The sequence below is a fragment of the Sphingobacterium nematocida genome (assembly GCF_900168125.1).
Taxonomy (GTDB): Bacteria; Bacteroidota; Bacteroidia; order Sphingobacteriales; family Sphingobacteriaceae; genus Sphingobacterium; species Sphingobacterium nematocida.
The window spans coordinates 1-230,686 of the sequence record NZ_FUZF01000001.1; the positions used below are offsets into that span (position 1 = coordinate 1).

The window sequence follows — 230,686 nt, forward strand, 5'->3', positions numbered from 1 at the left end:
AGTAATATTGTCAGGTCATCAGTTGGACTGTAGAAATCCTCGACAGAGGGGTCAGTATGTCCAGCGGAGGGGTCAACATCACCATTATATCCAAACGCAAAGCTAGTTCTAGATGGAATGTATGAGCTTGCTCGAAATAATTATCTAGAAGGTTTAGAAACAAAAATAGATTTTCTCAAAAATGAAGGAACATCTCATGAAGTGTTTTCAAAATTCATTCGAGACGGAATGCGAAGTCATAATACTAAGAGTTCCGAGATCCTGTCAATAGGAGATAAAGTTAAAGAAATGGATAAGAATGATCTTTCTAATCCATTGAACATGATATCTACACATTGTATTCATGTGATGCCTTTTGGTTATTTTATGTTTGAAACACATCTTCTAGAGACTGTGCTAGATATTTTAAATGTAGAGAATTTTGCAAAAGAAACGTTCAGAACACTAATAAAATCAGACATCGTTCCTGTTGCGAACATCTTTGATAATCCAATTTTACAAGAGGGTCCTAGTCAAGGAATAAATTACAGTGTGGGAGTTGAAACCCATCGTCGTTTCTATGATATTCGCGTCGGACTAAAAGAAGTTGGGGCAAAATTGATAGAGCTTCGTTCTAATTAACAGCATCCATGAAAGTAACTATACCGTACGGTTTACATAAACCAAGCTATAAAGTTTTTCATATAGATGAATTAGATAAATCTGCTAGACGTTCCAAAGACTATGTCTGCGTAGGTTGTAATACCCAATTATCTGTTTGTTTTGGGTATAGAAACAGAAAACATTTTAAGCATGCTCCAGGTAGAGATTGTAGTGGTGGGCTAGAAACAGCTTTGCATCTATTTGGAAAGCGTATCATAGTAGAAAATAATCGCATAAAGATCCCAACTTTGGGTTGGATTTCGTACTCTGCCCCTCTTGCGGAAGAGTATTTGGATACAAAGAAACCTGATGTGACAACTACATATGATGATAAACCACTATACTTTGAAATTAGGGTCACCAACCCCGCTGATGACGAAAAGAAAGAATTTTATCAGAAAGGAATGCATCGCTGCATAGAGATAGATTTAAGGAATTATAAAGAAAAGCCATTTGAAGAAATCAAAAACGATATTCTTGGTAACAACCTGATTAAGGAGATCATCTACTGGGATACACCCGACAATCGGCTTCCAATTCTTGAGGCTCCACCAAGTCCAACCTTTAAGAAAGAAAGCTTTTTGAAAAAGCATTGGCGCAAAATCGCCGTTGCTATAATTGCACTTGGTACTTTGGCTTATAAGGTTTGGGCAGATAGAAAAAAATGTTGGTAGGTGGTATCTGTGGATATTCTATGATTGAAGGTTAGATTCAGAAGTAGCTTAGGCAAAAAACTAATAACAAGATTACTATTTGACCAAATCAATCAGTGCTAAGAATTGTTTTAGTAATTTAATCCGTAAATCAGGGTTTAAAAGAATCAAAGAAGAATAAACCTCATTCGACAACTTTTGTTCTTCCCCGACTCTAGCTTCCTTTACTTCATCGTGAGAAATAATATGAACCAGATTATTCAACAGTGCCTCCTTTGAAATATCAAGGTTAGGTATGTCTTCTCTTCGATAGACTTCTTCGCCAGAGTTCTTCAATACATCGAGCGTTCCCTGCCGAAACTGATCGAAAGCTTTTAATAAATCTCTTGTTTTCGTACTTCCAATCTGTTTACTTATATCCAAAACTAACTGTTCTATTTCCGCTCCTACCTTTCTACTATTAGAATTACCATATTTTGTACTTATCAAAGAACAGTAACCACTATTTACATAGCCTTCATAAATGCCTTTTAATCGAGAATGACTCGTAGGTAGAGAATGTCCTAAGCTTTCCCTACTACAAGTAACTAGAAGGCTTATTTTACTCCAAAATCCGGTTTTCTTTCTTCCTAAAAGTTTATTTTTAAGCATTTGATTGAATTGAATTTTCTTAATCACATTTAAAACAGATGCGTTAATCACATATAGATTTTGATTCTGCACTGATATATCCCGGCCATTATCGAACACATGATTCTTAAAGAAATACACGGCACCTTGATCTAAATTAAACTGAGATAGGATAAGATTTTGTTTTGTCATATGATCAACTTTTACTAATTACTTCTTCCCGTATTTCCTAAATGCTGCTATCGTCTGGAACACACCATACCCCATGAAGATAATGCCAAATATTCTGGCTAGGTCCGTTAAAGCTGTTCCTTGTTCTTCATAATTCCCCACCTGTAACTTGGGATAAGTAGCAATGTAGCGTATATAGTCTGCAATCCAATTCGAATCGCAGAAGATGAAAATCCCTAAAGAGCCTTGATATCCTGCAAAAGAGATTAAGCCTGAAAATAGCGTAAAGAATACTCCTAACAGCCAGTTCCTGCCATGCCAGTTGGATAGCTCATTTAAGAAAAGAAGGAGTTCGTCCCCCACATTATCTTTAGTCCTACGGAGGTAGTTTTGTTCTCGTGAACGGTATTCTACAGATTTATCTGTATCTCCATTTCGTTCGGCCAACAATCTTAATTGGTTGTAAGTGAACTTAGCATTGATATTAAAATCCCGTTCATTATCTATGCAGGGTAGCATGTTAAGGTTATCCGAATAGTTGGCTAACCGTTCTGGGTAATGAAACAGCTGCATCCCTAATATATTAGTATTGATAAACTGTATTTGACTAAATGAATTAAGATCGAAAAAGTGAAAGTTGATATTATCCAAAATGGAATCGTAGGCCGTTAGGTGATTTGTGTACTTATTGGCCTTTAGGAACTCTTCTTCCGAACTCCTGGAATTGATAAAATTGATCTTACCATGATTGGAGAAGGTGCCAAATGTCAATGCATTGATTCCGGAACCTTTGACGGTAATATTAGAAAAATTTGTCCCAGTAAAGTTCAAATTTACATTGATATGTTCGATCAAGATATCGCCGGAGTTCTTGTCTCCTATTCTAAGGTCTGATGGGGTAGAATGTACATCTTTATACACAGATTTTATCACTAGTGGAGCGTCAAATTTGCACTCTTCAACATAGAGTTGGAGTGGATGAGGAATTTCGATGGAACACTTTTTGAGAGTTGTGCAGTCCTTCAGATGTATCTCCGCTATCTGATTCTCTTCTAAGTAGTCATCATCACCACGCTCTCCATAATCAGTCAATTGACTGATTCCACAATTTGTAAACGCTAAACTCTCAATCGGTGACTCATAAAGTCCTTTTAGAGTCACATCTTCTATATCATTGAAACTGATTTGACGAAGTTCGTTATCCTCTTTAATGATGAATAATAGTTGTTTTGTCTCTTTGACGTTGAAAGACTTTATTTTATCATTTTTTAACTCAACTTCAATACTTCTGTCTAAGATAGAAATGCTCGTCATAAAAACATCACTGTCTTGCAGATATATGTATATTTCTCCTGACTTTTCTCCTAGAAGCCCTTTCCTGTTTAAGAGGTTTAACTTCTTGGTTCGTAATTCGTAACATTTAAAACGAGTGAAGATGCAATATGAATCTAATGATTTGGAGATGTCAACTGTGTTTAGGTAAATCTGATTGATTTGTGACTCATATCCAAATGAAAGAGAGTCCTTAAAACTCGATCTTTCAATAGATAAGGATATAATTTTACACTGATCTAATCTTAAAGAAAGAGTAAAACTACAGTTTTCTAAAATTAATTCATTACAGGTCAAATTGTATATTCGTAAACTATCGCTGTAGTGAAGATTTTTAATAGTAACTGTTTTTCTTTGAGTACCATCTAGTTCAAACAGCATCTTCGGATCATCTTTTAATCCATCAAAGTCAAATGTAGCTGATTTTACCATTTGTATTTAATCGAAATTAAGAATTGTATCTTTTAGGGTTTATAGTTTTAAATCTGGGTATTGTATTCAAATCGCATCCATTCAATGTTTAGTTCGTCATTGGTCGGCAGTTTGTTCAAATTACTAAAATCTCATTTGCTCAAAACCCGCGCTATGAATATTTCAGCTGTTTCCAAATCGTAGAAAGTAGCCACAACTTTGGCTTTATGCCTGTATGTACCGCACTTGAATTTGGATGCTTCGATCGTACTGTGTTTATGTGAATATAATACTTTGATTTCTCTCATAAGACCTTTATAAAGGTGACTATTTTTTAACGTAGTTTGGCTTCTTCTAAAATAGTCAAAAGTAATTGAGTAATCCAACAATCGTTCAATAATTTGTTGCACAAAGGTCTCAACTTACATGGAAATACCCTTACGGGAAGCCGTAAGCAGCTGTTTTATATTGCTATTATAATTGACCGAATTGTAAGTCAGCTTGTAAATAAAATTCAAATTACATTGATTTTTATTGTTTTATTATATAGCTTTAGGTAAATCATTAGCCAAGTGTAAAGATGAAGAAAGAAAAATTTCAAGCTTTATGGACTTTCTGCTGCAGAAAATGGAAGTGAATGGCAAATGGGTAAAAATTATATAAAACAAAGATGGTATGAGTTTTTTTAAAAATATTTTTAGCAAGAAAGAAGAGCCAATTAAAAATTACGTCGACTTTTGGAATTGGTTTCAAGCCAACGAAAATACATTTTTTAAGGCGATAAAATCTCACGAAGAGATTGAAGAAAGATTTTTTGACAAACTGTCGCCAAAGCTTTCTGAACTAAAAGACGGTTATTTTTATCTGGCAGGGATGTATGACGACAATACTGTTGAATTAGTTTTAACTGCAGACGGTAATGCGAAAAATATAGTTTTCATAGAAGAACTTGTAGAACATGCCCCTAAAATCGATGGTTGGAAATTTACGGCACTCAAACCTGCAATGGACATTAAAAATGTAGCAATCAGTATGGGAGGGTATAAATTTGATAGCAATAATTTATTCTTCTATTCCAATGACAATCCTGTTTATCCGGACGAAATTGACCTTTGCGTAATACACAATGAACTGACAGAAGACAATACGCAAGAAATAGGAAACGGTACTTATGTTTTCTTGGACAATTATTTGGGAGAACTTGACTTTCTAAACAATATAGATAATCTAAAAATAATTAGCAGACAAGAAGCGGAGAAAGAACTAGTTCCGATTGATAAACTCAAAGATTTTTTGGCCTGGCGACAAAAAGAATTTATTGAAAAGTATAGCGGGCTTCGCTGCAATACGGAAAATGATGGATACTCAAGTTTGGAAGCAGTACTTAATAACGGTAGACCTTTATTGGCTATTGTCAATTCGACATTGCTTGAGTGGGACGGCAAAGCGTCTCATCCTTGGATTTTGGAGGTTCAAATAAACTATAACGGTAACGAGAATAATGGTTTGCCAGACGCTAGTACTTATGAACTTCTTGACGAATTTGAAGAACAAATAATGCTCGAACTAAAAGACTTTGACGGCTATCTCAACGTAGCAAGAGAAACAGCAGACAATTCAAGACAAATATACTTTGCTTGCAAAGACTTTAGGAAACCCTCACGAATTTTACACACTTTGATAAAAAAATATTCGGATAAGTTGAGGATAGAATATGATATATACAAAGACAAATATTGGCAATCATTTGAACGGTTTAGGCTGAATTAACGAAAGCGCAATCGTTAAAAAAATGATACCAATAGGCCCGTTAGCGGTAATTATAAATGACGACCCCAAACCAAACAAATTAACAAATGGAGCTATCGAAAGACAGAGTAATTGTTGCGAGTGATGTTAGTGGCGATCGAGATGGTATTGGCGTTGAAATTTACCGTGACGACAAACTAATTATTGAAATATTTCGCGATGATACAAAACGAACAAGAACTATAACTTTATTCCAACAAGATATTTCATTAGACTTGATTGAAGAAAGTATTCAAACCTTCAAAAAAGAAATTCCTTGGAACTTTATTGACTAATTTAAAAAAACAGAAAAATGCCATTCCCAATAGATGAAAAATATATCACAGAAACTGAAAAGGAACTTGGAATTCTTTTTCCCGACAATTTCAAGTCTAAAATGATGAAAGAAAATGGCGGAGAATTGATGACAGAGGACGACGATTGGAATTTATATCCATTTTTTGACAAATCAGATAAAAAAAGAATTAGCAGAACTTGTAATCATATCGGTTTAGAAACTAAACAAGCAAAAAATTGGGCTAATTTTCCTTCAAACGGAATTGCAATTGCTTCAAATGGAAGTGGCGACCATTTAGTATTATTACCGACAAAAGAAAATAAAGAAAAACTAAGTGATGAAATTTTCACTTGGTATCACGAAACTGGAAAAACTGAAAAAGTTGCTGACAAAATTGACGAACTAATAGATAACAAATAATAACCACAGCTAACATGGTATTGCCAAATCGTTATACGCCGCTTTAGGACGCCACAACAATGAAAATAAACTTTGACATAAAAGACAATCACGCCATAGAAATTGCAGGACGCGTTATCGACCTGCATAACAATTTTGACTTCGTTGGTTTTGACTATAATATCGCTGACAGAGAAATCAAACTATATTGGAAGAAATCATGCGGTGACTGGGTTGACAAAAATGAATTTTTAAGTTTGATTTTGACACATATGGGTGTAACGTTTTTAAGGGTAACTGAGCAAGACGAAAAAAGTACATATGATGATGACAGTTGTTTAGGAGATATTACATTTTTCCCTTCGACTTCAAGAGAAATAAATGACTGCATTGTTCCACAAACAAAACCAAACGATGGAGACGACATTCTTTATTTTTTTGAAAACGGTCAACAAATAAGAATTCATTGCAAAGAAATTGAGTTAAATGTAAATGTTGATAAATCCTTAAACTTGACTATTTCAAAATAGGAAGCAGCGGTTCTGTTTGACTTTATAAAGAAGATCAATGAAGCAGATGCCATTTTCGCATGGTATTCCGGCACATGTTGCCCCCTCTGTAATTAAAAATAGCAATATATTCCGCAGCAAAACTCATTGAACATAGCCCTCCATCTTCATAGAAGCTTTGACCCGGGTATCCAATTGCTGTAATGAGTCAATGGAGCTAAGATATAAAGTATGAACTGGTTCCCTATACATATCGTTATCAAAGATCTTTCGTTCTTGATTTTCTATTTGACGATAATGAAGTATAATCTGACCCTCGAGACATTTCTCCCTGAGACGGTGGCATCATTTCCGAAAGCGACAAGTATAAATCTCCTAGAGATGATACAGGTTTCTTTATTCTATAACGTAATCCCTATCGTGGTTAGTTTAGGGCTATACTACCCTATTGTTCAATTGGGAAAAGTACTAATGAAGCATAATAATAAACTACGACTTATAGCAACTGGTTTTGTTCTGACGTTGATTACACCTATCGCCTATTTCGTGATGACTGGCTATGATATGGATTCACCAAAAAAGGCAGAGTTGCTTGCCTGGTTCTTAACTTTTGTCGTCTCGATGTCTACGTATTATGTTTTGAACAGAAAGCGTAGCGATGTATAGAATTTTTATCCGTCCTAAAGGATAGTCAAACTACCCAAATAAGCATGTACGGCATAGCTATCTTTACAGCGACGAGAGTCGCACTCTTATTATGCTAATATTTTTAGCTTTATTGGTTTTTAATTCTTATCTTGGTATGACCAAATAGCTAGATTATGGAACAGCATGTTGACAATACAGTGCAAAAAAGCCTACCCGATGAGGTACTGATGAGTAGAATATACGTCTTTCGTGGGCAGAAGGTGATCCGCCGGTAGTCGGACACGGTGCTCGATAGTGACCTTGCGGAACTCTATGGAGTGGAAACTAAAGTTTTTAAGCAAGCTGTACGACGAAATATCGAAAGATTCCCTCCCGATTTTATGTTTGAATTGGATGACTCTGAATTTAATTCTTTGAGGTCACAAATTGTGACCTCAAAGAATGGGCGTGGTGGCAATAGATATTTCCCTATGGTATTCACTGAACAAGGAGTAGCGATGCTATCATCTGTTCTGAAAAGTAAACAAGCTATTCAGATAAATATCCAAATCATGCGAATCTTTACTAAGATGCGTCAGTTTCTGAATGATACAACACAGATACATCTGGAGCTTGCAGAAGTAAAACTAGCGGTAGAAAAATTGTCCAAGAAGCAAGATGGGCATGACAAGAATATCGAACTTATCTTTAGTTATATAGACCGCCTAGAAGAAAAAGTGCAAAAGCCGACTATACCCGAACATAGGCAGGTAGGATTTAAAGTAGGAAAAGAGAAATAGCCTTACACCAACTCTACAGCCTGCAGTTCTGCTTCCAGACGGTGAAGGCCCTCTTCTATCTTCTTAAGCTGAGGCTGACGGGGCTTTTTCAATCCTGATGAGTAATGTTGCAGTTGACGCTGATTGATGCCTGTAATCTTCTCTAAGGCGGCATTGGTGAAGATACCTTTGTAGTAGTTGAGAAAGCTTTCTGCATCAAAGTGGTATACGATTTCATATTTACCTTTGAGAATAGATGGTATATTGTCGCCACTGAACTCCTCGGTAATGATCGCTATTGCATCTAAGATAGATTGCTTGGCCTCCTCGACGGTATCACCGCCTCCATAGATGCCCTCGGCATTCTCTGCATAGGCACTGAACATGTCTTCGCTGCGTTCGATAATGATCTTTAATGTTTTCATATCAGTTTCCTTTCTTTTATCACGGGGATCGGGAGCTAATTAAAGCCCCAGATCCTTCATGATTTTCTTGCGAAAGCCCTCTCCCATCTCTTTGCTACCATGGTAAGGAAATGAACGAGTTTTTCCGTCCTTCTCATAAATGTAATGAGAAGGGGTATGTTACAAGGCAGTAAATTTACTACTGTATTTCAAAATAGTTTTTCTGTATATTTTTTTGTAGGTTTTTATTATACAGTGGTTTATCGCTAAACTACGTTTGCCGTTAATCAAAATTAATCTTTGAGCCTCTGCAAGACAGAGTCTTTAAATTAGGGACTGTGTTATGCTTTACGGAAACCCGTAAAGCGTAAAGGATCATTAAACTATCTTTATTACTTATTGGTCAAGAACTACTTAAATAGCCTTCGGCTTAATTGTCGAGATATTTTCTAGGTATTGATTACAAACAATTATGAGAACCATATTTTATTTATGCATGCTACTTGGGCTAGGCCTAAGTTCTTGCGAAAAGGAAAACCAAAGCCAATCGAATGAAAAATCAGTGGAAATTGCAGTTGCTAAAATTCAGATTTACGGAGTAAAGTACAACCAGGATTCAGTTTTTAACCAAATGTCAATCGGTACTGGCTTCTCTACAGAACAAATCTATTTTGATGAGAGCACTCAAAAATTTAAAATCAAAGATTTCTATCTAGAGTTTAAACCAGAAGATTATTTAATACTTAAAGGCCAGTAGACATGAAGAAAATAATAATTTCTCTATTCGTGTGCTTGTTTACGACAATCTCTAACGGACAGACTTTTGATGATATGATATCTGTCGCAACCATGGCTTCAGGAGCTTGGGACCAATCGATTCATGGGTGGGCCCAGGATCCAGACAATGAATGGCGATACCATTTTGATTTGAATAGAACAACGGATATTGTTTTTGATATGTCAATAGGTTTGAAACGTAGTAGCGGTAGCGATAGTTTTCATGAAGCTAAAGTATATGTTATATTGACACATCCAACAGACCAAGGGGTTTTTTGGAAAATATCGCCAGATGTGATATTTACTCCCGGTGATTTTACCGCCCAAGGATCTTCCGGCAATTACAGTCGGAATAGAACGGTTCAAGTTACTATACCTCAGCAATTATTTAATACTTACTTTACTCCAGGCAATTTTCCCTTAAACTACAGGATCTCCGTAGGTGTTGAGGGAAAAATGAACTCTTTAGGTACGTTCGAGACATTTAAAAATTATCAACAGGAAAAATTTAGAGAATATAAAATAAAGCCAATAATCCTAGGAGCAGGTCAGCTTTGCAACGAAGAAGTTTTTAATATATATTATGCTTCGAATGTTACCTTAGAAAATGCAACAGGAATAGCTACATTGACTGATCTGGGGAATGGACAATGGAAGGTGACGAAAATCGGAAACGGGAATGTGATTCTGAAAGCCACGAATGCCAATAAAATAGTCGAGAAGCGAATTCTTATTGGAGCTGCAACGATTGTAGGTGATATAATTAGTGGGAACTCTGCCATAACTCCACCTAATTCTGGTTACTCGATTTATGATTATGAAATCTCTACAGATGCAGTCAATCAAATAGAATGGGTAAGTTCTGGTTGGAGTGATGTAATAGTTCAGTTCAACGGTAATAGAGCTTCTCTTTCAGTTCCGGCAAATAATACATCGACTAATAAAACGGTTCAGTTAAAAGTTAGAGTATTAAACGCTTGTGGAAACTCTGACTACGTATACAAAAACATTACTATTTACAAAAGTGGTGGCGGAAGTGGAGGACCTGATCCAGAAGGGCCTATACAGTAAACTACATTTGGCAGTCCCTTTTCTTCATGGGGGATTGCCATTGTTTTATATTACATATATTCTTGAGTAAATGTTGCAATTCGATTCAACGTACAATAATTTTATGTCATTTATTATATAGCTTTAAGTAGTGCCCTTTGTGGCATCGATAGACCCAAGGACAGGCACCTCGGATCAGGTAGCAAAACAGTTGGAAACATTGATCAACCAAGGTGCATCTGAAGGTTGGAGCTATGTAAGACTAGAAAGTGTGACGACTTATGTGCATGCTGAGAATGGTTGTTTTAATAATAGACCTGGATATACGACGGCTAGGCAGATGGTGGTGTTTTCGAGGCCATGAGGTCTCTCCTATTAGCCACGATTAAGGTTTATTGGTTTATCATCCCTCGAAATAAGAGACGTAAGTGTATATTTAGGCATAGCTGTTCTAAGTTTGTATTTGACGTGACGCGTCGCGAGGGGTTTATGGCTGGTAGCAGGGCATTGCTATTCCGCATGAGGAACTGTAACGGTCACTTTGATATCATCACGGATCATGGCAGCGGCGAGCGGAAGATGTACCTAAAGGGCGGTGTGGTGGTTGGCGAGACGGAGATCGCGGAGAGGTTGTTGTAGAGTATACACCTGAGGATAAGGAGATTATTCGTATATTAGTCTAATATGCATCTCCGATGTGCAAACCTTTTATAATTTAATCTGCTAAATATGAAGCCCTCTAAATGCATGATATTCTGTCGTGATGCAAGACGATCTAAGGCTCTATTTGAGACCGAAGCGAAGGCATCGGGATTTATAAAATATAATAGATATGCCATAAAACGGCAAACCGGAATTGCCCCGATCCGGGCGTACCATTGTACATCGTGTGACGGATGGCATGTGACGAGTAGAAAAGCAGTGTATGACCTACCTGACAAAGCAGAAGTAAGGATTGCGGCCTATGAAAGAGAATATGGTCTGGATGTGAAGAAGGAGGAGAAAAACAACCGCCTTAGCAGAGCTGAATACCTACATAAAAAACAAGAACAACGTAGAGAAGAACGCCTAAAGGAACGTGAGCGCATACGCGAACAAGAACAGCAAGCTGTGAATCTTCTGAAAGCACGTATAGGTAATCATGGTCCATTAATGGTTATCTATAAAGATATAGAAGAGATACAGGCTTTTCTCAAAAATAAGGCTGATAAAACCCGTATATATAGACATATCACGAAAACGTACGAAAAATTGGGTAAAGTAATTTATACCAAAAAGTCTACTCCATTGATTGCAATTCTAAAAGACAAACTGGACTCGCTCTTGACCCATTGCCAGAATCATCAGTTTTAAGACAACGCACTTTATCTTTGGATTCGCCTGTATCAATCGTATTATTTGCTGTTGACTTTCTACCAACCCATCTACCAACCTATCATTACGACCAATGTCTTTGGAATTATTAATTCTGTGTGAGCACATGAATAAAAAAAACTAACATATTTAGTATTACTATTTTAAATTAGTATCTTAGTATGACCAAATAGATAGATTATAGAAATAGTAGGTAAACACCGACATATTATGACTGAAGAATATTATGAGTTTGAAAAGAATCCCGAAATTCACTATTATGATTTTTTTAGTACAGGTCCCAAAGGGAATATACGTAAAGTTATACAATTTCAGCAGATCAGTATTAAAGAGAACATTTACAATTTAGGATTCGGTGATTACGATGAGGTGTCAAAAGAGATAAGTGATATGACAATAAGTAATAACCATGATACTAAAAAAGGTACTTTCAACTGTAGCTAGGCCTGTATTGGACTTTCTCGAACAAAACCCCCAGGCTATCGTAATGGCACGAGGAAGCACCCCTTCACGTACCAGATTGTACCAAATGGGAATTGCCGAGTTTTGGACAGAAATACAAGCGTTATTGGAGGTCAATGCTTATTATAAGGAAAACTGGGAATCCTTCCAAAAGGGCAAGAATTATGATGCGTTTTTTATATTCAAAAAATAATAACTAACTTTGAATCAATAGCTTTATAACTATGAACACAGATGATAACAAAAAGAATAAATCTATAGATGATGCAGCTGCATTAGAGCGTCAAAGAATTTATAATAACTCTACATTCTTTAAAAAGAAAAATGAGGAGGCTATAGAGTTCCTGAAAAAGCATCCTATTCCGAAAGAATTTTTAAAACGCTAGACGTTTAATATCATATTGCTCATACTACCATATTAGGAGATATGAGTTTCGAAGTCCGATATGCCTTGATGTATATCGGACTTTGCGGTTATATATCGACATGGAAGCTGTATTTGAATAGATCTAAAAACTCTGCTACATTATCACGATAGAGATTGAGATCGTAATTGGTATAATTACTACTTTGTTTCAAAATTATTATTAAGGATGCTTCGTTTAACTTGTCGAAGAAAGAACTGCTAAGTGTGGGTAATCCTGATTTATTTTTGAAACATGATCTTTTGACAATTGACAATACTAGAATCAGCGATGATTTTTTTAGGTTGATAAATGTTCCTTATTCAGGTTATTATGTTTCGGAAAGACTTAAAGAAGCTATGGAAGCAGAGGGTTTTACAGGAATGGCTTTTCAAAAAATGCATATGATCGATAATAAGATAAAAATTATTGGTGCTAGTAGTTAGATTACAGAACGACATTCTGAAGATTAGAGGGCGACATAGATGTCTTGCCTGAAAGAATTTTGATAGGTTGTAAAATTGGAAAAGATGAAACATGACAGCAAAAGAATTACTATATATAAAAATCTAAATGTAAACTTCTTTCGTACTTATTTATAAAATAATAAGATTATGAAAAAATATTTTGTTTTATCCTTGCTTGTTTTCTTTTCACTCGGCATCTGTAAAGCGCAGACAGAAAAAAAACCTAATCCCTATTATTCTAGAATCGATACCACTTCACTAGTTAATGTGAAGGACCAGGATTGGAAAAAAGTTTTAGAGGCAGATCTTTATGAAGTGGCTAGAAAAGGGGCGACAGAAAGAGCCTTTACTGGAAAATATTATGAATATGATGCTAAAGGTGTTTATTATTGTGCTGTTTGTGGAAATAAACTCTTTTATTCAGATTCTAAATTTTCATCCATGTGTGGATGGCCTTCATTTTACGAATCTGTAACACCCAAAAGTGTTATCTACAAACAAGATCATTCTTTTAATATGATTCGTACGGAAGTTTTGTGTGGGAGATGTAATTCACACTTAGGACATGTATTTGACGATGGACCTGCGCCAACAGGTAAGCGATTTTGTATGAATTCCATCAGTCTGGAATTTGAACCCGAAAAATGAAAAAGTGTTTTTTTTCGATTTAAAAATCCGATTGAAAACGTATCTCGTAAATGAAGTTATAAATCAAAAAATACGAAAACATGAAAAAAGTAACAAAAATTATCGCAATGGGGCTGTTAACTGCAGGAATTCTTTTTACAACGGAAAGCTTTGCACAGAATAGCTCAAAAGAAAAAACTGTAACAGTAGGTGGTGCACCAATGTATCCTTCAAAAAACATCGTAGAAAATGCAGTTAATTCAAAAGACCACACAACTTTAGTTGCTGCAGTTAAAGCGGCTGGTTTAGTAGAAACATTAGCCTCAGAAGGACCTTATACTGTTTTTGCTCCAACAAATTCAGCATTTGATAAACTTCCGAAGGGAACAGTTGAGACACTTGTAAAACCAGAAAACAAAACTCAATTGACAACCGTATTAACTTATCATGTGCTGGCTGGTAAATATAGCACTCAACAATTGTGGGATGCTGTTAAAAAAGGAAACGGAAAAGCAACAATCGCAACTGTTCAAGGATCTGTTCTTACATTTTGGACAAAAGACAAAGATCTATATGTTACTGACAAGAATGGAAACAATGCAAAAGTTACCATAGCTGATGTAAATCAATCAAATGGAGTAATCCATGTTATTGATAACGTTCTCCTTCCCTGAAAAACAACTATTCATTTATTTACTGTTTCTGAGACAGGTTGATTAATTAAAGTCAACCTGTTTTTTTATTTTATTCGATTGGTTAACCAATAATAATGTTAGTCGGAATAAGTAATAGTAGCCCAACATAAGGGGGGCAATATACTAAGGTATTATCGGCCAATGTGGTATGTGTGAATACGTAGACCTCAGTAAATGCTTTGTAATAGTCGTCAAGCTGGGGCTTAAGCCGCTCTGGGCTATCAAGCTCAGTCTTGATCTCGAACACTTTGTTGGTACCATTGACCAGTACGACATCGACAATGGAATCGCTTACCCGAAATTCATTGAGCAACGCGGTATCATCCAGCGCATAGTGCATCAATATGTAGTCATTGAACAGTTTGTTCTTATAGAGGTATGTGTGTAGATAGTTTTGTTCAAGAATCTGATAGCTGTGTGCGATGAGGTCGCCTAAGCGTTTGGGCTGATCAGTAGTCATCTGCTCCCGCCTTGTGTATTTTTTTATACGACGGATGTATGCAGACTGATTGTTCGAAGTCGATAGCTTATTGAATGTGTAGTCATTCGCTTTTATGATATTAATTGTTTTTCTAGTCACAGTTTTTATCTAAATTTGGGGTTCAAACTATTTTATTAACTACCTTGGAATCCGAAACTATAATCAATATTCTGCTCGCTGGAATTGTCGTAAGTAAGACAATAATATTCATTTTAGCCTATCAATTGGTAAAAAAGAATCGCGTATTGAAAACTGAAAAAATAAAGCTGGAAGAAGTAAATTCTGAACTCGTCAAACAGTCATTAGATATCCGAAATTATGTTGAGGAACTTAAAGCCGCGGAGAATTTCAAGACTAAAGTGTTATCTATAGCTTCTCACGACCTAAGAGCACCTTTTGCTTCAATGGAATCATTGTTGAGGCTCGAAGGCTTATGTTTGATGGGCAGATGGGAGTTGGAGACATTTTTTGAAAGCCTAAGACAAGAGGTGGGGAAATCCAGAGTTATGCTCGATGAAGTATTACTTTGGACAGAATCTCAGCTTCGCGATAGTATTGAAAACAAAGCTGTTTTAAACTTGAGCGCTGAGATAGATCATCTACTGGATCAGTTTAGTTATGATATTGAAAAGCAAGGAAAAACAGTTCATAATAATATTGATCAAAACTTATATTTAAATATAAACAAACCTATTTTTACGTTTGTGGTTAGAAATGTGATCAGTAACGCTATCAAATATGGTCGGCCTGACGGCGTTATTTCGGTGGATCACATCAAAAAAGAAAATGGAGAATGCTGTGTTGTGATATTGAATGAAAGTGAAGCGTTAGCAGAGCATACTATTCAAAACCTTAACTATGGAAAAAGTTGGGAACGTAGTAGAATGGCCAACAGTAAGGGTACCGGTCTTGGAATTTCTCTTTGTAAAGATTTATTCATGCGGATTGGCGGTATTATATATTTTGAGAACAAAATAGGAAAAGGTATAGCGGTGACTATTATATTTCCCAAGGGTTCTTGCGAGCTGGCTTCGTGTGCGAGTGAAGCCCCTCTTCTATCTTCTTAAGCTGCGGCTGACGGGGCTTTTTCAGTCCGGATGAGAATGTTGTAGCTGACGCTGATTGATGCCTGTAATCTTCTCTAAAGCAGTATTGGTAATTAGTGCCAAATCACGGTTAGAAATCAATCCAAATTTTCTATCTTTGTAGTCTGTTATACTATATCTAACATATTATCTGGTCTTACTCGAAAGACAACTCTAAAAACAGAGTGATTGATGCATTGAAATCTTTGGGTCTTTAATGCACAGATAATACTATCGACTTATTTCTTAATCTTAAACAAAACAAACGATTATCAAATCGATTGCATTATCACGTTTGCAGTGTATTCAACATTTCAAAATGTGGTGTCACGATGAATAAAAATGAATAGTAAACAGTTAATAAGTAGAGATGTAGAGCTATTTTACAATAGAGCATCCGAAGAAACTCGACTTGACAAAGGAATGGGTGTATTTGAATTTGAAAGAATTAAATCACTCATAGAAAAATATATACCAACTTCATCTTCAAAAATAATAGACATTGGTGGTGGTACGGGAAAGTATTCGGAATGGCTTGCTAAAAAAGGACATCAGGTTCATTTGGTAGAGCCAGTTGCAAAACATATACAAATAGCCCAAAACAGAGCGAATAGATTAAAGAACAGATTTTCTGTACACCTGGGAGAAGCTCGAAAATTGGAATTTCCAGATAATTATGCAGACCTAATAATACTGCATGGCCCTCTTTATCATCTTCAAAAAAAGGAGGATAGAGATTTAGCTATTTGTGAGGCTAAACGTGTTTTAAAGAATGATGGGATTATTTTGGGTTTTGCCATAAATTATACGGCATCAACATTGGTTGGTCTTTTAAATGGCTTAATTCACAAAAAGCCATTTTTTGAAATGTGCAAAGAAGAATTGATGAGGGGTATGCACAATCCGCCGGATGATTTTCCTTGGCTTTTGGCAGAAGCATTTTATCATAAGCCACAACAGCTAAAAGATGAATTTATAAATCAAGGCTTGATCTATCTAAATACTTATGCGGTCGAGGGTATGGCATGGTTGGATAAAGAGTACTTTGTCAGTATGCTGAATAACAAAAAGCGAGGAACATTAATGGAACTTATTCAAGTTACGGAAAACGACAGCTACCTTTTACCCTTTAGCCCACACATGATGATAGCTGTGCGAAAAAAGAAATAATTATGGAAAATAAAGACAAATATTACAAAGCATTAATAGAGAATGACGGTCAACTCAATGAAATTGATCTCGGAGAAAAATTAGGACTTAACGAAGATGAAACAAACGAAATAATTGTACAGCTTCTATCTGAACATAAAATTGAGTATGCAGAAAACAGAGCGTGTAATTACAGTCTAATGAAAAGGGTAAGAAGGAAAAATAACGGCAGGTAATGATCGCGAATTTTTAAAATGCCCCCCCTAGTTGGCACTCCTTTGCAAGGAGTGCCTACACATTTTTTTCATTATCCCCAATAAGATCCTGAAGAGTTTAGCAGCTTGATATTCCAAAATGGAATATCAAGCTGGGGAGCTATTATGATCAATATCCAGATCATGCGGATATTCACTAAGATGAGGCAGTTCTTAAATGATACAACACAGATACATATAGAGCTTACAGAAGTAAAACTAGCTGTAGAGAAATTAGCTAAAAAGCAAGATGGACATGACAAAAATATCGAACTTATATTTCCTCTGTATTCGATATGAAATCATATGGCAGAGGAGAGCTACAGACCTCATTCCTACTAGCGTGAAATGATGCCTGTAGGTTTACTTACATTGACCGTCTGGAAGATAAGCTGGAGAGACCTCCCCCATCTAAACGTGACCAAATCGGATACAAGTTAGGGAAAGGGGAATAGCTCTTCGCTCCTATTGTGATACAATGAAATATTGGATATATTTAAAACTATATAATTTGGAATATGAAAGGTTTAGTAATACTGTCGATTATCTTATCGTTATTAAGCTGTCAGTCTTCGGAAGCTCAACAGTCAAAAATAGCCATAGAGAAGATTGAAGAGATGTTTGCTAGTTTAAGGGCGGACGGCACTTACATCTTAGTGGAGCTATCCAAGTATCCCGAATCTTTGTAGCGGCGAAACCATCCCTGTGTAAACATAACCCAATGTTGAAACCCAATTAAGGAAGGTATTTAATGTGCTTATCTCCCCGAATATTTCTTAAATTGCTACCTCAAATTAAGTTTAAAATGGAAGAAATTAGATGGGGAATTATAGGCTGTGGGGATGTAACAGAAGTCAAAAGCGGGCCTGCTTTTAATAAAGTTCCAAACTCGAGGCTTATAGCTGTCATGCGAAGGGACGCTGAAAAAGCAAAAGACTATGCTCAACGACATAACGTTCCAAAATGGTATGATGATGCGAATCTATTAATAGAAGATCCTGAAATTAATAGTATCTATATCGCAACACCTCCTTTAAATCATGAGGATTATACGATAAGGGCGCTTGCAGCAGGCAAATTTGTATATGTAGAAAAGCCGATGACTTTAAATACCGAGTCAGCTAAACGGATGACCCATGCAGTAGAAAAGTATAAAGGTAAACTAACTGTTGCTCACTACCGAAGGGCACAACCCCTATTTTTGAAGGTTTCGGAATTATTAAAAGAGAAAGTAATCGGCGATCCGCTCTTTATACGGTTAGATATGTTGCAGGCAAAAAAAGCTAAGCTGATTGCAAATGCGGCTGAGAACTGGAGGATAAATCCTTCTATTTCGGGAGGCGGTCTTTTTCATGATTTAGCGCCGCACCAGTTAGATCTAATGGTATTTTATTTTGGTGACGCCAAAAAGTTTTCAGGTATTTCTGTCAATCAAAATAAGCGGACAACAATAGATGACATGGTCACCGGGCAAATTCTATTTGAAAATGATATTGTTTTTAATGGTAATTGGAGTTTCAATGTAACAGAAGCGAATGAACTCGATCTTTGTCAGATCTACGGCACTGATGGAAAGATCAGTTTTTCTGTGTTTGGAAATGAGATTACACTTGAATCAAAAGGCACAGAAGTAAAATATCGTTTTGAGCGACTCCAACATGTACAGCAGCCAATGATAGAAAAAGTGGTTCAATATTTCCTTGGTCATGCGGAAAATCCATGCACCGCCGAGGAAGCCATTAAATCAATGCAATTAATGGATGCTTTTACAAGCAAATAGTTTTTATTAGGGCTCAAGTACGATATCTATCACCTCATGAGATAGCGCTATCTGTAACCTATGCTAAAACCTATTACCAATACTAAAAACATAGATATAACTATTCTTAAAATTTGTATTTTTTAGTGATTATCTGTAGTATTGTTATTACTCACTAAAATATCCGGCCTTAAAAAATGTCGTTTATCAAAATTTTATGATCAAATTTATTCGTTTTTTACTTTTAGGATTATTTCTTTGGGAGAACGTTTCTGCCCAAAAGCTTCCTGCTGACTATGTCAATCCGTTTATCGGTACCAGCAATTATGGAACAACTAATCCGGGGGCTCAGGTTCCCCACGGCTTGATGAATGTTTCTCCGTTTAATGTAATGGGATCATCACTGAACGCAGTCGATAAGGATGCAAGATGGTGGTCTACTCCCTACGAACATGGCAACAGCTATTTTACAGGTTTTTCGCATGTCAATTTAAGTGGTGTAGGATGTCCAGACATGGGAAGTTTATTGTTGATGCCAACTTCAGGAAAATTAGAGGTTGATTATCGTCAATATGGGAGTACGTATACGCAAGAGGTCGCCCATCCGGGGTTTTACAGTAATGTATTAAAGAAATATGGCATCAAGGCCGAAGTTTCGGCAACAACGCGGGTAGGTATTTCAAAATTCACTTTTCCGAAAGGACAGGCAAATATCCTGCTTAATCTGGGAGAAGGCTTAACTAATGAAACGGGAGCCACTGTTCGTTATGTGAATGACACAGAAATAGAAGGTTCTAAGTTGTTGGGCTCTTTCTGCTACACAAACAACCAGGCTGTTTATCCCATCTTCTTCGTGATGCGTGTCAATAAAAAACCGCTAAAAAGAGGGTATTGGAAATTCCAGCGTGCTGGAGAAAAGTGGGAAAACGATTGGAATAAAGATGCTGGCAAGTATAAAATTTTTACGGAGTATACAGATCAACTTTCTGGCGATGATCTTGGTGCATTTTTTAGTTTTGATGTTCAGGAAAATGAAAGCTTGGAAGTGCAACTTGCCGTTTCATTTGTGAGTGTGGAGAACGCTCGTAAAAATCTTGAGGCTGAGCAAACAGAGTTTAGCTTTGAAAAAACGAAAAAACAGGCAGCTTCGCTTTGGAACAATGCATTGTCAAAGATACAGGTAGAAGGTGGTACTGAGGACCAAAAAACGGTATTCTATACCGCGTTATACCACGCTATGATTCATCCAAACATTTTGCAGGATGTAAATGGAGAGTATCCTGCCATGGAAAGTCGGAAGACACTGGTTGCAGATCATAATCGCTACACCGTGTTTTCGCTATGGGATACGTATCGAAATGTTCAGCCTTTAATGTCCTTAGTTTATCCCGACAAGCAGGTGGGTATGATACGTTCGATGATTGATATGTATAAGGAAAATGGTTGGATGCCCAAATGGGAATTGTACAGCAGGGAGAGTTATACCATGGATGGTGATCCTGCGATACCGGTGATCGTTGATGCTTGGATGAAAGGTATTCGGGATTTTGATGTCAATACTGCTTATGAGGCATTTTTGAAATCGGCTACGACTACGGATTCGACTAATAAAATTAGGCCCGACAATGCTGACTATGTGAAGTATGGTTATGTTCCGTTGCGGGATTCATTCGATAATTCGGTATCACATGCCATTGAATATTATGTTGCCGATTGGAATTTAGCACAGTTGGCTGGATCATTAGGAAAAACAAAAGATGCCCAGCTTTTTGCGAAGAGAGCACAGGGATATAAACATTACTATTCTTCGGATTATGGAACTTTTAGACCTATTCTTCCTAACGGCGAATTCTTAAGTCCATTTAACCCATTGATGGGGGCGAATTTTGAACCTAATCATGGTTTCCATGAAGGTAATGCTTGGAATTACAGTTTTGCCATCCCGTTCGATATCCCTGGTTTGATGAAACTGATGGGCGGAAAGCAAAAATTTGTAGACAAATTGCAGGCGACGTTTGACAAAGGGTATTTTGATGTTACCAATGAGCCTGATATGCTGTATCCACATGTGTTTTCTGAAATTAAAGGCGAGGAATGGCGCACACAAAAGCTGGTTAAGGAAATTTTAGAAAAGCATTTTACCAATAGCCCTGGAGGTATTCCAGGAAATGATGATACGGGTACGATGTCTACATGGGCTTTGATGAACATGATGGGAATCTATCCTTTTTGTCCGGGGCGACCTGATTATACGGTAGTAACACCGGTATTTGACAAGGTGACAATTCAACTCGATAAGACCTTTTATCCACATAGTGAGAAAGTGACGATAAGACGTCAAAAAGAGGGCGCCGGTGAATATATCAAGAAGATCGTTATTGATGGAAAACCATTCCATGGATTTAAAATCAGCCACGAGACTTTGGTCAATAGTAAGGATATTCTGATCGTGACGGGAAATAGATAATGAGGCAAACTAAACTGAAAAACTGATCTACACGATGAAATATATTAATTATGCGGTCGGTGCGGGCCTTTTGTCTTTAATTGGTTGCGCTTCACTAAAAAATTCAGACGAGATTTCTTATGCCGGGTATGTGAATCCTTTTATCGGAACGGATTTTACAGGGAACACGTACCCTGGAGCACAGTCGCCTTTTGGCATGGTGCAACTCAGCCCTGATAATGGACTGCCCGGCTGGGACCGTATTTCCGGATATTTTTACCCAGACAGTACGATTTCTGGTTTTAGCCATACGCATTTAAGTGGAACCGGAGCCGGCGACTTGTACGACATATCTTTTATGCCCGTGACCCTACCCTATCATGAAGCAGAGGCTCCCTTAGGTATACATTCGAAATTTTCGCATGCAGACGAAAAGGCTCACGCGGGATACTATCAGGTAAAACTTACCGATTATGATATTAATGTAGAGCTGACAGCAACGGCAAGTTGTGGTATTCAACGTTATACTTTTCCGAAAGCGGAGTCTGCTGTATTTTTAAATTTAAAGAAAGCAATGAACTGGGATGCTACTACAGATTCGCACATCGAAGTGGTTGATTCTGTGACGATTCGAGGTTATCGTTTTTCGGAAGGATGGGCAAGAGGTCAACGTGTTTACTTTGAAACTCGGTTTTCTAAACCCTTTACAGCTGTTCATATCGATAGTTCAGCAATTTTATCCAGTGCTGACACAACTACAAAGCCTGCAAAACGAATCGGTACAGCATTTAAAGCACGATTTGATTTTAATACAACAGCTGGAGAACAAGTGACTTTAAGTACGGCTCTCTCAGGTGTAAGTATGGAAGGTGCCTCCAAAAACTTAAAAGCAGAAGTACCAAAAGATGATTTTGATTATTATTTGAAGGAGGCGGAACAAAACTGGAATAATGAATTGGGGAAGATAGCCATCGAGACCAAAGACAAGGAGGAACTGGTTAAGTTCTATACAGCCCTATATCATTCTATGTTGGCACCGACAATATTTAGTGATGTTGATGGCGCATATATGGGCGCAGATCGGAAAATACATCAAGCCGAAGGTTGGACCAATTATAGTACGTTCTCACTTTGGGATACTTATAGAGCTTCTCACCCACTGTTTACCTATACCGACCCTAATCGTGTGAATGATATGATTAAGTCCTTCATCGCTTTTTATGAACAGCACGGTCGATTGCCGGTATGGAATATTTATGGAAGTGAAACGGATATGATGATTGGGAATCATGCTATTCCTGTTATTGTAGACGCCTATCTAAAAGGAATCGGCGATTTTGATGCAGCAAAAGCGTTGGAAGCTTGTGTTGCCACTGCTAATACTGACAACTACCGAGGTATAGGTCTCTATAAAAAATTGGGCTATGTACCCTATGATGTTGAGGATGAATACAACGCTGAAAACTGGTCTTTGTCAAGAACGCTTGAATATGCCTATGATGATCATTGTATCGCAATGATGGCGGACAAGATGGGAAAGAAAGAAGTTGCGGGAACATTTTTTGCGAGAGCTCAGAACTATAAGAATGTATATAACCCGGCTACTTCATTTATGCAGCCTCGAGATAGCCATGGTAAATTTATTACTCCATTTGATGCGGAAGAATATAGTGCCCATATTTGTGAGAGTAATGCATGGCAATATTTTTGGTCTGTACAACATGATATCCCTGGGTTGATTAAACTTGTCGGTGGGCAAGAACGCTTTGGGCAAAAGTTAGATAGCATGTTTACATTTCATCCTTCGGACACCAGTAAGCTGCCAATTTTTAGTACAGGAATGATTGGACAGTATGCGCATGGTAACGAGCCGAGCCATCATACCATCTATTTATTTAATGCGGTGGGACAACCTTGGAAAACGCAGCAGTATGCTGCAGAGGTTATGAATAAGCTTTATTTGAATACGCCTTCGGGATTGAGTGGAAACGATGATTGTGGACAGATGTCGGCTTGGTATGTATTCAGCTCATTGGGTTTTTATCCGGTAGATCCTATAAGTGGGAAATATGAAATTGGCACACCTTTGTTTGAAAAAGCGGAATTAAAGTTGTCCAATGGTAAGAAATTTACGGTGAAGGCTAACCAGGTAGGGAAAGCTAATATTTATATTCAATCGGCCACTCTTGATGGTAAACCTCTTGAAACAAGTTATATTACACACGAACAAATTATGTCTGGTGCAACATTAGTGTTGGAAATGGGTGAAAAACCAGGACCTGTCTGGTACGTTAAAAATTAGATTCGTTAGAGTCTTTTATAGAAAACCATTAGGACTAAAAAATGGATAGATATACAATACTTGTTGGAAATGACATCAATAATATATCACCTGGAGTTAGCTGGGGAGATCTACTCCATAATATTAAAAAGAAGTATAACCTTCCTCTTTTGGCTAACGGTAGTAAACCATTCCCGATGTTGTATGAAGAGATATTTCTACATGCTATTAAAAAAAATAACATGGACGAAACGGAGCTTAAGATTTATATTGGCGAGGAAATCTCTCGTATCTCTCCGAATGAAATACATAGCTTGATCCGAGAATTACCTATTGCTAATATTCTAACTACCAATTACGAATTCAGTCTAGAAGCTATCACGCCGGAACTAAATAATAGTCTGGTAAGGGAGACTGTTTATAGTGTATTTAGACAATATGAGGTGGGTAGTAAAACTTATTGGCATATACATGGTGATTGCAACGTGCCAGCATCTATAAACCTCGGATATGAGCATTATTGCGGTCAATTACAGAAAATGAGAGACTATGTGGTGAATGCCCCTAATTATAGCTCTAAGAAAATACATAAGGAATCCCTCATCAGACGGCTCAAGATGAAAGGAAAACTAAATCTCCAATCTTGGATTGATTTATTCTTTACACACGATGTACATATTTTTGGACTTTCACTTGATTTTGTCGAAATAGACCTTTGGTGGTTATTGACCTATCGAGCACGAAGCAAGTATTATAAGAAAGGTAACTTTATTAAAAATAAACTATACTACTACACCCCTCTCAAATATGTCGAAGGGGCTATGGATAAGATTCAATTATTGAAAGCTAATGATGTAGAAGTTATTGAGATCGATATCGACGACAAAGCGGAGTATTATAAGGCGGTGATCGATGGAATACGATCAAAGTATGATTGATTGTGAAAAACAGGACAATAACATGTGGTGCTGGTATTGTCCTGAAAGTCTCTCTCCTAGTCTCTTACTTTTTTTTCAATTGCTGCAAACGTTCTTTTGCTGAAGGAATGATATCATCATCTCCTTCATAATTTTCGATTATGCTTTCTAACGTACTCTTGGCTTGAACTGCGTCACCTTTGCGTGCATAGGTGTCCGCAAGCAGGATAAAACTCTTGGCCACCCAATAATCATGTGAATCCATATTTTCGATTACATCAAAGGCCGACTTTTGCGCGTTGTTGTACTCTTTGTTTTCATACTGCAATAGCCCTACACGATATCTTGCCTCGGCACTGACTGCAGCCTGGCTTTTTAGGGCGGCCAAATTCAACTCCTTCAGTGCAGATTCTTTATTTTTTTGCTGTAACATTGCCTTAGCAGTATACAGGTGTGCTGTAGCAATTTCTTCGTCTGATGCCCGGTCGTAACTTTTGATCAATTTAACATACTTATCCATCTGCTTAAAGTCTCCGATCTCGAAATAACATATCATCAGGTTGGTGACAGCGTAGCCGTAGTTATCTTTATAATCGGTGTTGAGCTCGAGTTTTTTGAGGTGCACGATGGCCTCGTTATATTCTTTTAGACTGAGGTATAGGGCCGCTGCGGTAAGCAGTGTCTTCTCGGTATAAGGGCTTGTCCAGTCGTTGAGGATAATGTTCAGATCCTTCAATGCTTCTCTTGGGTGACCGGTATGGTATAAACTGACCCCGCGAATATAGCGGGCATGCTTTTCTTGCCTTGGCTTGGGGAATTTATCAAAATAGGCATTGATTGCCTCTACGGCAGGACCATATTGAGATCTTGAAAATAACGTAAGGGCTGCCTGAAATGCCAGATTATCCATCTCTGTGGGACTCAGTTCGGTAATATTGTTGCTCATGGCATACTGAATATAGCTGGAAGCATCGCCTTGATCGAGATAGATATTTTCAATGGAGCGCATTGCCTGCGCCGCCTCTCGGCTGGTACTATATTCAGTTACAACCTTCTGGAAAGTGGCCATCGCTGCTTCTGACTCATCCTGATTGTATTGGACCAGCCCGATAGTCAATAATGCTCTCGGTATGTAGCTGCTGCGCGGGTATTTTTCGATCATCTTTTTCAGTCCTTTGATAGCTCCATCGTAATCCCCTGTTAGGAAATATACATATGGGATCTCGAAGGCAACATCATCTGCATAGTTCGACGTCGGAAATTTGTCAACGACGGATCTTAGGGTGTTGAGTTTGGCTTCATTGTCTCCCTGCAGGCCCTGAATAATACCGTGCTGGAACAAGGCGTAATCCTGATTGGGGGCTTTACTGTTGATGAGCTGGTCGTAATATGCATTGGCCCGCTCGTAGTTTCGCATCGCTAAATAGGAGTCTCCTAAACGGGCGATGACATCATAATGTATATTTTTATCTAGGGAGCTCTCTGCTGTGGCTAAAAAGCGTTCAAAATACTGCGCCGCCACGCTATATCTGTCAATACGGAAGGCTGCATAAGCTAAGGCATAGTTTGCATAATTATACACATCGGTGTTTCGTGCAGCAGGTAGGCTGAGGAATCTGGAGAAGTTGTCCACGGCCTCTTTGTACTTACGTACTTCGTACATGGCCTCTGCTTTCCAATAGGTTGCCAAGGCTGCCATTTCCATATCTATAGGCAGTTTTTCTGCCCGCATAAACATGGATATGCTGTTTTCAAATGCACGTTCGTTATAAAACTCTAATCCTCGATAATAAGTTATCTTTTGATAGACGGCATCGGCTTTCTGCTTTCTAGGGCTGAATGATTCGAACAGATGTACAGCTGTCTCAAAATTACTGCCACCGGAGATGATTTCGTTTGTGCGGGTTTCGGTATTCTGATTTTTATCTGTTTCCAGATTAATATTCGCATATTTCAGCGCTAGATATTCTTGAAGGGGTTTCAACGCTGCCTGAATCGAATCCAGTTCACCTAAGACTTTGGCATAGTTATAAAGGGCATCTGCTTTTAACTCCTTATCGAAATCCATTTTCGAAGCTTTATAGAATGCTGTTCTTGCACTTTGCTTGTCCCCTGTTTCTTGTGCAATCTTACCTAAAGCAATCATAGAGCTCTGATAAAACGCATCTGCGGGCTCTACTTTCTTCAGAATAGAGGTCGCTCTCTCGTACTCGCCTGCGTGATAGGCCAAGATACCAATCCTGTTATTATCTATATTGTTGCGTAAAGCGTTGGGATACCTCTCCTGCAAGGGGCTATGAAAAGGCCGTCTAAAATCGTTCATGTCAAAATACATGCTGGCAACGGTATGCCGCAATTCCACCTCAAGGTCTTTACGATCGATCTTCATATCGGGACTACGGCGGACTTTGACTGCATCGGCAAGCATAGGGCGGTAATCACGTACGACGTCAATGGAATCTAGAACTGTTGATGCCTTATTGGTCTTTTGTTCGGCAGTTTGCTTTCCCGGTTCCTGCGCATAACCGGTAAGCAGCAGAACTGAGAAGATTCCGGTAAGTATTTGTTTCTTATAGTCTATGTTGTGTTTCAGTATCATTGTTCTTCCTTTCTTTTCCGAGCTTTTGCAATCTTTTCCTTTGTCTGGTAGACATAATGATAGGATAATCTTCCTAACCTGTGATATCCAAAATTAAAAAAATCCTATCACAATTTGGTGAATTACCATAGAACCCAGGATTAATCTACCAACTCATAAGCGTAATGGTGTATCAAAACCATGCCATAATCTAAGAACTTCCCTATTACCGGAAAAGGGAATTACTAAATTTAGAGATGGTAAGAATGAATTGTTCTGTTTGGATTGTTTGCTATTGTCAAACGGACTATCTAACCATTACACCAAAGGAGCCGTTCGACCAAGTCTCGAACGGCTCCTTTTGCTTGTTTTGAAAAATGCTGTAACTTCAGCGCTTAATTTCTATTTAAATAAACAGTAAACCTGTTGTAATTGATAAGCAACTATGCGAAATTGGTTTGTATATTTACATGAAAGATAGCATTTGGAATGCGAAATCTTGAAAGCAGATATAACATGGAAGCAATTAAACTATTGTCTTTTTTTGAAAGAGACCTGAACAAGTTAGTTACAGAAATTGAACTCTATAAAGAGGAAAAAAATCTATGGTTGGTTGAAGGGAATATATCGAATTCTGCCGGTAATCTGGCGCTTCATTTAATCGGTAACTTAAATACTTTTATTGGTAAAAAATTAGGTAATACGGAATATTTGCGCGACCGAGATTTAGAGTTTTCGGCAAAAGACGTTCCAAGAGCGCATATTATAACTGGTATTAAAGACACTATAACGATGCTTAAAAACGTCCTTAGCCAATTGACTACGGAAGATTTAGCAAAGGACTATCCGGTGCTGAAGTTTCCTGAGCCGGCCTCAACAGAGTATCTACTGATTCACCTGGCTGCTCATTTAACATATCACCTAGGCCAGATTAACTATCATCGGAGGCTACTTGATAAATAGTAAGGGTTGTATCCGAAGTGAATTTAGGACAAGTGCAATGACGGATTGGCAACTATTTAAGGGTTTCTAATATATTCTGACATTGCACTATATGTCGGAAATTGTGGTAAACAACGACACGAAATGTATCTCCTAAACGTAACTTTATCCAACGTGTTATGGAGATTGCGGTCTTTACTTTTGTCAAATCGGTATTTCTGGATTTTTCCAACAATAATAGAAGGTGACTTATATGTCCCAGAAATCTTTCTAAAACATCGATCTCCAGCTCGCTGCCTCGTGGATCCATAGACTGAAAGGTTTTGATTTTCTTACCTCCTTCTCGGGGCAACATAATACGCGCGAAATAATCGCCCAAAATACCTGGTTTGAACTGAGTTGATTGTTTGTGCTTTGACGCCTCTATCCGTTTGCTAAGCTCTGGGATATAGAAGTCTCCATAACGATTCAAATGTTCGATACACTCTAGGATACTCCAACTTTCCGGACTTTGCTTATACTGTAGCTGGGCTACATTCATTTTTTTGAATCCTTCGACAATGGCCTGGTGTTTTTCGGTCTGCTCGATTAGTTCATTAATTAATTCGGATGCCTTCATAATAATTGTTTGTTCCAAATATCTACAATATAGGCTATCAAAACATTGATTGAGATCATAACTTTTTTAATCTTGAAAGGGTCTCTGGTGCCATTCTGAGATAAGAAGCTATATGTCTATCTGGAATCTCCTGAAATAGCTGTGGGCTACGGTGCAGCACTCTCTTGTAGCGCTCTGTGGGTGATGCGATGAGTATGTCTTTTTCGCGTTCTAGCTGCTGTAGGATGAGTTGCTCCTGAACGATATTCCACAATCCTTTTAGACGGTCGCTTGAATTTATTAAGGTGAAGTAGCTTTTTTTTGAAATTACTTTTAACTCGGTCTTTTTGAGGGCCTGTATATAGAAATCTGTGGGATGCCCGGTAATGAAGCTATCGAGTGCTGTGATGAAGTTGTGCTTGTATCCGAAACGGACGATACGTTCTTCACTACCATCGACCATGCTGATCTTAACACTGCCTGAAACGATATAATATAGATTGTCGTCTATCTCTCCTGCTGTACATAAATATCCATTCCTTCCGATACTGGTCGTCTTGTTCCAAAGACCTGCCCTTTCTATCTCGTGGTAGATTTCTTGAATGATGTCCATACTTTTGTTTTATCGATCTTTAACAAAGATATAGAGATAGAGAAAAAGAAATGACGTTATGTACATTTAACCTATGATATCTGTTAGAAAATCGCTGAGATTGTTGGTGACGTTAACACTGGCGGTGGTCTCGATAGTTAGGTGTAAATTGGGGATTACGGATATTTTTTTGTAAATTAGACTACTATGGGATTAGAAAACATTACAAAACGACGGCTTTTGGATGCTCAGAACCATGGGTATACTGCAATTATTACACGAGAAAACTCAAACCCTTTGGATCCAGTTTGGATTTTTCAAAAAGTAAAGGAGTCGGAGTTAAAACATCTTTCAAAGACGCTAAGTGCAACATATCAGCTTGGCTATTCAATTTCGGAAGCGATAAAAACTATTGATGAATATGCGTTTATAGGCAAGGTGAGTCTACCGGAGTAGTCCTATTAAGAATCGAGTCTCAAACGACTTAAAAGTATAGAAAAGGCTGTTTCATAAAACCTATGAAACAGCCTTTTTTTTGTTACACAGCTGTATATGCGTAGGATCTCTACTTCTTTTTTGATTTTGATTTAACAGTTACTTGATCGATAGCATTGCCAACACGATCATAAAGTGTGAGTGTCAGGTGCTTTTTGTTCGCGTTCATAATTAATGCGCCTACGGTATTGCCTCCCTCCGTCCAACGTGACTTGATAAGATCCTGGTTCTGTAGCAACTGCCCCATCGTCTGCCCGCGTTCATTATCAGCGGAAGGTGTCTGGATGTACACCGTTCCTTTGGTCCCATCTGTTTCCTTGTCGGCATAAAGTGCATTGGTACGAACGTAAATATGATTATTGCCGCTGATGGCGAGGTCTACCCCTAGTTCATCGAATAGATCTTTCCATCGGGTATACTGTGAACTACGGCCATCTCCGCCCATAAACCACTGGTAATGCGACACGACAACAAGGTACTTGGCGGGGTTATTTTGTACCACATTTTTCACCCATTGTTGTGCTTCAGCAAGTTCTTCTTCGCTCTTCATTGCTTCGTTATTGAGCATCACAAACAATGTGTTTCCATAGGTAAAATAATAGGATACGCCTACTTGGGCGCCATAGCCATTGGTCGGGTTATTGTTTACATTGCGGAAAAAAGCATTGCTCTGCGCGTGCTTTCTCGTCATATCGTCATGATTGCCATTAACTCCCGCCCATACGTACTGGCTAAAGGTAGAGTCGGCATACAGCGTAGGCCAAAATGAATAGCTGCCGCCCCAAGCGGATAGATCGCCGACATGAAGCATCATATCAAAGGGCTTTTTATTTTGTTTTTCAAGTTGCTGGATCATTGCCATACCTGCTCGTTGTCTGTTGGGGATCGGAGCGTATACGTGGATGTCGGAAATAATTCCCATGTCCCATTGATCCGATTTAGGCGCTGTTTTGAAATTTCGAATGGTATGATCGTCGGCAGCAGGTGTCGTGCCCGAAGTAATTTTGTATTGGTATTCGGTATTTGCCTTTAACCCGTGTAAAGCAATGGTGTTACGTATGAATCGTGCATCTTCGTAAAAATCTTCGCCATTGGGCCTTTTGGAGTAAATGCTATCAAACACCGTACATATGGATTGATCTGCTTCAATAGTTTTGGCTTTCTTCCAGTTTTTATCAGCAGACTGTGTATAAGTGATGTAGGACTTGCCGCTACCTAAGTCTTGGTGCCAATTGAGACGGATCTCACTCGATGCCTTTTCTCCTGGATTAGCAATAACGGTATATATATTAGTCTGTGCACCGACTGTCTGAAGCCCTAATAAAGCTATTATAAAAGTTAAAATTAACTTGTTCATTTTATAGATGTTCTTTTTTTGTTTAATCATTGGTCAATTCAAAATCGCCTATTAATGTTTCTTCACCGTTTACAATAATAGAAATTTTGTGGCTGCCACTGTAGAATTTACGTGTCGTGATCACTTTAAAGGATTGCCTGCGTTCTATATTATTGGACTCTCCAGATTGGTAAGTTCTTTCGGATATCTTAAATACTTTGCGGGCAAGTAATCCGTTAGACTTCATATAGTATAAACCATATTCTAACCGCAAAGACTGCGTGTGACTGCTTGTATTGGTAACCCAAAAACTGAATGCCAAACTATCGCCAATTGACACGAGTGGTGTTTTTATATCGAGATCAGTTACGTCGAAATGAGCGCCCTCTAAACCGTAATATTTAAGTATCTGGGGGTGCGCTTGTTTTAAGAGCGTTCTGCTTCCGTGTTTAATAATAGCATCTGTATGGGGACTGATATTTTTCCATTTATTGACAATGGCGATCACGATGTCCGGATGGTCTTTGGCAATGTCATTTATGCTATTCGCAACACTGCGTCGTACCGTTTCAGAGGGATCTGTTTTTAAGTTTTCTAAAATCGGCAAAATAGCTGTTGGATCTTTCTTCAGAAATGGGATTGCCATTGCCCAAGGGAGTCTTGGCCGACTACCTTCACTGGACAGACGCCGGACTTGTTCGTGTGGATGGGTTGACCATTTTTCAAAAGTTTGGATCATTTGCTCCGGGTATTTTAGGATAAAGGGGCGTACGGCAAATTCGCAGGTTATAAACTGGGTAACTAGTTCAAAGGCCTCTATAGACAGGTCAAAATGCGGTAGACCGTATGTCTCGATATAATCCGGAAAAATAACATGCTCTAATCCGCCGGTGCGATTGCTGGCCAAAAGATTATGAATGACTTTATGGATTATCTGTACAGCTTCTGGAAATTCGGAGGGCATAAAAGTATGAAGTACCGCTGTGGTATGTTTGGTCCGCTGCTTCCATTCTAAATCTTTGAACGTATCCGTAAAAATACGCGTTATGAACTTTTGCTTGTCAAAGGAGGAATAGACCTGATGGAACTGATCTGCTATGTCTTGATAAAAACGGTGTGAATAGATATCCTTTATTAGACTCATTGTTTTTTTGTATGTCCAAATTTACACGGAAAGGCACTAACCTCCAATAGGGAATTGAATACAATATCCGATGTCAATCTAGGAAGAAGGAATTATTCTAACTTGGGACTAATAGTCATACACCGCCCTCGGACACAGATCGTCTAGATTAGGCCTGCCTTTCTTGCTTCTGTAAAGGTGCGTGATACTAAATTAATTCTCTAATGCATCAAATTCGTGTTGTTCGGCGAAGGACTTCCATTTCTGAAGCTTCTTTTCATTTTTGAATGTAAGATCTTCACCGTAGAAATAAAGCAAACGTTGGGTAGCGTACTGGTACGCTGCATATGCATTGGCTTGCTCGTAGTATTTTATAGCCTTCTCCAAATCCACTTTTACTCCCATACCGTGTTCGTAGATAATGCCGTAATAAATGCCAGAATAGGATTGATCATAATCCTTCTTGAGGTAAATCAAAAGATTGCTATAATCTCTCAACTGGTAATAGATCTCCGAAATTTTTTCATAATTGTAGTAACGTCTTTTCTCCGCTTTTTGGTAATAATCTAAAGCTAGGTCATAATTTTGTGTTATATGCTCCCCAAAGTAATACAGATCCCCCAGATTGGCTAGTGCCATTCCATCGCCTAGTTCGGCCCCTTTTTCGTAGGCTTGAACTGCTTTACTGATATTAAATGGATATCCTATTCCGTTGTGATATAAGGCGCCAATATTATTCCAGGCTACAGGGTGATGCTGTTGTGCAGCCTTTTCATAGTAGGCAATACCCCTCTGTGGATCAAACAGGGACTCTATCGCTGGATCCGTGAGTAATATTCCCAATTCAGTCCAACTGTCCACATCGTTTTTCTGGGCGCACAACTCAAAAAGGCGATGTGCCTCTTCGTAATTTTGATTCTCTTTTGCGTCTAATGCCATTTTTTTGATGGTTGCGACATCCATGGATAGCTCAGGATTGCTCCCTGCCTGATCCTTCCAGCGATTATAAAAAGAAACGAAGTACGTTAAATCTTTGCCTCGGAAGGAATAGCGATCGAGATAAATCGATCCATATTCGGCAATGCCTATCCGATGAATGCTTTTATCTTCATTCATTCGGAACATATCTTCGCCTCGGTACACAAAGAGTATTCCCTCTTCGGCCCTGTAATTCAAAGGGCTTGAAATATAGTCGTACAATGGTGTGGACAAGCCCTCTTGGAAATCAAACAATTGGTAACCATCTGTTCTCTGAATGGATAAAAAACCATCCGCGAAATAATGAATCTGTTTTATCTCGATCGTAGGATTGATCAACCAAATATTATTATCTGCATCAAAAAGTCCCAATCCACGTTCTGTTTCCAGAATATGGGTATTGGTTTTGTTGCCGGTATTTGATTCTGTTTTTACTTTGACAATTACCTCGTCTTCCAGTAAAAACTGATGTTTTAAGGAATGATAGATCTTCCAATCCTTTGCTTTGCGAATAGCCAATGTATCAAAATTTTCTACCAAAATCAGTTGATCGACTTCTTCTATGACAAGACTGCCTGTTTCATCAATCAATCGTCCTTTTTTGTCAAATTTATTGGGTTTGATCCAATAGCAAGCACCGGCTTGGGTGATACTGTCCTCTAAGAACTCTCCCAGAAACGTTCCCTTTTTTGTGTAATATTTACGCCTACTGGTGCCTTTTTGCTTGCTAAAAAACAGCTCTGGAAAGTAGTCGTAATCCAATGGACTCTCGGCTTCTGCGGGAATAATAAGCCCTTCTTCGTCGTTATAAACGCCAAACTTTCCGTCCTTCTCTACGCCTAGAAACCCATAAGTGACTCTTTCGATGCTGTCGTAATCAGGATCAATCAACCACGTATTGGAATATAGTTTCAAAACGCCCCATCTCCCATTGGCTTTTACTTGGCCCAAAGGTTCTGTCCCAAAATCAAACACATCGGATGCGTCTTCGTAGATTGGTATAACACATTCCTTTCCGTCACTTTGCAGGTAACCGCACAAAGTGCCTTTTTGAACCAAGGATATACCGTAATTATAGTCTGCTTCGAAAATGTCATCATAGGTAGCTGGAGCCAAAACGTTACCTTTGGAATCTTTCAAACCGAACTTCTCATTTTCTTCAAATATAGAGGAGGCTACTTTTTTGTAGGCATGTTCTTCAAAATACCCCAGTCCATACTCGATCCAATCGGTCTGTAAGATTTCGAGAAAGGAGGAATAACCAAACTGCGAAAACAACGGGTCTAATAACGAAAGATCCTGCGCTGTTATGGCATTTTTGTATAATTTACTTTTCTGTTGAATATCGCAGAACCACTCTTTGGCTTGTACTTTATGTTTTTCCTCATTCATATTGAACACGTCTGTTGCATTCATGACAAAAGAATCATAAGGCAAAGCTTCCAGAAATTCAAACATCTTATTTACGGGTTCGTAGTACGCCTTTTTGTAATGCAATTGGTATGTGTCGGCCAGTAAATTGAAGAAATAACGTAACTGGACGATTCCTTGCTCTTTGTTGGAAAGAAACTCAACTCCCTGTACTTTGATATCTTCTGCCAGTAAAGGGTAAAGCAGTAAAGGAATTTCGTAGTTCCACTCGCCTAAATGGGTGTCAAACGTCTGATTCGTCTCTTGATCGTAATTGAATAAATAAATACGGTGTGCCATTCGTCAAAACTACGCAATTGTACGGTTTTTAACATCGCTGTTTACAATGATCTTGATAATATCCTCGCGTAAAAAATTTAAACAGAAACGGAGGCGATTATGTTCAAAAAATTCCATTCTTGTGTGTCAAGATAATAGGTTTACTATCGGTAACAACAATGGTATGTTCATGTTGTGCCACGTACCCTCCTTTATCTCCTGTCATGGTCCAACCATCAGCACCCTCTACAGCATAGCAAGAACTTGTGGAAATAAAGGTCTCTATCGCGACGACTGTGTTCTTTTTGAACCGTCTTTGGTCAAATCGGCTTTTATAATTAAGCAGCTCATCTGGTTCTTCGTGGAGACTCTTTCCAATACCATGTCCCCCAAGGTTTTTGATCACCCTAAAGCCTCTTTTTTTTGCTTCTATCTCCATAAGGTGCCCTATCTCGGCTATCTTGACGCCTCCGCTAATCGCAGAGATGGTTTTTTGTAATACTTCGATAGAAGCATTGACCAACTGCTGGTGTCTATGAATATCATTCCCTATAATAAAGGATGCGCCATTATCGGCCCAAAAACCGTTAAGCTCGGCAGAGACATCTATATTGATTAAATCTCCTTCATTGAGTATGCGTTTGTCTGAGGGAATCCCATGACAAAATTCCTTGTCTACACTGATGCAAGTACAGCCAGGAAAATCATAGGTCAGATAAGGTGCTGACTGTGCGCCAAAGTCACGAAGAATATTGGCTCCAAAATCGTCCAACTCTTTGGTGCTCATTCCTACTTGCGCATAGTTTTTCATCTCCTTTAGAGTATGTGCAACGGCTTCACTGACTTGCCGCATTCCAATTAAATCTTGTTCTGTTTTTATTAACATGGTATCGTATTGATTTGTAATAGAACACTTTTGATTCCTGGACAAAATTAAAGTCGAGCATATACTTCTAAAAGTAAAAATCGGACATTATCAAATTTATAACGCATTATTCCGTATTATTGTGCATTCACATGCCGATAAATTTTTTACAAAATATCAAGTCCTTGTTTCCCTCAGAAACTATTCCTGCAAAGGATCAGAGTGGGTTCTGTAATGGAATAGAACCGGACTACATCTTAAAAGCATATTCTTTTTCTTGTAAGGATCTCGGGCAGCATGAAGCACTATTTAACGATGGTATCCCCTCTCTGATCGTTCTACCTAACCGATCGGACAGCGTACTTTTGAAACAAAAGGGAACGACGACATCTCTTGGCGCGGCCTGGCTATGTTGTGGGGTGATTAAAAACACATATTGGGAGATCCCTCCAAGTATGGAAGATATTTTCGTATTTCGTTTTAATCCAGCTTATTTCTACTCTATTTTAGATGTATCGACTTCTGTCTTTCTGACAAAGCCTGTCTGTGATTTGAATGATGTGTTGACTGAAAAGTGGATCTCTATTTTTGATAACATCTTTGAGCTGAAAACACTTTCCGAGAAGGTTTTATTCTTGGAAGAAGCATTATCAGCCTCACTTGTTAATGGCTATTTTCCTCCTGTTTTGAATGTTACGATAGACTATATCAATGCTAAAAGAGGGAACACCAATGTTGTAGATATTCTTGACCAATTGGGGAAAAGAGTAAGCGCAAAATGGCTGCACAGAAATTTTGTTAAATACATGGGAATCTCTCCTAAAAAATATATCTCCTTGCAGCGTTTTATATTTACTTACCAAGCCTATAAATCCGATGAGTCTAAAAATTTAGCGGATTTAGTATTGTCTACAGGATATTATGACTACAATCATTTTTCAAAAGATTTCAAGCAATATACGGGTGTAGCACCAACTCTATATTCTTGGGCTTAATAAGCTTGTGACTTCATGAAGTAAAACGAAATGCTTGCGCTACGATTGGTTATAAAATCGTTCTAATACCCCTTCGCTCTTGTCAGTTTTGCTAGTAATTGCTTGCTGGCATTTTTCGTGTCCAGCCGATAGAGATTCCAATTATTTGCGTCAACCTCTTCTAACCTGAAGCTTTGCGTCGGATCGACCAGTTGTTGTTTGATCCATCGTGGAAATGCATTTGCAGCACGGGCATTCTCCCAAGTCCGTATCGTATTGAATATTTGATCTTTTTGGGGACAACTTTCTACATTTTTCTGATTTAGTTTAAGGCTATATGTCGAACCTGTACCAATAGACATGGCTTGAATATGTTCATACTCTTCAACGGTCGATGTTTCCGTTATAGGAAAATTGCCGCCCATTCCTACCGGGAAATAGTTGGCATAAGAGACATCTCTCAGATCTTTACCTTGACTTGTGGTACTACCCCACTCTCGTGTCTCCGCATCATACAGATTTTTGCCGCCACCAACATTCCAGATACTCTGATAATGCCATGAACCTTCTGAAAGGGTAGCTCCTGTAAAACGAATATCTGGGATACCATGCTGCTTGGCTCTTTCGAACATCTTTCGAAAAAAACGCTTGGTCGAATAATACCCATGCCCATTGTTAAACAGAAATTCCTGACCGTCAAAATCATAATACCCCAATCCATTAATATAGGCCAAGTCGGCGTAGTATTCAGCAATCTTATCTTGCAATTGCATATTGGGAATCAGTCCATCATAACCGTAGTTGATGGTGACCTGCAGTTTATAAAGTGTATCTAGAGCTCGATGTGTTGTAGGCTTTGTATCCCAATATCCTCGCTTAACATTTAACAATCGATACGGTGCTTTATCGGAAACGCCGAGGTAATGAATAAGCTCTTTACCGATTTTAACCATGTTTAAGCTCTTTGAATGTCCTTCCCAACTTCCTATTTCCTGCAGATGGGTGGGATCATTGACATATATCAATGTGTCTGTAGCGCTGATTTCTTGTGCTAATAGACGCTTCTGTTGGTACCATAAGCTGTCACTGGGAACAGGACTGGCGTCTTTTGTCCCGGGAGCCAAAGAATTGGTAATGGGGGTTCTTCCGATCACAATATTGTATTTCTTTGCCAAGTCAGCGTACTCTTTGTGGGATAGGTTTCCGCTCGTGAGCTTTAATGGCTTCTTCTCAAAGTTCTTTCCGTCCAAATAACCTTCATTGCCCCTGTCTGGTCTAACAAAACCCTGATCGTATAGACTGATGGCCTTAAAGCCTAGCCGCTTCGTGTACTCGATCATATGATCATACTGCCCTCCTTCTGTCAAAACATCGGGCACATAAGCCGCAGGATCTTTTATCCATTTACCATTTACAGTTGGATAAGGTAACCCTTCTTGCTTCACGATATTTTGCACAACATCCAATAAGGCCGTGCTGTCGGGACTTCCCCAAAAAGCAATAGAAGACCCTATATAATCGACACCCGGTAGGGCCTGTACCTGAAGATGATTGGGGGTATTGATCGCCATATTCGGTATTAAAGAGAAATAGACTTCGCGCTCACTGCGTCTATCCCTAGATTGATAGGTGATCGAAATTCGTCCATTTTTATCGACTTCGGCCGCATTTCCATACAAAATACGGTAATAAGGTTCTTTATGTCCGTAAAACGCAACATCATTAACACCATCTCCGCCAAGCGTAAAAACCTGTCCTTCGTGTAAATGAATCGGCAGAGGAAATCGCTTGGTGTCGGGTGAATGGATGATATACTGAAACGGGGCAGCATCACCTTGCACATCTGCTGTCCCACCGATGGTATTATCATTCAAGGCCAACATCCCTATAGCATAATTGACAGACTCGCTGGTATCGCGACTGACACCAATGATCTCGCCTAATAAATTTGTAATATTGGTATGGTATGAGCCCCACTGAATCGCTTCTATATCCTGAGAATTGGTCAATGAAAGTAACTTCATCTTAAAATATTTAGTTTGTTGTTCTATTCGAACCCGAGCAGATGAACCATTCGAGAAGGAAAGCGTCATGATATTCTCGTTTTTTGAGAAACTCGCCTTTTCAGGATATGAATAGATTCTTTTTTTTGCATTGTAGATAGTCATGAGCGGAGAAGGCTTATCGGATGGACTAAACTCTCGATAAGGACGTTTTGTTATATTCTGCATACTGGTTATATACCCCTTTCCGTCTATCTCGATCTTAAAATATGCTGTTTTTAAAACTGTTTGTGCTGACAAAGTAATCCCGCCTCCTATCAGCAATAGAAGCAAAGCACAAGACTTTAAAAAAAATATACTAACGTGTATCATCGTTTATTTTATAAGTGGAATTTACTGAATTTTTATCGTGGCGGACTGACCTGATCGTACAGCTACCTTCTGCTTCCAATCCAAAAATGCGTTCTCTCCCAGTGGTTTTGCTGCTTGCTCTTTGTCTTCTGCGAAAACTGTTATCATCGCGTCAAATGCGGTGGGATTAAAGACTGTTATCGTCATTCCTGTTTTGGTCTTTTTGATTTCCTTGACTTCGACATGATCAAATGTATAAACAGTTCCTAAATCTTTGCGCACATAAATGCCTGGTATTTCTAGTGCCATCATCGCGCCGTTTGTCTCATTCCACCCTGTCTGTCCTCCATCGCCACGAGAACCACGGCTGTCGGCATCGCAATAGGTCAATCGTTCGGTGATCTTGCCATTGGGCTGAATGCCTTCCGCATGTGCATGGATCACATCCCGTATAAAATCGGCATACAACTTATTCGCTGTAGCGCGATACAATTTAAAGAGTACATCTCCCGACTGTGTGCAGAAGCCCGGAGCTCCATGTTTATTCTGCGTACTCGCCCATACCGCGCCGGTAAGATTGGCTCCAAGTTTAGCCAGTGGTGTATGGGACGGAAGTACGTATGGAAATGAAACGGTCCACGAAGCTGTATAGTCCGCCAGTTGTTTTGTCTGCTCTAAATATTTTTTTTGTCCAGTTGTTTCAAATAAGGTCATCATGGATGTTGTTAAAGCAATGGCTGTTTCTGAATCTGCATTTTGGAGAATATCTCCACAGCCCCCAGATGTAAATCCGAGCAGGCTAAAACTTTCGTAATAGTAAGCGGCTGCTTCATGAGCTACTTTTAGGTATTCTGGTTCTTTAAAGTAAGTGGAAGCGAGAGCAAGACCGCCCACCGCCATCGCTCCACCTGTGGTATTATAAGCGGCTACTTTGCCAGATTCTACATCGACGTAATTGCCCCAGGTCCCTTCGTCTTTCCAAGTTTTTACCAGCGCATCGGCTAATCGTTTTACTTCGGCCTTCCATTCATCAGCTATTGCGGTGGCTTTCCCTTGTTTTTCGAGCAACATAAACTGTTTTACCATCCAAAAGAGGATATCGGCATTTTTTCGTGTCAAACCTATACCTGGATTTTCTTTAGCGCCATCTCGATAAAGGACCTTCTTGTTCGCTTCTACCACATCATAAAAATAGCCGCTTTTTCCTCGACCTATAGGTAATGCAAAATCAAAGGTATTTTTCACTTTTCGATAATGCTCTGGATCCCCCAATGCTAACATTGGGTATGTATTCATCAATCCTCCTACCCAGCCGTAAGACATCCAATTGGCATTTTCCGGACAATAAAATGCAACCCCTTGACCCATATAATAACGTTCGTCAATATTTTTGGTCATAAACTGTAGCACTTGACTCATCGGAACCAAATTACGTGGCTTTGTTTCTTGCAGATGTCGCTTTCGTTCTTGCATAAAGCGTGAATAGAGCGTCACAATGTCTTGACATTTAAAATCAATCTTCGTGACACGAATCGAGAGCTCATCTCCTTTTGATACGGTAATGCCGCGATCAGGACTGCTACTGAATCCTATAAACTCGGGCTTACGTTCGCGTACTCCTGGAGCACTAATGATAAAGCTCGCTACTTGCCGATCGGGAGTTTCTTCGACGATGAATGCATGATCTTTAATTTCATTATTCCATGTTATCCCTTGATCCGTAAATAGAAAAGTTGCTGTCGCCTCCCTCCTGTTCAGATAGCTAAGCACTGGCGTTGAGGTATTACTAACATTCACCTCAAGAAGGGATTTAGAACCGTATTCGGGCGATAATTGCGGAATGGGATTGGATGTTAAAGCTAAATCTTTTCGAAAGTAATCTGACTTATCCAATCCGGTAGCATACTCTCGGTTAACGATGCGTTGTCTATTTCCATTGTAAACTACCGCTGGTATCATTACAAAATTATCACTCGTCCAATCATACTCATCAAAGGCCACCGCTACTCCCACATCGGACATCGCACGCTTAGCTTTAAAAGTAAAGCGATAAGTGGTTGCATCCCCGTCCTTTTTGGTTTCCAGCTCTTGTCTCACCTCCCAATTTTCGGAAGTTTGATCGATAATCCTTTTCTCTACCAATCTTGCTTTATCGTATTTACAATCCAGCAAACGCAACTTGACTTGACTATCTCTTTTTTCTGGCAACCAGCTCTGACCGTATAAGGATACCGATACTAAACAAACACATACTGCAATTTGAATTTTCCTCATTTCATATCTTCTTTATGAGTGAGGTGCGTTTTCTGCTACATGCATATGTTTTTTCCCTTTGGAGAAGTTCTCTTCTTGTAATCATACTGATATTCGCACTATCCCGATTGGTTTATACTTGATATTGGTCAAACATACTGCAGACCTCTAGTTAAAGATATTAATTTAACTGGAATTGCAACTTAAAAGTAAAGACTTTTTAGGAAAGAAATGGCTTATTACGGGAACCCGTATTGTGCCTTTGATGAGTTTGCTTAGCTTAGCACCAACTTAATAGAGGATACTGCTATTAGTTAGTGCGTGTATAAGAAGGCTGTCCGTAAAAGGACGGCTTTCTTTACTATGTTACTATTGGTTATATTGGCACGGTAGCTCAGTAACAAAGAAATAACGGTCAAGGGAATCATGAAAATTATTATGTATGTTTGTTTTAACGATAACAACTCAAACCTAATTCATCTATGAACTTTTATTTTTCAGCTCTTTTTTTTGTAAGTAGCTTGACGTTTTCATCTTCTTCCTTTGCTCAATCGGAAAATCTCTTCAATGGCAAAGATTTAAAAGGATGGCATATTGATGTTCCAGATATGGACAAAAATAGGGATTTGAAAAGTCCTTTTCTGGTTAGAAATGGAATGCTAGTAAGTATGGGAACGCCAAATGGTCATATCATAACTGATAAGTCGTATAAAAATTACAGTCTGACTGTTGAATACCGCTTTGCTGGAAAGCCTGGGAATTGTGGTGTACTGGTACATGCTTCTACTCCCCGTGCTCTTTATGGGATGTTCCCAAAATCTATTGAGGTACAGATGATGCATGAAAATGCGGGAGATTTTTGGTGTATTGTAGAGGATATTAAAGTGCCAAATATGCTGGAGCGCCGTGGTGAAGAAGCTGAATGGGGTATTACAGAGGGTAAAAAACGAAGAATACTGAATCTTACCGATCATTCGGAGAAGCCACTTGGGGAGTGGAATAGTATGCGGATTGAATGCTTAGACCGGATTATTAAGGTGTGGGTAAATGGCGACCTTGTAAATGAGGGTTACGACTGTACCGCGAGTAACGGACAGATTGCCCTACAAGCTGAAGGTGCTGAAGTTGAATTCCGTAAGGTTGTATTAACGCCGATAACTCGCATATCCAGATAGAAGCTCTACGAGAACCGTTTCCTCTTAATAGTTAATAAGGAGAAACGGTTGAATTAACCAATCTAAAGTTATGAAAAACACAATGACAAAAGATGAAATCTTAGATTTAGAGAATAGACTCTACATAGCTATTAAAGCAAGTAATATCCAGTCGCTTGACGAATTGCTACATGAAGATTTACTTTTTGTATCTCCAAATGGGGAGGTAATAACCAAAGAAATAGATTTAAATACCTATCGCGATGGCGCATTAAAGATACACGAACTCCTTCCTAAGATTGAGAATCTAAATATTATTGATAATGTAGCCGTTATTACACTGACCATAGAGTTAAAAGGAGAATACAATACAGCACCTTTCGAAGCTAAATATCGTTATATCCGATTTTGGAAGGAGTTTCCAGAAGGAATTAAAGTCATTGGTGGCAGTGGAGTTCAACTGGCAATTTAAAATTCAATCTAAAACGATGGCAGATATCTGGGAGGACAGGGCTATTATCGCGCGTTGGTCTAAACACATTCTGTCGGGCGCAAAATCGGATCTTCCTAGTGTTCAATATGATCTGATGGCCACTCTTGCTGAATTAACCGGGGCGAAGGTGCCTGTCACGGATGGTATCTCGTTCTTACCTACGCTACCGCGTAAATCGGACAAGCAGACTCTACAATCTTGAAAATGTACAGACCGATCCATTTAAATATTGCCTTATCTTTTAGAAACCGGTAAGAAATGACAATCGTTTGTGGCGGAATCATTATATTTCAATCGAGTTTCTTTTAGTTTCTCATGCATTTGCTTGCGCACCTGTGCATAATCTGGGTGATGGTATATATTGTTTAGTTCCTGGGGATCTTTTTCTAGATCATAAAGTTCCCATTCGTCTACATCATAATAGAAATGAATCAATTTATATCGCTGTGTTCGTATACCATAATGCCGCTTTACCATGTGTATAGAAGGGTACTCATAATAGGTGTAATAAACAACATCACGCCAGCTGTTGGTGCGGCCATTAAGCAGGCCGCGAAATGACTCTCCTTGCATATCTTCGGGTGCCTTGATCCCAGCATAATCTAACAATGTGGGGGCAAAATCAAGATTTTGTACCAATGCGTCTGAAGATTGCCCTGGTTTTATTTCGGCTGGATAGCGTATAAGTAGAGGTGTACGTAGCGATTCTTCATACATAAAGCGCTTGTCGTACCAACCGTGTTCGCCCAGGTAGAAGCCTTGATCTGAAGTATAGACTACAATAGTATTTTCATCCAATCCGTTTTCCTTTAAAAAATCTAACAGGCGCCCTACCCCATCATCGACCGCTGCTACCGTACCCAAATAATCCTGCATATAACGTTGGTATCGCCAACGCATTAGACTGCTATCCGACATCTGTCTGTAACTTGCCTTAAAGTCGGCCATAATCGGATTGTACACAGAATCCCACCTCGCTCGCTCGTCTGGTGCCATTCGTCCCAGATTATTGTTAAATGCGGCTTTGTCCCAAGATAGGTATTCCTTAATGCCCAGTTCGTCCATCATCGCGGGCGGAACCTTGTTGTCTCCCGCCCAGTTCATGTGTTTAAGGATGTTCATCTCGGCTGTTTTGGCTGCGACTCCTCGACCTTCGTAATTATCAAAGAGAGTTGCCGGTTCTTTATAGGTTCTTGAAGTGTATTCTTTAATATGACGCAACGCGGGAAGCCATTCGCGATGAGGGGCCTTCTGATGATACAATACACAAAATGGTTTAGCTGTATCTCTATTGGCTATCCAATCTAATGTCATGTCTGTGGTGAGGTCTGTAACATATCCTTCGACCTGCTTTTTTGTCCCGTTAATTATAAAATTTGGATTGTAATACTCGCCCTGATCGATAAGTACCGCAGAATAATCAAATCCCTGAGGTAGTCCATCCATATGAATTTTACCTATAAGTGCTGTTTGATAGCCGCTAGTTTGCAGAATCTTAGCAAAATTATTTTGATTCCAATCGAATGTAGCTTCATTATCGATCTTGCCATTTACATAACTATGTTTGCCCGTTAGCAATACGGCCCTACTGGGTGCGCATAGTGAATTGGTGACAGTAGCGCGTGTAAACAGTGCACCTTCGATGGCCAATCGATCAATATGTGGGGTATGGTTGAGCCCATGTCCATATGCACTTACGGCTTGATAGCCGTGATCGTCGCTCATTATATAAACAATATTTGGTCTCTTTCGCTGCGATTGTGCAGAGACGACAGTGTTCGCTATCACTAGAAGCAATATTATCAGTAGCTTATCTGTATTCATAATTATTGGTGTCGTGTTATGATGATCACCCCTCACCTAATTCTTAGCACTACCCTTTGGTAAGCTATGGAATCTCACAAGGTTAAGCAAAGCCCCTCATAAGAGCATTGTTTTTTGTCAACTCTAATATAAAGATTCTCTCTTATTGTGTCATTATAAAACTTAGATATAATGATGAAGCTGGAAAATAGGATTTGAGGAATGGCATATGAGCTTAGCGTGATTATAAGTTAAATGTAACATCATAAATATAGTTATGTTAAATAGAAGGTTGCTGTGATTGGATCAGATCAAACTATATCCTCTAATAATTATGTAAGAAGCATTGATTTAAAAACAAAGGGTTGTGCAGATCTTATCCTGCACAACCTCAACCGTATAGCTATCGGACGACCTGCAATTTGTCTACTGCCATCTTCGTTTTTAGCGTACCGAAAACAACTGTAGCACGGCGTCCAGATATCTCTAAAATGGTCCCTACCACGGTCTGACCTACCATAGTTACTTTATCCCCTACGGTCAAACTGACATCCAGCGATTCAGCTGACCTTGAAGGTTCTATCTGAAGCATTGTTAGTTCTGAAGTTAATTCCCTTTGCGATTTACTTTCTGTTATCTCCTTACCCCTATTCTCCCAATATAACTTGTCTCGGGCTATGGCTTGTAAAAACTCATCTATGTTAACAAACTCCTTTCCTATTTTATTGGAGGCCTCAACAATAATAGTCTCTTCTAAACCTATGCGTCTAGCTACTTCGATCGCAAATGAACTTCCTGGAGTACCGATAGAAAGCTTGTACATCGGTCGGTTATTCTCCGAATCGTAAAGCATAGCGCCATTGATAACACCCGCTGTCCTATAGGCAAAGTGTTTAAGGTTTTGAAAATGGGTTGTGATCAAACCGAAGCTTTTCTTGCTATTGAATCGATCAAGTAATGTCTCGGCTATCGCTCCGCCTATCTGCGGCTCGGTGCCCCCTCCAAACTCGTCAATGAGCATCAGTGTCTTATCGTTATGATTTTCAACAAAAAACTTCATATTTCGTAAATGTGAAGTATAGGTACTCAAACTATTCTCTACACTTTGCCCATCGCCTATATCCATAAAGAGACGGTGGAATATACCTGCTTTAGACTCTGGGGCTACTGGAATCAATAAGCCACACTGGAGCATGTATTGTAATAATGCAACGGTCTTGAGACAAAGTGATTTTCCGCCAGCATTCACTCCGGAGACAACCAAAATCCTGTCCGTGGGTGTAAGTTGTATATCTAATGGGCGGGCTTGCATATTCTGTTGACGTAGCGTGATCTCCAACAAGGGATGAACGGCTCTCTCCCACTCGACTTGTTGCCTGTTTTCGAACAAAGGCATTGTTGCGTTAATCTTAGAGGCGAACAACGCTTTGGCGCGAATAAAATCGATCTCCGCCATGAAATCATAGGAAACCAAAATGTCATCGATATCTGGTCTAATGAAGTTGGTAAATTCGTTCAATATATATATAACTTCCCGGCGCTCATCATTCTCTAGCTGTCGGAGACGACTTGACGCTTGGACCACCGCTTCTGGCTCGATAAAGAACGTGCGACCACTTCCTGAACTGTCGCGGACAATACCTTTAATCTTTTTCTTGTTTGTAGCGGTAACCGGAATAAGGTAATACCCTCCTCGAACATCAGCCTGCACATCTCTATCTACTATTCCCTGCTTCTGGGCTTGCCGCAGTGCTGTAGTCATAGCTTTGACAATGTCCTTTTCGGCCTCTATCTTGCCTTTACGGATCGTAGATAGAAGCTTGGAGGCATTGTCTTTTATTTGATTGGATTTGTCTAGAATAGAGTTGGCTCTTTCAACTACGACCGAAAACAGTTTTACATCCTTTCCTAACTTACTGAGCATAGGATATTTTAGTCGTTCATTCTCATTTTCTTGTTCACTTAAGAAATCAACAATGCGAATTATGGTTTCTAACGAGTCCGCCAAAAGTGAGATATCTTTTTCGGATAACCAAGCGCTGCTGTCTTTCTCAACTTGCTGTAAATCCGCTCGAATGTCAAGAAAGTAATCTGTAGGGAAGCTCTCCTTCATAGCGACAATCTGTAAAAATTCACTGGTACAGATCAATGCGTTTGAAATCTTGTTAAAATCTGTGGAAAAGAACATTGAATCTACTTTCTCTATGCCTAAGGGACTTAAGCAGTATTCTCTGAGATAATGTCTAATCGTATCGAAATCTATTTTTTGTTCGAAGTTTTCCGGATAAATATTCATTTCAAAAAAATGACGCAAATAGTGTATCTAACGGTTCGAAACATACCGATAGAACAGTATCTGCCTGTTAAAAAATAATTGTAAAAACTGAAACTGAATTTTTTCCATATCCAACCTATGTACTGCTACTTAAGAGCGGCACACGGCTTCTCGCGGGAAGGAAAAGCAAAATTGCGATATGGTATTTATACGGAAAGAAAAGACATTTTGTTGTGTATTTCTAATTATTGACAAATATAGATTTTTATTCCCGAAAAGCTAATGATAACAAATAGTATCCATGCAATATCGCGCTATCGGATGTCGCATGTTCGTAGAAGTTATTCGGAATTTTGGTTGTCGCGAGTGTTAGTCTATCTTTGCAATCAAATATTTTTTGAGATGAAATTGTTAAAAGACCGTATACTGAAGGATGGTAAAAGCTTTGATGGTGGAATTCTAAAGGTAGATAGCTTTATTAACCATCAGATGGATCCCATATTAATGAAATCAATAGGCGTTGAATTTGTACGTCGCTTTGGGCATTTACCCATCAATAAGATTGTAACGATTGAAGCGAGCGGAATTGCTCCTGCGATCATGTTGGGCTACCTTTTAGAACTACCCGTGGTGTTTGTTAAAAAGGCTATTCCTAAGACTATGGAAAATATGCTGACTTCCTCGGTGTACTCTTATACCAAAGATAAAACCTATGATATCTGTGTAAGTCGTGATTTTTTGACAGCTGATGATCAAGTGGTTTTTATTGATGATTTTTTGGCCAATGGCAACGCCGCTATGGGGGTATATGAACTGGTGCAAAAGGCTGGTGCTCGTTTGCTGGGAATGGGATTTATTATTGAAAAATCATTTCAGCAAGGACATGAACGTTTACTTGAGTTAGGTATACCGATTGAATCTCTTGCACGGATCAAAAACTTAGGCGACCATAAAGTTGAATTTGAGGAGGGTTAAATATTAAAAACAGTTGAAGACTATGGCATGTTACTCAACTAAAACTTTCATGATCTGCCAACTGACGGATCACCAACAGACACTTCCGAAAAAATGGGGACTCTTTTTGAGTCCCCACATGGAATAGCAGTCTGTACTACAACAATTCCTTAAGCTTCTTTTCGAGACTATCGCCATGAAGGTTTTTCGCAACGATTTTTCCTTGGGGATCAATCAGAAAATTCTGTGGAATAGCTTTAATACCGTACATAGCGGCCACCTCTGACTTCCAACCTGTCAAATCACTTACATGATGCCAAGGCAATCCATCTTTTTCGATAGCATTAAGCCAGTCTTGCTTCTTGCCTTCTCTATCTAATGACACCCCCAAAATGGTGAAATTTTTATCCTTAAACGTATTATAAGCTTTTACCAGATTGGGATTGTCGGCGCGACATGGTCCACACCAAGATGCCCAAAAATCTACCAAAACGTATTTGCCTTTAAAATCCGCCAATTGGATTGGATTTCCCTCGGTATCGGGCTGTGTAAATAATGGTGCCTGCTTACCTATTCCCACACGCTTTGCTATCGAGATACCCGAGGCTAGCTCCTGTCCTTCCTTACTGCCCTGTAATTCGGCTGAAAGAGCTTGGAATAAGGGCTCGATGTAATCGGTATCAATATCGTAGCCAGCGAGTTCTTTAAGTGCAAGAACACTGAAATAGGATTTCGTATTTTGTCTAATGTAAGCTTCTTTAGCCTTTGCTTTCTCCGCTTGCAATTGATGTAGCGCATCATTCACTTTTTGCAGTTCTATTTGCCCCTGCTCTTTCGTACTGTAAAGAGCGGAACGTCTCCCCATCAGTTCCTCAATCTGTACATCCAGAGTCTTCATGGCTGTCCTGTAGTGGGCAAAGGCAGTCTGAATTGCGGAACCTTTGATCTCCGCTTCAGAAATAGACGCATTGAAGCTTACTGTTGTATTTCCCTTGTCAACATACAGATCTATCTTATCCAGTCGTTTAGTGCGATTACGGCTAAAAAATGATGCACCGTCTGGAGAATAATAAAGATTGACCTGACTCGCTTCGTTTATTTTACCTTTATAGTTCTGTGCCTTGCCATTAAAAACCACAGAATCCAATACCAACTTTTGATCCACAAAATAGCGGACAAAAACTTTGGCTGTCTTTGGGACTTCTTTACCAGGCTTAAGCTTTAACGTGAAATCATGCTCCTGTGCAGTCAACTGAGTTACAGCTACCCCACTTAGTAATAGACCACATAATATGCTTTTCATTGCTTTCATATTCTTCGTTTCTTTAAGTTATAGTGCCTGTGCACGGGCCAGGAGTGTATCCGCTATCTTGATAATCTTTGAAGTTTCTAACTCGGCCAATGCCCGTGCTGCCTCTGCCGCCTTGACCGCTTCTTTCTTCTTTTTAAGGGTTATACAGATTTCGGCAAACGTACCTTGATTGGAATAGGAATTCTCATTCAACTGAACAGCCTTTTTGGCAAGCTTATAGCATTGTTGTAAACGTGCTTTTGACGGTGCGACATCCCGCTTTACACCAGCATATCTGCGTCCGATAAAGCTTAACCGCTCATCGTTATCTTTCAAAATTCCCTTACTCAACTTGTCGGTAAGCTTGACAAATTCTTTATCGGTACCGTACTCGGCTACCCATTCTATCTCAAACAATGCAGCATCAACCTGATTCGCTTCGTCCGATTTATTTGAAAAATAAGCTAATCCTTCTTTAAACTGTGTCTCGTCCTTAGTGCGGATATAATCATACATTGCATATTTCATCAACTGCGTTTCTTTCTTCTCAAATGCTTCAGCAGATATGATTCCTTTAAAATAAGGACGATTGTCCATAAAGAATTTACCGTACTTATCTTTCTGACTTTGACCAAAAAGCTCGATAACATTCCAACCTTCAGCAGATTTCAAAAAAGAGGGATCAGCGATACCATCTAATGCTTCCTTGGCCTCTTGTGCAGAAGCCGGATCTACCTTAGTCATCGTCGTAATATACGCGGCTAGAAAACTAGGACTACGTTCCCCTGCATCATAACGGGCGCGGATTGTCGGAATCTGAAAATTGGGATCCAAGGCACGTTTACCTTCATTGATAAATTCTTGCATCTCCATTCGAGATTGAGAACGGTACAAAAGCTTGCCATCACTATCGATAAACAAATAAGTAGGAAAACTACGAATGTTGTACTGTTTTGCAACATCTACGCCCTCTCCGACTTCACAATCAAATTTGGTATTGATAAAGTTAGCATTATAAAACTGCGCTGCTTCGGTTTGATTAAAGACATTGCCCTCCATCCACTTACACGGTGCACACCAAGAGGTATAACCATCTATAAATATTAACTTACCGCTTGCTTTGGCCTGCGCCTTAGCTTCAGCTAAGGAAATTTTCTGAAAATTGATAGCTTCTTGGGCCTGTACAATTGTACAAGCCACAAGGAAAACTAAACTAAATATAATACGGTTCATAGGTATTAATTTTCTTTTTAAAAGTTTAAGGCGTATTACCTTGGCTCGATCTGCAGGGTAATACGCCTTTGGATTTATCTTTCGTATTGTGGCATTCCTGGGTTAAGCGACAATACCTTTGGTGAAATTGGAATAATCATCCGTGGATCACCAGAAGACATACGATACTCCTTGTCCTCTACTTTATGGACGATTTCCTTCGTGAGGTCTCCCGTAGTATGTAATCTTTTTAAATCGACAAGACGGGTACTCCCTACATAAGGCATCTCACGTCTACGTTCGTCAAATACCATGGCTAAAGTCGCGGCCTTATCCAAACCCGAGACATGCACATTATTCTCAATACGCTTGTCACGTAGGGTGTTCAGTAGTTTTAACGCTTCTTCAGTGGACCCAATACGAGCCTCTGCCTCTGCAGCAATCAGATACAATTCAGGTGTACTAAATCCGGTATTGAAGTCGATATATGGTCCCCAAAGCACACGCCCAGGAAAATGTGTTACCGCGCCACCAAAAGAAGCCGAATCCCTACAGAAAAACAAGTCATAACGCATATCCTTCGTTCCTTTCATGTCACGTTTGTAGGTAGCAAGCAAATCACTAGATGCATACACCTGTCCATTAAGCGAACCATAGGATGAGGCTCCCATACGTCCCCAAACGGTTTCGTTATTAAAACGAATCTCGGGAAAAGGCTTGCTTGGATCTCCTTTGTAATGCACCCGTCCCCAAGTAGTCTTCAGTTTAGTCGTAAACTGACTATAGTCTTCCAAGTAAGCGTTAAGTTTCAGTGCTTCTTTGGCATTACTCAAGGCAGCGGCATAGTCCCCTTTGTAAAGTGCTACACGACTTAAGAACGCAAAACCTACCGTTTTAAGCGGTTGGAACTTATTGGATGAACTGGTCGCTAGAAACGGTAAGGCATCTTCTAGGTCAGTCTGTACCAATTCGTATATTTTAGCTACAGAGACCCGTTCGTACTTTTGGTTAATATCTTCTACCAATATTAAAGGTACACCTAAATCCGTAGTAGCTGTAGCTTCATTATAGTGCTTTGCGTAAATATTGACTAAAGACAGATACTCAAAAGCTCTGCCGATCTTCGCTTCCGCCCATAAACGCTTCTTTTCTGCATCCTTACCATCTGGAGCATTCAATACATTATTGATAACCACATTATACGTAAAAATATGATTGTATGCGGCGTCCCAATAGCTATCCGAATCCCCACCTTCAAGAACAGGACCGTGCTCGAAAGTATAAAGACTCCGTAACATAAAGGAATAACTGTCAAAACTAGTAGCTAAAGCCTCGTCCGTACGCTTTCCAGATTGTATATTGTCTGCTAAAAAATCAAAAGATGCAGGCAGGGTACGCAACAAACTCGTATTGTTCAAGAGTTGTTCAAAATCTCCGACCAACTCGGGAATGGTAAACCCTTTGGGCTTGACATCTAGGTAGGAATTACAGCCCGAAAATACTATAGAGGCTACGAGAGCCAAAGAAAAAAACTTCTTCATGTTCATTAACTATTTTACTATTACAAACCAATTGATACACCAAAATTGTAGCCGACAGGACTCAACAATCCTCTAGAAGGCACTTCGGATACCCGAACCTCTTTGGGTTTGTTTACATCACTACGAATCGCACCATAGCCGGCCCAAGCTTCTGGATCCAGATTATGCTTGTTTGCAGTCCAGCGCCAAGCATTCATTACCTGCCCTGTAATACGGACATAACGCAATGGCGTCTTAGCGACCAATTTACTTGGCAGATTGTAACTCAGTGAAATATCTCGCAATTTGATGTAGTCTGCTCGTTCTACAAAACGATTGCCTGCCGCATAGAGGTCAGTAACAGATCCAGAGGCAGCAGACATAAAACGTGGAGCGATATCCAAATTCGCTTCATCTCCAGGTTGCTTCCAATAATCCAACCATAATCTATCGAAATTGCTCGTGTAATTTAACTCAGCGAACTTAGTCAATGGCTCTGGACGTACTGAGCGCATTACATGGCCTCCGTTGAATATAAACATAAAGTTTAAGGAGAAATCTTTGTAATCAAAACCATTACGCCACGCTACCGAGTAAGGCGGCACCGTCGTACCATTGTAAATTAAATCGTCTACACTCAGCTGTTGGGTAGATTTCACCAAGGTACCGTCTGCCTTACGTGCCTGTGGCTCACCTTTAGCATCTAACCCAGCATAATCGATACTATATAATGAACCAACTGGTTTGCCTACTCTGTTTTGTACTGTACTATAATAAGAGTATGGTGTCTCTTCTGCAATAAATAGATGTGTAATCTTATTTTGGTTGTAGGAGAAATTCAATGTGGAATTCCATTTAAAAGCATCGTGTTCAATAACTTTAGCATTCAATGCGACTTCTATTCCTCTATTGCGCATGTTGCCGTAGTTAAGATCAACAACCGACCACCCTAATGTAGGATCTACAGCGGTAGGTCCTAACAAATCTGCGGTACTTTTATTATATAAATCAATGCTTGCATTCAATCTACGAAACACCGATACATCTACACCAAAGTTAAAAATATTCGTTTTCTCCCAACGCAATGAAGAATTGGGTGGTGAATCAATCCAAGCTTGTAAACCATTGTTATAAGGGTTCATTCTACTATCGACCCGAGATATTAGGTAAGGACCGTTATTCTTAGGTACATTACCGTTCACGCCATAAGTCATACGTACAGCTAAACGATCTAACCAATCCTGTTCAAATGTAGGTAACTTGTACAAACCTCCGACAGACCACAATGGCTTGTACTGATTCTTGATATCTGTACCAAACAAATTCGATTGGTCCATACGGATACTAGCCGATAGTGTCAAGTTGCGATCGTAGGTATAAGACCCATTCGCATAGAATGATACAAAACGGTCCAATTTCTCTTGGAACCCCCTCTCTTTCTTCTCTATAGTTACCCCACCTTGAACAGATTGTGTATTTTGAATAAAAATACCAAATAGCTCCTCGTTCATACCTTTATATACCAATGCGCTAGGATCATAACCGTATTTGTACAAATCCGTAAAACGATCCTTAATCTGACGTTGCTCCGCCCCTGCTATCACATTGATTTCATGCTTGTCTGCAAATGTATTTTCATAATTTAACTGCCCACGTAGGGTATGTGAATTAATATCGTTCCGTTTTTCTGCAAACTGGCCGCCTTGTGGCACCAATCGTTTTACTTCTCCCTTTTCGTTAATCTGAGTTGCATCATTAACCTGTGTTGACACATAGACTCCAGTTGTCAGATTTTGTGCATCTTTAGCATAGTAGGTACCATTATATCCTTCGGTACGCTCGGTCTGATACATCAAATCGAAAGTCAAGCCTTTCATTAACTTAAAATTGGCGCCTACATTGATATTGATGTATTTATTGTAAAAATCAAGATGCGTCTTGTCCACCTGATCAATAGGAATAAAAGTTTCGTCTTCCAATCCAAGCCCGTTCAACCGATCGATTTCAAACTGGGACTTACCTAGATACCACTGTGCAGGACTCCCATCGGGATTACGCAATGTCAAATAAGATGCACGTCCTCCCATATATTGCTCCAAGAAATTAAAGCCTGTATTTCCCGATTGACGTTGGTTCTTGCCCAACACATTAAGGTTCACAGTCATCCAATCGGTCAATTTTACATTGTTGCGAATATTAAATCCTAGGCCTTTATTTACTGGACGATCTTTGTTATAGTCGCCAGGCTGTGTATAATTTAACGAATAGCTATACTTGTATCGATCTGTTCCTCCAGAAAGGGAAAGATTGTGCTGCTGATCCATAGTAACCGAGTTCAAGAACTCATCCATCTGGTCATAACGACTGCGGTTACGGTACACATCAAGCTGTTCTTCCATCTCAGCAGCCGTAATTTTGCCTCCTTTGTGTTGGTATAAGATCTGGTACACTTCATTCATCCCTTTACGAGGATCGATGGCAGTAAAGGACCCCGAACGGTATCCGAACATTTCTTTCTGAAAATCAACCAATTCTGCCGAACTCATTTTGTTTTGATAAGAACGACTAGGTAGACCTCTAAAGGATAAAGAATTGGAATAATCAATCTTTGCAGGTCCTTCTTTCCCCATCCTCGTTACCACGACAATAACACCATTGGCTGAACGAACCCCATAGATGGATGATGCTGACGCATCCTTCAACACGGTCATCGATTCAATATCATTGGGATTGAGGGCTGTCAAATCGCCTTGATAAGGCATACCGTCTACGACAATTAAAGGCGCAGCTTCTGCGTTTAATGTTGCGCGACCACGAACTTCGACACCTACCGAATTATTGTTATATTGTGGATTGGCATACGATTTATTCAGATTAAGTGCCATCCCCGGTAAAAGACCTTCAGCACGTTCCAGAAAGCTAGTCTGCAACCTTCCCTCCATATCTTTAGAAGTGATCTGAGAAAAGGAACCTGCTGCACGCTCTTTACTGATCTTTTGGTACCCTGTATTGATCACGATATCTACTGTTTCCACCTCGGCACTCAGATCCTGAAGTACAATCGTTCCCATATTGGTTGAGGCGGTTAACTCCATCGATTTATAACCTAGACAAGAGCACTCTAATTTTTGCCCTGCATCAACAGTCTGCGTAAACTTAAAGTAGCCTTGTTCGTCGGTCACGGTACCCAATTCTGTCCCTTTGACACGGATACTCACCCCACGCACTGGATTTCCTTGGCTATCCACTATGCGTCCAGATACTTGTTTTTGTTTTACTTCCTCGAAAGCAGTAACACGATTTGCCGTACTACTCGAGCCTACTCTAGATTTCTCCTTGATTACGATAGTCTTATTATCAATCTCGTAACTTAGATCAAGGTTATTCAAAATCGAAACCAATGCCTGATCAAGGGGCTGTTGAACAATATCTACCGAAATCTTCGTATTCGGATCTACATCCCGCGCCGACCATACATAATGGTAGCCGGTCTGTTTATTGATCGCCATAAAGACCTGACGAACAGATGTTGACTTTGCTTTCAGCGTGACTTGCTGTGCTATACCACTAGCAGACAGCTGCATCATACAGAAAGTCATAAAAATAGAAGTCAATGACACACGCATAACTTGTCTCCTCCATGTCCTACTACCCCTTATCAGTTGATAGCAGACAAATCGTTTTAATCCAGCAAAATAACCTGTCGAGACACGGTTATCTTGTCCATAATTTTCATACATTTGATTAGGTTTTAAAAAAATTGTTGTACTACAGTTTTAGGCCTTCGGGTAGAGGCGCCGCAATCGCTTCTACCCTTCCATTTATTTTTATTTTTCGCTTACATACACCTTCCGGTCATCATATTTAAACTTAATTTTCCCAGTCTTTCGCAAAAGATCAAGAAGCTCTTCCAGCCGCCCGAAACGTGGCACCATCACTTCAAACCTTTCTCCTTTCAACTTATTATCTTCAATGATAAAGTCTACATCGTACCAACGCCCCACTTGTTTCAGAATCTCGTCTAAACGTTCCGAATTGAAAACAAAACTCCCTTCCTTCCAAGCCAAAACAGTAGATACATCTACAGGAATCTTGTTTAAGGAATTATTCTGAACTACCCCCTGCTCTCCAGGGATCAACATAAGCTCTTCGTTATCTGTACGTACACGGACAGATCCTTCAACCAATGTGGTATAGCTTTTCACATCTTCTTTGTAAGACTTAACATTAAAATGAGTACCCAATACGGCGATCTCTTGTTTGCTGGTCTTTACGTAAAAAGGCTTTAATCCACCATTTGGATTTTTGTCACTTTTCAATTTTCGCTTTACTTCGAAATAGGCTTCTCCATCCATCTCCACACCTCTTTCGTTGTCATCTTCCCGATAGGCTAATCTGGTGTCCGCATTAAGCCACACTTTAGTGCCATCGGGTAACGTCATCCGAAACTGTCCTCCGCGTGGGGTAGTCATCTCAAACGAAGAAAAACTAGTGTTTTCAATACCTTCGACCTTTACCCCGTCTTCATACGTAAGTCCATTGTTCATCAAGATGCCATCTTCATTGCTACGCAACGGGACAACTGTACCATCGGCTAATTTCAATGTCGCTTGATTCGCCCCAGGTTGGATAGAAGATATAAGGTGCTCTTGGTCTATGGGCACTCTCTGAGCGTTAAAAAACACGATTCCTATCGCTACAGCTATGGAAGCCGCCAAGTACCAGAAAAACTTCTTGTTATACATACGGATTCTTCTTACTGGAGCTGAGCCTACAGATATCAAGGCCTTATGCTTGTCCCAAGCATGCGCTGTGTCGAAAGATTGCAGCAATTTTAGATCCTTTGACACATCCTCTTTGCGTAAGACAGCGTCTAATACCTCTTGATTCCGCTCATCCTCGGACAACCAATCTCTTATTAATGCATTCTCTTGCGCAGTCCATTCGGAAAAATGAGCTGTTGATAAAATCTTCGCAATATGATGAGGGTATCTATCCATAATCATCTTGTATAACAGAAAAAGGGATTTAAATCTCTAAAGACTCTCTTAATAAAAATACAAAATACTAGTAATCAGTATTTTTATTTTACAGAAGAGTGGATGACATCCGCAAAAAGAAGCATGAAAACAAACAATTGATCTTTGTCTAAGATATTCCGAAGCAACTGAACACCACGCATTTTCTGATTGTACACCGTACTGGTGCTAACCTCCAATTGATCAGCGACCTCTTGAGGTGTATAGCCTTCGACAAACAATAAATGCATCACCTTCTGACACTGATCCGGGAGTCTGTCAATGGCAGCATGCAGCTCTTGTATAGTCTCGGTGTAAATAATCTGTTGGGTCACCGGAAGATCAACCCACTCCTGGCTATACTTATAGCCTTCTTCTTTGATACGTAGCCTTTTCTCTTTATCCAATAAATTAAGCGCAGCATTTTTACAGCTGACATAGAGGAAAGACCGAACACTGTTGAGTTCAAAGAAGTCGTCACTTTTGTTCCAAAGCTTCAAGAAAGTATCGTGTACTATCTCTTCCGCAACGAAACTATCCAATCCCATTTTAGTGAGGAATAAACAAAGTGGCTGATAAAAAAGATGGAATAGATCCTGATAAGCCTCTGGCTTACCAGCTTGGAAATCCAAAACCATTTGGTCCATCTTATTATTTTCTACAACACTTAGCACGTCAAATATTGATCAAATCTAAGAATTATAACGTAATAATAGATGAATTCGAGACAATGAGGTGGCAACTATTTTTAAACGCTATTTAAATAAACCACGAATAACAACTGATATTCAGTAGATTATTTCTTCTTATCAATAAGCAAAAGCGTCGAAGGAGCATTCTTTAGCCAGATTGTTTCCTGCGCGGCCAACTCTTCCCAGACAGCCAAATTGATTAACATTAAATCCTGCTTTTGCCAAATATCGTCCGTCAATTCCGGCTCCGTATAGACTACCAGGTGATTGGGAGCTTGTTGCTCGATCTGACGGAGCTTTTCGCGAAATGCCTCATTGCTTTTCAAGGAGTTTTTAAAATCGACAACGATAACTTGAGAATTACTATTATGTATCAGTTTGTGGATATAACTCAACAAGAATATATCTTCTTGTTCAAACACAGGAACAATCACTTGGTCCACAGCAGTAAAATTCTTATCAATCAAAATGCCTACAGAAGAGGTCACTCGTGCATTGATTTGATCATTTCTACTATACGCTAAGAACGGAGATTCTGCCTGTTTAACGGTATGTAGTAATCTTTCCGGATTGATAATGCGTGAAGTAAAATCCAAGAAACGACCTAAAATACTTCCTTCGTAAATCGACTCGCTGACGCCTAACAAAAGCAAATCCGTTCCTTCTTCGCGGGTTGTCTCTATGATCTCCGTGTCAATATCACTGGATATCTTAAAAAGTGGTAGGACCGATTGTTCCAGTTTTTTTGCCACCGTTTTGATGTCTCTAAAGCTATCTTCTTCCTGTTCTTCGACCTCATAATGATGAAGCTCATTAGATGGTGCTATATGTAATGCTGTAATCACCGAATTGTTCTTGGAATGTGCTGTGAGGGCGTTCGCCAACTTGAATAGGGAGATCCCAGTGCTGCTCTTAGCAAAAGAGAGTAATATTTTAAATTTCGTTTTATCTTGAATTTTGGCACTTAGCGTACTTTTCCTTATTCTAAATACCCTATTGATCAGATCCAATGATGGTCCTGTCATAAAAGTCGTCACCAAGGCCATCAGAACCATCATCGAGAATAATTCAGCACTTAATACACCCAAATCATAACCGATATTCAATACAATAAGCTCCATCAACCCTCTGGTATTCATCAATGCACCGATGCTTAAGCTATCCTTCCAGTTTTGCCCTACAAAACGTGCTGCCAAAGCACTACCTACAAATTTACCTACTACGGCTACGAGGATAATAACACCTGCTATCAACCAGTGTTCTGAATCATTGAGCAATCCAATCTGTGTACGTAGCCCTGTAAACACAAAAAATAGAGGCAAAAGCAATAACACTGCTACATCTTCAATCTTCTCGATAAACAGGGATCTAAAACGAGTGCTTTCCGGCATTATAGCGCCAGCCATAAAAGCCCCAAATAGAGCGTGTATACCGATTACTTCGGTTGCAAAGGCTGAAAGAAGCAAAACGATAAAAAATATGGCTACCTCTCGTTTCCCCAAACTATCTTTGGAGGAACTTACCTCTCCCACACGCAATAAAAACGGCCGTACAATCTTGATCATGATGATGACGTAAGCAACCGCTAAGAGGATCGTGAAAATAGCACTCGTCGCAGCCCCCGCCTTTACAATCGCGATGACTACAGCCAAAATACACCAAGCTGTAATATCGTCTGCGGCAGCACAGGTAATCACCAGAGCCCCAAGCTTGGACTTTTGTAGACCGCGTTCCTGTATGATCCGTGCTAGCACCGGAAACGCCGTTATACTCATTGAGATACCAATGAATAAACTGTATGATAAAAACTCGACATTAGTCGGTGCATAGTGCTGATAAAGGAAATAAGCTAAGCTAACGCCCAATGTGAAGGGAATAATAATACTGGCATGCGATATAACGACGGCGTCGTGTGCCTTATTCTTAAGCACATTGAGATCTAGTTCCATCCCAATGATGAACATAAACAGAATAAGTCCGATCTGACTAAGGAACTGCAAATTATTCAGCGAATCTACGGGGAATAACACGTTCGAAATTTCAGGAAAGTGTAGCCCTAATAAAGAAGGGCCCAGGATAATACCTGCTAACATCTCGCCGATGACGACAGGTTGCTTAATCTTTATACACACCCAGCCCATGATACGGGCTGCGATAATGATCGTAACAATCTGAGCTAATAAAATAGCTAAAGGATGTCTTAAGCTATGATGAAGAGAATCTAAGAAATCCCGCCATGCTCCTACTTGCTGACCATTATTCAGTACCCGCTCGCCTTGCTCCAAACCTGTACCCAATGTAATCACAGCGTACATAACAGCAAGTAGACTGCCTACCAAAATCACATAAAATATCGTATTCTTATAATTCTTCATAATCATGTACCGCTACTTAATATAGATTGAATCACAAAAATACCATTATGTTTTAGGGCTGGAGCGGTGGCGCAAAATGTTTGGGGAAATATGTAATGAAACCGCAAAAAAATGTAATTAACCTGCGGTAACCAGTTGAAGAAAAGCTTTCCGATAGGTCTCACTAAGCCCTAACACCAACAATTTGTCTGAAGAATCTTTTATCGTGGTAATAATCTCCTCCGAATTAAAAAACTTCACGATTCGTAGCGCGATTATTTCCTGCTTATTGATACGTACAAAATCAGTCGGCGGCAATACAGCCAATAAACTATCAAAACTAATATTCTTAAGCATGACCGAACTGTCGTCTTCGAAGAACAGTATTTTGTCCCGGCTGTCAACATCTGAATTGCGTACAAATAGAATCTGTTCAAAATAAATAAGCGCCTTACCACGATCTGTATTGAACTGCGCATAGGTTATCGCGGTCGACTTCTTAGAAAACTGCAATCTCACCTTATCTACAGCTTGTTTTAGGCGTTGTAGTGAAATAGGTTTGGTGATATAATCGACGGCATTGATATCGAATGCCTCACTCGCATATTGTTTGTAAGCTGTCGCAAAAATGATCGGATAATCCTGTAATATCTCGGCTAGATCGAAACCTGTAAGCTGTGGCATCTCAATATCTAAAATACAAAAATCAAAATCCAGCTGTTTATACTCCTTGATAAGAATTAACGGGTCATTAAAAGCTTTGACGATCTCTACGCCTTCGACCTGATCAATAAGTATCTTCAGAAATTTTAGACTTGGAATCTCATCGTCCAAGATAACACACTTTAGCTTATTAGATTTCATACAACTTGATTTGTAAATAGGCACTGTACACATCGTCTTCTACGAAACGCTTCAACTCATGCCTACCGCTATAATATCGCATCAAACGCTCCTCAAAAGCCTTACTCCCTATTCCCCCTTTTCGTTTTGCTAATGGGGATTTTTTAGATATCTTATTGTTCACGGTAACCTCTAAGATGCCTCCTTCGAAGCTGATGTCAATCGCAATGAACGAATCTGCGCCTTGAATATCCGCATGTTTAAAAGCATTTTCAATCAAGTCGATCGTAATCAACGGTACCATTACGGACGCGAGATACAGTGGTTCGCTCTCTTCGTCGATATTAACTCTAACCTGAATATCAAAGAGCGGGCTTAACTTCACTTTATTTATTTCAATCAGGTTAAGCGCGAAATCGATCTCTTCTTTCGGAGAGACCAATTTATTGGGACTCTCATACAGCACATAATCCAACACTTGCGCTAATTTGTCCATGGTAAAATAGGTTTGATAAGCGTGTGATAAAATAGCATTCAACGAATTCTTTAGAAGATGTGGATTAAGTTCTATCCGGTGTACATCCTCCAGCCTATCATTCATTCGCTTGTAGATATCTTCCCTACGTCTGCCGTCCAATTTCATCCGTTGATTTTCACGTCGTAGTGATAAGCCATATATCAACAGCCCTATTACTACTGTAGTAAGAATACCTAGGATGACATAAACGATATAGTGCGGCATAAATAGTAAAATAAAAAGTTACACGACCAAACTTATGTAAAAAGCGTTGCATTCACGAATATCGAAAGTAAAAAACTACAGCGAAAAGATATTACATTTTTCAGCAGGGATGTTACATTTTTCAAGAGAACAGTTCGATATAACAATGATAATAAGTAACTTAAAATATTATTTGCTATTACATCGAATAGGCCTTGAAAGATTATCAGCGCGAGTGGAGAGCAATCAGAAACCTTTCATTTAAACATTTATAATCATGGAGAAACTAATTTTTGAAACGAATATCAGTACGCCTCAATCGGCACATCTGGTACAAATTGCGCTAACTCAAATCAGGAAGATCCGTCATTGGAAAATCGATTTTGAGTCGGCCTATAACCTACTTATTGTAGAAGGAATACATCTGGATCATACCGAAATCATTTCCAGCCTAGCTGTAAATGGAATAGCGGCAGAACGCCTCTATGAAGAATGATACCATTGAATCCTGTATACTATAAATAATAGTATACAGGATGACTTCATATGGGGACTAAAAACCGAGTTTAGCAAAAAATCCAGGTTTTCGCCAAGTGTTTTTATAAGTTTGAGCTAATTCAGAATGATCGTCGAACGAGCAGACATAGTCCAAGATGGCATGTGCTTCTTTCAGAGATCCAGCCTCGTAGTAAGCTAACGCTTTGATCAGATAAGCGTCCTCTAATTCTTGGTCGTAAGACCACTCCTGCGTAGTATAAATCGTATCTAAGCGATTGCACAATAGCAGGACTTGATCTTTATCTTTTAACTTTCCAAATACTTTTATTCCATACCCTAGCCAAAGGATGTAGTCTTCGGGATCCATAACACCTTGCAATGTTGAGTCTTCCTGAGCAAACAGCATACTTGCATCGACCAACCTATTTGTGAAATAATCCGTTTTGACAATCATATAGATGGTCTTTGCACGATCAAAGTCGTCTAAGAGAAAATCCCGCTTTTTCTCCAAATAGGACTTTGCAGCTTGATTAATACGTGGATAATCTTCAATTTCATTATAGTATTGCATCAGTATATAATAGGCATGTGCTTCATTTGGATAACGTTGTGCCGTATTCTCGTAATAAGCTATCCGTTCAGCGATAGGCTCGTCTTCCATTAATCGATAGATGATGCCTTCAACATTATTTTTTGCAGCTTCGAAATCACGAAAGTCATAATCACTGATTACAGGAGTATAAATATGATGATCATAAATCATATACAGCGTCTGTTCGGCATCGGATTGTATATCGTCTGAAGTACCTAATTCATAATCGGCTTCAATCTGACTGGCCAAATGCTGAACATGTTTGTAAAAAGAAACCTCTTCGGCACTATAATTCGCAAAATAAATGCGTAATGCCTGCTGCAATCCGACAAAATCCTGATTTTTGCGCAAGGCATCGATGAGGGTGTGATGAAGTTCTTCAAACTCGGAATACCCCAAGCCCTCTGCTGCAGTGGCCGCCGCTACACCATAATCTTCGAAATGGGCCTGAACAATCGCTAAGTTATTACAATTCATAGCTCGATTGTGAAGACCACCGTAATAATCACTCTGATACTTGTCTTCTTCAAAATAGGTACGAAAAGCTTCATATGCTTGTTCATACAACGCCAAACTTAATCTACGCATTGAGGTTCGATCGGGGACTGCCTCCACTTCCATGACAAAATCATCCAATTCAATGGCATCATTATATAACTCCCGCGGCAAATCGCTAAACTCGGGCACCTCATTCACAATTTCACGTTTTGTCAAATAGCTAGCTATTACCTTTCTACGCCAAGTAGTAGCACCAGCGCCTAAATGTAGCGCCTTGTCCAATAGTGGAAGCGCCTCCTGTGGTCTTTCATTTTCAAAAAGATAGGTACCTGCAAAATGATATCCTGCAAAACTCGTTGGAACCAACTCGATAATAGATAATGCATGATTGTAGTAAAAATCAGCAGCAACGCCTAGTTCGTCGGGATAACTACGTTCTATAATAAGCTGGTAATAATATACCGCTGGATTATTATATCCAGCTTTGATTAAAGTATCAAACCTTTGGTGCCACAGGGCCAGTTTCTCCTGGATCACAGGACTGCTATTGTCTCCTTTAATTAACTTCAACTGGATGGTTAATGCAAGATCAATTTCATTGGCTTCGAATGCCATCTCAGCCAAGTCAGTATAGTTATACTCTGCACCACTCACAAATCGGTCTATCCCCTCTTTGATAATGGAAATTAGTTCCTGTTGTGAAATCATTTTGGTATGATCCAATACGTACACTTTCTTCATCCAGAAAATAGAAGTATTTCTATCCCTCAGTTCTCGATTAAAAGCAAATGCCTCCTGACAATAGTTAATAGCAAGGTCTATAGTCTCGATTAAAGATGTATAATCCTCCAATGACTCGTAGATCTTAACCTTACTGTCATAGCCGTACACCGCATTTGATTCATCGGCTATCAATCGGTCTGCATAGCCCAGAAACTCCGCTTTATTATCCGATGTGATGTGCTGTTTGATATGGCCCACTTGCAACAAATTGAACTGATTTCCTAAAGGATAATCAAGAATGTTGTAAAGCGCGATTTGATGGTCCGGATGTACTTGTAATACCTTTCGAAAATAGGGTATTACGCGCTCTTGTATTGCGTCGTAAACAGCTTCGTGCCCCTTTTCATAAACCCGATCATGATAGGCGACGGCGAGTAATATAATACTCTCTAGATCGGAAGGATTAGCTTTGATATGCGCTTCGCCCTGTTCTATTAATAAATCGAGTTCTCCCTGATAAAATAACTGTTGTAAATCTTCAAATGTCATCTTCTAAATATTGTTATGGCCGACCTTATTTTCTGCGTACCTTCATCACCGGTCAAGGGAAGGCAACAAACTCGGTTTTTACCCTGGTTGCAAAATAAAAAGAAAATTAAAAAAACACTTAAAATAAAAACTCTAGTTTTCAACATCGCTGTACCTGTTTTTTGACCCTACAACTCCCCAATCTACCCCTAGAATCAATAAATCATACAGATGTTGTAATAAAACGCCCTGTAAGTGAGTGGAGTCTTTATCGTAACTTTGATTATAACTTTCATGATTTGTTGAAGTCAGCAACAGGTATGAACCAAACTTGGGTTTTATCGGGTGGGTGCTTGAATTTCCAAAGTATCATAAACATTGTGCGAAAGCCCTTAATGTATTTTAAGGCTGACACTTTCAGAAAAAAGAACAAGGCATATGGACCATATATCACGTAAAAATTTTATCCGAAACTCCGCTCTAGCAGTAGCCGGTATGTCACTAGGATCTAACGGCTTGACGGCGGCAGGTTTTCAAAAAAAAGAACTTCAGACCATGAAAAACAAGTTAAGTTTAAAAAACGTAAGACTGGAAACTGGCTTCGAATACGACGGCAACGATGTAATAGCGACAAAAACAGCTCTTTTCTCCGTCGAAATAGAAAACGGTCAAATCACGAAGATAAGTCCGAACCAGATAGACTCTACTGCCATCGACGCCAAAGGTCTTCTTATGCTTCCTTCATTCAAGGATATGCACATTCATCTGGACAAAACGTATTACGGTGAGCGCTGGCAAGCGGTAAGACGCGGCAGTGGTGGTGTTAAAGGGATGATTGCGCTCGAACAACAAATGCTTCCTGAACTCTTGAAGCACTCGACTTTTAAAGCCGAAAAACTAATCGAACTGCTTCAATCTAAAGGGACCTCCTTCGCACGAAGTCATGTCAATATAGAGCCCACCTCCAAGCTAGAGTCATTAACGAACCTTCAAAAGGCATTAGAAAACAAAGAAGCAAGCTTCGGCGCAGAACTTGTAGCATTTCCTCAACACGGCGTATTTTATACAGATTCTGTTCCTTATCTAAAGGAAGCTGCCAAAATGGATATTGACTTTATTGGTGGTGTAGACCCATACAGCATTGATGGTGCTATAGAAAAAACAATCGACTTTACGGTACAACTGGCCCTGGATCATGCTAAGGGGATCGATATACACTTGCATGAGTCTGGCGAGTCTGGGTTGAAAACGGTCGAATACCTTATCGATAAAGTCAATGAAAACCCGGCGTTGAAAGGTAAAACTTATTTAAGTCATACCTTCATTTTAGGGCGTATCGACAAAACCAAACAAGAGGAAATGGCTGAAAAACTAGCCGAATCAAAAATTGGAATCGTGACAACAGTACCCTTTGGCGGAGTGGTTATGCCTATCCCCACCCTATTAAAACACGGTGTTGAAGTAATGTTGGGCAATGATAGTATTGTTGATCACTGGAATACTTTTGGAAGTGGAAGTGTGTTGCAAAAGGCAAATCTAGCCGCTCAGTTATATGGCTATTCGTCCGAATACGGATTATCCCGAGCATTCAAGCTCGCCACCGTAGGTATTGTGCCTTTAGACGACAAAGGTCAACAGCAATGGCCAAAAATCGGTGATAAAGCCAATTTCGTCCTGATCGACGCCAGTTGCTCTGCGGAAGCTGTATCCCGGATCTCGGAGGTTAAATCGCTCGTGTATAACGGTCATATTGTTTACTAAATGGGAGACAATATGAAAACAATACTTCTCTTACTCGTATTTGTTATATCGACAGCTTCTTGCCACTCCAAACAACCCGAGCATCCATTAAATGACAATAAAATGCAACAATCTGATATTCTTACCGCTGTAAATAATGTAGATCTACCCGCCGTACAAGCTGCTTTAACCAAAGGTGCCGATGTAAATTCCAAAGATGAAAGTGGACGATCGCTACTATTAATCGCAACGAACAATAAACAACGGCCACTAGCGGAGCTACTGGTAAAGTATGGCGCCGATGTCAATCTGCAAGCTTCGAACCTCGATAGTCCTTTTCTTTATGCAGGCGCTACAGGACAAACTGAGCTTGTGCAATTATTCCTAGCAAACGGAGCGAAATTTGATGTGTTCAATAGATACAACGGTACAGCTCTTATTCCTGCCTGCGAAAGAGGTCACGTCGAAACGGTACGCGTATTGGCGAACACTAAAAATTTTCCTATTGACCATGTCAATCGTCTAGGTTGGACTGCGCTAATGGAGGCCGTGATTCTTGGAGATGGCAGCGAGAAGTACCAGCAAATAGTCCGTATTTTGAAAGATGCAGGATCAAAACTAAATATCCCCGATAAAGAGGGACGTACGCCTTTGCAGCATGCTGAGGCACGAGGCTTTCACCATATCGCCAATTTATTAAGGTAATTTGAACAAAGAGATTACTCATAAGATACTTGTTACACACTATCTAACGTCTATTGCTACCGAGAAAAATATTTTTTTCTCGGATAGCAAAATGGCCACTAAGTTTTCTATTTTTATATAAAACTTACTAAACATGCGTAAAAGCTCAGACTTTTTTCCGGTGTTAGGTCTTCAGGAATTTAGTGAGACGGTCTCTAGCGATTATCACCTATTGTATCATGAGTTGCATGGCGAGCGTCTGATTGAATCTCCGCACAAGCATGATTTTTTTATTATTATGCTATTCGAAAGAGGTATTGGAAAACATATTATCGATTTCATAGAATATGATATCGCAGATAAACAGGTTCATTTGCTATTTCCGGGACAGGTTCACGAATGGCAGATCTTGGAAGAAAGTATAGGTTATCAATTAATGATAAGCCGCCAATGGTTTGAAAGCTTTATGCCGCCCCTGCAGTTCGCGACATCTTATCATTACCAGACACATCCAGTATTTGAGGTTTCACAGTCGGCCTACAAATCCCTGTTTTACGAGTTCAAAGCAATACAACAAGAGATGACGACAGACAACATCTCCTGGGATATCGTACAGACACGGATAAAGCTCGTTTCCCTATTATTAAGTAAGTTTGTTGAAGAAAAGTTTAGAGATTTTGAAAAATATAATGCAACACCAATACTTTCTAAATTCCTAACTCACATCAATCAATATTTTGCAACCGAACGATCCGTATCATTTTACGCTGAAAAACTAAATATTACAGCTAATTACCTAAACATAGTCTGTAAAAAAACACTAAACAGTTCGGCATCCTCACTGATACAGGATAGATTACTCTTGGAATCAAAAAGGTTACTTAAAGTATCCGACTTACCTATGAAAGATATTGTATATCGCCTAGGTTTTTACGATCACGCTGATTTTTCCAAATTTTTCAAAAAGAAAACTGGAATGACTCCGTCGCAATTCAAGGAAGTAGGATAAGTAGATTTATCTCTTCTTCAAGACCATACCGTGGTCGAAGCTCAAATTGCTCTTATCACTGAATATCATCTTACCGTTGCTCTCCTCGATCGCACCGTACCCCTCAATCAGCCCTTCATCCGTAAGCTTAAATACAATCTGACGCACAGAAGGGATTCCTTCAGAGATAAAATTATACTCCGCTGTAATTATACTGTCTTTCAAAGATCCATTTATCTTACCGATATTCTTGTCCTTACCAGAAAAAGCATATTTTAAATCACCATACACCGAATCTTTTTCCTGCTTTAAAGACATAGAGATGGTATCCTCATCCGATTGGAACAAATAATCACCAGCTACTGAGCTCACCTCTGTCACTGTGTTGGAAGAGCTGCACGCCACGAGAAAACATAATATCATCCCTGTAATAAATGGAAAACTTTTGAAAAAACACCACATATACGTTCTAATTACTTATTATATTCAAACTTAGACAAATTGCTTTTTATATACAATAGAATTGTGTCTCCTAAAATAATTTATCTTATCCTATGCAAAACAAAAACCTTCTACTTAACCGATATAAGCATAGGTTATGCCATCGCCACCACGATCCGCATGTTCATCCTCAAATCGGCTCACATGATTGTATTTCCTCAGATAGTCTCTAATAAACTTCCGCAAGATCCCGTCCCCCTTCCCATGTACAATCTTTAACGAAGGATAGCCTATCATTACGGCTCGATCCAGAACGAGTTCAATTTTATGGAGTGCATCATCAGTTCGCATGCCTCTTACATCGACCTCCGGATGAAAGTCTGCAGCAGACCCTGTAGAAACGCCGGTACTTCTTTTTATAGCTTTGGATTTTTCCTTACTTCTCAGTCTACTTACTCTATTCATTTTGACGACAGTACGAAGTTCGCCTAAAGCAATAATCAAGCTATTGTTTTTTGTGATCTCTATGATTTCTCCCTCAGATCCAGAGTCATCAATACGTATCCAATCTCCCACAGCAAAAGCCTCTAACTCTTTTTTATCTACTTTGTTTGGTATAGATTTCTTCTCTGACGACGTGCTGTGCTTATCTAAAGATGCATTGAGTTTAGAACGAATTTCTTTAGTTTTCTCCTTGTCGGCCCCTACAGAGCGAATTTCAGAAATGGTGTTTTCAACCAGACGATTCGCTTCTTTAAGAATCACTTTGGCTTCTTCTTTAGCTTTCCGGAGTATCTCTTTTTTATTTTCGTCGATATGCTCTTGGAGGCTCAAATACTTTTCCTTTAGTTCAATAAGTTCCTTTTCCCGCTTATTCACGGCAACTTTCGTGTCGAATACCTCTTTCTTGTCCCGCTCGAGATCAACCAACAGTGTGTCGACTTTCTTCTGCTGAACACCGATTTTCTGCTTTGCCGATTCTAAAATCTCTTTCGAAAGCCCGATTTTTTGCGCAATCTCAAAAGCATATGAACTCCCCGGCTTACCTACCTGCAATATGTACAGGGGTTTCATCTGCTGATTATCGAATAACATAGATGCGTTTTCCAGTCCAGCAGTATGGCTTGCAAAGAGCTTTAAATTCGAATAGTGAGTCGTTACAACACCTCTCACCTGCTTCTTATTTAGTTGTTCTAAAACCGCTTCTGCAATAGGCCCGCCAAATTGGGGATCAGTGCCGGTACCAAACTCGTCTATCAAAATTAAAGTACGTGCGTTAGCGAAGGTAGAAAAGTGTTTCATCTTCGAAAGATGGGCGCTATAAGTACTCAGATCGCTCTCTATAGACTGATCGTCTCCGATATCTGCAAAAATCTGCTTAAACACACCCAAAGATGAAGTTTCATCGGCTGGAATGAGAAGACCCGATTGAAGCATCAGCTGCAATAAACCTACAGTCTTCATACAAACTGACTTCCCCCCTGCATTGGGTCCTGAAACCAAGATTACCCGATCGGTATCGTCGATCTTAATGTTTAATGGCACCACCGAATGGCTGCTATCCTTAAGCGAGTTCAAGAATAACAAGGGATGCTTTGCCTGTACTAAGTTAATCCCAGCGTCTTTGGACAGTAGAGGCATATTAGCCTGTATATCGATAGCAAATAGCGCTTTTGCGCGAACAAAATCCAGTTTGGTCAATAACCCATGATATGCCAATAACAACGGTACATGTGGACGGAGCTCAGTTGTCAGATCGGTCAAAATACGGATTACCTCTCTCCTACGTTCAAACTCCAGATCTCTCACTTTATTATTGAGGTGAAAGACCTCTTCGGGCTCAATATAAGCAGTCTGTCCTGTAGCTGACTCATCGTGAATTAAGCCTTTGACTTTTCTCTTGTTCTCCGCAAGAATAGGGATACACATGCGTCCATCTCGAATTGTCAAATTACCATCAGCCGTCCATCCCTGCGCCTGCGCTTGTTTGAAAACACTGTCCAGCCGCTTACGAGCCTCTTGTTCACTTTTTGCAATTTGTTGCGTCAGGTCCAACAGCAACCTCGAGGCATTGTCTTTTAATCTCCCTCTATCATCCAACACCTGCTCTATGGATCGGACTATAGATTTTTCTATAGGAAGATGTTCAAATAGCAATTCTAGATGTGCATACTGTCCAGCTCTATCATTAAAATATTTTATGATTGCATACACCGTCCGCAAGGACAGTAGAATACGGTAAAATTCTTCTTCGCTTAAAAAGGCACCTTCTAGCTTAGCCTTTTCAGCTAATGGTTTGATTGCATAGATATGATCCACTGGCAACGGTGCGTCATGGAGCAGCAAATTTTTGAATTCATTGGTTTGTTTCAAAAAGCGATCAATTTGATCCATCTTCACTTGTGGTTGTATTTTATCAACCATCAGTCGCCCAGCTTCACTCAGGCACTTTTCTTTTACTAGGTTCCGAATCTCGGTAAAGCCTAGTTTTTCTATCGCATTCTCAGGATAAATCATTAATTAGTAGTTTTTCGCAGCACTTTCTTAACACTCGACGTATCAGATATGGGTGCAGGCGCCACCGTTTCTAGTCTTTCTTCTACGGGAACTTGTTCCTGTGGAGTATCCAAACGTTGTGGCGGATTAGGTAATATCGGGGCTATAGCAGGCACCTGAATGCCATAAGCATTGAGGTTGAGTTCTGCTTTAGACAGAAAATCTGTGCCGTATAACGTATAGGTATACGCAGTGCTATCCCGATGTACATTAATAATCATGTTTTTCATCATTTCGGTATTCCGTTGCAGTCGCATCGCATGACGCATGCTATCTTGAACCACGACATTCTGTATGGAGTCTATACGACGGTACTCCATGTCCTTTGCTGTAAGCGTCTTACCAATACTAGTATACATCTTCTCTGTCAAAATAGGACTACCCAAATAGTAATCTATATTCTTTATGAATCCGGCAGAATCTAATTTAAATTTTTTAAATGCATTCTCATAAAATAGGGGCATTACTTTACGTCCGCTATCTATAGGCAATGTATTCAAGTAAGCATCAATCAGTGATACTTCAGTCATGAGTTCGGTCATGTCCTTCTCGGATAAGATACCCTTTGGCTTCTGTTTACCACAGGCGATAAACAAAAAAAACAATGGAATAATGATGAAATTTACGCGCTGCATTATTTAAATTTGTACAAATTTACAAAATGCCTTTGTAATAGGTACCTTTGTAAATCATATCTCCAAAAAATAATTTTCGAATAATGGACATAACTGCAAATATTCAGGAAGCACAAAATGAATTAAACCCGATAGGTGTGACATTGGTAGCGATTTCTAAGACCAAGCCTATAGAAGATATACAAGAAGCATATAATGCCGGCCAGCGAATATTTGGTGAAAATATGGTTCAGGAACTTGTTGAGAAACAAGAAAAACTACCTCAAGACATACGGTGGCATTTGGTGGGGCATCTACAGACCAATAAGGTGAAATACATCGCATCATTTATTGATATGATCCAGGCTGTGGATTCGCTAAAACTACTCGTTGAAATCAATAAGCATGCGGCTAAGCATAATCGGGTTATAGACTGTTTACTTCAGGTAGATATTGCTCAGGAAGACACCAAATTTGGACTGGATCACCCCGAGGTCATTGAACTTCTTGAAAGCGAAGAGTTTAAGTCTATGAAAAACATACGCATACGCGGCCTAATGGGTATAGCGACTAATACTGACAAAGAGAAAGAAGTTAAGGAAGAGTTTTATGAACTCAAAATGCTTTACGACGGTATCAAGGTAAGCTACTACCGTAAAGATGATAGTTTTGATACCTTATCTATGGGAATGTCTTCAGACTATAAACTAGCGATAGAGCAAGGCAGTAATATGGTGAGACTGGGAAGCACCCTCTTCGGCAAGCGTGTCATCAAACACTTTAAGGCAAAATAAATGGGGGTCGTTGTACGGGTGGCGCAAAGGGAAGATTGTCCCGCGATGATGGAATTGATTCAGGAACTAGCTGTTTTCGAAAAGCAGCCTGATGCTGTAACCGTCAGCATGGAGGAATTTGAAGATGCTGGATTTGGAACAAATCCTGTATGGGGTGCATTTGTCGCCACAGATCAAGATAAGATTGTGGCGTTATCTTTGTATTATATCCGATATTCGACCTGGAAAGGAAGGAGACTCTATTTGGAGGACCTCATCGTTAACGAGCCTTACCGTGGTCAGGGGATAGGAAAACTACTTTTGGACCGAACTATTGAGCATGCCAGAGTGAATAACTTTTCGGGAATGATGTGGCAAGTTTTAGATTGGAATACGCCCGCTATCAAATTCTACGAATCGTATAATGCTTCGCTGGATGGTGAGTGGATCAATGTAAGTTTAAGCTTTAGAGATTAATGCGTAGCGGAATACTTTTTATTTTTTTTTTCGTCACAATATCTTGTGCCAACGAACGAACGAAAACCACGTCTTCAGCTAGTTCGTCCGAATATGCCCTACAGGATACTGTCGACTATTCATACCATACCAAACGGGAAATAAGCCCCTATTTTGTTGGGGATTCAACGCATATTGATACCGCATATTATCAGATCACCTATCCTATTTTTGCTAACAAGGAGATCGATAACGCACTACAAGAGGCTATCTTCATTGACAGGGAAAATAATGCGGATGAAGCTGCCATTTCATTTTTAAATGGATACAACGAATTTGTAGAGGAGAGCAGCACCATAGCCATACATTCGGCGTGGTATAAAAAAGCGCAGAGTCAGATTATTCTTAACACACCACTATTTCTGACATTACAAACATCTATACAAGAATACACCGGCGGTGCTCATGGTAATCATGTAACTATTTTCACGGTTTTTGATACCGATCGTCTCAAAAAATTAAAACTAGAGGAAATTATTGCAACAGGCAAACTGACTGAATTGACCAAGAAAGCGGAGACTAAATTTCGCAAACAGGAAAGCCTTTCCGACACCAGCTCATTGACCAAAGATTTTTTCTTTGAAGATGGAATATTCGCATTAAATGATAACTTTGGACTCACAAAAGACAGGTTGATTATCTACTATAATGAATATGAGATCAAACCCTATTCAGAAGGTGTTACCGTTATTGAGTTGCCTTACGAAGATATCTCGGATATTTTAAATGCTCGGGGTAAAAGGTATGTAAACAATATTCAGCAATAGTTTCTTCAACCAACCTTAACTCTTATACATATAATACATTAATGCAGGTTTTTAAATTTGGTGGCGCATCTGTAAAAAGTGCCGATAACATAAAAAATGTAACTTCTATATTGTCAAGATACAGGTCTTCTGAATTGCTTGTCGTAGTGTCCGCTATTAACAAAACGACAAATAAACTGGAAGAACTTACACAGGCGTACTACTACCAGGAAAAGGATCCTTTTGCATTATTAGCGGAAGTAAAAGCCGATCATTTTAATATTCTTAAGGATTTATTTGGGGATTCGAATCATCCCGCGTTCAATGATATCAACAATTGTTTTGTAGAGATTGAATGGATTCTAGAGGAAGAGCCTCAGGATACTTACGACTATCTTTTTGACCAGATTGTTTCTATAGGCGAATTGGTGTCCTCCAAAATACTCGCAGCTTACTGCTTGCATATCGGTATTCCTACGAAGTGGATCGATGCCCGAAATTATATACAGACCGACAATACCTACCGCGAGGCTCAGGTTAACTGGGATCTTACGGAAGACAAAATAAGAAGGGATCTTCCCGAAATCCTAGATAATAATGTGGTCGTCACCCAAGGATTCATCGGATCTACTTCTGAAAATTTCACAACAACCTTAGGAAGAGAGGGGTCTGATTATTCGGCCGCAATATTTGCATCTTGCCTAAATGCCGAAGACATCACTATATGGAAAGATGTACCCGGAGTTTTAAATGCGGATCCCAAATGGTTTGAAAAGACCGAACTAATTCCAGAACTATCCTATACCGATGCGATTGAACTTACCTACTATGGGGCAACAGTAATCCACCCGAAGACTATAAAGCCACTACAAAATAAGAAAATCACACTTAATGTAAGGTCATTTTTAGATCCGGAAAGCCCAGGAACAAAGATCAGAACAACGAATCAGACACTTCCTGTCCCTTCGTTTATTTTTAAGGTAAATCAGACTTTTATCAGTATTCAACCTCGTGATTTTTCCTTTATTGTAGAGGATAACCTGAGTCATATCTTTAACCTTTTCCACCAATACCGTATTAAGGTTAACATGATGCACAACAGTGCGATCAGCTTTTCGGTTGCCATAGATAGTACAGGGCAGAACATTGAGACTCTGCTGGCCGAGCTAGAAAAAAGATACAAAGTTTCTGTAGAACGCGGTCTTGAGTTGATCACTATCCGTTACTATAATCAACAAACAATCGATCGGGTATTAGTAAATAAAGAAATAATTCGCGAACTTAAGGACAGTTATACCTGTCAAATGTTAGTGAAAAATATTGATGAATAACCATATACTGGATAAAGAAGTACAGGCTTTTATTAAAGCTAACCGGGAACAATCGCCCAGCAGTGTAGCTTTAAAGAAGAGTCCGTTTGATGCTGTGAGTTCTTCGGAAATCGCAGCTCAGATCGATGGTTGGCAACGTGCCGTACGTAAACTGCCAACATGGGCTTTCTCTTCTAACATATATTATCCAGACAAAATAAACATCGAACAGTGTTCTTCTGAGCATACGGCCTTAATCAAACAGACCCTTATCAAAAAGGGAAGCAAGGTTGTGGACGTTACGGGTGGTTTTGGTGTCGACAGCTGTTACATGGCACAGGAGGCAGAGATTGTCGTGCATTGCGAACTTAATGAACGATTATCGCAGATCGTCAAGCATAATGCATCCGTACTAGGGGTGCCCAATTTGGTCTGTATCGCTACCGATGGCGTCGAGTTCGTCAGAAATCAAGACAATCACTCGTTAGATTATATCCTAATCGACCCTTCCAGAAGGATCAATCATTCCAAAGTTTTTCTGTTGGAAGATTGTGAGCCTAATATTATTGCCAACCAGGATATGTTTTTTGAAAAGTCGAGATTCATCATTTGTAAGGTCTCCCCTTTATTGGATATCAGTACTGCGCTTCAAAAACTAAAGCATGTCAAGCTCATCTATATTATTAGTGTAGATGCAGATTGTAAAGAGCTATTATTTGTGCAGGATGCAAATTACACAGGCGAACCTCGACTTGCTGCAATACGACTATTTCTAGATCAGATCCAAACCCTTACCTTTACACTTGAGGAAGAGAAACAGGCATTAATACGTACGTCAGAACCACTGACTTATCTATATGACCCTGATGTCAGTGTTACCAAAGCCGGAGCCTTCAAAACGGTAGCTAAACGGTTCAATCTCTTCAAAATCCATACGCATTCCCATCTGTACACTTCTTCTGATTTTCAGGAAGATTTTCCAGGAAGGACATTTTTGGTAAAAGAGGTATTTACCCTATCCGCGTTCAAAAAAAGACACACCATCGACAAAGCCAATGTAGCTTCCAAAAACTTTCCGATGAAGGTCGAAGAAATCAAAAAAAAGTTTAAAATCAAAGATGGTGGTAGCGAATATCTTTTCTTTACAACGGACTATTTAGGTAATCCGATTGTCATACATGGGCACAAGATTTAATAAAAGACAAAACCATTACAGACCTTTTTTTCATTCCTTGTATCTTTAAGTTATGGAAAAAATAAAACTTTCTGCACTAGAGTTAGCAACAATCTGTAAAAACAGTAACGCATCGGAAGCTATTAATAGAGCTGTCGTCGGTGCACAACATATAGAACGTTTAGGTTATCATCGTATATGGCTGGCAGAACACCATAATATGCCACATATTGCCAGTTCGGCCACCGCAGTCCTTATCGGTCATATTGCGGGCAAAACATCACAAATACGAGTGGGTTCGGGAGGCATCATGTTGCCCAATCACACCCCACTGGTCGTAGCCGAACAGTTTGGCACATTGGAAAGTATATACCCAGGTAGAATAGACCTAGGTCTAGGACGAGCGCCAGGGACAGACCAGCTCACGGCAATGGCATTACGTCGAAACAATCTCAATACTTCATTCTATTTTAAAGACGATATCCTAGAACTTCAACGTTATCTGGATGAAAATAATGTCGATGCAAAAGTAAGGGCTTTCCCAGGTGAAGGTCTCGACGTGCCTATATACATCCTTGGTTCCAGCACCGATAGTGCTTACTTAGCGGCTGAGTTGGGGTTACCCTACGCCTTTGCAGCTCATTTTGCTCCAGCAATGCTAGAGCAAGCTTCTGCTTTATACTATAGCAACTTCAAGCCTTCTGCTGCACTTAAAGAACCTTATTTTATCGTTTGCGTCAATATTGTTGCTGCACCAACAGACGATGAGGCACATTTCTTGTCGACCAGTTTGTTTAATATGTTCGCAGGCATATTGACCAATTTAAGAAAGCCTCTGTCTCCTCCGACTGAAAAGCCTATTTATCATGGTATCCCCGAAATAGAAGAAGCTGTAAACCGCATGGTAAGCTGCACTTTTATCGGCACAGAATCGATCATCAAAAAAGAAGTGCTTGATTTTGCAAATCAACACAAAGCCCATGAAATAATGACAACAAATTATATCTTTGACGATGCTAAGCGTTTGGAAGCTTTTGATATTATCGCCAGCGCATTACATTAGATATAGGTATATGATAAAATACGGCTATTGCTTTCTGTTTATGATTCTTATTTCCGCCTGTCAACAAAAGTCGAGCGAGACCCAAAAAGCGAAGACAAACGATTCGGTTGGCGACGGTGTAATCGTCCAGAGTGACAGTATCTCAACGTCTGCGGTATCCCACAAGATTCCGATCTCCTCAGACTCGATTATCGAGGGGCATGTATTAATGCCTGTTCGTTATCGTGTATGGGGAGATCCCGTATCCAAGATTATCAACAACAACTGGCTTGAATTGCACTTAAAAGATGGTTCTTATGCAGTAACTTCTGCGCTTTACCACATCGAAAATGAAGATGAGGAACCCTGTTCAGGGCTTCCGACGGAGACGATTGTACCCAAAGAAGATGTTTTGTTATTCTTCAATATACCGACCATACAAAAAGGTAGTGTAGACAGCATCGCTTTTCCAAAGCCGATCATTGAACCAGGAGAGCCATTCCAATTTACGTATCAAAATCAAAAGTACCAGCTACAGGCTTCAGGTATCCGGTTCTATAAAGATGAAGAACGGAATAACCCAAATACCAACTATACCCTAAAGTTGTATCGCGATGGCAAACTCATTCGTACGTTAATCAATCAATCGTCTTATAACGATACTGCGACCGAATTGAAATTTATCGGAGACCTCGACAGAGATGGGCAATTAGATTTTATCTTTTCCAGTCCCAGGGATTATGAAGAGATGCGTCTCCTCATCATATTGTCGGGCAGTCCACAAGTCTATGAAGGCACCATGCAGTTTGACTGCTAGTTAAGTTGTTTAAATATTCAACAGACTATGTTGTGTTGCTGTAAATATGTTTCTAAAGACTGTATTTAGTTCCGCCCCATTTTGCGCTGCGCCAATGCCTAACAATGGAAAGAGGCGGACCGTTTCTTCTCGAATGCCTTTCACGATTTTCCGAGATTCACGAGCAATATCATCTAAAAGCACGGTTTTTATCGTTGAGTGTTTTGATTCATGCCATAATAAATCAGCAAATAAACTTACCTTTTCGCGATCCGATTCTAACTGGAGTCGAAGGCCATCTACGTTTCTGAAATAGGCCTTTCCATATTTTGACAACCAACTCTCCTCCTTCGACTTCTCGAAAAAGTATTTTTCGACCAAATCGAGGTACCTTCTGTACATCCCCATATAGTTGACAAGAAGTGTCAATTCTGCAAAAGGCATAAAAGGAATCCGGTACAATGCAGTATCTTCTGCGCGATGTTCCGGTTTAATCTGAAAGGCATGATTTGGCTCTATCGCAATCTTATCTAAGGAAAAACTATGACTTGCTGTACAAGCTAAACCAAAGGAATCCCAATCGTAATGTACGAGTACTTTGTCACGGGGTATTAGGAATGAAAATACCACTTGTTCTCCCGATTCATCCAACCTCGGTTCGTTGCCGTCAAAAACAAAACTATTTAGGGTAAAGTGGCTCAAGTGAGGTGCTCCGGTTGCGAAGCGCCAAAACCCTGTAAGTGTATAACGCTCCCCATCCCATACTGCTGTTCCAGTAGCACGTCCCGAACCGCCCAAACAGACTTTCGGATCGGCAAAGACTTTAGTAGCTAACTCTTTGTCCAAATAACCTGCAAACATATTGGCGCCAGCACATAGCGTCACCGTCCAGGCCATGCCACCATCCCAATAAGCTAGTTCTTCCAAGAGGTTCAAACCATCTTGTAAACTCATTTCCGAACCTCCGAGTGAAGCCGGGACCCATATATTGAACCAATTATTCTCGTAGATCAAACCCAATTGCGCTTCGACCAAAGTCCTCGCTTGCATAGATGCCAACTGATTATCTCTTATTACCTGTATTGCATGTTCACAAATCATCATTTTCAGAGGGGTTTTAATTTCTCATTAGCCTTCGCCAATTAAAATAACCGAAGATAGCAACGGTAAATAAGAAAGTAGTAAGGGCCGCAAACAGATACAGCTCTTTATGTATTAATAACGGGACAGCAAACAGATTACTCACATTAAGCAATAACCAGTTCTCGACCTTCCGTTTGGCCAAAAGCCACATGCCTGCCCAGGCGGTAGCGGATACCCAAGCGTCCCAAGCTGGGACATCCGAGTCCGTCACATGCTCGAGAATCAAAAACAAGAAAACAAATCCAAGTATACTGATCGCCGCCACCACGCTCCAGTCTCTCTTTGTACAGCTCGTGATCGGTTGTTCCCGCGCAGCTTTGCTACTGGACCAATACCACCAGCCATAAATACTCATGATCAGGTAATACATATTCAAGGCTATCTCTGCATACAACTTAGCGCCAAATAACACATACATGCCGGATACAATCCCCATAATTCCGAAGAAATAATTGGACACCTTATTATTTTTAGAAAGCAGTACCTGCACGACACCACAGAGTGCAGAGAAGCGTTCTAACCAAGAAGTTTGCAGGAATGCGTTACTAATATTTTCGAGAATATTTTCCATAAACAATGTAATCAAGGACATTATTTATGGGTATGCTTTGATAAGAGCAAAATTAATCCCTACGCCAGCATTATCCGGATCAGGTTCCTCCTACTAGACGTAGGATTGGGTATAATCTCAGCTCGGTTCCGCACGAATGCGGAACCTGCACCCCATAAATAGTTTTTATATTTAATCCAATTGCAATACACGATGCGTATGCGCACGCATCTCTGCACACAATTCGGCATTATTATTCAGAGACTGCCCCCATGAAGGTATCATCTCACGAAGTTTCTTTCTATACTCATCGGATTTTGCTCGTTCCGGAAAGCAACGTTTTAATAGCTGAATCATGATCTCTACAGAAGTAGAAGCCCCCGGAGAAGCACCAAGCAAGGCAGCAATAGAGCCGTCTGCACTAGAAACTACTTCTGTGCCGAACTCCAATATTCCGCCGTGTTTCGGGTCTTTCTTGATTACCTGTACACGTTGTCCAGCCTTCTCTATCCCCCAGTCTTCCATTCGAGCCGTCGGCATAAACTGCTTCAATGCATCCAATTTATCCTTTGGCTTTTTCATCACCTCCGTGATTAAATATTTAGTCAAGGGAAGATTGTCCAATCCAGCAGACAACATTGGTTTAATATTAGATAGCTTTATAGAAGCCGGCAAATCAAAATACGAGCCCTGCTTTAAGAACTTTGTCGAAAATCCAGCATAAGGACCGAAAAGCAATGCTTGTTTGCCATCGATGTAACGCGTATCTAAATGCGGCACTGACATCGGAGGCGCTCCGACAGATGCTTTGCCATATACTTTAGCATGATGCTGTTTTATGATATCTTCATTGTTGCAACGCAACCATTGTCCACCTACAGGGAAACCACCGTAACCTTTTGCTTCCGGTATTCCGGATTTTTCTAAAAGCAATAAGGAGTGTCCACCAGCACCGATAAAAACAAATTTCGCTTTGATCTCGCGCTTCTCTCCTGTTTTCAGATCTTTAACTTCGATCTCCCAACGACCATCATCTTCACGTTCAATATCCTTTACCTCTTGATGTAAAGCAAGCTTTATGTTATCCTTTTTATCTAAATAATCAATCAAATCCCGAGTAAGTGCACCGAAGTTTACATCTGTTCCGATATCCATCTTAGTAGCGGCCATCGGCTCATTGGCAGCCCGCCCCTCCATCATCAATGGAATCCATTCCTTAAGCACTGATTTGTCTTCTGTATATTCCATGCCTTTGAAAAGCGTTTCTTTTTCCATGCTCTCAAATCGAGTCTTTAGGAAACGAACATCTTTCTCTCCAAAAACAGCACTCATATGTGGTACTTTACGGATAAAGTGGCTGGGATTTTTAACAATTCCTTTTTCCACCAAATATGCCCAAAACTGCTTGGATACTTCAAACTGCTCAGCAATCTTTATTGCTTTGTCTACTTTTACCGATCCATCAGCCTGCTCGGGCGTATAGTTCAATTCACACAAGGCAGAGTGACCTGTCCCTGCATTATTCCATGCATCCGAACTCTCTGCTGCAACAATATCCAAACGCTCGACGATTTCAATATCGATATCTGGATTTAACTCATTGATTAATGCTCCAAGAGTAGCACTCATGATACCACCACCAATCAGAACGACGTCAACTTCTGTATTTTGTTTTTTCTTGCCCATGACTTGTTTAAATTGTTGCAAAATTAACATTCGTATTCGGTTATCACGAATGATTTTGTCAAAATTCTCTCATTTCCATTACATTTTATCACATTAAAATTGAATAGTTTCAAAAACTAAAAATTATCGTCTACATTTAATAAACTTAGTAGTCTCTCAAAATTTGCTTATTTTTGTTCCCCAACAGTAAAAAGAAAAAATTATTTATAAAAATACATATGAAATTACTTGAAGGAAAAGTAGCTTTAGTCACAGGAGCTTCAAAAGGAATCGGACGTAAGATTGCTGAAGTTTTTGCACAGCATGGCGCAAGTGTTGCATTTACCTACCTATCTTCTGTAGAAAAGGGCCTGGCGCTAGAGAATGAGTTGCAGGCATTTGGAACTAAAGTAAAAGGATACCGTTCGGATGCTTCTAAATTTGACGAGGCAGAAAACCTGATCAATGATATCGTGAGCGAATTCGGAACATTGGACATCGTCGTTAATAATGCGGGAATCACCAAAGATGGTTTATTAATGCGTATGACTGAAGAGAGCTGGGATGATGTCATAAACATTAACCTAAAATCCATCTTCAATGTCACCAAGGCGGCTTCTAAAATCATGATGAAGAACAGAAAAGGTTCATTTATCAATATGTCTTCTGTAGTTGGCGTACAGGGCAATGCTGGACAAGCCAATTATGCGGCTTCAAAAGCTGGTATCATAGGATTCACAAAATCTGTTGCCAAAGAACTAGGTTCTAGAAATATCCGCGCAAATGTCATTGCACCGGGATTTATCCGGACAGAGATGACAGAGGTCCTAGACCCTAAAGTTGTGGAGGGATGGGAAGCCGGAATTCCGTTAAAACGTGGTGGCGAACCGGAAGATGTTGCAAATGCTTGTCTTTTCTTGGCATCTGACTTATCTGCTTATGTCACAGGACAAGTGCTACCTGTAGACGGTGGTATGTTGTAGATAACACTTAGAGTTTTCCTTGATTTGCATCAAGGAAAACTCTAATTTTGCACCTATGATAAATAGGGAACAGGTTTTTGATATACAAACAGCGACAGAATTCAACCAGGCCGCTTTAGAAATCTTTCGTTATCAGGCACAGCATACACCTGTTTACCGAAGCTATATCCAAGCACTTGGAATTGATCCCTGTTCTATAACGGATTACCGAAAGATCCCCTTCCTCCCGATACAGTTCTTCAAGACACAGTCGGTACTCGCCGAGGAGTTGTCCGCTGCGATAACATTTAGTAGCTCGGGTACCACAGGAATGACCAATAGCAAGCACCATGTACCTGATTTGAAATGGTATACGGACAGTTTTAGAAAAGCATTTCAACTTTTCTATGGCAATATACAAGATATTGCCATTCTAGCCCTATTACCCTCCTACCTAGAACGCGACGGTTCGTCTTTGATCTATATGGTCGACGATCTTATTCAAGCATCTGGACAGTCGGAAAGCGGTTATTTTCTGTACAACCACCAAGATCTTTTAGATACACTACTAAAACTACAGCAAAAGGGCACCAAGACGATACTGATAGGTGTTACCTATGCCTTATTGGATTTCATCGAACAATACCAACTTGAGTTTCCAGATTTGATTGTCATGGAGACCGGCGGGATGAAAGGCAAGCGCAGAGAGATGGTGCGCGACGAGCTACACCAATTGCTAAAAGAAGGATTTGGGGTTCAGCATATACATTCGGAATACGGAATGACCGAGTTGTTGTCCCAAGGCTATTCTTATGGAGATGGTTTATTTTATACCCCACCGTGGATGAAAATTCTAATCCGGGATACCAACGACCCATTAAGTCTTTTGGAAAACAAAAAAACAGGCGCAATAAATGTCATTGATTTGGCCAATTATCACTCCTGTTCGTTTATTGCTACCCAAGATCTTGGAAAGATCCATGTCGATCAATCTTTTGAAATCTTAGGCCGTTTTGACAACTCTGATATCCGCGGCTGTAATCTTTTAGTACAGTAAACTACTTCAAACTTGGGTCGTTAAAAGTATCCCCAGCTTTTAGGTCACCGCTGTCATAGCCTTTCTTAAACCAATAGGCTCTTTGTTCAGAAGTGCCATGTGTAAATGACTCCGGATTAGCATGTCCTTGGGCCTGCTGTTGTATATGGTCATCCCCCACTGCTGCTGCTGCTCGCATCCCGTCGACAATATCTTCATAGGTCAATTGCACATCCGAGGTCTCGTTCACATAGTGAGCCCACACACCGGCATAAAAATCAGCCTGCAGTTCCGTCATTACAGAAATCTTATTATATTCCCGCTCGCTCATTTTCGCTCTTAGCGCATTTGTCTTTTGCAGAACACCTAGAATATTCTGTATATGATGCCCTACTTCGTGCGCGATCACGTACGCCAATGCAAATTCTCCTTTTGCTCCAAACCGCTCACGCAGCTCGTCGTTAAATGTTAGATCTATATATATACTATGATCCGCAGGGCAATAAAAAGGTCCATAAGCCGATTGTCCCATGCCACAACCATCTGTATTTGTCGCGCGATCATAAACTTTCAATTTGGTTGGAGGGTAGTCCTGATTCGCTTGCTCTCTAAATAATTTCCCCCAAACGTCTTCCGTGCTCTGCAACACGACTCTCGAAAACGCCGTTAATTTTTGTTCTTCGGCACTGAGTTCTCGGGGTCCGCCACTTGTCGTCTCCTGTTGCGTCGCCATCTGCTGCAATAGCTGCCCTGGATCTCCACCCATAAAAAGACCGATCAGCAGGATGATAACACCACCTATACCGCCGATTGCCACTTTCCCTCCTGAAGACATACCTCTTCTATCCTCGAAATTGTCACTTTGTTTACCGCCTTGCCATTTCATAGCTGTCTTATTTTTAAGTTAATAATCTAGTGCTAATATTACAAAATCTCTGCCAAAAGAAATAGATAGCGTCCTATTATTTTTTGATAAACTGTCGAACAAATCTCCATGCGATTGTTTGATTAGTTTCTCATTAATTTATCGAAAAACCCAAAACGAAAAATTGTGTATCTTTGCACTATGACTTTAGAGAACTTATTAGCCGAAAGAAGCGGAAACCAATGTGAGCTTTGTACAAGCAGTTCAGACCTTTCTAAATACGAAGTACCCCCTACTTCAAATGCGAACTTAGAAAACTGTATCTGGATCTGTGAAGTATGTAAGTCACAGATAGAAAAAAGAGAACAACTAGACGTCGATCACTGGAAGGTGCTGTCTGACACCATGTGGTCCGAACACCCTCCTGTACAAGTTGTTGCCTGGCGCATGCTTAGCAGACTAAGAAACGAAGGTTGGGCCGCCGATAATCTGGATATTCTTTATCTTGACGATGAAAATCTGGAATGGGCAAAAAAAACGGGAGACCATGAGCAAGATGGCACGGTCGATTTTCATCAAGATTCCAACGGCACACGTCTGTATGAAGGTGACACCGTAGTATTGATCAAAACACTGGACGTCAAGGGCTCTTCCCTAAATGCAAAACTCGGAACTGTTGTCAAAAACATCCGCTTAGTACCCGATAACACGGAACAAATTGAAGGGAAGATTGAAGGTCAAACTATCGTAATTCTGACAAAATACCTACGTAAAGGATAAAATAAAAAGAGGGAACCTAGGTTCCCTCTTTTTATTTTATTGTTATTACATTCCTATTCAGAAGGAGAAAGCCTTCCTTCTCCAACGACTTGAGTAAACGGGATATGACGACCCGCGATGTATTCAATTCATTTGCAATCTCCAAATGTGTTTTATTGATTACGCGCCCCTTATTAATTGTAGCTACATTCAATAGATAAGTCCTGAGCCTACCTGACATATCTTTAAAAGCTAGATTATCTATTGCTTCCAGCATTTCCTCCATCCGATTGTTATAGCTGTCAAATACATACTTACGCCAAGAAGGATATTTCGCCAACCACTCATCCATTTTTTGAACAGGAATCATAAGTACGCTGCCTTCTGTCTCCGCAATTGCCCGAATATTGCTTCGTTTATCTCCAAGACAACAAGCCATAGTCATGGCACAGGTATCCCCCTTTTCCAAAAAATACAGAAGCAATTCTCCTTCTCCATAATCCTCACGCATAATCTTTATTGCGCCTTCAAGCAATATAGGCATCGACGTGATCGCTTGGCCCATGTCGATCAGAATATCCTGTGGATGAAATTGGAACAGCTGTGCAGCTTTTCCAATTTCATCCATAAGCCCCTCTTCAAATTGATCAGGGTAATAAGCTTTTAAAACACCTTTTATATCCATGAAACTTTAGTGCGGCAATTTATCCTTTATCAAGCCGTAGATAAAGGTACCTAATAGCGCGCTTATTATCACTATAATCATAGGATATACTCCCGCACCAAGCAAGACAAAAATAGGTCCTGGACAAGCTCCGACTAAAGCCCAGCCTAAACCGAAGAAAGTACCACCAATCAAATAACGGGATATAGAACGATCTTTCGCATTCACTTTAATTTTCTTTCCATCAACATCTTTACCCGAGCGTTTCATAAGTTGTACCCCTATCGTCCCCACAAACAAGGCGCTCCCGATAAATCCGTACATATGAAAGGACTGGAAATTAAACATTTCGTAGATCCTGAACCATGACGCAGCCTCTGCTTTGTACATGACCATTCCGAATAAAACACCTAAAGCAATAAATACTATCTGTCTCATAAGCTTAAAAAATTAGAGGGAACAATGCATGAACCATCAACAGTCCACCGATAAAAAAACCAATTACTGCGATCAACGACGGCAATTGCAGATCACTCAAGCCTGAGATTGCATGACCTGAAGTACATCCCCCTGCATAGCGTGTGCCAAAGCCTATAAATAGACCGCCAACCACCAGCAATACAACATTACGCAACGACATATCGGCATAGATCTCCGATGGTACGTAAGCTTGACCTGCGCTATTGAAATTCATCGCTTTTAACTGTGCGATAGTATCCGCTGAGATTGCCGGGATCTGATTATTGGATAGATAATGTGCTGCAATATATCCACCTATAATCGAACCGAGGAGAAACAGTAAATTCCAGCTCTGCGACTTCCAATCAAAATCAAAAAAGCCACAAGACTTTCCGGCGCCTAGTGCGGCGCACATCGTCCTAAAATTCGAAGAAAAGCCAAAACTCTTTCCCAAGTAAATCAATGCCAGCATAATCAATGCTACCAATGGGCCTCCCACGTACCAAGGCCAAGGTTCAATTATCCATTCCATATGTAAAAAATATTTCATATTTGCACAAATATAATCAGTGTCATTAAATTACTCGGTTACTTTTGTTACATTTGCACAAACTAAAACTAGGAATTAACACACAGTATATTAATCGTTTAATTCCAACAGATTCTTACACTGTAAAAATACAAGGTCCGTGCCAGACAAATCAAATTTAACTTTAAGGAGAATAGTGCTATTCAGCCTTATCCTATCGTTTGCAATATTAAGTTCGATATTTATCTATCAGTACCTGCAATATAAAAAGGTGGAAAACAGATTAAACGCTGCCTATTCATCAGGGCACCTGCAATCACCTGCACTGTATAAATTGTTCTCAACATTTAGTGAAGCAGACAATCTATTCCGTCTATACACGATAAATTTTGATGAGAATGATTTCCAAGGCTACCGTAGTAAACTAGATACTATTAAACTAGTGGTGGACTCTCTAGCTTCCCTACCCCTAGAAAGTAATCCTGTCAAAGGCAACACAAATGGCGTGACACAAGGTAATTTAGCTTTGCAATACGCCTCCCTAAAAAAACAGGTAGATGATATCGTATACTATGCGCAAGACTCTTTGCTCTCGCTTACCGTGCAAAAAAGTAGTATTTCCCAGAAACCACGCATCACACAGTCCGACTCCATCATTAGCCGCATCCTTCGAGATACCTTAAAAATTGCACAAGAGAAGGATACCGTTGTGCGAAAAAAAGAAGGGCTTTTTAATAGAATATTCAAAGCAAAAAATGACACGTTAGTCAATCAAAAGACCAACGAGGTATTGAATCTAAATCAGGTAGATATCGTACAACGTAACATTGATCACTTGATTTCTACCAACGAAAAGATATACCGGAATAATCTCCGTGATCTCCGTACCATATTTCAGAAACTCCAAGGTGCGGAAAAAGATCTCATCCTTTCTAACTATGCACTCTTGAACAATTTGAAGGTTGGAATAGAAAATCTAAGACAGATAGAACTCAACGAGATTCAAAAAGCAGAAGAGGCGGATTTTGCATGGTACAAAGAAAACTCTGAAAACTTTGGAAATCAATTGATCATCGCATTATCTATCATGCTGTTGATGATTGTCTTTTTGATATATTATCAGTATGAAGTGGCTTCATACGAACGAAAACTACTCAAGGAAAAAGAGTACGCATCTAAGATCGCCGAAGAGAAGACCAACGTACTCGCAAACATCAGTCATGAAGTACGTTCGCCCCTGGTATCCTTACAAGGAGTTGTCAATCTTTTGAAAAATAATAACGATGCTAAAACTATAGATAAAGAGATCATCCAAACCGTGGACAACGACATCGCAGTTATCAATACCACAATCAATGACATTTTAAACCTGAGCAAGTTAGAGTCGGGAGCTTTAGAGATTAAGTTTGATTATTTCTCCCCACACAAATTAGTGGAAGATACAATTGGTTTACATCAATATCAAGCCGAAGTTAAAAATCTAGAACTTCATCTGGAAAACAATATAGATTCTTCATTGGTTATTTGGAGCAATGCTTTCCGTTTCAAGCAGGTGCTATCCAACCTGGTATCTAATGCTATAAAATATACCCAAAAGGGATCTGTTCACATCATAGCTAGCCTCAAAAAAGTCAATGACAAGCAAAAGATTGTTATACAGGTCATAGACACCGGTGTAGGGATTCCTGACAGCAAAAAAGACCAAATATTCAGAAAATACTATGTTGCTGACAACAAGAATAAGGCTGGTGGTTTTGGACTGGGGTTATATATCTCCAAGTTATTAAGTGAACAAATAAAAGGCACCATTTCCTTTGCGAGCGAAGCCGGAAAAGGCACAAAATTCACTTTCGAATTACCTATAGAAAAGAGTTTGATCCAAGAAAAAGAGAGCCGGGTGCTATCCGTTTCGGATCTTCCTTCCCACCTTAGAATCGTATTTATAGACGATAGTCGTATAGGGCTTTTCTTTGTACAACAACTGTTCAAATCGAACCAAAATGTTCATTTATTTGACAACAGTATTCAAGCTTGGAATTTCATCAAATCCAATCCTGTAGATATTGTTATCACCGACTTAGTCATGCCCGACCTAGACGGCTGGGATATCTTAAACCGCGTCAAATCGGATGATACGAAAGGAGCAACAAAGGTGTTGGTATGTACAGCCGAGAATATGTTATTAGAAGCTAGATCGAATCAAAAATATCATTTTGATGGTAGCATTAATAAACCTATCAATGAAGCCAATCTAGTCTCCACTTTATTGAAGAAGGAATAACTAATTTACGGAGTTAACGATACTAAAGATCCACAGGGTAGTATACTTTGCCAAGCCCATTTAGCTCGTCAAGGTTTACTTCCTCTTGAAAAATACCGTACACAGCAGATCCTGAACCCGACATAGCGGCATAAATAGCTCCTCGCTGATACAGTTCATGTTTAATTAACGCTATCTGCGGATACTTTTCAAATATGCCCAGTTCAAAATCATTAACTAGATGATATTTCCATTCCTGTATCGGTAGCTGAATAGCCCTTTTTAGATCCACCTTTGGGGTCTGGGGTACTATATTTTGGTATGCCTCTACCGTTGATATGTGTATGTCAGGTTTTATCACCACAATAAAATAGTCTGACAAATTCAATTCAACGGATTCAAATGTCGTACCGATTCCTGATGCAAAAACAGCTTTGTTCTCCAAAAAGAAAGGACAATCGGCGCCTAACCGCTCTGCGTAAGTTGCCAATTGCGCCATACTTAATCCTAGATCATTAAACTCGTTCAACATCTTCAACACCTGAGCAGCATCAGATGATCCACCCCCCAGGCCCGCACCTATCGGAATGTTCTTCAAAAGTTGTATACTAACGGGCTTCAGGCTATAGTCTTTTTCCAGCGCATGAAAAGCCCGTTCACACAGATTGTCTCCTTGATCTGGAATCGACAAGCCTGCCGTTTGAAACCGATTTACTTCAGCAGGCAACATTTCGATTACATCATACAACTTGATGGGATAAAATACCGTTTCAATACTATGATAACCATCAGACCTTTTTTCGGTCACAAGTAATCCCAGGTTAATTTTAGCGTTCGCAAACGAAATCATTATGATGAGGCCTTTTTGGGTTTATTGAATTTTCTATTTTTATTAAATGGTTTTCGCTTATTTCTATTGTTACTCTTCAATTTTGGAGTATATTCAGGTCCCGCAGCAAAACCATCAGGCAAAGGTACCTTGGTTATTTCATACTCTACCAACTTTTCAATCAATGCAAATTTACCTTGATCCTTCACGTTAATAAAAGTAATAGCCGTTCCGGTGGTTGCTGCGCGAGCTGTACGTCCTACACGATGCACATAGTCTTCAGGATCCGGAGGTACATCATAATTGACTACCAAACTAATACCCACAATATCGATACCCCTAGAAATAACATCAGTACCTACCAATACATTCAGCTTCTTGGCGCGAAAACGGCTCATGATATCTTCCCTTTCCGACTGCTCTAGGTCCGAGTGAAATCCCTCTGCAGCAATACCACTTTTGATCAGGTCTTTCGTCAACGTTTTCACGATCTCCTTCTTAGAAGCGAAAACAATCACACTAGAATACTTAGGATCTTTAAGTATATGGCGGATCAGATCATTTTTATGCTCATCGTATACCAGATAGGCGTGTTGATCAATTCCTTCGGAAGGTTTGGAGATCGCAATATTTATCTCGGTTGGATTATGCAATATTTTCTTGGCTAGTCCTCTGATTTTAGTAGGCATCGTCGCCGAAAATAAAAGCGTCTGTCTCTTTTGCGGCAAATAACTGATGATACGTATAATATCATCATAGAAGCCCATATCCAACATCGTATCCGCTTCGTCAAGCACAAGGTGTTTAAGGCCGCTGAAATCAAACTTGCCTGAAGCCATATGGCTAATCAATCGTCCTGGAGTAGCTACTATAATATTGACCCCTTCTCGAATGGCTCTCTTTTGTTGTTCATACCCCATTCCGTCACCACCGCCGTAGATCGAAATTGAAGTTGTCCCTGTAAAGTACCCCAACCCCATCACCTGTTGATCGATCTGCAACGCCAATTCACGCGTAGGGACTAATACAATAGTATCTACGCGCTCTTGAGGCTCCTGTCCATTTTTATGCAAAATAGGCAATAAGTAAGCCGCGGTTTTGCCCGTTCCAGTCTGCGCACAGGCGATTAAATCTTCGTCGCGTAATATGACCGGTATGGTCTGTTCTTGAATGGGTGTAGCTTCTACAAACCCCATAGTATCAAGCCCCTCTTCCAATGTAGGAATGAAGCCAAATTCATCAAATCTCAATGTATTGAAATATCTATATTGTTAAATTACTCGAAGTTACTAATTTTTATGCAATAATCCGGTGCCTCTTTACCGACTCATTTTATACTTTCACCGAGCATCCGCCCAAACTAACCTATTTATGCTATACCAATCCGGCCTGCCCTACTATCTTTGGACTATACAAACAAATAAAACAACAAATAACATGGCAACTAAAACAACATTCGACTTCAATAACGAAAACATCACAAGCGGTTTTCAAAAAGTATTCACCACAATACAGGATTCCAAGATCAGCGTATCCTCCAAATCTGGAAAGCAATGGCTAAATATCCCTTTGATTTTCGCATTGGTTATCGCAATTATTTTTCCTTTTATCGCTATTCTTGCAGTGGCTTTGGTTTTACTTTCGATTATTAAAATCACTGTTGAGCGGGAGATTAAAGAGACAAAAGATCCAAATAAAATGATCGAAATAAAATAAAACCGTGTAGCCCATATATCTATAAAAGAGAGATGTGGGCTACAATTAACCGCTTTGGTTATAATTTTAGGCAATTATACTGTACTTTTGAACCGGCATTCAAAAGTACAAAGCATGCAACGTCGCAAAACCATATTTCAAAGCTACCTCAAACTTATCATTTTATCGGTTCTTGTAGCTTTTATCTGTTCCTTACTTGGTCTATCTTTAAAGTTTTTGACAGAGTTTTTCGAGTCGAAAGTATACACTGCAGCAATATCATTCCAAAAGAGTCTGCTTATCCTTTTACCTAGTATCGGTATCACAGCTATTTATTTTCTAAGGAAGTATTTGTTCCAAAACAGAAAAAACAAAGGAATCACAGAAATCTACAAAACTCTTGATCAACGGAAAGATCATCTACCCTTTTTTAAGATTCCATCTCATTACCTCAACGGATTTTTAACTGTGATTTCTGGGGGGTCTACTGGCGTTGAAGTTTCAACGGTTGTGGCTACCGCTACCGTAGGCAACGTAACATATGAACAAAATTATACCGCAAAGAAATATAAGCGAGAGTTAGTCTGTGCCGGTGTCGCAGCGGGAGTAGCTGTTCTTTTTGCCAGTCCTTTAGCGGGCTGGTTTTTTGCTATGGAAGTAATCGCAAAAAAAAGGAGAAAATCAATAATGGTTAGCTGTACCGTTTCGGCATTCGTCGCTTGGTTATTTATCCATTTTTTTGAAAGTAAACCGTTTTTTTCTATCCCCATTCAAGGGTGGAACTGGAATGCTATTCCATTTTTTCTGTTATTGAGTTTATTTGCTAGTGTGTTATCGGTTTATTTTACCATACTCGTTATCTGGATTAAAACATTTTTCGCAAAGATCCATAACAATTTTATACGCGTCAACTCAGGCGCCATTCTAGTTGGTTTAATGCTTTTCTTCTTCCCGATATTATATGGAGATAGTTATCACGGCCTTATACACCTTGTCGAAAAAGCAATCTTTACTCAGGAAGTCCCGTTTTTACTTCTTATTGCGCTCATCCTACTAAAACCGATAGCCGCATCGCTCACATTAGGTGCAGGTGGAGATGGCGGTGTGTTTGCACCTAGTATTGTTGCCGGCGCATTCTTAGGTTTACTATTCGCGAGCCTAAGTAATCATTATCTGGGCACCCATTTGATTGTATTCAACTTTGTCCTTCTGGGGGCAGCATCAACTTTATCTTCGGCTATATTTGCTCCATTTACAGCGATGATTTTGGTTAGCAGCATGGCACCAAATGGCTATGATCTACTTGTTCCTTTATTCATTTGCTGCCTACTTTCCCGTATCGTTGCCCAAAAGTTATTACCTTATAATGTATATACTTACGATTTCTACCAGAGCAAACACACAAAGGTGTCCACCTCATAAGTTATTGTAGGAAAACTGAGGTACAGCTTATTGAATTACATTAAAATATCGTTAATTTTTGTTAACATTCTATAATATGCCGGTATTGGCACCCCTATTGTCATATTCCTGTGACATATTTTTATAGAACTAAATTTTACATGTATGAAAACGACTTTCAAAATCTTAAGCTTACTCTTTGTCACCGTTACATTGTTCACGTTCGCCGCCTGCAGCAAAGATGATGATCCTGCAGATAACGATCTTTTTATCGGAAAATATGAAGGGACTGTTTCCTTTAGTAGTACAAACGATAGTGATACAGATGTGGCACGCACCAACGGTTCAGTAACTGTAACCAAAATCGGTGATAAGTACTCCTTCAACTTCTCCAATGGAATACCTACAATAGGAAATATTATTATGGAAAAAGGAGATAACAACACTATTATTTTTAACGACAATGCTATTGGCACCATAACGGTTACGGCTTCTGACCTGGATATTATATATGCCAAAGACGGCAAAGCCTGGACTGCAGATTGCAAACGATAAGGTATTAGAAACAGTACAATTCAGAACCAATAAAAAAAGTAAATTAAATTTTACTTAGTGTTATAAATACACTATATTTGTATCATCATAATTTAGGTTTATAATTGGTTATTAAAGGTTTTCATTCTCCCCGTTTGAAAACCTTTATCTTAACAACTAAACCTAGGATAATAACGATAGAATTAGATTTTTTTAAATTATACTGTTTAATACAATTTGTGGTCTTCATAGCGTTAGGAAACTACAAAACAAAGACGAAGGCGATTCACCGCTTTCGTCTTTTTCATACATGTGCTACGTGTCGTCTATTTATTGCTTGATTACTTCCTTCTTAACAATGCCCGATTGTATTCGTAATTCATTCGTGCTATATTCAACACAGACACCGCCTGTGGACATTCCACCTCGCAAGCTTCGGTATTAGAACAATGTCCAAACTCCTCTGCATCCATCTGTTTAACCATGCGAAGTACGCGCTCCTGCCGCTCCTCTTTACCTTGTGGCAATAGGACCAGATGGTTTATTTTTGCCGAGGTAAATAAAGCGGCACTTCCGTTCTTACAGGTGGCAACGCAGGCACCACAGCCTATACACGCTGCTGCATCAAAAGCTTCCTCGGTGACCTGATGCGTTACCGGTATCGCGTGCGCATCGGGCGCTTGTCCCGTATTTATAGAAACAAACCCTCCACTTGAAATAATGCGGTCAAACGAAGTTCGATCCACCCTTAAGTCTCTTTTTACAGGAAAAGCTGCTGATCTAAAAGGCTCAATTGTAATCGTGTCGTTGTCATTGAACGAACGGAGATGCAATTGGCAAGTTGTCGTATTTTTTAAGGGGCCGTGTGCTATACCATTGATCATCATTCCACATTGCCCACATATACCCTCCCTACAATCGTGATCAAACTCTACCGGATCCTCCCCGCTCAATACCAGTGTCTCATTCAGTGTATCCATCATTTCCAAAAAAGACATGTGTGGATTTAAATTTTCTAAGACATAATCTACCAATCGCCCTGTCGATTCGCGGTCCTTTTGTCGCCAAACTTTAAGATTTAATATCATATGTATCTATTTTTTTATCTATCACTAACTTCTCCCGAAAAATCGAGCGACTCTATAAAATATCCCCCATCTATTTATAACTGCGGACAATAGGTTGTACGACTTCAAAGCTAAGATCCTCCTTGTGCAATACCGGATCTTTATCCGCACCAGTCCATTCCCAGGCTGAGATAAACTGAAATTCCCTGTCGTTACGCATTGCTTCCCCTTCAGGCGTCTGATACTCCTCTCGAAAATGTGCTCCACACGATTCATTCCGGGTCAACGCATCAAAACACATCAATTCTCCTATTTCCAAATAATCGGCTACCCGCCCAGCTTTTTCCAATTCACTGTTCATGGTTTCTGCAGCACCAGACACTTTTACGTTTTTATAAAAGTCCTCCCTCAACTTGCGAATTTCCGAAATAGCCCAATTCAATCCCTCCGCATTACGTGCCAAACCGCAATAGTCATACAAAATCTTTCCCAGCGTTTTGTGGTAATAATCTACTGTTTTGCTACCATTGATATTTATAAAGCGCTTAAGATTAGTCTCTACAGCCGATTGAGCCTTTTCGAACTCCGGATGATCAACATGAATCTTTCCGGTATGAATATCTCCCGAAAGGTAATTAGCGATGGTATAAGGGGCTATAAAATACCCATCTACCGAAGCTTGCAACAAAGAATTAGCCCCCAACCTGTTAGCGCCGTGGTCGGCAAAATTCGCTTCACCAAGCGCAAAAAGACCAGGTATGGTAGTCATCAACTCATAGTCAACCCACAATCCACCCATGGAAAAATGTGCCGATGGCGAGATCATCATAGGCTCTTCATAGGCATCAAAACCCGTTATTTTACGGTACATATCAAATAGATTACCGTATTTTTCCTCAATCTTTTCTCGTCCCTGTTCTCGAATAGCCTTCGCAAAATCTAGATACACGGCATTTTTTAATGGGCCAATCCCGAATCCAGCGTCGATACGTTCCCTTGCCGCCCGGGAAGAAATATCCCGGGGTGCCAGATTTCCGAAAGCAGGATATCTTCTTTCCAAATAATAATCCCTTTCTTCCTCTGGAATATCGTTCGGATTCCTGGCTTCATTCTCTTTCAGCGGAACCCAAATCCGACCATCGTTACGTAGCGATTCAGACATCAAAGTCAGTTTCGATTGATAATCTCCCGATTGGGGCAGAGAGGTAGGATGTATCTGTATCCAGCTTGGACTCGCCATCAATGCGCCTTTCTTGTAGGCACGCCAGATAGCCGACCCATTACAACCCATTGCTAATGTCGATAGGTAGTATATCTTTCCATAGCCACCCGTAGCCAATACCACCGTATGAGCCGCATGTTTCTCCAATTCACCTGTATCCAGATTACGTACGATAATACCCCTGGCCTTGCCGTCAATCAAAACCAGGTCCAACATTTCGTGTCTGGAATAGAGCTTCACCCCTCCCTTTCCTACCTGACGCATCAGCGCCTGATAGGCTCCCAACAACAACTGTTGCCCAGTCTGTCCTCGAGCATAAAAGGTACGGCTTACCTGTACCCCTCCAAAAGAGCGATTGTTGAGATACCCTCCATATTCCCGTCCGAAAGGTACTCCCTGTGCGACAGCCTGATCAATTAAATTTAGCGAACACTCGGCCATCCGGTATACATTGGCCTCTCGCGCCCGAAAGTCGCCCCCTTTCAATGTATCGACAAACATACGATATACGCTATCGCCGTCGTTTTTGTAATTTTTAGCGGCGTTTACTCCTCCTTGTGCTGCGACAGAATGCGCCCGTCTTGGACTATCCTGAAAACAAAAGGCCTTGACCTGATACCCCATCTCGGCCAAAGAAGCAGCTATCGAACTCCCTGCCAATCCTGTGCCCACAACAATCACATCCAATTTCTTGCGATTGGCCGGATTAACCAACTTTGCCTGCTTCTTAAAATTATCCCATTTATCTTCCAATGCCCCCTCGGGAATTTTTGCATCTAAGTTCATACGCTTTTATCTTAAGTTTAACCCCTGCTGATATATATATAAATAGGCATCATCGCAAAGCCTACACAGATCAAGACGGCATATACCTCTCCTGCTATCTTGAGCCATCGCATGTACTTTGGATGAAATAGCCCGAGTGTCCTAAAAGCGCTATGTAAGCCGTGAATCAGGTGATAGCAGAGCGCGACCATCGACAGCACATAGATAACCACATACCACCACTCCTGAAAGGTAGTCACTACCAACAGGTAAAGATCCCGATGACCATTGCTATCCAAGGGCAGTTCCCCAAACTTATATACATACCAGAAGTTTTTGAAGTGAATAACCAGAAAAATTAAGATAAGAGAACCTAGTATTCCCATATTACGACTATACCACTTGCTAGCCCGGCCCCTCTGATCTTTTTGATATCCTTTTGAAGACTTACTATTTTTCATCGTAACGATCAATGCATCGGCTACGTGTAAGATAATACTCAGATATAACACATAGGACACCATCTTTATCAATGCGTTACCAGACAAAAAGTTAGAATACCAATTAAATTGAAGCCGAGCCTCCTCTTCGGGCATAAATAACTGTAGATTTCCCAACAGGTGTATAGTCAGAAAAAATGCTAAAAATAGTCCCGTCAGGCACAGCAGCATTTTACGAGATAATGTTGTCAACATCGCGATACAATTTTAATAATAACCAATTACCTTCATCCATAACCCACCCACAACCATATAGATCACCAATAGTAGAATACCGATTTCCAATCCGCGTAACCACCAAGCTTTTAGCTCCACATAACCGCTACCAAAATACACAGGAGCAGGTCCATGTCCGTAGTGGGTCAATACCCCATAGATAGAGCCCATAAAACCCAGCATCATAGCGAGCAACATCGGAGGAATCCCCAACGAAATACCTACCCCCAATAACGCGGCATACATGGCTGCAACGTGTGCCGTCGCGCTCGCAAATATATAATGGCTAAAAAAGTAGACCAGAATAATCACCGGAAATGCGACCATCCAATTCAAGCCACCTATTTGTACTTTAACAATATCACTAAACCAAGCAATAAATCCCAACTCATTGAGCGAGCTGGCCATCATCACCAGTACAGCAAACCATACAATCGTATCCCAGGCTCCCTTCTCCGCCTTGACATCTTCCCATGTCAATACCGAGGTCAGAAGCAGCAAAGTAAGACCGATAAATGCGGTAGTAGTCGCATCAATAGACAATGATGCTCCAAAAATCCATAATGCCAACAGGATAAAAAATGCAAATAACATCAGCCATTCGTTGACCTTAATAGGCCCCATCTCATTCAGCTTCTCTGTTGCCATTTTTGCTGCGCCACCCGTTTTCTTGAGTTCCGGTGGATATAGTTTATACAATACCAACGGTACAATAAAAAATGCCGCTAGCCCAGGGATAAATCCAGCGATGGCCCAGGACATCCAGGAGATATCAACGCCCAGATTCGCTGCAAATTTCTGACACATCGGATTGCTCGCAGTCCCGGTTAAAAACATAGATGAGGTAATGAGGTTCATGTAATAGCTATTGAGCGTCAAAAAAGAACCTAACTTCCTATGGGTAGTCGGATCCTCCGGTACAGAGCCAAAACTCATGGCCATGGATTTCATGATCGGATAGATGATACCTCCTCCACGAGCCGTATTACTGGGGATAGCTGGAGCCAGACACATATCTGCCAATCCCAGCCCATAGGCTAGCCCCAAAGAGCTCTTACCAAAAATCTTGATAAAAAGAAAAGCGATTCGATTACCTAGTCCCGTTTTAATAAAACCCCTAGCGATAAAAAAAGAAATACCAATCAGCCAAATCACCTTATCGCCAAAGCCGCTCAACGACTTGACGATAGATCCACTGGCATCGCCAGGAGCAAGAACCTGTGTCAATGCCGTAAAACCAATCGCCATCATACACATCGTGCCCATTGGCGCGGCTTTTAATATAATGCCGAGGATAGTAGCCGCGAATATGGCAAATAGGTGCCAAGCCTCAGGACTCACACCATCTGGCGTAGGTATAAACCATAGTGCTAAAGCAATTAAAAAAGTAATACCTATCTTTTTAATACTAATTTCTTTCATATGTGTATAATTTGATCTTCAGTTGTCATATGGAATATCCAAACTATATTCATCCGTGTTTGTGTAGCCATTGCTACATGGATATTTCATATGTAAATAGATTGATTTTCATTAAAGTCTACTCTGTACCTGTACAATAAATAAGTTGCCGTTATAGGTCGTTGTATTTGATAGCTGTGTCTTATATCGATCCATCTGCATACCGATCTGTATGCGGGCACCATAATCTTTTAAAAACTCCAATCCCAACATCGGCGTGATGGTCTGTCTGGGATTCGAATTTTGACTGAAGTTTCTATCCAGGTATTCATAACGACACGAAGCTTCAATAGACGATAGATTTTTATGCTTGATCTCATAACGAATGTTAGGCAAAAAATACACCCCACGAACCAAAAACTCATTTATGCTGGGAGGCCTATCTCCATCCGGCAGCGAGGTATACATGGCATGATTGGTTGCTTGTTTCCCCTCCAATTGCAGGTCAAGAGACCACTTTGATGCCAAAGGCACATTTCCCACGATGTCGGCTCCCCAGGCGTATACATTCTTTTTAGCCACCTCTCCTACACCACCGTTAAGTCCTATATTTACGGCGTACTTCTTGGATAACCCAAATACCAGCCGTGTCATATACTGTTTGCCATTGTCACTGTCGGACACTTGATTTTTACCATTCCCATTGACTGCGGATATGGCGTATTGAAAGGGTAGCTTTCCGAGATGAAGTGTACCTCCAATGGAAGCCCCAATCTGAAAACTAGTCCATCCAAGCTTACCGAATTCGGCATACTGGTTAGACCAATCCAAAGACTTTATAATATCTACTGGATAAGTTTCCTCAATTCCAAACCAAGGCCTGAACTGACCTACAGTAACAGCTATTTTGGGGCTAAATGTATACTTCAAATAGGCATTTTCCAGCACACGGGTCTTAGGGTCATTTTTAAAGTCCGCCAGATTAACAAGCGCCACCACTTCGGTCCGCTTACTTATCTTCGCCTGTACCTGAGCACGCATATATTTGAGTAAAAAAGAATTGCTTGTTCCCGAGTGATCTTCGTGGTGCAGCCCGGCTACATCCACATCCTCACTTGCACTGACTACATAGCGCCCTTGAAATAAGCCTTTAAATTTGAATGAAGGATACTTTTCGGCTGTTTTCCCCCAGGTACTATCAGGAACCTGACCATAGCTTAAACTGGGCAGGGCAAAGAAAACCACAAAAAGAAAAGGAAGGTAAATGCATGTTCTTTTCATAAAGTAATACACGATTACAGCTGTTTAATATCAGTTGGTTATAGTTTATACAAATTGTAATACCCATTTGTTTTAAATTAAATTACTAATTAAAAAAACCATCACGGAAAGGTGATGGTTGCAAAAAATGTAAGAATAAATCTTTATCGCCCGAAAGCAAAAAGCTCTTCTAGAGGATGGGGTCTATTTTTCAACCAAAAGGATAGCATCTCCATGCCGATAACCGAAAATGTAATCCCGTTTCCGCCAAACCCCAATACAAAGTAAGCGTCTCTAAATTTCTGATGGTTACCGATGTAAGGTAAGCCATCCTTGGTCTCTCCAAATGTCCCAGTCCATGAAAAATCCGTGTAAAATGTACGCTCAGGAAACAATTGGCCGAAGCTCCTATGTAATCGATTGGCTTTTTTAGTCAACAGCGCGTCTCGTCGAACCGGGTCTTGAAACTCCTCATCCCCGCCACCGATCAACATTCGGCTATCATCGGTACAGCGCATATAGAGATAGGGTTCATCCGTAGTCCATATCAATAGATCTCTCACCTTCTTGCAGGCAGCCTCATCTATTTCAGAGACTATGGCATAGGTACTTAATAAGTCAACAAATTTTTCCTTAATCAAGCCTTGACTTTCATACCCTATACAATACACCAGCTTACCGGTCCTGATCTTCGCACCGGTATCCAGCATACAATTACTTTGCTTTTTATCAGAAGAGACCTCCAACAGTTCAGTTTTATCGAATATACGTAAGCCCCTCTTTTCATTATAAGCCAGTAGCTCATGCAAAAGACAGAACGCGTCCACACTAGCCCCCTGCCGAGAGAGAATCCCACCGTATCCCTTTTTAACACCAAAGCGTTTAGCTATCACTTCCATCTCGAGCCATTCGACATCAAACCCAGCATCTGCCCTTGCCGTAAGCTCTTTTCTTAAGCCCGCGACATCTTTCTTCCTTGTGGCCAGATAGAGCGATTCCTTTCGCACAAAGCCAGCTTTTGATTTAATCTCAGCAGCAATCTCGCTTAATCTATCGATGGCAGATGAGCAGGCTTTATAGCTCGCTTCGGCTTTTTCTCTACCAATCATCTCGCTGAGCCGGTGCAAAGGCACATCAATCTCGTATTGAAGCATTGAGGTAGTCGCCGACGAGCTTCCGTTGCCGATCTCGCGCTTGTCGATCAACACCGTATGGTATCCGTCGGAAACACATTGGTGCGCTATCAATGCACCGGTAATCCCCCCACCCACGATAAGCACATCGCATTCAATATCTTCTCTTAGCGAGGGGTAAGAATTCATCAAACCGTTCTTTACTAGCCAGAAAGGCTCCGAAGATTTTAAATCCATACAGTACGGTACTTAAACGCTAGGATCTTCTTTAAAAAACACAAAATAGATAATAGCCAAGATGACTACACCAATCACAATCGCCCAGATGATGCCTCGTCCTGCCGGCTTATCGTCAGGTTCATTTTTTACCACTTCAGGAATTTGACCTTCATACTCTTCTTTATCGTTGGTTTCCATAGTTATACCGTTTTATTTTTAAATCAGTAAAAGAACAGTCTAAGTGCTTTTTAGTTTTTTTGCTACCGAATTCAACGTCTTATACCGTGATGGGATCTATGGCAGTAAATACGGGGACCCCAACGAACTTCTACTCAAACCCATGGTATTTATACGTTAATTTAATCCAAGATCGAACTATCTGCATAGACAGCTGTCCACTAGCATAAATAAGTAATGATATGGAAAATTTAAAACAAGACACAGCGGATCTATTAAATCAATTGGTAGAAATCAACAATGACCGTATAGAAGGATATGAAAAAGCTATTTCATTGCTGTCTAACGAAGACAACTATGGTTTACAAGCTATATTTGAGAAATACAGAGATCAATCGATTCAATTCAAAAGCGATTTAGTGCCCCTTGTATTCCGGGAAGGCGACAAACCAACCGACGAAACACGAACCAGTGGTAAACTGTTCCGGGCATGGATGGAAATCAAATCAGCGGTAACTCCATATACGGCCAAAGCCGTACTCGAAAGCTGCGAGCGTGGAGAAGATGAGTTCAAAAAAGTTTATAAAGACGCGCTTACAAAAGCACAACAAGCACCTTTAAATATGCTTTCTATTATACAAAGCCAAGCTAATCTACAGTTGCAGGCCCACGACCATATTAAAGAGTTGCGCGACAACATAGAATCCTAATTCAAAACAAGAATGCCATCCTCGGGATGGCATTCTTGTTAATCTACGAGTCTATTTATCACCGCATATTTTATCAAAGATGCGGAGTTCTTAACCCCGGCTTTTTCGATCAGATTCTGACGATGGCCCTCCACAGTACGTTTGCTCAAAAATAGCTTATCTGCGATCTCGACATTGGTATGCCCCTCGCTGATAAGCTGAAGCACTTCTAACTCCCTTTCACTCAGCTCTACATCATTAGTCGGTTTATCATTTTCATAATTTGCGAACCCAGTCGACTGCACCATCACCCGGTCGAGCAAAAGCATAGCCAGTTCTTCACAAAGATAACGGCCTCCATTCGAAATATGGTTAATAGCAAACAGCAATTCGTCATAACTTACATTTTTCACCAGGTAGCCCTTGGCACCTTTTTCAAATGCCTGCGTTACATTTTGCGTATTGTTCAACATCGACAGAATGATAACCTTGATACCTGGATATCGTTCCACCAATTGTTCGGTCAATTGAATGCCATCCATTCCCGGCATATTAATATCGGTGATAATAATATCGGGAATAATATTATCCTCCAGATAAGCAATAGCTTCCTTGCCATTATTGGCCTCTGCTACCACCTGCACATTCTCTTGCGTGTCTAATAATAACTTAATTCCATTGCGAACCACCAAGTGGTCCTCTACCAAAATTATCTTAATCATATTAATTATACATTGTTATTCGTACCTGACTGTTTTCTAAAATACGATTTACTTCCAGTGCTCCGTCATACAAAGCTATTCTATTCCGGACATTATGTAATATAGCTTCCGAATAATAATGAACATTACTATTCGACCCACTTCTAGATTCACTTAAATTGATATTTATTTTATTACCCTTCACTATTATCGTCAGTGAAGCTTCATAGGGGATAACATTTTCCTTCCAACTCTGCAATAAAGACTGTACCACGCGGTAACAACAAAATTGAAATTCAGGAGACTTATCCTTTATCCTGGGATCAATTTTATACCTTAGATCATACCCTAGTCGCTGTACGGCGAATACCATATCTTCCATAGCGGGCAAAAAACCCATGTTTACAAATACATTGGGCAACAAGTCATTTGAAAGCTCCGAGATCTTCCGTATCGTATCGTTCAACCGCTTCTTTAAAACAGTTATTTCACCTTCATAACCATTGGTCAATATAAAATTTTGCATACTTACCCGCAATGCGTAGAGTTCCTGGGCGATGTCATCTCTTAAAGTCAATCCGATCTGTGCCAGTTCGGCTTCGTACATATCGAAAAAAGAGCGGTACAGCGTATCAAACTTATCCGTAGTGAGGGTCGCAAAGCTATCTTCTTCATCCAGAAGGACCACACTATACCCCATCTCTTCATTACTTATTTTTACTCTTTTTGAATATAAGCTCGCCCACTCTTGGTTCTTTCCGCTCTTGACAAGTTGAATATAAGATAATACAGAAAGATAGTCGGGACTGGAGTGCTTAAAAAAATGGTTTAGCCGTACTTTCTCCTTAGTACTAAAAAACTTAAAAAGGGAGAAGCCAGTCATGTCATGCCCATCTACATATCCCAGCCTTTCGACCAACTGTCCATCTGCTTCAATTATTTCAAACGAGTTGTTCAGCAGCATTTTTCCCCAAGCGCCGTGTGGAAATACCTCTTTTATAACAAAAACTTCGTTCGGCGAATGGTTGACCATCAATTTCGATCGTTCGAAAAGTTCCTGTTCTTCCTGCTTTTTATTTATTCCCATCCAATTATTAAAATTAACACGATTCTTAATAAACTGATAAAATGTTGAGGTATCAACGTTTTTAAGCAAAAATCAAACCCATTCTTACCTGTTTAATACCTATTATTCACTTTTTTTTTGCGGCTTATACGTGCTTGAAATTATTTCCACCTAAACTGTTGTGTACTAATACGGTTTTTGCACAGCGTTTACTTTAAAAATATAGTCTACCAAACATAGATTCCTTGAAACCACAACAAACAACAAAACCCTAATATACAATAACTTAAAACAAAAAACGGTGCCTTACAAAGGCCATGGGTATTTTTACCTTATAGCCAAACTGGCTTACCAACAATCTACTTCCACACCATAATTCTGCACCATATTTGATGTAATCCAATAAACAATACAACAGTTACAACTTAAAACATATCGATATGAGAACAGCAGAATTAAACTTAACGATTACACAAAATAGACCTATCTTAAATAGTATTGCGCAAAAGTTTACGAGCGACCCTTACGAGAAGGAAGAGTTGGTTCAGGAAACTTTTATACGTTCGCTCAATTCGCTTGAGAAATTCATTCATAACCCAAAACTCGTTGCCTGGTTGTTTACTATCATGAAGAATATCTACATCAACAAGTACCGTAGGCAGGCCAAATACAGAAGTATTGAAGCGGATATCCAAAATACGCCCCATTTTGAGAGCATCTCTAGAAATAAGGGGGAGTCAAAATTCGTAATGGAAGATATTCAAGGTGCACTCTCAAAATTACCAGAGTCCAATTACAAAGCTTTTACCATGTTTGTAGAAGGTTATAAATACAATGAGATAGCGGATTACCTCCAGGTGCCTGAGGGAACAGTAAAGACCAGGATCCATATGGCCCGAAAACTCCTGAAAGAAGATTTAAAAGGCTACACCGCTTAGCTTTAGCCTGATAGTATACTAAAAAAAGCATGTCTAATCTTCCCGATTAGACATGCTTTTTTTTTTAAATCGTAACACGACCTCCGGTCACAGGGACGGTCGCTCCAGACACATAGGAAGCCGCATCAGACGCCAAAAAAACATAAACAGGAGCTATTTCTACGGGTTGTCCGGGTCGTCCCATCGGTGTATTCTCCCCAAATTTTTCGTGATCCGGAATTGTACTCGGTATCAGTGGCGTCCACACCGGTCCGGGCGCCACCGCATTGACGCGGATTCCACTGCCGTCCTCCAAAAACAATTGGGCTAGACTGGCGGTAAAATTCTGAATAGCACCTTTCGTTGCCGCATAGGGCAATAGACTCGGATTAGGATCATAAGCATTTACAGAAGTTGTATTGATAATACTACTTCCCGCTTTCATATGTTTCTTCGCGACCTTCACCAGGTAGAACATCGCACTCATATTCGTTTCAAATGTTTTGTTCCACTCTTCCGCGCTGATATCTTCCACCCCCTTGTAAGACATTTGATAGGCCGCATTATTTATCAAGACATCAAGCTTGCCGAATCGTTGTACACAAGCATCGACGATTGCTTTACAGTGTTTCTCCGATCGAATATCTCCCCGTATCAGCACACAAGCTCTTCCTGCCTTTTCGATCCACTCTTTAGTGTCATAAGCATCTACATCTTCAATCTCATCTTTATAAGCTACAACAATATCAGCCCCTTCTCTCGCCATCGCAATAGCTACAGCCTTTCCAATTCCCGAATCACCTCCCGTAATCACGACCACCTTGTCCAATAATGTATTCTTGCCTTCGTAAGATTGTTCGCCATGGTCCGGTCGCGGCTTCATCTTCGCAGTCAGCCCCGGTACCGCCTGCTTTTGCTTTTTAAAAGGAGGCTTAGGGAATTTATCAATCGGATTGTTCTGTGTTGTTTTCATAACAAATTTGCTTTACTATAAATGGAATAACTTAAAGTCACCTAATAACAACTGTGCGAATAAATAGTTAGTACCTATAAAAGGACGGGTATTTACCCCCAGTCAACTCCCGTAGTAAATACCTCTTTCGAGGTTAAATGCACCCGCCGGTAAACTTTCACATTCTTTAAGGCGTTTTTATAGTACAACACGTTAAAATCAAAAATTTACACCCATGAGAACATTAGACACAGCCCTATTTCAACAACTTATCGATGAAGAAGCATCAAACTGTCTTACTATATATATTCCCGTAGGCAGAGAAGTAGCCGATGTCAATAGCAATATTCTTCAATTAAAAAACCTGCTTAAAGAGATCAAATCTACAAACAACGATAATACGGAGTTATCTTCACTTATATCTATACTGGAAAAAAAAGCAGAGGATACTGAGCTATTCAAAGGACACGAAGGTTGTATTGGGTTTTTCCTCTCGTCAGGGGGCCTTTTCGAAACAATCTACTTACCAGCGTGTAGTGATGCTTTCTATCAGGTCGATGAGGTGTTCTACATTGTACCGCTGGTAGATCTGATTCCAAAACTTGCTCCTTACCATGTGTTAGCCTTGGGCAAAAATTCGGTACGGATGTATCAAGGTGACTATTACGGCATAGAGGAGATTGTACTCGCCCCAGAGATACCGCGCACGATGCAAGAAGCACTGGGGCATGATCTCACGGACAATCACCTGCACGCTGCTGCCGGAGGCTCGGCGACCCTCCATGGCTATATGGAGATAACCGAGGAAAAGGAAATAGACAACGAACGCTTTTTTCGAATAGTAGACAGCGCTGTATACGAATACTACAGTAAGCCCTATGACCTTCCATTATACCTGGCTACGATTTCCGAAAATCTCCATCTTTTCAAAAAGATCTCCAAAAATACGAAGCTGCAGCACGAACATATCGAATTATCCGCGACTACCGCTTCCAATGCCGAATTACTTCAGGCCATACGACGAATTATAGAAGATCAACAGTCACATGAATCAGCAAATATTATCCAATTGTTCAAAAAAGCCAAAGCGGAAAATCTTGCCACCGATCAGTTGAGGCAAGTTGCCAATCAAGTAATGGATGCCCGAGTCGAGCACCTTTTATTGGGCAAGAGCAGAAAAATATACGGTGATATATACTTAGAAGAACGCGCTGTCAAACCTGATCCACAAAGCAACATAGACATTTTAAACAGGCTAGCCATATTGGCTCATAAAACCGGCGCCAAAACACATATTATACATCCAGGAGAATTTCTACTGACAGAGGGAGCGGGCAGTGTAGCCCGCTACTAATACTTTTGGGTAGTATATTTTCCAAATCATATAGGTCGACGACCTATTACCTTACCTTTTATGCAAAAAAAAAGAACTATAATTATTTCCAATCGATTACCGGTACGTATTGAAAAACGTGCCAATGAATTACATTTTATCCCGAGCGAAGGCGGCCTGGCTACCGGCTTGGGTTCTTATTACAAGAACGGCAGTAATATATGGGTAGGCTGGCCGGGCTACATTCCGGAAAATGAAGGCGAAGAACAACTGATTCGCACAGAACTTGCGAAATTGAATCTTATCCCTGTCTTTCTAAGCGCTGAAGATTTAGAGGGATACTACGAGGGCTTCTCCAATGAGATACTGTGGCCTATCTGTCATTATCGCCTGTCCTATGCGGTATTTGACAAAGCATATTGGCTCGCTTATCAAAAAGTGAATCAGCACTTCTGTGAAATTATCTTGGCACAGAACATTACTTCCAAAGACGAATTATGGGTACATGATTATCAACTTATGCTACTTCCGCAATTGCTCCGTCAACAACGAATTGATTTGACAATAGGCTATTTCCAACACATTCCCTTTCCCGCAGATGAAATATTCAGGTGTATTCCCTGGCGCAATGAACTTTTAAAAGGTCTTTTAGGCGCAGATTTAATCGCCTTTCATACCTACCATGACGCCCAGCATTTTCTCAATTCCTGTCTCAATATATTGGGTCTTTCACCAAAGAACAATAGCGTTCGCTGCCGCGACCGGCGGGTACACGTCGAAGTATTCCCTATGGGTATAGATTTCGATAAGTTCGAAGAATTGTCCCGATCCAGCCTAGTTTTGAATAAAGTACAAGTCCTGAAAGAACAATATCAAAAGCGCAAACTAATTCTATCGATCGACCGTTTGGATTACAGCAAAGGAATCTTAGAACGTTTAATGGCCTACGAAAGCCTGTTACAACAATATCCTGAGCTGCGCAATAAGGTTGTACTCTATATGCTTGTCGTTCCTTCCCGGGACAATGTAGCACAATACAAGCTCCTACGGGACGAAATAGACCGTATGGTCGGACACATCAACGCGGTGTATGGTTCGGACGACTGGACTCCTATCACCTACTTCTATAATTCGTTGCCTATCGAAGATCTCTCGGCACTCTATGTAGCCGCAGATATCTGTTTGGTTACGTCGCTACGGGATGGTATGAACCTGGTATGCAAGGAATACATTGCCAGCAAAGCACAAGATTACAATGGCGTACTTATTTTAAGCGAATTTGCAGGTGCCGCCAAAGAACTGCCCGAGACGATTCAGGTGAATCCAAATGCCATAGAAGATATTATGCAGGCGATACATCTGGCAATTTATATGCCCAAGATGGAGCGGCAGCAGCGCATGCGGGCCAACGTGGCTATGGTCAAAAAATTCAACATCTCGCATTGGGTAAAATTATTCTTCGCAAGATTACATGAGGTTAAAAGTGAGCAAAAGGCATCAGCTAGCCGTAAGATGCAGGGAGCTACGCTCAGGAAGCTCACCGATCAGTTCCAAAAAGCCAAGCGACGCCTATTTTTTCTCGATTATGATGGTACCTTAGTCGGATTTAAGAATGATGCCAGCGCTGCAAAGCCGACCGTGCAGGTAATGAAGTTATTAGCGGATCTTCAGAGCGATGCTGCCAACCAGGTCACCATAATAAGTGGCCGACCACATACCGACCTCAACAAGTGGTTTGGAGATACCGGCTACTATCTTATCGCTGAGCATGGTGCCTGGAGCAATGTACCCGATGGTCTATGGCGCGACAAGCCCAGTATGCCCACCACTTGGAAAGCTCCGGTGAGACGCATTATGGCCAAGTTTACCGACCGAACCCCCGGTTCTATTATCGAAGAGAAAAACTATTCCCTGGCCTGGCATTACCGCAAGGTACATACAGGGTTGGGCATGATGCGGGCGCAGGAACTTGCGGATGCACTCCGATATCTCCTACCACAATACGACCTGCAATTGCTCATGGGCGATAAAGTAATTGAAGTCAAAATAAATAGCTTGAATAAAGGAAAAGCCGCTTTAGAAGTCGTAGATCACTATAAGCCGGACTTCATTTTTGCTATTGGTGACGATTCGACCGATGAGGACATGTTTTACGAACTGCCTGATTCTGCAGTGACCATCAAGGTGGGCAATAAACAGACCTTAGCACATTACTATATCGAAAACCAAGAAGAAGTGACCAACCTCCTGCAAGAGATGACTCCGCAGACTAATGAAGTATCCAGACAACCCATAAATGACACCAATGGCAAAACAAAAGCATATATACAATAGCGGCATAATCGGAAATTGTGCATACATAGCCCATGTGGGCAAAGACAGTAATATCAACTGGTTATGCTGGCCTTCATTTGAAGACTCTTTTGTGTTTGGCACGCTGCTGGACGAACACCAAGGAGGACGATTTAGTATCACACCGCCCAGCGGCATTATCCATTCCAGCCAGTACTATGTAGAAAACACCAATATACTATGTACCACGATAGAGAGTGCCGAAGGGACTTATCGAATTACCGACTATGCCCCCCGTTTTGAGCAGTACGAGCGCTATTACAAACCGCTCATGTTGATCCGAAAGATAGAGCCTATATCGGGGCACCCCAAAGTGCGCGTCGTCTGCGATCCCAAGTACCATTACGGAAAATCTTCATTTCAAAAAAATAGGGGGAGCAACCATATTCAGTTTGAATGCGGTGATGTAAAGATGCGGCTCGTTACGAATATGCCGACCAGCCATTTTTTCGACGATGTCGCTTACTTGATCAACAAGCCCGTATACCTTATTCTGACGTTTGGCAATCCCTTTGAGGCACCTATCGAGCGTACAGCCGAAGAGTTTTTAGGACGTACGCGTCAATACTGGCACCGCTGGGTAAAAAATGCATCCATTCCATCATTCTACCAAAAGGAAGTAATACGATCGGCCCTCGCCCTCAAACTCCACCAGTATGAAGACACCGGGGCTATCATTGCAGCCAGCACGACCAGTCTACCCGAACATCCCGGCGCAGGCCGCAATTGGGACTACCGCTTCTGCTGGGTTCGCGACAGTTATTACGTTCTAACGGCCCTCAGCCATATCGGTCATTTTGAAGAGATGGAAAAATACGCTTCTTACATTGCCAACATCACCCAGTCGGATGCAGGAAGGTTACAACCCTTATACGGCATCCTTGGTCAATCTAACTTAGAGGAAAAAACCTTGGACTTTCTTAATGGCTATATGGGCAATCAACCTATCCGTATCGGCAATCAAGCTTCCGAACATATTCAGAATGACGTGTACGGACAGGCCATGATCGCGTTACTCCCCCTTTTTACCGATCACCGCTTCCGTCACCAAAACACCGGATTTGCGGCTCAATGGACGCGCTTCATCCTCCAAAAGATGGAACTCACCATCGATGAAAAAGATGCCGGTATCTGGGAATTTCGAAATATGGAAAAAAGACATTGTTATTCCAATCTGTTTCAATGGGCCGGTGCCACCGCTGCCCTGAAGATAGCCCGTCAGTATGGTCTGGAAGATACAGCTATTCAGGCCAATGCCTTACGGGAGCGGGCTATCGAACATATCGAAAGTTGTTATGATGACCATCGAAAAGTGTATACCAATGCCCAAGACAACACCGATTTGGATGCCTCCACCCTACAGCTGATTATGATGGGGTATCTAGACCCCAATTCACCCAAAGCAAAAGAACACCTGCTTCAACTGGAAAAAGTATTAAAAGGAGAGCATGGCCTATTTTACCGTTATCTGCACAAAGATGATTTCGGTCGTCCCAAATCTACTTTCTTGGTCTGTGCATTTTGGTATGTAGAAGCGCTGGCTTGTGTGGGGCGTCTCGAGGAGGCACAAACAGTGTTTAAGCAGCTCTTATCATTTGGTAATCATCTTATGTTATTCAGTGAAGATGTGGACGATCAGGACGGGAGTCAATGGGGCAATTTCCCCCAGGCTTATAGCCATGTGGGGCTTGTCAATGCGGCATACCGCATCGCCATCAAATTGGACAATCCCACCTTCTTTGATAGTCTGTACGAATGATCCGTTTTATACGCTGCAATAGGGATAAATACCTGGTGCAAACCCGTAGATTCCGGAATCAAAATAGGTAGTCTGCCCCCTCATTTCGGCCTGTTTTTTGAAATAGTATATGCAAACAACTCAACATACTATTATGAATATACAAGATTTGAAAATTACAGCAGGCCAAATGAGAAGCTTAATTATTGCGATGATCAATGTTGATAGTCACGATTCAAAAACAAAATCGAAAAGTATGGCAAAGAATCACGGAAAACAGATAAAAGACGATGCTAAGTATGAGGCCTTACGTCGAGACGGAGCAAGCAAAGAAAAGGCAGCCCGTATAGCGAACTCGCCCAATGCCAGCAAAAAAGGCGGCAAAAGCAGTCCTATGGACGAACGTACGAAGGTGGAGCTATTGAGCGAAGCAAAAAAAATTGGAATAAAAGGACGGCATGATATGACGAAAAGTGAATTGATAAACGCTATTCGAAATCACTAGTTATGCCCACAGCAGAAAATTTAATAGCAGATTCCGAAGCCTTGCACGAAGCAGGGCTTCGTTATGTTTCGTGCCAAGGGCGGGGTTATCAGCGTGTACGTCAAGGAAAACACTTTAAATACCTCGATCAAAAAGGCAAGCCCATTCATAACCCACAGATACTAGCTCGTATCCAGACTTTAGTTATTCCTCCTGCTTGGGAACAGGTCTGGATCTGTGCTATGGGCAGCGGTCACATCCAAGCTACCGGAATAGATATACGCGGCAGAAAGCAGTACCTATACCATCCCGAATGGAATAAACTTCGTGCCAAGGATAAGTTCAGTGCTCTATATACATTTGGGCTACGGTTATCCCGATTGCAAAAACGTATCGCCACCGATCTTTCTTCGCGTCAGCTTTCCAAAGAACGTGTTTGTGCCCTAGCACTGGCCGTGATGAGTAAGACCTACTTCAGAGTCGGCAATACAGCTTACGAAAAGGAGAATAAGTCCTATGGCCTTACCACGCTGCGCAACCGTCATGTACAGATCAGCACGAATAAAGTGTTCTTTAAATTTATCGGTAAGAAAGGCATACGACAGCAAAGCTATCTTACGGAGAAATCTCTGGTACGTTTGCTGGCCAAGGTAAAAGAAATTCCGGGACAACGTCTTTTTCAATACTATGATTCGGATGGGCAACCCAACCCTTTAGATTCCGGAACCCTAAATGCCTATCTGAAAGCAGCTACAGATACCGAAATCACCTGCAAGACCTTCCGTACCTGGTACGGCTGTATTCTTGCGCTTCATTACCTGAGCCAATCGGCGCTTCCCTCGAGTGTCAGCGCGCGTAAACAGCAGCTTTTACAAGTTATCGATCAAGTCGCGCAACGGCTAGGTAATACCCGCTCCATCACCCGTAGCCACTATATACACCCCAATATACAGGAAGACTATCTCTTGGGAGGTCTAGATCATTGGATAAAGCGCGTATCGAAAACTGCTGATCGCCCCCCTACCGACCCGGTATACAAAAGAAAACTTATGCAACTGATACGCTTATCCAACGATCACAGTGGATAATCTTTAAGCCCCACTGCGGTATCTCCCTTAATACTATCTTTTTTGGTCGTATCCGGTGTGCCGTACCGCACTTCATCATTCGGATTAATATTGTACCGAGTTTTGTCCGACTCTGTAACGGGCCCAGGGCCGCCTGTTTTCTCTTTTTTTGACGGCCCACAGGCTATGAAAAGAGAAGCAGTAATGCCTACTATTAAAAAAAAATTCGCTTTCATAAGTTTTGATATTTTGTTCTCCTAATTGAACGCACATGCCCTCAAATTGTTAAAAACAGAATGCAATTAACGTAATAATACCCGATTGCTGCGTTTAAATACGTATATCTTTCGTCTAAAAGAATTAATGTCCGATTTTTGAGTAGTCATACCTAAAGGAGATTCATTTATGTTTGTTATACTTTTTACTTCTGTCTTTCTATTTACTGTTTTTGTCCTGATGTATAGCGCCAAACCTATACAGAATAGAAGGAACAAATAACATCAAACCTATTAATACAATATTTATCAACAGAATACGTTAACTTTAGTAAGATTTCTAGGATTAACAATAAGGATTCTACTTTATGAAAAACAACGACGGACAGATTGTAGAGGCTTCCTTACAGAGCTTTGGCAATTTGATCATAACCGATGCCAGTTTAACTATTATTGCCGTCAGTGAATCCGTATGTTTGTTCAACAAAACCAACCTGCACAATCTCTTGGGGCAACCTTTGGAAGACTTTTTTAAGCAGCTTTGGAATGGCGATTGCATTAAATTTCTACATACCGTGCAAGCCGTGCTGGAAAAAAGAATACCAAGTCAGGTGTTTTCAAAAAGGATAAACTACAACCGCTACTATTTCAAACTCAGTCTCAATAAAGGTCGGGTCTACATCGAATGGGAAGAGCAGCATCGCAAGCATATTTCGGTATCCCGCATGAACGAACTAGGTTTTCTTTTTGACGAGATCTATACCAACAATTGGCATTTTCTATGCAAGGCACTACAAAAGCTCCTCAAATTCGAGCGGGTATTTGTTCTTCAGATCCAGGAGACCGGTCATAGTAAGGTTATTGCTGAGCATCAAAAGACTTCTAAACCAAGTTTTATCGGTAAAGAGTTTGCCGAAACTTTTCTACCTGAGGAAACCCTACCTTATTACAAAAGCCTATCCTACCGCTACGTACCGCATTTGGAGGGTACCCATCAAAAACTCTACAGTCTCGATCCCGAAATACACTTATTATGCAGCCAGCTTGCGCCTCCTCCCCGATTGCATCAAATTTATCTTAAAACATTAGGCGTGTCATCGGCTTTGTTCTTTCCACTTTACTTGGAGGATGAATTTTGGGGTTTAGTCATTGCGCAACATTCAACGCCCAAAAAGGTAGACCTGCAGCAGCGCAAACTCTCCACCTTTATCGTAGAGAGCGCCATGAGCAAATTTGAAAATCTCTTTAAACAAGGCTTGATCGAGCACAATCAACAGTTGCTAGCAGCCGGCCATACCTTAAAACAATCCTTAGCCAGCAATAAGACGATCAATTGTGCGATGGTGCAGCATATGGACCTCTTACAAGATATGGTTGCCGCCGATGGGGTAGCCATCTATAATCAGGGTGATGTATTTTTTCATGGCGAGACACCTGATATAGATCTATTTTACGAACTCATAGCCTACCTCCAGAATACGAGCAATAAGACTTTATTCAAGGACTACAACTTCCGCTTGAATCATGGAAAAAATATTTCCGAAGCCCTTCCGTTCGCAGGCCTGATGTACTATTCTATAGACACCTACAAAGACTATTACATCGTCTGGTTTCGCAAAGAACAACTTAGTACGGTTGTTCAGCTTAATATCAAGGAGCAAAATGAAAACTATGCGGTACATACCTGGGAGCAGCGTATTCACGATTCTGCGCGACCATGGGGCGATGCAGACCTTAAGTTCATTGGGTACCTCCAACAAAGTATCAAAGAGTCTATCGTGAGCAAAGCTACAGAGAAACAGCTCATGACAGACGAGCTCCGCTTGCTCAATAACGAACTTGAAATGTTTACCTTTAGCATTTCCCACGACCTCAAAAATCCCCTTTCTATTCTTAAGATGGGGTTACAGTTTATGCGTACTGCAGGCGAAACCCTCTCCCAAGATAAGAAAGAAGCTTGGCTTAAGAACCTATCCGGCAGTGTCGCCAATATTGAAGACATCGTAAACAATATCGTTGCTATCAGCCAGAGTAAGACTGCTGCTATGGCCAAAGACCCGATACCCATGTCCTACACCGTAAAGAAAATCCTACAAGAAGCCCTCCTATTGCACGGGGCAACTTCCTGCAAGACCCATTATGGGCGGCTTTTGCCGCTCTGGGGAGAGAAAAGCGCCTTATACCAGATCTTTCTTAATGTCATCAACAATGCCGTCAAATATTCTGGCACTAGCGAGCGGCAGAAGATATGGATCGATAGCTCCATGGATCAGCAACAGGTATGTTATACGATCAAAGACAATGGGATCGGCATTCCTGCAGCCCATCTTCCCCAAATATTCGATATTTTCACCCGCGCAGATAACGCCCTGACTTTCCAAGGTACGGGTGTTGGCCTATCTTTAGTAAAACGTATTATGGATCGGCTCGGCGGTCTTATCGAAGTGGAGTCTACCGAAGGTGTGGGTACGACTATCAAGTTATATTTTCCGATTACCGCTCCTTTTCCCCTCTCTATGTTATAACTACTTGCACTCCTTTTAAACCGAATACGTTTTTATGTGTTCGTTGGTCGTTAGCTATTTATATTTTTTAAACGATAAACCACAAGATCATGAAAGAGAAAATGCAAGAATGTATCGAGAAATGCTTAGCCTGCGCGAGCGCCTGCATGCAGTGTGCTGCTGCCTGCCTTAACGAATCCGAAATCGAAATGTTGCGTGAATGTATTCTACTGGACCTCGAGTGTGCTACCGTGTGCAACGCTACTGCGGAGTTGATGCAACTGGACAGCAATAACAGCCATTCATTATGCGAGTTATGTGCTAACATATGTATCTCCTGTGCTGAAGAATGCGAGCAGCATGCTGCCCATGGTATGGAACATTGCCGCGAATGCGCCCGCCTATGCCGCGAATGCGCGGAGATCTGCATATCCATGAGCGCGGTGGCGTAGCACATTTTCTTAGCGACCGCACCGCAAGGGAAGTATTTATACGCGTAGTGCAGATTTAATACGGCATTTTATATTTTTGAGGCTTTTTCCAACAACATAGTCGCTCATTTCCTGTTCTTTATAGTAGAAACGAAAAACAAACTCACTATGAATATCGCCATTATCGGAACATACCCACCTAGGCAGTGCGGGATCGCTACATTTACTCAGGATTTATTTAAATCCTTACACCAAGACCCTACTTTAGCCCCGGCTATTATAGCCATATCGGATGGTAGCGAAGATTTCTTTCCGACCGAGGTGTCCATCGTCATTGAAAAAAACAAAATTTCCAGCTACCTGAAGGCTGCAAAACAGATCAATGAAAGATTTGACATTGTAATTATCCAACATGAATATGGTATATTCGGCGGCGAGAGTGGCGACTATATCTTGGATTTTGTCCACGCCCTTTCGATCCCCGTCGTTACCAACTTTCATACGGTTTTACGACAACCTCGCGAGCGCGAGCTGCGGATACTTCAGCAACTGGCGCGTCGCAGTGAAAACGTCACCGTGATGACCGATACTGCAGTAGAGATGCTGCAGCACATCTATCATATCTCCGCGCAAAAAATAGAACTCATTCCTCATGGGGTGCCGCATTTTTCCTTTCGTCAAAGCGAGGCCAAACAGCAACTAGGTCTAACGGGCAAAAAAGTTATGCTCAGTTTTGGCTTTTTGGGGCCTAGTAAGGGATTCGAAACAGCTATTGAAGCAGTTGCCGCGGTACCTCACGATGATTTTGTTTATATCATTTTAGGCAGTACCCATCCCAATATACTACGGGAGGCGGGTGAATCCTACCGAGAGTACTTACAGGCAAAAGCACAGGAATTGGGCATTGCCGACAGGGTACACTTTATAAACCAGTTCGCCTCCGAAAAGCTGCTTACGCAGTATCTCAGCGCCTGTGACATTTATGTCACCCCCTACCCGAACGAGAATCAGATCAGCAGCGGCACGCTTTCCTTCGCGATCGGTGCAGGTGCCGCCGTAATATCTACACCATACTGGTATGCCAAGGATCTATTAAAAGACGACCGTGGGCTGTTGTTCGACTTTAAAGACAGTAATGCCCTCAGCTTGATTATCCGCGCCCTTTTAGACGAGCCACAACTATTAGCTAGGTACCGACACAATGCAGCTCATTATGGTGCATCCATGAGCTGGAGCAACGTAGGTAAGCTACAGGCTAAACTTCTTCAACGCATAGTAGCAAAAGATGCACCTGTAGCTATGACATTACCCCACAACAGTGCACCACACCATATCAACAATCTGTTACGTACCTCTACTCATAAATTGTCCTCTTAAGTAATAAGCGATGAAACAAGAAGTAAATACAGTAGACTCAATTTTCGAATTGGGGATGTTACAAGAGATTATCCCTGAGCTTCCAGCCTTTGATCTCTCTCATATCCGACGGATGACCAATCAGGTGTCTATCGTGCAGCATGCAACTTATAGTATACCCAATTACAAACACGGGTATTGTCTGGATGACACCGCAAGAGCCTTGTTATTGACCACGCTCTCCACTCAGGCCCATCCGTCCAACGCATTTAAAGACTTGACTTATACCTATCTTGCTTACATCCACTATATGCAGCGCGACTGCGGCAGATTTCGCAATCTCCTTTCCTTTGATCATCAATTTTTAGATGAGTATGGGACCGAGGATAGTTATGGGCGTACCTTGTGGGCATTAGGCCACTTTCTCCGGTATACCCGCGATCCAGAATTAGTCTTCCTTGCCGAAGAAATACTGCACAAAGCGCTACCCCATTGCGTTGGCCTAAAATCGGTCAAAGCAGTTAGCTACACGCTCTTAGGTTTACAACATTACTATGCAGCCAATCGCTCCGACGATAAAATAATAGGTTATATAAAGCAACTGAGTAGTTACTTATTAGACGAATACAAGGGCAGTCACAGCCCGGATTGGTACTGGTACGAGCAGATACTATCCTACGATAATGCGGTCATTCCGTTAGCGGTACTGCGTAGCGGTATACTATTGAAGCAGGAGTCAATGATAACATTGGGGCGAGTCACTGCAACATTCCTCGACAGCCTGATATTTGAAAAAGGCTATCTTTCCACCATCGGTAATGAAAGCTGGTATGTAAGGGGAAGTAAGCGGAGCATATTTGCGCAACAACCCATAGAGGTACCTTCCAGCATACTTCTGTACAAAGAGCTTTTCGGATTATCAGGCGACAGCACCTACAAACGGCGCATGGTCCAATGCCTGCAATGGTTTTTCGGAAAAAATGAACTCGGTATACCCCTGTATGATCCCGTCACTAAAGGATGTTGCGATGGTCTAGAACGATTCGGGCTCAATCTCAACCAAGGTGCAGAGAGTAGCATTAGCTTTTGGCAGGCTTATCTCTATGTATGTTATAGTCTTGACGATTAGCGCTTAACAATCCGTCAGCGCATCTAACAAGTCGTCTAGACAAAGCGTTGCATAGGTCGATGCGTGATCAGACATGGCGTAAGGAATCACCAGGTGTCCATTGTGTATGAGTTGTCCGCAGGAATATACCACATTTGGGACGTAGCCTTCGCGTTCGTCCGTATTGGGATAGAGCAAAGGCTCATTGAGTTTGCCTACTATTTTGGTGGGATCCTCTAGGTCCAAAAGAATCGCTCCTAAAGTATATTCCCGCATAGGTCCTACGCTGTGGGTCAATACCAACCAACCCTTGGCTGTCTCAATGGGCGATCCACAATTACCTAACTGTACATACTCCCAAGGGAATTCGGGTTCCTTGAGCAATGTAACTTCCTGATGCCAGTTGATCAGATCTCCCGAAAAAGCGATATAATTGCTTTCACCATCTACCCTACAGAGCATCGCGTATTTTCCTTGTATTTTTCTCGGGAATAGTGCTGCGCCCTTATTGGCGATCTTACCATTGATAGGCTGTACTTTAAAATTCACAAAATCCTTCGTGGAGAGCAATTTAGGCAATATGGTGAGTCCATCATACGCCGTATATGTTGCGTAATAGATTGGCCTACCTCGTTCACTGACAAACCGTACAAACCGTGCATCTTCGATACCGTTTTTCTCGGTATCCGAAATCGGAAATATAACCCGTTCGGACAGTGAAGTATCCAAGGAATAGGTCATTTCATAATGCGAAGAGGCCAACCATAGTATATGTGTCATTAAGGTCTGTCCTTCTATATCGAGCTTATTCTCCAACTGTATTTCTGTCACATATTGACGCAGCTCTTCATAGGTAAAGCTATCGGCCAGTTTAGCAAGGATAAGATCCAACATATCTTTTTCTGGGTCATGTATCTGCAGCAATTTATCGATAAAATCCGTCTTTTGATACCGGTGACTCTTTACCTGCTTGGGTTTCTCTAACAACTTGCCGACCTCATCCACGTGAATGTTTAAATGACGATCGATTATGGCCGATCTGAAAACGATAGAAGAGACATGTCCTTCGCCAGTAGCCCTAAAACTGAGGATAATGCGTTTTTCTCCATCGCGCAACTGGGTCTGATCTGGAGATTCGACTATCGAAGGATTGAAAAATGCCGCTGCCTCTACCGAATATTCCATTGTAAAATAGGCGCCGATCAATAAGCGCTCCTGCTGCGAATACTCTCGATCACGCAGTTCCTGATCCAACAGTCTCGCTTCGGTACGTTTAAAGTTACGTTCCCATATATCGAGGACGCTGCGATGCCGTTTAGAAAAATTGCGAAGGAGCTGATTGAGCATATCCGTTTTTTGCTGTCTGGAGCTCTTTAGGATACGGTGTACAATTTTGGTGGTACGCTCTACGCTGAGGTTGAAATAGCGCGCAAGCACCCTTTTCGAATCGGGTTTGAAGAATATATTTTTACGGACTACCTGTAAGGACATGATAAAAGATTTTATGTTATAACCATCCTATGGTTTATTTAGTTTTCGTATAGGGGGCTGTTTTTATTTTTTTTCGTGACTTTTTCCAACCATTGGGCTAAATCCCTGAATATATCGTTGCAGGTTTCTACAATTATTTCGGCGGCAGTTCCGCTATAACTTCTTTTATAAATTACCGTACTGTCTCCCAGTCCAAAAGCATAATACACCGTGCCTATGGAGCGCTTCTGTTTCGGGTTTGTAGTTTCATAGGCAAGTCCCGTCACGCTGATATACACCTGGGCCCCTGGAAACTGTGCCCGCAGCCCATCCATAATCCGCAGGGTGGCCACCGCCGATTCCGCACAGTATTTTTTCAACTTTGCCGCTGGTACCGCCAATAAGCGTTCCTTCACGGTGTCTTCGTAACAGACAATGGATCCTAAAAAATAGTCACCACTGTGTACTTCCATGGCGTAGACACTACTTAAAAAACCTGCGGTCATACTCTCAGCACAGGCCAACTTCCATTTACAGGCTGTCAATATCTTTCCACAATGTTGTAGAGCCTGTTCATCAATAACTATATTCATACACGCATTATTTAGTACTGATAACAGCCGAGATACACAAAGAGTTGTATCACAAAGGAGCTATATCCATAGATAAGTACATTTACACAACCCGCGCCTCATATTCAGGTATTTTGCCTTCCCTTTTCCGTATTTAATCCAGCAACCAAAGCATTATCCGAGCGTTCATATCACAAACATTTAAAACTAGAAAACATGAAAGAGCAAGCAAATGAAGCTGCCGTGCGACCAGGTCTCATCGTAGCGATTAGTTTAGTAGGCCATAATCCGGGTATGCCGGGCGAAGATGATGCACCTTATTCCTCTCAAAAAACGGAGGAATCTACGGGACAATCTCCAGACCGGGACGGCGTAGAGAATTTACCCCCCGAACAACCGGATGTATATCCGTTGGAAAGGGACACACCAGACGTCGATGAGGTCGAGGAGAATAAACCTACCGAGCAGCCCGAAATCGATTCTATCGAAGCACCTGTACCCGATATCGATGAGATAGAACCCGACACCGATCGCGAGATTGACACCGATTATATAGACGATGACGAAGACATGAATGAAGAGCAGGACAATATCGATCGGGATCCGACCATTCAGCCTGGTACCGATCCGATGAAGGAAGACAACTCTCAGATTATCTAGTACAAAAAGACCATTGAGCAGCCGCTCGATGGTCTATACGTATTAACGAAGTCTTAAATTATGGAAATACTGATTGGCATCGCAGCAGGAACACTGACCTCTCTATCTATGTTGCCCCAATTGATCAAAGTCATCAAAGAAAAAGACGTGCAGGCATTATCGCCTGTTATGATCCTTGTACTGCTCGCCGGAGTCTCCCTGTGGATCGTGTACGGGATTATGAAATCCGAATGGCCGATTATAATATCCAATGCATTCTCTGTATTGGTGAATGCAACGCTCCTAATCTATTATTGCATTTTCAAAGAATAGCGAACAGGATGCCCTTAAAGCGGTTTGGCAAAGCGGATCAACTCAATCAATGTTCTCGCTGCAGGAGCTGCCGACAATGGATTCTGTCCTGTAATCAGGTTTTCATCCAACACCACATGTGCCATAAACGGTACTACTGCATGTGTAAAGTCGGCTCCATTCTCCACCAGCCTCGTTTCGAGCTCATAAGGGATATTATCTTTCCGCATCACGATCGATTCTTCCATATTGGTAAATGCAGTAAGCCGTCTTCCTTGAAGATACCCGGGTCTACACGCCTCCATTGCAAATAAAGCTGCAGGACCATGACAGACCGCTGCTATGGGCTTTTCCTGATCGACAAACTCGCATAGAATCCGTCCCACATGCGGGTGCCTAGCCAGATCCCATAGAGGGCCATGTCCACCAGCGATGAATACCGCGTCAAAGGCAGAAGCTTTTATATTTTCCAACGGCAAGGTATTCTTGAAATGGTGTTGGCCGACCTCATCGTCTAAAAATCGTCTATTAGAAGCCGTAATATGTTCGGTGAGTTTACTCATCGGATCTACTGGAGGCGCTCCTCCCAATGGGCTACACATCATAACGACAAATCCTGCATCCAGCAGTTCGTAGTAAGGATCGGTCATCTCCCCCAGCCACACACCCGTTTTATCTTCCGTGTTATCCAACCTATCGTGTGAGGTTAGCATCATCAATATCGTATTTTTCTGTTCCATTTCCAAAAGTGTTAAATGCGGTATTACCACGGAAGGCGGAGCTTTGTATTAAAACAAGTACTCCGCCACCCAATTAAAAAGTATTAACTACATCATTGGCATTATGGGTGTCCCCGGGAGACTATCTATGCTATCTTTCCGCGTAGTATCTATCGGCGTATCGTAGTTATTATCCGGCATTCGCTCGTGCTTATCCGCTCCATCTGTGTTATTTCTATTGCCACATGCTGCTGTTCCTAAAACAACAAGCATTATTGTACTTAATAAGATCTTGTTCATATGTAAATAATTTGTCTTTAAATGGGCATATGGAATATCCAGATTCTTTTGATTGATGTTGGTGTTTTGCAATCGTGGATATTTCATATCTATTTTGCTTTAAAAGTTTACTATTCAATAAAGCAGTGCCCGGAACGGTGTAAAGGAGGGCACTGCTAGTTGTACACTGGTAGGTGTAACACCCTTAGAGATCAGGTATTTTTTTTATATTCTGTGGGTTCCAGGGGTCTCTCCGTCGGATCATTGGGCATATCGTTGAGCTGTTCCTCCTGCGGATCAACGCCTGCTTCCGCATCGCCATCGTGCTTCACATCCACATCTTCCAGCACCTTTCCTTTGCTACTCAGACGGACCTTTTTCTTTTTCTCCCTCTCATTCCCCACCAATTTGTTCTCTTCTTTTGTCGCCATAGTGATTAGCTTTTATTTTTGTTGACACGAGGTAGCGTCGTAGGAATTTTATTATTCATCGGTTCTACTTTTTCCATTTTCAATTCTCTGGCTTCACCAAGGTGTGCTTTTAGAGAAGGTAGCGTGTCTGCTATCCAGGTCTTCAAATTTTCGTCTGTGAGGGTACCACCGCCATGAGCATCTTCATACATAGCGATCGTTTGCTCATGCGATGCTATAGCCGCCTCTCTAAATGCATGGTCATAGGCACTGCTATCTGTGCCGTCCAATGTACCCAACAAATCTTTGTGGGTACTTCCCAGCTCCATGGATACCGTCCAGCCCTTTGATTCGGCATATTTTTGTAACTCGCTAGATACTTTTTGGTGATCTTCGGCCAACATTTGTGCGTATGCTTTGATCGATTCATTCGACGAGCGCTCTGCTGCTTGCTGTGCCAGTGCTATTTCATATTGATTGGCCATGATAGCTTTGTTGACAAAATCTTGTTCGGCATTCTGCTGGCCGAAGGACATAAATGTTATAATTCCTAGAATTACAACAGTCCAATTTAAATACTTTTTCATTGTTTATAAATCATGAGTGTTTGAAAATCATGCTGTTATTCTAAATCCCGAACACCTCATTCACGCAATAGTTGTTCTTTTATTTTCTTTCCAGTATTTATACGTTAATCCTAAAATTTATACGGTAATCTCCCTTTTAATACGGGTTTGCATGGACTTTCGAACCAAGCTCCTCCTCGACTGTTATCAAGCGAAAAACAGTTATACGGAAAAATTTTCAGCGTGAATTTCTTTGTGTAACTTCAGTCGTTATCTTATCGATTTACGTACGATCAAAGGTTCTCCAAAGTCAAAAACCGGTAGATAGTCCGCATATGGCAACTGGAAAATAATAAAACAAACCACTATGAACATAGCAATTTACTACAGTATCGGGTTATTGACCAGCGCCAGCGTGGTCGTGCAGTCCAACATCGACCGGTTACGTCAGAATTATCCACTGGCCATAAAAGATAAAGAAGTTTGTAAGACCGAAATCGATCGGCTCCAAGACACGAAAGCTACTGACCCTTTGGAGATCGCCTACCAAGGCGCTTATCAAATGGTATGGGCAGATCATCTCACTACACCGATATCCAAACTCAATAGCTTTAAAGCGGGAAAACAGCTGATAGACGCGGCACTAAAACAACGGTACGGCGACCCCGAGATTCATTTCCTTCGGCTTACTATCCAAAAAAATGCACCAGCCATACTCAAATACAATAAAGATATCTCGGAAGATACCCAGCAGATCGTAAAGCACTGGGATTCCATAGGATCCAGTAAACTTAAAAAGCAAATAAAGGATTTTCTCGTTGCAAACGACCTAGTGGATAGTAAAGTCCTCTCTGGTCTAAAGTCCTAATGTATTATACTGAAGTGATCCCATACTCGCCTCAGTATAATAGAAAGTTATAGGGATTTCATTCTCTGGCGGCAACGAAACGGGTTTCCAGCTGTTCATCGTTTAAAAATAAGATATTGCATGACAGAGAGCGAAAGACTAGAAGCAACATCATTTTATAAAGATGTACTGTTATTACTCCATGAGAGTGAATACGATTATATGCTTGGCGGCGCATTTGCCATGTACCACTACGCAGGGATCTACCGGGACACAAAAGATCTGGATATTTTTTGCAAAAGTAGTGAGTACCCTAAAATTCTCAAACTATTTGAACAGGCAGGCTATCAGATAGAGCTGACAGATGTTCGTTGGCTGGCAAAAGTCTTCAAAGGCGATTACTTTATAGACATTATATTCGATAGCGTCAATCATATATGCACTGTTGAAGACAGTTGGTATGAACGCGCTGAGGAAGGAACGTTTTCAGATATCCCTGTGCGTTTTATCCCCGTAGAGGAGTTGATCTGGTGCAAAATCTATGTCCAAAACCGAGAGCGCTATGATAATGCAGATATCAATCATATCTTGCTGAGATACGGTAGACAACTTGATTGGGATCATCTCCTCTATCGACTGGATGGACATTGGCATCTTTTTCTGGCAGCTCTCTTAATATTTCAGTTTGTATACCCGGCCGATTACCGGGACATCATTCCGAAAAGGATATTTGATGAATTGCTGGGTCGAGCTCAGGAACAATATGACCTTCCTCCGCCTTTAGAAAAGGTATGTCGAGGACCACTTATCGATCAGACCCAGTATCAAGTGGATATCAAAGAATGGGATTACAAGTCCTACACCATTACTACAATCTAGATTTAACTATGGAAAGAGCAAAGAAAAGAGTGGCCGCTATGGCCGATATTCATGTCAAAAGTACGGATCGCGGTCTCTGGAAAGATACCTTTGAACAAGTAAATACAGAGGCTGATGTACTGATCATCTGTGGCGACCTCACCGACACAGGCGATGAGGATGAAGCCAAGGTGTTGGGCGAAGCTTTACACAGTTTGCATATCCCCGTAATAGGCGTATTAGGCAACCATGATTTTGAAAAAGGCCGACAGAAAATTATTAAGCAGATCCTTACCGAACATAAGATGACGCTCCTCGACGGCGAATTTACGGTGGCCTGCGGTATAGGTTTTGCCGGCACCAAGGGCTTTGGCGGAGGTTTCGATCAATTTATGCTGTCGATATTTGGAGAAGATATGATGAAGGAGTTTGTCCATGAAGCCGTGAACGAATCCTTGCAACTTGACCGTGCGCTCACACGATTAGAACAAGAACATCCTAATGTTCCCAAAGTAGCCTTGTTACATTATGCGCCCATAAAAAGTACAGTCGAAGGAGAAGCCGAACAGCTATATCCCTTTTTAGGCTCCTCCCATCTTGCTGAAGCACTTAACAGACGCCAAGTCGCTGTAGCCTTTCACGGTCATGCGCACGGCGGTACCATCTTTGGTCAGACATCAAGTAATATTCCCGTTTATAATGTGGCTCTTCCTTTACTTAAAACCCAACATCCTGGCACTTCATATATGATTGTGGAAGTGTAAAAGGAAGAAAAATACACCTGAATTTTTAAAAACAAAATAAGAAAAATTATGGCACAATTAACAGACAAAAAAATAGCGATCCTAGTTGCAGATGGCTTTGAAGAAGTAGAATTGACAAGTCCCCAAGAAGCCTTGGTACAAGCCGGGGCAAAGGTAGAAATTGTATCCCTAAAACCTGGGAGTGTTCGAGCCAAGGAAGGTTCAGAATGGACGAATGATTATAAGGTAGATGTTCCTATAGAGAGTGCCTCGGTCGACGCATACGACGGCCTCGTACTTCCCGGTGGCGTCATTAACCCAGATACCCTACGTACCAATGAACAAGCCTTAGCTTTCGTAAAGTCTTTTTTCAGTAGCCACAAACCTGTTGCCGCGATATGCCACGGGCCACAGGTGTTAATCAATGCGGAAGTGGTAAAAGGCAGGAAAATGACATCCGTTGAAGCGATAAAACTCGATCTTATCAATGCTGGCGCACAGTGGGAAGACGCCGAAGTAATCGTAGACCAAGGGCTAGTAAGCAGCCGCACTCCAAAAGATCTTCCTGCCTTTAATAGAAAAATGATCGAAGAGTTTGCAGAAGGCAAACACAAGGGGCAGCATGCTTAAAGTTTTATCAAATTCCTACGAGAGACCTTATAGATAATAAAAAAATGACTAAATCACTTTCCAAAGAATTACAAATCGGTTTATTGATTGTATTAATCCTGGTTATTTTATACTTCGGCAAAGGTATTCTTGCTCCGTTAGTTATATCGGCAATCTTAGCCATGCTTTTTGTGAATCCAGCACGCAAATTAGAAGCTAAAGGATTGCCCAGATGGGCCAGTGCGCTTATCGCCGTATGTCTCATTTTGCTATTGTTTGCTGGATTAGGCTTTCTTTTGAACTGGCAGTTGCAGAGCTTTTCAGAGCAACTAGGAGATATGAAGAATAATCTAAACCAGACCGTGTCCAAGATTCAGTCCTGGATACAGGATAAATTGAACTTGGATCGTTCACAACAGAAAGCTATAGTCAATGAACAGATGAAAAGCGGTACCGGCGATACAGGCCTATCCTTAGCGTCTGCGTTTTTTGGAATATTAATCAATTTTATATTGATAATGGTTTATACCTACTTAATCCTCTTCCACCGAACACGACTGAAGAATTATTTAATCAAAATAACAAAAAGTGAACACCGGGATCGCACCCGAGACATCGTGGATTCCGCAAGTACGGTTGCAGCGAGTTATATGACCGGTTTAGCGAAAATGATACTCACCTTATGGGTTTTGTATGGCATAGGTTTTACCGTATTAGGAATTGAAAATGCACTCTTCTTTGCTATCATATGCGGATTATTGGAGTTGGTGCCATTTATAGGCAATCTTACTGGAACCACTCTTACACTTCTTGGTGTAATGGCCCAAGGCGGGAGCATAAACATTATAATAGGTGTACTAGTTGTGTATGCATTAGTGCAGTTCATTCAAACCTACTTACTGGAACCACTTATTGTCGGCAATCAAGTAAATATCAATCCTTTATTTACGATATTTTTTTTAGTCCTAGCGGAGTTTCTTTGGGGTATTCCTGGTATGATCGTAGCCATACCTATTGCCGGCATGATTAAAATTCTGTGTGACCGTATCCCTAGCTTACAAGCTTTTGGCTACCTTATAGGGAGTGATAAATAAATAAATAAATAAGCCGCTGTCTCTCACCAAAGGTCAAACGCGTTCCTTTTTAGGAACGCGTTCTAAATTTAGCTAGCGCTGATTATGGTTTTCGCCTCATTCCCGCTTTTTACGTCTGTGCAATAGCTGCGACATACCATAGCTCACTAGCGTCCCCAACGCAGCCATAACTACAGTCTGCAATAGGTCGCCCAGTGTAATAGAGGCCCAGACAGAACATAAAGTACCACCCAAGGTACCTGCACGTATTTCGTTTGTTTTCATTAACTTTCCTCATCCCGAAGTGAATTCGATACAGGTTCTTCCTCTTCCTTCTCGCTTGTCATCGCTTCCAGTATCCCTAGCCCTACGGCTACGTATTTAACAATATTCAACGCCTTTCCCGGCAACTTTATCGGAGCCAGCAGCAACACCTGTACCGCTTGGCTTATTTTTTTGATGATTTTGTGCATGTTTTTTTTTATTGTGATGATGGTTATGATAGTGAGGTAAGTGATGTAGGTTATCGCCTATAAAAGACAGACTGTTTCGTTACTCTACCAATGACAGATTACCTACAGTGAGCTCGCAAGCTCGGTTTGTAAACTATCTCGTCTTATCGACCGAAGCGGAGATATCTAGAAGCTATATCACATCAACCCTATACAGTTTGTAGACCTTCCGATACTCGGAACAAGTCCTCCAAAAGGTTCCCAAGGTAAACTCGGGACTCCGCGAGAGCCTGTCCCGATTTATCGGGATGACGTATACTGTCATTAGATCTCCTTTGTGTTTGTTAAAAAATCTTACATCTCGCAGTGGCGTGATATCATTACCTTCTTCACTACCCTCATCTCCTTCACCTTCATTTACTTCACTACCAAATAAACCTCCCCGCCCATATCCCATAGGCAGTTTACCAAGGCTCTAAGCTCATTCAAGGCGTTATTGCTCTCTGATCCCCTACCTGCACCTGTCAATGTAGTTACTGGCGCTATGCAGCCTTGCAATTCGCCAAGTGCATCGTTGGCTGCATGAAAGAGAATACCCGAACGGTTAGGCACCTGCGAAATCCCAATAGTATTGGGAAAACGTTTAGAATGGTACCGGTTCAACTTATATCTTCCCTCAGGAATACAGCTTACACGCTTGGTATTCGCCTTGTCGGGTAGCTCTATGGTATGGCAGATATGTTTCCCCCGGTAAGTTATTGTACCATTCGTTCCGCCTACGGCATAGCTCCGCTGCAACAGCAGGATATGCACCTGCCGATCTACATGTATATCTAACATAGCTTTTGGTTTATTAAGTTTTACCGAGGTATCTTGTCTTCGAAAACTCACTGTAATCCCGACGGGACACCATCAGGTAATGGTGACAATCCAGACCTTCAAATCGTAGAGGAACGGTCATCGTAAAACTTGGATCCTCCCTTTTCCCCTCTACCGAAATACACTCTTCCAGTGTAGGGCAGTATAGCACCCAGATGACTTTATCATCGTAGTAATTCCATTTATGATTCAGGCTTGAATCGTGTGTTAACTCAATCAGACCGGCAGTCACCAGAATTTTGCTATTATACAGATTATGGACTGATCCTTCCGATAGCACAAGCGCTGAATAATCAATCACCAAGTCTGGATAGGTGCCTCTGATCACCTCTTTGAACACCTGAGCAACCGCAATATTATGTGGTTTTAGCTTCTTCTGCCTTTTACACTTAGCTCGGTAACCTAACTTCAAAAAAGGCATAAGCGATCTCACCAATTTGATTGCGATTTTAAAACGCTGCCGCACTTCAAGCTGAGCTATAGATTCTCTTTTTACTGTTGTAAGCATAACCTATCGTTTGTTATAGAGTGGAGCAACAGCCCCACCCTATGATTAAAACTATTTAAGCTGCACGAACGATCCTAGTTCGTGATCTCGCCCAGATAAGAGGTCTTAGAGACCAGTGCCCCCGTCCTATCGGCCATAAAGTACCAAAGATGGATCGTTCCCGTACGCAGATGCTCCGGTACGGACATATCCGTCGTACCGTCCTGTCGCAATGGCACATCATCGGTAGTCATGAACTCATCCTGCTCCGGATGATACCCCAAAATAAAGAGCTCATCATCTTCCATCTTCTTTATCCTTTCTGAATTTGCCGTATCCCAGGTGATCGTTATCTTGTCCGTATCAAACAACTTCGTGACGGTGCCGGCAACATACAGCGGACCATCCGAAAAACTGATCTTGGCATAATCCAATGCATAGCTCGGATAAGTTCCCGTAATCACCTTCTTGAGATTAAACTGAAAGGCCGAATTGGCCGGTGTACTTTTATTGTTCTGCTTCTGTCCAAAGCCTATCTGCAAGAACACATTGACCGAAGTCAAAAATCGCATCAACAGCTTAAATTTGGCCTGCGTTTCCAATTGTGCCTGTGTAGGTGGCTTATTACTTTTCTTGGGCAGCCCTTTGATATAATTTACCCCTTTCCAGCTGCTACCCACTACCGATCCAGCCTTACCGCTGAATCCTCCGTTTGCCCCTTGTCTTATTCTTCCCATTTTTCGTTTATTAAATTTTTATAAATCTGTTAAGCCAAAGTACGCATACCGGTATATTATCGCTTTGACACAACAAACATAAAAAGCTATATAACAGAAAACTATAGCATCAATACGATTGACCGCTATGTGTCCGCTATCCCCCGACCGATTGACCGGTATCGGCCAGCGAGACCTGGAAAAACACGAGCAACAGTAAGAAAGACCGGTAAAATCAAATCCTAAAGACAGCGACTAAGTACCTACCAGGACCTGCCCAACACCCTACGCTATCCCACCAAGCTCCGTTGCCGCTTCGATGCCGCATTGACGGCGCTCCGATGCCGCTCCGACGGCGTATCGGAGCACCGTCACAGAACCATCGGAGCCGCATCGCGAAAAAGCAGAACCAAGGTAGAACCAAGGCAGAACTAAGGCAGTACCAGGTAGGTAAAAGAAGAAAGCTACCATCATTATCCGAGGTAGCTTTCACAATCGATCAGCAGCGTCTTCAATTGCCGCGGTATCGTCTTCGTAAGGATTCGACATCTTCATCCAAATAATAGTTCATTTTGTTAATGGTTTCGTGAATCTTCAGTTCACCTTTCTGGATAAATCGTCGTACTGTACGATCACTTACGCCTATTCTACCCATGACATAGTTATTGTCACGCAGTACAGGCTCAGGAGTCTTTACCTGAAGACCCCATGCGTCCAGAAGCCGGGTCACATCTGTGCGCATCTTACCGATTTCTGCATGAATAATACGCCATAAAAACTCCCCTCCCGGCGGAAGCTTTCCCCTACCAAAATTTGCATGTTCGTTCATAATTATATAATTAAAAATTAGTATTCCATTTTATACTGTACCTGCCTTTGCAGCCAACAAATACGTTTTATTGAGTTCTGCCAGACGCGCCAATAAGGCCGTTGTATTGTGCATTACCCTTTTGTCCAGCTGGCTATACTTTTTACGCAGACTTTCGACCGAGAGCTGTTCTTGCTGGGCGGTTCTAAAATTATTCCCCAGAAAACGATAGGTATATTTTAACTCTTCTTTTTCCAGCAGTCCGGCATCCCTTAGCAGACGAATCAGATACAACACTTCCCTAACAGAGAGATTTAGCTGACATCGATCAGCAAACGGGAAAACTATCTTTTCGAAATCCACAAACCAGTCTTTCAAAAAAACGAACTGATCCTTAAGAAAATGCAACTGTACAGGCCCATCAGTCGCGACCGTTGTAAAATAAAGGTTCATTTGATGCCGCTCGTTCAACAATTTCAGCTCGTCTTCGAGGTGTTTTTTAAAGTCCTCCAAATACCTAATACCCGCCTCAAAAATCTGAACAATAGCATCTCCATCGGCTATAGACAAGAGTTCTAATTCCTGCCATTGCTTGCGTAGCTGCATGAATTTATAATGATAATTTGACAAATGGTTCATAATTCTATTTTAGTAAATTAAGATCCTTCAAGACCTGATCTTTATAAGTTGGTGATAGCGGCGCCTCGGGCAACTGACATCCATCAACAAGGATGAGTGTGCCAGGGCTTTGATATTTATCTATTTTCTCTCTAGCCACAATATGGGAGCGATGGATACGGACAAATCGGCCCGGCGGAAGCTCGGCTTCAAAATCACTCAACCGGCCAGCCACTTTGTAAATATCATCTGTACAATAAAATAGCGTTTCGTCCGAATCGCCTTTCAATACCTCTATCGTATAAAATGGGATGTACTTAGACACTTTATCGTTACGGAAATTCACGCGCAAGCCTCCTTCTTTCATTTTAATCGCGTCTTCTCGGATCTTCTGCGCCAACTCTTGATCGCGAATGGATGCCAAGCGGAGGTCCACGTTGACCGTGAATTCTTCTGGCTTAAAAGGCTTAAGTATATAGTTTGGTACATTCAACATCGATGTCTGGTCTACATAATCATTATAGGCCGAACAACAGATGTAATGGTAAGAGGGACCTAGCGCTTTTATAAACTCAGGGCCACTCATCCCTTCCATCGTCATATCCACAAATATGAGTTTGACATCCAGATCGGGGATCATATCCAGCGCATCCAAGGGATCGGTAGCTGTCCCCACGATTAATAGGTCGTCACGGAGCTCGGCATGTTGCTGTACGATGGCTATCGCCATTGCTTCGTCATCCAGAATAAAAGTTCGTATTCTTTCCATGTTTTAGTATTGATAAAGGATTAAATCTACATTAAAGCAATTTTCATCATCCACCCAAGTATTGAGCTGGTATTTATCAGCGAAGAGCAACTCTAGGCGACGCCTGCAATTGATCAATCCGATGCCGTTCCGTTCCTTTCGCTGCGACTGTGGATCTATTTTGTTTTTCAAATAATAGCCTACATGACCTTCGGTCAGTTTACGTTGGATGACAATAGGATCTACCCCCTTTCGGTACATACCATGCGTAAACATATTCTCTACCCGATCCAGCAGTACCGCTGGTACAATACGCTGTCCGCACACCTGCCCATCGGTAGAGAACCGAATATCCGCATGTGGTTGTTGCCACTTCATAATCTCGAGGTAAGCGTTTAGCGCTTCTATTTCTTTTGCCTCATCCATGATCGCATTCTCGTTTTTCGTACTCTCCAGTTTGTAGCGCACCAGATAAGACAAATTGGTCAATTGTGCAGCAAGGCCCGGATTTGAAGGGTATGCAGCCCCTACCATATTGTTTAATGTATTATGTAAAAAGTGTGGATGCATCTGTGCCGAAAGAAACCCCACTTCAAGCGCCCTCGCTTCTCGTTCTTTCACTAGTAAAAGATCCTTCATTTCTATTTCTTGCTGATACTTTGCTTCTTTCTCCCGCCATAATTCTTCCTGTGCATTTTTGTGCCGTATGTGGTAATAGATAAATCCCGCAAAAATCATAGCGCCCAAATACCTATTAAAGACCAACAGCACCGTGCGTAAAGGAACCGATACATTATCTTCCCAATACAAAAAGGCTCTTGATTCGGGCGCTATGAGATACAAAACCCAGAGTACCACGAGTAAAGAAACTACGGTGGACGCGAGGATGATCAGGAATTTCAACACTTTATTTGCCGTCTCCATCGTGTAGTGATACACCAACAACAGGGCGTTCAAAAAGAACCACAATAAGCCCAGGTGTATGATTTGGTACATTACATTGTTTTTATCATTCGCCATATAATTCATTGCAAGCGTCAGCATGATGTAGAAAGGCATAATTTGCTTTTGTAAGCGGAGGCTATTCTTCCACAGGTATTTAAGTTTCATATGTAAATAATTTGACTTTTATCTGTCATATGGAATACTCATGGGGGTTGTGCTTCGCTAAACATGAGTATTTCATAAGATTTGGTTAGGTATAAAATCAGAAGATAACAAATAACCTAAAGAAACCCAAATAAAAAAACTTATAACCAGCTACTTTTCAACACCTTAAACTCTTCTATGTCCATAGGATAAACTTTGTAACTCCACTTCTCCAGTAAATAACCCGACGTATCCAATTGGAGCAAACCGTAGCACTCGTGCCATTCCAAACCGTCTAAAAAGGCGTTGTTGCCGATAGGCTGCTCTGCGGCCAAAAACCGATGCAGCATATTCCAGTTGGTCCACTGCTCGGGCCAATGCAGGACAAACCTGCCGAGAAAAGCGAAGAGCCGATCGGAAGCACTTTGTATGAAAGTATGTCTATCTTTAAACGCCGCAGCATAGATCGGTTTATCCATCTCGATGGATATGCTGTCGGCACCACGACGCAAGAGCACCGGATATATAGGCAATTGAAAATAGCTCGCCAAGGCCGCAGCCCCCTTCGCCACGCGGATCTCCTGCCCCAGATAACTCAACTGAATGGTCCGCTCAGGCACCGATAGGTCGATTCCCTCCATGCCGTCTATGTATAGCAACATATGGTAGCCTTCCTCCAATAAGCGATACATCTTACGTAAAGAAGAGGGTTGTTGGGCATCCAATAGCTGAAAGCGGTTATTTTGCGCGGCCTTCTTCAGACGCTTCATCAAGGCTGGGTATCTATACGACCATTCTTTGAGCGACTGCGGGCCCACCAGCAGCACATAAGGAATGTTTGCGTTGATCAGTATATAGTTAATCAATTGAAATGGTCCAAAATGGTAGGTAGCAATAATCCCCTTCTCTCCCGATACCCTATGTACAAAATCCGGCAGTCCATCTATGGGCAATGGGTAGTCCCCTTCGAATAACCGGATATCATTTCCATTCAGGTACTGCTGTCCTTTGTACTGTTGGTACAATGACAGATGCCTATGGGGTGGCATATTTGGTAAGAAATTAAGTAAATTGGCAGACATCATCGTATAACTATTCAGATTTTTGGGATTATCCCAGTCTATAGCTTCTGTTAAAGGTTTGGACCCATAGCCCAAACCTTTATTAGCGATTTCTATGCTCATCGATCCATAGGTATAGGATCCATTCCCGGCAGAATAACGTCGCAGATGTCGCTACTCTCCATAAACCATGTAGGCTTTGATCCCAACGAAAAGGGTGAACCTTCCACATTGGCCGTCGTCTTTCTGATGATACCACCGATCACGCTTTGCGGTGCATTTAACTTTACTTTGTGCATTATTTAAAAATTTTAATTAAACAAAAGTTGAGCGCTCAACCGTTTTTAGATCTAAAGCCAAACTAGCAAAGCGCTGTCTGACGCGAAGAATTTATCCACGAATGCCCCCGAAAAATCCACGAATCGGTATTTTTTATTTCTTTTTGCACCTAAAGTCACCCTCTTCTTACCTTGATTATCCAGTATTATTAATAAATACCCCGATCAAAATGGCCGGCAGATGTCACCACTGTCACTTGACCACTATAGACAAACCCTTTTTATTTGTGGGTTTTAAACACCAAGACCAAACTTTAAACCTTAAGAATGATGAAGCGATCTGTACTATCTAAACTTCGGCACATCCTGGACAAAGTCGCGAGCGCCCATTGCCTGGAACAGCTTGAAGCCAGTTTGATACTCCGTGATAGCGAAACCAGCTATTGGAAACGTGGCGCAGATGAGGCCATACTACAAGAGTTTGATACGCTGGAAGTATTTTTGAGCTGTCTGGACACGCTATTCGTTGAAGCGCGTACGATTCCGATCAAGGTTAAGCTACACGACATCCATGTACTGTACGTCCTCGAGGCCAGCGCTGCTATCCATCTACACGATGCACAGGGCCGTCTGATCAGCCAACAGCTCTGCGGCCGTGGTATGTACTACTACCTCCCGCCGGGTAGATATACCGTAACGATACCCGCAGGAAAAAGCCAGCTCTTTGGCTACTATTTCCGGAGCAAAACATTTCGGAAGAAAAACAAAGAGCCCTATGTATTCTTACACAGCCTATTGCAGGCCCGGCGAGCACAGCTGCCGGAAGTGGTGGTGAGCAGAGATTTTAAGGTTGGCAAACGCACGAGGATGTATATACATGCGCTGTGCCGGGGCTTGAAAAAAAGAAAACTGAAAAATGAAAGTTTCGTCTTCGGTATTATCCACGATCTTATCGACCTATCGGCCGAGAAGATATCGGAAGAGGAAACCAAAATGAGCTATGATCTCAAAATAGCGACACAGGCGCGCAAACTATTGGCTATGTATATCGAAGAAAAGGGCCAAGAAGCGCAAATCATTGTGCTAGCCGATGATCTAAAGCTGGATATAGACACCGTAAACCGCTATCATAAGCTACATTTTGGCAAATGCCTGCGGGAGCTGCGCACGGAACTACTTTTGGCACGGGCCAAAAGCCTGCTTGCATCGGGCATGAGCCCTACCGGGACAGCTTATGAACTCCGTTACAGTTCGCTAGACGCATTCGGTCGTTTTTTCAAGAAGTATAGTAAACAAACTGCTAGTGGATATATACAGACACTCCTAACAGACCTTTAACTTCCACTTTCAACGTTGTAGCCCAATAACCCTGTCGGATCGTGAAATCGTAAGCTGTCGGTCCGCCTGCTATTCGGCCTCCTACCTTTGGTATATAAATACGGTGGAAGTCATGATTATAAGACAAACATATCTAGAAAGCGAAGTGCTCTATCAGGTGATGGAACGCTTATATCTACAGCTTAAGGAAATGATGCAGGAGCTAGCTCCCGAGGGGTGGCACAATAGTCCCTATCACTTTCCATTTGAACTAATCGAAGGCGAGGGCGAGGTTCTTTACAACGGCTACCAAATGGTAGCTCAAGCCTATGAACAACAATTTGGGCGTTGCCCCCGAAGGTATCTAGAAGAAGCAACAAAGACGATGAATATGGTCTGTAAGGCCAATCCTCATGAGACCCGTATAGGCGAAATGGTGTATCTGATCGAATTTGCACTGGTACGATTGACACAAAATGGGCTATTATTCAAGGGTAGTGATCCTGCTACCTATTATGTCATTGACGAGTTTGATATCGCAGAACAAAGCTACCTCCTCGGTATAGAACTGACACTCCCTGGTATAGCTTTCTGCAATATACCTCTTCTGAGCCCTGCAAGACATGAACTGTTATTTCATCTTGATCTCAGCGTCTTGTATACACACCTACTCAAGGCATTCGCGCAGCTACATTACGATTGGCGATACTATAACGAAGCGCTAAAAATGCAATGGATACGCTGGCGAATAGCGAAGATTGTAAACCGGAATGATGGAGAAAACAGTCAACAGAGCCTTTGGATCCAAGTCAAGGAATCGATAGCCAGCATAGAGCGGGCACAGCCACCAAACGAGGTGATTGCCTACATGGGTACACACGATAAACTGCCTGTTGGCTATCCGCCTACGATGGAAGATCTTGAATATATAAGCAGAATAACTTGATACCCCTTGTCATTGATTACTTGTCACTGACTACATATACAGCGAATCTCGGTGGCTAGGCCACGGGGTGCAGGGCGTGTCGGCCAAAAGACCCTTCCGACTATCCATGAGATATGTGTTGAGGCATCGTACGAAAAAATCAACAGATCCGGATAGCAAATCCCTCTTAATCTTTCCAGAGGTAAAAAAGGGAAGAAATTATAAACAACTAAATTATAGCATCATGCTAAACAACATCAAAAAATTTGCAATGGCTTTGGGAGCCTTAACTATTGCATCAGGCACTTACCTTTCGGTTCGTGCGCATCAATCATCAGAAGAAAATATTACTGCAAAGGTAGTACTTGCTGATCAGGATTGGCATTTCAATGGAGCTTTAAATCCAGCAAATAACAATCCGCAGGATTCTTCACAGTATTCACTATTTGCAACAGAGTCTTGTGATAAAAATCCAGAGACAGTATGTATGCTAACTGCCCCGGCAGACCCTAGTAACTCAAGTATCCCCGACTTGAATCATGTCGTACCGGGCACAGGAGGTAAAACTGTTAAAATTTTAATATCCGAAGCGCTGACTTCTGGCACTAGAAATCAAGCCGTTAAAGAATTTCGAAGCGAATAGTAAAAGAGCTTTCCGAAGCGAATAATGGAAAATGCGGGCTAGGCCCGCATTTTCTCTTATCTTGGGTTTTGAGGCATCCCAGTAAATTCAATCACCTCCCTTGGAATAAGGTAAGTATACCGTTTATCACCAATACCCAACACGTGTTTGACCGTATCGCTTCCGACCACTTCCAGTCTTTCTATGTCCTTCGCATGTCGAGGTTCCTGATTCAATCTTCGCAGATCAGACCACCTCACCCCTCTTAATAACATCTCTTTACGTCGTTCTAAAAGGACGTAATCTAAAAGGTCTTCTTTGTTATCAAAAGTAGGCATCACAAAACCGGACTTATATCTTTTGACCAACAGCTTAGTCAACACCTCCACAGATTCCCTTATCTTTCCTGATCTCGCATAGCATTCAGCTAGTGTCAAATAGAGCTCAGGCACAGTCAGTCCGACAAAGGTGCTCTGTATATTGAACCCCGTATAACTACCTTTGAAAGAATAGCTATCATCGGTTCGCTTATTAAAGAACAGCTTCTTTCTATAGTCATTAACTTGATAACTACTATACAATCCGTTATCAATAGTTGCCCGAGATGGATTCAATGGGCTTAAGCCAACACTATTTGCATGATATATAATCTCCTCGTTAAGTATCTTAAATGGTAAAGTGGCATTGGAATCACAGGTCGCATAATCTATTAACACATCATAATCCTTTAAGGCGAGCTCAGCATTCTCCATGGCATCCTTATACCTTCCCATAATAAGATAGGTGCGGGATAGCGCAGCATAAGCTGCAGGTCTGGAAGGGCGCATTCTGCTGTCAATCTCAGCTGGTAGTAAAGCTATGGCATCTTTAAGACCTTTTATAATATGTTCATAGGTTTCCGTCACCGTACTTCTGCTTGCTTTTTCAGCCACATCGCTACTCATCTTTAAAGGGATGCCCGGTTCTTCATTTTCACCAGTTAAACGATAAGGCGGGGCAAATACCTGCGCGAGCAAAAGATAAGTATAACACTTAATAAATGAGGCGGATCCTTTAACCATATTATACTTGATTGGATTTTTTTCATCGATGCGATCTATATAATCCAACACCGTATTTCCTACAAAAACAGGGATATAGGGTCTTTTCCATTGCGTGTTCATTGTTAAAGTGGTGTATTCCGGAAATTTATTCCAAAAATATAGATCCTTCTCAAAGCTTTGTAAGCTATTCGCAACAGAGGGCAGTAGGTAATAATCGTCGGTACCAACCTCTAGTAAGCCAGGCCCCATTCCGGTATTAACACTACCATTATCATCCATCAAAGCCTGTAGGTCATCGTAGGTTTTTGGCAGCATTAATGACATCGTGCTCTTTTCATCCAAAAACTTATCACAACCATAGAAGACTGAAGAAAGTAATAGCATAGTGATGCTCCCTATTTTATATAATGCATATTTTGTCATGGCTAATTGAAATTAATTTTTAAACCTAGATTGTAAACCCTTTGAGGTGGCATACCTAAATAATCTGAGTCCCTGCCCTCTTTGTTCGCTGTCCATAGCAAGCCCAGATTATTTACAGATGTACTGAGGCTAATTTTTTTCCAGGTATAAGATATGCGCAGATCCTGCATACGGATCAGATCCCCTTTTCTGGTATTTGCATCGGAGTATAAGTAAAACTGGTCTCTTTCTGCTGATGCCGGATATTGGAGCGATGGAACTGATGTTTGCAGCTCGTCTCCTGGCTTTTGCCAGCGGTCGTAATAATCGGCGTGACCAGAACGACCATAATACAGCGAGTTGTAGGCGATAGAAGAAGTCTGGTAATAATACCCCATTTTGTAGGAAATAGAAAAATACAAGGACCAGTTTTTCCAGTTAAGCGTACTTCTGAAAAAACCATATGATGTGGGCAATCCTGATCCACGAAAATTTATATTCCCGATAGAATCCTTCAAAATGGACTTATAATCCTTCGATTGTTGTTTGTTAAACAAACCAATTGGGTCGCCATTTGCTGGATCGAGGCCCTCGAAAGCATATGAGAACATTGGATAAAGCGGCTTTCCGACTATAGGATCAAAATTAGTACCTTTATTGGTCGTGTACCAACTGGCGTCATGGGCTACACCATCATACTTTGTTACTTTATTCGTCGCATAGGAATAACCAAAGCCAGACTGAATGTTTACATTCCCAACGCTGAACCTCGTATTCAGCTCCATATCCAGTCCTCTCCCCCTAACTTCACCGATATTACGGCTTACTGTTGAAAATCCAGAAGTAGGGTCTATCCGCTCGTCTGAGATCAGATCGGTAGAAACTTTATTATACCATTCTACAGATCCGGAAAGGCGACTTTTCCAAAATCCAAAATCCAGCCCGTAATTCATCATCTGTACATCTTCCCATCTTAAATTTGGATTGGCAGGCTGTGTTACCATAGCATATGGAAAATTGGTATACATGGCATTACCCAGATATTGCATAATAGGGTCAGCGATATTTCCACTTCCCGCATTGCCACTATGACCAAGTGTATACCGAAGTTTTAAATTATCAACCCATGAGCTCTGGGCTAAAAAGGATTCCTTTGATAGCACCCATGCTATTCCTGTTGACCATAGCGGCTTCCATCTGGCATTGGTCTTTACGCCAAATAGATTCGAACCATCCCGTCGCATAGAGCCATTTAGGATGTACTTTTGCTTATAGTGATAAGATCCATTGAAAAATAAGGACACAAAGCGCGTCACACCACCTTCGTCACCAACATAATCCGGTATATAAGCTTGTCCACCTAAATTTCCAGATAATGCGTACGGTTTTAGGTAATCCACCTGTGTACTCAACAAGAGATCTTCGTTATACCCATACAAACGATAAGCGTTTGAAAAATTAGACCGATGGCTTAGCTCCGCACCTAACAAGGTAGAAATACCATGAGAACCATAGCTTCGATCAAAATTTAACTGTCCCCTCAAATTATGCGCCCATACATCCGTATAACTCCGATCCAAAATAGCACCTAGCGGTACGGGGTACGTAAGTTTTCCATTTTTATCCACCTGCGTAAAACTGTTTATTAAATCCCGCACCATGTATGCCTCTTGGGTACGCATATTTTGCAGAATCCCATCTGTATTATCAAATCGGTATACCAACTGCGTAGATAATCCCGGCAAGGGTTCGTAACGTAACCTTAAGGTACTATTCAATTGATTTCTACTGCTTTTATTCTTGGTCGCCCTCAGCTCATCATAGGGTCTATATCTCCAATCTAAAAATTGACCATTTCCTACAGTATCTAGAAAGGCAGGATTGTAACGGTAAGGCACTGCCTGAGCCAGTCCATCTTTTTTAATCAGATCCGTATAGGGGTATACATTCTGAAGCGTAGTGCTTCCACCTGTATTAGCATTGGCATAGGTATAACCGATATCTACCGCTATACTCAGATTATTTAAAGGCCGAAATGTACTGTTGTGCAACAGCGACATCCTACTGGAACTATTGGTAACAACCTGATCCTTGGAACGGTCGTAACCTATCCCGGTACTGTGGCTACGCTTTACGCCCGGGCTTTCCATGCGCACATGGTATTGCTGATCCTTTGCATTCCGATAGAAATAATCCTGATAATCGTCCCGATAATCATTTTTACCTAGTTCGCTTAGCGCGATATTCAACTCTTCTTGTGTAATTATTGATTTTGAGTGCTGGACCAATAAATCGACTACAGGTGACAGTATGGTACGTCTATTTCCCGAATCCTTAATCGAACTATCATAAAATCCCTTTTCGTAAAGCATTTTTTCGATCTCGATAAAGTCCTGAGGTGATATAGTCGGTTCATAAAACAAATTCGGTTTATCCTTTACCCTAAAATTGGTCGTGGCTGAAATCTTCGCTTTCCCTGCTAAAGCCGCTGCTTTTTTCGTGGTAACGACGATAACCCCATTCCCCGCTCTGGAGCCCCATATCGAAGCCGCGGTAGCATCCTTGAGGAGTGTAACCGACTCCACATCTTCAGGGTTAATATCCGACATCGAACCCGCGAACGGAAAATTATCAACAACAATCAAAGGTCCCATAAGTCCTTCTGTTAAGGTATTAATGCCTCGGATATTGATTTTTGCACCGCCCGTACGATTATCAAACTGTAATCCAGGAGCTACAGCATCCAGACGATCCATGAGGTTAATTGACGGGCGAGCGTCCAATTGCTCTCGGGAAATAACCGAAAACGAACCTGCGGAGCGCTCTTTATTGATGGACTGATAGCCATTATTGATCACCACCTCCTCTATCTCCGTGTACTTGCTAGGCAGCTCTATGATGATACCAGTAGCAAGATTGGCGGCATTAAAGCCAAGCGTTTGGTCCTGATACCCCATCTTACGAATAGTAATGAATCCTGATGACTCGGACACCCTTATTTCAAAACGACCTAAAGAGTCTGTTCTCGTGCTGTTCTGAAGATAGTTCACCGTGGCGTGATCAATTCCCATTCCCTTTTTGTCTATTACCTTACCAGACAACTTAACCTGGGCTGTGCCTATCATAGATAAGCATAATAGCAGCATTGTTATAACTAGCCTATTCATACTACCAGTATATACCTTTACTACGTCTCACCATTTTCTGAATTTGATCTAACGTCACAAAATCAAAACCAGTAATCGCCCGAACCCTGTCGGTATGATCTATCCAGATGTAACGCGGGATAGCTTGATGCGGAAACATTCCCTTCAAATATGTATCAAACACGATAGACTGTCCGATATCACCTACAAAATGACTCGAATCTGAAATAACCTTCCCGATTTTCTTTAGATCATCATTTTTTAAATCACTATTGACAAGAACTACATCAATCTGGTTATGGACAGCTTTTCGAAAGTCATGGATTTTTTTAAAATTTTGGATACAGGTACCGCACCAAGTGGCCCAGAAATCAAGAATGAATGGTTTGCCACGAAGATGCTCTAAGGTCATCCTTAGCGTATCGCCATTCTTATAAACTACATGTTCCTTGGTCCAGAATTCTGGCGGAACCTTATCTCCCACCCTGACGGGTATGACATTATTTAGGCCATTGGCCTCCTGCCCGAAAGCAGGAAGAGCCAAAAGGCCACTAAACAACACACAGAATATTATTAAAAGTGCTTTATGCCATAAGCTATAAGCAGAATGCCTTACTTCCCTCCCGTCTTTGCGAGCGAAGCGAAGCAATCTATTACTATTATTTTGTTTTATCGGGCGTCTTAAAAGGTCTCTGTCACTCTGTAACTTCGTTACTTTGTCACTCTGGCCAACGGCCATACCTCTTCCACCCCTAAAAAAATATCTCATTTTTTGGTTCAATTATGCAACAGTTTTCACCATTGCAGATTCAAAAATCTAGTGTGATTTCTGAATGGATTTAATTGGTTATTCTTGGTTTATAATCGGTTTTTATACCATCCATTCACGAAATAAATAAAAGTACCGACCTCCAGATTATCGCAATACGATAAAATTAAAACACACAATATTTGCTTGTATTTAAAATCTAGGCTATCTTTAAGGTGCGAATTTAAATAGATAGTAACCGATTTCTAACCTGTGCAAACAATAGTGTTTTCATATTTGGGGGTCGGCTTACAGAAAAGGGCTTTGACGTATTTTTTAAACCGTCATTGCGAGAATGTTTTGTACGTAGTAAAAACGACGTGGCAATCTTCCCCCCTCTGTCTGTAATATCTTGTTAAGTTTTACTCCGGCGATGCCGGTACGTTCTTTAAATGTAAAAGTTGGGAGTACCATGACGACCGATTGGATATTGGTGTTGAATGGTGTTTGTTGGTTTTCTGTTTCGTTCTCATAATATTAAAGTTTATGAAACGAAAGGCACTCACGGATACTTGGAAAAGCCAAAGGAGCGAACTTCCAAGCTTTGCACGTGGCGCCGTCAAGAGCCCCTAAGACCGTAATCTTAGTTCCACAAAGTCTGACAGGAAGTCCGCTCCATTGAAGAGTATGTAAAGATACAAAAAGCAATGGAAAGCGAACCCCTTGTCGACCTACGTGGAAAATTGACGGCTTTCGTGCGTAAGTGACAATCGTAAAGATTGAGGGTTAAACCTCTATCCTTTTAGTCGCTATTTAATTAACTATTACAAAGATAAGAAACAATATTGAATTGTCCACTATAACGGACAATATTTTTTAAAGTAAACCAATTTGTAAAAAAATGGAAAAAGTTAAAGACGAAGAACAAGAACAATTCCAACGTGATTTATTAGATTTCATTAATATTCAATTTATTTCACCAATTAGTATTAAAGGAAAGCGCCCCACTATACGGCAGTATGTAGAGATTATGAATATTCGCCGAACAACTATTAACAAATTAACAACGAGTAATGGATATGATGTACCAATATCAACAATTCGTAAAGTTTGTAAATATGCTAAAATATCTATAGCAGAGTTCTTTACCATGTTTGAAGCTTATCTAAAAGAAAAAGAATCTGTGATAGAGAAGTAAAAAACCAAGACCAATTATAACCACGGGGAATTATGAGTAAGAACAACCATTCAGAAATAAAAAACTTGCATCCGGAAGATGTTCTGATGAGCAGAATTTATCTTTTCAGAGATCAAAAAGTGATGTTAGATAGGGATTTAGCCGAGCTTTATGGAGTAGAAACTAAAGCATTAAACCAAGCTGTAAAAAGAAATATTGCTAGATTTCCTCCAGACTTTATGTTTGAACTAACACAGGAAGAGTATAGTTCTTTAAGGTCACAAACTGTGACCTTAAAGAAAAAAGGAGGTCATAGCAAGTACTTAGCCAACGTATTTACTGAACAAGGTGTAGCCATGCTATCGAGTGTACTAAAAAGTCCACAGGCTATACAAGTTAATATACAAATCATGCGAGTATTTACTAAACTGCGCCAATTCCTTACAGATAACTCAAGGATACAGTATGAACTAACAGAGATGCGACTCGCCATAGAAAAGCTTTCAAAAAAGCAAAATGGCCACGACCAGAATATCGAATTGCTATTTGAGTATATTGACCGACTGCAGGATAAGGAGGAAAAAACGGTGACAAATCCAAACTCTAAAGGTGAGATAGGATTTAAGGTTGGAATAAAATAGTACCCAACAACCAATTATAACCAAGGGGAAATTATGAGTAAACTTAACACCAATGCAATAGTAATAACAGACGAAACCCTTGTCAACAAAATATATGAGTTCAGAGGCCAAAAAGTGATGCTCGATAGCGATCTTGCTGAATTATACGGTGTGGAAACTAAACGTCTAAATGAGCAAGTTCGCAGAAATTCCACTCGTTTTCCGGAGGATTTTATGTTCACCCTCAATAAAGATGAAGTAGAAATCTTGAAGTCGCATATTGCGACCTCAAGTTGGGGAGGTCGCAGAAATGCTCCCAATATGTATACTGAATACGGAGTACCCTCCGCTAGCGCCACAATGCTTGTGGTGTCTCGTAAATCTCGAAGTAAAATCATTGAATCGATTTTAAACTTATTACATTAATGTCTGTCCACCATCAACAACAAATTCGCTTCCTGTAATGTAACTACTCTTATCATTAACTAAGAATAGAACAGCATTTGCAATGTCTTTTGGAGATCCTTTGTAACCTAAAGCTACTGTTGCTTCAGCCATTGCATCAAGATTAATTGCGGCCGCTGTTTTTAAGTTAAAACAATAAACTGTCTGATAATAGGCCATAGAAATTTGAAAAAAATTGAACAAAAATATGACTAATTCACTTTTTAAAGGGACACAGATCATTCTGTTCACTGTTCTGGCTATAACAATTTTATACTTTGGAAAAGAGGTATTGGCACCGCTCGCGATGGCCGGAATTTTAGCGATGTTGTTTTTAGGCCCTTCTACTTTTTTTGAAAATAAAGGAATGCCTCGATGGGTCAGTGCTTTGATAGCTATTGCGTGTCTATTGATAATTTGTTCCGGAATTATATTCTTATTGAATTGGCAATTACAAAGCTTTGCCGCACAGTTGGAAGATATGAAGAAAAACATGGGCGATATGGTTTCTAAATTACAGTCCTGGATAGAAAGCAGAGTGGGAATTGACGAAGCGCGCCAAAAAGCGATCGTGGAAGAGCAGATGAAAAACGGTGCTGAAGGAGGTAGCACGTCAATAATTCCTGCGTTGTTTGGAATGCTAGTAGACTTTATATTGGTCTTGGTATATATTTATTTGCTTCTGATCTATCGTTCCCGAATAAAGGCATTTTTGCTTAAAAGGCGACTCCCCCCTGTTACTGCGTCCAATATTCGGAGGCCCAGAGCTAAGTATTTAAGAATATTCAGCGCCTTTTCCAGCAGTTTTATCGAAGTCGATCGCAAGATCTGCACCGCTTGACTTATTGATTTGATGATTATATCGACCACCTGCAGGAGAAGGAAGAAAAAACAGGACCAAACCCGGATTCAAAGGGTAAAATCGGATTTAAGATTGCCAGTGATGTTTTTACTCATTATATTAGGTTCTTGAAGACGCCTATATCTCCTATAATAACAGCTATTGCAATATAAAAAAACTCGTATCTTGCACACAGTAAAAAACTACAGAAGTGACACACGCCGACAGGCGTAGCCCGCTCTATACATCTATACTTTAATTGCTATGAAAAAGTTACACATCCTTCTCTTTTTGGCTTTAGGGTCGCTGGTCTCCTGTGACAAGAACAATACGGATCTAGACGACGCCCCGGTAGTCATCCAAAACGACATTGCACAGCTAAGCACACGTCTAGGCTATGACAATTCAGGCCTGCTCCAACTGTCCAATCTAATGGCATCAGCGAGATTTAAATCCACCACAGGTGCTACAGTGGCCGCTATCGAAAATCCTGATTTTTCTCTTGCTCTGGTCGCACAAATTGCTCCACCGGATTATGAAGGCAACAAGTTAAGAGCCACCCATGTCGCTGTATCCGACAACTATGCTTACGTGAGTTACAATACCGAAGGCGACAAGTATTTAGGAGGAGTCGACGTCATTGACATTTCGGACATCAATACCCCCCGCTTGGTTGTAAATGCCAAGCTCCCCAACATCGACATCAGTTCATTGGCTATAGATGGAGATAACCTATTGCTTGCAGGCGCCGCAGATGAAGGTGTTCTTGACAATATCAGTTCGCCGGCGGTGTTAATTGTACTCCCTTTACAAAATGGACTTCCAACTACAGCCTACCGTTACACAGCACTCCCCAGTTACGTAGCCACTGATGTTGCCTTTAATAACGAAAGCCAATATGTCGTATCGGGCAACTCAGGTGCTATAGCCCGCTTGAGCAAAACGTCAGGGAAGATTGAGAACACCAGCAGTATCCCAGATCTCTTAGCGGTAAAAACTTATAAGAACCAAGTGTTTGCCCTATCAGGTAGCCAGGGAATCAAAGTGATGAACAATAACCTGAGTCTTGTCAAAACTATTGAGACTGTCCTCAACCCAACTTCATCTAAACGTACTATAGATTTTTATAATGACTTTCTTTTGATTGCAGAAGGAAGCCAAGGCTTAGGCATATATAATACAAATACGGGAGCGGTGCAAAATCGTATCGCCATTCCAGTTTCCGCAGAGGATAACGACACCGATCAGGAGGATATTGTTACCAACGCTGTAACCACCAATGCGGCACGTGTTTTCGTTGCCAACGGTGGAGTAGGTATTGCTGTCTATCAATTTGATAAGCAGAATAATTTCATCTATTTGGGAAGTTCAAGTTTTAACAGTATTGACAATAGTTCAAGTAATTTTGTGATCAGCAGAGATAATTATGTTTTTGTGGCTACTGGTAAAGGCGGCCTGAAAATCCTTAAACTGATAGAATTAAAGCCTGCTCTTCCAACCTGTAATGGTACATACCCCGCTTACAGCGGTGGTACGCAATGGGATCTCAATATCAATGAAGCGGCAAACTACGCAGACACCAAAACCTTCAACTCCAATGTAAATATCAATAGAAATTTCACCTGGTGTGGTACATTCAATGTCAACGGCAGTTATGTTAACCTAAATAGCGGTACCTTTAATATGTACGGAACGATGGCTTTAAAACAAAATATAAATGTTAATGCAGCTATGAATCTTATTGGTTCTGGCACTATCGGAGGCACATTTACTGTAAATGGAGGTGCTACATTAAGCGTAAAAGGTACGCTTTATCAAGGGTCATCGGGCTCTAGAACGACATCGACCATTAACGGAAAACTTATTATAGACGGCGAAGTAGTTGTGTATGGCAACCTTACGATCAATGGTGGAGGTAGGGTTGAATTTGCCAATGCTAATTCCAAGCTTATCGTATACGGTAACCTGACAAACTGGGGAACGGTGGCCAGAGGAAGTATATCTCAAATTAAATAAAAAATCTATAAGCACACTAACTATAAACAAATCCGTAGTAGGCCGATCTTAATATCGACCTACTACGGATATCAATTTCTGCCGATCTATTTTAGGACAAGATCTTTTAGAAGAAGGTGGCGGAATCAGCCCTGGTTTTATATTATATGATGCAGTTGAAAACTCTTTTTATGGCTACAAGGGTAAAAGCGGTAAGGAAGCAGACCAAGACCCTTAAAAAACCATCGTAATAAGAAATCTACTAACTTCAAAATCTGTTTCAAGGATGAGCTCTTCTAGCTATCAATATATTGACCATAAGAATCAAGGCTGGAGACTGGTTGAAGATATGTAGGCAGGAATTGAAGCGCACAAAAGTCGAGCAAAATTCAAACGTGTGGCCATGCTTCACTACTTGCATTGTATTGATAAAAAAATACAAGCAGCTATCATATAGCCTAATTATAGATAAGCGATGGTTCTACATTTGTCTTGAAGAAAAACTGAAAATCTATCTAAACTCTTGTTGTAGTTCGAGCTTGAAAAATTTGTTCGTGGTATTCTTTGGATAGACTAGGTTCAACAGACCTCGCAATTTAGGCGCTGAATTCATTGTTTAAGGTTTAGTAGATGATGAATATGGGGCATGCAACTATTGATCGGGTGCTATTGGCCGGAAGATTTGCTGAACAATAGGTGATGAAGCATTGTTTATTTTTAAAGTAAATTGTAAATTAGCTAACTAAAAGTCATCAGTTATTATTATTTCAACTTTTGACTACTTCAGTGACCGATTTACCACGCCTTAGAAGTAAAGCGATAATATATTATAAAATCTATAAACCGTTATCCGTTTCTAAGGTTATGAGAGAATGCATATCTGAATCTAAATTTCATTTTTAAGATTATGTTAGAAAATAAATTAGGCTGCAACGAGAAGATGCTAATTAAAAAAATGCAAAATGGTGACCCATTGGCGTTTGAAAAGCTATACTTTAAATATTCGTCATATATTACCTCACATTTACTTTTCCTTTTAAAATCATCTGAATGGGCCCAAGAAGTGCTACAAGACACATTTATGACTGTATGGGAGCAACGCTGCAACATCGATATTGAAAAGTCCTTTAAGTCATATCTTCTTAAGATAGCTACAAATAAAACCTATAAACTTTTTAGAAAAGCAGCATACGATCATGCATATCGGACCCAAATGCTGGATCTACTGGAAAAAGGGCACTCGCCTATCGAATCCTATATTTATACGAAGGAAAATGAACTTTTAGTTCAGAATTTATTAAATAAAATGCCCGATCGGCAGCGAGAAGTATTTATTCTGTTTAAACTAGAAGGCTATTCTTACAAAGAAATCAGCAAACGAATTGGTATATCCCAAAGCACAGTCAATACGCACATAAATCGATCAAATCAATTTATAAAAAGCCAACTTCTCGCTAATTCTGAATATTTTCCGCTCATCCTATTTTTCTTCTTCCATCTTCCGAATTAAAATTAAACATCTATAAAACAGCATTATACAAATAATTTATTTTTTTTGTCATTAATTTCCTCTCGTTATGGATAGTAATGTAAACCGAAAAAAATAAGCTAATATACATCGCTGTGAATAGACAAAACCAAGATATAGATAAATTATTCAAAAAGTATCTAAAAGGCACTTGTAAAGCCTCTGAACTTGATGAATTGTTGGATCATTTTAAAATAAGTGACAAGCGACAATTGTCCATTTATATCAGAAATCAACTTGAATCTACTGTTTCAGCGCAAATAGATCAGAATAAAGTCAGTTCTATAACCGCATCTGCCCATATCAATCTGATGCGTGAAATAAAAACAAACCAAGTATACCGACCTGTAAAATTATGGCGATGGGTTGCTGTTGCTGTCATGGCTTTATTTGCTATCGGCACTACTATTTACAAATATAACTTATCACTAAACGAAGATATTGTCCTTACTTCCCAATTTGGCAATGATGTATTACCTGGCGGAAACCGTGCACACATTACTTTTTCAAACGGTGAAAAGCTAAATCTGGATACGACGCAAACCGGATTAATTTATAAAAACGGAAAATATTCGTACGCAAATGGCGAGGAACTAAAAGTTTCAAGAGCAGACTACGCAACGGTAAGTACACCTGCAGGAGGAATGTATCAGCTTACCCTACCTGACGGTTCGAAGGCTTGGTTAAATAGCCTATCTTCTATCAAGTACCCTAGTATTTTTGCCGCGGACAAAAGATCCATAGAGGTATCTGGTGAGGTATACCTAGAAATTGCGGCAGATAAAAGCAAACCATTTGTGGTACATACAAGAAAACAGCGAATTGAGGTCTTAGGTACTGCCTTTAACATTCGAGAGTATGAGCGGCGAACTGTTACGACATTAACGCATGGGAAAATCAAACTAGCAGACGTCGATAATCAACACAGCCTAGTACTTACTACAGGGGAACAAGCTATTTTATCGGGCGGTGAAGTATCAAAAACAACCGTTGAGGCTTCTGATTATGCAGCATGGAAAGATGGCATCATTTTACAACGAAACGCCAGCTTAGTTGAAACCTGTATAGAACTCGAGCGCTGGTATGATGTAAAGTTCAAATTTGCTGCCAACTATAATAATTACGGAAGGGCATTTCACAGTATAAACAGGAATGAAATGCTTTCATCGGTCCTGCTAGCTCTTAAGCATACGTACAAGGTTAATTTTGAAATAAAAGGAAAGGAGGTTTTAGTCAAGTAAATACAAGTATTACAAGCCGACTGTACTAGATAAAAAAAGCCGCACTATGCTAGCAACATAGTCACGGCAGTGGTCAGTTGATAAATAAATGTTTCTCACACATTATTAATAACTAACGATAACAAAAATAATGATTACAACCATAAATACCAATGGTGTGCTCACTTATTGGAACAAAGTTCCGAAGAGACACCTAAAAATAGCAAAGAAAAATCTTGTTATTATGAATCTATTAACATTATATCTACTTGGGTTTTGTTTATGTAGCTTTGGCAGCGTGAGCGCGCAGAAAGTAAGTCTTAACATGCATAAGGCAACTTTCCAAGATGTTGCGCTTGCCGTACAGAAACAAACAGGATTTTCATTTTCAATAAGTAACCGTTATCTGAGCATGGCTAAACCTATTAGCATTCGTATGGAAAAAGCTGATATGGATAAAGTCCTCATCGAATTGTTCAAAAACCAGCCTTTCACTTATTTGATCAGCGGAAAAATCATATCCATTGTAGATCAGCCAAAAGGTGTCCTTAGGAATACCGACAAAGAGACGGAGATACAACAAGAGCGTATTCAGGGGAGAGTGACAGACAACGAAGGAAAGCCTTTATCGGGTGTAACGGTAGCAATGAGAGGAACAGACAACGCAACCAGCACCAATAATAACGGCGAATATTCGATTAATAGGACTCCAGGATCTGCAGTAATAGTCTTTTCGATCATCGGATTTACGACAAAAGAAGTTACAATAGGCAGGCTATCACGAATAAATGCCACGCTTGATGCTGATGTAAGTGATCTTGACGAAGTAGTTGTAGTAGGATATGGTACGACCAAAAAAGCAAACCTTACGGGTGCAGTATCTACGGTAACTTCAGAAACAATTGAAGGACGCTCGCTGACCAATTTGGGACAGGGCTTGCAGGGGGCTATTCCGAATCTTAATATAAACACGGGCGACGGTCGTCCGGGATCTGCCTCATCATTCAATATCCGTGGCTACAACTCACTTAATGGAGGAGCTCCTTTGGTGTTGGTAGACGGTGTACAGATAGATCCAAACCAAATTAACCCAGACGATGTAGCCAGTGTAACTGTTTTGAAGGATGCTTCCTCAGCTGCGATATACGGCGGAAGAGCAGCATATGGTGTTATCTTAATCACCACGAAGAGCGGAAAGTTTGATGCTCCCACGCAGGTTTCTTATTCGTTTAACCAGTCCTTCGCAAGACCTACAGTTCTACCCGAATTGGTCAATTCGCTAGACTACGTCACGATGTATCGTGAAGCAGATCAGACGGGCAGATTAACGGGCGGCCCTACAGGGTCCGATGTATTCACCGACCTGGATGTAGAAAAAATAAAAAACTACATGAATAATCCTACTCTGGAAAATGCCGTATACATCGATCCAAACGATCCATCTCGATATAAATATGTTGGAAATACGAATTGGATCAAGGAAATGTTTCCCGACTGGAGACCGATGAGTCAACATGACCTTTCACTATCCGGAGGTAGTAGTAAAATATCCTATTATTCGTCACTGGGTGCTTTTACACAAAAAGGTCTCTTTAAAGCAGCAAACCAGAAGTTCGAACGATACAATGCCAATGTAGGTGTAAATGTAAAAACTACGGATTGGCTCGAAATATCGGGTAAAATGCGTTTTAACAGAAAGGAAGACGACAAACCAGGTGCAACCTCTAGGTTTGAAATTCTGGGTGACCGTGTTTCTGACGACTTACGTCCTATCATGCCTGTTTATCATCCTGACGGACACTATTCGGGTCAGGGGAGTTTTACGAATCCATTTGCCCTTATCGAATATAACGGCAGAAACGGATTCAAATCTGACGACATCTGGCTGACAGGCGGATTTACCTTAAAACCGATAAAAAACTTCAAGGTAGTCGGTGATTTAACCTGGAACTCGTATCACTTCAATAGAAAGTCAAATACCAAATCTTTTTATGAATATGGTGCAGTCCCTGTGGGGGGAGATATCACAGATCCTACACAAGCAACACGTTTAGGGCTTTACCCACATAATAATCCGGCCTATGTGCAAGAACAAAATTCGCATGATACCTATTCGGCCATCAACGTGTACGCACAATACGAGAACACCTTTGGTAAACATTATCTGAAAGTAATGGGCGGTTATAATCAAGAATATAAAAAGAATGAGTCTTTTAACCTGCAAGTTAAAAATTTATTAAATCAGGAATATCCATTTATCAACCTAAACAACGATGAAAAGCCGATCGTCGGATCCCGTATTCGTGATTGGGCCCTTATCGGACAATTTTTCCGTATAAACTATACATTTGATAACAAGTACCTAGTGGAAATTAATGGACGCTATGACGGTTCATCACGCTTCGCTGCCAGCGATAGGTATGTTTTTAGCCCATCTGTATCTGCTGGATGGCGATTATCAGAGGAGTCTTTTATGACATTTGTCAAACCATTATTCGACGACATCAAGATTCGAGGCTCCTATGGAAAATTGCCCAATCAATTGTTTAACGAAAATGATCAAGATAGCTATTATCCCTATATCGCTACGATGCCATATGGAACATCAGGATATATCTTTGGCGCCTCGCAGCAAAATTATATTACAGCACCTGGACTTGTCAGCTCTAATTTCTCCTGGGAAAAAGTATCTACCAGAAACTTTGGCGTAGATTTCACCTTCCTTAATCGTCGACTTACAGGTGCGTTTGATGTGTACCGTCGTGATACCAAAGACATGATTGTGCGTGGGGCAGCACTTCCCGCAATATTGGGTACAGGGGCCCCCAACCGTAATGCAGCCGACCTAAAAACCAATGGATGGGAGCTAGAATTGGGTTGGAAAGATCAACTAGTGAACGGACTTCGCTACTTTGTAAATTTCAATATGAGCGACAATAGAGCTGAAATCACTAAATACGATCTCAACCCTACCGGAAGCCTCAGTGATCATTATGTTGGAAAGAAGATTGGAGAGATATGGGGATATACTTCAAATGGATTATATGCTACAGATACCGAGGCCGCTTTAACCGACAAGAGCCGTATCTGGGGCGGAAAATGGCTGGCTGGAGATGTACGCTATGTAGATACAAATAACGATGGTGCTATCAACAACGGACTAAACACCTTAGATAGTCCTGGCGACCTGAGTATAATAGGAAATAATGAGTCAAGGTATAACTATGGACTTCGCTTTGGTGGTGAGTACAAAAACTTTGACCTGACTGTTTTTTTGCAGGGAGTTGCCAAACGAGATCTAATGCTGGGGGGCACCTATTTTTGGGGCTTTACCAATGAGTGGGCTGTTCCGACCACAGCGTCACTTGATTATTGGAAAGAAGATAATCCAGATGCTTATTTTCCGAGACAACGCTTTGAAGGTGGCGGTAATTTCCAGACGCAGACACAGTATTTACAAGATGCTTCCTATCTACGGGTCAAACAGCTTACTTTAGGCTATACATTGCCAATTAGCCTTCTAGAACGAGCTAAACTTTCAAAAGTACGCTTTTATCTTACTTCGGAGAATCCATTCGTATGGACTAACATATTTGAAAGCTACGATCCTGAAAAATCCGATCGTACAGCGTATCCAATTCAAAAAACATTTGCCTTTGGTCTACAACTTAAATTTTAATCTCATGAAGTTTCCTAAATTAACACTATATATAGCATTAGCTAGCGTCAGTTTTCAGGGATGCAAGAATGATAGTTTCCTTGATCGCTTTCCTCAGGATCAGTTTAGTGATCCGACTTATTTTCAATCTGAAAATGATTTGAAACTCTATGCAAATAAATTTTATGACAACCTACCTGTTGCTGCGAGTTTTGACGCCGACAACAACTCGGATGTTATGGTGCCGCGAACGCAAAACAGCCTCTTAGGAGGTAGTGTAAGTGTACCTAGTGCTGGAGGGGGCTGGGCAGCTTCGGACTGGCTACTGATCAGGCAGACCAATTATTTTCTAACGAGATACCAACGTGCAGCTATCTCTAATGCGGAGCGTTATGCAGCTGAAGTACGTTTCTTCAGAGCGTTATTTTACTGGCAAAAGGTGGCAAGATTTGGAGACGTCCCACTCCTACTTAAAGATCTAAATGAATCATCACAGGAGTTGTTTGGAGAACGGGTAGACCGCAGTATAGTAATGGATCAGGTACTGGAGGATTTACAATTTTCCGTGACTAATCTTCCAGAAAAAGGTACTCAAGAAACAGGAAGGTTACATAAGGATGCGGCCCGAGCGCTGCTATCCCGAATCGGTCTATGGGAAGGCACCTATCGCAAATATCATGGTCTCACTAACCAGCAGGGTCCCTTGCAGCTTTCGCTGGAAGCCTCAGAGCAGCTCATGCAATCTGGTAAATACACGTTATATTCTACCGGTAAACCATTAGAAGATTACTATAATTTGTTTATCCAACAGGATCTAAACGGAAATTCGGAAAATATCCTGCATCGTCCTTATATTAACGGTATCAATACCCAGGGGTATTCGAGAACAGCCACAGAAAATAACACCGGTGTCAGTAAATCTTTTGTGGAGCAGTACCTCTTTACAGACGGAAATCCAATAGCGACAACATCGTACAGTTATAATGATGCGCATCCGGCTTCAGAAGGTAGTAATCGTGACCCACGCTATATCCAGACCATTGCAACACCAGATTTCATTTGGCGTAAAGGCGCCGGTGTAGCAGAGCCCCTCAAAACCGGTTTGCCAGCAATAGGAACATCACGTACCACTACAGGCTATTGGCTTATCAAAGGACGTTCTAGCGACTTAGCTCAATTTAACGCAAATCAATCTGATATTGATGCGTTTATATTTCGATTTGGCGAAGTACTCTTAAACTTCGCAGAAGCTAAATTCGAACTACAGGGAACCCTCTCCCAACAAGATTTAGATAAAAGCATAAACTTATTGCGTGAACGTGTCGCTATGCCCCATCTGCTCAGCGGTGTAACCGCCGATCCAAATGGACTTGATTACGGTTATCCTATTCCAGCATTGTTAAGAGAAATACGACGGGAACGCGAGATAGAGCTTATCGGTGAGGGATTACGATTTAACGATATACTACGATGGAAGGCAGGTAAGCTTATTGAAGGATCTAAATCCATAAAAGGAATGAAGTTAACAAGTCAGCTACGAAACGAATATCAACAGAACGGAACGGATGTATCAGCCGTAATAACAGACGCGCAAAATTATATCGTAACTTATAACAATATCACCAACAACCGGACATGGGACGATAAGTACTATTTATACCCGATCCCTGTGGACCAAATAAACCTTGCTAAATACATTCAAAATAAAGGATGGTAACAATGAAGAAAAGATATTTATATTTACTCAACTTTTTATTTCCGACATTATTGATTGGACAATCGGCACCGGCGCCCTATGGTGTATTGCCTTCAGAAAGGCAGTTGCGCTGGCACGAAATGGAGCTGTATACCTTGATTCATTTCACTCCTACCACATTTCAGAACAAAGAGTGGGGATATGGAGATGCAGATCCACAAATTTTTAATCCGCGTAGATTCGACGCCGATCAGATAGCCAAAGCAGCCGCTGCCGGAGGCTTTAAAGGCTTGATATCCGTCGCCAAACACCACGATGGCTTTTGTCTTTGGCCTACCGCAACAACAAGCTACAGTATCGCCAGTTCACCCTGGAAAAATGGTAAAGGAGATATGGTACGCGACTTTAAGGACGCAACTCTTGCCCATGGAATGCAATTTGGCATATATCTTTCAGCCTGGGATAGAAACGATACTCGTTACGGCACCCCGGCATATGCAGATGCATACCGCGAGCAGCTTACCGAATTGATGACAGGTTATGGAGATCTATTTACCTCTTGGCACGATGGTGCTAACGGAGGTGATGGATATTATGGCGGCAAAAAAGAGAAAAGAACGATCGATCGTAGCACGTACTATGCGTGGGAAGAAAAAACTTGGCCTATTATAAGACGCTACCAACCTTTAGCAAATATATTTTCTGATGTAGGCCCTGATATGCGCTGGGTGGGAAATGAGCATGGTTTTGCTGCAGAGACCAGTTGGGCTACCTTTACGCCAGAAGGAATTGATGGACGCCCGCCTGTACCTGGAGATTCAAACTACAAGCTATCTCCCGAAGGTACACGCCATGGCGATTACTGGATACCTGCCGAATGCGATGTACCACAGCGACCAGGTTGGTTTTACCATCCCGAACAGGATGAAAAAGTAAAAACACCAGATCAACTTTTTGAGATCTACCTAAAATCCGTAGGCAGAGGTGCCAATATGAATTTAGGACTAGCCCCAACTCCTGACGGTTACCTGCATGAAAATGATGTTAAATCGCTAACCTATTTTGGCCGCAAGCTAGCAAAGACCTTTGAGGCAAATCTAGCTAAGGATGCAAGCATTACAGCGAATAACATACGAGCAAATGCTGAACAGTATGGTACGCACAATCTATTGGATGATGATCGCTATTCGTATTACGCCACGGACGATGCTGTCGTAAATCCTATATTGGAAATCAACTTACGCACGCCCAAAGAATTTGATATTATTCGCCTAAGGGAAAACATCAAATTGGGACAACGCTTAGATAGCGTCGCCATAGAAGTCTTCGAAAATGAAAAATGGGCTCCATTGGCCAAGGCGACCAGCATTGGATCTACCCGTCTTATCAAGTTTAAAAAGCCCATACGCGCGACAAAACTCCGTGTATATTTGTATGCACCAGTTGCACCGGCTTTAAGTGATTTTGGATTATTCAAAGAGTACAAAGAGGATTTCAAATTTGATTATTCCGCTCCAAGCAAGGTTAAGCTTCCATCATCCAGTTTTAAACTACGGAATAAAAAATGGAATATGGCGGTAGATAATAACGTCCAAACCTTTGCCCAAGTAAACGATAAAAAGGAAGAAATTGTCTTTGCACTGAATAATGCTATATCGGCAATTGGCTATCTTCCTAGGCAAGACGGTAAAAAAGAAGGAATGATTACCAAATTTTCTTTACTCATAAGCGATAATGGTAAAACTTGGAAACCTTATCGAGAAGGAGAATTTTCAAACATTCAATCCAACCCTATCGAACAGATTATTTATTTTGGTGCACCGTTGAAAACAAAATACATCAAATTTATTGCGAAAGAAGCCATAAGCGATGTCTTAACAGCGTCAGAGATTATTTTATACCGTTAAAACCCAGAACGGGACAGTTAAAAGCCGCTTGGTCATTTAGGACCAAGCGGCTATCATAACCTGACTATTAGCTATAGTACTTCATCTGTTTCTTTCCTCGGACTCAAGATGAGCTGTGATATCCTGTTCTAAACAAATCAGATCCACATCCGATGCTTGATACGCCAATGCTTCTAGCATCTATCCGGAGCGCAGTTAGTAAGTCTTAAGTTCGAACTGAACATTCGAATCAGTGCAGTATTTGGTTCGATATATGGATTTAGCAAGGTGATGGTAAGTTTTCGCATGGGCTGTACCAATCTGCGAACTTTTTTTCCAAACAAAATTGTGAACTTGTAATTCTACAAGTAATCTGAGAAGCGTAGATAAATGACCCGCAGCTTCGTCCTGTTCCAATAGTTGCATTCTAGCGTATAACTATGTTTATAATTGATCTGATAATGTAAAATTATGATAATAAATTGGAAATTTGTATACCCAAAAATGGTTATTTTTTTTTTGCAAAAAAATAACATGGAAGCGGGTAGCTGCAAATTCATTTTATCTGAGGACGCATTTTATATTGCGTATAAAGCTGAATTTATGTAGGTTTGCGAAAACAATGATTCCTAAATGAGTCAACTGGACACACTTACGGACCAGCAGTTGGTTGCAATATGGCCGCAACAGCATGAGCCTGTCTTTGCCGAGATCTACAATCGGTATTGGGATAGGCTATTGGCAGTTGCTTACCATAGGTTGGAGAACCTGCAAGATGCCGAGGAATGTGTACAAGATGTTTTTTGTAAATTTTGGGCCGTACGTTATGAATTTAAATTGAAAGGTAAAGATCTAAGTTTTTATCTAGCGCAGGCTATCCGAAATCAAATTTTCACGTTTCTAAGGCGAAAATATCGCATAAAAGAAGAAAATAAAGCTTTACAAACTCAGGAACAACAGATCAATTTCTTAACCCCTGAGAGGCAATTTATCATTGCTGAATTATCGAAAAAATTTGACGAGGCCATAGAGGATCTACCACCACAATGCAAGCTAGTTTATTTGCTCAAAAAAGATGAAGGACTTACCGTCAATGAGATAGCCGAACGTTTGCATATTTCGATCAATACGGTTAAATCACATCTTAAAAAGGCGAATAAGGATCTGCGTAAAAACACCGAGTTACTTACGTTAGTAGTCTTTGTACTTTCTCTTTTGCAAAAAAAGTAATTTTTTTTTCTTTCGACTCACCCCTTTGTTCGTTTTCGTGGTCTTTAGTTGTGATCAAAGTGAAAAATGGTTATGAACAGCAAAGAACGTATTAAATTACTTATAAACAAATTTGAAGAAGGGCTCATTGACGAAGACGAATTTCGAGAGCTAGTGGAATGGTACAATAGTTTTGACGACAGCGAAGCGATAATTAGTACCCAAAAAGATATTCAAATTACGGACATCAAGGAGCGGATGTTCGATAACATCTTGAAACAAGCAGATATCCCCAGTAATGGTCATCTTAAGGTTAAAAACGTTAAGCGATTGTATTACAAATGGAGCAGCATAGCAGCAGCTATACTATTGACAATTTTAGGTATCTGGTGGAGCTGGCAGCAGCGTCACCATAGTATTGAACAGATTGATAACACATCTTTCAACGAAACAATACAGCCTGGCACGAACAAAGCTACTCTAAAATTAGCGGACGGTACTATGGTGGAGTTACGCGAATTGGAAGGGGGGCTTTTAACAGATGAAAAACTTCAATATGCGGACGGAACGGAGGTGTTAGACCCACATATGAAGTCCGCACTCAGCGAAAACATGTGGCTTGAACTGGAAACCCCAAAAGGTGGAACGTATCGAGTAACGCTAGATGACGGCACACAGGTGTGGCTTAATGCCGGCAGCAAACTTAAGTATCCCGCACATTTCGACCCTACAGCAGACCGTCTTGTTGAAATACAAGGAGAAGCATACTTCAAAGTCAAGTCTCGTCTAAATGCACAAGGCAAAAAAATACCATTTCGCGTTAAAGCTAATAGACAGCTCATCCAAGTAATAGGAACCGAATTTAATGTCTCGGACTATTCCCACCTAAAATATACCCATACGACACTGATTGAGGGTAAAGTATCCATCGAAAACCTCAGTAGTTCGGTGCTATTAAAACCTGGTCAACAGTGGCAGCAAAGTAAAAAGGGGACAAGCATACAGGAAGTCGATACCGAAAGTGTCGTCGCATGGAAAGAGAATAAATTCAACTTTGCCAACAAGTCTCTTGAAGATATCTTAGATGAGATCGCATTATGGTACAATATAGAAATTGAATATCAATCTACTGTGCCACATGTAGAACTTGTGGGAGATGCCTACCGAAATAGCGATTTTAACCTTATCCTTAGGCTCTTACAAGTAGCAAAAGTAGACTATACACTCGATACTTCTCATCGGAAACTAATCATTAAATAAATAACTTAAAGCAATGGTCCCACGTAGAAAATTACCTCCGTGAAAAGAATTGAAATAACTTCTCACAACTAACACACTTGGTTTTTCGTACAAAAACAAACCTAATTAAATGAATAAGATATTAAGAAATATAAATTTAAGGTATTATTTTGCCATTATATGGATTGCCTTTTGCCTAAGTCACAGCTATGCACAAAAAATTACGTTCTCGGGCCAGAATATACCTTTAGAAAAAGCGCTTGAGGCTATCCGAAAACAGACAGACTATACTGTATTTGGTAACAAAGCTGAAATCCAACAAGCAAAAAAAATTAGTATTGAGGCCGACAATATGGAGTTAAAAAATTTTCTCGCGGCTATTTTTGCAAATGAACCTTTTCAGTATAATATCGAAAATAAAGTCATATCACTTTCGAAAATTTTACAGCAGCCCAAAACAAATTCCCCTTCCAAAACAGGCACTCAACAACGCTCCATAATAGGAACAGTGGTGCGCAAAGACAATGAAAAACCTATCCCCAATGCGACTATAAGAATTAAAGGTACATCCTATCAGGCAAAAAGTAACCCCAATGGTGATTTTGCCCTTATATTCCCATCGATGGATGAAAATCCTACCGTAGAGATAAAAATTTTAGGCATGAAGCCATTTGAAGTTCAGCTCGATCTTAGTATCAATCCATTATTAGTAGCGAGGATGGAAGAGGCGCAGCAGGAAATTGATGATGTGGTGGTGACGGGTATTTTTAATCGGAAGAAAGATAGTTTCTCTGGGGCATACGCCACCTATACCGCCGAGCAATTGCAGATGGCGAGCGCTTCCAATGTGTTGGAAGGTTTACAGATCCTGGATCCTTCATTTCAGATTGTGCAGAACAACAGTCTAGGATCGGATCCCAATCAACAACTGAATCTCGAGATCCGAGGTAAAACCAGTGTCGCTGCACTAGACGATGCTTTTGGCACTGATCCCAATCAGCCACTCTTTATACTCGATGGTTTTGAGTCTACCATGGAGCGTATTCGCAATATCCCTATCGACCGATTAGCATCCATTACCATATTAAAAGATGCGACCGCTACGGCATTATACGGTTCCAAAGGTGCCAATGGTATCATCGTCGTAGAGTCTAAAAAACCTAAATCGGGGGAATTAATTTTCAACTATAGTGGTAGAATGGATGTAGAAATTGCCGACCTGACGGATTATAACCTGATGAATGCTGCCGAAAAGTTACAATTTGAGCTTCTGTCCGGCCATTATGGTAGAGTTAACGAAAATGGACAGATTACAAACAATAACAATTTAGAAAGAGAACAGGTGTACTTGGATCGCCTCAAAGAAGTAAAACGGGGGGTAGATAGCTACTGGTTGAATGAGCCGATTCGCACCGGGATCGGTCAATCACATAATTTTAGCTTGGATGGCGGAGATCAGTCTTTTCAGTATAGTATAGGACTTAATCGACAAGTCGTACAGGGAGCCATGAAAAAATCCGGAAAAGAAGTGACTGATGGCAATATCAGTCTGATCTATCGCAAAGGCAAATTTTCTTTCAACAATGTCCTCAATGCACGCTATGTGGTAGCAAATAAAGAGCCCGTTTCGTTTTTGAGCTTTGCACAGGCTAATCCTTATTACCGCAAATATAATGAAGAAGGAGAACCGGATAAATATTTAGAAAATATTTCGAACGATGTGCGCTTCAATCCATTATATGATTTCAATAATAACAACCTTTCGAAAACTGATGGTCAGGAAATTATTAACAATTTGAGTGTCGAATGGAATATTCTTCGAGGATTACATCTTCGTGTAAATGCAGGTTTATCTCAATTCCGTAACAGCGGCGAGATCTTTCGCTCACCCAATAACAGCGAATATGCGACCAGCCCGATGCGCGAAAGAGGCAAATACACGGAATCAAAAGAAAAGTCGCTAAACTATAATGGTAGGGCTACCCTATCGTATGGCAATACCTGGAATAAACATACTGTTAATATAGGTAGCAGTATGTCGTTATTTCATACCCAAAGAAATAACTCCCAATATAGTGTTCAAGGATTTATTGATGATAAAATCATCAACCCACAACTCGCACTCACCTATGAATTAGGTATATTACCATCCTATCAAGACCTCCGTAACAGATCAATGGCCGTGTTGATGAATACGAACTATGGCTACGACGGCCGGTTTCTCGTTGATGCCAACTTAAGTGTCGACGGCTCATCGCTCTATGGCTCGAACCGCAATTTCACCAATATCTATAGTATCGGCGGAGCGTGGAACCTACACAGAGAGGCCTTTCTAAAGGACGTAGATTGGATTGACCAGCTGCGATTACGAGCATCGTATGGTAATCAAGGCAATCAAAACTTTAAGGCGTATATAGCCATGCAGATCTATCAATATAACACGCTAAATGCTAATCCATTCGGATCCGGATTAAGTATTAGTAACTTTGGCAATCCGGACCTAAAATGGCAAAGAACCTATACACAAAACTATTCTGTGGACTTCAAAGCCTTTAACGATCGCTTGCGTATCATGGTCGACTATTTCCTAAAAGATACGAATCCACTTTTGGTTAGTGTAACCACAGCTTCTTCCAATGGCCGAGATGTTTCTATTCAGAATTTAGGTGGTCTGATGACTAAAGGAGTGGAAGGTATATTAAGTGTTGCTCCTATACTCAAACCTCAGTTAACTTGGCGCTTAGATTTAAATCTTAGCCACAGCAGGTCCGAATATCAAGATATAGGCAACAAATTGGACAACCATAATCAAAAAAACCGAAATAGAAGTATGATACGCTTCTACGATGGTGGCAGTCCGGATGATCTATGGGCCGTACCATCATTGGGTATAGATCCATCTACAGGAAGAGAGATTTTCTTAAACCGTTTTGGCGAAGAAACTTTTGTTTTCAACTATCAGGACGAAGTTAAAATCGGGAATTCCAGAGCACTATTCGATGGCAATCTGACCAGTACCTTCTTCTATAAAAATTTTAACTTAATGGTCAGTTTTGGTTATCAGCTGGGCGGTAAAACTTTTATGAACACGCTCTATAACAAAGTCGAAAATATCAGTTCAGCATCGCTACGTCATAATCAGGACAAGAGGGCTTTATACGATCGCTGGCAACAGCCAGGCGACGAGGCCTCCTTCAAAGCATTAAGCTTACAGTCTAGTACGCCTATGTCATCTCGGTTTATACAAGACAATGATGTGTTGACATTAGATGTCGTAAGCCTGTCATACAGAACAAGCACCTGGTCGTGGTTGAAGCAAATACGCGCGCGGAGTATGAACTTTGGTGTAGGATCCAATAGGTTGATGCATCTCTCAACCATTCGTAACGAGCGGGGAATTGATTATCCTTTTGCTCGACATATCAATTTTAGTTGTGGAATAAGCTTTTAGATAAAAATTATGATAAACAAGAAGATATCACTACTCGTCTCCGTAATCTTATTGCTGATGAGCAGCTGCCAGAAATGGCTTAAAATTACACCTACCGATCAGTTTTCAGCTTCCGAGCTGTTTACCAATAAGGACGGTTATCTGAAGGCACTCAATGGTATATATGTCGATATGACCGCCTCTAGGAGTTATGGACAAACCCTAAGTGTTGGCGCTATTGATGCCTTGGCACACTATTACCACATCAACAGTAGTACCCATAATTATTATGAGGTAGCTAGCCATATTTACACGGACAGTACCAGTATACGGATTTTCGATGGTATATGGAGCAGCTCCTATAAAATGATAGCCGATGCGAATGTACTGTTGGAAAAAACACCAAATTCGCCGGGAGGCATTCTCCCACAACCCTATTATTCCATTGTCAAAGGCGAAGCATTGGCTCTACGCGCATTTTTACACTTCGACCTTCTCCGCCTTTTTGGACCAGTATGGACTGCAGACAAGATTAATGTTCCTACCCTTCCTTATGCACTTCATTCCGGAACAGACCTACATCCTTTACTTAGCCCCAAAGAGTATTTGGATCAGGTCATCAAAGATCTGGAAGAAGCTGCCCGTCTTTTGGCAGACGATCCAATACGATCTTCGGGTGTACGGCATGAAGAAAACCCTACGGGAGACAATTCTCTTTATTTTAGACAATACCGTCTAAATTATTATGCCGTACAGGCCTTGCTTTGTCGTGCTTACCAATGGAAGCAAGATCGTGAAAAGACCTATTCCCTAGCGAAGGACCTTCTGTCTGAAATTAACCCTGGTCCAAACAGCAAGTTTCCTTTTGTCAGCAATGCCAACGCTACGCATAATACGCTAAAAGACCGACTTTTTTCTACTGAAGTTATCTTCTCCCTATACACGAACAATAGAAACAATTTGTTTAACTCGACTTTTAGTTCCATCCTACCCAAGGTGCAAAAATTAACCTTCAATTTGGACAACAGTGACTATAGTCGGGTCAGGGAGCTTTATGATGATGAAAATGATTACCGCGAGGATATATGGCAGTTACGTACAGACAACAGTATTACCTCGCTCACCTGTACAAAATTTGAAGCCATCGCCAATGCGCCGGGGCAATACATGATGCCTTTGATACGGCTCAGTGAAATTATCCTGATGCTTGCAGAGTCCAGTCCATTACAAGCAGAGGGAGTAGAATATTTAAATACAGTTAGAAGGAGTCGTAACGCGGTAAACCTAAACCCTACAGACCGCAATGCATTGCTGCAGTTTATTTCCAAAGAATTTAGGAAAGAGATGATCGGTGAAGGGCAGCAATTCTATTATTATAAGCGAACACAACAGGCGAATCTTCCTCGTATAGATCGACTTACAGGCACCGCCACTATGTTTCTTCAAAATTATGTTATACCAGTACCGGATAGTGAAATCGCTGTCCGTTCCAATTAAAATTGCGCAATGAAAAAGAAATTTTTAATCTATTTGAGTTTTCTGCTTTGCATTTTAACGAGCTGTGAAAAGGAAAAAATGCAGTATATTGGCCCTGAAGGGGTATACTTTGGCGTACGCGACTTTGGCAATCTCGTAGATAGCACAGGCCCCTTTCAAGCGAGTTCACGTGTAGATTTTTTGGTAATGAACACAAGCCAATATACCTACAAGATGCCCGTACTTTTGGCAGGACCGGTAAAAAACTATGATCGGCAGTTTAAAATTACCGTGGATTCTGACTCAACAACACTTGAAGCAGGAAAACATTACACTGCAATTAACGACAGTTATACCTTACCGGCAGGAGCCCACCGTACCTGGGTTAATATAGAATTCTTTGCTACATCGGACCTGGATTTAGTTGAAAAAAAATTAGCTTTAAAGATTGTAGAAACCAATGATTTGAAGCCTGCGTTCAAGATGTGGGATCCACCTGCTGATATCACAGGATCCAAGCCCGCCGAAAAAATAGATGCAAGCCGTCATACCATCTTTGCATCCAATATGATGGTGACGCCCAATGCTTGGCTGGGAAAAGCGCAACCCAATGGCGAAGAATTTAATGCCCTTGGCGTGTTCACCCGTCGTAAGATGGAATTTATTACGGAACACCTTGGAGTAGCTTATTTCGAATTTTTAGATACAGAAAAGATGTCACTATTGAGGATGACACTCATCGGTCAACAACTTTCCAGACTATTAATACAACGCTTTGATGCTGGAGATCCGGTATTGGAAGAAGACGGGCGATTGATGTACGCAGGAAGTGTGCCTTGGAAAAGTTATGTTGGTGTACCCTATAAACCCTAATTATTACAGACCCATATGAAAACAATGAACACGAAATATAGCTTAAATCCCTCACTGGGTATGCTAATAGCCGGATTCTTACTGGTGCAGAGCTGTGCCAAGGACCTGGGTAACTACAGCTATCAGGATATTAATGAACTGGAAATAAGCAATTGGCAGAATAACTATTCTGCACTAACGGATATTGACACCTTAAGGATCAATCCTACCTTTAGCTCCAGTTTCAATATAAATGATACCGCTAATTATGATTTCCGCTGGGTTCTCAAAGAGGGAGTATTCAATCAGGACACCATTGGTAGAGCTGCCCATCTTAACTTCCCGGTACATATACAAACAGGAAATTACAACTTGCAATATCGCGTAACCGATAAAAACACTGGAGTAACATTTGTCAAAACAGCCAATCTAACTATAGGAACGCCTTATAACCGCGGTATTTTACTCACGGGAGAGGATATGGAAGGTAATGCCGAAGCCGCGATGTTGTCGATGATTAAGGATACCATTTATATTGACGAAATGGTTAAAAAATCAGGTATAGATAGAACATTGAAAGGAGCGAAACATTTCTTTTACGGTGCTGGGATATACGACGGGCACAAGCTCATGTGGTTTACGTCAGAAACAGGTTCCTACTATCTTGATCGTAAGACTATGAAATCTACTCCTATGAATACGTTTTCCAATTTTTTATTACCCACTGATCCCATAGAAATACAGAAAGAATACCTTGAAATAATGGCTCCCCAAATCATTGATAACGATGGTAAAACCGGGGACGAAAGTTATAAAATTGTGCTAAGCAATACAGGGAATATTTATACCACTTACACCAGTCTTAGTGCAGGTATGTTCTATAATCCTGTAAATCGTGTCGCTAGCAATTTTGATGAACTACTCCCCGCTGCCCCTTATCTCATGTATCCTATGGGCAGCATGAGTTCAATGATGTGGTACGATACTAAAAATGGCCGGCTTATGAATATCACAGGTTTCATTGGTATAGATCAATCCACTTACCCAATTGACAAAGCTGGTGATCCATTTTCCTGGGATGTAAGTTCGGAGGGAAAAAAACTACGTTATGCAGAAAACACGTTCAACAAAGATGGCGGATTTAATAACGGGAATACCTTTGCCGTGGTGGGAAATGCACTCGGGGTTAGCAATATCTATAAATTTCACGCCCGTGGAAGCAACCCTATAAAACTGGCAAATTATCCTGTTAAGCCCCTGGCATTATATTTTGATCAGGCTACGCAATATGCATTTAGTTCGACACGAACAGTAGTCTTCTACACCTACCAAAACAAATTGTATGCCTACGACTATAACCCTGGTAACGAGCGTTTTTACGAATTAAATCTTTTCCCAGGAAAAGAGATTACGATGATCAAATTCGACACCCAGCAAAATCCAACCCAAAACTCGCTGTATGTGGCTACCCATGACACCCCAAATGGGGGAACTTTACAACGATTTGTGTTAGACGCTGACCCTAATACAGTTCGACTGAATCCTGTGCTGAATGCTAAATGGGAGAATCTACTTAAAATAAAAGACGTAAACTGGAAAGCGGAAAGATATTAAATACTAAACTGATGATTAAAAAAAACAAAACCTTGAGTTTAATAGCCCTTACCGGGCTATTGAACATCTGCAATGCTCAGGAATATAATTTTAGTATCAAGGGGAGACTCTCCGACCCCACACTTGAAGGAAAGGCACTTGTATTGTATTGCTCTGGTTATAGAGATACCGCGGTGGTAAAAAACCAACAATTTGAATTCCCCGCCGTTAAGCAAATCGGCAGAGTGAAGCTACAAGAGCTGAACAGGATAGAAAGAAACTATCTGACAGAATTTAAGGAACCCATTGTAGCCAATTTTTATGTAGATGGCACATCAACTCAGATAAAAGGATACAACTTGAGTGCTATAGAGGTAAGTGATAATAAGCTGCAAACAGAGTACAAACAATTACTCCACGGCATTGAAGAGGCTTTACAGTTAATCCCGAATGCTACACAACTGGAAAAATGGGAAAAGTCGAACAGCTTATTGCTTGACTATATGGAAATACATCCGGAATCTTTAGTTTCGCACGGACTATTTATGGATTTCTTTGATATTGATCATATGAAATCATTTCGCATTGCCCATATAAAACGCGTGCAAAAGATATATCAAGCCCTGCTTGTTTCACAACCGAAGAACGAATCACTTACATTTTTAGCATTCTTTTTGGAAGGTGATGCTAAGGTGCTTGAAATTGGACAAATGGCGCCCAACTTCAACCTTCAAGATACAGAGGGAAAAAGCACAAGTTTATCGGATTACCGTGGCAAATATATCTATTTGGATTTTTGGGCATCATGGTGCAAAGGATGCCGAATGCAACATCCTCTCTTACGCAGATTACATACCACGTATAAAAATGCCCCACTAGAAATCATCTCCGTATCCTTAGATGCAGGTGCAAACGCCCGGGAAAAATGGCTAAAAGCTATCCAAGATGACAAGCTTTCCTGGACCCAGGTTGCTGAGCTTAAGCGTCCCTCGAATGTGCAAAAAGCCTATGGTTTTATGGGAGTACCGATGAATTATCTCATCGATCCCGAGGGTAGAATTATGGCCCACTATTTACATGGTGATTACTTAGAAACCTACTTAAAAACAATTTTCAGCTCTTTATAAAACCCATATTAGCCTACAAAATCGCTTCCTGTAAAAGAAGCGATTTTTTTTACTCAATAACCGTATTATCTAATTAAGTAATGATTTTAACGTATTTTTTAGATTATCGCCTTTGAGATCTATCGCTACGATTTTGCCCTGAGGATCTATTAGAAAATTTGCTGGTATACCAAATACCTTATATTTCGTCTTCGCCGCTTTGTTTAGATCCTGATTATCTATCGCATTATCCCAATCCGAAGTATGTGCTTCTACGGCCCGCAACCATTTATCATGATGCTCAGGACGATCGACAGATATCTGTAAAATGTTGAAATTTTTATCCTTATAGGCCTGATACGCCTCTTTCATAAAAGGTATCTCTTTAATACAGGGCTTGCAATAATGAGCCCAAAACTCCACAAGCACATATCTGCCCTGATAGTCTGACAGGGATATATTTGCTCCGTTAACAGATTTTATCGAAAAATTAGGTGCCAAAGATCCTATACCAAAGCTTTTGATCTCTTTAACTTTATTCATTAATAAATTGTGATATCGCTGCTTGATGTTTGGACCTAACGTATTATAGATTGCCTCTATCTTCTCCATATTGTTTGAAACAAAGTAGGGTGTATGCAGTGACATTATCATCGGTAAAGCCACAAATGAGGAAGGGTTTTTCTCAATAAAAACAAGGCTCAGACTATCTTCTAGATTTTTTATAGCGGTTGCTGATTGTAATTTTCGCTTCGCAATGGTACGATCTACAAGTTTTTTAAAGTCTAGATAACCATCATTCGATGGAGTACCTTTTACAACCACATCTGTAAAATCTCTCCCCTTAAAACTTATTTCTCCTTTCTCTACAAAAATCATCTGACTTGCAGGGATGATTATTTTATTGGTATCACCGGTTTGTAGGGCGATCTGCATCAAGCTATCTTGATTCAGGGACAAAGATGTGTAAATAGGTTGCTTCACCTTTCCAGTAAGTACAAACTTACCCTTTTTCACTATAGCTTTAATCTTTTGCTGGTCCATATGTATATAAATTTCCCGCCCTTCAAACCTAGGATCTGTCAGCCTCCCTTTGATGGTAAATTGTTCCTGTGCATATGAATAGTTGCTGATAAGCAGAGAAAACAGCAATGTAGAATAAGTGATTATTTTATGATTCATTTTTTAATTGATTTAAAAAGGACTGCCAGCGGTTTGAGCAGTCCCCTACCATATAGTTTGTTTGATTAATTGTTTGGCGATTGATATAATTTACCGACAAAATCATAAAGCTTCTGCCCTTTCAGGTTTATTGCTACGACCTTGCCTTTTTTGTCCAATAGCACATTTTGAGGTACAGACCGAACGTTGTATAGTTTCGCTACCGGTTCATCCCAATACATTAAACTAGATACGTGGTACCAAGGCATACTATCCGCTTCGATTGCTTCCAACCATTTTGCTTTATCCTTATCTAACGATACACTCAGCACTGAAAAGCCCTTATCTTTGTAAGCATTGAATGCTTTGACCACATTGGGGTTTTCCTTGCGACAAGGGCCGCACCAGCTTGCCCAAAAGTCCAATAATACGTATTCGTGTTTAGCCAAAATATCCTGCATGCGCAACTGTTTACCTTCTGGGTTTGTAGACGTAAAATCAATGTAATTGGTTAATACAGATAATCCTTGCGCTTGTTGGAGAGCGGTTGCTATCTCTTTCCCAATCACTGTCTGACGAAGCGATGGACTTAAAATCTCAAAATAGGCGATTTTCTTATCATTTTTTATGCTATTATTATTTAGCGGGTGATTTCTAAACGATAGCAGTGAAACAATAGACTTGGGATTGTCGGTCATAAATTGAAATATCAACTCATTGTTGAGATTAGTTGCCTTTGCGACTTGATCATCAACAATTTTGAAATATTGATTTCTTTCACTCTCGTCTTTAATCGCGAATCCTTTGAAAAAGGCTTTGGTGAGCTGATAGGAATTTTCTTTTATTTGTGTAGCTAACTTATGATATGCTACAACGTCTGCATCCCCCCTAATCTTCGCATTATGCAGGGAATCGGTGCTGCTTATCTTTATTTTACCATTTTTAAGCAATAAACTTACCCATTCTAATTGTTGCATATCTCCCGATCTAATCTCTGCGATCGACGGGCTACTAAGGTCTCCTTTAAATTGGAAATTACCCCGTTGTACTAAGGCACTATCTTTCATTAATTTGTTGTCAACGGCATAATTTAAAAACAATTTTTTACCATTGTACTTTTCGGGCAATTTTCCTTCTACCTGAAAGTGTCCCATTTGGCCAAGTGCTGCAAGTGGCGCAAGGAACACGATAAGTGCACATAACTTATTTTGTATGTTCATAATTAATTCTTTACTAATAAAGACTCCTGTTTTTGAAAAGAGGGTGAGTGTATATAATAAAAATTAATAATCTGCTAGGCCTAAAAGACAAAAAGGTTGTCCTTAGACAACCTTTTCTGTAACATAAAAATAAAATAATATAAAGGGTTAATTGGCTTCTAGTAATTCGGCTATTTTGCTTTCAAGTTGGGCTGCACTGGCTCCTCCCTGGTATACCTCTATTTTATTCAGGTTTTTATCCAGCAATATCTTGGTCGGAAATATGGCAATAGTGAATTCCTTGACGGCGTCAAAAGATTCAACCCCCTCGTTGTTCAAAAGCTGAATCCAGGTCATTTTATCTTGTGTTACAGCCTTTTTCCATTTTTCGCGCATTACATCCATTGCTGCTGGCGCTTCCTGCGAAACGCTGATAATCTCCAACCCCTTGTCCTTATATTTGGCGTACATCTCCACTAACTTGGGATGCGAAGCCCGGCAAGGTAGACACCAGCTTCCCCAAAAATCCAGCAAAATATATTTTGCATGCATTTTAGATAGGTCATATGGTTTACCATCGATTGTATTTTTTTGCAACAGTTCCTTGACTTTAGCAGCGTAGTCCGATCGGCTTGATGCAAGATGCTCTTCTACCCGACCTTGCAAACGGACAATATTTGGTAAATCCTCTTCAAACGAACCAATATCGGTAACTGAAAAAACGCCTATCTCTGTTGCTTTGGCTAGGACATCAAATGCCTTATGAGGCTCATCCACGCACGATAATGCCAACGCAAATTGATAAGAAAGCGAACCTTTAATCCCTTCAGATGACTCATTAAATTTACAGGTCAGATCTTGCGGAAAATAATTTCCCTGTGCTTTGTACCAAGGCTCAATATACCGTATCCATAAAACTGGATTTTCCATAACTTTTGTCGCACGTACATATAAAGCCACCAACTCAGAATACAAGTTGATTTCGTCATTGCCCCAACGCTGCAAGAGGAGAAGACTATCCAGCTGTGGGCGCACCATGGCCACAAAATTACTGGAAGATGTCTTTTTGGCTAGGATTTCGTAAGCCGATGCGATGGCGATACGTCGCATGGTCGGAGCCCTCATTTTTGAAACCCAGCCCTGAAATTCTGCCACCTTACCTTGCTGTGCAAAGTAAACAACAAAATCACGTTGCATCCCAGCAATAGTAAGCTCCGCATATTTTCCTTTCAAAAATACAGGCTCTTTTAACAAACGGTGATAGATATCAAGCTTGGTTTGATAATCGCTTTCATTTCGAAAGCGCACTTTTTCGGCTACGACAGCAGTCGAATCCAAAGGAACATGCTGCGCCCACAACGGCGAAAAAGCAATCCCTAATAATAGTAAAGAGGTAAAAATATATTTTCTCATCAGATTATCGTGTTAATGCAAGCTTGACAGCTTCATACAATTTGTCTCCACGCAGTCCTCTACCGATTATACGGCCAGCCGAATCCAATAGGAAAGAATCTGGCACACCACTGATACCGAATTGTTTGACAATCGGTTCATCCCAATACTTAAGACTTGAAACGTGATACCATGGCAACTGATCCTGACGGATTGCATTTTTCCATGCCGCCTCACTACGGTCTAAAGAAACCGCTATTATATTAAAACCCTTGTCATGGAATTCGCCATATACTTTTCTCAAATTTGGATTCTCCGCACGGCATGGCTTACACCAACTGGCCCAGAAGTCTACTAAGGTTAGTCTACCTTTAGCTTTGACCTCTCCCAATGTCAACGGTTTTCTAGATGTATCTAAAGAAGTGAATTCTTCTAGAAGGGTGCCCAAACTAGTTTTCATACCAATCCGAAAACTTTCGGCAATAGTTAATCCTGCTTCGGTTTGCTTAACAGATTCATTTAACCCTTGAAATAATTTGAATACTTCGGCATTCGAATAAGAAGTACCATCCAATTGCTTAATAACCTCTAGTGCTATCAAAGAGTTAGGATTTTCAGTTATAAATTTCTGGCATGTAGCTCGAAAATCTTCAACTAAATGCTGATTCTCTTCTTCAATCTCATCTAGATCTTGCTTACTACCACCACTTCGTAATATATCCTGAGCTTTAATTCTTATAGCTACCATTTTCTCGCGGAGTGGATTGACTTCCTTTTTAAACTTTTCAAAATCCATGGTAGTGGCAGGGCCTGTAATCTGTGCTAACCGCAAAGAGTCGCTATGTGTTATGAAAATCTCCCCCTTATCAATATAGAAACGGCAGTGATCTTTTTGCTTGTTTTCTAAAGGGGGCTCATAAGATAACCCAACCTCTACTGGAACCACAAAGCTTCTTTTATATTTGAACTTACCATTTTTAACCAAAATAGTGTCAACAATGAGCTCACCCTCGGATAACATTCGAAACACAACATCGCGCGTTTTGGGCCAGTTTTTGAATGAACCTTTGATAATAACTTCTTGATCCTGACCATGTACTTGACATATAAAGAGAAGGCAAAGTATACTTAATAAAATTCTTAATTGTTGCTTAATAACCATCATTTTGTGTAAGTTTAGTATTCAACTCTAAATCATTTAAAGGGATAGGGAAATAGGCATCGGTCTCTTGGATATTAGGTTTACGATCTCCAAAGAAATCTTTCAACGATATCCCGGAGCGTTTGGCATCAAACCACCGATGTCCATTCTCGGCAAATAACTCCCGCATACGTTCTGCATATATAAAATCAACTAGCGCTGCTTTTTGAATAGTAGGCTGCATTACCGCTAATGTCTGAAAAACCGCATCAGCATCGGATTTAGCTCCCGCACGCATACGAATCCTATCGACGTCGGCCACAGCTTCTTCGAGTTGCCCCAGCTGTGCACGAGCTTCAGCACGTATCAGAAAAAGTTCTGCTAATCGTAACGGTGTGGAAGCTTCTTTCACCGCATTCGCTTCGGTATTGCCCGTTAAGCGCAATTTACGTGGTGCCCGTGTCCCAGCAGCTGTACCTGTCCCCAGCTTCATCCACTCCGTCAGGCGCAGATCTGTAGTGGCAAATTGGCTTATAAAATAAGGCGTCAAGCGGTAACTCGGATTGGTATAAATGGTCGATCCACTGGACATCAATGACGCTTCAGCCGAATATAGGTTACTTCCCGGATTATCCAACTGCCAGATGGCTTCCCTCGAATTAGCTTGAAATGTCTTTAACAAAGGTTCTAGTACAAACGCATCCGAATTAATTACATCAGTTGCTTCTTGTGCGCTCTGCTCCCATTTCCTTTGGTATAAATACACACGCGCTAATAACGCCTTCGCTGCCCAGTGATTCGTCCGAAAGCGTTTTCCTACGGCCGGGGCTTCTGGTTTTAACAATTTAATTGCTTGTTTCAGATCTAGTTCCACTTGCTGGTAAATAGTCTCCTGCGCTGTTTTTGCTAACTGTGAATGTTGCGTATGTTCCGAACTTAGGGGCATCGGTACATCCTTAAAAACATTTGTTAAATAGAAGTAAGACAATCCGCGGATAAACAAGGCCTCGCCTGTGAATTGATTTTTCTTAATGTCCGGGAGCTTATCCGACCTATCCACCCCTTCAATAAATCGATTACATTGATAAATGTAAGAATACCATGCTGCCCATTGTTGCGCGGTAGCACTTATCTCTGCATTGAGATTATTGTCGAGGATCAACTGTTGATCTGCACTATAAGACGGGCGGATTAGCTCATCTGCAGACATCCCTAATAATCCGCCCATATGACCAATTAATGGGCTAATTTTACCTGAAAAACCACCTGCTGTCATACTTTGATAAATGCCCCGCAAGGCCGCTTCCGTCGTTTCTTCACTTTCAAATACCTTTTCAGCATCGTAGACTGCTGACGGAATTTTTACATCGATCATTTTTTCGCATGCCCCGAGTAGCAACAAAAGAGCTAATGGGGCTAATTTAATATATCTTGTCATTTTGAATAGTATTAAAACTTACAAACTCAATTGTAAACCAAACACGTAGGTTCTCAAAGGTGCAAGTCGATTAATAAATACCGTTTGGGGATCATTGCCACGGAAAGGGGAAAATGTAAAAAGGTTCTGTCCCTGCATAAATACATTCATTTGCTTTACTCCAGATTTCTTTATCCATGTATTGGGTAGCCTATACATCAATTCCACTGTCCGTAGCCGGGCGTAAAAAATATTATCCCATTTGGCATCCGAACTTGAGCTCGCGTAGTTACCTGTTAACGAATTGGAGGATGAACTGTTGGTTGTGAATCGTTGCACATCGGTCATATCGCCTTCCTTTTGCCATCTGCGTAAGACATACGTGGGCATATTCTTAATCCCCCCTACCGGATCATTCTGGGGAATGGTTCGCCAGTTCTGTGTCCATTGTTTCGTAAAATTGAAGAAAAGACTCAGGGCAAAATTTTTGTACCTAAAGTCATTTTGCATACCCCCATAAAATGAAGGCTCTGTATCAAAATTCGGTGATAAATCACCATTCAGATTCGTCACCTCAAATTTGCCACTGCCATTCAGATCTTCGACCTGATACAAGCCTGTCGTAGGATCTACACCTAAAAAATTTCCTATATACACCAAATCCAAAGAACGACCGATGATGTAACGGTTGGCATAACTGGAGTTTTCTAAGTCCGGATAAGCAACCAATTTATTACTGGGCAAGGTGATATTAAATGATGTACGCCACTCAAAATCTTTTCGCAAAAAGTTTTTGCTGCTCCATGTCAGTTCAAGGCCTTGATTCTGCACCACTACATCTTTCAGGTTGGCAGTTACCGTATTAAAACCAGATGTATAAGCCAATGGATATTGCACCAACGGATCGTTGGAGCGGTTCCTATACCATGCTGCACCAAAAATAATCCGGTCTTTTATAAAACCTAAATCTAAGGCTACCTCTAATTTTTTATTTCTTTCCCAATGTAAATCCGACTTAAAAAGTGAAGTTGGAGACAAAGCCAACTGTCCACCGTACGTCGGCCCCCATACATCGGAGCTATATAAATCCCGATATTTATAATCACCGATTTTATCATTTCCGGTTATACCGTAACTTGCTCTTAACTTACCGAAGCTTACTATTTCATTGAGCTCTTTAAAGAAGGACTCATTACTAAATATCCAGGCAGCACCTAAGGCGCCAAAATTGGAGAATCTATAATTCGGTCCAAAGCGACTCGAACCATCGCGTCGCCACGATAAATTAAGCAAATAAGAATTGTTTAAATTGTAACTTACCCGACCAAAGAGGGCGGTATATTTGTACTCACTATCACCACTACTGGGGTTAATAAAACCACCGCTCGGAATGCCGATCAAGGTACCTAGAAAGTCATCACTCGGATAGTCTTTGATCGAGAAGGACATCCTATCATTCCTTTGATATTGTATGGTACCTCCAAAAAGCCCCACAAAATTGCCGATTTTGGTATTCTTTTTATAATGAAGCTGAGGTTCAAAAATCCAGCTGCTAAATTCTGTCTTTCCAAACTGCGACATAGCGGAACGTGTATCTAGCGGGTTTTGAGCAGTTAGCGGAGTGTTTCGGATTTCATCTGTAAAAGTGCGGTTGTAACCAATGCTAGCTTTCAATTCCAAAGATTCCAGCACTTTATATCCCATCAATGCGTTGCTCATTAGATTGCTAGTCTTGGCACTGTAAGTCTTTAGCAAGCCTGCCAGTGGATTTTCAGTTTTGATATCTCCTTCATTCCAAGCAATACTACCATCCTCATTCCACAATTTATAGTGTGGTGGCAGTGTTAAGTAAAACGCTAAATCAGTGCCTGGAGCCTGATTGTTCGTAAACGAATAATTACCTCTAAAGTCCGCTGTAAACTTTCGATTCGGTGATGTAGCCGACGCATTAATATAGCCATTAGCCCGTTTGTTGGGCGCTAAATCAGTAAAATTAGGATAGACGTCCGACTCCCGGAAATAAGACCCACCGACACTAAATCGTGCAAACTCAGTTCCACCCGACATACTTCCTTCGATAGTCGAATATGCCGAAGTTCCGCCGATCAATTGATCAACCAAATCATTACGCGTTGTATCCCAGAGCAGGATATCGTACGCATTAGCATTCGTCATCGCTTTATTGTCATTGGCAAAAGCCTCTCTACGCATCATCAAATAATCTTTCGTAGATAACAGATCAGGTTTTTGGGCTTTACTAAAACCGGTTACCGCCCGCATATTAACAGACATACCACCGGCTTTACCTTTTTTTGTCGTGATAATAATGACACCTGAAGCTCCCCTGCTTCCATATATAGCTGTAGCATCCGCATCTTTTAAGACGTCTATGCTTTCAATATCACCGGCATTGATAGTGGCAAAAGGACTCAATCCGTTCAAACTAACACCGGATATGGCGGAGGTCAGGTTGTTTAAGTTTTCGTTGCCACTGGCCATAGGTACACCATCAATGATAATTAGTGGATTTTCGTCTGCGCCCACTGTACCATCAATCTGTGTGCGGCCGCGTATCTGCAATTTTACCGTCGAGCCAGGCACACCACTGGTCTGGTTCACAATCATTCCCGGTACACGGCCTTCCAGCGCAGCAATCGGATTCATAATAGGCGTACGGCTGATATCTTCTCCACTGACAGTGATTACATTACCTGTATTCAAGCGCTTGGAGGTCGTTCCGTAGGCAATCACCTGTGTTTCATCCAACGTAGATTCTGTGGGACGCATACGAATAATCATATTTTGGCTGCTCACCTGCAGTTCCTGTGAGGTGTAGCCCAAAAACTGTACGATGATACGATCACCATTTTCGACACCCTTTAGTACAAATTGTCCGTGCTGATTAGCTACAGCTCCTTGTTTGCCATCTTTCGTACGTACAGTAGCTCCCGCCAACGGTTTGCCTGTTACATCAACTACTACCCCTTTTATTTCGTTTTGTTGTTCTACCCCATTGTCCGATACCATGGTTACGGGGCGAACAGCATGTGAGGTCTGTAGTTTCTGCGGCACATGCTCCAGCACAAAAATTGTTTTATTTTCAATTTTATACTGTAGTGGCTGATTTTGAAAAATCTGGCGCAGCGCTTCATCCATTTCGGTAGATCTTAGGTCTACCGTAACAGGTTTCGCCTTGCGCAGTATCTCGGCGTCTACCACAAAAGCGAAGTCGCTTTGCTGCCGCAACCGCTTTATGACAGTTACCAAGCTCTCTTTCTGTGCGCGTATAGTGACCTGCTGTGAAAACCCGGCACTAAAGGCGGTAGTAGTGAAAACCAATAAAAAACATAGTGTTAATTTCATAATCCTCCAGATAAGATAGGATGTATTATCGTATTTCATGAATTCATTTGTTGTGATACACAACCAATAAGGCAGTCATGCATATGCGGCAGCATGTTGCATATAAAGGATTTATCCTTTAGATTTGTATCAGTTGGTTAATTATTAAATTAGTAAATCTAGCAGATTTCATTGATTGACTACCTACTGTTATTACCGGGGTTGTTAGCGCAACCCCGGTTACTTTTCATAGGTAGACATAGTTGGTTTATTATCGCACTATAATCCTCCTTCCTTGAATTTCGAATTTATAATCACCAGCTTTTTCCAGATCCTTCAATACCTGCGACAGCTTTCTATCACGAGGTATTTCAGCAAAAAAACTCGTATTTTTAAAACGCTCGGGGTATACCGTTTCGACATTATACCAGCGTTCAAGCTGTTCCATAATATCCGTCAACGGCACATCGTTAAATATAAAAACGTTCTGCGTCCATCCTATATAGTCACTGACCATTACCTCCTTTACATTTATTTCACTTTTCGAAACCAGAGCTTGTTGTCCAGGCTTTAAAATTACCTTTTGCTTCACATTTCTATTTTCTAGTTCCACACGACCTTCCAATAGCGTTGTAATAGATTTTTCTGTTGTATAGCTATTCAAATTAAATTTCGTACCTAAAACTCGGAGCTCTTGCTGGCCGCTATGTATGATAAATGGCTTCTTCGCGTCGTGAGCGACTTCAAAATAGGCTTCGCCCTCCAGCTGAATTTCCCGTGTATTGCCAAACTGCTGCGGATAGTAAAGTTTGGAAGCTGCATTTACAAAAGCCCTCGTTCCATCGGGCAACGTAATTCGATATTGTCCCCCTTTGGGTGTTTGGAGTAAGACACGCGAACTTCCCAACGTCGAAACAATTGATCCACCCTCCGAATAACGAATCCCCTTCTCGTCATTTATTATTCCTTTTGTATCCTTATTCAGGGTATAGGTAGACCCATCGGATAATATTAAGGTGGCTTGTGTGGTCCCTGGCTCAATATCCTGGCCTTTTAGGCGATTAACTATTAGGGTGTTATTAAACAAATACAGAAATGAAAAGTAGCCAACTAAGAGAATAATAGCCGCGGCCATGTAGCTATACAAAAAGCGGTATTTTTTAGATCTGTGATGACCTCGCGTATGGATCTCCTGAATGTGCTTATCGACTTTTTGCAAGGTAATATCTAGATACAATTCATCGATTATTAGGTCATCCTGCTCCAGCTGGACAGTGATTGCTTGCTCTATAAGCGCTTTATCTCCTTCCGTAGCATCCATATAAAAAAGCAGTAGCTCAAATTCAGCTCTACTGAGCCTATTCTGTGCGTACTTTTCGAGTAGTAACTGTAGCTGATTTTCTTTATCCACTTTTTTTCATTTACATATATTACGGAGGAAGCGCAAAAACCAATACCTGTTAAAAAGAAAAAAAAGAACAAAAAAAACAACACCTTGTACTTCAGTAACTTTAATTTACATTGTATTAAGTTCCGGATACGATACAAGAAGCGATTAAGAGCAAGATCAGGGTCGAATTTTTATCGTAATTTTCCAAGATAAATCGGTTAGCTTTTGTGATATGCGCGTTGACCGCCGCTTTTGATATTTGCAACTGCTTACTCACCTCTTCATAGGAATGTCCCTCCAATTTGCATAGTTTGAAAACCAATCTACGCTGCGGCGGTAATTGCGCGATGGTACGCATTAATTCCTGATCCGCCAACACCTGCTTTTTAATAAATTCTGGATGCTCGAAAAATGACATGTTTTCCCATACCTGTTCCAACAAACGCTTATCGCTGGACAGCTTCCGAAAATAATCATGGACTAGATTGGAAGCTATTCGGTGCAAATAAGCCTGAAAAGATTTTTCCACATCAATATTTGTCCTATAGGTCCATACCCGGACGAATAACTCCTGAAGTATCTCCTCCACTTCAGTCCACGATTTAAGTAACTTATATAAATTAGCTGCCAATCTACGTTTATGCAGATTGTAAAGGATTTCGAAAGCATGCTTATCTCCTTCTTTTAAACGTGTAATTAACAAACTTTCTCTATCTGGGTTTATTTCCATTGGCAACTATGAATTTACTTGGCTAAATAAATAAATATTTGCTTGATTCACAAATTATTAAACAGCAAGAACCAAGATTCCACAAGGATATTGCAATACTACCTAATTTAAAATCCCATATCTAGCCCAGATCATTTCTATCCTATTAAAATTTAAAACCATCTTTTAAAACACTTGAAATACAAAAAGTTGCCCTTATTGTCATCAAAAAAAAACAGATTCTTCTCACCAAAGGGAAGATAGAGATATCGTCAAAAAGGGGCGAACAAACGGCCGAAACCATTGAAGCGAAAGACATCATCAAGTCTCCTTTTACCTTTGAATTTCTGGGATTAAAGCCAAAGATGTGGTTTATGAAAGTGACCTAGAAAGATTGCTACTTGAACATTTAGAGAGCTTTCTTCTCGAAATGGGCCACGGCTTCTGTTTTGAAGCCAAACAAAAGAGTGGACTTGTCTTTGAATTGCTTTTCTTATAAAACGTTCTGTTTTATAAAATATTATATAGCTTCATCATATTTGTGTTCAGCAGCCACATATTTATCCACATAGTTGGCGACATAGGAAGAGGGCGACACCCCAACGATACGCTTAAACATCCGGTTGAAGTTAGATACGCTGGTAAAACCACATGTATACGCTATGTTAGAAATAGTCAATTCATCGACATTAGTCACAAGCAACTCACATGCCTTTTTCACCCGAAAATTATCTAGGTAAAAAATAAAATCTGCCCAGTGTGCTTTTTGAAATATCGGCAAAAAGCTTTGGGGCTTAAACAGGCTTGATCGGCTACATCTTTTAAGGCGATTTGCTCTGCAAAACTCTCCGCTACATATTTAAATATGTTATGAATTCGTTTAGGATAAACTGTATACAAAATCTATTTTTAAATAGTAAAGACAATGCTAGTCTTAAAAAAAAGTTCATTTATTAAAAAATATGAATCGGTTTGTCTATGATTTAAATTTTCACTTCTTGGTTGTAAAATTGATAGACATGGCTGGTATTAAACAGATAATTGGAAAAACCAAGATAGCTGCAGCATGCTATCAACTATTCCATTTTTGGCCGATCTGTCCGATTAGCAATTTCCCATATGGTATGAAAAATGAGTTTCTCCCGTTTTACCATGGTTGGAAAGTCGATTTTATCCACCGTATCTTCGGGCGTATGGTAATGGGGATGTGTACCCGAAAAGAAATATAAGGATGGTATATTTTTTAAAGCGAAGTTGTAATGATCTGACCGTTCGTATACACGTGTTGGTTCTTGAGGATCATTATAAAAGGTATCCAATTCTAGTTGGGTATACTTGTTATTTACCTCCTCCGTAATAGTCCTTAGATCTTTACCTAACTTATCCCAACCCACAGGGTGTATATAATTGGGATTGCCATTCAAATGCTTGTCATCGATACGGCCTATCATATCGATATTGATACAGGCCACGGTTTGCTCTAGGGGAACTAAGGGGTTTTCCACATAATATTTAGACCCTAATAAACCTCTTTCTTCTGCCGCAAATGCCATAAAGAGTATACTTCTTCTGGGGCCTTTACCTTCCCTTTTTGCTTGAGCAAAGCTTCTCGCTAATTCGAGTACAGCGGTACTTCCCGAACCATTATCATCAGCCCCAGGAAAAAAAGTTCCATCAGCTAGAATACCTTCATGATCGTAATGACCACAGACGACAATATACTCTTCCTTTAGATCCGTCCCTGGTAGTAAGCCAATAACATTAGCATCTGAAAACCGTGCATTGACATGCCCCATTTCCGTCCGAATTTGGGTCTTCAATATAATTGATTCTTGTACTCCTAGAGCTGCAAGCGCTTTAAACTTAGCTAAAGATGTGTTACACTGTGCCAACACCCCATCTGCCACCTGTTCTGTGATATGGATTACAGGTACAAAATCAGTACCCGAGCTGGAGGCTGGAGTAACTTGTTCACCCTTATCCAAAGCTACTGATCCGCCGAATAATGCATTCATGTTACGTATGCTCTTAGGATTGATACTGGGGCTACAGGCGATCACCAGTTTAGGTTTTAACTTATTAATCTCCTGCACTCTTTTGAATCGATTTTTTGTCCATTCGGATTTTTCGGGGGTACCTGTGAGTAGTGAGTTCCCCTTTTGATCCACCGGTTCTCCTTCGTCATATAGCATGACAATCCGTCCTTTTAAATCCATTTGCTTAATCTCATTGTAGTTTACATCCTGCAGACCATATCCTACAAACACGATTTCATCTCCTTGGTATACGTCCATCTCATTTCTCCCCAAGACATAAAAATCGTTAAGATAGTTCAACTGGGTATTGCCAAACTTCATTTGCTTAACCTGGTAAGCTGACCTACGTAAGGCTACAGGTTGAAAATAAGACGTAGCATCGCCTATGGGCTTCAAGCCATAGGCTTTAAAATGCTTAGCAATATACTCCTCCGCCAGTCGACCTCCCTTTTGTCCAGTGCCGCGTCCTTCAAACTCTTTACCCGCGAGTATATCCAAGTGTTGCTTTGAGGTTTTAACGGTAATCGCATCGGCATATTTTTTTTGGGCTTGCAATAGGCTAACTGTAGTGAAGCCGATTAGCAAGAGCAAAATTGTGCATTTTTTAGTATTCATATATAATTTGTTAGAAAAAGCTATTTACCTTGTTTGACTATTTTTTCAGCTAGCTGTACCGCATCGAAAGCATTAACTATGCCTCCAGTTCTACAAAGCTGATGGAGTGACACAGACTCCTTTTGCCCTGGTATGAAGACGGGGGCATCTGGTATACGCACACTTTTTTCGATTATATGTTTAACCTGTACTGCTGTCAACTCGGGATAGTAAGATAGCAGTAAAGCAGCGATACCGGAGACTATCGGAGCGGCCATACTTGTTCCATCTAAGCTGGCATAGGGATTTACCCCGGGAAAGGTGGAATAGATCTGTACTCCGGGAGCAAATACATCCACCTTATTCTTTCCATAATTGCTGAAATGCGCAGCTAGATTACCCAGTTTCGGATCCCCACTAGCACCTACGGTTATCCAATTTGTGATTTTTTTTCCCGAGAGCAGATAGGCTGTAGGATATACTGGAATCTCATCGACATTCTTGGCATCATTACCAGCGGCATGAACCAGAAGGACTCCCTTTTTTTGGGCATATTTAACGGCCTCATCTACCCATTTTTTATCCGGTGAAAATGCTTTCCCAAAGCTCATGTTAATAACTTTGGCACCTCTATCCACAGCATAGCGAATGGCGAGCGCTACATCTTTGTCGTGCTCGTCACCATCTGGAATAGCGCGAACAGCTAGTATCCGCACCTGATCTGCCACACCGTCAATTCCGATTTCATTATTACGTTCGGCTGCAATAATGCCTGCGACATGCGTACCGTGTTCCGCACTTTTGGCGTTGGTCAATAATATACCTGATCCATAATATTTATCCTTTATATCATCATACTTGTCGTCCAGTACCATCTTGCGGTACTCCACCGGAGGCTTCGTTCCCATAGTGGCTTTTTCAATTCCAAAAAAAGCTCCCATGCCTTCCAAAAATGCCCTATTGGTCAGCCCTGACTGTCCCTCTTTATTGCCATAGGATGCAAACAATCCGACAAATCCAGACGTCCGGGTATCCTCTTCTTTATATAGAGCCAGGTCGGCAACGGTAAATATATCCTTCCCAATTGCTTTGCTAATGATGGAATCTCCTTTTACGAATACGTCAAATCGCTCTCTAGTTGACTTTGCAGACTCCGTATTACTCAGCCTATTGATCTCTTTCTGCGCACGTTGCCATTCTACAAATTTCTGTCGATCTTTCCTTTTGACCTTATCCAGCGATAAAGTCTCAAAACGCGTTTTATAAGTCCAGTAAAAACGGGCTAGCTCATAGGAATCTTTGGTGACAGAACCTCCATCCCTATTGCTGATAAAGTTCCATCCATGAACATCATCCTTATAACCATTTTTATCTTCATCCTCCCCATTTCTCGTAAGGTCTTTGGGATTAACCCATAGTACATTTTTTAAGTCCACATGCGCGGTATCGATTCCCGAATCAATGACTCCAACGATCACTTGCTGTGGTTTTCTTCCTGTAGATTTTAGGAAAGAATAAGCTTTATCGAGACTTATCCCCCAATAGTCATCCACTTGTTTGTCTTTCAGATGCCAGCCTGCATGCTGGGCAAGACCATCCGTATATATTGCACATAAAATAGCCAACAAAGCTATTCTTTGAATAGATTTAAAATTCATTACGTTGTTTAAATAGATTAGAAAAAGATCATTCGTAATAGAAAGGAGCTGCATTCAACAGCTCCCTCACTCACGGTGTTTATATTGGATTGGATAAATTCCTTAAGGCATTAATTCAGCTAGTTTAGCTTTCAAACCATCCTTATCTTTACCTTCGAAGATGCCGTAAAGTTTCCCGCTCTTATCAAAGATTATTTTTTTCACAAGAGATCCGCCGGAACAGTGGTACGGGAAGTATTGTTCCTTATTTTCTTCTTCTTCCAGTAATTGCACCCAAGGTGTACCATCTTCACGTACCGCACGTTTACCAGTGAATAGGCGCATATTCATATCTTTAGAATGCTCTGCAGCAACACCCACCATTTCCAGTCCCTTATCTTTATATGTAGCATACATTTCTTTTAAAAAAGGATGACTAGCGCGACATGGACCGCACCAGCTTGCCCAAAAATCCAATAGGATATACGTGCTATTTACACCCGCTAAGCCACGTACTTTGCCATCAAAATCTGGACGTAACATAATTTTGTAAAGAATCTGGTAGTTGGATTCATTACCAGTCGGTTGAATATTTGACAGTTTTCCAGCCAGCTCTTTTACCTTCGGAAATTTCCCAACGACTTCTTGGGTTCGCTTTTGTATTTCAGGTTCTGCATGTATATAGGATGCCCAGATTGGAGCGATTTCTGCAGACCTCCCGGTATTGCATAGCGCCATGACATAACTGTAAGTTAATAAACTTTCCAACGCCGGCGAAACTACATGTATAACTCCATCATCCGATGTGTTCACCAGCGTATGTAAGTCAGTAGGGAAAAATTGTGCCGTTGTAAAGATCGGCTGCAGGTATTTAATATAAGCGGCTTCATTTCCCGGAAGTGGAAGCAACTGTATGTAGCCTTCTACCAGTTTACTATATGCAAGTAAATAATCTAATTTTACCAAGCCCGCATCCGAAAGTTCTAAAATCTGATCCTGTGCAGCCTGCAAAATTTCAATACCGGCTTTAAACTGCTTTTTCTCCTTTAAAATCTGCGCCAATGCGCAAAGGGCTTCAAATTTGATAGAAAGATCATCTATGTTAGTCAGGTACCCCTTAGCATCTGCTATTTTGTTGGCCTTGATATAATCTAACGCCAGCTCTGCATACATCTTGTCCTTCAACTGGATCTGGTATGGATTGTCCAAACGTATAACCTGTATCATAGCCAATTTCTCCGCTATAGTTGCCTTTGATAAGAAATCGCTATGCTGCTTGAAGGCATCGTTCAATTGATTCATTTCCTGTTGATAGTTTCCCGACAAAGCCAACTTAGACGTCTCCGCAAAAATATTCATAACAGAATCCAAAGTTTTACCGGTAAACTTACGGATCAGCTTACCCTGTGCATCAAACAAAAAGCTTGTCGGATATTCGGTAACGCCGAACGCTTTGGCTGCAGAAAATTTTTCGATATTATCGTTATCCAATAATTGGATCAGCTTGTGATCGTACTCTCCTAAAGAATTCTGCCAAGCTTCCCGAGTCGCCTTAGTCAGCTCTGGAAGATGAGAGACCCGAATTACGGCTACACCTTCTACCTTGGTTTTTACGACAGGGATCGTCTTCCTGAACATGGTCAACGCTTCATCATTCGGATCTCCAGAAAATGCCACTAGGAGCATCTTGTCTTTCACAGAAGCGGGATCCACTTTTTGTCCTTGGGCATCCAACTTGGTTTCTAAAAGTCTACGAAGATTGGATTGAACCGTTTGGGGGTCTAGGTCCTGCTGTCCCTGCACCCATAATACAACGAAGCCCAATAAAGCTGTACTTAAAATCCTTCTTAACATAATTTAGTGTTTATTTTTAGCTATTTCAATCATTAAGGACAATTCCTCGATCAGTTCGTCATCACCGCCCATAAATCCGGCCGTCTTAAAACGTATGATTCCATCTCGGTCGATAATTATCTTATTGGGCATCCCCCCCCTACCAAGCGCTTCATATGCTGGACTCGTTTTAGTCTCCTTGTCCATCGGGTCTATATAGAGATCCATTTCATAATTGTGCTTCCTAAAATATTCGAACGCTATCTTTTTCGCATCACCTTTTTCCAAGGTATTGATAAATAAAAATTGAACATCATTGTCTGATTTAAATTTGTTTACCACCTTTTGCATAGCGGGTAAGGCCTTCATACAAGGAATACACCAGGTACCCCATAGGTCAATAACAACGGTCTTACCTTTAAAATCATGAATGGATACCGATTTCCCATGGACATCATAGACCGTAAAGGCTTTTACGGGAACATTGACTTCCATTTTTGTCAGTTTATCTTTTAGCTCATCCTGCAGGTTCTGCTGTAATCCACTAAAATATTGATTTACATCCGCTGTCGGGTGCAGAGCCTGATGAGACTTTTTCAATTGCACTTTTACGGCCTCATCCGCAAAACCTGTTTTCACCAATTCTTCCAGATAAGGGAAAGCTTTCTCATATTGCCCATTCAGACTTAAGACATAATGGTAATTTCGGTTCAACTCTTTTCGCACCATTATTTTATCATAGGCCAACGCTAAATAAGGCAAGGCTTCCTTGTATTTTGCATTGTGCATTAAAATGGTTCCATATACCGCTGCTAGTTCGGCATAACCCTTTGAATCTGTAGATTGCTTATCCACTTTATCTACCCGCTTCTTGATGCGTTCTTCCCAGGCTAATCGGTCGGGTTCATCTAAAAGACCGACGATTGTACTTGCAGCTTGAGCAAAAGGTAAATCACTACTGATGTGATCGATCATTTCTTCGGCTTTAGCATTATTTTTGTCACGGGTATACTTGACAGCTAGGGTACTGTACCAGACATCCCGCTCTTCTGGGGTTAACTGCGATTTGTTCCGTTCAAATTTATCCGCCAGTTCTGCCGTAGGTGCAAACAAATCGTTCGCTGTAAAGACCAAAGCTTTCTTTTCCTGTGCATAATTCAATCCTGCATATAACAATGCAAGTGTTAACAATTTTTTCATCTCTCTCTATTTAATAGTTTATTTCATATCGATCCTCGCAGCAAGAATAAGCTGACATCACCCGATGAGTCTGCTCCTCTTGTCGAATCTGTCGTTGTTGAATAACGGCTTTTAAGACTTCCGGATTTGCTAGACTCTGTATGCGAATCTGCAAAGCTTGCAGGTGTCTTCGGCTTGCAGGTTCCTTAAATTTCAACACAGCTTGAGCAATCTGTTTTTGCAAACGATCGCCCAAAAACTTAGCTGTAGGCTCACTCATGATCTGATCAATAAAAGATGCCTGTAAAAATTGTCTGTTTGCTGATATGGGCTTTGCTGTGTTCAATTCTTCAAATAGAATGTCTTGGATATCCAATAACATTTCTTCAAACGTATATTGTTCAGCAACAGGTGCTATTAAATTTGCTGCTTTTAAGCTTTTCATGGCCCGATCACTGATCAAATTATCTAAAACCTTCTGTTGACTTTTCTTTAATTCTGCATGCAGATCAAGTCCTGTTTTACGGGCAATAGTATTATGCAACAACCAGCTTGGTGTATCAAACAACTGCGTTTCTAAAAATTCCACGGCACTTTTCCGCTTATCTTTAGGCACATAGCCGAGCGACAAGCCCTGATCGCCTTTAAATCGCGTGGTATCTGTACCCAAGCGAATGGTATGAGCCACATGCCCCAAGTAATTATCATACTGCGCAAACAGCCCGAGGGTCATCCTATGCAGATCGTTAAAATCTTCAATAGAAGATTTGGTCCATTCTTCTAGGTTCTCCATGACTATTTTTAGATTCTTAATCCCATATGTTGACGCCTTAATCGCATCATCACCCAGATCTTCAATCAATACACGCGCATCGTCGGGTATCAACAAAAAGTCGACAACCGAAAACAGCCTTTTATCTTTGCTTAACTCATCGGTCGCCCAGTTCTGCAAAAATTCTTGCTCTTGCTCTGCAGTCCAATCCTCTGGAAACCAACGATACCCCCACGCTATAGCCCATTTATCATAAATACCGATGTGTCTACCCAATAATTCCGTTGGGATGTTATCTTCTGGCTGTGCGACATAATTAAACCGGCAATATTCCATGATGGAGTGGCTAATGCCATTTTCTTTCAAATAAGTAACACTACGCAAACTGTCTACCGGAATGGAAGAGGAGGCAATAAAATTGTGCCGTAGTCCTAAACTATGGCCGACCTCATGCATAGTCAACCTTCGAATCATTCTACCCATGATTTCATCATCGAGCAGCACCTTCCTTCCTGCAGGATCGTTGGGGCCTGCCTGTATCATGTACCATTCCTGAAAATTAGTTAATATATTATGGTACCATTCGACATGTCCCTCCATGATCTCACCCGATCGTGGATCATGTGTACGCTCCCCTTTGGCATTTGCTCCTGTAAACGGCATATAGACAACAGCACTATGCTTGGCATCATAAATGGATACACCAACCGTATCCGTAGGCAACATCTGCCCATAAATAGCATTTTTAAAACCTGCCTTCTCAAATGCTTCCTGCCAGTCATTGATACCTTGTATGATGTATTGTACATATTTTTCGGGTGTGGTCGGATCAATATAAAATACAATAGGCTTTTGCGGTTCTACGAGTTCACCTTGCAGATAACGGGTTATATCTGCTGGCTTGGGTTCTAATCGAAAACGGGTTATAACATTTTTTTTATTTGTTTTATTCGTGTCTAATAATGGATAGCGCTGCGTAAAATAGCCGATCCGTTTATCTTCATAACGCACTTTCATGGGCTTTTTAGGCAGCATACTAAAGGAAGTTGTGTATTCCTCGCTCACCTTATCAGGACCATTCACGTAGGTTCCTCTAAATTGAATATCCATATGTTCCCCATAGCCCTGTATATCGATAATTTCAGAACACTCTGGCATAAATTTTCCACCATTCCCCCCTATTAATGTAAGATCCTGTTGTATAAAGTCTGAAAAATCTATGGTCGTAATACCTAGTACACTATCCCTGTATAGTATACCTGCACGTGCATTGAAATCACCTAATTTAACAGGAATGTTCGGATACACACTCTCTTCCAAATAAGAAATATAGACTCTATTTTGCTCATCCAGTTTAAACTGAACCATACGCGTTCGTATTCGTACGCCGGACTGTCCTGCCCCGTATCTTCCCGTAATCTTTGAAATACGGGTCACCATAGCGATATCTCGGCCAAAGATACTATCTGGAATACTCAGCAAAAAGCGATCCTTCTGTTTCGCTAATGTAAAAAAACCAGGATTCAACACATGGCCGCTATTCTCCATTGCCAACCCATTTACTTTATATTGGGCAACTACAACATTAACCTGAATCAGGAGTAATACAAAAAAGCCCAAACACAGTATATATATTGAATAGTATGTACTTAATTTTTTATCGCGCATAATGTTATTTCTTGTTTCGCTGAAGCTGTTCTATGGCTATCGCGCGAATTTCGTATAAATGAGGATCTTTGCCCTTGGATAATGATTCCAATTGTTGTGTTACTAAACTTTTAAAACGTTCACCTTGACCTCTGTTACTCCCTAAAAAATCTGTGAGCATTTGATCAAATGTGTACTGATCCCGCTGGGGAAGTCTATAGCTGGCTAGTTGCATCGCACTATAGGTAGCCGGACTGAGCAATTGTTTTAAGACCATGCTTTGTACAGTCTCTATATTGACCAACTGATCCAAGATCAGGCTGTCAAAAATATATTTAGTTATAAAACGCAGCGCTTCTTGTTTACGCTTTTTCGGCAGGTACCCTTTTATACGCGATGTAGCAGCATAGGATACCGGTTCTTGAAATTGTCCTTGTACCACTGCACACGCATTATTCAGTAAGGTAGAATACTGATCGACAAGTACTTTTTTCCACACATTGATCTTTAGGGTATCTGTTGGATGATCCATTTGATAAGAACGAATATACTCTGCCGATCGATTCAGATTCTTCATACCTAGGTATGCTGCGGCGATAGGATCATCAGATAAATCCCCCGGACGCGCCTTGGCATCCCCTTTGTCATTTTCAGAAGCACTATACAACAATTGATCATTCTTTGCCAAAGTCTGGTTTACCCAGGTATACCGGGCTATCTGATCGATCGTTTCAGGCTGTTGCCAGCGATAAGCCCATTCTATCGCCCAATGATCGTATGCACCTATTTGCGGTATTTGATAAGCCGCAGGCCATTTAGTACTGGGTTGCAGGACATAATTGCAGGCTATTTCATCCAGAATGGAAGGAGCCATCCCGTATTTGGCTAAATAAGATCGAGCACTCAATTGTTTCAAGGGTACCGTAGAAGACGCATATAAATTAACTTTCAATCCCAATGCCCGACCGACCAATTTGGAGACTTCTTGTTGGATCAACGTAGCTTGAAGGGTTGACATTTCCTTTTCTGAACAAACGCCCAACAACCCCATCTGTACCAGATAAGCGTCTATCAAGCCCTGTAATTTTGATGGTGAGCAGACTATTTTAGCCAGTAGGATTTCACCGGTTCTCGGATCTGTAAAATGTTCGACCGATGCTTCCTTAGCCGTGGAATCCACGCGAATTACGCCGCAACCAGCCAGGGAACTTGAAGGGACATTTTCGTGCCCTGCCAAAGTCTTGGCTACAATAGCATTCCGAAATCCGGCTTTCTCAAATGCCTGCCGCCAGGCCTCTACTGCCTTTTCAAAACTAGGAATCCATGCCGTAGGAATAGAAGCGTCTAAATAAAAAACTAGTGGCTGTTGTGGATCTACGATCTCTCCTTCTTTATAACGCGACACCTCTTCCAATTTAGGTTCTAATCGAAAACGAGACACGATACTTTGCTTCACCCCAGATTTAGGGTTATCAAAATCAATGAAAGTTTCTTGTTCAAAACCGATTCTTGGATCCGAAAAGTAAATCGGCATGGGTTTCTCCGGAAGTACGATAAGATGAGATTGAACTGATTTATTGGCATCAAAAATTGTATCCTTTCCCAACAGAAAAGATTGAATATTCAGTTGGCTATAAGCCGAATTAGATCCTGATTCCATTATAAACTTGGCAAAGAATAAAGGATAATTTGAAATTTCCGTATTGCGCTGCATACCATCAGGTCCACTAGCAATTGATCTTATCTTGTAAAAAGGTTGCTCTAGATCTACCCGTACACTGTCTACTTGTCGAAATCGAATGACCCTGGTTTTCCTATTTTTAGCCTTATCCCCTATTACCAATATTTCTTTACCCAATACGTGTGTCGGTATATAAAGCATTTCTTTATCAGCATGCTTTTTTATTTCAATTTTTCCAGCTTCACTGTTAGTAAAGCGTCCTGCTACTTGTCCTAGCACGTCAGGAATCATACCGCTCATAGTAGCCAATAGCAGTATATATCGAATGTATTTCAATGGCACTTTCTTTAACATCTAAAATTTATATTGGATTTGATTTATATTGGATACCTCATTCTCATCAATGAGAAGGTTATGAGGATATTTTAGCTATACGTGTAGCGACTTGCGATTAAAATCCAAAAATGCTTTTCATTTTAATTTCTAAATCTTCTTTTTTCCCAGAATAGAACCGTGCAATCTCCCGACCATTAGGATCAATCAAAATTTTTGTGGGAAATAGTCCAATCTGAAAAGCCTTCAGCGCATCAAACTTTTCGAGATTTATATTATTCAGCACATTAAGCCAAGTAATTTCATCTTTTTCAATTGCCTTTACCCACAAGTCCTTCGCTTTGTCCAGATCCTTAGGAAACTCATGTCCTACACCCACAATTTCGAAACCTTTATCTTTATATTTATCGTACAACTTGGTCAAATCCATATGCGAAACTCTACAGACTAAACACCAAGACCCCCAAAAATCTAATAACACATATTTTCCTTTTAACTCCTTCGTATCCCACTCTTTCTCCACAGGATCTTGCTTTTGATACAATTGCGTTAAGTTCTTTATAAATAAAGCCGCACTTTTCTTCTGTTGAGCAGTTACTTTTTTATACAATTTGCCCGAGGGATCAAAATCCTTGCAGACGGTCGTCAGCATGGTAGTAGGCAAAGAACCATTACGCACCGCAGTTTCCAGTATATTTCCTACCTGCGTGATTTGTCCTTTTTTATTTAAAAGAGCAGCATATTGCCAAAAAAGCTGTTGCTCAGGCGCTAGCTCTGCTGAGCGAAATCGTTCACTGATGTCCGTATCAAAATATTCTCCAGAAGCGGTATACAAATGACCCAAGTACTTTTCTAAATCAGCATCATTACCTTGTTTCTGCTGCAGATAATGCTTGAGTAGGTTGACCATATAATAGCGATCTTCTATCTCCACTAATTTTTCAGGATGACAGATCTGCTCCAGACTATCCTTAGTCAGATGGAAAGCGTAGTCCGCATCTTCGAGCGCTGAAAATGATTTGATAACTTCTAACGTTACCGTTCTTCTTCTGGATTGATCTATTACTTCGTTGAATATCCGATCCAAATTAACTTTATCCCCCTTTTTGGCATATTCTGCCGCAAGATGAGCAAATAAAATATCCTGACGTGTCGAGACATCAGCCGTATTAGAAAGCACCAGTATTGGCAGGTCTCTGATCACTTTTTCCTTTGCCAACAAATCGGTCAGTTTACTGCTTGCAACAGCAATACTATCTAATTTCTTTGCTAAACTTAATCCAGCGGTATCGCTTAATATAAGCTGCGCTTTAGCTGGTAAGTATAGCGTCAGTGACGCTATACTTACCAATAAAATCAATAATTTTCTCATATTTTAAATAGCTCTTTCAATTTGCTATCTAACTTCGCATCATCTGCCCCCATATAGGTACCTATGTGATTAAAATCTTTGTCAAACAATATTTTAGTTGGAAAAGCCTGAATTTTAAAAGCCTGAAGAGGGTCAAAACCGGAACCTTCCCGGTCATCAGCGATTAATTGAAGCCAAGGTAGACCGTCCATTTGAATGGCAGATTTCCAATTATTTTCTTTGATAGACCAAGGTCCCGATCCTTCAGAGCTAACACCTACAATCTCTAAACCCGCTTCTTTGTACTTTCCATAAAGTTCTTTCAAATGTGGATTGCCAGCTCGGCATGGCGCGCACCAAGACCCCCAGAAGTCTACCAATACATATTTATTTTTTATAGCAGCCTTACCCTGGATTTTATTATTCATATCCTTTTTCAACATCAATTTGACGAGTAAGGCATGATTTGCTTCCGTACCTTTAGGTTTATTTTTATCTAAATATTCAGTCAGTTTAGGTAATTCTTTAAAATCCTGAACCATCTGATTACGCAGGGTACTGTAATTAGAATCAACATTAAGGTAATGACTCAATATCTCCTGTGCCCAATTTATTTCATTTTGCGCATACACTTTTGCCAATTGATAGCTAATTGAGGTTTTATAATCGAAATCAGCGCGAGTATTCTCTCCATGCGTGTCTATGAGAAATAATTTTGAAATCAATGGCTCTCCATACTTCCTAAGAAACGTATTTTTATCAGCTGCATTTGTCTTTTTTAAGACCTCTTTAAAAAGCTGACTGTAACTATTATCATATTCTTCTGCTATCCTGAATAATCCCAGCGTACTCAGCATCATTTTATCCATAACCGCAAAAGCCAAATTATTAAAATAGGGATCGGCATTCATAAGAGGTAATAACTTAGCCAGCGATTCCGCCTTTGCAGTGAGATCATTGATTTCAGTATGGTATTTTTTTGCTTCCGTCCAGCTTTTCTGTTTAGCAAAGTAAATAGCTAGCTCTTTAGCCATTCCATCGCGCATCATAGCTAGATCCTTCACACTTAAATCTGCCAGTTTAATAAAACTGTCATAAGCTAAAGCCTTGCTTTCGGGGTTATCCGCTTTATTAAACTGCTCAAAAGGTACAGCGGTCAATCTCACTTTTTCGGCCCGATGGCGATTCGCTTCATCGCCCATCAGCTCCGCCAGCAGCAAATCTAAACGCTTAGAATTAGTATGATTATTACCTTCTATACGAGCCAGTATCTTACCTGTATTATCGATTAAGATTTTGGTAGGATAACCTAATACGACATAACTTCTATCGGGGTGCTTTAAATCCCGCGAAGATCGGAAAGTCTGCAACCAAGGTAATCCCTGTCTTGCAATCTCCGCACGTAAGATTTCTTCCATCTTATCTAAGTCTGAACCATTTTCATGAGCTATTCCTAAAATTTCAAACCCTGAATCTTTATATTCCTTGTATTTTTCAATCAGCTTCGGATGCGCTTCCGCACAAGGCCCACACCACGATCCCCAAAAGTCCAATAAAATATATTTGCTTTTTTTAACGCGATCCTGCAGGTCAATACCATTCATCTCCGTCAAGGCCGCCAATAACCTTTTGAAATTGCTGCGTTGCACATTTTCAAATTCGGCTACTGCCGCAACATACTTATCTGTTGCATCAGGGATTGCTGCTATGATCTGGTCCTTTGCCCGTAATACATCGATATTATCTGTAGACTTTTCTGTGCTGTACTTCGCAAAAAGTGCAATAACCTCATCATATTTACCCAACGCCTGCAAAGCTTGACCATATTGGATATAATTTTTTGGACTTCTAAAGGTATTACCCATATATTTATACAATACAGATAAATGGTCATATACATCTTGATAGGCCTTCAACCCCACTTTAGCATTCATATATGCACTAATACGGGGAGAATAAAAACCGAACAACTCCCCGTCTTTATCTTCCGCTTTGGCTAATACCGAAGAGATGCTATCCATCTGTTTGCCCACTACATCAACTATAAACTGATAATCACCTCTCTTTAAAAACTCCTCATAAAATCGCACATCAACCTGTTCACGAAAAATCTGTACCCCATCGGATTTTTTCATCCATCGTACTGTATTTTCCTTATCTCCAAGTGCTATATATTCAAAGGCGATGGAATAGGAAAAGTAAGGATCGGCTTTTGGAAAAGCTTTAATCAAAGCCTGGGTTTCCGCATTATTATAGAGTAAAAGCTTTTTACTTAAATCATCCTCTTCAGAAATCTCCTTCCTCAATTCCTGAATGCGTATTTGCGGGCTAGGCAGTTCTTGCGCGCTAGCCGTAGACATACCTACAATGGCTGAAGCGAGCAATAAAAATTTCAAGTTCTTTTTCATAATAGTTATAATTAGCAATTGTTAATTCCTGCCTCTCCAGGATATGTTTTTAACCTTTACGAGATTGGTCCATTTTTCATTAGCCACGGGTGTTATTTCCACTGTGTTTGGGTTTGTGCCCATTGTAAACCGCTGCAATACACCCTTATCGGTATTATTATAACTGGCGATGTACAAAGAATTAGCACCAAGGTTGATTTGCGTACCGAATTTGATCATCGTAATCGGATCAGAACCTGTAGGCGACAACGCGTACAGTCGTTCATTACCTGGGTTATAGTCATAAGCAAATAATTTATTATCAACCAAATAAAATAGAACGGTACGGTTAGACGCGAAAGCATACTGCGTGGCTCGATCAATATTTGCAGCTATGGTCTTATTAATCGGGAAATACCCATTTCGTGCCGGAATCGCCCCGTTCACGTAGAAGCGATAGATAAACAAATCTTGCTGCTGATCTTTCATCAAAGCAAAAGAATTACCATTCGTGGCAGCCTCATCCCCATTAAGCGTATTCTCTCCATAAATTAGTGTACGCCCAGTACCGGCTTGGTTCCAGGGAAAAAGTTCACCACCGGCATCGACCAACTTTTGAGATGCACTGACAAAATAATAGGTCGGAATATAAAGGAAGCGTTCGTTTGTCTGATCGTACCAGATCATGGACGCACTCGACCGCGGAGAATAAAATAAATAAGGGGACGCCTTATAAAAAACTTCTAGGTTATCTGATGTAGAATTAATCGGATTACCAAAGAAATCTCCTGCATTTTCAACAAGATTTGGGCCGAACATATAGCCCCCTTTGGTCACGGTAACCCGAGCGGATTGAAAAAGATCACCCAATGTCCCCGCCATATTATAAGATTGTGGGCCAATAGCAACTGGTTGAAGCTCTTCTGCTGTAAGTGGATACTTCGAAAAAACAGATTTTCCGAAATTATTTTCCACGGAAGAATTTAATGTCGTCCGATCCAAAAAATAAGATCCACTTTCCGTCAGCAACCATAATTTTACGTATGGATCTAGTAAACTGGGCGCGTATTGGATGGAAATAGGGCCTTTAAGTTTTGGCAGTTCACTACCTACCAATAACCTTCTGGCCACACTGGTATCCGCAGCCATGACGAGCATATCTACATCCACATGTTCGTTTTCATCCTCGCCAATTAACATAATCCCTCGTGAAAAAGCAGAACCAACTACAAGTTCAGAAGATTTGGTCCAACGCAAATTAGTCTCCTTATCAAAAACATGTAAATCCAACGCGTACGTTCCTGGGGGGATCTGGACAAAATAATTCAGGTTTAGTGTGCGAGCTAATGTATCTTCTCTTCTTGTGGGATCTTTGGCTATCCAAAGGAATTCATAGCGATTTTCATCCTGTATATCCAAAGAAGAAGAAAAGGAAGGCGCTATCTTTAAAGTATCTATGCTCGCTCGCATTTGATAATTTTCTGCCAATCCCGTTATGCTTATATCATTAATATCTTTGTAATGATAGTTGCCCAAATCCTTGGTACAAGCAGCAAAAAAGCCAACAGTTGTCAAAGCAATTAAAAGGTGCTTATAGGAATATTTCATACTGTGAGATTTAAAATTGATCATTCGTTTTTATTTTTTATAGGGCACGCCAACATATGATTTCCAAGATACACCTGTGACCCACATTAATCGTCCATCTTCTTCTACTATCGGATCTCCTGCACTCATCCTAGCTGTTAGGTATTTAACCATCTCTCTAGTAGTCAGATTGATCAATACAGCAGGCATAGTTTCCCTAGTACTAAAACTGTCATAGGTTAAATTCATCAGCTCGCACATGAGTAAGAGTTTTTTCTCTGAATAGTTGCCCCAATTGCCTGTTTCTTCATTGGTACCTTCTACGATTAGACCAGACCAACCTCCAGGTCTTGGTAAATAATCACTGATTAGGATTTCATGTATAGATGCATCAAAATTTGATACAATTGCTTCGTCTGTAGCATCAAGACCAGGGATAGCATCCCAATCTGGAAAGGATAAGCCTAATTGTTCATTCGGTACTAATCGTAATCCGATCTGTTTTGACGCTAGCTTTAAATCCCCAGTGCGTAGGATCGTGATTGGAACATAGGTCAGCACCTGACCTGCCGGTATGGTATAAGAATCTGCTAATGGTTTGTAATGTATGTTGATTTCAGCGGTCGTAACCTCTGGATTAATAACCACCTGAAAACTGCGATCATATTTTTTTACAGGGCCAGTGACCATCACTTTGAGGTGAATGGTTGTATCCGAGCCGGAAACATTTCCGAGTTGTAATTTACTTGTGGGAATAAAGGGCCAACTCGATTGAAGTCCCGAATTGGATCCACCTTGAACGGCAAAATATATACCTTCCACACCTTCATAAGACATTATTCCCTTTTCGCAGGAACTAAAAAAAGCTGCGAAGCAGACCATGCCAATACTGCTGTAAGTACCTAATTTATATAAGTTAAATTTCATAATTTCTATTTTTAATGATCAACATAAACTATTGGCGAAGTGACGTCTCACTTTCGGGCAAAGGCACCCGGTATGAATTTAAAGGCATAGGTTTCGTACCCGTAAGCCCGACATGATTGGGTAACTCTGTAAAGCCTAATCTTTTATAATAAAAAAATTGTTGCCCCTCACAAACAAACTCTCTTCTGTACTCACTGGTAATAATCTGTTGCAGTGCAGCGCTGGTCGCAGCCGTTAGCGAAAACGCATTTCTATGCAGTCTTAGGGCATTAATATAGGTCAAACCTTCTGTCAGATCTGTACTGCATTCTGCCGCGATGAGATACAGCTCACTGACCCGTAATAGGGGTATCATATAGCGTCCTGGTCCATCCACGTCATCTTTAAATTTTTGATTCGTAGTCAAAGTAGTACCAGTCAGTGCATAGGGTTCCCAGATCTTTCGCCTGTAATCATTTTGGTCATCGTACATGGCGTTTACCCTGGTAACATCCGTATTCCCGGCATTTGGTGCCAATCTGATGCTAGGATTTATTGCCGGAGAAAAAAGGTTATTATAAACTTCCACTCGGTTAATGGTATACATCGCGAACATTACTTCAGAAGTAAACAAGCGATCCGGAAGGGAAATATTCATCGCGTCTGCAGAAGTAACAAATGGGAATAAGGGATTTTGATCTGTTTGCACTAAAGCAATTGTCTCTTTGGCCAAAGCTCCTGCATTCGTTTTATCATTCATCCACAAATATGCCCGAGATAACAGCAGGTTCGTCGCATAATAATTTAACCTATACTGTCTATAGTTTAAGCTATTATCGCCATTTGTTCCATTTTGATTACCTATACCTGTGCTCAATATGGGATCTGCCTTTCTTAAATATTCCTGTGCAGCAATTAGATCTGCTAACACCAAATCCATTACCTCTACAGAAGAATAAAGTGGAGCAATTTCTTTGCTCGCCTTGAGGTAATAAGGCATAACAGGTACAACTTTTTCAGAGGCTGACCAAGCTGGACCAAATAAACGCAGCAAATCAAAATGTATGTATGCACGCAAGGCCAATGCTTCACCTTTCACTAAACTGAAATAGGGCTCAGGCAATACTGCAGTAGGCGCCTCACCGACTTTCTCTAAGAGAATATTGAGGTTACGGATAATGCTATAACTTTTTTGCCATACACCTTCAAAACCAGACTTATTTATTGCAGCGGTATAATCAAAAGTACCAAAGTAAAAGTAGGGGTTATTATGCCTTCCTAGCACATAATATTGTCCCATGGCATCCACGGAACCCGCTGTTAGAAACTGTCCATAGAGGCTAGGATCTGCCATTTCTACGTATACGCCATTCAGCGCTTTCAGGTACCCTTCTCGGGAGGAAAACAGGAGATCTTCCGAAATCCGGTCAGTAGGTTGCACATCAATCCACTTGCCACAGGAACAGAGTAGAGTGATACAGAGTATACTAAAATATTTTATAGTGTGTTTCATTGATTTACGTATTAAAAGGAACAATTAAAAACCTAGTGACAGGGAAAACGATACCGAACGTGCAAAGGGGTATTCTGTACCTCGCTCATTCAAAATAGTTGACAGATAAAAGATGTCGTTCATATATGCCCGAGCCATTAATGAGGACACACCCACTGATTTTAACCAATTCTTATTATTCGTTTCATAACCTAAAGAGAAAGATTCACCGATCAGGTGGTTATTGTCTGCCACAAACCGGGATGACATCGGCGTCGCATCAAATCTGGATATTGCTTTAAACGAAGCCTGATCTCCTGCTTCTTGCCAGCGATCATATAAAGCGCGTTTATCTTGATTAAATCTTAATTTGTCATTACTGATATTTTCCACTTTGTCATATAGGGTTTGCAGGAATGCCTGACCACCATAACGGTAACGTATATCTACCGAGGCTGAAAATCCTTTGTAATAAAGCGAAGTTCCTATCACACCTGATATCTTCGGTTCAGAATTACCGACCACCGCCTCGTCATCGTAGCTGTGTGTGAAGGTCTGCTCGCCATTTTTCTTTACAAAAATTTCACGCCCTGTAGCTGGATCTATCCCTCGCGACTGTACCGCCCATAGATCTGTAGGACTAGCTCCATCGTAGTAGCGGGTCAAATTGCGGCTTACGTTATCATTGTTCATAAAATCTAGCGCATTTCCTAATTGATCATACGCATATTTATTTTTACTCATGTTCAATTTCATTCGCCAAGTGAAATCTTCCTTTTGTATTAACGCCCCATTTGCCGTTAACGAAAATCCCTTCGTCAACAAACGTCCCATGTTTTCGGGAACTGACGTCAAACCTAAGGAAGAAGGGACATTAATATTAACGAGTAGCGGGTCAGTATCTTTATGGTAATAATCGGCATCGATTCGTAAGCGATTATTAAACACCATCAACTCCAGTCCTACATTCTTATTTAATGTTTTTTGCCATTTTAGATCTGGATTACCATCCGAACTCAAGATCACACTGGTTCCAAAAGGATTGCGGTTATTCTGGTTATAACGGTAAATCCGCATCGCGATGTAATCACTAAAATTTTGATTACCTGGATTACCAATAGATGCTCTGATCTTTAAAATGTTTAACCATTTTAAGTTTTCTGCCCCAAACCAGCGTTCTTTGTGCATATTCCAGCCGATACCTGTAGACCATATCGTTGTAAACTGCTTGTCCGAACCATATACGGATGAACCATCCGAACGTAGTGTGCCGTCAAAAAGATACTTATCTTGATAAGTATATCCTGTAGTGAGGTAAAAACCTGCTCCACGTCTTTTGGAATCCGTATAGACCGGCACACCCACCTCTGGGTAGCCAAATGAAAAGGCAGGGTTGGTAAACTCATCGTCAATAAATCCGGAGGCATTGTACAGACTTAGTATCGAATTATATTGCTCTATCCGTGCACCTGCAACAGCATTGATCATGTGTTTACTGCCCAGCGTACGAACAAAAGTAAGTGCTAGATCCGAATTGTAATTTACATCATTTCCATTAGACTCGCTATACCTTCCTTGATTCTGAATCGTAGCATTGTCAAACTCGGTATTGAAGGGTGAGCGGAAAATCTCGGTACGGGCAGTCGATTTAACCACACCTATTCGCGTACGTAAATTCAACCCCTGCTGTATATCCCATAGAAATTCAAAGTTATTGGTGAAACCATTGGATTTCTCTTGGTTCAAATTATTGTTATTAAAGTTCCAGAGTGGATTGAAGCTGACAGCCCTGGGCTGCCATTGTTTTATGATATGGCCATCTTCCTCACGTTTCCTGAAATATGGATTTGTATTGGCAAAATCAGCAAAAGAAACCGGTTCTCTATTGGCTGTTATCAAGTCTAACGTCAATGAGTTAGAAAATGACAAATTACCCTTTCGATAGATCAATTTGGTATTGCCAGAAGTCGTTGTACGATCTGACAATTTCATCACGCCGGGTTGTTTTCCATAGGATAAAGTGAGCATGTAGCGTAGATTTTTATCTCCACCTTCTGCAGATATATTCTGCCTATGAACAAAAGCTGTTCGTAAAGGCTCGGCCAACCAGTAGGAATCTACACCACGTTCAATTTCTTTTCGAACTTCGTAATACTGCTTTTCGTAATCTTGGTAGTCTATGGCGTTAAAAACCCCATAGTAGCCCGACTTTAATTCAAATTCCAGCTTTTCCTTTGCATTCATCAAATTATAATCCGTAAGATCAGCAAATGAAAAAGAGGTATTGGCACTATAATTAATTCTTAATTCGCCTGGCTTTGGTCTTTTAGTCTCGACCACGACTACTCCATTTGCCGCCTTAGACCCGTAAATAGCGGTTGCTGTCGCATCTTTTAAAATGGTAATGGACTCAATGCGATCCATGCTAAAATCATTGATTACGGCAAGATTACTTTCAAAACCGTCCAAAATAAATAACGGCTGATTCAGATTGGCGCCGAATTCATTACTTATGCCGACCACACTGCTTTTTCCATTGATTTCAAGGTTGGGCAATCGGTTGGGATCTGAGCCAAATTGATTGCTTTCCATAATCTGAAAGGCTGGATCTAAGGTTTTCAAGCTTTGCAATACGTTTTGGTTACCAACCATTTTGAGTTCCTTGGCTGTATAAGTTGCTGCAGAGCCCGTAAAGCTTTCCTTCTTCCTTTGGTAAATACCTGTTATGACTACATCATCTATGGTTTCACCCTCCTCTTCAAGTTCAATAACATAGAAAAATTTATCCATGGTATTTATCTTAGCTTTTTTGTAACCAATAAAGCTAAACTGTAGCTCTTTGATCGTTGAATAGGTCGGAACATGAAAAAAACCACGGGCATCCGTTTTTTGTAAAGACATCTCCATCTCATTAATTCGTAAGTTGACATCTGCCAGTGGAAGCTTCGTTTTTTTGGAAATCACTTGTCCTAGAATAGTTCCTTTTCTTCCTGGCTTTTCTCCAATAACAATAGCATTTCCGGTCGTCTTTACGATAAACCCGGTTTTATCATTAAAATAGGTATTCAATAAGAGACTGAGATCTACATCAACTGGTTGGTTAATATCAATCACGGTTTGAATATTGAGACTTGTAGATCCCAGCATGATATCCTTTCCGGTCTGCTTTTTGATCTGTTTGAAAAGTTGTTCCAATGTCATACTCTCCTGCCGGAGGTTTACCTGCTGCGCATAGCCATAACTAGCTAATACCAACAGACTAAACGTAAGGAGTCTTTGTGGTTTAAATTTTAAATTCATTAAATAATGGTTAGTTTTTTAATATTGACGTGTTATGTAAATTCTTTCATCGGTCTGCTTGACTACTATACTAGGATTTGCCTTTAAAATGGTCAGTATATCACTCAGCGGTTGCTTTCTTGAAACATTGACGTAAAACTTCATGTGCTCCAAGGATTTATCATAGATTACATCCACATTATACCAGCGGCCTATTTCTTGACAGAACTGTTCTAAACTGCTGTTTTCGAAATAAAAGGTATTGTCTAGCCAAGCCAATGCTGCAGTTATATTTGCAGGACTTACGTGAGCCTCCTGATTGACGAGGAGCTGTTCATTAGGTTTGATCAATATAACCTCTTCTTGCAAACCAGTAGCTTGTATAGAACCCTGTATCAACGTTGTTTTACTTTCTTGCTGTATCGTATAAGCCTTGATATTAAACTGCGTACCTAATACCTCGATCTGATGTCTCTTCACATTCTTTGAAGCAGGAATCTCTACAATAAATTTGCGACTATCTTGGTGGGCAACATCAAAATAAGCTTCCCCTTTTAAAGTCAGTAACATCTTTCCATCTACGGCCGTCAAAGGATAGCGTAACGTAGAACCAGCATTGACCTTAATTTTTGTGCCATCCAATAGCTGGACCATAAAGGTGCGCCCAGCAGGAACATCGATCTCATGGTAGACCTTACTCAAATTAACAGACTCTTTGATCGCCTCATAGCTGATCGAGTTGTGATGCTGTACAATACGTACGCCCAAATCCGCCAATGTCTCTTCCGCCTTACTCGTTATAGAATCCAAAGTCTTCACTCTAGAGTCACTTAGTGACAATCGTACTTCTTTTTCAATGGGAGATAACTTAGGTATTACGACAATGGAATCGGAAGAGATATCTTCTGTCGGTGCTATCTGCGTATACTGTATGGCTTGTTGAATTTCTTTTTTGTAAAAAAGGATAGGAATACACAACAAAAGGATAATCGCTGCGGCATACCGTAATAAGGTACGCATTTTGATTTTACGGACATTAGTTCTAGATCCTACTTTTGCCATGATAGCCTCAAATTTATCATCAGCAATGCTCAGATTCGATTTTTTCTGACTGAATGCACGCTCAATAAGTAGATCTACCGTTTCTTCGTCAGCATATTTAAAAAAAAGTAGCAGCAGCCTATGATCTTCTGGACTGATGCGATCTTCCAGCGACTGCTGCAGGAGTAGTTCTATATAGGTAAAATCAAACTTATTGTTCATTGCTTATAGCCTTCGGTAAAATCCTTAAATGGACATACTGTTACTCTATAAGATGTAAAAAAATAAAGTTTGGGGGGAAATTATTTTTACTTTTTTAGTAAATAAAGCAAAATTATCGACAAACCGCTGTCTTTTAGATACTTAATCATATACCCTCTTACACGATTGGTGGCTTCTTCATAATTGGATTTAACCGTCTCGGGCGAGACCTGTAAGAGCTTAGCTACCTCATTTCGACTCATCCCTTCTGCTTTAATAAACTGATAAGTGAGGCGTTGTTTTTCCGGCAATTTACCAATAGCTATTTCAAAATGCTTCTCCAATTCTTTGTATTCCGCAGGGTCTATCGCCGGAGCAGGGTTTATTAATTCGTGTAAGTAGAGATCAATAGGCTCTGTTGGTAGACTTTTGGATCGTAATCTCGCCAAGAATACATTTTTAGCAATACGGTATAGCCAAGCTTCAAAATCATTTATTTCCAAAAGACTGTCTCTTTTGTTCCATACGATGACAAAAGTTTCCTGAAGCACCTCGTCAGCAATAAATTCGTCTTTAGAGAGTTTTAAGGCTGTATGGTAAATATTGTCCTTGCACAGATAAAACAACTCCTTGAAAGCCCTTTCGCTGCCGCGAGCCACTTCCCCAAGAATTTGTTCTATGTTCATGATAAATTTAAAAGAAAGTTAAAGGTCGTAAATTTAGAAAACTTTATGGAAAATGAAAAGGTAGAATATTTGATTTTTTACAAGGTATCCCTACGTGATTACTTGATATGCAAATTATTGTTTAACTTTGATAAGTTTTTATAAGCACTACAGATTAACCTTGAAAACACGTAGTTTAGAAAAGCGAGATACACGGTATTAGAAAGTAGTATGCAGAAAGTGGACTCTAGTGATAATGAACTATACCTACTATTCCAAAATGGAAACGAAGCTGCTTTTGACATACTTTACAGCCGTTATTGGAAAATTCTACTATATAAAGCGCTTCAGAAACTGGATTCTGAAGATGATGCAGAGGAAATTGTCCAAGATACATTAATGGTGCTGTGGGAAAGAAAGAAAGATATCCAAATTGAAGGTCAATTCAGCAACTACTTAAGTGCTATTCTTAAATACAAAATCTTAGAGCGCCTAGCAAAAGGAAAGAAAAGCAGAGAAGAAAATAATAAATATTCGTCCGTAATAAAGCTCCACGACAACAATACGGAGGAATGGATTCTCTTTGAAGATATGAAATCTGTCTTAGAAACGGCTATTAACGAATTGCCCGAAAAATGTCAGTTAGTATTTCGAATGAGCCGTGAAAAAGGATTTTCGGACAAAGAAATAGCAAATGAGCTTGGCATAAGCCAGAAGACGGTGGAATCTCATATTACCAAAGCCTTAAAGACACTGCGCTCCAAACTCGGCAGACTTTCCTTTTTATTATTTTTATTCTATTAGAAAACAAGGAATTAGCAAAAAAAGTTATTTCCGCCTCAGGGTAATAGACGCCTATTTCACACTATACTACTAAACGCATTAAATTGTCATGGATAAACTATCGCCTATTGAGCGTAATGCATTATCGAAGAAATGGCTTGATAAAAGCCTTTCTGAAGATGAGCAGCTCCGCTTGGATAATTGGTACAAAATAGATGTAGCGGAACCTTTACTATGGAAAAAGGATTCGTCCGAAGCGGAATTATATCATCGGATGCGGCGGGATTTTAACCAGAATAAGCTGTTAAAAAACCGTAAAAAAGGATTTCAATGGGCTAGATACAGTTCTATCGCTGCTGGCTTGGCATTGTTTATTTGGTCCGGAATATATGTGCACATGCAACGGCAAAACAAAACTGTACAGGAGTTAACATATTCTGCTCCGCCCATAATCTCTCCCGGCGGGAACAAGGCGCTATTGCGTCTTTCTGACGGTAGGGAAATCGCCCTAGATGAAAAGCAGTCAGAAATCAGAAGTGGAGAATCATTAAGTTATTCAGATGGAAAACCTCTCCCTTTACCTTCTAAACCCCTGTCTAGTGAGAATAGCGTCTCTTATCTCGCTCTTATCACCCCAAAAGGAGGAACATATAGCGTGACTCTCCCTGATGGCTCACATGTGCAACTCAATGCATCTTCTTGCCTAAAATATCCTGCTCGATTTTCAAAAGAATCACGCATTGTCGAACTAGAAGGGGAAGGTTATTTTCATATTAAGCACATGCCATCCGCCAATCGCAAGGGAAAATCTATCCCTTTTATTGTAAAGACTAAGGAACAAGAAGTTGAAGTACTCGGCACACAATTCAATATTAGTGCGTATGCAGCTGAAAAGGAAACGAAAACAACGCTGGTGGATGGTCGTGTAAAAGTGAGCAGCATGGGTAATAAACAACATAAAATTCTAAACCCAGGCGAGCAGACTTTGCTAGCACAGGGAAATCTATCTATTACAAAAGCTCGTATTGAAGGTGAAATAGCTTGGACTAAAGGTTTGTTTGATATGGAGAACAAAAACCTAGAACAGCTTATGAATCAATTAGCCCGCTGGTACGACATTGAAGTACAATACCAAGGATCTATACCAAAAATTCATTTCTTTGGCAAACTAAGACGGGACAACAGCTTTAGTGAAGTAGCAGACATTTTGAGAACAGCTGGAGTTAAATTCTATTGGAAAAACCAAAGAGTACTCGTTATTGAAGAAGAAAAATACTAAAACAATATAAATATTTAATTAATCAACTTTCAAAATTGTGAATTTTAATGAAGAAAACTAACCACTTACCTAGAGGGGGGTCGAGCAAAATGGGAATTATGAAAATAAGCCTATTTTTAATTATCGCGGGGCTCTTTCAAATACAAGCCAGCAGCTATTCTCAAACGATAACTCTGTCCGGGAAACGCGTAAAACTACAAGATGTATTACAAGAGGTTGAAAAACAAACTGGCTATGTCGTATTCGGAGATCGGGCATTGCTACACAAATCCGCACCGGTGATGGTCGCTGCCAAAAACACACCCCTTAAAGATTTTCTAAATCAGGTATTCCAACAACAATCCCTTGATTATGAGATTCGTCACAACACGATTGTACTTCTGAACAAGAAACCCACGACTAACAGTAAGACCTCAGTAGCAGTGCAAGAAGGAATTACAATCACCGGAAGAATTCATAATGAAAATGGCAGTCCATTATCAAACGTTAACATAAAGGTGCGCAAATCCAACCAACAAGGGGTAACTGATGCAAACGGGGTCTTTATGTTGATAGACCTAGAAAAAGATGCTGTTATAAACGTAAGTAGTCTTGGCTACCAAACTATGAATATCCCTGTAAATGAATTAATAACCTTAAAATCCAATGAATCTAAGTCGATTGGAAAAGGTGCAATCCAAAAACATGAGCAACATTATATCATCCAGCTCGCAAACGAAGAAATGGCCGTTGATGAAGTTGTAGTAACGGGTATTGTAGAACGCAAAAAAGAAAGTTTTACAGGTGCGACCAACAGTTTTACAGGTCAAGAACTCCTTCAGGTCGGGAATGTGAATGTCATACAGAGCTTAAAAACTTTAGACCCTTCATTTTTAGTAGTTGAGAACGCTATGTTTGGGTCTGATCCCAATAGACTGAGTAATATCGAGATCAGAGGACGCAGTAGCTTCACTTCGGCAGATCTAGAAACAACCTACGGGACTAATCCGAACTTACCCTTATTTGTTTTGGATGGCTTCGAATCAGATCTACGTACCATTACAGATATTAGTATACACCGGATCGCCCGAATAACCTTACTAAAAGATGCAGCATCTACCGCTCTTTATGGTTCCAGAGCAGCAAATGGAGTAGTCGTGGTCGAGACCAAACAGCCAACACTTGGGCGAATTGAAATCTCTTATTCATCCGATTTGTTGGTCAACTCTCCTTTTTTGAACGATTATAACCTGATGAATGCCGCCGAGAAATTGGAATTCGAGCGCCTATCGGGTCAATTCAATAGCTCTGGCTTCCTGAATTCGGCTATGCTCACCGAAGCGGATTACTATAGCAGATTAGCCGAAGTTAAAAGTGGCGTGGATACGTATTGGCTATCCGAGCCGCTACGTACGGGCTTCACGCATGGTCATAACGTGAATTTTACAGGTGGTAGCAACGAACTACGATTTAATGCGGGATTAAGCTACAAGCAAGATCAAGGGGTTATGAAAGGTTCGAATAGGGACACGTATCGTGGAAGTCTATCTCTTACGTACCGAAAGAATAAAATTAACATAAACAATCAACTTTTTATTAGCGGATTTAACGCTCAAGAATCTCCTTACGGCGCTTTCTCAAATTTCTCACTTGCTGTACCTTACTATCAAAAAAGGAATGCTATCGGTGAAATACCTCGCTACCTTAACCTATTTCAAGATTCGAAATTGGCACAGGGACGGGGCGTGGACTCCATTCCAAACCCGCTATACTTAGCTCAAATCGGTAACAGGAATGACACGAAATCCTTTGGCTTTACCAATAACTTACAAGCGAACTATGATTTCACACCTTCGCTTCGCCTAAGTGGTTCGTTGAGTCTGACCAAAGGGACACAGGAAAACATTTTGTTCAAACCTGCCGAGAACCCAGAATATGACCAAAAAATAGCGGAGGAAAAAGGATTGTACCGGAATGGTCGTACAGACAATAATGCCTACCAAGGCAGCCTGATGCTTACCTACGCCAAAGTATTTGGCGAGCGTCATAGCTTGACAACCAACCTGCGTGCCGAGATACAGGAGAACAAATACAATACGGTTGGTTTTAGTGCGACAGGATTTTCTTCACTGAGCAATGGAAACCCTAATGTGTCAAGCGGTTACCTACCTTACAGCAGACCCAATGGAACAGTACTGATCTCCAGAAGAAATAATATCCTTGCTTCGGTCAACTATATGTTGGATTCAAAATACCTTTTCGATTTTAGTTACCGATATGACGGCTCTACGGCATTTGGTGCAGCTAAGCGTTATTCCCCTTTTTGGTCTACAGGGTTAGGCTGGAATCTACACAAAGAGCAAGCTTTGGCTGATATGGGATCCCTAGATCTTTTAAAAATTAGAGGTAGTATCGGTTATACAGGCAATCAACAATTTGGGCAAGTGCTGTCGGTAAATGTGTATCAACAGCTCGCCGGTCAAACTATTTTTGGCGAAATGTCGGATCTCCTAGCGCTTGGAAACCCTAACCTTGAATGGCAACGTACACAAAATTTAAGTCTGGGGGTAGATTATGGCATTTGGGATAGCAGGTTGAATGGATATTTCAACTGGTACCGCAACCATTCCTCTCCATTGGTTGTTCCGATTGCACAGGCACCTTCATCTGGAGTAAAGGAATATTTTGAAAATGCGGGTGAATTAACGTATCAAGGTATAGAGGCAAAAGCAAACTTTGGCCTAATATACCGTCCCGAAGATCGAATAGTATGGAACATCAGTATGACGCTAGCGCACAACAAAGGAACATATAGTGGCTTTGGTGGAAAGCTAAACAACCTAAATGAGGCCCAAAGAGAAGCTAATTCATATACGCGCTATTTTGACGGAAACAGTCCGGAAAATATTTGGGCTGTAAAATCTGCTGGGATCGACCCACTGACAGGAAAAGAAGTCTTTATAAAAAAAGATGGGAATCAAACCTTTGAATATAGTGCACTAGATGAAGTTGTGATGGGCTCAACAAGACCCGTGTTAGAAGGCGTGACTGGAACCAATGTTACTTTCAAAGGATTCACAGCTGGCATATACCTACGTTACAGCTGGAAAAGTGATTTACTAAATACCGCGCTGTATAATAAAGTGGAAAATCTAAGTGCTTCCGATATACGTATGAACAACCTTGACAAAAGAGCACTATACGGACGCTGGAAGGAACCTGGTGACATCGCTGCCTTCAAGTCTATCAGCGACAATAGTTTTACACCTATATCATCGCGATTCATCCAAAAGCAATCCTTTTTGGCGGGAGAATCGTTAAATGTGAGCTATCGATTCCTGAATCAAAATTGGTTGAAATCTGCCGGGCTACAATCCCTTATTATTTCGGGATACAGCAATGATATTTTTAGATGGTCTACCGTAAAAAATGAACGAGGTCTTGAATATCCTTTTGCCAGTTCATTTTCGTTAAACATTAATGCTACCTTTTAAATAAAGAATTACATGAATACTAAAATAAAACGTTTTTTAGCGCTCATCTTATGTTCGTCGTCCGTTTTTTTACTTCTTGCAACAGCTGGCTTGACGTAAAACCCGAAGATAAAACATTGGAGGAAGATATCTTTCGTAACGAAGCCGGTATAAATAATGCGCTCAATGGAGTATATCACAAGCTAGCCTCCAATGACTTGTACGGTCAAAATATGACGAAAAGCACCCTGGACATACTAGCTCAATACTATAACAGTGCGGCAAAGACCCAAAGTGGCATCAATCGCTTTGCTGAAGTGGCAAACTTCAATTATAAATCCAAAGAAAATCAAGCCTATTTTGAGGCAATCTGGACGTCTAGTTACGCAGCGATATTAAGTATTAATAATCTATTAGAAGGGCTCGACAAATATGAGACGCCGCTTTCTACGGATAAACAATCCATAATCCAAGGGGAATTATATGCTTTAAGAGCATTTCTACACTTTGATATGCTCCGTCTTTTTGGACCTGTATACGCTTTAAATCCTGAAGCAGCAGCGATTCCCTACGTGACAACAACCGAGGTGAAATTAAACGACTTAATACCAGCTAGTAAAGTTATCAACATGGTCCTTATCGACCTAATGGAAGCAGAACGTCTACTTCAAAAAGATCCAATCGTACAAACTGGAATAGATATCAACCAATTCTCGAACGCGGGTTTTTATAAGAATCGAAATCGTAGATTTAACTATTATGCCGCAGTAGCTCTGCGCGCCCGGGTTCATTTATACGCTGGCAATCAGTCGTCGGCTAGCGAAGCCGCTGCCAAGGTCATTGAAGAAGGTTCAAAATGGTTTCCATGGCAGAGCGAACAGGAGCACCTGGGGATCGATGCCAATCGGATTTTTTCTAAAGAAGTCCTCTTTGGTCTGGATGACAACAGCTTATACACAAGCTATAATGATCTTTTCCATTCCTCTCGGAATGATGACAATTTGCTGGCTCCCAACAAAAGTCCTAATGTGGCTTTGGACATCTATGAAAATAATGCACAAGATTTTCGGTACATAGCCTACTGGGAGGATCTCTCTGCTAGTCAATCGGCTACAAGACCCTTCGCTAAGCTCTTTATCAAATATAAGGATGTAGATAGCCGTGACAAAAACTGGCGGAACTTTCAACCGCTCATTCGTCTTTCCGAAATGTATTACATCCTAACAGAGTGTTCAAAAAATATTGCACACTTAAATATGGTCAGAAGTCATCGTGGTCTAGAGCCGTTAGCAGCCAATGTTGCGATAGATATGGAACTGCTGAAAGAATACCGTAAGGAATTTATAGGTGAAGGACAATTGTTCTATTACTATAAACGAACGAATCAAAACCGTATAAAGGGGTTCCAGCTGAATAATATCACCATGAGTGAGGCTCAGTATGTTATACCATTACCACTATCAGAAAGTAACCAACGTTAATCATTAATTATGAAATTCATTTATTATAGTGTAGTTATATGTTTCTTTTGCATACTGGGATGTGCGAAAGAATCCATCGAGGAAAACATTCCTAAAACTTCGCTCTATCTGCATGAGCGATCGATAGCATTAGCAGTCAACTTTGCAGATGTATCAGAGTCTACCCCAGAAGTCACGTTGGATATTATCGTACATGCTCTTGGAGGGAGCAGGAACTATGACAGGTCATTTAAACTGGTACCTCTGGATAGTTCTACGGCTCAAATAGGTATTGACTATATTTTGAACAACGAGTCCATGTTATTAAAAGCCGGTAAATTAATTGATACGGCTCAGATCAGAATTTTGCGCAATCCACAGCTTCACAAAGATGGAACTGTTCTTCATTTAAAACTCGTGGCGGGATCAGATTTTGACACTGAATTTCTCGATTACAAAAACATGAGTACTATACGTATTAGCAATAAAGTCGCAGAACCACTTTATTGGTATTATTTTGCCTACAACTATCTGGGAGACTATTCGGAAAAGAAATTCAGACTACTGCAGAACCTAGCGGAAATGCCTAAAGAAGCATTGGATAATCTTCCTGAAAGTGATCAGGAATATGCCCTTTTGATTGGCAAATTAAAACGTTGGGGGCTAATACTGAAAAGACACCTTGATGAACAGACCGCTCTGGGTAAAACCGTATACGAAGAAGATGGACGTACTAAAATGCAAGTAGGTAGTTATCTCTAACATTAAAGACTGATAAAATGAAAATATATCTAAAATACAGTAGTAAGTTAGGCTTGATATGTGGCTTGATATTACTCCAGATAAGTTGTTACAAAGACAAGGGGAATTACGACTATCAACCTCAAAATATATTGACGATTACTGGAATAGATTCTAGTTATAGTATATTAGCGGGCAATGTACTAACGATTAACCCTACAATCACGGCAGGAGATAAATCCGATTCTGCAGACACTACGCGGTTTAGTTATAAATGGCTTAAAGAGTTGCCATCAGGACAGGTGCTTACGCTTTCAGAGAAGCCTAATCTATCTATCGAAATTACTGCTGACCGGTTTACGTTTAATCAGGTCAATCCCATTTATTTTGTCGTGATCGATAAACAGACGGCTGCCCGCTCTCAATTTATGCTACGCCTGGATGTTCAGACACAAACCTCATTTACGAAAAAGGGATGGTACATTTTGAGTGACATTAATAATGGTTCCAAATTAGGACTCATTGCATATACCAATAATGAACAATATTATTACGATGACGTATTACAAACTATAGGCTCTGGTTTGAAGCTGGAAGAACAGGGTGCTCCGCTTGGATTAAGCATAGACCTTAATGCTATGTTGACAGTTAGCACCGAACAAACCTCAGCCTATCTCCCTGTCCTCGATGGATTAGACTGGAAATCCGATTACCTTACACGTAATCTATTTATAGCCTCGCCGCCAGCGAATATGCAGATCAGCTATGCCGGCCCCTTAGATGTACAAACGCGGGAGACAAACATCGTTTATGCAGACCATAACTATTATATAGAATCGCCTCAATATGAAGATTTCTTTGGCAGTCCCATCAATCAATATGATTTAAGCCCTCAACCCTTTCGTGCCTCTCCATATTTTGGGGCCTTTTGGCAAGAGAGAGGTACGTTAATGTGGGATTTGGATAAAAAGCAATTTGCGCTTTATAGACTTAGTTTTAGCGCATCCAGCGCGCAACCTCTTCTGAGCCTTGCAATTGAAGGAGGAACTACCGTCAATTTGCCCACGGATAAGGAATTAATGCATATGGCAAAAGTGCGCTATACTGGTGAAAGGGGACAGGTATTTGCTATCATGAAAGCCTCCAACAATGTATATTCACTCCTTCGTTTTGAAGGACGGATAGGCACGCGTACGACTATCGTACTCAAGGAAGCAGAAAGTGAAATAAAGGCAACCGATTTTCACCTGGCAGAGCACATCACTTATCACCCTGTGTATGGTTACATTTATTACAATGTGGGCAGTAGAATATATGCCTACGATCCTATCGGTACAAAGACGAGCAAATTAATGCTTGACGTAGGAGAAGACAAAATATCTATGCTGGAGTTTAGTATTTCCAACAATACGGCATATAGGCAGCATCCTGAAGAGTTAAGCAAATTAGCTGTGGGTACATACAACGATAAACTGCCTAAGGATAAAAGTGGCAAACTAAGTTTCTATCAGGTACCTAGTGCTATGGGCCCTATTACCCAATCTGGCAAAAGCTATTCGGGTATGGGGGTGATCAAACAAGTTGCCTTCGTTACTAACTAATGGGTAGGGTAAACACCACGTTAATAACAGATGTGTGTTTACCTTATTATAAAATTCAAGAACATATGATTAGATATTATTTATTTATTACGCTCGGTATTTGCTTGGTCTTTGTAAGCTGTCAGGTTATGAGGCAAAAACCTTACTATGCATTGGAAGCCGAAATAACTGGCGCTCCAGAGGGTGGGACCGTTTATTTATCAAATGCTAAGCGCATTGTAATAGACAGCACTATCGTACGACAGCACAAATTTCGCTTTACTGGTAAAGTGGATTATCCCACGATTTATACGATTACCTTCGTTGACCATGCAGAACCCAATCCTAATCTACGCCCTATTATTCCTGTATTCATGGAAAATAGTCAGATTAGAATACGTGCTGATATCGGGCAGCTCTCGAAGGAATCCCAGTTTAGAATCGGACAATATGATTACGATAAGGTACAAGTAATGGGCTCGCATCATGATGTAATATATCGAGAATTTCTCGCGGGTTATAAACCTCTCTTTGAGAGCCGCAAAGCAGCCTTCCGAAAATATTTAGATCTGATTAATTATGGTGATCCTAGCAATAATGTGCAGAAAGGTATAACAATGGTAGGTCAAGTTGATGAGGCTGCTGCACAGCGAAATGATTACCTATTAAAATATATAGTTGACAATCCCAAGAGCTATGTATCGCTTTACATAGCAGGACAGTATGCTGATTATTTTGATGTAGATCAAATGATGAAACTATTACATAGCATGGACACACAGTTGTTGAGGCAATCCGGTGGTAAGCAGCTTGTATCCAAAATTGAACAATTCCGGACCTCGGCAGTCGGCGCTATGTATACCGACCTAAGCTTTCAAGATAAAGATGGAAATCCTGTTCGACTTTCGGACCATGTTGCAAAAGGTAAATATGTTTTATTAGAATTCTGGGCGTCTTGGTGTGTACCTTGCCGCGCTGACATACCCCACCTAAAAGAAAATTACAAACGATATCATCCCGAAGGATTTGAAGTCATCAGCATCTCGATGGATGCAAAAAAAACGGATTGGTTGCGTGCATTAGAAGAAGAAAAAATGCCTTGGTTACAGGTGTCGGACCTCTTGGGATTTAAGGGTCAAGTATCCAAAAAGTATAACTTTTCAGGTATACCAACTTGCATATTGATCGATCCTACTGGAAAAATTGCTTCAAGAAATATGCGTGGATCTTGGATGGATAAAGTTTTGATAGAAACTTATGGGGACAAATTTAGCTTAGGCGGCCATTAGCCTAATATTCACTACCATGCATATGGGACTGTGGTTAATGCCTGATCGAGCATTTGAATGCTTTAGATCAGGCATTTTTTCACGAGTTTATTTTGTCGGCCATATTATTGACTTGTCTATTTGTAACTCGCTACAGAAATTCGGACTTCATCTATAAAAAATGAAATAAAGTTACAATAGTATAATAAACCATGTCTCTCAGAAAATAACACAATAAATTAATTTCCCTTTTTGTTCATTAGCTTTTCGAACAAAGATTCCATAGTGATACCATCGTCGCCAACAAATTTGGCAACGATGTTTCCTTTATTATCGATCAGTACCTTTGTAGGAAAAGCTTTTATCCCATAATCTTGGGTAATACGTTTCGTAGCTTGTGTCAACATAATCTGCATCCAAGGTAGCTGCTGGCTCTCAATGGATTGTTATATATTAAAAGTTTCTTTGCAATATCAGGTTCCTTCTGGATACTATCCACGATTTGTCTAGAACGGATTTCTACATTATTAACTTGTGCCTGACTCCAAAACGGTATGAAAGCTAGCACCATGAATAAAATTAATATATTTATTTTTGTTTAACTATTTAATGCAATACCTTTTAAACACGAAGATCGTGCTCCAAAAATTACATATTAATCATTTAAAGCCTTCTTAACTGCTTCATACAATTTATCACCCCGCAAGCCTCTACCAATAATTCGCCCCTCGGCGTCCAGAAGAAATGAATCAGGTACTCCTGTGATACCGAATTGTTTTACAATAGGTTCGTCCCAATATTGCAAACTTGATATGTGATACCAAGGAAGTTGATCCTGATTTATAGCCTTCTTCCATGCCAGCTCATTGCGGTCCAAAGAAACGGCTAATATATTGAAGCCCTTGTCATGAAAATCAGCATATACTTTTCTCAAATGCGGATTTTCAGCTCGACAAGGACCACACCAGCTGGCCCAAAAATCAACCAAAGTCACTTTTCCTTTTGCCTTAACTTCTGCAAGAGACAAGGGTAGTCTATTGGTATCCAAGGAGGAGAAATTCTCCAACTCTTTACCTGGGGCTATTTTCATCCCGATTCGATATTTTTCTGCGATAATGAGTCCCTCTTTGGATTCCCGCAATTTTTTATCCAACCCTTGAAAAAGCGTAAAAATTTCCGGATTAGCATACTTTGACCCATCCAGTTGTTGAATAGTCAACAAAGAGATAAATGAACGGGGATGATCCAGAATAAACTTTTTTAATCGCGATATGATCTCAGCATTGGTATGCTTATATTCCTTATCCATTTCTTGATAATCAACCTGACTACCTCCCTTCTGTCGAATATCCCGAACAGCCAACATGAGTGCTATAAGTTTTTCTCGTAAAGGGTCAATATTTTCCTTTAGCACTTCGTATTCCATGGTAACCAAAGGTCCCGAAACTTTTGCTAATCTTAGAGAATCTGTATGTAGTAGACTGACCGTGCCTTCTTTAATAAAGACCTTACAATTATCCTTTTTACCACCTCCTGCTGGCGGATCGTAAGACAAGGTAACTTCTGTTGGTGCAGTTATACGATTTTTATATTGGAATCTTCCCCCTTTTACCACTACAGAATCCACCTTAACAGTATTTTCATCCATGTAGCTGATACGGAGCACACGTCCGTTAGGCCAATTTTTAAATTTTCCCGTCAATGTAAAATTAGGTTCTTGTGCATAGACCAAAACGGGCATATAAAACGACAATAAGACACAAATCGTCCGCATGTGGCTAAATTTCTTAAATTTCATAGGTGTGTATATTATTTAAATAATGTTTCAATCTTTTTCTCCAATTCCAAAGATCCTTCCATACCTTTATAGATACCAATACGTTTCCAGGTTTTAGTATCGACCAGTATTTTAGTTGGAAATATGCCTACCGTGAATGCCTTTATCGCATCGAAATCTTGCCATTCATTATTAAGCATTTGAGGCCATGTCATCCCATCATGCGTGATCGCATTTATCCATGCTTTTTTTGCTTCGTCCAGATCTTTCGTAATCTCTTTGCTTATACTAATTATTTCTAAACCTTTGGGCTGATATTTGGTATACAATTCTTGCAATTTGGGGTGTGTCTGTCTACAAGGTATACACCATGACCCCCAGAAATCCAGCACCATGTACCTTGGCGGCCTTCGCGCAAAATCCAGGGTAATTCCCTTTTGCGTTGGCTTACTCAGCAGCTTGAATACATTAGCTTTAAAATCACCCTCTTTGGTCGCTAAAATGTTTGTTAAATGAGCAGATATATCCGTAATATTTTTAAAATCAGCAGATTGACACGTAATTTGATCTAAAGTAAATAGCTCCATTTCGAGCCCTTGTAGAAGAATTTGTATCGAAGCATCTATTTTTTGTGCTGCAGCCAGACATTTTGCATATTGATACGTAAACGATGCCGTAAAAGGCATTGGATTTTCTCCAGAAATTTTAGCAGCATCTGTAGGAAAATAATGCTGATGATTATAAAGCGCTGTCAAGTAAGGAAGCATTTTTAATTCCTCTTTTTTGCTGAGGGTCCCTTGATAAAGATGCATTAATCCGGTAAACAAGCCTACAGTTGGCACTTCCCAAGGTTGTTTTGCTACTAAAAGATTAAGACGCGCCTTTAATCGGGAACGTACTTTTGGTGAATTGTTCATTTTCACCAATACTTCAAAACCGTCTTTCAAAGCATAGCCATGAATATAGGGCCAAGTCACTTTATCAGCCCAAATTTCAAAATTTTTAAGATCTCCTAATGCTGCGTGTTTTACGGCAATGTCTCGCATCATACTTTCGACAAACATGGTATATCTATCTGACTTTTGATATTTTTCATTGCGCTTGAATTCCTCAAATAACTTGAGTTTACCTCTTAATGACTGTTCTTGCTTAAATACAGTTATTGCTTCTTGTGCACCTGTAGAATCGAGTACTTGTCCTTTAGAACTTTCCCCTAATAATATAAAAATTAAGAGGATATAAATATGTAGGGTTGCTTTCATCTTATTGTTGTGTTGTTGGAAGTAATACAAATTCTTTTGTTTCATGTAGCGGTAAATAGGTTTTTGCCGCCTGTTGAACCAGCTCTACCGTTAGCCTATCGATCAACTGTTTTTCTTCTGCAACATCAAGAACGGGGATACCATGCAAATATTTCGCCCGTAGCGCTTCCATCCAAAAAGAATTATTCTTGTCCGCATCGTTTAAAAGCACTAGTCTTTCTTTTTTGAATTTATCCAGTGATTCTTGCGCTATAGGTTCTTGTTGCAAGGTTGCAATCTCTTCCTTAGCTGCCTGGATCAGATGATCTACATTCTCCGGTGAACAAACGAAACTGATATTCATCGTAAAACGCTCCTTGGGTAAAGTCGCCAACGACATACTTACGGCAGGGGAATAAACACCACTTTCCCTCTCGCGCAGCCTACTCAACATTTTCGCTTTAAGTGCGCTTTCCAAGGCTCTCAAACGCAGTTTTTCAAGCGGATTGTTTTGGAATGTATCTCCAAAATAAAGAACCACAGTGGCTTTATCTTCCAGGCCGGCATACACTTTCTTTTGGATAGCTCCCTTATGCCAATCGATAGCGGGTGGCGCATAAGTTTCTTTCTTATTTTGAGACGGCAAGGATCCAATGTATTTCGTGATCAGGCCCTGGATACTATCCACTTCAAAATTCCCTACGATGAAAAAGGTGAAATCTGCCGCATCCTTAAAGCGCTCCTTATAAATAGACTCTATTCTATCTAAATCAAACTTATCCAAATCAGCTAGCAAAATTGGCTGATGGCGCACGTTATTATTAGTCAGCACGGTAGAGAGTGTATCCGAGAAAACCTTATTGGGCGATTTATATTGATCCTGCACAGTTGTACGGATGAGTTCCATGCTTTTTTCATAACTGATTTTATCCAGTTCTGGCTTTGTAAACCGTAGGTACATCAACTGGAGAACCTGTTCTAAACTAGCTCTACCACTCCCCCCATCCAGACCCTCTTCCAAATCCTGGAGATATGGACGCATCGCGAATTTATTATTTTGCTGCATACGTCCCAATATTGGCACTGAAATACCATTCACACCAGCATTGCCGTAGAAAGAACCCACATATTTACCTACTTTAAAATCGTTTTCCGACAGTAGCGACAGGCCTCCCAGACTAGCGGCTCGGATTAATATTTCATTATGCTTAAATGATGTGGGCTTTAAAACAACTGTAGCTCCATTCCCCAGCAGAAGCTCGGTAACACCATATTCAGGCAGTTCTTTACGGGTTATAATTTCGCCTCCCTTTAGATTGGTCGCGTCCATCAGTGTACTTACCTCCTTTTCGTTCTGATAGGGTGTCAACTGCTCTTTGGTTGCCTCATCCAACCAAGAAAAAAATTGAGACTTTCCAGGTAGCGTATTTTTATCTTTCTCGTTAGCGGTAAGGATGACATCCCAGTCTTCATCCTTCAACCACTCGGTCATCTTAGCCTGAATATCCTGCAAACTTATACTTTGCAACACCTGAATACATAGTTGCTGTTCATCCCTCGTGCTCATCGCGACTCTTCCTTTCAGGAAATCCAACTTATACTTGTCCGTATAGCTGCTGGATAAACTTTTATCCCCATCCGCTACCATTCTTTCATAAGTAGCCTTTATTTGCTCTTCCGCAATTTTGTATTCCTCTGGAGAGAATGCGAACTTCTTTAAACGTAAAAATTCTTTCCATCCGTCAATAACCGATTCTCTCAGCAGTCCCTCTTTCGGAAATAAGGAGAGCGTCGTTGCCTTCAGATCTCCCATGGCATCACCATAATACATGATGATATTTTTGTAAGGCGCGGTACTAGTATTGCTAGCGATATTCATAAATCGGTTGCGCAGCATATTTAACCATAATGACTCCATCGCCGCATAACGATAATTTGCTACAGAATTTAGCACATAGCTCTTATTTTTAATGTTAATCTGTACATTTTCGTTAGTATTTTCAGGATCCGTGACGACAAGAAACTGCTTCTGGCCAGCCAACACAATAGGCCCACGCTCCACTACAGGATTACTATTTTTTATTTTTAGGTCAGCAAATTTTTCCTTGATCATCGCCTCTATCTCGTCCACCTGTATATCACCAACAACAATAATAGCCTGTCTGTCTGGGCGATACCAAGTCTCGTAAAAGTTGACGATATCCTTGCGGGTGAAATTTTTCAAGACCTCTTCTGTGCCTATCGGGAGGCGTGATCCGAAAATGGAGTTATTCGTTGATATAGGTAGGATCTTCTCCATCACACGTTTACCCAGACTATTTGTCGCACGCTTTTCCTCTAAGATGACTCCACGTTCGGCGTCCAGCTCCGTCTGATCAAAACTGATATCCCCTGCCCAATCCCGCATGACCTGCAGTCCCCTTTCTATCACTTCCTTCTTATTTGTGGATAGGGGGAAAAGGTAAACCGTCTCTTCAAATCCTGTGTAGGCATTGAGGTCATTACCAAAACGCACCCCTTGCTGTTGGAGGTAATCAATTATACCATTCCCGGGAAAATTTCTCGTTCCATTGAAAGCCATATGCTCGACAAAATGAGCTAGACCTCGCTCGTGCTCCTTTTCGTTTACAGACCCCACCTTGTTAACCAGTGTAAAATCAGCGCTTCCTACCTTGGTTTTATTTTGCCGTATGTAATACGTAAAGCCATTATTTAATCTCCCTTTGCGCACGCTAGGGTCCAGTTTCAAGTCACTCTCCGTGACTTGATGTTTGCTTTCACTTTTTAGCGCTTGGATCGTCGGTTTAGTCTGCGCATATAGGGCCTGGATAGCTTGGAAAGTAAAGGCCGCAGCAACAAACAATAGCCTATAATTGGATCTATTCATCATAATGTTTAAATATTTTAACGATAAGAATTCTACCTGTCTTGATTCGCTGAATCAAGACAGGCATATTTTCAATTACCTAATAACAAGAAAATATATACTGATTTATCAATTAACGGCTCTCCAGGCCATATTTTTTATCTTTACTAGATTGTCCCATTTATCATTGGCAACCGGCGTCAATTCTACCGTGTTTGGATTGGTCCCTAAAGTAAAGCGTTGTAGCGTGCCTTTGGTACTCGAATTATAGGTGGCTATGTACATAGAATTAGAAGTTGGATTGATCTGCGTATCCATTTTGATCATGGTTATTTCCTCATTCCCCGTCACATTAAGTTGATAAAGCCGCTCATTACCAGGATTGTAATCATAAGCATATAACTTGTTATCAGCCACATAAAACAGCAATGTTCTATATCGAGCAAAAGCATATTGTGTTGCCCGCCCAAAATTTATAGCTATTGATGATTTAATAGCATATGAACCCAATTTAAGAGGTCTAGCGCCCTGCGCGTAAAATTTATATACAAAGTAATTATCTTCGATATCCTTCATGATTGCAAATGAATTCCCGTTAGTCCCCCCGCCATCGTTATTTTGTGTATTTTCCCCGTAGATCAGTTTACGGCCATTGTTACCTTGATTCCACGGAAAAATATCTCCAGGATTGTCAGTCAACGCAGTAGAGGAAGAAACCGAAAAAAAGGAAGGTATATTCATAAAGCGATTATTCACCATATCATACCACAACATATTACTCATACTGATTAAGGGATAAAATAAATAAGGCGCTGCCGGTAGAAGTACTTGAGGATTGTTCGACTCTCTATTAAGTGGATTGAGATAATAATCTCCCCCAATTTCAAAAACATTACCACCAAAAATATGTCCCGACTTAGTCAGTAGCACACGTCCTATTGAATTAGCGGAAGATCCACTTGCATTATTTAATTGTGGTGCCATTAATATAGGCGTGAGATCCTCCTGAGTTAAAGAAAGGTTACTGATTGTTATCTTAGCAAGATTATCGTTTATATTCCCTTTAAATGTAGATCTATTCAAAAAATAAGAACCCTCTCCGGTAAAAACCCACAACTTTTGTTGGACAGCCCCTCCCGAATGTTGGATCCCGATTGGTTCTCGTAAAGGGGGGAGTCCACTTCTGGATAATAAATTTCGGACGATCGTGGTATCAGCAATCATAGACACCATGTCTATTTCAGCTTGTTGATTTTCATCTTCTCCAATCAACATAATCCCTCTAGCAGTAGCAGACTTAACTTGTACCACACTTGATTTTTCCCAAACCACATCAGTTTTCTTATCCTTGATTTGAAATACTAATTTATAATCTCTTTCAGGGATTTCTACAGGATAAATTAATTGAGGCGTGTAACCGATTGTGTCTTGAAAAACCGCATCCAGAGCGTTTTCTAAGCGTATAATCCATCGGTAGGTATAGCGCTGTGGGTCTGTATCCGGGATAGACATATCTAATTTCGGATTGACTCTTAGCGTGTCTACATTTGTTTTCACAATGTAATTTTCAGCTAATCCTGATATTGCGAAGGTGTTGATGTTCGTATAGTTATAGTTCCCTAAATCCTTCATACAAGAATGGAGGGACATAACCAAAGTAAGCCATAAGGCTATACCAAATCTTTTCATATGTATTTAATTTGATTTTTAGCTAAAGACGAAGTACTTGATTTTTTTCCACTTGACATCCAGCTTTCGTATTAGCAATTTTCTATAAAAAATGTTCCTTACTTTTTCCATGGAATCCCCACGTAAGAAGTCCAAGTCACCCCGCTAATAAACATAAGACGTCCATCCTTTTCTAAAATAGGTTGACCTTCATTGTATTTCCGCTGCAGATAAGCCGACATCTCACGTGTTATTAAGATTATGAGCGCGAGGGGCATTGTATCTGTATTTTCAAATTGGCTGTAGTTTAGATTCATCACCTGACAGATCAGCTCCATTTTATCTTCGGAAAACTCTCCCCAATTGCCTATCTCTAGGTGGTTTGCCCCTACAGAGCCAGACCATATTGCAGGTTTCACCATCCAATCTGTAATTCTTATGCTATGTAAACTTGCATCAAACTCATTCACTATAGGATCTGAACCTTTATCGTAACCCGGTATAGCATCCCATTCAGGAAAAGATAACGCCAATTTATCATTGGGTACCAGGCGCAGACCAATTTGCTTCATTTCGGTTTTTATGTCCGCAGCGCGTAGTAGCGTAATGGGAATATAGGTAAAATTGCTATTGGCAGGTATATTAAATGTGGTCGCCAATGGTTTAAAATGCGTATTTAAGATAGCTGTTGTAGAATCTGGATTAATTTCAACTGTAAAGGGCCGGTCAAAATCATACAACTTTCCTGTCACCATCACTTTTAATAAAATAGTGGTATCGGCAACAGAAACCTTTGAAAAAGGTATAGTGCTGTAATTATAGTAAGGCCATACCGATTCATTTCTATTCCAAGCTCCATATTGCACCGCAAAGTATATTCCCTCCTTCCCTTGATATGGGGTCAAGTCTTTGTCGCAGGACACCAAAACGGTGGATATCCATACCATGGACAGATAAAAATAGCCTATTGAAAATATTTTAGTTTTTTTCATCTTGATCAATTTTTTAGCGTAATTAATTTGTTCTTACCGATATTTCACTGTCGGGTAGCGGCACCTGATAATTTTGAATAAGCATGGCTTTATTGCCAGTCAATGAAGCATTGTTCGGTATTTCTGTATATGCCTTTCTTTTATAAAAGAAAAACATTTGCCCTTCACCCAATAGTTCACGTCTATACTCGGCTGCAATTAGTTGCGTAAGTGCATTGGTATCCGAGGGATTCAAGTTGATTGCATTTCTTTTCAACCGTAATGTATTAAGATATGTCTTGGCTTCAGACAGATCTTCCGTACATTCGGCTGCAATAAGGTATAGCTCACCTATTCTGATCAAGGGTAACATATAGTTTCCTATTGCGTTTTCATAAGTTTTATATTTCTGGTTTGTTACTAATGTATTATCGAAATAAGGAATGGTCTCCCAAACCTTATAGCGATAATCATTCTTATCATCATATATAGCATTCACGCGCGTCAGATCGGCATTGCCAGCATTGACTGTCAAACGTTGAAACTGATGAACTGATGGTGCAAATAAATTGTCATAGACATCACTACGGTTCAGTTTATAGATGGAGAATAAAACTTCAGAGGTAAAGACTCGATCGGGTGCACTACTATTCATCGCCTGTGCGGTCGTTACAAAAGGGAACAACTCCTTATCTACCTGTTGAACTGCCGCAATCGTTTCACGGGCGGTCTTGCCTGCATTTTGGCGGTCTCCTCGCCACAAATAGATACGTGCTTGCAGCGCTTGAATCGCGTAATAATTCAAACGATACTGTCTGAAAGCAAAAGTGTTATCGCCATTTGTCACGCTTGTATTGCCAAGCCCAGTCGTTAATATCGGATCAGACTCTTGCAATAGAACTTTAGCTTGCTTTAAATCTTCAGCTATCAAGGCAAGGATCTCCTCCGAAGACTTTAAAGGTGTAACCTCACGGTTACTACTAGTATAGTAGGGTATGGCTGCCTGATCTTTATTTTGAGTATTGTAAACGGGGCCAAATAATCTCAGCATATCGAAATGCAAAAAAGCCCTTAAAGCCAAAGCTTCTCCTTTTATCAGATTAAAATAGTTGTTTGGGAGTTTTGGACTTGGAGATTTACCACAGTTTTCAATTAATACATTTAAGTTATAAATCGCAGCATAGGCCCTTGACCATACGGCATCAAAGCCAGCTTTTGGTATGGCCATCGTATAGCCAAAAGTCATATACGCTAAGTAATTATGGGATGTATTTGTGGCAAAATAATATTGTCCCATGGCATCTAATGCCCCTGCAGTCAAAAATTGTCCATAGAGTGTGTTATTTGCCATTTCTACATAAACACCATTCAGCGCTTTCATATAGCCTTCCTTATTTTCAAATAATTTTGCTTCGGACAATTGGTCCGAAGGTTGTATGTCAATCCACTTATTACAGCCCATGAGGAGTGACAGGAGCATACATAGGCTATATAATTTTATAGTTTTCATAAATTACCTTTGTTATTTAAATCCTAAATTGATCGAGAAGGAAACAGATTGCTCAAATGGATAATCCAGACCCCGTTCATTCAATATAGACGATGCATAAAAAATATTATTCATGTAAGCGCGCGCACTTAAAGTGGCCAGCCCCAGTCTTCCTAACCAAGCTTTATTGCTGGTTTCATATCCTAGGCTAAAAGATTCACCAATGAGTTGATTGTCATTTTTCACAAAACGAGAAGACATGGGCGTGTTTCCATCAATTCCAATGGCCTTAAATTGTACTTGATCCCCAGGTTGCTTCCAACGGTCATAATACGCCCTTCTATCCAGATTATAATTGACGGTTGAAAAAGTTATATTTTCTACTTTGTCGTAGAGGGTTTGCAAAAATGCTTGTCCCCCATACCGGTAGCGCAAGCTAGCAGAAGCAGAAAATCCTTTATACATGAAGGTGGTGCCGATCACGCCCTGAATTTTAGCCTCTGTATTCCCGACGACAACTTCATCCTCATAAGAATGCACAAAAGTCTGCTGATTGTTTTTGTTGAGAAAAACTTCTCTCCCTGTTGCTGGATCTATACCTAAGGACCGTACTGCCCAAAGATCATTGGGACTGGCATTGTCATAATAACGAACTAGATTACGAGTTTTGTTTGCTGTATTAATATTTTCCAAGGCATTACCTAGACCTCTATAAACCGCAGTCAGTTGGCTAGCTGTCAGACTCAAACGCCACAGAAAATCTTGTTTTTGTATAGCCGCAACATTTGTCGATAAGGTAAAGCCTTTAGTTATTTGTTTGCCCATATTCTGCGGCATACGGCCAATTCCCGTCGAGGTTGGAATATCTATATAAACTAGTAGGGGATCGGTCAGTTTGTTGACATAATCAGCATCCAGACGCAATCTCTTATTAAAAGCGAGTATCTCTACACCTACATTTCTGTTTAGGGATTTCTGCCAGCGCAAATTGGGGTTTCCGCCTCCATTGACAATAACACCCGGACCAAAGATATTTCGATCGGTTATATTATACCCATACATCCGCATGGAGATGTAGTCGTTGAAATTTTGGTTACCTGGGTTACCAATGGATGCACGCAACTTAAGAAGGTCAAGCCATTCCATCTCCATAAAAGGTAAATAACGTTCATTTTGTAAGTTCCATCCAAAACCAGCTGACCATATTGTCGTGAATTTTTTAGCTGACCCATATACTGAAGACCCGTCCCAGCGCAAAGACGCATCAAAAAGGAACCTTTTATCTAAGTTAAAGTTGGTCTGCCCATAGAAACTAGCACCTCTACGTTTTGAATCCAGGTAAGTAGCAGTAGTACCCGGCACAAAACCAAGGGCAAAAGCAGGATTTGTGTATTCTTCATCTATAAATCCAAACACATCATACCCACTATTAAAAGTATTTTGCTGATCCAGACGTGCCCCACCAATAATATTCCAGGTACTAGTCTCCTTAAACTGCTTTACATAGGAAAGCATTAGATCAGTATCATAATTGAAGGTATTGCCGTCACGCTGCGTATATTTGCCCTGCTTTTCTACAGTAGCATCATAAAACTCCGTATTAAATGGAGATCTAAATATTTCCTGATGGATATTATTTTTACGTAATCCCAATTTATAGGTTAGTTGCATACCCGGCATCATATCATAAATAATATTAAAATTATTAGTAAAACCATTGTTGCCTTCTACATTGGAATTTGCATTCGCATAGTCATACAATGGATTAAAATGCAGGAATATCTCTCCAACGATACCATTTGTATTTGCATTTACAAGTTTATTAATTGAGCCATCTGCATTCCGCTTCCGTAGATAGGGTGCTGCTAAAGCAAATTTAGAAAAGGCTACTGGCTCGCGGTCAGCTTGTACCACATCTATACTCAATGCATTTGAAAAAGCCAGCTTACCTTTACGATAAGTCAGTTTGGCTACACCATTTGTAATTCTTCGATTGGACCGTTTCATAATCCCTTGAATGTTATTGTAGGAAACACTCATCAAATAACGGAGATTCGCATCTCCACCTTGAGCAGTTATATCATGTTGCTGATTAAAACCGACTCTAAGTGGCTCAGCTAACCAATAGGTGTCTACTCCACTAGCAATACCTCGTAGTCTGTTATAATATAATAATTCCAAATTGGAATTGCCCCCAGACGCCTGAGAAGTATGATCAAAAGTACCATAAACCCCGGCCATACGCTCAAACTCTAGCTTCTCTGATGAATTCATGAGGTTATAATCCGACAAGTCGGGAAAAGCGACCGCCCCCCGAAAGGTATAATCGATTTTCAACTTTCCTGGTATCGGCCGTTTAGTCTCGACCACGACGACACCGTTTGCTGCCTTAGAACCGTATATCGCTGCCGCAGCAGCATCTTTCAATAATGTTATTGTCTCAATGCGCTCCATGCTCAGGTTACTGATAACCGACAGTGTGGATTCAAATCCGTCCAAAATAAACAGTGGCTGATTGGGATTGGCACCATACTCTGAGCTCAGTCCGATAACACTACTCTTTCCATTGATTTCAATATCAGGTAGACGATTAGGATCTGAACCAAAAATGTTGTTATCTATAATCTGAAACGCTGGATCTAGTGTCTTTAAGCTCTGTAACACATTCTGATTGCCGATCAATTTCAGTTCTTTGGAGGTATACGTAGCGGAAGACCCTGTAAAACTTTCTTTCTTCCGCTGAAAAATCCCTGTGACTACCGCTTCCTTAATCGTTTCGACCTCTTCTTCCATTGTCACGCGCACCATGTTCTCTTTATCCAATAGAAGCTCTAGCGGTTTCATGCCTACCGAACGAAACTGCAAAGTAATAGGAGCTGCAGATGGGACATCTTGGAGGGTAAAAAATCCATTTTCTCCAGTACTAACTTGGATACCTTTGCCCTTAGCGGATACCGTCACCCCCTTTAGCGGCTCACCAGTAGCATAATGCGTAACCAGACCAGTGATACTTTTTTGCAAGGAGATCGGTTGGGAATTGACTATACCTTTCAGGTTCCCTCCCCCTCTAACAGCATTATTAGTCTGTTTTACAGGATCTTGTTCTTTCTTCTCAAAGACCATAATGGTATTATCTTCAATTTTGAATTGAAGAGGCAGTCCCTTTAATAGTTCGGCAACGGTTTGTTCTACAGATTGAGCCTGCACATTGACCGTTACTTTCAAGGTGTTTTGCACATTACGTGCTGCCCACAAGAAATTATAATCCGTCTGTTTTTTTATTTCTTTGAATGCCTCCAGAAGGGAGATTTGTGGTTTTTTTAAGGTTATCTGTTGCGCTAGTAGTGATGCACTGCGGTGCATCAGTCCCCAGATCAACAAAAAGTAGATCCATTTCATTGATGTAATAATTGTTGCCTCGTAGAGAAATTTCTGCTTTATATGGTTTGAAATTTCTAAATTTGGTTAAGTTAGTTAGGATTCTGATTAGTTACGCTTTTCATGGATTTCAGACTATAGGTAAGGGTGGTCCAACATCCTTACCTTTTTCCCTTGGCCTGTCCTCCCCTTTAGGTATTAATTTCTCATATTTTCTATTTTTTTGTTATTACTATTCTACTTCCTTTACGGGTAAACTGTGCCGAACCGATATGTCCCAACTTATTGAGTACTTTGTCAATATCATCGAATCTTGAAACGACACCAACGTATTCTTCCGATTTCATTTCATCATTTTGAAAGATGATATCCACATTGTACCATCGGGAAATCTTGCGCATAACATCTTCAAGCGTCTCTTCGTTGAATACAAACTCCCCTTTGGTCCAGGCTAGGGCTTCTGAAACATCAACGGACCTAATTGCTAGATTTCCATCTTGTAAAACAGATTGTTGACTGGGCTTTAATAAAGCGCTACCATATGGAGATTGTATAGCCACTGAACCAGAAATCAACGTGGTTCTCACTATCGCTTCGTTCTTATAGGAGCTCACTACAAATTGGGTTCCTTTGACTTCGATGGTTTGTCGATCACTTTTGATTAGAAATGGCTTATTGGCATCATGATGAACGTCAAAATAACCTTCGCCTTCTAACATGACTTCACGCTTATTTGTTCCTTCAAAATTTGCTGGGTAGCTTAATTTACTTTCAGCATTTAAAAATACCATAGTCCCATCACCCAACTTGACACGATATTCCCCTCCGCGGGGTGTTTCCAAAACCAGCATAGCAGTAGGAGAACTTTGCAGATCCTTTTCAAGTATAGACCCGTCAATATAGGTCACCCCTTGCTCATTGATTTCTATACCATTTTTATCCGACCGAAGTTCGACTTTCTTTCCTCCAGGTAATGTCAGTTGGGCATAGTTGCCGCCAGGTTTGATATCCATACGATAATATTGGATATACAAATACGCGCTGAGGCATAGCATGATAGAAGCAGCTACAGCAATTGCTAACCAAGGCCGGAACTTTTTTACAACCCTAGTTTTTCTTTGGGGAATAACTAGTATTTCTTCTGTCATGGATTTGATACGATGTAGGGCTATACGTTCCATATCTTGTTCAACTACAGCATTCCAATCTTGATCGAAGACTTCTTCAAGTAGATATTGGTCGTCCTTGTCAAATACAAATTCTAACCACTCGTATAGTTCATCTTCTGAGAGTGTCTGTGACTTATGTTTATTGTATAAATATAATGCGCGTTGTCTTGTCATTTACTATTGTATGATCTATCGAAAGTTTTTCTCCCTATTTTGCTACTATTTATCATGCTAACAAATATCGGACAGCAAAACAAATGAGTACAATCAGAACAAAACTTGTCCATATTTCTACTATGACGTATTTGCTTTCCCCAGGTGGGTAGGGACGAAATACTTTTTTTTTAAAAAAGTTTAAAAATAAT

Annotated in this window: 205 protein-coding genes (1 of these 205 cut by a window edge); 99 read left to right on the top strand and 106 right to left on the bottom strand. The window is 40.5% G+C overall.

Annotation, left to right across the window (positions count from 1 at the left end; genetic code table 11):
• Positions 1–117 precede the first annotated feature (117 nt).
• Both B5X76_RS00005 and B5X76_RS00010 read left to right on the top strand, forming a co-directional pair.
• A complete protein-coding gene (locus tag B5X76_RS00005; RefSeq protein ID WP_079640375.1) occupies positions 118–621 on the top strand; it encodes a hypothetical protein in 504 nt (167 codons plus the stop codon).
• 8 nt (positions 622–629) lie between these two features.
• Complete coding sequence (locus tag B5X76_RS00010) at positions 630–1,316, top strand: hypothetical protein (RefSeq protein ID WP_079640376.1); 687 nt, start codon at positions 630–632, stop codon at positions 1,314–1,316.
• A gap of 75 nt (positions 1,317–1,391) precedes the next feature.
• Here B5X76_RS00010 and B5X76_RS00015 read toward each other — a convergent pair whose 3' ends face one another.
• Together B5X76_RS00015 and B5X76_RS00020 are read right to left on the bottom strand one after the other, a co-directional pair.
• Entirely contained in the window at positions 1,392–2,117 is a 726-nt protein-coding gene (locus tag B5X76_RS00015; protein ID WP_079640377.1) for a hypothetical protein, read from the bottom strand.
• Positions 2,118–2,135: 18 nt separating this feature from the next.
• Complete coding sequence (locus B5X76_RS00020; protein WP_139375150.1) at positions 2,136–3,410, bottom strand: hypothetical protein; 1,275 nt, start codon at positions 3,408–3,410, stop codon at positions 2,136–2,138.
• A 1,104-nt stretch (positions 3,411–4,514) separates the two neighbouring features.
• Here B5X76_RS00020 and B5X76_RS00025 point away from each other — a divergent pair.
• The 6 genes from B5X76_RS00025 (at position 4,515) to B5X76_RS00050 (ending at position 8,260) form a co-directional block, all read left to right on the top strand.
• On the top strand, positions 4,515–5,609 hold the full coding sequence (locus B5X76_RS00025; RefSeq protein WP_079640379.1) for a DUF695 domain-containing protein: 1,095 nt from the start codon (positions 4,515–4,517) through the stop codon (positions 5,607–5,609).
• A gap of 86 nt (positions 5,610–5,695) precedes the next feature.
• A complete protein-coding gene (locus B5X76_RS00030; RefSeq protein WP_079640380.1) occupies positions 5,696–5,923 on the top strand; it encodes a hypothetical protein in 228 nt (75 codons plus the stop codon).
• A gap of 17 nt (positions 5,924–5,940) precedes the next feature.
• Positions 5,941–6,345 carry an SMI1/KNR4 family protein gene (locus tag B5X76_RS00035; protein WP_079640381.1) on the top strand — a complete coding sequence of 135 codons (405 nt, stop codon included), beginning with the start codon at positions 5,941–5,943 and terminating at the stop codon, positions 6,343–6,345.
• Positions 6,346–6,404: 59 nt separating this feature from the next.
• Positions 6,405–6,854, top strand: a complete 450-nt coding sequence (locus B5X76_RS00040) for a hypothetical protein (RefSeq protein ID WP_079640382.1) — start codon at positions 6,405–6,407, stop codon at positions 6,852–6,854.
• 210 nt (positions 6,855–7,064) lie between these two features.
• Positions 7,065–7,499 (top strand): hypothetical protein, encoded by a 435-nt coding sequence (locus B5X76_RS00045; protein ID WP_079640383.1) that lies wholly within the window; start codon positions 7,065–7,067, stop codon positions 7,497–7,499.
• 266 nt (positions 7,500–7,765) lie between these two features.
• A complete protein-coding gene (locus B5X76_RS00050; protein WP_262507894.1) occupies positions 7,766–8,260 on the top strand; it encodes an ORF6N domain-containing protein in 495 nt (164 codons plus the stop codon).
• Positions 8,261–8,262: 2 nt separating this feature from the next.
• Here the strand turns inward: B5X76_RS00050 and B5X76_RS00055 are convergent, their stop codons facing one another.
• Both B5X76_RS00055 and B5X76_RS22405 read right to left on the bottom strand, forming a co-directional pair.
• Entirely contained in the window at positions 8,263–8,664 is a 402-nt protein-coding gene (locus tag B5X76_RS00055; protein ID WP_079640384.1) for a type II toxin-antitoxin system HicB family antitoxin, read from the bottom strand.
• A gap of 39 nt (positions 8,665–8,703) precedes the next feature.
• Positions 8,704–8,805 carry a type II toxin-antitoxin system HicA family toxin gene (locus B5X76_RS22405; protein WP_139375177.1) on the bottom strand — a complete coding sequence of 34 codons (102 nt, stop codon included), beginning with the start codon at positions 8,803–8,805 and terminating at the stop codon, positions 8,704–8,706.
• Between the two features lie 310 nt (positions 8,806–9,115).
• Here B5X76_RS22405 and B5X76_RS00065 point away from each other — a divergent pair, with 310 nt between their 5' ends.
• The 11 genes from B5X76_RS00065 (at position 9,116) to B5X76_RS00105 (ending at position 14,478) form a co-directional block, all read left to right on the top strand.
• Complete coding sequence (locus tag B5X76_RS00065) at positions 9,116–9,400, top strand: hypothetical protein (RefSeq protein ID WP_139375151.1); 285 nt, start codon at positions 9,116–9,118, stop codon at positions 9,398–9,400.
• 2 nt (positions 9,401–9,402) lie between these two features.
• Positions 9,403–10,491: a hypothetical protein gene (locus B5X76_RS00070; RefSeq protein ID WP_079640386.1), complete on the top strand. Its 1,089-nt coding sequence runs from the start codon at positions 9,403–9,405 to the stop codon at positions 10,489–10,491.
• Positions 10,492–10,630: 139 nt separating this feature from the next.
• Positions 10,631–10,834: a hypothetical protein gene (locus B5X76_RS00075; protein WP_217699606.1), complete on the top strand. Its 204-nt coding sequence runs from the start codon at positions 10,631–10,633 to the stop codon at positions 10,832–10,834.
• Complete coding sequence (gene yidD, locus B5X76_RS00080; protein ID WP_079640388.1) at positions 10,831–11,109, top strand: membrane protein insertion efficiency factor YidD; 279 nt, start codon at positions 10,831–10,833, stop codon at positions 11,107–11,109. The genes B5X76_RS00075 and yidD overlap by 4 nt, the downstream gene beginning before the upstream one ends.
• 90 nt (positions 11,110–11,199) lie before the next feature.
• Positions 11,200–11,823 (top strand): hypothetical protein, encoded by a 624-nt coding sequence (locus B5X76_RS00085; RefSeq protein ID WP_139375152.1) that lies wholly within the window; start codon positions 11,200–11,202, stop codon positions 11,821–11,823.
• A 231-nt stretch (positions 11,824–12,054) separates the two neighbouring features.
• Entirely contained in the window at positions 12,055–12,288 is a 234-nt protein-coding gene (locus tag B5X76_RS00090) for a DUF6934 family protein (protein WP_079640390.1), read from the top strand.
• Positions 12,254–12,499 carry a DUF6934 family protein gene (locus tag B5X76_RS21570; protein WP_139375153.1) on the top strand — a complete coding sequence of 82 codons (246 nt, stop codon included), beginning with the start codon at positions 12,254–12,256 and terminating at the stop codon, positions 12,497–12,499. The genes B5X76_RS00090 and B5X76_RS21570 overlap by 35 nt, the downstream gene beginning before the upstream one ends.
• Positions 12,500–12,530: 31 nt before the next feature.
• The gene (locus tag B5X76_RS21880; protein ID WP_176140938.1) at positions 12,531–12,692 is read left to right on the top strand and encodes a hypothetical protein; all 162 of its coding nucleotides are present in this window, start codon (positions 12,531–12,533) and stop codon (positions 12,690–12,692) included.
• 245 nt (positions 12,693–12,937) lie between these two features.
• A complete protein-coding gene (locus B5X76_RS00095; protein ID WP_139375154.1) occupies positions 12,938–13,156 on the top strand; it encodes a hypothetical protein in 219 nt (72 codons plus the stop codon).
• A 168-nt stretch (positions 13,157–13,324) separates the two neighbouring features.
• On the top strand, positions 13,325–13,825 hold the full coding sequence (gene msrB / locus B5X76_RS00100) for a peptide-methionine (R)-S-oxide reductase MsrB (protein WP_079640392.1): 501 nt from the start codon (positions 13,325–13,327) through the stop codon (positions 13,823–13,825).
• A gap of 80 nt (positions 13,826–13,905) precedes the next feature.
• Positions 13,906–14,478, top strand: a complete 573-nt coding sequence (locus tag B5X76_RS00105) for a fasciclin domain-containing protein (RefSeq protein ID WP_079640393.1) — start codon at positions 13,906–13,908, stop codon at positions 14,476–14,478.
• 82 nt (positions 14,479–14,560) lie between these two features.
• Here the strand turns inward: B5X76_RS00105 and B5X76_RS00110 are convergent, their stop codons facing one another.
• Entirely contained in the window at positions 14,561–15,079 is a 519-nt protein-coding gene (locus B5X76_RS00110; RefSeq protein ID WP_079640394.1) for a sce7726 family protein, read from the bottom strand.
• A gap of 146 nt (positions 15,080–15,225) precedes the next feature.
• Between B5X76_RS00110 and B5X76_RS00115 the strand changes: the two genes are divergently transcribed.
• The 8 genes from B5X76_RS00115 (at position 15,226) to B5X76_RS00150 (ending at position 24,892) form a co-directional block, all read left to right on the top strand.
• Complete coding sequence (locus B5X76_RS00115; RefSeq protein WP_139375155.1) at positions 15,226–16,047, top strand: sensor histidine kinase; 822 nt, start codon at positions 15,226–15,228, stop codon at positions 16,045–16,047.
• A gap of 441 nt (positions 16,048–16,488) precedes the next feature.
• Complete coding sequence (locus B5X76_RS00120; protein ID WP_245800874.1) at positions 16,489–17,235, top strand: class I SAM-dependent methyltransferase; 747 nt, start codon at positions 16,489–16,491, stop codon at positions 17,233–17,235.
• A 2-nt stretch (positions 17,236–17,237) separates the two neighbouring features.
• On the top strand, positions 17,238–17,450 hold the full coding sequence (locus tag B5X76_RS00125) for a hypothetical protein (protein WP_079640397.1): 213 nt from the start codon (positions 17,238–17,240) through the stop codon (positions 17,448–17,450).
• Between the two features lie 536 nt (positions 17,451–17,986).
• On the top strand, positions 17,987–18,157 hold the full coding sequence (locus tag B5X76_RS21885) for a hypothetical protein (RefSeq protein ID WP_176140939.1): 171 nt from the start codon (positions 17,987–17,989) through the stop codon (positions 18,155–18,157).
• Positions 18,158–18,273: 116 nt separating this feature from the next.
• Positions 18,274–19,248 carry a Gfo/Idh/MocA family protein gene (locus B5X76_RS00135; protein ID WP_079640399.1) on the top strand — a complete coding sequence of 325 codons (975 nt, stop codon included), beginning with the start codon at positions 18,274–18,276 and terminating at the stop codon, positions 19,246–19,248.
• 196 nt (positions 19,249–19,444) lie between these two features.
• On the top strand, positions 19,445–21,694 hold the full coding sequence (locus B5X76_RS00140; protein WP_079640400.1) for a GH92 family glycosyl hydrolase: 2,250 nt from the start codon (positions 19,445–19,447) through the stop codon (positions 21,692–21,694).
• A 34-nt stretch (positions 21,695–21,728) separates the two neighbouring features.
• Entirely contained in the window at positions 21,729–23,975 is a 2,247-nt protein-coding gene (locus B5X76_RS00145; RefSeq protein WP_079640401.1) for a GH92 family glycosyl hydrolase, read from the top strand.
• 41 nt (positions 23,976–24,016) lie between these two features.
• Positions 24,017–24,892 (top strand): SIR2 family protein, encoded by an 876-nt coding sequence (locus B5X76_RS00150; protein WP_079640402.1) that lies wholly within the window; start codon positions 24,017–24,019, stop codon positions 24,890–24,892.
• Between the two features lie 64 nt (positions 24,893–24,956).
• On the opposite strand, the gene B5X76_RS00155 is transcribed toward B5X76_RS00150, so the two are convergent.
• Positions 24,957–27,470: a tetratricopeptide repeat protein gene (locus tag B5X76_RS00155; RefSeq protein ID WP_079640403.1), complete on the bottom strand. Its 2,514-nt coding sequence runs from the start codon at positions 27,468–27,470 to the stop codon at positions 24,957–24,959.
• Positions 27,471–27,965: 495 nt separating this feature from the next.
• Between B5X76_RS00155 and B5X76_RS00160 the strand changes: the two genes are divergently transcribed.
• Positions 27,966–28,412, top strand: coding sequence for a DinB family protein (locus B5X76_RS00160; RefSeq protein ID WP_079640805.1), 447 nt, complete (start codon positions 27,966–27,968; stop codon positions 28,410–28,412).
• A 52-nt stretch (positions 28,413–28,464) separates the two neighbouring features.
• Here the strand turns inward: B5X76_RS00160 and B5X76_RS00165 are convergent, their stop codons facing one another.
• Both B5X76_RS00165 and B5X76_RS00170 read right to left on the bottom strand, forming a co-directional pair.
• Positions 28,465–29,010 (bottom strand): DinB family protein, encoded by a 546-nt coding sequence (locus B5X76_RS00165; protein WP_079640404.1) that lies wholly within the window; start codon positions 29,008–29,010, stop codon positions 28,465–28,467.
• Between the two features lie 55 nt (positions 29,011–29,065).
• The gene (locus tag B5X76_RS00170) at positions 29,066–29,602 is read right to left on the bottom strand and encodes a Crp/Fnr family transcriptional regulator (RefSeq protein WP_079640405.1); all 537 of its coding nucleotides are present in this window, start codon (positions 29,600–29,602) and stop codon (positions 29,066–29,068) included.
• 186 nt (positions 29,603–29,788) lie between these two features.
• Between B5X76_RS00170 and B5X76_RS00175 the strand changes: the two genes are divergently transcribed.
• Positions 29,789–30,037: a hypothetical protein gene (locus B5X76_RS00175; protein WP_079640406.1), complete on the top strand. Its 249-nt coding sequence runs from the start codon at positions 29,789–29,791 to the stop codon at positions 30,035–30,037.
• A 109-nt stretch (positions 30,038–30,146) separates the two neighbouring features.
• On the opposite strand, the gene B5X76_RS00180 is transcribed toward B5X76_RS00175, so the two are convergent.
• From B5X76_RS00180 to map, 4 genes are all read right to left on the bottom strand, one after another.
• Complete coding sequence (locus B5X76_RS00180; protein WP_176140940.1) at positions 30,147–31,433, bottom strand: purple acid phosphatase family protein; 1,287 nt, start codon at positions 31,431–31,433, stop codon at positions 30,147–30,149.
• Between the two features lie 22 nt (positions 31,434–31,455).
• A complete protein-coding gene (locus B5X76_RS00185; protein ID WP_079640408.1) occupies positions 31,456–32,556 on the bottom strand; it encodes a DNA alkylation repair protein in 1,101 nt (366 codons plus the stop codon).
• Positions 32,557–32,748: 192 nt separating this feature from the next.
• A complete protein-coding gene (locus B5X76_RS00190; protein ID WP_079640409.1) occupies positions 32,749–35,223 on the bottom strand; it encodes a tetratricopeptide repeat protein in 2,475 nt (824 codons plus the stop codon).
• A gap of 103 nt (positions 35,224–35,326) precedes the next feature.
• Complete coding sequence (gene map / locus B5X76_RS00195; RefSeq protein WP_079640410.1) at positions 35,327–36,088, bottom strand: type I methionyl aminopeptidase; 762 nt, start codon at positions 36,086–36,088, stop codon at positions 35,327–35,329.
• 131 nt (positions 36,089–36,219) lie between these two features.
• Between map and B5X76_RS00200 the strand changes: the two genes are divergently transcribed.
• Positions 36,220–37,062, top strand: coding sequence for a helix-turn-helix domain-containing protein (locus B5X76_RS00200; RefSeq protein WP_079640411.1), 843 nt, complete (start codon positions 36,220–36,222; stop codon positions 37,060–37,062).
• Positions 37,063–37,124: 62 nt separating this feature from the next.
• On the opposite strand, the gene B5X76_RS00205 is transcribed toward B5X76_RS00200, so the two are convergent.
• A complete protein-coding gene (locus B5X76_RS00205; protein ID WP_176140941.1) occupies positions 37,125–39,272 on the bottom strand; it encodes a hypothetical protein in 2,148 nt (715 codons plus the stop codon).
• A gap of 165 nt (positions 39,273–39,437) precedes the next feature.
• Positions 39,438–41,669, bottom strand: a complete 2,232-nt coding sequence (locus tag B5X76_RS00210; RefSeq protein WP_079640413.1) for a hypothetical protein — start codon at positions 41,667–41,669, stop codon at positions 39,438–39,440.
• Positions 41,670–42,130: 461 nt separating this feature from the next.
• Between B5X76_RS00210 and B5X76_RS00215 the strand changes: the two genes are divergently transcribed.
• From B5X76_RS00215 to B5X76_RS00225, 3 genes are all read left to right on the top strand, one after another.
• Complete coding sequence (locus B5X76_RS00215; protein ID WP_079640414.1) at positions 42,131–42,823, top strand: 3-keto-disaccharide hydrolase; 693 nt, start codon at positions 42,131–42,133, stop codon at positions 42,821–42,823.
• Positions 42,824–42,893: 70 nt separating this feature from the next.
• Entirely contained in the window at positions 42,894–43,274 is a 381-nt protein-coding gene (locus tag B5X76_RS00220) for a nuclear transport factor 2 family protein (protein WP_079640415.1), read from the top strand.
• Positions 43,275–43,290: 16 nt separating this feature from the next.
• Positions 43,291–43,497 carry a hypothetical protein gene (locus B5X76_RS00225; protein ID WP_079640416.1) on the top strand — a complete coding sequence of 69 codons (207 nt, stop codon included), beginning with the start codon at positions 43,291–43,293 and terminating at the stop codon, positions 43,495–43,497.
• 32 nt (positions 43,498–43,529) lie between these two features.
• On the opposite strand, the gene B5X76_RS00230 is transcribed toward B5X76_RS00225, so the two are convergent.
• Both B5X76_RS00230 and B5X76_RS00235 read right to left on the bottom strand, forming a co-directional pair.
• Positions 43,530–45,119 (bottom strand): sulfatase family protein, encoded by a 1,590-nt coding sequence (locus B5X76_RS00230; protein WP_079640417.1) that lies wholly within the window; start codon positions 45,117–45,119, stop codon positions 43,530–43,532.
• A 382-nt stretch (positions 45,120–45,501) separates the two neighbouring features.
• Complete coding sequence (locus B5X76_RS00235) at positions 45,502–47,394, bottom strand: endonuclease MutS2 (protein ID WP_079640418.1); 1,893 nt, start codon at positions 47,392–47,394, stop codon at positions 45,502–45,504.
• Between the two features lie 381 nt (positions 47,395–47,775).
• Here B5X76_RS00235 and xpt point away from each other — a divergent pair, with 381 nt between their 5' ends.
• The gene (xpt, locus tag B5X76_RS00240) at positions 47,776–48,348 is read left to right on the top strand and encodes a xanthine phosphoribosyltransferase (protein ID WP_079640419.1); all 573 of its coding nucleotides are present in this window, start codon (positions 47,776–47,778) and stop codon (positions 48,346–48,348) included.
• A 136-nt stretch (positions 48,349–48,484) separates the two neighbouring features.
• Here the strand turns inward: xpt and B5X76_RS00245 are convergent, their stop codons facing one another.
• The 9 genes from B5X76_RS00245 to B5X76_RS00285 form a co-directional block, all read right to left on the bottom strand.
• Complete coding sequence (locus B5X76_RS00245) at positions 48,485–49,639, bottom strand: peroxiredoxin family protein (RefSeq protein ID WP_079640420.1); 1,155 nt, start codon at positions 49,637–49,639, stop codon at positions 48,485–48,487.
• An 18-nt stretch (positions 49,640–49,657) separates the two neighbouring features.
• A complete protein-coding gene (locus tag B5X76_RS00250) occupies positions 49,658–50,851 on the bottom strand; it encodes a thioredoxin family protein (protein WP_079640421.1) in 1,194 nt (397 codons plus the stop codon).
• 74 nt (positions 50,852–50,925) lie between these two features.
• Positions 50,926–52,371 (bottom strand): RagB/SusD family nutrient uptake outer membrane protein, encoded by a 1,446-nt coding sequence (locus B5X76_RS00255; protein WP_176140942.1) that lies wholly within the window; start codon positions 52,369–52,371, stop codon positions 50,926–50,928.
• Positions 52,372–52,391: 20 nt separating this feature from the next.
• Positions 52,392–56,090 (bottom strand): SusC/RagA family TonB-linked outer membrane protein, encoded by a 3,699-nt coding sequence (locus tag B5X76_RS00260; protein WP_079640423.1) that lies wholly within the window; start codon positions 56,088–56,090, stop codon positions 52,392–52,394.
• 87 nt (positions 56,091–56,177) lie between these two features.
• Complete coding sequence (locus tag B5X76_RS00265) at positions 56,178–57,350, bottom strand: FecR family protein (RefSeq protein WP_176140943.1); 1,173 nt, start codon at positions 57,348–57,350, stop codon at positions 56,178–56,180.
• An 83-nt stretch (positions 57,351–57,433) separates the two neighbouring features.
• Positions 57,434–58,015 carry an RNA polymerase sigma factor gene (locus B5X76_RS00270; RefSeq protein ID WP_079640425.1) on the bottom strand — a complete coding sequence of 194 codons (582 nt, stop codon included), beginning with the start codon at positions 58,013–58,015 and terminating at the stop codon, positions 57,434–57,436.
• A 149-nt stretch (positions 58,016–58,164) separates the two neighbouring features.
• Complete coding sequence (locus B5X76_RS00275; RefSeq protein ID WP_079640806.1) at positions 58,165–60,435, bottom strand: cation:proton antiporter; 2,271 nt, start codon at positions 60,433–60,435, stop codon at positions 58,165–58,167.
• 117 nt (positions 60,436–60,552) lie between these two features.
• Positions 60,553–61,278 (bottom strand): LytR/AlgR family response regulator transcription factor, encoded by a 726-nt coding sequence (locus B5X76_RS00280; protein WP_079640426.1) that lies wholly within the window; start codon positions 61,276–61,278, stop codon positions 60,553–60,555.
• Entirely contained in the window at positions 61,268–61,999 is a 732-nt protein-coding gene (locus B5X76_RS00285) for a histidine kinase (RefSeq protein ID WP_079640427.1), read from the bottom strand. The genes B5X76_RS00280 and B5X76_RS00285 overlap by 11 nt, the downstream gene beginning before the upstream one ends.
• Before the next feature lie 256 nt (positions 62,000–62,255).
• Between B5X76_RS00285 and B5X76_RS00290 the strand changes: the two genes are divergently transcribed.
• Positions 62,256–62,474 carry a hypothetical protein gene (locus tag B5X76_RS00290; protein ID WP_079640428.1) on the top strand — a complete coding sequence of 73 codons (219 nt, stop codon included), beginning with the start codon at positions 62,256–62,258 and terminating at the stop codon, positions 62,472–62,474.
• 57 nt (positions 62,475–62,531) lie between these two features.
• On the opposite strand, the gene B5X76_RS00295 is transcribed toward B5X76_RS00290, so the two are convergent.
• On the bottom strand, positions 62,532–64,838 hold the full coding sequence (locus tag B5X76_RS00295) for a hypothetical protein (RefSeq protein WP_079640429.1): 2,307 nt from the start codon (positions 64,836–64,838) through the stop codon (positions 62,532–62,534).
• A gap of 417 nt (positions 64,839–65,255) precedes the next feature.
• On the opposite strand from B5X76_RS00295, the gene B5X76_RS00300 reads away from it, so the two are divergent.
• From B5X76_RS00300 to B5X76_RS00310, 3 genes are all read left to right on the top strand, one after another.
• Entirely contained in the window at positions 65,256–66,578 is a 1,323-nt protein-coding gene (locus B5X76_RS00300; RefSeq protein ID WP_079640430.1) for an amidohydrolase, read from the top strand.
• 12 nt (positions 66,579–66,590) lie between these two features.
• The gene (locus tag B5X76_RS00305; protein WP_079640807.1) at positions 66,591–67,262 is read left to right on the top strand and encodes an ankyrin repeat domain-containing protein; all 672 of its coding nucleotides are present in this window, start codon (positions 66,591–66,593) and stop codon (positions 67,260–67,262) included.
• Positions 67,263–67,395: 133 nt separating this feature from the next.
• The gene (locus tag B5X76_RS00310) at positions 67,396–68,250 is read left to right on the top strand and encodes a helix-turn-helix domain-containing protein (RefSeq protein WP_079640431.1); all 855 of its coding nucleotides are present in this window, start codon (positions 67,396–67,398) and stop codon (positions 68,248–68,250) included.
• Positions 68,251–68,256: 6 nt separating this feature from the next.
• Here B5X76_RS00310 and B5X76_RS00315 read toward each other — a convergent pair whose 3' ends face one another.
• The 3 genes from B5X76_RS00315 to B5X76_RS00325 form a co-directional block, all read right to left on the bottom strand.
• Positions 68,257–68,652, bottom strand: a complete 396-nt coding sequence (locus tag B5X76_RS00315) for a hypothetical protein (RefSeq protein ID WP_139375156.1) — start codon at positions 68,650–68,652, stop codon at positions 68,257–68,259.
• Between the two features lie 153 nt (positions 68,653–68,805).
• Positions 68,806–71,187 (bottom strand): endonuclease MutS2, encoded by a 2,382-nt coding sequence (locus B5X76_RS00320; RefSeq protein ID WP_079640433.1) that lies wholly within the window; start codon positions 71,185–71,187, stop codon positions 68,806–68,808.
• Entirely contained in the window at positions 71,187–71,861 is a 675-nt protein-coding gene (locus tag B5X76_RS00325) for a DUF4296 domain-containing protein (RefSeq protein WP_079640434.1), read from the bottom strand. The genes B5X76_RS00320 and B5X76_RS00325 overlap by 1 nt, the downstream gene beginning before the upstream one ends.
• An 83-nt stretch (positions 71,862–71,944) precedes the next feature.
• Here B5X76_RS00325 and B5X76_RS00330 point away from each other — a divergent pair, with 83 nt between their 5' ends.
• From B5X76_RS00330 to B5X76_RS00360, 7 genes are read left to right on the top strand one after another with little or no spacing between them, the layout of a single operon-like run.
• The gene (locus tag B5X76_RS00330) at positions 71,945–72,634 is read left to right on the top strand and encodes a YggS family pyridoxal phosphate-dependent enzyme (protein WP_079640435.1); all 690 of its coding nucleotides are present in this window, start codon (positions 71,945–71,947) and stop codon (positions 72,632–72,634) included.
• Positions 72,635–73,090 carry a GNAT family N-acetyltransferase gene (locus tag B5X76_RS00335; RefSeq protein WP_079640436.1) on the top strand — a complete coding sequence of 152 codons (456 nt, stop codon included), beginning with the start codon at positions 72,635–72,637 and terminating at the stop codon, positions 73,088–73,090. It abuts the gene before it with no gap.
• A complete protein-coding gene (locus B5X76_RS00340) occupies positions 73,090–73,896 on the top strand; it encodes a DUF3298 and DUF4163 domain-containing protein (RefSeq protein ID WP_079640437.1) in 807 nt (268 codons plus the stop codon). Before B5X76_RS00335 ends, B5X76_RS00340 begins: the two co-directional genes overlap by 1 nt.
• A 41-nt stretch (positions 73,897–73,937) precedes the next feature.
• Positions 73,938–75,206, top strand: a complete 1,269-nt coding sequence (locus B5X76_RS00345; RefSeq protein ID WP_079640438.1) for an aspartate kinase — start codon at positions 73,938–73,940, stop codon at positions 75,204–75,206.
• Positions 75,199–76,380 carry a THUMP-like domain-containing protein gene (locus tag B5X76_RS00350; protein ID WP_079640439.1) on the top strand — a complete coding sequence of 394 codons (1,182 nt, stop codon included), beginning with the start codon at positions 75,199–75,201 and terminating at the stop codon, positions 76,378–76,380. The genes B5X76_RS00345 and B5X76_RS00350 overlap by 8 nt, the downstream gene beginning before the upstream one ends.
• Before the next feature lie 52 nt (positions 76,381–76,432).
• On the top strand, positions 76,433–77,422 hold the full coding sequence (locus B5X76_RS00355; protein WP_079640440.1) for an LLM class flavin-dependent oxidoreductase: 990 nt from the start codon (positions 76,433–76,435) through the stop codon (positions 77,420–77,422).
• Between the two features lie 40 nt (positions 77,423–77,462).
• Positions 77,463–78,218, top strand: coding sequence for a hypothetical protein (locus tag B5X76_RS00360; protein ID WP_139375157.1), 756 nt, complete (start codon positions 77,463–77,465; stop codon positions 78,216–78,218).
• 9 nt (positions 78,219–78,227) lie between these two features.
• Here B5X76_RS00360 and B5X76_RS00365 read toward each other — a convergent pair whose 3' ends face one another.
• The 3 genes from B5X76_RS00365 to B5X76_RS00375 form a co-directional block, all read right to left on the bottom strand.
• Positions 78,228–79,301 carry an acyl-CoA dehydrogenase family protein gene (locus B5X76_RS00365; protein WP_079640442.1) on the bottom strand — a complete coding sequence of 358 codons (1,074 nt, stop codon included), beginning with the start codon at positions 79,299–79,301 and terminating at the stop codon, positions 78,228–78,230.
• A 13-nt stretch (positions 79,302–79,314) separates the two neighbouring features.
• Complete coding sequence (gene pnuC, locus B5X76_RS00370) at positions 79,315–79,911, bottom strand: nicotinamide riboside transporter PnuC (protein WP_079640808.1); 597 nt, start codon at positions 79,909–79,911, stop codon at positions 79,315–79,317.
• 171 nt (positions 79,912–80,082) lie between these two features.
• Complete coding sequence (locus tag B5X76_RS00375; RefSeq protein WP_079640443.1) at positions 80,083–81,606, bottom strand: malate:quinone oxidoreductase; 1,524 nt, start codon at positions 81,604–81,606, stop codon at positions 80,083–80,085.
• A 188-nt stretch (positions 81,607–81,794) separates the two neighbouring features.
• On the opposite strand from B5X76_RS00375, the gene fabG reads away from it, so the two are divergent.
• On the top strand, positions 81,795–82,538 hold the full coding sequence (gene fabG / locus B5X76_RS00380) for a 3-oxoacyl-[acyl-carrier-protein] reductase (RefSeq protein WP_079640444.1): 744 nt from the start codon (positions 81,795–81,797) through the stop codon (positions 82,536–82,538).
• A gap of 55 nt (positions 82,539–82,593) precedes the next feature.
• Positions 82,594–83,574 (top strand): LuxE/PaaK family acyltransferase, encoded by a 981-nt coding sequence (locus B5X76_RS00385; RefSeq protein WP_079640445.1) that lies wholly within the window; start codon positions 82,594–82,596, stop codon positions 83,572–83,574.
• Position 83,575: 1 nt separating this feature from the next.
• On the opposite strand, the gene ypfJ is transcribed toward B5X76_RS00385, so the two are convergent.
• Complete coding sequence (gene ypfJ, locus B5X76_RS00390; RefSeq protein WP_079640446.1) at positions 83,576–84,439, bottom strand: KPN_02809 family neutral zinc metallopeptidase; 864 nt, start codon at positions 84,437–84,439, stop codon at positions 83,576–83,578.
• A 180-nt stretch (positions 84,440–84,619) separates the two neighbouring features.
• On the opposite strand from ypfJ, the gene B5X76_RS00395 reads away from it, so the two are divergent.
• Positions 84,620–85,198, top strand: a complete 579-nt coding sequence (locus B5X76_RS00395) for a PhnA domain-containing protein (RefSeq protein WP_079640447.1) — start codon at positions 84,620–84,622, stop codon at positions 85,196–85,198.
• 31 nt (positions 85,199–85,229) lie between these two features.
• Here B5X76_RS00395 and B5X76_RS00400 read toward each other — a convergent pair whose 3' ends face one another.
• Genes B5X76_RS00400 through B5X76_RS00410 form a run of 3 tightly spaced genes read right to left on the bottom strand, consistent with a single transcriptional unit; the run spans position 85,230 to position 86,832 of the window.
• Positions 85,230–85,862: a Crp/Fnr family transcriptional regulator gene (locus tag B5X76_RS00400; RefSeq protein WP_079640448.1), complete on the bottom strand. Its 633-nt coding sequence runs from the start codon at positions 85,860–85,862 to the stop codon at positions 85,230–85,232.
• Between the two features lie 6 nt (positions 85,863–85,868).
• Entirely contained in the window at positions 85,869–86,279 is a 411-nt protein-coding gene (locus tag B5X76_RS00405; protein ID WP_079640449.1) for a DUF6691 family protein, read from the bottom strand.
• A 4-nt stretch (positions 86,280–86,283) separates the two neighbouring features.
• The gene (locus tag B5X76_RS00410; RefSeq protein WP_079640809.1) at positions 86,284–86,832 is read right to left on the bottom strand and encodes a YeeE/YedE family protein; all 549 of its coding nucleotides are present in this window, start codon (positions 86,830–86,832) and stop codon (positions 86,284–86,286) included.
• A gap of 268 nt (positions 86,833–87,100) precedes the next feature.
• Here B5X76_RS00410 and B5X76_RS00415 point away from each other — a divergent pair, with 268 nt between their 5' ends.
• Entirely contained in the window at positions 87,101–89,110 is a 2,010-nt protein-coding gene (locus B5X76_RS00415) for an ATP-binding response regulator (protein ID WP_245800876.1), read from the top strand.
• 22 nt (positions 89,111–89,132) lie between these two features.
• On the opposite strand, the gene ispE is transcribed toward B5X76_RS00415, so the two are convergent.
• Complete coding sequence (gene ispE, locus B5X76_RS00420) at positions 89,133–89,939, bottom strand: 4-(cytidine 5'-diphospho)-2-C-methyl-D-erythritol kinase (protein WP_079640451.1); 807 nt, start codon at positions 89,937–89,939, stop codon at positions 89,133–89,135.
• A complete protein-coding gene (locus B5X76_RS00425; RefSeq protein WP_079640452.1) occupies positions 89,939–91,168 on the bottom strand; it encodes a DEAD/DEAH box helicase in 1,230 nt (409 codons plus the stop codon). The genes ispE and B5X76_RS00425 overlap by 1 nt, the downstream gene beginning before the upstream one ends.
• A 187-nt stretch (positions 91,169–91,355) precedes the next feature.
• Between B5X76_RS00425 and B5X76_RS00430 the strand changes: the two genes are divergently transcribed.
• The 3 genes from B5X76_RS00430 (at position 91,356) to B5X76_RS00440 (ending at position 93,569) form a co-directional block, all read left to right on the top strand.
• A complete protein-coding gene (locus B5X76_RS00430) occupies positions 91,356–91,634 on the top strand; it encodes a DUF4342 domain-containing protein (RefSeq protein ID WP_176140944.1) in 279 nt (92 codons plus the stop codon).
• A 114-nt stretch (positions 91,635–91,748) separates the two neighbouring features.
• Entirely contained in the window at positions 91,749–93,035 is a 1,287-nt protein-coding gene (locus tag B5X76_RS00435) for a chloride channel protein (RefSeq protein WP_079640454.1), read from the top strand.
• 144 nt (positions 93,036–93,179) lie between these two features.
• The gene (locus B5X76_RS00440; RefSeq protein ID WP_079640455.1) at positions 93,180–93,569 is read left to right on the top strand and encodes a hypothetical protein; all 390 of its coding nucleotides are present in this window, start codon (positions 93,180–93,182) and stop codon (positions 93,567–93,569) included.
• 320 nt (positions 93,570–93,889) lie between these two features.
• On the opposite strand, the gene B5X76_RS00445 is transcribed toward B5X76_RS00440, so the two are convergent.
• The 7 genes from B5X76_RS00445 to B5X76_RS21890 all read right to left on the bottom strand — a co-directional run bounded on the left by B5X76_RS00445 (position 93,890) and on the right by B5X76_RS21890 (position 101,529).
• Positions 93,890–94,636 carry a succinate dehydrogenase/fumarate reductase iron-sulfur subunit gene (locus tag B5X76_RS00445; RefSeq protein WP_079640456.1) on the bottom strand — a complete coding sequence of 249 codons (747 nt, stop codon included), beginning with the start codon at positions 94,634–94,636 and terminating at the stop codon, positions 93,890–93,892.
• Positions 94,637–94,706: 70 nt separating this feature from the next.
• On the bottom strand, positions 94,707–96,623 hold the full coding sequence (locus B5X76_RS00450) for a fumarate reductase/succinate dehydrogenase flavoprotein subunit (RefSeq protein ID WP_079640457.1): 1,917 nt from the start codon (positions 96,621–96,623) through the stop codon (positions 94,707–94,709).
• A 17-nt stretch (positions 96,624–96,640) separates the two neighbouring features.
• On the bottom strand, positions 96,641–97,297 hold the full coding sequence (locus tag B5X76_RS00455; protein WP_079640458.1) for a succinate dehydrogenase cytochrome b subunit: 657 nt from the start codon (positions 97,295–97,297) through the stop codon (positions 96,641–96,643).
• Positions 97,298–97,309: 12 nt separating this feature from the next.
• Positions 97,310–98,740, bottom strand: coding sequence for an anion permease (locus tag B5X76_RS00460; protein WP_079640459.1), 1,431 nt, complete (start codon positions 98,738–98,740; stop codon positions 97,310–97,312).
• A gap of 111 nt (positions 98,741–98,851) precedes the next feature.
• Entirely contained in the window at positions 98,852–100,000 is a 1,149-nt protein-coding gene (locus B5X76_RS00465) for a porin (protein WP_079640460.1), read from the bottom strand.
• A 143-nt stretch (positions 100,001–100,143) separates the two neighbouring features.
• Positions 100,144–101,349, bottom strand: a complete 1,206-nt coding sequence (locus B5X76_RS00470; protein WP_079640461.1) for an NAD(P)/FAD-dependent oxidoreductase — start codon at positions 101,347–101,349, stop codon at positions 100,144–100,146.
• A 12-nt stretch (positions 101,350–101,361) separates the two neighbouring features.
• Complete coding sequence (locus B5X76_RS21890) at positions 101,362–101,529, bottom strand: hypothetical protein (RefSeq protein ID WP_176140945.1); 168 nt, start codon at positions 101,527–101,529, stop codon at positions 101,362–101,364.
• Positions 101,530–101,750: 221 nt separating this feature from the next.
• Here B5X76_RS21890 and B5X76_RS00475 point away from each other — a divergent pair, with 221 nt between their 5' ends.
• Positions 101,751–102,218 (top strand): PA2169 family four-helix-bundle protein, encoded by a 468-nt coding sequence (locus tag B5X76_RS00475; RefSeq protein ID WP_079640462.1) that lies wholly within the window; start codon positions 101,751–101,753, stop codon positions 102,216–102,218.
• Positions 102,219–102,256: 38 nt separating this feature from the next.
• Here B5X76_RS00475 and B5X76_RS00480 read toward each other — a convergent pair whose 3' ends face one another.
• Together B5X76_RS00480 and B5X76_RS00485 are read right to left on the bottom strand one after the other, a co-directional pair.
• A complete protein-coding gene (locus tag B5X76_RS00480; protein ID WP_079640463.1) occupies positions 102,257–102,919 on the bottom strand; it encodes a response regulator transcription factor in 663 nt (220 codons plus the stop codon).
• A gap of 1 nt (position 102,920) precedes the next feature.
• A complete protein-coding gene (locus B5X76_RS00485; protein ID WP_079640464.1) occupies positions 102,921–103,985 on the bottom strand; it encodes a sensor histidine kinase in 1,065 nt (354 codons plus the stop codon).
• A gap of 419 nt (positions 103,986–104,404) precedes the next feature.
• Here B5X76_RS00485 and B5X76_RS00490 point away from each other — a divergent pair, with 419 nt between their 5' ends.
• Positions 104,405–104,902: an RNA polymerase sigma factor gene (locus tag B5X76_RS00490; protein WP_079640465.1), complete on the top strand. Its 498-nt coding sequence runs from the start codon at positions 104,405–104,407 to the stop codon at positions 104,900–104,902.
• A gap of 64 nt (positions 104,903–104,966) precedes the next feature.
• On the opposite strand, the gene B5X76_RS00495 is transcribed toward B5X76_RS00490, so the two are convergent.
• Complete coding sequence (locus B5X76_RS00495; protein WP_079640466.1) at positions 104,967–105,854, bottom strand: SDR family oxidoreductase; 888 nt, start codon at positions 105,852–105,854, stop codon at positions 104,967–104,969.
• A 214-nt stretch (positions 105,855–106,068) separates the two neighbouring features.
• Here B5X76_RS00495 and B5X76_RS00500 point away from each other — a divergent pair, with 214 nt between their 5' ends.
• The 5 genes from B5X76_RS00500 to B5X76_RS00520 all read left to right on the top strand — a co-directional run bounded on the left by B5X76_RS00500 (position 106,069) and on the right by B5X76_RS00520 (position 112,828).
• Complete coding sequence (locus B5X76_RS00500) at positions 106,069–107,187, top strand: baeRF3 domain-containing protein (protein WP_079640467.1); 1,119 nt, start codon at positions 106,069–106,071, stop codon at positions 107,185–107,187.
• Positions 107,188–107,247: 60 nt separating this feature from the next.
• Positions 107,248–109,500 (top strand): bifunctional alpha,alpha-trehalose-phosphate synthase (UDP-forming)/trehalose-phosphatase, encoded by a 2,253-nt coding sequence (locus tag B5X76_RS00505; RefSeq protein ID WP_079640468.1) that lies wholly within the window; start codon positions 107,248–107,250, stop codon positions 109,498–109,500.
• Positions 109,472–111,277, top strand: coding sequence for a glycoside hydrolase family 15 protein (locus B5X76_RS00510; protein WP_079640469.1), 1,806 nt, complete (start codon positions 109,472–109,474; stop codon positions 111,275–111,277). The genes B5X76_RS00505 and B5X76_RS00510 overlap by 29 nt, the downstream gene beginning before the upstream one ends.
• Positions 111,278–111,410: 133 nt before the next feature.
• Positions 111,411–111,761: a DUF7218 family protein gene (locus B5X76_RS00515; RefSeq protein WP_245800877.1), complete on the top strand. Its 351-nt coding sequence runs from the start codon at positions 111,411–111,413 to the stop codon at positions 111,759–111,761.
• Between the two features lie 2 nt (positions 111,762–111,763).
• The gene (locus tag B5X76_RS00520) at positions 111,764–112,828 is read left to right on the top strand and encodes a DNA topoisomerase IB (protein WP_079640470.1); all 1,065 of its coding nucleotides are present in this window, start codon (positions 111,764–111,766) and stop codon (positions 112,826–112,828) included.
• Here the strand turns inward: B5X76_RS00520 and B5X76_RS00525 are convergent.
• On the bottom strand, positions 112,816–113,043 hold the full coding sequence (locus B5X76_RS00525; RefSeq protein WP_079640471.1) for a hypothetical protein: 228 nt from the start codon (positions 113,041–113,043) through the stop codon (positions 112,816–112,818). The genes B5X76_RS00520 and B5X76_RS00525 overlap by 13 nt on opposite strands.
• A gap of 347 nt (positions 113,044–113,390) precedes the next feature.
• Between B5X76_RS00525 and B5X76_RS00530 the strand changes: the two genes are divergently transcribed.
• The gene (locus B5X76_RS00530; protein ID WP_079640472.1) at positions 113,391–115,547 is read left to right on the top strand and encodes an ATP-binding protein; all 2,157 of its coding nucleotides are present in this window, start codon (positions 113,391–113,393) and stop codon (positions 115,545–115,547) included.
• 254 nt (positions 115,548–115,801) lie between these two features.
• Positions 115,802–115,978: a four-helix bundle copper-binding protein gene (locus B5X76_RS22185; RefSeq protein ID WP_245800910.1), complete on the top strand. Its 177-nt coding sequence runs from the start codon at positions 115,802–115,804 to the stop codon at positions 115,976–115,978.
• Between the two features lie 243 nt (positions 115,979–116,221).
• Here B5X76_RS22185 and B5X76_RS22190 read toward each other — a convergent pair whose 3' ends face one another.
• Complete coding sequence (locus B5X76_RS22190) at positions 116,222–116,458, bottom strand: hypothetical protein (protein WP_245800913.1); 237 nt, start codon at positions 116,456–116,458, stop codon at positions 116,222–116,224.
• Between B5X76_RS22190 and B5X76_RS00540 the strand changes: the two genes are divergently transcribed.
• Together B5X76_RS00540 and B5X76_RS00545 are read left to right on the top strand one after the other, a co-directional pair.
• Positions 116,363–117,334 carry a glycosyltransferase gene (locus tag B5X76_RS00540; protein WP_245800912.1) on the top strand — a complete coding sequence of 324 codons (972 nt, stop codon included), beginning with the start codon at positions 116,363–116,365 and terminating at the stop codon, positions 117,332–117,334. The genes B5X76_RS22190 and B5X76_RS00540 overlap by 96 nt on opposite strands.
• A 10-nt stretch (positions 117,335–117,344) precedes the next feature.
• Positions 117,345–118,442 carry a hypothetical protein gene (locus B5X76_RS00545; RefSeq protein WP_079640475.1) on the top strand — a complete coding sequence of 366 codons (1,098 nt, stop codon included), beginning with the start codon at positions 117,345–117,347 and terminating at the stop codon, positions 118,440–118,442.
• Positions 118,443–118,445: 3 nt separating this feature from the next.
• On the opposite strand, the gene B5X76_RS00550 is transcribed toward B5X76_RS00545, so the two are convergent.
• Both B5X76_RS00550 and B5X76_RS00555 read right to left on the bottom strand, forming a co-directional pair.
• On the bottom strand, positions 118,446–119,912 hold the full coding sequence (locus tag B5X76_RS00550) for a glycoside hydrolase family 130 protein (RefSeq protein ID WP_079640476.1): 1,467 nt from the start codon (positions 119,910–119,912) through the stop codon (positions 118,446–118,448).
• 38 nt (positions 119,913–119,950) lie between these two features.
• A complete protein-coding gene (locus B5X76_RS00555) occupies positions 119,951–120,484 on the bottom strand; it encodes a CinA family protein (protein ID WP_079640477.1) in 534 nt (177 codons plus the stop codon).
• A gap of 195 nt (positions 120,485–120,679) precedes the next feature.
• Here B5X76_RS00555 and B5X76_RS00560 point away from each other — a divergent pair, with 195 nt between their 5' ends.
• Together B5X76_RS00560 and B5X76_RS00565 are read left to right on the top strand one after the other, a co-directional pair.
• Positions 120,680–121,123: a hypothetical protein gene (locus B5X76_RS00560; protein ID WP_079640478.1), complete on the top strand. Its 444-nt coding sequence runs from the start codon at positions 120,680–120,682 to the stop codon at positions 121,121–121,123.
• Positions 121,124–121,183: 60 nt separating this feature from the next.
• On the top strand, positions 121,184–121,435 hold the full coding sequence (locus B5X76_RS00565; protein WP_079640479.1) for a SemiSWEET transporter: 252 nt from the start codon (positions 121,184–121,186) through the stop codon (positions 121,433–121,435).
• A 14-nt stretch (positions 121,436–121,449) separates the two neighbouring features.
• Here the strand turns inward: B5X76_RS00565 and B5X76_RS00570 are convergent, their stop codons facing one another.
• From B5X76_RS00570 to B5X76_RS00585, 4 genes are all read right to left on the bottom strand, one after another.
• The gene (locus tag B5X76_RS00570) at positions 121,450–122,154 is read right to left on the bottom strand and encodes a type 1 glutamine amidotransferase domain-containing protein (protein WP_079640480.1); all 705 of its coding nucleotides are present in this window, start codon (positions 122,152–122,154) and stop codon (positions 121,450–121,452) included.
• 87 nt (positions 122,155–122,241) lie between these two features.
• Positions 122,242–122,520 (bottom strand): hypothetical protein, encoded by a 279-nt coding sequence (locus B5X76_RS00575; protein WP_079640481.1) that lies wholly within the window; start codon positions 122,518–122,520, stop codon positions 122,242–122,244.
• Between the two features lie 104 nt (positions 122,521–122,624).
• Positions 122,625–122,843: a hypothetical protein gene (locus tag B5X76_RS00580; protein ID WP_079640482.1), complete on the bottom strand. Its 219-nt coding sequence runs from the start codon at positions 122,841–122,843 to the stop codon at positions 122,625–122,627.
• A gap of 5 nt (positions 122,844–122,848) precedes the next feature.
• Complete coding sequence (locus tag B5X76_RS00585) at positions 122,849–123,409, bottom strand: DUF4142 domain-containing protein (protein ID WP_079640483.1); 561 nt, start codon at positions 123,407–123,409, stop codon at positions 122,849–122,851.
• A gap of 203 nt (positions 123,410–123,612) precedes the next feature.
• On the opposite strand from B5X76_RS00585, the gene B5X76_RS22410 reads away from it, so the two are divergent.
• The 6 genes from B5X76_RS22410 (at position 123,613) to B5X76_RS00610 (ending at position 127,539) form a co-directional block, all read left to right on the top strand.
• Complete coding sequence (locus B5X76_RS22410) at positions 123,613–123,741, top strand: DUF6766 family protein (protein ID WP_394333388.1); 129 nt, start codon at positions 123,613–123,615, stop codon at positions 123,739–123,741.
• Between the two features lie 14 nt (positions 123,742–123,755).
• The gene (locus B5X76_RS00590; protein WP_079640484.1) at positions 123,756–124,256 is read left to right on the top strand and encodes a hypothetical protein; all 501 of its coding nucleotides are present in this window, start codon (positions 123,756–123,758) and stop codon (positions 124,254–124,256) included.
• Positions 124,257–124,376: 120 nt separating this feature from the next.
• Complete coding sequence (locus tag B5X76_RS00595; RefSeq protein WP_079640485.1) at positions 124,377–125,114, top strand: nucleotidyltransferase; 738 nt, start codon at positions 124,377–124,379, stop codon at positions 125,112–125,114.
• Positions 125,078–125,857 (top strand): metallophosphoesterase family protein, encoded by a 780-nt coding sequence (locus B5X76_RS00600; RefSeq protein ID WP_245800878.1) that lies wholly within the window; start codon positions 125,078–125,080, stop codon positions 125,855–125,857. The genes B5X76_RS00595 and B5X76_RS00600 overlap by 37 nt, the downstream gene beginning before the upstream one ends.
• A gap of 48 nt (positions 125,858–125,905) precedes the next feature.
• A complete protein-coding gene (locus B5X76_RS00605) occupies positions 125,906–126,466 on the top strand; it encodes a type 1 glutamine amidotransferase domain-containing protein (protein WP_079640487.1) in 561 nt (186 codons plus the stop codon).
• Between the two features lie 44 nt (positions 126,467–126,510).
• Positions 126,511–127,539 carry an AI-2E family transporter gene (locus B5X76_RS00610; RefSeq protein ID WP_079640488.1) on the top strand — a complete coding sequence of 343 codons (1,029 nt, stop codon included), beginning with the start codon at positions 126,511–126,513 and terminating at the stop codon, positions 127,537–127,539.
• Positions 127,540–127,635: 96 nt separating this feature from the next.
• Here the strand turns inward: B5X76_RS00610 and B5X76_RS21895 are convergent, their stop codons facing one another.
• The 12 genes from B5X76_RS21895 to B5X76_RS00665 all read right to left on the bottom strand — a co-directional run bounded on the left by B5X76_RS21895 (position 127,636) and on the right by B5X76_RS00665 (position 134,675).
• Complete coding sequence (locus B5X76_RS21895; RefSeq protein ID WP_176140946.1) at positions 127,636–127,803, bottom strand: hypothetical protein; 168 nt, start codon at positions 127,801–127,803, stop codon at positions 127,636–127,638.
• Positions 127,803–127,991: a hypothetical protein gene (locus B5X76_RS00615; RefSeq protein ID WP_079640489.1), complete on the bottom strand. Its 189-nt coding sequence runs from the start codon at positions 127,989–127,991 to the stop codon at positions 127,803–127,805. The genes B5X76_RS21895 and B5X76_RS00615 overlap by 1 nt, the downstream gene beginning before the upstream one ends.
• A gap of 172 nt (positions 127,992–128,163) precedes the next feature.
• A complete protein-coding gene (locus B5X76_RS21575) occupies positions 128,164–128,427 on the bottom strand; it encodes a hypothetical protein (RefSeq protein ID WP_139375159.1) in 264 nt (87 codons plus the stop codon).
• Positions 128,388–128,810, bottom strand: coding sequence for a DUF5675 family protein (locus tag B5X76_RS00620; RefSeq protein ID WP_079640490.1), 423 nt, complete (start codon positions 128,808–128,810; stop codon positions 128,388–128,390). Before B5X76_RS00620 ends, B5X76_RS21575 begins: the two co-directional genes overlap by 40 nt.
• 13 nt (positions 128,811–128,823) lie before the next feature.
• Positions 128,824–129,357 carry a DUF6266 family protein gene (locus B5X76_RS00625; protein ID WP_079640491.1) on the bottom strand — a complete coding sequence of 178 codons (534 nt, stop codon included), beginning with the start codon at positions 129,355–129,357 and terminating at the stop codon, positions 128,824–128,826.
• Between the two features lie 74 nt (positions 129,358–129,431).
• Complete coding sequence (locus B5X76_RS00630; RefSeq protein WP_079640492.1) at positions 129,432–130,073, bottom strand: DUF6266 family protein; 642 nt, start codon at positions 130,071–130,073, stop codon at positions 129,432–129,434.
• A gap of 490 nt (positions 130,074–130,563) precedes the next feature.
• The gene (locus tag B5X76_RS00640) at positions 130,564–130,881 is read right to left on the bottom strand and encodes a MerR family transcriptional regulator (protein WP_079640494.1); all 318 of its coding nucleotides are present in this window, start codon (positions 130,879–130,881) and stop codon (positions 130,564–130,566) included.
• Between the two features lie 30 nt (positions 130,882–130,911).
• Complete coding sequence (locus B5X76_RS00645) at positions 130,912–131,466, bottom strand: hypothetical protein (protein WP_079640495.1); 555 nt, start codon at positions 131,464–131,466, stop codon at positions 130,912–130,914.
• A gap of 37 nt (positions 131,467–131,503) precedes the next feature.
• On the bottom strand, positions 131,504–132,247 hold the full coding sequence (locus B5X76_RS00650) for a LytR/AlgR family response regulator transcription factor (protein WP_079640496.1): 744 nt from the start codon (positions 132,245–132,247) through the stop codon (positions 131,504–131,506).
• A gap of 3 nt (positions 132,248–132,250) precedes the next feature.
• On the bottom strand, positions 132,251–133,336 hold the full coding sequence (locus B5X76_RS00655; protein ID WP_079640497.1) for a sensor histidine kinase: 1,086 nt from the start codon (positions 133,334–133,336) through the stop codon (positions 132,251–132,253).
• 140 nt (positions 133,337–133,476) lie between these two features.
• Positions 133,477–134,499, bottom strand: a complete 1,023-nt coding sequence (locus tag B5X76_RS00660; RefSeq protein ID WP_079640498.1) for a hypothetical protein — start codon at positions 134,497–134,499, stop codon at positions 133,477–133,479.
• Positions 134,496–134,675 carry a hypothetical protein gene (locus B5X76_RS00665; protein ID WP_079640499.1) on the bottom strand — a complete coding sequence of 60 codons (180 nt, stop codon included), beginning with the start codon at positions 134,673–134,675 and terminating at the stop codon, positions 134,496–134,498. The genes B5X76_RS00660 and B5X76_RS00665 overlap by 4 nt, the downstream gene beginning before the upstream one ends.
• Positions 134,676–134,981: 306 nt before the next feature.
• Here B5X76_RS00665 and B5X76_RS00670 point away from each other — a divergent pair, with 306 nt between their 5' ends.
• The 3 genes from B5X76_RS00670 (at position 134,982) to B5X76_RS00680 (ending at position 137,539) form a co-directional block, all read left to right on the top strand.
• The gene (locus B5X76_RS00670; protein WP_079640500.1) at positions 134,982–135,992 is read left to right on the top strand and encodes a helix-turn-helix domain-containing protein; all 1,011 of its coding nucleotides are present in this window, start codon (positions 134,982–134,984) and stop codon (positions 135,990–135,992) included.
• A 112-nt stretch (positions 135,993–136,104) separates the two neighbouring features.
• Complete coding sequence (locus tag B5X76_RS00675; RefSeq protein WP_079640501.1) at positions 136,105–136,917, top strand: hypothetical protein; 813 nt, start codon at positions 136,105–136,107, stop codon at positions 136,915–136,917.
• A gap of 223 nt (positions 136,918–137,140) precedes the next feature.
• Entirely contained in the window at positions 137,141–137,539 is a 399-nt protein-coding gene (locus B5X76_RS00680; RefSeq protein WP_079640502.1) for a hypothetical protein, read from the top strand.
• A gap of 56 nt (positions 137,540–137,595) precedes the next feature.
• Here the strand turns inward: B5X76_RS00680 and B5X76_RS00685 are convergent, their stop codons facing one another.
• Genes B5X76_RS00685 through B5X76_RS00695 form a run of 3 tightly spaced genes read right to left on the bottom strand, consistent with a single transcriptional unit; the run spans position 137,596 to position 142,878 of the window.
• Positions 137,596–138,984 carry a RagB/SusD family nutrient uptake outer membrane protein gene (locus B5X76_RS00685; protein ID WP_079640503.1) on the bottom strand — a complete coding sequence of 463 codons (1,389 nt, stop codon included), beginning with the start codon at positions 138,982–138,984 and terminating at the stop codon, positions 137,596–137,598.
• Positions 138,985–138,986: 2 nt separating this feature from the next.
• Positions 138,987–142,088 carry a SusC/RagA family TonB-linked outer membrane protein gene (locus B5X76_RS00690; protein WP_176140947.1) on the bottom strand — a complete coding sequence of 1,034 codons (3,102 nt, stop codon included), beginning with the start codon at positions 142,086–142,088 and terminating at the stop codon, positions 138,987–138,989.
• A gap of 43 nt (positions 142,089–142,131) precedes the next feature.
• Positions 142,132–142,878, bottom strand: a complete 747-nt coding sequence (locus tag B5X76_RS00695; RefSeq protein WP_079640505.1) for a TlpA family protein disulfide reductase — start codon at positions 142,876–142,878, stop codon at positions 142,132–142,134.
• Positions 142,879–143,758: 880 nt separating this feature from the next.
• On the opposite strand from B5X76_RS00695, the gene B5X76_RS00700 reads away from it, so the two are divergent.
• The 3 genes from B5X76_RS00700 to B5X76_RS00710 are packed head-to-tail and all read left to right on the top strand — an operon-like array spanning position 143,759 to position 145,080.
• Positions 143,759–144,055: a hypothetical protein gene (locus tag B5X76_RS00700; protein WP_079640506.1), complete on the top strand. Its 297-nt coding sequence runs from the start codon at positions 143,759–143,761 to the stop codon at positions 144,053–144,055.
• 32 nt (positions 144,056–144,087) lie between these two features.
• On the top strand, positions 144,088–144,675 hold the full coding sequence (locus B5X76_RS00705; RefSeq protein ID WP_245800879.1) for an ORF6N domain-containing protein: 588 nt from the start codon (positions 144,088–144,090) through the stop codon (positions 144,673–144,675).
• Between the two features lie 33 nt (positions 144,676–144,708).
• Positions 144,709–145,080 (top strand): ORF6N domain-containing protein, encoded by a 372-nt coding sequence (locus B5X76_RS00710; RefSeq protein WP_079640507.1) that lies wholly within the window; start codon positions 144,709–144,711, stop codon positions 145,078–145,080.
• On the opposite strand, the gene B5X76_RS22195 is transcribed toward B5X76_RS00710, so the two are convergent.
• On the bottom strand, positions 145,072–145,212 hold the full coding sequence (locus tag B5X76_RS22195) for an SDR family oxidoreductase (protein WP_245800880.1): 141 nt from the start codon (positions 145,210–145,212) through the stop codon (positions 145,072–145,074). The genes B5X76_RS00710 and B5X76_RS22195 overlap by 9 nt on opposite strands.
• A 94-nt stretch (positions 145,213–145,306) precedes the next feature.
• On the opposite strand from B5X76_RS22195, the gene B5X76_RS00720 reads away from it, so the two are divergent.
• From B5X76_RS00720 to B5X76_RS00790, 14 genes are all read left to right on the top strand, one after another.
• Positions 145,307–145,939 (top strand): AI-2E family transporter, encoded by a 633-nt coding sequence (locus tag B5X76_RS00720; protein ID WP_079640509.1) that lies wholly within the window; start codon positions 145,307–145,309, stop codon positions 145,937–145,939.
• A 264-nt stretch (positions 145,940–146,203) separates the two neighbouring features.
• On the top strand, positions 146,204–147,955 hold the full coding sequence (locus tag B5X76_RS00725) for an LVIVD repeat-containing protein (protein WP_079640510.1): 1,752 nt from the start codon (positions 146,204–146,206) through the stop codon (positions 147,953–147,955).
• Positions 147,956–148,841: 886 nt separating this feature from the next.
• The gene (locus B5X76_RS00730) at positions 148,842–149,444 is read left to right on the top strand and encodes an RNA polymerase sigma factor (RefSeq protein ID WP_079640511.1); all 603 of its coding nucleotides are present in this window, start codon (positions 148,842–148,844) and stop codon (positions 149,442–149,444) included.
• 113 nt (positions 149,445–149,557) lie between these two features.
• Positions 149,558–150,703 carry a FecR family protein gene (locus B5X76_RS00735; protein WP_079640512.1) on the top strand — a complete coding sequence of 382 codons (1,146 nt, stop codon included), beginning with the start codon at positions 149,558–149,560 and terminating at the stop codon, positions 150,701–150,703.
• 130 nt (positions 150,704–150,833) lie between these two features.
• Positions 150,834–154,361, top strand: coding sequence for a SusC/RagA family TonB-linked outer membrane protein (locus B5X76_RS00740; RefSeq protein WP_217699607.1), 3,528 nt, complete (start codon positions 150,834–150,836; stop codon positions 154,359–154,361).
• A 4-nt stretch (positions 154,362–154,365) separates the two neighbouring features.
• Positions 154,366–156,057, top strand: a complete 1,692-nt coding sequence (locus tag B5X76_RS00745; protein ID WP_079640513.1) for a RagB/SusD family nutrient uptake outer membrane protein — start codon at positions 154,366–154,368, stop codon at positions 156,055–156,057.
• 2 nt (positions 156,058–156,059) lie between these two features.
• Positions 156,060–157,943, top strand: coding sequence for an alpha-L-fucosidase (locus tag B5X76_RS00750; RefSeq protein WP_079640813.1), 1,884 nt, complete (start codon positions 156,060–156,062; stop codon positions 157,941–157,943).
• A 612-nt stretch (positions 157,944–158,555) separates the two neighbouring features.
• Entirely contained in the window at positions 158,556–159,152 is a 597-nt protein-coding gene (locus B5X76_RS00760; RefSeq protein WP_079640515.1) for an RNA polymerase sigma factor, read from the top strand.
• A 72-nt stretch (positions 159,153–159,224) separates the two neighbouring features.
• Positions 159,225–160,391: a FecR family protein gene (locus tag B5X76_RS00765; protein WP_176140948.1), complete on the top strand. Its 1,167-nt coding sequence runs from the start codon at positions 159,225–159,227 to the stop codon at positions 160,389–160,391.
• Positions 160,392–160,500: 109 nt separating this feature from the next.
• Positions 160,501–163,821, top strand: coding sequence for a SusC/RagA family TonB-linked outer membrane protein (locus B5X76_RS00770; protein ID WP_079640517.1), 3,321 nt, complete (start codon positions 160,501–160,503; stop codon positions 163,819–163,821).
• Positions 163,822–163,830: 9 nt separating this feature from the next.
• Complete coding sequence (locus tag B5X76_RS00775; protein WP_079640518.1) at positions 163,831–165,297, top strand: RagB/SusD family nutrient uptake outer membrane protein; 1,467 nt, start codon at positions 163,831–163,833, stop codon at positions 165,295–165,297.
• A gap of 9 nt (positions 165,298–165,306) precedes the next feature.
• Positions 165,307–166,149, top strand: a complete 843-nt coding sequence (locus tag B5X76_RS00780) for a DUF4843 domain-containing protein (RefSeq protein WP_079640519.1) — start codon at positions 165,307–165,309, stop codon at positions 166,147–166,149.
• A 15-nt stretch (positions 166,150–166,164) separates the two neighbouring features.
• Positions 166,165–167,742 carry a PKD-like family lipoprotein gene (locus B5X76_RS00785; protein ID WP_079640520.1) on the top strand — a complete coding sequence of 526 codons (1,578 nt, stop codon included), beginning with the start codon at positions 166,165–166,167 and terminating at the stop codon, positions 167,740–167,742.
• 11 nt (positions 167,743–167,753) lie between these two features.
• Positions 167,754–168,848, top strand: coding sequence for a TlpA disulfide reductase family protein (locus tag B5X76_RS00790; RefSeq protein WP_079640521.1), 1,095 nt, complete (start codon positions 167,754–167,756; stop codon positions 168,846–168,848).
• Positions 168,849–168,917: 69 nt separating this feature from the next.
• Here the strand turns inward: B5X76_RS00790 and B5X76_RS00795 are convergent, their stop codons facing one another.
• From B5X76_RS00795 to B5X76_RS00830, 8 genes are all read right to left on the bottom strand, one after another.
• Complete coding sequence (locus B5X76_RS00795) at positions 168,918–170,009, bottom strand: TlpA disulfide reductase family protein (RefSeq protein ID WP_079640522.1); 1,092 nt, start codon at positions 170,007–170,009, stop codon at positions 168,918–168,920.
• Between the two features lie 65 nt (positions 170,010–170,074).
• Positions 170,075–171,208 carry a TlpA disulfide reductase family protein gene (locus tag B5X76_RS00800; protein ID WP_079640523.1) on the bottom strand — a complete coding sequence of 378 codons (1,134 nt, stop codon included), beginning with the start codon at positions 171,206–171,208 and terminating at the stop codon, positions 170,075–170,077.
• 147 nt (positions 171,209–171,355) lie between these two features.
• A complete protein-coding gene (locus B5X76_RS00805) occupies positions 171,356–172,600 on the bottom strand; it encodes a TlpA family protein disulfide reductase (RefSeq protein WP_079640524.1) in 1,245 nt (414 codons plus the stop codon).
• 4 nt (positions 172,601–172,604) lie between these two features.
• Complete coding sequence (locus B5X76_RS00810) at positions 172,605–173,744, bottom strand: TlpA disulfide reductase family protein (protein ID WP_079640525.1); 1,140 nt, start codon at positions 173,742–173,744, stop codon at positions 172,605–172,607.
• Entirely contained in the window at positions 173,731–175,158 is a 1,428-nt protein-coding gene (locus B5X76_RS00815; RefSeq protein ID WP_079640526.1) for a RagB/SusD family nutrient uptake outer membrane protein, read from the bottom strand. Before B5X76_RS00815 ends, B5X76_RS00810 begins: the two co-directional genes overlap by 14 nt.
• Positions 175,159–175,176: 18 nt before the next feature.
• Positions 175,177–178,500, bottom strand: a complete 3,324-nt coding sequence (locus B5X76_RS00820) for a SusC/RagA family TonB-linked outer membrane protein (RefSeq protein ID WP_176140949.1) — start codon at positions 178,498–178,500, stop codon at positions 175,177–175,179.
• Positions 178,501–178,750: 250 nt separating this feature from the next.
• Positions 178,751–179,890: a FecR family protein gene (locus tag B5X76_RS00825; RefSeq protein ID WP_079640528.1), complete on the bottom strand. Its 1,140-nt coding sequence runs from the start codon at positions 179,888–179,890 to the stop codon at positions 178,751–178,753.
• Positions 179,891–180,005: 115 nt separating this feature from the next.
• Positions 180,006–180,599: an RNA polymerase sigma factor gene (locus tag B5X76_RS00830; protein ID WP_079640529.1), complete on the bottom strand. Its 594-nt coding sequence runs from the start codon at positions 180,597–180,599 to the stop codon at positions 180,006–180,008.
• Positions 180,600–180,945: 346 nt separating this feature from the next.
• On the opposite strand from B5X76_RS00830, the gene B5X76_RS22415 reads away from it, so the two are divergent.
• Positions 180,946–181,077: a PDDEXK nuclease domain-containing protein gene (locus B5X76_RS22415; protein WP_217699608.1), complete on the top strand. Its 132-nt coding sequence runs from the start codon at positions 180,946–180,948 to the stop codon at positions 181,075–181,077.
• A gap of 21 nt (positions 181,078–181,098) precedes the next feature.
• Here B5X76_RS22415 and B5X76_RS00840 read toward each other — a convergent pair whose 3' ends face one another.
• The 16 genes from B5X76_RS00840 to B5X76_RS00910 form a co-directional block, all read right to left on the bottom strand.
• Positions 181,099–181,359, bottom strand: coding sequence for a helix-turn-helix domain-containing protein (locus B5X76_RS00840; protein WP_176140950.1), 261 nt, complete (start codon positions 181,357–181,359; stop codon positions 181,099–181,101).
• Positions 181,311–181,478, bottom strand: coding sequence for an AraC family transcriptional regulator (locus B5X76_RS22420; RefSeq protein ID WP_394333387.1), 168 nt, complete (start codon positions 181,476–181,478; stop codon positions 181,311–181,313). Before B5X76_RS22420 ends, B5X76_RS00840 begins: the two co-directional genes overlap by 49 nt.
• Positions 181,479–181,654: 176 nt before the next feature.
• Positions 181,655–183,229: a M28 family metallopeptidase gene (locus B5X76_RS00845; RefSeq protein WP_079640532.1), complete on the bottom strand. Its 1,575-nt coding sequence runs from the start codon at positions 183,227–183,229 to the stop codon at positions 181,655–181,657.
• A gap of 20 nt (positions 183,230–183,249) precedes the next feature.
• Entirely contained in the window at positions 183,250–184,866 is a 1,617-nt protein-coding gene (locus B5X76_RS00850; RefSeq protein ID WP_176140951.1) for a S8 family serine peptidase, read from the bottom strand.
• A gap of 102 nt (positions 184,867–184,968) precedes the next feature.
• Complete coding sequence (locus B5X76_RS22120; protein ID WP_079640534.1) at positions 184,969–186,699, bottom strand: TlpA disulfide reductase family protein; 1,731 nt, start codon at positions 186,697–186,699, stop codon at positions 184,969–184,971.
• A 3-nt stretch (positions 186,700–186,702) separates the two neighbouring features.
• Positions 186,703–187,878 (bottom strand): TlpA disulfide reductase family protein, encoded by a 1,176-nt coding sequence (locus B5X76_RS00860; protein WP_079640535.1) that lies wholly within the window; start codon positions 187,876–187,878, stop codon positions 186,703–186,705.
• 10 nt (positions 187,879–187,888) lie between these two features.
• On the bottom strand, positions 187,889–190,297 hold the full coding sequence (locus B5X76_RS00865) for a zinc-dependent metalloprotease (RefSeq protein WP_079640536.1): 2,409 nt from the start codon (positions 190,295–190,297) through the stop codon (positions 187,889–187,891).
• 4 nt (positions 190,298–190,301) lie between these two features.
• A complete protein-coding gene (locus tag B5X76_RS00870) occupies positions 190,302–192,311 on the bottom strand; it encodes a zinc-dependent metalloprotease (protein WP_079640537.1) in 2,010 nt (669 codons plus the stop codon).
• Between the two features lie 97 nt (positions 192,312–192,408).
• Positions 192,409–193,662, bottom strand: a complete 1,254-nt coding sequence (locus B5X76_RS00875) for a TlpA family protein disulfide reductase (RefSeq protein WP_079640538.1) — start codon at positions 193,660–193,662, stop codon at positions 192,409–192,411.
• Positions 193,659–196,049 (bottom strand): TlpA family protein disulfide reductase, encoded by a 2,391-nt coding sequence (locus B5X76_RS00880; RefSeq protein ID WP_079640539.1) that lies wholly within the window; start codon positions 196,047–196,049, stop codon positions 193,659–193,661. The genes B5X76_RS00875 and B5X76_RS00880 overlap by 4 nt, the downstream gene beginning before the upstream one ends.
• A 21-nt stretch (positions 196,050–196,070) precedes the next feature.
• A complete protein-coding gene (locus tag B5X76_RS00885) occupies positions 196,071–197,636 on the bottom strand; it encodes a PKD-like family lipoprotein (protein WP_176140952.1) in 1,566 nt (521 codons plus the stop codon).
• A 30-nt stretch (positions 197,637–197,666) separates the two neighbouring features.
• Complete coding sequence (locus B5X76_RS00890) at positions 197,667–198,542, bottom strand: DUF4843 domain-containing protein (RefSeq protein ID WP_079640541.1); 876 nt, start codon at positions 198,540–198,542, stop codon at positions 197,667–197,669.
• A gap of 28 nt (positions 198,543–198,570) precedes the next feature.
• On the bottom strand, positions 198,571–200,034 hold the full coding sequence (locus B5X76_RS00895) for a RagB/SusD family nutrient uptake outer membrane protein (RefSeq protein ID WP_079640542.1): 1,464 nt from the start codon (positions 200,032–200,034) through the stop codon (positions 198,571–198,573).
• 24 nt (positions 200,035–200,058) lie between these two features.
• A complete protein-coding gene (locus tag B5X76_RS00900) occupies positions 200,059–203,313 on the bottom strand; it encodes a SusC/RagA family TonB-linked outer membrane protein (protein ID WP_079640543.1) in 3,255 nt (1,084 codons plus the stop codon).
• A gap of 18 nt (positions 203,314–203,331) precedes the next feature.
• Positions 203,332–204,555: a FecR family protein gene (locus B5X76_RS00905; RefSeq protein ID WP_079640544.1), complete on the bottom strand. Its 1,224-nt coding sequence runs from the start codon at positions 204,553–204,555 to the stop codon at positions 203,332–203,334.
• An 86-nt stretch (positions 204,556–204,641) separates the two neighbouring features.
• A complete protein-coding gene (locus B5X76_RS00910; RefSeq protein ID WP_079640545.1) occupies positions 204,642–205,220 on the bottom strand; it encodes an RNA polymerase sigma factor in 579 nt (192 codons plus the stop codon).
• Positions 205,221–205,430: 210 nt separating this feature from the next.
• Here B5X76_RS00910 and B5X76_RS00915 point away from each other — a divergent pair, with 210 nt between their 5' ends.
• From B5X76_RS00915 to B5X76_RS22390, 7 genes are all read left to right on the top strand, one after another.
• A complete protein-coding gene (locus B5X76_RS00915) occupies positions 205,431–206,003 on the top strand; it encodes an RNA polymerase sigma factor (RefSeq protein WP_079640546.1) in 573 nt (190 codons plus the stop codon).
• Positions 206,004–206,091: 88 nt separating this feature from the next.
• Positions 206,092–207,261 (top strand): FecR family protein, encoded by a 1,170-nt coding sequence (locus B5X76_RS00920; RefSeq protein WP_079640547.1) that lies wholly within the window; start codon positions 206,092–206,094, stop codon positions 207,259–207,261.
• 47 nt (positions 207,262–207,308) lie between these two features.
• Entirely contained in the window at positions 207,309–210,734 is a 3,426-nt protein-coding gene (locus B5X76_RS00925) for a SusC/RagA family TonB-linked outer membrane protein (RefSeq protein ID WP_079640548.1), read from the top strand.
• A gap of 50 nt (positions 210,735–210,784) precedes the next feature.
• Positions 210,785–212,194, top strand: a complete 1,410-nt coding sequence (locus B5X76_RS00930) for a RagB/SusD family nutrient uptake outer membrane protein (RefSeq protein ID WP_079640549.1) — start codon at positions 210,785–210,787, stop codon at positions 212,192–212,194.
• A gap of 9 nt (positions 212,195–212,203) precedes the next feature.
• The gene (locus tag B5X76_RS00935; protein WP_079640550.1) at positions 212,204–212,935 is read left to right on the top strand and encodes a DUF4843 domain-containing protein; all 732 of its coding nucleotides are present in this window, start codon (positions 212,204–212,206) and stop codon (positions 212,933–212,935) included.
• Positions 212,936–212,952: 17 nt separating this feature from the next.
• Positions 212,953–214,515: a PKD-like family lipoprotein gene (locus B5X76_RS00940; protein ID WP_079640551.1), complete on the top strand. Its 1,563-nt coding sequence runs from the start codon at positions 212,953–212,955 to the stop codon at positions 214,513–214,515.
• A gap of 128 nt (positions 214,516–214,643) precedes the next feature.
• Positions 214,644–215,783 carry a redoxin domain-containing protein gene (locus B5X76_RS22390; protein WP_176140953.1) on the top strand — a complete coding sequence of 380 codons (1,140 nt, stop codon included), beginning with the start codon at positions 214,644–214,646 and terminating at the stop codon, positions 215,781–215,783.
• Positions 215,784–216,001: 218 nt separating this feature from the next.
• On the opposite strand, the gene B5X76_RS21900 is transcribed toward B5X76_RS22390, so the two are convergent.
• The 10 genes from B5X76_RS21900 to B5X76_RS00990 all read right to left on the bottom strand — a co-directional run.
• Positions 216,002–216,169: a TlpA family protein disulfide reductase gene (locus B5X76_RS21900; RefSeq protein WP_176140954.1), complete on the bottom strand. Its 168-nt coding sequence runs from the start codon at positions 216,167–216,169 to the stop codon at positions 216,002–216,004.
• A 248-nt stretch (positions 216,170–216,417) separates the two neighbouring features.
• Positions 216,418–217,560, bottom strand: coding sequence for a TlpA disulfide reductase family protein (locus B5X76_RS00950; RefSeq protein ID WP_079640553.1), 1,143 nt, complete (start codon positions 217,558–217,560; stop codon positions 216,418–216,420).
• Between the two features lie 11 nt (positions 217,561–217,571).
• Positions 217,572–218,846: a TlpA family protein disulfide reductase gene (locus B5X76_RS00955; RefSeq protein ID WP_079640554.1), complete on the bottom strand. Its 1,275-nt coding sequence runs from the start codon at positions 218,844–218,846 to the stop codon at positions 217,572–217,574.
• The gene (locus tag B5X76_RS00960; RefSeq protein WP_079640555.1) at positions 218,803–221,670 is read right to left on the bottom strand and encodes a M16 family metallopeptidase; all 2,868 of its coding nucleotides are present in this window, start codon (positions 221,668–221,670) and stop codon (positions 218,803–218,805) included. The genes B5X76_RS00955 and B5X76_RS00960 overlap by 44 nt, the downstream gene beginning before the upstream one ends.
• A gap of 105 nt (positions 221,671–221,775) precedes the next feature.
• Positions 221,776–223,335 carry a PKD-like family lipoprotein gene (locus B5X76_RS00965; RefSeq protein ID WP_079640556.1) on the bottom strand — a complete coding sequence of 520 codons (1,560 nt, stop codon included), beginning with the start codon at positions 223,333–223,335 and terminating at the stop codon, positions 221,776–221,778.
• Between the two features lie 98 nt (positions 223,336–223,433).
• Positions 223,434–224,306 (bottom strand): DUF4843 domain-containing protein, encoded by an 873-nt coding sequence (locus B5X76_RS00970; protein WP_079640557.1) that lies wholly within the window; start codon positions 224,304–224,306, stop codon positions 223,434–223,436.
• A 22-nt stretch (positions 224,307–224,328) separates the two neighbouring features.
• Positions 224,329–225,795 (bottom strand): RagB/SusD family nutrient uptake outer membrane protein, encoded by a 1,467-nt coding sequence (locus B5X76_RS00975; RefSeq protein WP_079640558.1) that lies wholly within the window; start codon positions 225,793–225,795, stop codon positions 224,329–224,331.
• A gap of 12 nt (positions 225,796–225,807) precedes the next feature.
• The gene (locus B5X76_RS00980) at positions 225,808–229,173 is read right to left on the bottom strand and encodes a SusC/RagA family TonB-linked outer membrane protein (RefSeq protein ID WP_079640559.1); all 3,366 of its coding nucleotides are present in this window, start codon (positions 229,171–229,173) and stop codon (positions 225,808–225,810) included.
• 194 nt (positions 229,174–229,367) lie between these two features.
• Positions 229,368–230,495, bottom strand: coding sequence for a FecR family protein (locus tag B5X76_RS00985; RefSeq protein WP_079640560.1), 1,128 nt, complete (start codon positions 230,493–230,495; stop codon positions 229,368–229,370).
• A 170-nt stretch (positions 230,496–230,665) separates the two neighbouring features.
• A protein-coding gene (locus tag B5X76_RS00990) for an RNA polymerase sigma factor (protein WP_176140955.1) crosses the window boundary here: on the bottom strand, positions 230,666–230,686 show its final stretch. It continues 573 nt past the right edge of the window; 21 of the gene's 594 nt are visible here — the last part of the coding sequence; the start codon falls outside the window, past its right edge — the gene reads right to left on this strand; it ends in the stop codon at positions 230,666–230,668.

Excerpts from the sequence above, each read along its gene's own strand:
- B5X76_RS00005 (WP_079640375.1), top strand. The coding sequence starts at position 118 with ATGTATGAGCTTGCTCGAAATAATTATCTAGAAGGTTTAGAAACAAAA.
- B5X76_RS00010 (WP_079640376.1), top strand. The coding sequence starts at position 630 with ATGAAAGTAACTATACCGTACGGTTTACATAAACCAAGCTATAAAGTT.
- B5X76_RS00015 (WP_079640377.1), bottom strand. The coding sequence starts at position 2,117 with ATGACAAAACAAAATCTTATCCTATCTCAGTTTAATTTAGATCAAGGT.
- B5X76_RS00020 (WP_139375150.1), bottom strand. The coding sequence starts at position 3,410 with ATGACGAGCATTTCTATCTTAGACAGAAGTATTGAAGTTGAGTTAAAA.
- B5X76_RS00025 (WP_079640379.1), top strand. The coding sequence starts at position 4,515 with ATGAGTTTTTTTAAAAATATTTTTAGCAAGAAAGAAGAGCCAATTAAA.
- B5X76_RS00030 (WP_079640380.1), top strand. The coding sequence starts at position 5,696 with ATGGAGCTATCGAAAGACAGAGTAATTGTTGCGAGTGATGTTAGTGGC.
- B5X76_RS00035 (WP_079640381.1), top strand. The coding sequence starts at position 5,941 with ATGCCATTCCCAATAGATGAAAAATATATCACAGAAACTGAAAAGGAA.
- B5X76_RS00040 (WP_079640382.1), top strand. The coding sequence starts at position 6,405 with ATGAAAATAAACTTTGACATAAAAGACAATCACGCCATAGAAATTGCA.
- B5X76_RS00045 (WP_079640383.1), top strand. The coding sequence starts at position 7,065 with ATGAACTGGTTCCCTATACATATCGTTATCAAAGATCTTTCGTTCTTG.
- B5X76_RS00055 (WP_079640384.1), bottom strand. The coding sequence starts at position 8,664 with ATGAAAACATTAAAGATCATTATCGAACGCAGCGAAGACATGTTCAGT.
- B5X76_RS00065 (WP_139375151.1), top strand. The coding sequence starts at position 9,116 with ATGAGAACCATATTTTATTTATGCATGCTACTTGGGCTAGGCCTAAGT.
- B5X76_RS00070 (WP_079640386.1), top strand. The coding sequence starts at position 9,403 with ATGAAGAAAATAATAATTTCTCTATTCGTGTGCTTGTTTACGACAATC.
- yidD (WP_079640388.1), top strand. The coding sequence starts at position 10,831 with ATGAGGTCTCTCCTATTAGCCACGATTAAGGTTTATTGGTTTATCATC.
- B5X76_RS00085 (WP_139375152.1), top strand. The coding sequence starts at position 11,200 with ATGAAGCCCTCTAAATGCATGATATTCTGTCGTGATGCAAGACGATCT.
- B5X76_RS00090 (WP_079640390.1), top strand. The coding sequence starts at position 12,055 with ATGACTGAAGAATATTATGAGTTTGAAAAGAATCCCGAAATTCACTAT.
- B5X76_RS21570 (WP_139375153.1), top strand. The coding sequence starts at position 12,254 with ATGATACTAAAAAAGGTACTTTCAACTGTAGCTAGGCCTGTATTGGAC.
- B5X76_RS21880 (WP_176140938.1), top strand. The coding sequence starts at position 12,531 with ATGAACACAGATGATAACAAAAAGAATAAATCTATAGATGATGCAGCT.
- msrB (WP_079640392.1), top strand. The coding sequence starts at position 13,325 with ATGAAAAAATATTTTGTTTTATCCTTGCTTGTTTTCTTTTCACTCGGC.
- B5X76_RS00105 (WP_079640393.1), top strand. The coding sequence starts at position 13,906 with ATGAAAAAAGTAACAAAAATTATCGCAATGGGGCTGTTAACTGCAGGA.
- B5X76_RS00120 (WP_245800874.1), top strand. The coding sequence starts at position 16,489 with ATGGGTGTATTTGAATTTGAAAGAATTAAATCACTCATAGAAAAATAT.
- B5X76_RS00125 (WP_079640397.1), top strand. The coding sequence starts at position 17,238 with ATGGAAAATAAAGACAAATATTACAAAGCATTAATAGAGAATGACGGT.
- B5X76_RS21885 (WP_176140939.1), top strand. The coding sequence starts at position 17,987 with ATGAAAGGTTTAGTAATACTGTCGATTATCTTATCGTTATTAAGCTGT.
- B5X76_RS00135 (WP_079640399.1), top strand. The coding sequence starts at position 18,274 with ATGGAAGAAATTAGATGGGGAATTATAGGCTGTGGGGATGTAACAGAA.
- B5X76_RS00140 (WP_079640400.1), top strand. The coding sequence starts at position 19,445 with ATGATCAAATTTATTCGTTTTTTACTTTTAGGATTATTTCTTTGGGAG.
- B5X76_RS00145 (WP_079640401.1), top strand. The coding sequence starts at position 21,729 with ATGAAATATATTAATTATGCGGTCGGTGCGGGCCTTTTGTCTTTAATT.
- B5X76_RS00150 (WP_079640402.1), top strand. The coding sequence starts at position 24,017 with ATGGATAGATATACAATACTTGTTGGAAATGACATCAATAATATATCA.
- B5X76_RS00155 (WP_079640403.1), bottom strand. The coding sequence starts at position 27,470 with ATGATACTGAAACACAACATAGACTATAAGAAACAAATACTTACCGGA.
- B5X76_RS00160 (WP_079640805.1), top strand. The coding sequence starts at position 27,966 with ATGGAAGCAATTAAACTATTGTCTTTTTTTGAAAGAGACCTGAACAAG.
- B5X76_RS00165 (WP_079640404.1), bottom strand. The coding sequence starts at position 29,010 with ATGAAGGCATCCGAATTAATTAATGAACTAATCGAGCAGACCGAAAAA.
- B5X76_RS00170 (WP_079640405.1), bottom strand. The coding sequence starts at position 29,602 with ATGGACATCATTCAAGAAATCTACCACGAGATAGAAAGGGCAGGTCTT.
- B5X76_RS00175 (WP_079640406.1), top strand. The coding sequence starts at position 29,789 with ATGGGATTAGAAAACATTACAAAACGACGGCTTTTGGATGCTCAGAAC.
- B5X76_RS00180 (WP_176140940.1), bottom strand. The coding sequence starts at position 31,433 with ATGAACAAGTTAATTTTAACTTTTATAATAGCTTTATTAGGGCTTCAG.
- B5X76_RS00185 (WP_079640408.1), bottom strand. The coding sequence starts at position 32,556 with ATGAGTCTAATAAAGGATATCTATTCACACCGTTTTTATCAAGACATA.
- B5X76_RS00190 (WP_079640409.1), bottom strand. The coding sequence starts at position 35,223 with ATGGCACACCGTATTTATTTATTCAATTACGATCAAGAGACGAATCAG.
- map (WP_079640410.1), bottom strand. The coding sequence starts at position 36,088 with ATGTTAATAAAAACAGAACAAGATTTAATTGGAATGCGGCAAGTCAGT.
- B5X76_RS00200 (WP_079640411.1), top strand. The coding sequence starts at position 36,220 with ATGCCGATAAATTTTTTACAAAATATCAAGTCCTTGTTTCCCTCAGAA.
- B5X76_RS00205 (WP_176140941.1), bottom strand. The coding sequence starts at position 39,272 with ATGCAGAATATAACAAAACGTCCTTATCGAGAGTTTAGTCCATCCGAT.
- B5X76_RS00210 (WP_079640413.1), bottom strand. The coding sequence starts at position 41,669 with ATGAGGAAAATTCAAATTGCAGTATGTGTTTGTTTAGTATCGGTATCC.
- B5X76_RS00215 (WP_079640414.1), top strand. The coding sequence starts at position 42,131 with ATGAACTTTTATTTTTCAGCTCTTTTTTTTGTAAGTAGCTTGACGTTT.
- B5X76_RS00220 (WP_079640415.1), top strand. The coding sequence starts at position 42,894 with ATGAAAAACACAATGACAAAAGATGAAATCTTAGATTTAGAGAATAGA.
- B5X76_RS00225 (WP_079640416.1), top strand. The coding sequence starts at position 43,291 with ATGGCAGATATCTGGGAGGACAGGGCTATTATCGCGCGTTGGTCTAAA.
- B5X76_RS00230 (WP_079640417.1), bottom strand. The coding sequence starts at position 45,119 with ATGAATACAGATAAGCTACTGATAATATTGCTTCTAGTGATAGCGAAC.
- B5X76_RS00235 (WP_079640418.1), bottom strand. The coding sequence starts at position 47,394 with ATGAATATTTATCCGGAAAACTTCGAACAAAAAATAGATTTCGATACG.
- xpt (WP_079640419.1), top strand. The coding sequence starts at position 47,776 with ATGAAATTGTTAAAAGACCGTATACTGAAGGATGGTAAAAGCTTTGAT.
- B5X76_RS00245 (WP_079640420.1), bottom strand. The coding sequence starts at position 49,639 with ATGAAAGCAATGAAAAGCATATTATGTGGTCTATTACTAAGTGGGGTA.
- B5X76_RS00250 (WP_079640421.1), bottom strand. The coding sequence starts at position 50,851 with ATGAACCGTATTATATTTAGTTTAGTTTTCCTTGTGGCTTGTACAATT.
- B5X76_RS00255 (WP_176140942.1), bottom strand. The coding sequence starts at position 52,371 with ATGAAGAAGTTTTTTTCTTTGGCTCTCGTAGCCTCTATAGTATTTTCG.
- B5X76_RS00260 (WP_079640423.1), bottom strand. The coding sequence starts at position 56,090 with ATGTATGAAAATTATGGACAAGATAACCGTGTCTCGACAGGTTATTTT.
- B5X76_RS00265 (WP_176140943.1), bottom strand. The coding sequence starts at position 57,350 with ATGGATAGATACCCTCATCATATTGCGAAGATTTTATCAACAGCTCAT.
- B5X76_RS00270 (WP_079640425.1), bottom strand. The coding sequence starts at position 58,015 with ATGGACCAAATGGTTTTGGATTTCCAAGCTGGTAAGCCAGAGGCTTAT.
- B5X76_RS00275 (WP_079640806.1), bottom strand. The coding sequence starts at position 60,435 with ATGAAGAATTATAAGAATACGATATTTTATGTGATTTTGGTAGGCAGT.
- B5X76_RS00280 (WP_079640426.1), bottom strand. The coding sequence starts at position 61,278 with ATGAAATCTAATAAGCTAAAGTGTGTTATCTTGGACGATGAGATTCCA.
- B5X76_RS00285 (WP_079640427.1), bottom strand. The coding sequence starts at position 61,999 with ATGCCGCACTATATCGTTTATGTCATCCTAGGTATTCTTACTACAGTA.
- B5X76_RS00290 (WP_079640428.1), top strand. The coding sequence starts at position 62,256 with ATGGAGAAACTAATTTTTGAAACGAATATCAGTACGCCTCAATCGGCA.
- B5X76_RS00295 (WP_079640429.1), bottom strand. The coding sequence starts at position 64,838 with ATGACATTTGAAGATTTACAACAGTTATTTTATCAGGGAGAACTCGAT.
- B5X76_RS00300 (WP_079640430.1), top strand. The coding sequence starts at position 65,256 with ATGGACCATATATCACGTAAAAATTTTATCCGAAACTCCGCTCTAGCA.
- B5X76_RS00305 (WP_079640807.1), top strand. The coding sequence starts at position 66,591 with ATGAAAACAATACTTCTCTTACTCGTATTTGTTATATCGACAGCTTCT.
- B5X76_RS00310 (WP_079640431.1), top strand. The coding sequence starts at position 67,396 with ATGCGTAAAAGCTCAGACTTTTTTCCGGTGTTAGGTCTTCAGGAATTT.
- B5X76_RS00315 (WP_139375156.1), bottom strand. The coding sequence starts at position 68,652 with ATGATATTATGTTTTCTCGTGGCGTGCAGCTCTTCCAACACAGTGACA.
- B5X76_RS00320 (WP_079640433.1), bottom strand. The coding sequence starts at position 71,187 with ATGATTTATCCTGAGAATGCGATAGAAAAACTAGGCTTTACCGAGATT.
- B5X76_RS00325 (WP_079640434.1), bottom strand. The coding sequence starts at position 71,861 with ATGCAGCGCGTAAATTTCATCATTATTCCATTGTTTTTTTTGTTTATC.
- B5X76_RS00330 (WP_079640435.1), top strand. The coding sequence starts at position 71,945 with ATGGACATAACTGCAAATATTCAGGAAGCACAAAATGAATTAAACCCG.
- B5X76_RS00335 (WP_079640436.1), top strand. The coding sequence starts at position 72,635 with ATGGGGGTCGTTGTACGGGTGGCGCAAAGGGAAGATTGTCCCGCGATG.
- B5X76_RS00340 (WP_079640437.1), top strand. The coding sequence starts at position 73,090 with ATGCGTAGCGGAATACTTTTTATTTTTTTTTTCGTCACAATATCTTGT.
- B5X76_RS00345 (WP_079640438.1), top strand. The coding sequence starts at position 73,938 with ATGCAGGTTTTTAAATTTGGTGGCGCATCTGTAAAAAGTGCCGATAAC.
- B5X76_RS00350 (WP_079640439.1), top strand. The coding sequence starts at position 75,199 with ATGAATAACCATATACTGGATAAAGAAGTACAGGCTTTTATTAAAGCT.
- B5X76_RS00355 (WP_079640440.1), top strand. The coding sequence starts at position 76,433 with ATGGAAAAAATAAAACTTTCTGCACTAGAGTTAGCAACAATCTGTAAA.
- B5X76_RS00360 (WP_139375157.1), top strand. The coding sequence starts at position 77,463 with ATGATTCTTATTTCCGCCTGTCAACAAAAGTCGAGCGAGACCCAAAAA.
- B5X76_RS00365 (WP_079640442.1), bottom strand. The coding sequence starts at position 79,301 with ATGATGATTTGTGAACATGCAATACAGGTAATAAGAGATAATCAGTTG.
- pnuC (WP_079640808.1), bottom strand. The coding sequence starts at position 79,911 with ATGGAAAATATTCTCGAAAATATTAGTAACGCATTCCTGCAAACTTCT.
- B5X76_RS00375 (WP_079640443.1), bottom strand. The coding sequence starts at position 81,606 with ATGTTAATTTTGCAACAATTTAAACAAGTCATGGGCAAGAAAAAACAA.
- fabG (WP_079640444.1), top strand. The coding sequence starts at position 81,795 with ATGAAATTACTTGAAGGAAAAGTAGCTTTAGTCACAGGAGCTTCAAAA.
- B5X76_RS00385 (WP_079640445.1), top strand. The coding sequence starts at position 82,594 with ATGATAAATAGGGAACAGGTTTTTGATATACAAACAGCGACAGAATTC.
- ypfJ (WP_079640446.1), bottom strand. The coding sequence starts at position 84,439 with ATGAAATGGCAAGGCGGTAAACAAAGTGACAATTTCGAGGATAGAAGA.
- B5X76_RS00395 (WP_079640447.1), top strand. The coding sequence starts at position 84,620 with ATGACTTTAGAGAACTTATTAGCCGAAAGAAGCGGAAACCAATGTGAG.
- B5X76_RS00400 (WP_079640448.1), bottom strand. The coding sequence starts at position 85,862 with ATGGATATAAAAGGTGTTTTAAAAGCTTATTACCCTGATCAATTTGAA.
- B5X76_RS00405 (WP_079640449.1), bottom strand. The coding sequence starts at position 86,279 with ATGAGACAGATAGTATTTATTGCTTTAGGTGTTTTATTCGGAATGGTC.
- B5X76_RS00410 (WP_079640809.1), bottom strand. The coding sequence starts at position 86,832 with ATGGAATGGATAATTGAACCTTGGCCTTGGTACGTGGGAGGCCCATTG.
- ispE (WP_079640451.1), bottom strand. The coding sequence starts at position 89,939 with ATGATTTCGTTTGCGAACGCTAAAATTAACCTGGGATTACTTGTGACC.
- B5X76_RS00430 (WP_176140944.1), top strand. The coding sequence starts at position 91,356 with ATGGCAACTAAAACAACATTCGACTTCAATAACGAAAACATCACAAGC.
- B5X76_RS00435 (WP_079640454.1), top strand. The coding sequence starts at position 91,749 with ATGCAACGTCGCAAAACCATATTTCAAAGCTACCTCAAACTTATCATT.
- B5X76_RS00440 (WP_079640455.1), top strand. The coding sequence starts at position 93,180 with ATGAAAACGACTTTCAAAATCTTAAGCTTACTCTTTGTCACCGTTACA.
- B5X76_RS00445 (WP_079640456.1), bottom strand. The coding sequence starts at position 94,636 with ATGATATTAAATCTTAAAGTTTGGCGACAAAAGGACCGCGAATCGACA.
- B5X76_RS00450 (WP_079640457.1), bottom strand. The coding sequence starts at position 96,623 with ATGAACTTAGATGCAAAAATTCCCGAGGGGGCATTGGAAGATAAATGG.
- B5X76_RS00455 (WP_079640458.1), bottom strand. The coding sequence starts at position 97,297 with ATGTTGACAACATTATCTCGTAAAATGCTGCTGTGCCTGACGGGACTA.
- B5X76_RS00460 (WP_079640459.1), bottom strand. The coding sequence starts at position 98,740 with ATGAAAGAAATTAGTATTAAAAAGATAGGTATTACTTTTTTAATTGCT.
- B5X76_RS00465 (WP_079640460.1), bottom strand. The coding sequence starts at position 100,000 with ATGAAAAGAACATGCATTTACCTTCCTTTTCTTTTTGTGGTTTTCTTT.
- B5X76_RS00470 (WP_079640461.1), bottom strand. The coding sequence starts at position 101,349 with ATGGATTTAAAATCTTCGGAGCCTTTCTGGCTAGTAAAGAACGGTTTG.
- B5X76_RS21890 (WP_176140945.1), bottom strand. The coding sequence starts at position 101,529 with ATGGAAACCAACGATAAAGAAGAGTATGAAGGTCAAATTCCTGAAGTG.
- B5X76_RS00475 (WP_079640462.1), top strand. The coding sequence starts at position 101,751 with ATGGAAAATTTAAAACAAGACACAGCGGATCTATTAAATCAATTGGTA.
- B5X76_RS00480 (WP_079640463.1), bottom strand. The coding sequence starts at position 102,919 with ATGATTAAGATAATTTTGGTAGAGGACCACTTGGTGGTTCGCAATGGA.
- B5X76_RS00485 (WP_079640464.1), bottom strand. The coding sequence starts at position 103,985 with ATGGGAATAAATAAAAAGCAGGAAGAACAGGAACTTTTCGAACGATCG.
- B5X76_RS00490 (WP_079640465.1), top strand. The coding sequence starts at position 104,405 with ATGAGAACAGCAGAATTAAACTTAACGATTACACAAAATAGACCTATC.
- B5X76_RS00495 (WP_079640466.1), bottom strand. The coding sequence starts at position 105,854 with ATGAAAACAACACAGAACAATCCGATTGATAAATTCCCTAAGCCTCCT.
- B5X76_RS00500 (WP_079640467.1), top strand. The coding sequence starts at position 106,069 with ATGAGAACATTAGACACAGCCCTATTTCAACAACTTATCGATGAAGAA.
- B5X76_RS00505 (WP_079640468.1), top strand. The coding sequence starts at position 107,248 with ATGCAAAAAAAAAGAACTATAATTATTTCCAATCGATTACCGGTACGT.
- B5X76_RS00510 (WP_079640469.1), top strand. The coding sequence starts at position 109,472 with ATGGCAAAACAAAAGCATATATACAATAGCGGCATAATCGGAAATTGT.
- B5X76_RS00515 (WP_245800877.1), top strand. The coding sequence starts at position 111,411 with ATGAATATACAAGATTTGAAAATTACAGCAGGCCAAATGAGAAGCTTA.
- B5X76_RS00520 (WP_079640470.1), top strand. The coding sequence starts at position 111,764 with ATGCCCACAGCAGAAAATTTAATAGCAGATTCCGAAGCCTTGCACGAA.
- B5X76_RS00525 (WP_079640471.1), bottom strand. The coding sequence starts at position 113,043 with ATGAAAGCGAATTTTTTTTTAATAGTAGGCATTACTGCTTCTCTTTTC.
- B5X76_RS00530 (WP_079640472.1), top strand. The coding sequence starts at position 113,391 with ATGAAAAACAACGACGGACAGATTGTAGAGGCTTCCTTACAGAGCTTT.
- B5X76_RS22185 (WP_245800910.1), top strand. The coding sequence starts at position 115,802 with ATGCAACTGGACAGCAATAACAGCCATTCATTATGCGAGTTATGTGCT.
- B5X76_RS22190 (WP_245800913.1), bottom strand. The coding sequence starts at position 116,458 with ATGAAAGTTGGTAACGACGGGGATCGAAAGGGCGTGGACAAAATCCAA.
- B5X76_RS00545 (WP_079640475.1), top strand. The coding sequence starts at position 117,345 with ATGAAACAAGAAGTAAATACAGTAGACTCAATTTTCGAATTGGGGATG.
- B5X76_RS00550 (WP_079640476.1), bottom strand. The coding sequence starts at position 119,912 with ATGTCCTTACAGGTAGTCCGTAAAAATATATTCTTCAAACCCGATTCG.
- B5X76_RS00555 (WP_079640477.1), bottom strand. The coding sequence starts at position 120,484 with ATGAATATAGTTATTGATGAACAGGCTCTACAACATTGTGGAAAGATA.
- B5X76_RS00560 (WP_079640478.1), top strand. The coding sequence starts at position 120,680 with ATGAAAGAGCAAGCAAATGAAGCTGCCGTGCGACCAGGTCTCATCGTA.
- B5X76_RS00565 (WP_079640479.1), top strand. The coding sequence starts at position 121,184 with ATGGAAATACTGATTGGCATCGCAGCAGGAACACTGACCTCTCTATCT.
- B5X76_RS00570 (WP_079640480.1), bottom strand. The coding sequence starts at position 122,154 with ATGGAACAGAAAAATACGATATTGATGATGCTAACCTCACACGATAGG.
- B5X76_RS00575 (WP_079640481.1), bottom strand. The coding sequence starts at position 122,520 with ATGAAATATCCACGATTGCAAAACACCAACATCAATCAAAAGAATCTG.
- B5X76_RS00580 (WP_079640482.1), bottom strand. The coding sequence starts at position 122,843 with ATGGCGACAAAAGAAGAGAACAAATTGGTGGGGAATGAGAGGGAGAAA.
- B5X76_RS00585 (WP_079640483.1), bottom strand. The coding sequence starts at position 123,409 with ATGAAAAAGTATTTAAATTGGACTGTTGTAATTCTAGGAATTATAACA.
- B5X76_RS00590 (WP_079640484.1), top strand. The coding sequence starts at position 123,756 with ATGAACATAGCAATTTACTACAGTATCGGGTTATTGACCAGCGCCAGC.
- B5X76_RS00595 (WP_079640485.1), top strand. The coding sequence starts at position 124,377 with ATGACAGAGAGCGAAAGACTAGAAGCAACATCATTTTATAAAGATGTA.
- B5X76_RS00600 (WP_245800878.1), top strand. The coding sequence starts at position 125,078 with ATGGGATTACAAGTCCTACACCATTACTACAATCTAGATTTAACTATG.
- B5X76_RS00605 (WP_079640487.1), top strand. The coding sequence starts at position 125,906 with ATGGCACAATTAACAGACAAAAAAATAGCGATCCTAGTTGCAGATGGC.
- B5X76_RS00610 (WP_079640488.1), top strand. The coding sequence starts at position 126,511 with ATGACTAAATCACTTTCCAAAGAATTACAAATCGGTTTATTGATTGTA.
- B5X76_RS21895 (WP_176140946.1), bottom strand. The coding sequence starts at position 127,803 with ATGAAAACAAACGAAATACGTGCAGGTACCTTGGGTGGTACTTTATGT.
- B5X76_RS00615 (WP_079640489.1), bottom strand. The coding sequence starts at position 127,991 with ATGCACAAAATCATCAAAAAAATAAGCCAAGCGGTACAGGTGTTGCTG.
- B5X76_RS21575 (WP_139375159.1), bottom strand. The coding sequence starts at position 128,427 with ATGGGATATGGGCGGGGAGGTTTATTTGGTAGTGAAGTAAATGAAGGT.
- B5X76_RS00620 (WP_079640490.1), bottom strand. The coding sequence starts at position 128,810 with ATGTTAGATATACATGTAGATCGGCAGGTGCATATCCTGCTGTTGCAG.
- B5X76_RS00625 (WP_079640491.1), bottom strand. The coding sequence starts at position 129,357 with ATGCTTACAACAGTAAAAAGAGAATCTATAGCTCAGCTTGAAGTGCGG.
- B5X76_RS00630 (WP_079640492.1), bottom strand. The coding sequence starts at position 130,073 with ATGGGAAGAATAAGACAAGGGGCAAACGGAGGATTCAGCGGTAAGGCT.
- B5X76_RS00640 (WP_079640494.1), bottom strand. The coding sequence starts at position 130,881 with ATGAACGAACATGCAAATTTTGGTAGGGGAAAGCTTCCGCCGGGAGGG.
- B5X76_RS00645 (WP_079640495.1), bottom strand. The coding sequence starts at position 131,466 with ATGCAGCTACGCAAGCAATGGCAGGAATTAGAACTCTTGTCTATAGCC.
- B5X76_RS00650 (WP_079640496.1), bottom strand. The coding sequence starts at position 132,247 with ATGGAAAGAATACGAACTTTTATTCTGGATGACGAAGCAATGGCGATA.
- B5X76_RS00655 (WP_079640497.1), bottom strand. The coding sequence starts at position 133,336 with ATGAAACTTAAATACCTGTGGAAGAATAGCCTCCGCTTACAAAAGCAA.
- B5X76_RS00660 (WP_079640498.1), bottom strand. The coding sequence starts at position 134,499 with ATGAGCATAGAAATCGCTAATAAAGGTTTGGGCTATGGGTCCAAACCT.
- B5X76_RS00665 (WP_079640499.1), bottom strand. The coding sequence starts at position 134,675 with ATGCACAAAGTAAAGTTAAATGCACCGCAAAGCGTGATCGGTGGTATC.
- B5X76_RS00670 (WP_079640500.1), top strand. The coding sequence starts at position 134,982 with ATGATGAAGCGATCTGTACTATCTAAACTTCGGCACATCCTGGACAAA.
- B5X76_RS00675 (WP_079640501.1), top strand. The coding sequence starts at position 136,105 with ATGATTATAAGACAAACATATCTAGAAAGCGAAGTGCTCTATCAGGTG.
- B5X76_RS00680 (WP_079640502.1), top strand. The coding sequence starts at position 137,141 with ATGCTAAACAACATCAAAAAATTTGCAATGGCTTTGGGAGCCTTAACT.
- B5X76_RS00685 (WP_079640503.1), bottom strand. The coding sequence starts at position 138,984 with ATGACAAAATATGCATTATATAAAATAGGGAGCATCACTATGCTATTA.
- B5X76_RS00690 (WP_176140947.1), bottom strand. The coding sequence starts at position 142,088 with ATGATAGGCACAGCCCAGGTTAAGTTGTCTGGTAAGGTAATAGACAAA.
- B5X76_RS00695 (WP_079640505.1), bottom strand. The coding sequence starts at position 142,878 with ATGAGATATTTTTTTAGGGGTGGAAGAGGTATGGCCGTTGGCCAGAGT.
- B5X76_RS00700 (WP_079640506.1), top strand. The coding sequence starts at position 143,759 with ATGGAAAAAGTTAAAGACGAAGAACAAGAACAATTCCAACGTGATTTA.
- B5X76_RS00705 (WP_245800879.1), top strand. The coding sequence starts at position 144,088 with ATGAGTAAGAACAACCATTCAGAAATAAAAAACTTGCATCCGGAAGAT.
- B5X76_RS00710 (WP_079640507.1), top strand. The coding sequence starts at position 144,709 with ATGAGTAAACTTAACACCAATGCAATAGTAATAACAGACGAAACCCTT.
- B5X76_RS22195 (WP_245800880.1), bottom strand. The coding sequence starts at position 145,212 with ATGGCTGAAGCAACAGTAGCTTTAGGTTACAAAGGATCTCCAAAAGAC.
- B5X76_RS00720 (WP_079640509.1), top strand. The coding sequence starts at position 145,307 with ATGACTAATTCACTTTTTAAAGGGACACAGATCATTCTGTTCACTGTT.
- B5X76_RS00725 (WP_079640510.1), top strand. The coding sequence starts at position 146,204 with ATGAAAAAGTTACACATCCTTCTCTTTTTGGCTTTAGGGTCGCTGGTC.
- B5X76_RS00730 (WP_079640511.1), top strand. The coding sequence starts at position 148,842 with ATGTTAGAAAATAAATTAGGCTGCAACGAGAAGATGCTAATTAAAAAA.
- B5X76_RS00740 (WP_217699607.1), top strand. The coding sequence starts at position 150,834 with ATGATTACAACCATAAATACCAATGGTGTGCTCACTTATTGGAACAAA.
- B5X76_RS00745 (WP_079640513.1), top strand. The coding sequence starts at position 154,366 with ATGAAGTTTCCTAAATTAACACTATATATAGCATTAGCTAGCGTCAGT.
- B5X76_RS00750 (WP_079640813.1), top strand. The coding sequence starts at position 156,060 with ATGAAGAAAAGATATTTATATTTACTCAACTTTTTATTTCCGACATTA.
- B5X76_RS00760 (WP_079640515.1), top strand. The coding sequence starts at position 158,556 with ATGAGTCAACTGGACACACTTACGGACCAGCAGTTGGTTGCAATATGG.
- B5X76_RS00765 (WP_176140948.1), top strand. The coding sequence starts at position 159,225 with ATGAACAGCAAAGAACGTATTAAATTACTTATAAACAAATTTGAAGAA.
- B5X76_RS00770 (WP_079640517.1), top strand. The coding sequence starts at position 160,501 with ATGAATAAGATATTAAGAAATATAAATTTAAGGTATTATTTTGCCATT.
- B5X76_RS00775 (WP_079640518.1), top strand. The coding sequence starts at position 163,831 with ATGATAAACAAGAAGATATCACTACTCGTCTCCGTAATCTTATTGCTG.
- B5X76_RS00780 (WP_079640519.1), top strand. The coding sequence starts at position 165,307 with ATGAAAAAGAAATTTTTAATCTATTTGAGTTTTCTGCTTTGCATTTTA.
- B5X76_RS00785 (WP_079640520.1), top strand. The coding sequence starts at position 166,165 with ATGAAAACAATGAACACGAAATATAGCTTAAATCCCTCACTGGGTATG.
- B5X76_RS00790 (WP_079640521.1), top strand. The coding sequence starts at position 167,754 with ATGATTAAAAAAAACAAAACCTTGAGTTTAATAGCCCTTACCGGGCTA.
- B5X76_RS00795 (WP_079640522.1), bottom strand. The coding sequence starts at position 170,009 with ATGAATCATAAAATAATCACTTATTCTACATTGCTGTTTTCTCTGCTT.
- B5X76_RS00800 (WP_079640523.1), bottom strand. The coding sequence starts at position 171,208 with ATGAACATACAAAATAAGTTATGTGCACTTATCGTGTTCCTTGCGCCA.
- B5X76_RS00805 (WP_079640524.1), bottom strand. The coding sequence starts at position 172,600 with ATGAGAAAATATATTTTTACCTCTTTACTATTATTAGGGATTGCTTTT.
- B5X76_RS00810 (WP_079640525.1), bottom strand. The coding sequence starts at position 173,744 with ATGATGGTTATTAAGCAACAATTAAGAATTTTATTAAGTATACTTTGC.
- B5X76_RS00815 (WP_079640526.1), bottom strand. The coding sequence starts at position 175,158 with ATGACAAGATATATTAAATTAGCCCCATTAGCTCTTTTGTTGCTACTC.
- B5X76_RS00820 (WP_176140949.1), bottom strand. The coding sequence starts at position 178,500 with ATGAAATTAACACTATGTTTTTTATTGGTTTTCACTACTACCGCCTTT.
- B5X76_RS00830 (WP_079640529.1), bottom strand. The coding sequence starts at position 180,599 with ATGGAAATAAACCCAGATAGAGAAAGTTTGTTAATTACACGTTTAAAA.
- B5X76_RS00845 (WP_079640532.1), bottom strand. The coding sequence starts at position 183,229 with ATGAATACTAAAAAATGCACAATTTTGCTCTTGCTAATCGGCTTCACT.
- B5X76_RS00850 (WP_176140951.1), bottom strand. The coding sequence starts at position 184,866 with ATGAATTTTAAATCTATTCAAAGAATAGCTTTGTTGGCTATTTTATGT.
- B5X76_RS22120 (WP_079640534.1), bottom strand. The coding sequence starts at position 186,699 with ATGTTAAGAAGGATTTTAAGTACAGCTTTATTGGGCTTCGTTGTATTA.
- B5X76_RS00860 (WP_079640535.1), bottom strand. The coding sequence starts at position 187,878 with ATGAAAAAATTGTTAACACTTGCATTGTTATATGCAGGATTGAATTAT.
- B5X76_RS00865 (WP_079640536.1), bottom strand. The coding sequence starts at position 190,297 with ATGCGCGATAAAAAATTAAGTACATACTATTCAATATATATACTGTGT.
- B5X76_RS00870 (WP_079640537.1), bottom strand. The coding sequence starts at position 192,311 with ATGTTAAAGAAAGTGCCATTGAAATACATTCGATATATACTGCTATTG.
- B5X76_RS00875 (WP_079640538.1), bottom strand. The coding sequence starts at position 193,662 with ATGAGAAAATTATTGATTTTATTGGTAAGTATAGCGTCACTGACGCTA.
- B5X76_RS00880 (WP_079640539.1), bottom strand. The coding sequence starts at position 196,049 with ATGAAAAAGAACTTGAAATTTTTATTGCTCGCTTCAGCCATTGTAGGT.
- B5X76_RS00885 (WP_176140952.1), bottom strand. The coding sequence starts at position 197,636 with ATGAAATATTCCTATAAGCACCTTTTAATTGCTTTGACAACTGTTGGC.
- B5X76_RS00890 (WP_079640541.1), bottom strand. The coding sequence starts at position 198,542 with ATGAAATTTAACTTATATAAATTAGGTACTTACAGCAGTATTGGCATG.
- B5X76_RS00895 (WP_079640542.1), bottom strand. The coding sequence starts at position 200,034 with ATGAAACACACTATAAAATATTTTAGTATACTCTGTATCACTCTACTC.
- B5X76_RS00900 (WP_079640543.1), bottom strand. The coding sequence starts at position 203,313 with ATGAATTTAAAATTTAAACCACAAAGACTCCTTACGTTTAGTCTGTTG.
- B5X76_RS00905 (WP_079640544.1), bottom strand. The coding sequence starts at position 204,555 with ATGAACAATAAGTTTGATTTTACCTATATAGAACTACTCCTGCAGCAG.
- B5X76_RS00910 (WP_079640545.1), bottom strand. The coding sequence starts at position 205,220 with ATGAACATAGAACAAATTCTTGGGGAAGTGGCTCGCGGCAGCGAAAGG.
- B5X76_RS00915 (WP_079640546.1), top strand. The coding sequence starts at position 205,431 with ATGCAGAAAGTGGACTCTAGTGATAATGAACTATACCTACTATTCCAA.
- B5X76_RS00920 (WP_079640547.1), top strand. The coding sequence starts at position 206,092 with ATGGATAAACTATCGCCTATTGAGCGTAATGCATTATCGAAGAAATGG.
- B5X76_RS00925 (WP_079640548.1), top strand. The coding sequence starts at position 207,309 with ATGAAGAAAACTAACCACTTACCTAGAGGGGGGTCGAGCAAAATGGGA.
- B5X76_RS00930 (WP_079640549.1), top strand. The coding sequence starts at position 210,785 with ATGTTCGTCGTCCGTTTTTTTACTTCTTGCAACAGCTGGCTTGACGTA.
- B5X76_RS00935 (WP_079640550.1), top strand. The coding sequence starts at position 212,204 with ATGAAATTCATTTATTATAGTGTAGTTATATGTTTCTTTTGCATACTG.
- B5X76_RS00940 (WP_079640551.1), top strand. The coding sequence starts at position 212,953 with ATGAAAATATATCTAAAATACAGTAGTAAGTTAGGCTTGATATGTGGC.
- B5X76_RS22390 (WP_176140953.1), top strand. The coding sequence starts at position 214,644 with ATGAGGCAAAAACCTTACTATGCATTGGAAGCCGAAATAACTGGCGCT.
- B5X76_RS21900 (WP_176140954.1), bottom strand. The coding sequence starts at position 216,169 with ATGTTGACACAAGCTACGAAACGTATTACCCAAGATTATGGGATAAAA.
- B5X76_RS00950 (WP_079640553.1), bottom strand. The coding sequence starts at position 217,560 with ATGAAATTTAAGAAATTTAGCCACATGCGGACGATTTGTGTCTTATTG.
- B5X76_RS00955 (WP_079640554.1), bottom strand. The coding sequence starts at position 218,846 with ATGAAACAAAAGAATTTGTATTACTTCCAACAACACAACAATAAGATG.
- B5X76_RS00960 (WP_079640555.1), bottom strand. The coding sequence starts at position 221,670 with ATGATGAATAGATCCAATTATAGGCTATTGTTTGTTGCTGCGGCCTTT.
- B5X76_RS00965 (WP_079640556.1), bottom strand. The coding sequence starts at position 223,335 with ATGAAAAGATTTGGTATAGCCTTATGGCTTACTTTGGTTATGTCCCTC.
- B5X76_RS00970 (WP_079640557.1), bottom strand. The coding sequence starts at position 224,306 with ATGAAAAAAACTAAAATATTTTCAATAGGCTATTTTTATCTGTCCATG.
- B5X76_RS00975 (WP_079640558.1), bottom strand. The coding sequence starts at position 225,795 with ATGAAAACTATAAAATTATATAGCCTATGTATGCTCCTGTCACTCCTC.
- B5X76_RS00980 (WP_079640559.1), bottom strand. The coding sequence starts at position 229,173 with ATGAAATGGATCTACTTTTTGTTGATCTGGGGACTGATGCACCGCAGT.
- B5X76_RS00985 (WP_079640560.1), bottom strand. The coding sequence starts at position 230,495 with ATGACAAGACAACGCGCATTATATTTATACAATAAACATAAGTCACAG.